Here is a 225,915-nt window from a genome sequence, read left to right as displayed (position 1 = left end):
TTTGATCAAAAGGCCATGCACGCTGGCACGCTCGGCTAAGCGAATCACATCCTCGCGCCCATAGGCAGTCACCATCACCACCCTGGGCCGACGCTCGAGCGGCAGCTCGCTGGCGATACGCTGGGCGGCCTCGTCACCGTTCATGCCCGGCATGCGCCAGTCCATCAGCACCAGGTCGTAAGGCGGGTTAGCCCCGGCCAGAGTAGTCAGCGCCTCCTGGCCGCTGGCCAGACCCTGGGCGGCCACCGGAATGCGCGCGAGAACTTCGAGCAGAATCTCGCGCGCGGCGGCATTGTCATCCACCACCAGCACTCGGATGCCACTCAGATATGGCACCGCACGCTCCAGCAGCCCCTGGCGACGCTTGAGCGATTCGGTCGCCGGGCGCAAGCGGGCGGTAAAGCAAAGAGTGGTGCCCCGTCCGGGCTGGGAATCCTCCAACCACAGGCGCCCGCCCATGAGCCCCACCAGCCGTTTGCTGATGGCCAGCCCCAGCCCGGAGCCGCCAAAGCGCCGGGTGGTGGAGGGGTCACCCTGCTCGAATTGCTCACACAGATGGGCCTGCACCTCGGGGGTCATACCGATACCGGAGTCGCGCACGCACACTTGGATTGTGATCCGCGACTCGCTCACGCGCAGCGCCTGAAAGGCCAGTTCCACCTCGCCCTCTTCGGTGAACTTGACGGCGTTGCCGCACAAATTAAGCAGCACCTGACTCAGGCGCAAGGGATCGCCAATCAGCACTGGCGGGATGGCGGCATCGTGGCGAATCAAGAACTCGATGCCTTTTTGTTCGGCCTGGTAGCCCACGGCATCGGTCAGCCGCTCAAGCACAGTATCGAGGCCGAATTCGACTTCTTCGAGCGCGATCTTGCCCGCTTCGATCTTGGAGAAATCGAGGATATCGTTCAGCAGCCCGAGCAGCGCATGGGCCGCGCCCTGAGCTTTTTCCAGGTGATAGCGCACCCCGGCCGACAGGTTCTGCTTGAGTGCCAGATACTGCATGCCAAGAATTGCATTCATGGGCGTGCGGATCTCGTGGCTCATATTGGCAAGAAATTCCGACTTGGCACGCGCGGCGTCCTCGGCCAGAGTTCGCGCGCGTACCATTTCGGCAATTAGGGCACGCTCCAGATCGATGTCCTGGACAATGGATACCGTGCCCTTCGCTTGGTCCTTTGGGTTGACCGCCCGGGCCGACAGCCGCCCCCAGAACTGGCTGCCGTCCTTGCGCACCAAAATCTGCTCGCGGACATCGGTCTCGCCGCGCCAGACCGGAAGATAGCCCTCGCGACCGATGTGCTCCCAGGTCGCATCATCGGCATAGAGTACGCGGGTGCTCTGAGCCAACAGCTCGTCGGGCGCATAACCGAGCATCTCCTCAAAGCGGCGGTTACAGCGCACAATCACGCGGTCTTTCATCAGCAGAATACCCACGCTGGCGGAGGCGAGAATGGCTTCCTGCTCCTCATGGGCCAGGCGCAGCGCCTCAGCCGCTTCGTGCTCGTCGGTAATATCTTCAACAATGCCGACCATGCCGGCCAGGGGCTCGGCCGGGTTCAGCGCGCGCCCATAGAGCCGCGCCCAAAAAGGCGCGCCGTTCTTGCGCACCATCTGGAGATCGATGGGGGACGCTTGGCACCGCGCCAGGGCGGCGTAAATCTCCGCGCCCTTTTGCTGGAACTGGGCATCGTCCAAATACCAGATACGCGTCTGCTTCCCAACCTGTTCGCCAGGCGCGTAGCCAAAGAGCTCATCGAGACGCCGATTGTTGCGTTGGATAACACGCCCTGAAATCAGCACAATGCCGACGTTGGCAGCGTCAAACAGCGCTTGCAGCTCGCCCCCGCGCACGCTAGCAAGACGCTCGAAATCAGCGCGCTGGCGTTCGAGCTCGCGCGAGGTGGCGAGCAAATCCCGAGTGCGGCGGCTGACCTGCCAGCGCAGCAACAGAGCCAGACCCAGCGCCAGCAGCAAGGCGGCACCCAGCACTGCCAGCGCACGCCAGATCCAAAGAGGTGCGCGAATCTCCGGCGCCGGCCCCATGGCGCGGCGTAGGGCGCGAAAGTAGACCGAATCCGGGTCCTGCCGCCAGCGCAGCAGATACTGGTCGATGGTCTCCAGTAGCGCGGCCGTATGGGCCTTTGTCTCGAGCGTGGCTCGGCCGCTCGCGAAATACAGATTGGTTGGCATGAAGAGAATAGGCGTTTCGCGCAGGCGGTCCCGCCGGGCATTGCGGGCAGCATAAAAGCTGTTGGTAATCACGGCGTCGGCCGTTCCCGCAGCCACGGCGGCGTAGCCATCGGCCAGGGAGTCCACCAGAACTTGCTCATAGCCCAGACCGCTCGAGCGCATCAGACGGTCGAAGAATTCCTGTTGCACACCGCCTCTTAGCACTGCGATGCGGCGCCCGTCCAGATCAGACAGCTCATTCACCCGCAGATCGGACGCACTGTAGACTTGCGACCAACCGCTAGCGACCGAAAGTTCGTTGAACTCAAAACGCGCCGCCCGCTCGGCAGAAAAGGCCACATCCGGCATCACATCGAGCGTGCCGGCATCGAGTTGCTGCAGGCAGTCCCGCCACTCGCAGGCTTGATAGTCGAGCTGCCAGCCCTCGGCGCGCGCGATGGCGTCGAGTAGCTCCACAAACAGCCCGGCCGGGCGGCCATGGCTATCGGTGAAGATCTTTGGCGGGTTTTGGTAGAGACCGACGCGGATCGGATCTTGCGTGACTACCGACGTCTCCGCGGCGCAACCGGCGGGCAGAGCAAAGACCCCGCTCAGCAAGATGAGCATCAGGTTCAGTGCAATCCTGTTGCGGAGCATTCCGATGACGAGTACGGTCTTCAAGATTGCACATCACTTTCAGCAGGGATTGTCCGATTCTAGACCGCCAAGGCATTCGGGGAAATGCTGACAGCTATCGACCATCCTTGAGTGGCAGGTTCGTCATGTGCAAGAATCCCGAGCACGACCAATCGGCCACCTATAACAAATTGTGTTTCTTATTTTTTCTCAATTTTGAGGTCAATCGATATGCCGATATCACGCCGCCTGTTTCATGCCAGCCTCATCGCGCTGCTCGTCTTTGGGTTGTGGCCACTCATCGGGGCCGGCGATGATCTGGTCGAGGGGCGCGACTGGCGCCCGCTCAAGACTCCGATCACCAGCGATGATCCCGAAAAAATTGAGGTGCTGGAGTTTTTCTCCTACGGCTGCCCGCACTGTAGTCACCTCAACCCCTTGCTCAAAGACTGGGCAGCGAAGCTACCTGAGGATGTGGCACTCCGCCGCGTGCCGGTCACCTTCGGTCGCGCCGCTTGGGCCAATCTCGCGCGACTCTATTACGCCTTGGAACTCAACCACCTGATCGACGCGCTCGATCAGGCCACCTTCGATGCTATCAGCAAGGAACGCAAGCGGCTGTTCACCGACAAGGCGATTTTTGCCTGGATCAAGGAGCAAGGTCAGGACGCCGAGGCGTTCGAGAAAACCTTCAACAGCTTTGCGGTCGAACTCGCGCTCGGCAAAGGACGCGATCTGGAAGAGCGCGTGGGCGTCGACGCAGTGCCGCGCCTGATCGTCGATGGACGCTATGTGGTGTTAAACGAGGACGCGCAGGGATATGAAGAGTTGCTTCGCCGCGCCGACACGCTCATCGAGCGGGCGCGGAAAGAGCGGCAATAAACCAATCACCATCAAGCCCCTGCGCGCCGGTGCCGACATGACCCGCCTGTTGCTGGCACGGCACATCGCCAGCGGGCGCATTCCCCAGACCCATGCTTGACTGTCGATCCCGTGCTGGTCAAAGTCCCTCAACCATGGCAAACCCGCTGTCCTTTTCTGCCCAACAGGTACCAAAACTCCAATGATCCGGCTCGACCCTCGCCCGTTATGGATACTCCTGGCCCTAATTGCGGCCATCACCGCCCTGGCCAGCCTGGTACTGGCCCCCTGGCTGAACCTAGAACCCTGCCATCTGTGCATTTTTCAGCGCACCCTGTTCATGCTCATGGCCCTGCTGGCCGCGCTAACGGCTGCACTCTCGCACCCGGACTGGCGGCGCTTCGTGGCGCGAGCCAGCGCGCTGCTGTTTCTCGCACTCGCGGCCCTCGGCAGCGGCGTGGCGGCTTACCAAAGCTGGCTGCAATGGCAGCCGTCGGAAGATGTCTCCTGCATCGGCGGCCAACCCGGCCCAATTGAGCAACTGGTGGAATGGCTCGGCCAGCAGGTGCCCACGCTCTTTCTCGCCAGCGGCTTCTGCGAGGATACCGAACTCGTCATTCTCGGCCTGTCGCTCGCCAACATGGCCTTTGTGCTCTTCGTCGCCGCGCTGGCAACCGGTGCCTGGGCGCTATGGCGCGGCTGGCGACCCTCTCATTCGTGATACTGGCCAAGGCGCTGCCGATCAGTTGGAGAACTTGGAGGAGCTTTGCTTCAACGCCCTGTCAAACGACATCTCAGACCCTGTCCACAGCTGCCACAATGCAAGCGCCCTTCGGCAATAGCTAGCAAACACCCCGCGCATAGTCTAAACTTTCATGTCATCGCTCCCTATTGGCATAGTGATTCCCCGCTTGAAAACCAGCCAAGACTTGGCAGCCCACACGCGGTGCCTTTCGTTGCAGAGCGCCCAGGACCTTGGCGCACACGCTCACTGGGTTACCGATGCCGAAGGGGATGCGGATACGCTCTTGAACCAGCAAGAGTATGCCGCCTATTTGGATGCCTTGCTTGCCGGCGACTACGCGGCCTGCGCACAAAGAGTGCAAGGCTTGATTGATCGCAACGTTGATCTTAAAGCGCTCTACGTCCAAGTTTTTGAGCGCAGTCTCTATGACGTTGGCAAGCGCTGGGAACGCAATGAGATTTCTGTCGCGACCGAACATCTCGCGACATCCATCACCGAGAGTCTGTTGACACTGGGCTATCCACGCCTGTTTGGTGGCACGCACAAGCCTTTCTCTGCGGTGGTCAGTTGCGTGGCCAACGAGTTCCATCAGCTAGGCGGGCAGATGGTTGCCGACACCCTAGAGCTCAATGGTTGGCATGGCTACTTCTTGGGTCCGAATGTCCCCTTGAAAGACCTGCTCGGCTTCGTCGAAGACAAGCAGCCGGATATTCTGGCCTTGTCGATCAGCGTGTTCTTCAACATGCCAGCGCTCACCGAAGCCCTTGAGGCCATTTGCGCCCGCTTTCCCGCGCTGCCAACCTTCATCGGAGGCCAGGCGTTTGCCTGGGGCGGGAGTGACAGGGTGAACAGCTTCCCCAACGCGCAAGTGATCCTCTCCTTGGCGGATTTCGAATCGCGTCTGCGGGAGATCGAACGCAAGGGCTGCGCGGGATGACAGTGGCGTTCGACGTACTGCGTGAGCGCTTCATCCAGGGCGATTTGCCGCTAATTTATGCGGAGATCGACGCTGGGTTGCAAGCGTGGCGGTTCAATGCATTCACCCGCCGACTCGTCGGGATCACGCAGGAACCCATGCCGTTCCGCGAGCTGGTTGTCGACTTTTCCGAGCGGCTCGACCCCTTCTCCTTGGCCCAAACGCCCGAGCGCGTGCATCTCTTGTCGATTTCGGCAACGGGGCACGCGCCTATGGGTTTTCTGTGCTCATTTTGGCCGGCTGGTGATCAGGTGGTGTTGATCGGAGCCGCCGACATCTCGGAGCAACTGAGTGTTCAGAACCAAATCCTGATGCTCAACCGGCAATTGAACGCGCTGACGCGCGATCTCCACCAGAAAAATGCCGAACTTGCGCATAGCAACACACTGAAGAATCAGTTCCTGGGGATGGCCGCGCATGATCTGCGCAACCCGCTTGGCGGCATCATGAGCTATGGGGAATTTCTCCGCGAAGAGGCCGCGCCCATTCTGTCCTCTGAGCATCGGGAGTTTCTTGACGACATCCTGAAGGCCAGTCGCACCATGCTGCGGATTGTCGAGGACTTTCTCGATGTGTCAAAAATCGAGTCAGGGCATTTGGAGATCAATCCGGAGCATGTCGATTTCTCACGAACGCTCCATCGCACGCTCGCCATGGTGCGTCCGAAGGCAGCTCGTAAAGGGGTTCCTCTGCAAGTCGATGCACACGAAAACCTGCCAATGCTGCATATCGATGCGGGGAAAATCGAGCAGGTGTTGGCCAACCTGGTCTCCAACGCCATCGAGCACTCTTATCCCAATGCGCCCGTGACCATCCGCACCGGCTTGCAGGACAGTCTGTTTCATTGCGCGGTGATCGACCAAGGCGTGGGCATTGATGCTGAACACATTCCAAGACTATTCAACCCCTTTGAGAAGAAGATTTCCCAGAAGACTGGCGGCGAGCCAAGCACCGGCTTGGGGTTGATCATCTCAAAAAAGGTGGTTGAAGCCCACGGAGGGCGCATCTCGGTCACCAGCGAGAAGGGACAGGGGACGACCTTCGCCTTCGTTTTGCCGGTGAACCCCGGCAACACTGCGGATGACCAGGGATGATGAAGCAACAGCTGCTCGAATCCGCTGGCGCCTTGAGCCCACCCAGCCCGGAGGCCGCTAGCCGTTTTGCCGCCGTCGCTGCCGCGATCGCCGCCGAGCTGACCCGCCGCATGGCCCAAAGGCCTGATCTGGAGCAGCTGATCGGCCCCGGCAACCAGGCCATGATGGAAGACAACAGCCGGAACTTTCTGCGCTTCATGTCGACCCTGTTTTCCCACTACGACGCAGAGGTACTGGTTGACAGTGCCCTCTGGGCCATCCGCACCTATCGGGCGCATGGATTTCAGCTCAGCTACTGGCCAGCGAACATCGCCACCACCCTGAAGATTGTCCGCGAGCAGCTGCCGAGCACAGTGGTGGCGGAAGTCCAGCCCTTCTTTGTCTGGCTGAGCGACAACCTCCCCGCGTTAGTTGCTTTGCATCGCCCCGAGCCTTGATGGCCCGCTTGTCACCGGACGGAGAAAGTTGGAACCCAACTCAGTCGGAGGCTTGTCCTCTGGACCGGATTCTAATTCAGCGTTCCAATACGCAATGGCCTCGGCAGCTAGGCAAGCCGACGCGGCCTGTTCAAGGCAGGCATTCAAAAGGCTCTAGCCGGTTCTCATCGGTGTGCAGGCCGTACCAGGATGGCGCACAACCCTGCAACTTGGGCATACTACCGCCACAGTTTCAGGGTGAGGGTCATAGGTGTTTGCGACAGAATCCTCTGCGGCATTGCACCGCTTCGGTTTCAAATTGGGCAATGGCGGCGTGCACTCAGCGCGAACGATGATGTTGGTGGAGCTGCAACGCTTGCTCGACGCGGCCCCCGCTGGTGCCCAGCGTGCTGATTACCGGGAGGCCGTGGTCGATGACAACCTGCTCGACAAGCCGACGGTCAATGCTCGCAAGCTCACATTCCGGCACCTCAGTGATTTGTACGCCTTGGACCCCGGTACCTGTCTCTTTCGGATCTTTCGTGGACTCTGGTCCCTGGAGCCGGCTGCACAGCCGATGCTCGCATTGCAGATGGCGCTCACACGCGATGGCCTGCTGCGCAGCAGCGTACCGCTGGTGCTTGCGACCCCGCAGGGGCAGCGTTTCGAGCGAGAGGCGATCGAACAGCTTCTGACACAATCGGACGAGGGCCGTTTCAGCCTCGCCTCGATAGCGGCAATTGCGCAGCGTATCAACGGCACCTGGACCCAGGCCGGCTATCTCACCGGGCGCGTCAAGAAGCGTCGATCGCAGCCGGTGGCCACGCCCGTGAATGTCGCCTTCGGCCTGTTCTTGGGATACCTGGAAGGGCGCCTCGCCCAGCGCCTCTTCACCAGCGATTGGGTGCGTGCACTCGATCTTCCCGAGGAGCGACTGATTGAGCTGACCCAGGCTGCGGCCCAGCGCGGGCTGCTGGTGTTCCGCCGCACCGGCGCCGTGATGGAGGTCCGCTTCCCGGACTATCTGACCGAGCAGGAACAGGAGTGGCTCAATGAGCAGGCTTGATCGACTCATCGAAGGCTACGCGGAGCACATCGCCACGCCTTGGCCCGAGGGACTGTCCGGGATCGAGCGCGTCATCTTCGTCGTCTATCCGCCAGCGGACGAACTGAAATTTCGCGTTTACATCGACGAGTTCGAGCTCCGCACCCGCGATGCCGGCCACGGCTGGAACCTACTCGATCTGACCGACGCCTTCCCGCAGTGGATGGCCGCCCAGCGTTACCGCGACAAATACTTCCGCCGCCCGGAACTGCTTGCCGGGTACCCCGAGGGGCGGCTGACCGAGTTCACCAAGCATCTGGTAGAGCGGACCAGCGCACAGATCGAGCAGGCGTCGGCGAATGACGTCGTCGCAATGTCTGGGGTTGGCGCCCTGTTTGGCGTCTCCAGCGTCTCGACCGTGGTCGACCAGGCCGCCTCCGCCATCAACGGTCGGTTGGTGGTCTTTTTTCCGGGCGAGGTGGAGGACAAGACCTACCGGCTGTTGGATGCGCGCGATGGCTGGGGCTACCTGGCGCATGCCATCACAACGGACTGAATGGGGGACATGACCATGAACAACCGCGACATCTTCAGCAAGGACCCGCTGGCCAACCGGCTGATCAACAACGGCGTCGCCGAGGTCTCAGAAGACCGCTCCCAGGCGGCGCTGGAGATCCTCCGCTACGAACTGGATACCTTCGTCTGCGACGGCGAGTACGCCAAGGGGCTGCAGAAAATTCTGGAGACCTTCCTCGGCAATCTTGGCAGCGCGCCGGAGCAGCCGAGCGTCTGGATCAGCGGCTTCTACGGCAGCGGTAAGTCGCACCTGGCCAAGATGCTCCGCGCCTTTTGGGTCGATGTGGCCTTCGACGACGGCGCCACGGCAAGAAGCGTCGCCAGACTGCCGACCGAGATCAAGGACCATCTGCGGGAGCTGAACACCCAGAGCAAGCGTTACGGCGGACTGCACGCCGCCTCCGGCAAGCTCGGTTCTGGCGCCGGCAACAATGTCCGCCTTGCCCTGCTCGGCATCGTCTTCAAGTCCGCTGGCCTGCCGGAGAAGTACAACCAGGCGCGCCTGATGATATGGCTCAAGCGCGAGGGCATCCTCGAAGCAGTCGAAGCAGCCCTGGCGCAGAGCGGCACAAGCCTGGAGCGGGAGCTACCGGAGCTTTTTGTTTCCGACGACCTGCACGCGGCCCTGTTGGCCGCCAAGCCGGAGCTGGCGCCGGACGCCATGCACGTCGGCGACCGCCTCATCGCCCAGTACCCGGAGGCTCAGGACGTTACCAACGACGAGATGATCAACGCCGTCAAGGACGCCCTCACCAACGACGACGGCTTCCCGCTCACCCTCATCATCCTCGACGAGGTCCAGCAGTTCATCGGCGACAGCGGTGATCGCGCCTACAGCATCCAGGAGGTGGTCGAGTCCTGCAGCAAGCACTTCGGCGGTCGCCTGCTCTTCGTCGGCACCGGCCAGACCGCCATGTCCGGCACCCCCTCGTTGCAGAAGATCAAGGGTCGCTTCACCGTCCCGGTCCAGCTCTCGGACACCGACGTCGAGGCCGTCATCCGCAAGATCATCCTGCAGAAACAGCAGGGCGCGGTGCCTGCCATCCAGAAAACGCTCACAGACAACCTCGGCGAGATCTCCCGGCACCTGCGCGGCACTAAGCTGGAGCACACCACCGAAGACGAGCACATCATGGTCGCGGACTACCCCCTGCTGCCGGTGCGCCGGCGGTTCTGGGAGAAGGTGCTGCATAAGCTCGACGAGTCCGGCACCATCTCCCAGCTCCGCAACCAGCTGCGAATCGTCCACGAGGCCGCCTGCGCCACCGCGGAGCAACCGCTCGGTCAGGTCGTCTCTGGCGACTTCATCTACGACCAGCTCAGCACCGACCTGCTGCAGACCGGGTTGCTCTCGCGAGAGGTGTACGACCGCATCGGCAAGCTCGCCGCCGGTGACGACGACGCCCGGCTCAAGTCCAGCCTGCTCAAGCTCATCTACCTGGTCAGCAAGCTGCCCACTGACCCGATGGCGGACATCGGGCTGCGCGCCACCGAGGACAGCCTGGCCGATCTGCTTGTCACGGATCTCTCGGGCGGCTCCAGTACGCTGCGCAAGCGCATCCCTGCCCTGCTCGACGAATTGCACAACAAGGACGGCTTGGTCATGGCCATCGCCACCCCGGCGGGCACCGAGTACCGCTTGCAGACCGCCGAGAGCAGCGCCTGGCACGACGAGTACCGCAAGCAGGTCGCGGAGCTATCGGCCAACACCCAGCGCCTGGAGATGGAGCGCATCGACCTGTTCAAGACCGCCTATCGCGAGGCCCTGAAGGGCGTGCACCTCACGCAGGGGCAGACCAAAGAGGCGCGCACCCTCACCCCCTGCTACGACGACAGCCTCCCCGCGGACGCCGACAAGCAGATCGTTGCCTGGTTTCGCGACGACTGGAGCAGCTCTGAGGCCGAGATCAAGGGCGACGCCCGCAATGCCGGCCCCACCAGTCCGTCGATCTTCGTCTTCCTGCCGGCCCAGAGACGCAACGAGCTGCGCTCGGCCATCATCGAGCACAAGGCCGCCCAGCTCACTCTGGAAACCCGCGGCATTCCGGCGACCCCCGAGGGACAAGACGCCCGTTCCGCGATGGAGACGCGGCGCAACGACGCGGCCAGACGCATCGCCCAGATCGTCAAGACCATTATCGGCGGAGCCCAGGTCTTCCAGGGCGGCGGCCAGAGCATCGACGGCAACGACCTCACCGACAAGCTCCAGATCGCCGGCGGCGCCTCGGTCGTGCGCCTCTACCGCGACTTCGACACCGCCGATCAGCTCGGCTGGGACAAGGTGATCGAGCGCGCACGCAAGGGCGAGACCCAGCCCCTGCAGCCCATCAAACACAGCGCCGACACCGACCAGCATCCGGTCTGCGCCGCCATCCTCAAGGAACTCGGCGCCAGCAAGAAGGGCAGCGATCTGCGCGATTACTTCAAGGCGCCTCCCTACGGCTGGCCCCAGGACGCCGTCGACGGTGCCCTCTATGCCCTGGTCGCCAGCGGCCATGTGCTCGCACTGAACGCGCTCGGCAAGCCGGTCGACGCCAAGGAGCTGGAGCGTCGCCAGATCACCCAGAGCACATTCAAGCCCGAGACCGTCACCATCAGCCCGGTGCAGAAGATCCAGATCCGCAAGGTCTTCCAGGAGGCCGGCGTCTCTTGTCAGCCCGGCACCGAGATCGAACGGGCGCCAGAGCTGCTGCGCGTGCTGCGGGAGCTGGCGGCAAAGGCCGGCGGCGAGCCACCTAAGCCCGAGATCCCCGACCAGACGCTCATCGACAACCTGGAAGCCTTGACCGGCAACGCGCTGCTGGCCGAGTTGTTCAGCCAGCGCAATGCCCTGATCAAGAACAGCCAGGACTGGGCGACCACCGGCGAGCAGATCGCCAAACGCTGGCCCGTGTGGACCCTGCTACAAGACCTGCTGGACCACGCCAAGGATCTCGGCCCCTATCAGGAGCTGGAAGCAGAGGCCGCAGAGATCCGCAAGCAACGGGCGTTGCTCGCCGACCATGATCCGGTCCAGGCCCTGCTCGACAAGACCGTGGACCTATTGCGCACCAGCCTCAACCACCACGTCGAGGCGCACCGGGCCACCTACCAGGCCGAGCTGGCCGCCATGGAGCAGGACAGCAACTGGCAGACGCTCATGGCCGAGCAGTGCCAGCCAATCCTGGCCAAGCACGGCTTGCATGAGACCGTCTCGGTCGAGGTCGCCACGCCTGAGCGCATCCTCGACGAACTGGACCGCTGCGCGCTGTCACAATGGTCAGACCGCACCCAGGCCCTCAAGGGCCGCTTCGAGCAGGCCCGGCTGGAAGCCGCCAAGCTGCTGGAGCCTAAGGTGCAGCGGGTAGACCTCCCGCGTCGCACCCTGAGGGATGAGGCCGAGCTGGCCGAATGGCTCGCCGAGGCCGAGGGGCGTATCCGCAACAAGCTCAATGATGGCCCGGTGATGCTGTGAACAGACTACAATCATGCATACTTTTACGTTTGTTTCATCTGCATGAGCCGAGCCGTGCGAACCACATTGAACATCGATGATGACCTGCTGCAAAGTGCGCAAGCACTCTGCGGCATTCAGGAAAAGACAGCCTTGGTGCGCGAAGGGCTCAAGGCGCTGATCGAGCGCGAAAGCGCGCGCCGCCTGGCCCGGCTCGGCGGCTCCGAGCCGCAGCTGGAGCCGATACCCAGGCGGCAGGCCGATTCTGACGCATGATCCTGGTCGATACCGCCGTCTGGATCGACCACCTACGCGCCAGCGATGCGCACCTGAGCGCACTCCTGATGCGAGCGAACGTCGCCATGCATCCCATGGTTCTTGGCGAGCTAGCCTGCGGCAACCTGAAGGAGCGCCACAAACTCCTCGCCCTGTGGCACAACCTGCCGCAGCTTGCAGCAGCGACCGATGCCGAAGCCCTAGACGCGCAACGCGTAGCAATCTAAGGAGCACGTCCGCCCATGGATCCCCTCGCCAAACCCCTGCGCAAGCAACTGGAAGACGCCGTCGTCGCCGCCCGCGACACCGCAGAAGCAGCCGCCCGAGCCGCGCTGATGCACCTAGGGGTCGGCGACGCAGACCTACCCAAGCACCTGACCGACGAGCAACGCGTCCTGCGCCGCCGGTTGCGCGCCCACGGCCGGCAGCTCGGGGATCAGCGGCAAGCGGCCGGCCATCAGGCCATCGACAAACTGGCGCAGGAGACCGCCTACGAGCACTGGCACCGGATGCTCTTCGCCCGCTTCCTGGCCGAGAACAGCCTGCTGATGCACCCCGACGGCGTGCCCCTGACCCTAGACGAATGCAACGAGCTGGCTCATGACGAGGGCGCCACCGACGGCTGGGAGCTGGCCGGGCGCTATGCGGCGCGCATGCTGCCGCAGATCTTCCGCCCGGACAGCCCGGTGCTGGCACTCAAGCTCGCCCCGGAGCACCAACGCGCCCTGGAGAACCACCTGGCCGGCCTGCACCCGGACTGCTTCCAGGCATCCGACAGCCTCGGCTGGGTCTACCAGTTCTGGCAAACCAAGAAGAAGGACGCGGTCAATGCCTCCGAGGTCAAGATCGGCGCCGACGAGCTGCCCGCCGTCACCCAGCTCTTCACCGAGCCCTACATGGTCGCTTTCCTGCTCGACAACAGCCTCGGCGCTTGGTGGGCCGCCCGGCGCTTGAGCGAGGACGACCTGCGCAGCGCCGAGAGCGAGGAAGCGCTGCGCCGCAAGGCCGCCATCCCCGGCGTACCGCTGGACTACCTGCGTTTCATCAAGGGAGAGGACGACGTCTGGACACCCGCTGCCGGCATCTTCGACGCCTGGCCCAAGCACCTCGGCGAGCTGAGGGTGATGGACCCCTGCTGCGGCTCCGGCCACTTCCTGGTGGCAGTGCTGCAGATGCTGGTGCCGATGCGCATGGCGCTGGAGGACCTGAGCGCGCAGGAGGCCGTCGATGCGGTGCTGCGCGACAATCTGCATGGTCTGGAGCTGGACCAGCGCTGCGTCGAGATCGCCGCCTTCGCGCTGGCCCTGACCGCCTGGCGCTGGCCTGATGCCGGCGGCTACCGGCCACTGCCGCCACTGAATCTCGCCTGCTCCGGCCTCGGCATCAACGCCCCGAAGGCGGACTGGCTGCATCTCGCCGAGGGCGACGTCGACCTGGGACATGCACTAGAACGGCTCTATGAGCTGTTCGCGGACGGCCCGACACTCGGCAGCCTAATCGACCCGCGCCGAAACTTCAGCGGCGACCTGCTAGACCAGGGCTGGGAGCGCGTCGCGCCGCTGCTGGAACGCGCGCTAGCCTCGGAAGACGACCAACAACGCGAGCTGGGCGTGGTCGCCGCCGGCCTGGTCCGCGCCGCGCAACTGCTCGCGGAGCGCTATCACTGGGTCATCACCAACGTGCCCTACCTGTCCCGTGGCAAGCAGGCACCGCGGCTCAAGACTTTCTGCGAGCGTCATTACCACGATGCCAAGAACGACCTGGCCAATGTGTTTTTGGAGCGCTGTTTGGAGCTGGCGCGGGAGCAGGGTGCCGGCGTCGTGCAGATCGTCATGCCGCAGAACTGGCTGTTTTTGACCAGCTATCGGAAGCAGCGGGAGCGGTTGCTGCGGGAGGTTAGTTGGAATCTGTTAGGGCGTTTGGGAATGGCCGCGTTTCAGATTATGGATTGGTGGGCGTTCAACGTCATCCTGCTGACCCAGACGCGTGCGCCAGTGTCAGAGGGGTTCAAGCTGCGAGGGGTGGATGCCAGTGCACCAAGATCGGCGGCGGAGAAGGCGGATCTGGTAAGGAGCGGGGACATGGCTTCTGTGAGTCAAGCGTCACAGTTGGGGAACCCCGATGCCAGAGTCGCGCTAGAAAAAGCCCTGGATCTGCCAATTCTGGGGAAATATGCTTCCGGACTCGTGGGTATACAGACCGGCGACGACCCGAGATACGTATCTGCGTTCTGGGAAGCCCCGCTTCCGGAAAAAATCTGGGAGCCGATGCAGGCTACTCCAGAAAACTTCGACAGCTTTGCCGGCCAAAGCTGGCGAATACGCTGGGAAGGGGGGAAGGGAGACTTGCAAACGTCAAAAGGCGCTCGGATACAGGGTATTGATGCCTTAAGCAAGCCCGGAATTGCAGTGCATCGAATGGGAACAATTTTCCCCTACCACTACAGCGAAACATATTTCCATCAGAACATAGCGACAATTATCCCCAGCGAAAATCAAAATCTCCCAGCGATTTGGAGCTTCTGCTCATCCCCACAATTCAGCGAAGCAGTTCGCCGAATCGACCAAAAAGTCAATGTGACTAATGCCACGCTCGTAAAGGTGCCCTTCGACCTTGACCACTGGCAACAGGTCGCCGCCGAACGCTACCCCAACGGCCTCCCTGAGCCGTACTCCGACGACCCCACCCAATGGATCTGCCACGGCCATCCCTGCGGCTCGGTGATCTGGGACGAGGCGGCCAAGTGGACCGCCATCGGCCCCAAGCGCACCGACGCCACCGTGCTCCAGACCGCCGTCGCCCGCCTGCTCGGCTACCGCTGGCCCGCCGAGTACGACGAGGAGATGGAACTGTCGGACGAATCCCGCGCCCTGGTCGCCGAGGCCCGCAAGCTCGACACCTTCAGCGACGACGACGGCATCTGCTGCCTGCCCGCGATCCGTGGCGAGCCCGCCGCCCATGGGCGCCTGTTGCGCCTGCTGGAAGCGGCCTACGGCGATGACTGGACCGCCGGCACCCTGACCAAACTGCTCGCCGAGTCCGACGCCAACGGAAAGGGCCTGGACATCTGGCTGCGGGACGCCTTCTTCGAGCAACACTGCAAGCTGTTCCATCACCGCCCCTTCATCTGGCACATCTGGGACGGCCTCAAGGACGGCTTCGCGGCCCTGGTCAACTATCACAAGCTCGACCGCGCCAACCTGGAGCGGCTTATCTACACCTACCTCGGCGACTGGATTCGGATGCAGGAACGCGCCGCCGCCGACGGGCAGCAGGGCGCCGACGAGCGCCTGGCCGCCGCCAAGGCCCTCAAGACCAAGCTGGAGGCCATCCTGGAGGGCGAGGCCCCGCTCGACATCTTCGTGCGCTGGAAACCCATCGAGGCGCAGCCCATCGGCTGGGAGCCGGACCTTAACGACGGCGTGCGCCTGAACATCCGCCCCTTCCTGCTCGCCGGCGACGTCGGCAAGAAAGGCGCCGGCATCCTGCGCGCCAAGCCTAACATCCACTGGAAGAAAGACCGCGGCAAGGACGTCGAGAGCGCCCCCTGGTTCCACCGGTTCCAGGGCGACCGCATCAACGATCACCATCTGACCTTGGCCGAGAAGCGAGTCGCACGAGCCGCGTCGGCAATTGTTGAGTCATCATGATCTACGACGATAAGGCCGAACTGCTCGACGAGATCGCCGCCGGCGAGGATGCCCTGTTGGAGCTGAAGTTGGTGGTGTTCAAGGGCGATCAGGTGCGGTTTGCCAGCGAGCCGGGCCGGGCGCCGAAGGTGATCGCTGAGGTGTTCGTGTCCATGGCGAACACCGAGGGCGGCTTGGTGGTGTTCGGCGTCGATGATCACGGCGCGATTATTGGTATTGATGCCGAGAAGCGCGACAAGCTTGAGCAGTTCGTCGTGCAGTGCGCGTTGGATCATTGCGTGCCGCCCATCGAGCCTGCGTTAGATTGGGTCATGCTGCCGGGCGCCGACGGCGGTAACCGGCTCTGTCTCAAGGTCGCTGTGCCGCGAGCGCGCTTCTACGTGCATCAAACCAGCGACGGCCGTTTTCTGAAGCGCGTCGGTAGCCACCGCACCCCAATTCCGGCCGAGCAACTGGGCCGACTCTTGGCGAGCCGGCAGCTCATGTTGCCGTTCGAGGAGCGTCCGGTGCACCGGGCGGACCTCAACGCCATCGATCGCACGCGCTTCGAGACCTATTATCGGCGCCGTTTCGGGCACCCGATCGCCGTTTCAGAGCTGTCCTACGAGCACCTGCTCCGAAATCTGAAACTGGCCGTGCAGGACGACGACGGACTCTGGCGCCCGACCATGGTGGGCGTCTTGCTATTCTCGGAGCGGCCTGACCGCTATCTGTCCGGCGCCTACGTCGATCTGGCCGTCTACGACCATGCGGTCGCGGATGGCAATACGCGGGATGCCAAGCGCGTGACTGGCCCCGTTGTGGAGCAGATCGAGTGGGTGCTGACCTACCTGCGCACCAGTCCACTGGTCAGCACGCTGTCGGTCAAGGATGGCATGGGACGGACCGACAAGCCGGCCTACAGCGATTTCGCACTGCAAGAGGCCGTGGTCAACGCGCTAGCCCATCGGGACTATGAGATTGCCGGCGCCCAGGTCATCGTGACCCTGTTTCCGGACCGCATCGAGATCCGCAACCCCGGTGGCCTGCACAATACGCTGACGGAGGAGAACCTCTACGCCGGTTGCCAGCCAGTGCGCCGCAATCAGATCCTGGCAGGCTTTCTGCGTGATTATGAGAGTCCGGCGACCGGGCGCCGCTACATGGAGACGCGCGGCGAGGGGTTTTTGACCTTGGTGCGCGCCAGCACCGAGCTATCCGGCCGCCGGCCTGAGCTGGTCAACATGGGCGGCGCGGTTAAGCTGACGCTGTTTGCGGCGCACCTGGAGGAGCACCGCTCCGTAGTTGTGATTGACTGAGGCCAGATAGCGCAGCATACTTGTACGATATATCGAACAAGTTTGAAGGCTGCCATGCAAACCATCACCTTCTCCGATGCCCGCAATCAACTGAAGCAAGTGCTTGATCGTGTTGTGTGCGATGCGGATTACACGGTCATCACCCGCCGAGATGCTGAAGACGCGGTTGTCATGTCTCTTGATAGTTTCAACGGCCTAATGGAGACGGTCCACCTGCTCCGCTCACCAGCCAACGGCGAGCATCTCGCCCGCTCCATTGCGCAATACCGTCAGGGACAGACTGCCGAGCATCCGTTGCAGCATGACTAGAAGCTTGGTCTGGACCCAAGAGGCTTGGGCAGACTACCTTTGCTGGCAAAGCCAAGACCGCAAGACCCTGAAGCGCATCAACGCGCTCATCGCCGACCTGCTGCGGACACCGTTCGAAGGTATCGGCAAACCCGAGGCCCTGCGGGAAAACCTGAGCGGCTTCTGGTCGCGGCGCATCGACCAGGCGAATCGTCTGGTCTACGCTGTCGATACTGAGCAGATCACCATCATTTCCTGCCGTTATCATTATTGATTTGAGTGAGGAATGACCGAGACCGTCCTAGACCGCCTGCTCGACTCCCTGCGCAGCGCTGCGAATGTCAGCCGCGCGGATCAGGTACGCCCTGCCGCCGTGCTCTGGACAGATCAAGAGAGCCAGTGGCGACCGGTCGCCGAGCGGCTGCGGGAGATGATCCCGGAGCTGCTGATGCTCGGTGAGCATGCGCCGGAGCAGCGCTGCGGGCCGGCCATCTGGATCAAGTGCATGCTGGCGCGCACCCTGGAGGAGGCGGACTGGCCTGCGAGCGCGGTACCAATCCTCTATCTGCCGGGTGTATCGCGAGCCGATCTGCGCGCCATCGAGACCTGCCCGCGTGCGTTGCAACCACTCGCCGAGCTGCAGTACCGGGGCCTGTTCTGGAGCCAGCTCAATGGCCGCGACTGGACGGTAAAAGCCTTTCTGTCCAGCAGCCGTGGCGCGTTCAACCTGGATGTCTCGGGCGATCAAGCCACCCAGCAGGCCATGCACCGGGCGCTCGACGTACTGATCGACACACCGGTGGACAATCTCAAGGGCCGGCGACTGGAGGCAGCGGATTTCGACGCCCTGTTGAGCAGCAACCCCATCCGCGATCTGCTGACCTGGATGAACAACCCAGAGGCCAGCGCCGAGGAATGGCAGGGCGCCCGCTGGGATGCCTTTCGCAGTCGCTGCAAGGCGGACTGGAAGCTCGACCCAAAGTCCGACGGTGTGCTGGTCGCCGCAGAGCGCATCAGCGAGGGACGTCGGGAGTGGGATGCGGTCTGGGAGCGCTATCAGAGTGGCTGGCGGTCCTTCCCGAAGGTGATCGAGCAGCTCCGATTGGCGTCGCTACCGGTGCGCCGGGACCTGTTCACCGATCTCGGCCGTTACCCGAAGACAAATGATAAGGCAGAGGATAGCCTTCGCTTGGCCCTGGCCGGCGTGGCTGGCACCAGCCAAACCGAGGCCGTCTCAAGGCTGCAAGGGCTGGAGCAGGAGCACGGGCCGCGCCGCCACTGGCTTTGGGCGCAGATGGGGCAGGCGCCCCTGGCGCAGGCGCTGGAGCCCCTGTCCCGATTGGCCGCGCTGACCGGAAAGCCGTTCCGTGGACAACACTTGGAGGACATGGCCGATGCCTACCGGGCTGAGTTCTGGCAGGTCGATACAGCGGCCCGGCAGGCTCTCGCGGGACTGCGCACCAAGGCCGATACCGAGGCGGTGAGCACGGCGCTGCAGGCCATCTATGTGCCCTGGCTGGAAGAGGCAAATCAGCGGTTCCAGAACCTGGTGCGCAAGGATGGCTACCCCGGCTCCACGGTGGTCAAGGAGCCAAGCGCCGCCTACCAGACCGGCGGGCAATGCTGGCTGTTCGTCGACGGGCTGCGCTACGACGTCGCCCAGGATCTCGCCGCGCTTCTGAAGGACGAGGGCCTTGAGATTAGCATCGACGCTGACTATGCGCCGGTGCCGTCGGTGACCGCGTCGGGCAAGATCGCCTGCTCGCCGGTCGCCCAGTTCGCGCAAGGCCGGAGCACCGACCAGGACTTCGTGCCCAGCCACGGCACGCTGGACAAGCCGCTCAACACCGCCCTGCTGCGGAAGATCCTCAAAGACGAGGGCTGGCAGGTGCTCGGCGGCAGCGAGACCGGCGAGCCAACCGGGCGCGGCTGGACGGAATTCGGCGACCTGGACCACTACGGCCACGAGCACGGCCTGCGGCTGGCCAGGGAGGTGCCCATCATCCTCGATGCCATCGTCGAACAGATCCGTTGCTTGATCGATGCGGGCTGGCAGCAAATCCGCATCGTCACCGACCACGGCTGGCTGCTGGTGCCGGGCGGAATGCCGAAGACAGAGCTGGCGAAGTTTCTCACCGCCACCCGCTGGGGCCGATGCGCGGCCCTGACGGACACGGCCAAGCCGACCGATCTGACCCTCACCTGGAGTTGGTGCCCGGATGTGCGCATCGCCATGGCGCCGAGCATCTCCAGCTTCATCGCCGGCCAGGTGTATGGGCACGGTGGCCTAAGTTTGCAGGAGAGCATTATCCCCAGGATCACCGTCACGCCGCCGGCAGGCGTTGCGGACGCGGTTTCCGTGACGGTGACAGAGATCAAGTGGACCGGGCTGCGTTGCCGGGTTGTCGTCGACGGCGCGCAGCCGGTCTATGCGGCTGACCTCAGGCAGAAAGCAAACGATCCAAAGACCAGCAAAGCCGGCGGTGGCAAGCCGCTCAAGGGCGGGAAGGCATCGCTGGTGGTGGAAGACGACGCGCTGGAAGGGGAGGCCATCTCGCTGGTGGTCATCGACGGCAATGGCCAGGCGGTCGCTCGCATGGCGACGGTCATCGGCGGGGAGTAGAAGGATGCAGCTAGACGAACTGGACCGCAAGGCCGCCGAGCACTTCGAGGGCTATGTGGTGCGCAAGGACCTGGTGCGCCAATTTAGCCGCCAGTTCCCGGTGCCCACCTACGTGGTGGAATTCCTGCTCGGGCGCTATTGCGCGACCACCGACGAAGACGAGATCAGCGAGGGGCTGGAGATCGTCCAGCGCCAGCTTGCCTCGCGCACGGTGAAGGCCGGCGAGGAGGAACTGTTCAAGGCCCGCGCCCGCGAAGATGGCACCGTCAAGCTGATCGATCTGATCAGCGCCCGACTGGACGCCAAGACCGACGCCTATCTGGCCAATCTGCCGAGCCTGCAGCTCAAGGATGTGCGCATCGCGCCGGAGATGTTGCGCGAGCACGAGCGGCTGCTGACCGGAGGCTTCTACGCAGAGGTCACCCTGAGCTATGACTCTTCCATCGCCCAAGAGGCCCATGGCCGGCCCTTCGGCATCGATGCCCTGCGGGCCATCCAGCTCTCCAGACGCGATGTGCTGGAGGTGCTGGCCAAGGCACGGGAGAGGCTAACCACCGCCGAATGGAAAGACTTTCTGCTGCGCAGCGTCGGGCTAGAACCTGACCAGTTCAACGAGCGGGCCAAGGATGCCCTGCTGCTGCGCATGGTCCCCTTCGTCGAGCGCAACTACAACCTGGTGGAGCTGGGGCCGCGGGGCACCGGCAAGAGCCATCTGTTCCAACAGGTCTCGCCCTACGCGCACCTGATCTCGGGCGGCAAGGCGACGGTGGCGAAGATGTTCGTCAACAATGCCAGCGGCCAGCGCGGGCTAGTCTGCCAGTACGACGTGGTCTGCTTCGACGAGGTCTCGGGCGTCTCCTTCGATCAGAAGGACGGCGTCAACATCATGAAGGGCTACATGGAATCCGGCGAGTTCAGCCGCGGCAAGGAGAGCATCCGCGCCGACGGTTCCATCGTACTGGTCGGCAACTTCGAGGTTGACGTGGAGCATCAGCAGCGCATCGGTCACCTGTTCGGCCCACTGCCGCCGGAGATGCGCGACGACACCGCCTTCATGGACCGCATCCACGCCTACCTGCCTGGCTGGGACCTGCCCAAGATGCAACCGACACTATTCACCGACCACTTCGGGCTGGTCAGCGATTTTCTGTCCGAGTGCTTCAGCCGGCTGCGCATGGAGAGCCGACTGCCCCAGCTGCAGGGCCGCGTCCACCTGGGTGGCGCGCTGAGTGGACGCGACCTCAACGCCACCAACAAGACCGCGAGCGGCCTGCTGAAGCTGCTCTATCCCGCTGGCGAGATGCGGATCTCCGATGAGGATCTGGAGTGGGCCGTGCGCCTCGCGCTGGAGGTCCGTAGGCGGGTGAAAGAGCAGCAGAAGCGCATCGGCTCGGCGGAGTTCCGCAACACGCACTTCAGCTACATCATCGGTGAGGATGGCGTCGAGCGGTTCGTCGCCACACCCGAGCTGTCGAGCGAGAACAGCATAGGCGCGGACCCGCTGGAGCCAGGGCAGGTCTGGAGCTTAAGCCCCGGCGGCATGGACGAGCACGCCGGTCTTTACCGGATCGAGGTCAGCGAGGGGCCAGGCAGCGGGCTGCGCATCCTGAACAAACCGACGCCGCCGGCATTTCAGGAGTCAGTGCGTTATGCGCAGCAGAACCTCTATGCCCGTGCCGTGCAACTGGTCGGCGACCGCGACCCGAGGGCGCACGAATTCTCGGTCCAGCTCAGGGGCTTCGATGCCGCCAAGACCGGAAGCCAGGTCGGTGTCGCGGCCCTGATCGCACTCTGCAGCAGCCTGCTCAAGAAGCCAGTGCGTGGCGGCCTGGTGATTATTGGCGAGATCAATCTGGGCGGGTCCATCGAGCCCATCCACAACGCCGTGTCGCTGGTCGAGATCGCGATTGAGAAAGGCGCCCAGGCGGTCCTGATGCCGGTGACCAGCCGGCGCCAGCTCTTCGACCTGTCCGACGACATGGCGACCAAGGTCGATACCCAGTTCTACCAGGACGCCCGCGATGCACTGCTAAAGGCGCTGGTTGATTAAAGCGCCCCTCCTTACCTCCCCGACTGCCGGCAAATCCCCACATCACGCGTGGAGCATCGAAGCCGTGGGCCTCGTCGGGCACCTTATGCCGAGCATGGCTTGATCTACCAAAAACCCAAATAAAAAAATCTAAAACAGATACTTACAGATTCACCTTGTGCGTGCGTTTACGCTGCTTTACTATCGAAATCGATATTTTTTGCCGACAATATGGAGACAGCTATTAGTGCCGTCGAACCGGGTCAAACTGACCAAGGCCGCCATCCATACCGCCCGTGATGCCGCGAAAGCGATAGCCGACTACAGCCGCGACATTGCCGAAGTGAAATCCAATCTCGCGCTGCTCAAATGGATGATCGGATTCAATCTCGCTTTCACCCTGGCCATACTCTGGAAGGTATTCACCTGAAGCACATTCGCGCCCGTGTCGATCACCTGGCCGATGACATGACCGAGGTTAAGCGCAGCCTAAACCAACCATCTCGAATTCGCCGCCAGCCACGGGGCGGCCCGTCAGCGTCTGGGAGACACGATCCGCTTCGTTCTGCACATCGGCTTGCAGCGCGTCGAGCAGGCCTGTTCAGCGGCGAAATCGCGCGCCACCAGATACGGCTTGGGGATCAGATCACAGGCCCAGCCTTTGTCCTTCATCTGGCCTTTCTTCTTGCCCGCCTTCATCTCCTCCAGCACCCGATGGGGCTTGGCGACCCAGCCCTCGGCGGCGATCTCATAGGCATCGTCCTGCATGATCTCAGCCCAATAATCCATCAGGCGTGGTGTTGGTAGATGGCGTAGGGGTCGAGCAGGGGCGCGGTCTTGATCGGGGCCAACAGACGCTCTCAAATCTCCCGGATCGGTTGCTTGGGCTGACTATCCTGACTAAAGCTTAAGAGACAAAAAAGGCCTAGCCCTCATCAGACTAAGCCGCTGTTTTATATGGTGCGCCCTGTGCGACTCGAACGCACGACCACCTGATTAAAAGTGAGTCGGCCCGTTCTTTGCTAGAAGTTGCCCTACGCCGATAAGGTAATAAAAATAGCATCTTACAGTGACCCCAACCCTGCGCTTGTATGCTCAATCCCGCTCTGTTTTGCTCCCTGACATAGCACCATCCTAGCACCAGATGCTATCCTAGCACCAAGTCCAACTGACGGTGCTAGGGGGGGCGTCATGTCTACTGAACTCAACTTCACCAAGGCCGCTTTGACTAGCCTTGAAGTCCCGCCCAAGGGGAAACGCTGTTACTACCGCGACACCCGTCAGAAAGGACTGATCGTACAACAGACCAGTACCGGGCGCCTGACCTTCTATGTCTATCGGTGGGTGCAGGGAAAACCCGAGCGGATTCGTGTCGGTGATTTTCCCGACATGAGCATCGACCAGGCGCGTCGGAAGGCCCAAGAAATCATGGGGGAGATCGCACAGGGGAAAAATCCCAACGACACCAAACGATCTTTGCGTCAAGAGATGACCCTTGGTGAACTTTTCACGACCTACCTGGATCGCCACGCAAGGCAGCACAAGAAAACATGGGAAGAAGATCAGGGTCAGTTTGATCGGTATCTATCGGACTGGAAGCAACGCCGTCTTCAAACAATCAAGCGTGTTGACATCCAAAAGCGCCACTCACAGATCGGAGAGGAACACGGCATCTATGCTGCCAACCGAACCCTTGCTCTCTTGAGCGTCCTATTCAATAAAGCCGTCGATTGGGGCTGGGAAGGAGGCAATCCGGCACTTGGGATTAAGCGGTTTCGTGAAAAAAGTCGCGAACGTTTCCTACAACCAGACGAACTTCCTCGGTTTTTCCAAGCGTTGGCGAAAGAACCCAACATCACCATCCGCGATTACGTTTTGCTGTCGCTCCTGACCGGTGCACGCAAGAGTAACATCTTGGAGATGCGTTGGTCCGAGGTGAACCTGGAACGGAGCACTTGGTTTATCCCGGATACCAAGAATGGCACCTCACAAACGGTTCCCCTGGTCCCTGAAGCTGCCGAGTTGCTTCAGGTGCGCAAGGAATCGGCCGAAAGTGAGTGGGTATTTCCAGGTGCGGGAAAGACCGGTCATCTTGTCGAGCCGAAAAAAGCTTGGGCGAAAATCCTCGAGCGTGCTGGTTTGACCGATCTGCGCCTGCATGACCTCCGCCGTTCCCTGGGCAGCTGGCAAGCGGCTACGGGGGCATCCTTGTCGATCATCGGCAAATCGCTCAATCACAAGAACGTAAACACCACTAGCATCTATGCCCGGTTGAACATTGACCCGGTGCGGCAATCCATGGAGAAGGCCGTAGAGGCAATGTTCGCTACAATGGCACCGCCATCCGTGGAGTCCGATGGCTCTGAACCGGGTCCATCTGACATCGCCGGCTCTTGACAGATCAGGGCATCGGCAATAGGCTTAGAAGACCGGTAGAGCAGGAGCCCATCATCCCAAATGGAACCGCCTCTGGTCAGCCGCCAATAACGCCGATCTGAATGATTTATGGCATGTAATTTTACCACTACATTTGGCTTGTAAATTCACCATACTAAGAACCCACTAAAATCGGAAGTCGGCATTGGTCTCATTTTTTTTTTCGAGCCTAATGCATGAATAATTCTGAAGAAAATTTCTTGCTTGATACAAAACAAGCAGCTGCGTATTTAAATATTTCCCCTTCGACCTTAGAAACTTGGAGAGTTAGGAAAACTTGTATTATCCCTTATCTAAAGTTAGGTAAGTCTGTTCGTTACAGAAAACAAGACCTTGATTCCTACATTGAGTCGATGGTCGTAAATTAGTTGGTTGAAAGCCCCGTCTTGTACGGGGCTTTTTCGTTATGAATTTGAATTAACAAAAGCGAAGATAACCAATTTGGAAATTTGGCATGGCGGTTATCAACGCATCTACGATTGATAATGTCAGACATTCATTACACCACCGCAGATTTCGCTGATTTGATTCGACTCAATGATCGCTTGTCGATGATTGAGCGCTATTTAGTGGAATTTCGGGTAACAGAGTGTCCAAAGATGGATTCTCGGGTAGCAGACCCCGATGATCCTCTCGCAGATTACGAACTAGACGCTGAGTTGGGGTTTTATCTCAGAGAGGATGATCCAGAATATCGAGAGGATGAAGATAATATTCTAACCATGCGCCGTTGGATTAGTCTCAAGCATAGTGAGCAGAGCCAGCTAAATGACGGTAGGGATCATCGACTGTGGAACATCGGCTATCCTTTATCAGAGATCGAGCAATGTTCTTTGATGCACGACCTCTGGGACCACGATTACAGCTCAGAGCAACGGGCGCTAACCCCACAAGAAATGCTGAGAATCGGGGAGATCAGCGTCGAAATCCAGGTACGCCATCAGATGACTCAGGATGTTGAGAGCGGGAGATGGTCAGAGTGAGGGCGTTAATATTTGGAGAATTTTGACCTCACTGAGTCTACCAATCCAATAGCGTACAACATCTATAACTTTGAATTCATCAGTTAACCTCCCTCCACCCCATTTGTGCCAGACCAACGAGTCTTCAATACCTTGAGACGCGATCCCGAACTTGTTGTAGAAAGATAAGCGCTAGGACGCCGGTTTCGCAGTAACACAGTATTTCAAGATCGATTCAGCTCAAGTTGATTGCCTTGAAAGGCATTTGCTCTCGGACCCAGTTAAGGAAACGCACCTTTAATAATTCCCAATCCGCATTTGAAAGTCAAGCAATACTTACAGTAAAGATTAGAACGTCTGTCTTTAATAATTTAAATCAGGCGGCAATAGTGAAAAACAAAAGGCATCGTAGCCATTATCTACATCGCGAAAGCATTCTCTATAAAAAATTTGGTCCTTTTCAATTTTTACCTCGTCATAGTCTTTTCCATTGCTAACTTTAAACCAAATATCTTGTTGCTCCTCAAAGCTCTTTTGTAATTTTCCATCAGAATTGAAAACATTCAAAGTGCTCCCACATTCACCGATGTCAATGCCGCAATCGGTATGGCGAACAATCCGGCATTTACTGATATTGACAATGCTGTCACCATCGATCTCCATGCAGTAACCGTTAGTCAGCTCAATGGCCGAACTCGACTCCATTCCATCAAATAAAGATAAGGTCTGTTTTGTTGTAAGCTGTTCTGCTTGAGCGCACCCAAACGCAACTGTCAGCGCAACAGCAATGTATGAGGAGAGATTTTTCATGACTAGAACTCCAGCACCGGTAAATTACTTGGGGGATCAGTGCATCGTACACTATTCCGTTGGCCGCAATTTGCCATTAACAAGCGTTAGAATCTGCCTTTTCTCAATAGAGGGACAACAGCGTGCATCATCAGGCGCGTAGTCCATTCCCGTCAGAATTATTGCCCCACGCCTGATCGCAACATCGTCTGGGCTGAAACCGAAGATGCCTTCCCCCCAAGAATCTACCACGTTGTTATCCATATCGAGCACAGAAACACTTACCCACCACGCATTTCCGCAACCGCAGCCTTCAACGCCATATAAAGCAACTTTTCTTTGTTGTCCTGCGATTTCTCCGTTTACGACCTTGATGAGGTTAACGTCACAGCATTGTTCATCATTGATCTTTTTTAAGGCAGTTTCAAGGGAAACAGCTGAGGTGCTTTGCCTTGTTCCCGTTGTTCTATGCTGTTGCAGGCAGGCATCAGCATACGCGAATACTTTGTTATCGAAATTGCTCACGCACCAACTATCCCCCTGTGGAAAGCGGCATTCAAAAGGAAGATTATCATTAGAACTGAAGCAAGCTCCAAAAGAAATGCTGGATGTTGACAGCAGTGAAATAGCGAACATTAGTGATATTGTCAACTTGTTCATTTCTTTACTCCTGCGGGCATCAAAGTGGTAAAAGTTACTCTAACAAAATGATTTATCATGGTAATCGATCAAGTTCGTTTGTTGAACGCCATACGGTATCAAGAATCTACTTTCAGACAACACTGGAGTCCACTTCGAAAACCCGAAATCGCGCATATTTAAAGAAACGTTATGGTTATAGACTGTTCTCTATATTGTATAATAGTTGATAATAAATCACTAATATAGGGTCGAAAACGACTTTTGGGAAGGGACTCAATCATATCGACCAAAACTCGATATCGCGCAGTCGCCATTTCAGCGTACAACCTCTGCAAAACCTCAATGCAGCGCACTCCGCTGACGATTATCGGTATTCCCGAAAACTTCAGCTAGCGCAGCGGCGAGGTTTTGCAGTCCGGCTGTTACCATCGCCATTTGTTGGCAATCGAGGGTTTCGGCTTGCAGCATTTCTGCAAGAGCACCTTCAGGCAATTCGCCAAAACAAGATGGTTATCCCTAGTTGAAATAATAGGTCTGAAAGGTTTCTAATGAGCAAGCTATGGCCTTAATAATAAGGCAGGCAACCATTACGTAGCAACAATATACTTGTGTAGGCTAAGATACGATTTTCTAAATTAGTTGAGTAAGGTTTTCTGACTGAATCACTAGGTCCTGACGCACCTTATGATCCAGCCCGTCGTCAGCAACGGCTCCGCTCCGCTCATATCATGCTCGCCAAGGCCGGTGAGAACTTACGCCGAGTGACTGATCGCAAGCGTTGAACCTGTTCGTATTCCCGTATCGATAGAGTTATACCACAAAAAATATTTTACGTTTTAGTCGGATCAGTAAGTCTGAAAAATCCCCAGTTAATCTCATTGACAGATTGATTCAATGTTGTCCTTAGTGATTAGCGTTTTCGTATAGATGCCTTCCGGCAGATTCTCTGGAACAATCTTAACGCTTGTTATCGATTCGGATAAATCAAGATTTACCTCTGTGGAATAGCCACCCGAAATATCATCATGTATCCAGTATGTTTGCAGGCATTCGCCGTTAAGGCAAAATTGCATACGTTTCGCTAAATCACCGGTTAAGAGGTATGAGTCGTCATGTAGTCGCTTCATCTCGCCAGCTAAGTCCACTCCATCCTCGAACCAAAGGGTTATAAAGCCAGACATGCTATTGCCTGATAGCTCCCTGCATGTGAGGTTTAGACGCAAACTTTTTTGATTATCGGCTTTGATTGATATATCCATTCCACCTTCGCCTTCCACAATCTCAGCAGGAGCTCCATGTGCAAGAAAATGCGGAAAAATCAGTGCTGATAGGATAAAAAGTGGGAAACGAAGTCGGTATGTGGGAAACAGATTTCGTATCATGCGAGTATTTATTTGTTGGTGATGAAGTAGAAGATATTATTGAGGGAACATCTAAATGTAACATCGGTAATTGCAGAAGTTTGAAGGCACATTTTGAAGCGATGGACCACCATTTTCAATTGTCATCTAAAATTTTCTTCTCAACCAATCTATTGATTACCGGAGTTATATTTTCAAGATATTCATTAGCAGAATTCATATCCATATCTGCACCGGCAAATACAGGCCCAATACGAGAACCAAATTGATCATCTGAGAAAAATTGATTTGGCGGAAACTGCATCGCCTCAACAAAAATTTGATCGATTCGGCGTGATGCTAAGTCAAGGGAAACGCAATAAAATGGGGCATCGGTGTTTAGTTTATAACACTCCTGCGTTACAGTGATTAGCCCAGCCATTCCGTCTGTTTTGTACGTTGAAACAGCAGTAGCAGTAGCGTTAGTTAAATCTTCCGCAACTTCCGCCGGTGATCTTGCGTAGGCAGAGTTTAGACATCCAACTCCAACAATTAGTAATAGACAAGTGATCAGTTTAAGTTTTATCATTATGGCAGCTCCCTTTCACATAACATGAAGCGGTGATAACAAACAAAGACTTATTCAATGATGGCTAAAAAAAGGGTACTTCCCTTTATTCTGCAACAAAATAATCAAACCTTAGTTAGGGCAGGGATAAGTAGCAGCCAAACCAAGAAACAAAATCATCTCTATGGAAACATCAGTGCCCCAATTCTTTCTGTGTTTAGCAAGTTGTTTATCAATAATAGCCAGATAGTCTTCCGTGGTTAAAATTAGTGTTTGTGGCTGACAATAAAGAGTATTCTTCTTGTCAGCGGCCAAAATAACGTTGCTCCAAAAGTAGCCCTGACCGAGACCACTAATGAAAACGTCTAATTTGTCGCTCGATATCCCCCGCTCTTTGTCATAATCTTCAATCGACAATGAAAAGGATCGACTGCTTAAGGTAATAAGGAGGATAAACAGCAAGTTTAAGGTTATAAGTGGCGACTTAATCATGAATTACTCTCCGATAAACAGCCAGAAAAACATTTTACGACATTGCCAAGCCCCAACATTTTTTTGTTACCAAACCTTATTGGCTCAAGAAGCCAAATGTGTAGCCAGACAATCCTGGGCCGTCCCGGGCAGTTGATGGTGCATCAAAAGCGCATTATTGACTCTACCGCGTGATTGCAGTCTAATCTCTCACTCTGGTTAGGTCGGTTAGGAAGTTAACAGAATACGCAGAAATGTTAAAGTACGTTATGTCAGCAATAGATTTACCATGATCGTTTATTCTAGTCCGTCGGCATACTGCTCAAGTGATCGCTTAAACTTCAGATAACTGCTCTTGTAACGATTGTAAGCTGCTTGGCTACTGTACTTGATGCCAACAACCCAGCGAACCGAGCCACCGTTTGAGACCGTATCCTGATAAGAACGCGCGTAGGAGCCGTCGTTCGCGTCAAGAGTGATCCAGGTCACTTGTCCATCCCCGGAAGGTTTCGTCTCCTTAGCGCGCACTGTCTCTCGTGCCGGATCAATTGCAATATCACTTGGTTCCCCGTTCCATTGTGGCGAGAAGATGTAGAACTCGACCTGCCCATCTGGGGAGCGGAAGAAGGCGCTGTCAACACCATCTCCAGAAGTCCTGGACGGTATAGAGGGTACCGCCCGAAAACTATCTGGGTACCAGACCTTGAACCAAGCACCTGTATAGCTCGCAGCCTGCGTTGTTGATGAAATAGCGACAAGGAGGAAAACAACCAAGAAGCGAGCACGGAGTTGTATAGGCATTTCATGCTCCACAGATAATGAGCTAAAGTAATTCTGCCGTTTAGAATTGGCAATCGGTCTATTGAAGCTCAGTTAAAGATCAATCCCAATTCATCGACGCAACATGTTAGGGAAATCGCGAAGAATATCTTCGCATAACTCGTTATGACCACGCTCATTCTCGTTACGGTCAAATATTTTCATTCCTGATTTCAGCGATTGCTCCAGTAGCTCGTCGGATAATACATGAGAGCAAGCTTTAGCTGCTTGTAACATCTCATTGCTATAGTCATTGAAGCCACACTGAAATTGCGCACGAGAAAGAAATCCATGTTTTTTTATTGTGCGAACGCAATCTTGATCTTTAGAATCTGCTAGCGTCTGATTATTAAAGATAAACGAAGTAATTAAGATGAAGGCTATATAAAGTGATTTTTTCATGATGTATTTTCTCATGGTTCAAGTTAAGGTTACTTAAGTCCAAGGGAATACTCGAGCGCTTAAGTTATAGAAGTACGATTATATCTATTTTGCAACTCTATGTCATTTTCACTAAGCCAGTAGTTATCTAATGAACTTTTTACTGCTGGACATAAAGTTAAATGGCCATGCTCTCTTAATCTGTCCTTGAAATCACTTATCCCGATTGTCGTCGCTTTAGTAACAAAATCTACTCCATAAGCCATATTGCAGTCAACTACAGCACCACTATAATCAGGTAAATCTGATTGGGCAATTACGTCACCACATTCAGCAAGGGAAGCTATATTGAAACCTAAGAAAGACATTGCATGTTGACATTGGTTCCTAGTCGGCGTTTCAGCTTGAACAGGCCAACTGAAGAACAAGACAACTGAAGAACAAGACAACCATCGAAAACGCGAAAACGTTTTGAAAATATGCCATAGGGTTTCATCTAGTAATCACGTTTGGAATTGTTTATCGAGTCTCACAGAATCGATAGGCTAGAATGTCTATACACTGACCAGTATATTTATCGAAATCGAAGTTGCCGTATTTTTGGTTGTCCTCTTCCCACGGAGGAGGCGTATAATAATCACCGTCATAATCACCCCATGCTACGATATCATAGGTCACGCCGTTGCTGCATTTGATGCCATAGCCGTAATTTGGCCCGTTGTTTACCTTTCCGTGAAATTCGATGCTGACGGGTTTCGCTGCAATCGCCGGTAAAGCGATAAATATAGAAAGAATCACCAAACCAAGTTGTAGTTGGATTCTCATAACCTTATCAACCTAAAATCATGTTTCGCAAGAAGGCTAATCTCGAAGCTGTTAACAAAGAGATCGAGCGCACTCGAAAAAAGCTTGAACCACTGGTTCGAATAGCGGCTGAATTAGAAGCCAAACAACTAGGCCAAGACCATGAGCGTATCGACCTTACCGAAACAGGAAATTCATCGTTTGGTTGTGCTAAATTGGCATTGAGCCAACCTCGATAGTTACCTACAACCTTTGCCCACAGACAGAAGTGAGATGCTAAAACGACGTTTGAGTATTGAGCCAAAATCACCAGGAAAAATGGGGTTTAACTGTCTCATCATTACGGATGCGGTTAAGATAAGAAGCTTTCCTTATGAAATTAACTGGACCCAAGATCGTAATCAATTGACTCTCGGACGACATCAGGGGTCCAGAAATTATGGTCGCTATTGAAGATGCCGCCCTCACTCCCGAAACTGAATCTCGTACACTCGGTATTGTCCATTGAATGGAAAAAAGACAATTTCATCGAGAATTTTTCCATTTGGAAATTTATAAACGAATCCTACGCCAACGTTTTCAGCTATACGCATACTCATTTCGGGTTCATCTGTTTCTATCTGTTTAAATACGCTGAAATTAGACCCTATAAGTGCAGAAATGAATTTTTTGTCTGGGTCAGCGACAAATTTTTTAAACGGCTTGGAGATGGCAAGGACCTCTCCCCACTTATATATTTCAACATCCGGCTTCATCATATCAAGAAGTTCCGGAATGTTTTTTTCAACAAGCGCATCTTTAAACAAATTCCAGTGGTTACTAGGATCGTCTACCTCTGTCATCAACTCAGCTGTTGTGAAGATTTGAATGCTATGCAGACGATCCTGGCCATCAAATTCAAGAGTATAGTTGCGGTCTTCAAAAACGAAATTCGTCACCCCCCGAGCAGTGTCTTGTTGGACTCGATCTGGTTCACCAAGCAAATTAACTGCTTTGCTCATGCCATCGCCCAGCTTGAGACCTTTGAAAGGAAATGCCTTATCTGTTTTTCCAGTTAATTGGAGCATCGAAATATTGTTCGGAAACATCGGCGAATGACCAACAACCATGAATGCGTCGTCATCAATTGGATAGACATTTGCAATTATTTGCTCGCCTTCTATCGTTTCCAAAGATGGACCAAGGACAGGTTCAACTACGGATAAAAACTGTTGGAGACGAAAACCGTTAAGATCAATTTCAAAGTTAGTTGCCCAGGAGGAAGAGTACGCACATAACAAAATAACGGTTGTTGAAACGAGAAATATTGAGAGCTGAGACTTTTTTAAAATGTAACGAAGCATTATTTTTTCCTAGATTGGTTTGTTGGATGGACCCGCTTCGCGGTTAACGTGGCAACTAGTCGCCAGTGGCGTCTCGGCAATATTTATGGTCAGATGATTCGAAACTGGAGAGAGGTTATTGAATTACCCCATCCGGATTAATGCAATGAATAGAAATGACGTAGCCGCTGTAAGGCGGATCAGTAAAAGTTATTTGGATTCTCTTACCTTTACCATTATTTAATTGGACCTCCTCCTTCAGTTCTCTACAACTGGATTCGGTCGTAGCCTGAGTGTGGAATGTCGTATTTTCAAGACCATCAACCATTTTAGCTACTAAGAGATACGGCCCCTCTTTAGTTTCATTCGAGCCAGAATATTTCCATTCGCAGTAACTAGGAAAAGACCGCAACTTTTCCACCGCTATAGGATCACCTTCAAGTGCATGTCTTGCAAGCGTTCCGCATTTCGAGGTAGGTGTTCTAGTGTAGTGTTGTGCGACATTGTCTGCACAAGCGCTACACAGCCCCATATCGCTGAATTTCTGCCTTGAAAAACCGTAGCTTTTCCCGGAATCTGAGCGGTCGTCTAACCCAAGCACCTCTTTAATGGCCTCAACTTCAGATCTCCTGACGTAACCGTTATCAATTGAACTTGCAACTCCTGTCAGATTGCCGGTGCATAATCCGCTTACCACGTCTTCATGATACCTGTTGTAACCATCCGACAATCTGGCTAACTCAGCTAATTTTTCCATATCTTCATGATAGTTTTCACTTCCATATCTAACATCGCTGCATTTTATGCCGGCGTTTGCAGAAAACGGAAGTAGCATAACTAGAAAAGAGAATAATGATAATCTCATCGTATTAACGCCATATAGGAAACGTCGGTTTTATCTATATGAATTTCTAATTCAGTAATTAATATATTGCCGTCAAGTGCAGTGTTTTCTTGAGGGAAAAGTCGGGTAATTAGTGACAAAAAAGAGAGGTCATATCGAGCTAAATCTTTTTCAACATGTTCAAAAAATACATTGTTAAGATTGAATTTGGTCTCAAAGTAGCGATGCGTTACTAGGCTTTCTTGCTGAAATTTAATTTCTTCTAACGACCAGTAGGAATGGTCTTTATGTCGAAGTGAGTATGTTACATCGACATCAAAGCCCGAGCGACCAATCCGTGAGTGCAGAAAGTCTGATTTGTTAGGGAAAAGTGATTCATAGGAGTCAATAGATAGATCGATTGGACTTTTGCTATCGACAGCGTAAATAGGATGGGAAAAGCTATCGGAGTGCAGATGAGTTGTGATGTATGCTTGATGGTCATCTTCACGCTTGTGAATATAGGCCAAAAGTTCAGGAGCTTCCCAACCCGAAAAGTAACCAAGAGTTAACAGTTTTTCTAACAACGCAATCGCGGAGTAAACAGTACTTTTCCCGGATGAATTCGGTCCAAAAAATAATGTAATAGGGGCAAAATCGATTCTTGTGGGTTCAACAAAGCTTTTGAAGTTAGCTAAAGTCAATCCGGTGATGTATGCGTCAACATCTTCAAAAGATTTTCGGTACATGATCAGGAGAATCCGCGAGGAGAAACGGTTTTAGCTTCTGCTGGTTGTTTTTGAACCAGCAGTCTAAGACGTGAGCGAGAACTGATAATTAATTTTTTCTATCAATTCTGCGCGAGGGAAAACAAATCAAACAAGTCTCGGATAACAATATTCTCTTGTAGCCGTGACGGTGGAATGTGATACGTTCCACTGCGGCCTTGATTGCAGACGTGGTTATACAGATTCGCAATGCCCTCAGTGGCGCCCCAGGCAATACCGTCATCAGCAAACGGAATGGTCACTGAGTATCCCCCTTCTTTTTTGCTTTGCACGTAGGCCGGCAACTGCGGGGAACAGAACAAATACACTGTTTCAGGCGATGACCAAGTACCGCGAGGGGATGGGTAGTCTGGATAACCGTTGCTCTCGACAAAACTCGGGGAGTAGTCCTCTGAGGTACTCGTTGTCGTCACACGATAGAGTCGGCTCGAACCACGACTTTGCAGGAGTTCAGCGTTCTCGACTGTCCACCACCAGCAACTGTCCATGTGGCAACGACCGGGGACAATAGAGTCCGAAGCGACGCCGATTTGTTGCTGTACTGGGGAGGAGATCGCTTGTAACTCTCCGATTCGGGTTTGATAAGCGTCGGTGAGGCAGACCACTGTTGTGCAGCGGTTCCGCTTGTTTTTCAGCCAGGCGCGTTGCTCCTGTTTCAGAGCGTCAGAATTTGAAGCGCGATTGCGAGCATCTCGGTAGGCATCAGCCAAGTCTTCATCTAACCGCGATAGTTGCGCATTTGAACAAATCGCAGATTCGACAAGAGTCGGGGCTTTGCCACAGTCAAAGCTGGCACCCTGAGCAGACAAAGTTGCGAGCATTGAGACCAACAAGAGAATAAGTTTCATGTGCATAACCTCAAAATGTTACACGCTGCTACTAATCTAAATATTGGCGGTAGCAAACGTATGGGATGCTCGCTTGTACCACTTGATTCATCTTGTTTGTTGTGACAGAGCCTGAGCAACTATAATTTAATCCATCGATAGACCAGGTAAAATCAACCGAAAATTGATTTGGAGCATCTTGAACAATCTGCTTTATGCTCCGGATTACAGCACCTTCGACGCTCAACTCATTTTGCAAGGCGCTTTTTACGGCAGCGTTGGAACCATTGCCGCGAAGGCATTCGTCGGAAAAGGCGTAGGGATTCTGTCTATCGTTGTTTGCGCACCAGGAATCTCCGGCGGGATAGCGGCAGTTTGAAGGGCCTGAGTCTGGCATTGGAAGACATTTGGCTTGTGCAATGGGCAGTTGAGTGCCAACTATGAGAGTAAGCAACAGCGCCTTGAAGTTATTCATGTTCGGTTCGTGTCTAGTAATTGTTGAAATTCTTTGTGGCAACGACCATATCGCGGTTCGTCATCGATCTTTTCTATGCTGTCGAGTTATTGAGGAATTTCCGCATAATCTGGACATCGATGAAGGGTACTTTCTCCACGCCAGTCAGGGATCTGTATATTGATCAGATTCGGATTAACGATCTCTATGACTGTTATCCCATCAAACTCTATTTCTTCTTGTTGGCAGTGCGATTCGAGATTTATTCTGTTTCCTTGCTGGCGCGCTGTTCCAAACTCGCAATAACCTTCGTAAAAAGAAAGTTGAGGCGGTTTTTCTTTGTCAATATACATTCCTCCTTGATCTGTCCACTTATGGCGACCGATAAAAACTCGGTATTTCCAGTCGGTATCGAGGCAACCTTCGGAGGAATCGAGTCCCCACATCGCCTCTAATGGTTGAAGCGCTTCTTGGAGACTGATCTCAGTGCCGGAACTCATTGTTTGTTCATTTTGGTAGCTGGCAAGGCAATTGTTGTAAGCGTTGTTGAATGATGCCGCACTTCCTTGGAGACTCACATTTAATACACCTAGGCTACTTTCTAGCCGCAGTTGATAGCCGCGCTTTAGAGCAGCCAGTCCGTTTTTTGAGAGAGCGAATATGGAGCTAAAACCCTCATCAATTTCCAAAAATTCAGGTTCAACATAGCCAAATTCCTGACCATCGATTTGGAACCCAAGGGATGGAAGTTTTTGTTTGGCTTCAACAAAAAATAGTGCTTCGTCGCAAGAACGTCCCGGCAAAAAGGTAACACCAAGTTTAATCCCCAGTGTCGAAAAACTTGTGATTGCAGCCGGTCCATTCCAGCCCCAGGCTCCTTGGGTTCCCTGTGTGCGGTTGAAGTTGAACTCAGAATCGGTTGTTCTCGATCCTGGACAACTAGCCTGATAGACGGCGTTGGTGACAGTGCTTCGAGCGTTCATGGACTTCCACTCGGCACTCTTGGGACGTTCGGTTTCGCGGCCGGTGCGGAGATCGATGTTCTTGACCCAGAGGAAACGTCGGTTTTCGCAGTCGAGAAGATAGATGTTGCGATATCCATTGCTGTCCATTTGGAACCCGACTGCCGGTGTGTCGGTGTCTCGAAGTCGCTCGTAGGTCACCACTTTCCCGTCGGCAACCAGAGTTTCGGCGGCTTGCGTCGGGGTGGAGATTGAAAGTGTCGCTGTCACCAAGGGCACAACGAACAGGGCGAGAACGGACTTCGGGAGACTCGGAGGCATGGGTGGCTCCTTCCTTTGAGACTGGAGGTTCCCTAGTGCTTTAAGCGCAACTAGAACGACAAAACTCTCGGTTATCGTTCCAAAAAAAGGCACCGTAACCTTTCGCTAAGGTATCTTGGATTCAGCGCCAGCAATTCGTCGTGACCAGAGAGTTGCCGAAAGTATAGTTCAGAGTTTGGCGTGTGGGCAACCTTAAGTGTCCAAAAAAATCATCCGTTGCGGATTGTCTAATTTCGCGGTGGTGCTTGGTTGTAGGCAAAACGGTAGGGAACGTTTGCTAGACAGGTCGCTTGGCCGTTTGATCTGCCAAGGGGGGTGGGCTCGACTCGCACAGGGGGAGGGGGCTGTCGAGCAAATATTGCTTTCAAAAGTAGTTCGTCAGGAGTTTCTAAGATTCACTCTCCTGGCCACCGGTTATCCCTCCCGCACTTAGGCAGCGCCCGAGGATTCGCTGTGGCGACCGCTTCCGACCCAAACCAGACATCTGACTGCCAATCAGGACCTGGGAGCGCAGCCGGCTGTGGCCACATGTTATGACCGACTAACCGGCGGAGATCACCGCTTAGCCCTGCGAGTGAGAACGTCCAGCCGAATAGCCATTTAGCCAATTGTATGACCAATGCAAAAGGGCCATGCTGACTGGGCCATCGCGCCGCCGCTTCCTATTCCGTGCTCGCCCTCGACTGCCGCCAGCGCTCCGGCTCGCGCGCTTCTTTGGTTCTGATGGTCTGAAAGCGCGCTCCCCACCCGCCGCTCTGCGCGGCGCCGGCACTCGCGCTCCGGGCGGGGCTCGTCGCGCGCAGGGGGCCGCACCGCCACCTCAGCACCCAAAGGGAAGACGCATCGGCATACCCCGCCAATCCTGGGGGCTGCGCTTCGTCAGCCTCAGCGGCTAAGGATTGAGTTTGCAGAAGCAGAGAAAAATCACTACCAGTGTTTGAGCATCTATACTATGCTGTTGTCGAAATGAACACCGAAGCATCAGAAACCCCGCTGACCTTCTGCCAGCCCGGCATCCTGGTTGCTCGCCCGAATACTTGCGCGACACCAAACAGCCAAGCCCAAACGGCCCAGCTCACGGATCGTTGTCGGTCTAGTTCTGAAGGACTGTTGGGGGGGAAGGGAGCGCGCGAAAGGCCCGTTTAATCACTCCGGTGCACAAAACCATTCGAAAGGTGCGGAGGATTCGGAGTGATAGGCAGATTCTATGCTAGCGGGGCTAGGCAGAATCTGTCTAGCACACCTGACCGACATTCTGTCTAGTTTGGCGTCTCTGGCGGTTATTTCATCAAATGTACTCAATTAGGAGGCAAAAAATGGCAACATTCAAAGCAGATACTCGCTTTAATTACGCAAAAGGCGGTCCCGGTGGTACGGCAAGTGCTCAAGGTTGTCACCTAGTATTGACTGTCAATAGCAAGACCGAGTCAGCAGTCATAGAAGCTACTAAGAAAAAGTATGGACCAAAAACAGAGGTGCAGATACACGAAATAACCTGGAAGTAAAAAGAGAAGACTATAAGAGCGCATGTTTAGCATTGCCTAATCGGGCGCTTCAGCCAAAGCCGGTTTTTTTGACCGGTTAGGCTGAGTATGGCGACGATATAGAAGTGCCTTTCGAAAAGCTTCTAATTTTAGAATCAAAATGGAGTGACGAAAAAACAGATACTCGTTCATCAACAGAGATTTATACGTCTATTGAGTCGCTGTTTTCGCTCCAAGATCAACCGGTACGAATAATCAATCGCCGCTATTGTCTAAGCTGTATCTTGAAGACATTAATCAATTTGTTTCCCTTGATTCAAACAAGGCTGGGCCAAACATAGTGATCATGGCGGCACATGGTAATCATACAACAATTAAGAAAGGGGGGAGAAAGATTAATAGACGAGTACTGGATGGATATGATGGTTCAATTCGTTTAAGCGAAGATATGAAAACCTACATAAAAAAATATGGCGATAATTTAAAGAGAACAATATTTGTTCTGGACTCTTGCCAAATTGGAGCCACTCGTATGAGCAATGACACCCGGTAATGCGGGCCGAGCAAAGGAGTGGACTGGCGGTTCGGGATATTGTATCGGTATAACACGCCCCTCCACCGAGAGGACTCTGCGCGTGAAAACGAGGGCCGATGCGATTCACACCAATGGAGCCAAGAGCGAGAAACATGGGCGGGCCGACGGACGGAGGGCTTTCTGTGTTGATGGGCTGAGACAGCCCATTCCTTGGTGAATGACCTGAACTGGGAGCCGGATGGTGTAACACTCCAAGTCCGGTTCTGCGAGGAGCCGGGAGTCGAGCTTTGCATGGTCAAGATATTGTGGCACCGCCGGGAAACTAGGCGGCAAACAGAGAAGACGAATGTTGAGCTAAACACGGTGAGACCCAGGTTCACTCTCCGAAGGTTCGCAATTTGTGGAGAAAATCATGAAAAACATTGTGTTCGGTACGATGATTATCGCGAGTTTTTTTTCTGCTATAGCTACACATAGGCCGGTCTTAGCTGAGTGGGTTCATTTCGGCACAGATCCGAATGGCAGTGAAACCTTTATCGATGACCAATCATTCAAGTTTGAGGAAGGGGTTCTTCATCTCTGGGTAAAAGAGATATTCGATAAGCCAAAAAAAATAGATGCTATTGGAGACTTTTATTTCAACTTAACAGATAGTCATTGGTTAATAAATTGCCCAGAACGAACTTTGGCTGTGAAAACTGTAATATTTTACGACGAAAACGGAGAAGTTATTCATCAGTTTTCCCTTAACATGACTCAATTGGCTTGGAGGGACCCGCCACCTGGAAATAGTCCAGAGGCTATTATGCGCGTTCATTGCGATCTGCTAGAGCAGAATTAACGGGGCCCTCAAGGGTCGGCTTAAACCCTCTGAAATTGAATCAAACCGTCGAAATCGCCTAACGAGTTGCTCTAGCCGAAGCCAGTTCCCTCTCGCTCAACCGGCTCGACTGAGCGTGGCGTTGGGCCGTGTAGGGTAGAACAATGGACGCCAAAAAAATTCTCTCTTTTCGCCACTGGGACGATTGCAAGATACACCTTGCAAGTTGGAATGGTGATAAAAACCCATTAGACGTATTCCTTTCCGACAGAGTGGAATGGCAAGGCTGGAATGAATATCGAGGAAAGAAGAACGTATTTAATAGAACCTATATCTTTTCCCTAATTGAGTTTTACCACGAACCAAACGCATGGCTCTTCGGAGGTTTCTTCCGTGTGGTAAATCGACACGAAGATTGGTATGAAATAGAACTGTGTTCTGATTGTGAAGAACTAATAGGTAGGCTGAAGTTAAGTTTTGAAAGGCCCGGTCGCGCAAGGGTTCTAAAGGATAGCTATCTTTCCGGTATGTCTTTATTGGAGATCTTGCGGGAGCCATACAACGGTGAGCCGTTTTGTGGGTATGAAAAAATAGATCATGAATTTTCCAGCGTTGAGCTAATTATGAGAGAAAATCGGCCAGATTGGAAAGCCGCACTCGAAAACGTTAAGGGAGTTTATCTAATTACCGATAAGCACACAGGAAAGCGATACGTCGGATCAGCTTACGGAGCAAGCGGAATTTGGTCGCGCTGGAGTTGCTATATCGGCACAGGGCATGGATGGAACGATGAGATGACAAAGCTTATTCAGGCCAAAGGTATTGACTACGCAAGGTCGAATTTTAAGTTTACCTTACTGGAGTATCGACCCATGAAAACGGATGATCACGTTCTGATAGAACGAGAGGGATTCTGGAAAGACGTACTTCTCACACGAGGCCAATTCGGATTAAATAGGAATTAGCCCGACAAGGAGGAGGAAGCCCCGACTAAGCCCGCATGGTTGCTTTAAAATGAAACGGCCCAACGAGAGGCTCGGCCCGACCGCTCGCTACGCTCGCAGCGGCTGAGGCTGGCGTCAGACCGGAAATCCGAGCAAAGCGCCCAAACCTGCTCGCATCATCGCCACAGAAGCCACCCTGCGCTAAACTCAGGTCAAACCCACCTGCCGGCGGTCGCGGCAACGACGAACTGAACCGTTGACCCGCAACCCGCAGAACCGGCTTGCCAAGCCACGGATTTTTGACCTGGTCAATAGCTTTTCACGCGGCGGAAAGACCGAATAGCACGAACCCGAAAACTAGAGCAGTCGGCGGTAAATGGCTGCTCCTGGCCGCTATGTGAAGCTTCACATAGCGGCCACTATGTGGAGCTACAAACTGCTACAAACTATGTGAAGTTCGGTGAAAATTTCTTACCCAGCCATTGCGCGGTTGCTGGCTTTGAGGCGCGGCGTGCGACACGAGAACTTCACATAGTCTGCCGGTTTTCTGAAGTGTTGTGAGTAACTTCAACTTCAATCAGGCGCGCACTTCAACGACATTGCACTCTACCTCGGGCATGAAACACTGACCACGACGCATAAGTATGTTGAGGCGAATATGGCCATGAAGGAACAAGCGCTCGCGCGCCTGCAAGATCCAACCGCCGTCGTTCCTTCCCGTTTCCAGCCAACTGACGCGCTACGCCAGTTCCTGGAGAACCTGTAACTATGTGAAGAATGGGCTAGCTCCAACGCAGGTCAGCCAAGCAATCTGCATCCGAACTTCACATAGTCTGTAGCTCCACATAGTGGCCGATACCGGCCTTCACGGATCACAAGCTATAGCTACGGGCAATCCGGTAGGGTCAGCTCGGACTGATCTGAGAAATTCCTGGGAAAAAATGTCAGCGACAACAGCAACCCGATAATGGACCGATGTGGCGGTGCTGAGGAGGGTAGAGACCGAGGGGACTGGGCGAGTACCGGTCGAGGGATATTTGCTGGAGGGTGCTGAAAGCGGTGCTAGGGTGATACAGAACATAGCACCAGCCTAGCACCAAAGAAAAACGGCCTAGCCTAAAACGAGACTAAGCCGCTGTTTTATATGGTGCGCCCTGTGCGACTCGAACGCACGACCACCTGATTAAAAGTGCGACGCGCCTTTGACGGTCTAATACTTTCAATAACTTACGCATTGCCGATCCCCTCCCTAACGACCCAAATGGACTTCGCCGGCCTAAGATAGACTAGCATGCGTCACGTTTTTGTCACGCTGAAAATCAGCCAAGAACCACGCCACAACAGTAAAGCGCCGATCCCATAGCCCTGAAGGGCGACAAAACCTTACCCCGCAACCCTGGCACCGCTTTTGCTTGCATATTACCAAGGCGTCTTCCATGTCTGAAGGGAGTCCTTGAGCCCTCGCCGACTCTTTTCATCCTTCCTCCAATGGTAAATAGTGTGGGATAGGAATCGTTTTTTTGAAAATTCTTTGCAAAAATCTACCGAATTCTGTTGCGAAGAAGCCTCAGAAAGTCCTCTCTCTTTCCTCAGCAAACGACCGGCTTTAGTGCGGTTTGCTTGCATAAAATACATACGTTCACGATACCAGTCCCAGAACTTAAAATTTACCAAATCTGAAAGACAGTTGATTCCATCCCTGCTTATTTGTTCTGAACCGTTCAAGCGGAATTCTGTATGACAGGCTGGAGATCCATGCTTAGGGTTACCCTTTTTTAAAATATACATCTTAAATAGGCGTTTAGCGGAATATTGACTCTCCTTAGAATTCTTTATCTTACCCTGCTTAAAACGAATTGAATAAATTCTTTTCTTACCAAATATTTTTGGTCTGAAGATCTTCGCTGGCCCACGCTTAAATTGAGGTAAAACAATATATGGAGCCAAGTATTGTAGCAACCGAAGAGCCCTCAGCCTATTTTCACAAAGAAAGTCAATTGCAATTTCTATAACTGAAATAGTGTAATCACTCTCCTGCATAATGACAATCAAATCCTTGATGACTTTGTCCGTAGGTCTACGAAGAAAAATGTTGAAACCAACTACCCTGCGCCCGGTCCTTTGTTTATTCTTTCCACTCTTATCCTTATAGAAAAAAGACTCAAAATTCTTATTCAGGTGATAATCAAAATATCGACCCTTAGTCACACTCAGCAATTTTTCACAGTCATCAAAAAGAGCAAGATTATGAACTCGAATAACTACCAGATCAAAGTACCATTCAAAGCCAGAGCTCAGGTTCGATACTGACGATCTAAATTTTTCTTCACTGACATATTCTCTCATTATTAGATCTTCTTTATGCTTGTTCCGCAAAATAATTCATACCATGTTATATCTATAGCCCCACCACAACACACACCATTATCCAAACAACTGACAACAGAATATAAAAACTAGAGACTTGATAATCATTATCGTCAGATTGAAAGAAAATGATATGTTGGAAATCATCAAGTTTACGAAGACCACAAAAATATCAATACCAACCCACTTTTATCATTAATAAACACTAACTATAAATACCAAAACCCACGATTTTATTAATCAACCAATAACCTCTACCTCACAATTCTCTAAGAGAAAACTTTCTTTAGGGAGAAATGAAGTAAGTACATTTTTAATTCTCTTCTTTTTTGTATTTATTGTGGAATCAACGGCCTGATATTCCTCAAAGAAAAATAAATATAATCTTTGTTTCGGTCTTGTAATTGCCACATGGAAAAGGTTTAATTCCGAATTCCTATCCCAATTTTTAGTGAGTGGATTTCTATTCTCATCGAAAACATCTATTAAGAAAACATGATCCCAAGCTTTTCCTTTAGCTTTATGTTGGGTTCCAACATAAATACCATCCCTCTCAGGGTTATCCAAGAACATTTTTAGTTTTACCAAAACATCCTTAACACTATTTCCAAAATTTATAAGCAAACCATAACGATTCAGGATACTTGTAATTCCAAGATGATGGTAAGCATCGACCTTGCCCTGGCATCTCTCTTTAAAGGTTCTTTTTAACTTATCAAAAGAAAGACTTCTTCTTAAATCAGATACCCCGTTTAAAACTCTCCGGCATTTTGTTGCTGTTTTATCATCAATGTTTAATAACTGCCTGTTTATAACCACTCCACAACTTAAAGCAACTTCTTGGGCTTGTTTTTCATTCAGGCCATAATAATATTCAAGATAGTCTTTCAGTTTTTTATTATTTAAATCTAACACTGCTTCAGAAAAGGCTAGAAAATGTTGAAGGATATTTTCTTCGTCTTTAGGGAGATCTGACACCCCAATCTTGATATCATGTTTAGAAAGAAAATAAGTAAACTGCCTAAAGTCCTTTTTGAATCTTGTGATAACCGCAATTTCATTAGGTCGACCCCCCTGATCAATAAGATTTTTAATTTTCTTAGCAACAGCATCTAAAGCTAACTCTCTGCTCGGCGACTTATGATAAAACGGGATTCCGCCTTCTTTTGAACTTTTAATAATTGGATATTTCTTTCGATCTGGGCATGCGTTAACCAGTGCAGCAGTTGGCTTTGTAAGCCGATAAGTGTGGTCTAAAGAAGTGTAGCTACTTTCAGGAAGTTTCTTAGCGAGTTTCCTTACAGCTCCGCATGATGCCCCTTTAAAAGAATAGATAGCTTGCCGATCATCCCCTACGACTAAGGATGTCTCAGAGATATTAATCAACCTTAAGACAAAACGCTTTTCTATCGCGTTAAAGTCTTGGTACTCATCGACCAACAATAGTCTTGGAGCATCAAAAGAAATTTCCTTTTTCTTCAAAAATGCTTGGCATACTGTAGACCCCAGACGGATCATATCTGCGTAGGAGCAAACATTTTCTTCTCGCTTTCTCTGATTAACGCGATTGATCAGTGTTTTTCCAAGGTTGTTCGGAATAGATAACTCGCGGCAAACTGTTCCGGTAAATTGACCTTTGTATTCTCGCTTTCGATAAAACTTTTTTAAAACTGCTTCTGGGGTAACAGAAGAATTAACTAAAAGAAATAAATCACGGTCTTTGTTGTTCTTTGCTCGCTTTGGTATTTTTTTAAACGAGAAATACTCTAGGTTCTGTCTTATCAAGCTAAGACCTAAAGCATGAAGCGTCGTAACTCTTGCTAGATCGCCAAGTTCTTCCCGAAGTTCTTTCGCTAAAGCCCTAGAGTAGGTAACGAAAAGAATTTGCTCCTTAGTTAGCCCGGCAGTTGTTCTTGCCTCTTTAAGAACATTCTTCAAAAGAGTAGTTTTTCCACTACCTGCTACTGCCTGAATAATTGTTACTTGGTTTTGGATTTTAGAAAAGCTTTTCATGTTATTGAATCTCACTTAAACGTAGTAAGTAAGGCAATTTTTTTGGTTCGATTAAATGCAAGGAGAATAATTCGATCCAGACCCCTTTAATATTCTTGGTTCAACCCATTATGCAGGGTACCCTTTTTCATTCACATCAGAAAGATCTTCTTCCAGAACTGGCATAAACTCTTTCCTTGTTGACGACGTTGATTCAAGTGTTTATCTTAATTTTATCAATACGTCACCACCCCCATTTTAAGCGATCATAAAGTGATGCAAGTTTTCTAAAGCTACTGGCATAACTTGATATGTTATAGTCAAGCTTGCGTTCATTTTCAATCAGAAATCTTTTAAGAAGGTCAATATCAATTTTATCTCTTGAAAGGAAAGGAATGTATGCTGCTGAGTTTTCAGGAGTACATGACTCAAGTATTTCTTCCATAGACATAAGAGAATAGTTTCTGTAAAAAGGTTTTCTGTATGTATTTACGCGAAATGATTCTATATCTCTCAACACAACTTTGTCTAAGTCGTAGTCGCTCATTGAATATTGATCGTGGCTATCTATTCCAACTTTTCTTAGATAATAAAATACTGGCACGTTTGGGGAGTTTTTACAGACTCTAGGTGCAACATGCTTGAGCACCTGTTCGCTGTCATAATTCTGGTCTTCGTGAATCAGATCACCAAGTAATTCCGAAGTTCCAATTGATGCATAGCCAACGAGCGACGGGCCTTGAGGCTCTTGGTGTGCTACACCGACACCAACAAGAAACTCAATATCTTCTTTTGATTCAATTTCATCAATGTCAACCACGCATATCTTCTCTTCTGGCTTCGTCGACTGTACAAGTTCATATAGTTGTTCCTTGCAGTAACGTAACACCCTTGCGGGGATTTTTCGTTTTGTAGAATCAATTGCTTTATAGACTGGCAAGTAATCGTTCGTTTTCACTAAAACCAACGGTATTTGTATACCATCAATAGTTAAGTAAGTATCGGATATATTGGGATCTTCGTTTTCCGATAATCTCTGGACAAAAATTAGATTTTTCCTGAGCTTTTCTACGTTCTCATTCCCTATACACGCGGTTATTGCTTTCAATAAGTTACTGATATTAGGATCTGAAATAGAGTAGCCGATAAAAACAACGGGGTGCTCTACGAATACAGTTATTAGTTTAGCAGCTAGATATGTATTCTTCTCGTTAAAGCTGTCGTAATCCAGGTCTGTAAGAACCAACGAACCAGGCTTTGATGAACATCCATGTATTTTATATATTTCTCCAATTTCTTGGGGGTTTTGAAATAATAACTCCTCTTGCCCAATATATGTCTTGTATTCAGGAAAGAGTTGCTCTATAAACAGATCCCAATTAGTTGTAATAACTCCATCGACGTTTAGATTTGCAAGAAGCGTAACTTCTTCAAAATGTCCAGAATCCTTAGCTTTCGATTGATCTAACGTAGCTAAGTAACTGGATATCTCAATTCGAAGCGCCGAGGTTTCATCTTCGATTTTAGATTTATGGATTTCCACACTAGGTTTGTATTCTTGGGCAAACCACCAGTACTCGTTGAAATCCTTCGCGAGAAGCGCTGCTACTTTAGGATAGTTTCCATTTGCCGAGGACACGTAGTATTCAAATGGCTTTCCTGCTACGCAGAATTTGGATAAAAGCCCTTTCCAGTCCTCAAGTCCTAAGTATCTTCGTGAAAATCCTGAACCTAAAAATAGAAAAGGGCCAGCAGCGGTATTCTTAAAAATTTTAATTAGTTTTTGTTCCATACCTATACGTTTTCTCAGTTGGCTGCTATGAGCTCTCTCCATTGACGAAACACGCAAATGAGGCGGCAGAACCTCGCTCGCACCTGACTTAGTAGGGCTTTATTATTTCCCTGATTTTCTTCTGTTGTCTTCTTTACATAGCATCTGGCAGTTCTCAGCACTCGTCTTTCCACCTTCGTGCCATGGTGTAATATGATCGGCCTCCATATCGTCTATATCAAAGTGTTCTTTACAAACTGTGCAGATCCCTTTTTGGCGCTCATAAGCCTCGCGCTTCTCGTTCTTGCTGAAAGCTCGGATATTTAGATTCTTTTCTTTTCCGTCTAATACGTAGGCATAGATCCCTTTCTTTTTAGTGACATCCTCATCTTCCATGAGTGTTGAGACTTCGTCTTCTAGTTTTCTCGGGTCTAATTCTTGATCCTTAAACATGTTGTAGAGATCACCCCATGCGATCCCCTTCATCTCTTTCCGGTAAACCGGGAAGGTGGACTTAACCCAAGCTATTACAGACTGGAAATACAGCCAAAGATTATTCGCATTCGGCTTATGCTGGTTCTCCGCCATGTAGTTTTCTATGTCATTATTTTTGCTGATCCACTTGATTGCCGTCTCCAAATAATCTTGACGGATGGCAGTGCCGCTTAAATATTTGCTACCTAATCCGTAAGCAGGACAACCATTTTTACTGAAATGTCGCTTTGCATCGGTCACCCAAGAACCCGCATAAACCGCATTCCTTAATTCCTGTTCCGTCAGCTCTTCGCCGGCTATGTTAATGGTCTTAAACCATTCCAGCCTCTCGCTGTCAGTTCCGCTGCACAAGTAAACCATCAGCTTATAGTTTAAGATGCGCTCTTGCTCATCCTCTTGCCTGTTATGGAAATATAGATTATCGAAAGCAAAGTCGCCTTCTACATACTGGCAAATCGATATTGTACGCTGCTGCCCATCAATAACCTCAAATTCTCCATCGTTACGCACAGCCCAGTACATTACGTTAAGCGGAAAATTTTTTATAATGGTATCAACTACTGCATCTCGTTGTTTGTCTTTATAGATAAACTCACGCTGATAGGGCGGCCGAATATCCAACTTGCCACCGTACCCACTAACCCCGTCTTCTTCGTTGTCTTGATAGCTGTCAGTCAATTCACGAACAGTAATTTCACGAAATTCAATTTTCATATTCTTCTCTTGATCAAAAGACGAGCATAGGTAGATTTATACTTATCGCCAATCTTAATGACTGCTCGCCTATTTAAATCCCCAGGATTAGGAACGCAATCTTCTGTGTATTCTTTTGTTTTTAATCCTGAATTGTTATCTCTATCTGTTATACCAAGAATCTCGAATTGGTCAGGGTTGTACTTATCTAGAAACGAAATCGGCACACCCATTGCTCCGATGTAATCTACTGGAATATCTTTTGTCTTACTCACTTCGATAGCATTATAATTATCGTAGGCAGGATATTCATCAGGATTAAATGTTTTATATAGAATCAAATTCTCGTGTCGCTTTGAGATATCGATGTTGGTGAACCATGTTACGTTTCTGAACTTAACTAGCCCTGTTTTTTCGTTATAAACGCCTTTAGCGAATTCTCTTGGATGGGGTGTTGCAAAATATGCGTTACCTGCCTTGAAGCCGTATCCAAGCCAAATTCTATCTTCCCTTATTAGTTTAAAAATCTCTTTGTAGGTGATGGCGTTGAGACTCCCAATAATTACGAATTTCTTTTCATACTCTATCAGTTGTGCTACATACTCGCGAAAGAGAGAAAACGGCGGGTTAGTGACCACAGTGTCTGCTTTCTTTAATAGCTCAATGCTCTCCTCATTTCGGAAGTCGCCGTCGCTATCTAGGTACTTGATTCCTATTTCGTTTGGATCAGGCACATTTTCGTGGTTTTTTTCACCTTTATATTCTAGGTAGATGGCACACTCAGTATCATTCTGGCTGAACAGATCCATTTTCTGGTTCTTGTAGCAAGTTGTTATAAGCTTTTTAATACCAAGCTTATCAAAGTTATAAGAAAAGTAATGAAAGAAGTTGCTTACACGGGGATCGTCGCAGTTGCAGTAAACCACCTTTCCTTTAAAGTGCGCCTTGTAGTGCTTTAGCTCCCTTTCGATGTCCGCAAGCTGGGTATAAAACTCGTCTTTTTTTGAATTCTTCGCTCTGCGCAAATATTGATTATTCGCTTTTTGTTCCATACAATTTACCAGCACTTATGTGTTGCACATGAATAGGAAAAAGTTTGTAGTTTAATAAAAAATAGGCTCAGCCAGATCGAAGTAATTTCACTTTTTTCTTATCCATTTTCTTTTGTTACATAAGCGAGAATGACGGATTTTGGACGCAGTTCTCATATTTTATTTACGCTCCTTGCATTTTCAGAGAAACAGTGTTTTAGCAAGAAGTCTATAGCGTCATTACAACTTTTTCTTGGGCTAAGAATGCTTCCAGAAAACACTTTTCCGCTGAGCCTGATTTCCGCACAGTTCCCAGATACTATTTTTCTACGCAGCCGCCAGCACAAAAGCCCCGTTTTTGTATCTTCCAAACGGTGAATGTTCCCCGATCAGACCGGTCAAGGCGGGCGCTGACAACTCAACGCCCTCGTCATGGTCCTCAGTGTAGCGTCCCTTGCCGCTATCCTCGAAGACACAGAAGGCGGAAATCCACAGTCTAAAATTTCCGATGTTGAACTGCAAACAGTTTAGCGCCTTTCCGTCCCACCAGCTTAAGCTTTCCCGTGCTCGCTTCATGGGCGCTACCGTCACCAGCAAGCCGAGCCGGTAACGTAAGTCTTTCCAGAGCTGTTTCCAGTTGCCGGTTAGGCAGGCCCTGTCTTCCTCTGACAGGTAGTACCCCTCACAACTTCTTGCTTCCTGAAGCGTAGCGTAGGGATGTGAGTGAAAGTCGCCAAGATAGTCCAGATGTGGCCAATAGGCCGCGAGAGCCGCTCGTTTCAAGGAAATCGCCTCCTCACTGAAAGTTACCGATTCGGTTGTCTGGCGGGCTGTAGTGTCCGTCTGAGCCATTTCCACGCGAAACAGCGTCCGTCCGTCCGCCAGCAAGATTTGTTGCCCGTAGATGCTCCCGTAGGTTTCCAAACCCTTTCTGTTCTTCCCTCGTGCCCCTCGTTTCTCTATTGCATAGGCTTCCAGGGATGACAGAACAAGAGAGATCAAGGCATTCTCGGAGAGCACCACTAAGTAGCCTTTACGGTTTTTCTGATACATCGCGACCTCTAAGTGCTTGAAAAAAATAAGCCGGCTCTTTTTTAAAGTATGAGATCGCTAAATCGGAGTTTGTCAAGGAAGGGGATTAGATTCCTCATTTAGTGTTTTTTCAGGCTCGGAATCTTTAAGCTCCAAGACCCAGGGTTTTGAACTAAAAACTTTGATCGTTGAAAGTTCCAAATCCTCAAGTTCCAAATCCTCAAGTTCCAAATCCTCAAGTTCCAAATCCTCAAGTTCTAAATCCTCAAGGTCTAAATCCTCAAGGTCTAAATCCCCAAGTTCTAAATCCTCAAGTTCTAAATCCTCAAGTTCTAAATCCTCAAGTTCTAAATCCTCAAGTTCTAAATCCTCAAGGTCTAAATCCTCAAGGTCTAAATCCCCAAGTTCTAAATCCTCAAGTTCTAAATCCTCAAGTTCTAAATCCTCAAGTTCTAAATCCTCAAGTTCCAAATGCTCAAGTTCTAAATCCTCAAGTTTTAAATGCTCAAGTTCTAAATGCTCAAGTTCCAAATCCCCAAGGTCTAAATCCTCAAGGTCTAAATCCTCAAGTTCTAAATCCTCAAGTTCTAAATCCTCAAGTTTTAAATGCTCAAGTTCTAAATGCTCAAGTTCCAAATCCCCAAGGTCTAAATCCTCAAGGTCTAAATCCCCAAGTTCTAAATCCTCAAGTTTTAAATGCTCAAGTTCTGAATGCTCAAGCTTCAAATCCCCAAGGTCTAAATCCTCAAGTTCTAAATCCTCAAGTTCTAAATCCTCAAGTTCTAAATCCTCAAGTTCTAAATCCTCAAGTTCTAAATCCTCAAGTTCTAAATCCTCAAGTTCTAAATCCTCAAGTTCTGAATGCTCAAGTTCTGAATGCTCAAGTTCTGAATGCTCAAGTTCTAAATCCTCAAGTTCTAAATCCTCAAGTTCTAAATCCTCAAGTTCTAAATCCTCAAGTTCTAAATGCTCAAGTTCTAAATGCTCAAGTTCTGAATGCTCAAGTTCTAAATCCTCAAGTTCTAAATGCTCAAGTTGATAACGACTATTGATTAAGTAAATATTTATCTTTGGAAAAATGGCCTCTTTGGATAGCCTCGATGCTTTTATTTTTACAAATATAATCAATTAGTTATATCAAATCGTAGTCTTATCGTGAAAAACACTTATAGCGGTATTCTTCCATAGAATGGATCATTTATCCCCTCAAATAATATTGTTTAAAAGAGAAATATATTATTTGAATTAATATTTCACGCTTAAAACCTTTGCATTACCGGGTATCCGCAGAAAGCGTAAAGGCAAGTCGAGGCAGAAGTACTGCCGGGACTTGTCCTAAAATCACGCTTAGCCAATCCCATGAACGAAAAACTCCTCCTGACTTACCAGCAAGCGGCAGAAATCTTAAGCATCAGCCCGAGGTCAGTGAAGCGACTGGTCCAACGGAAGAAGATCAAATGCGTCTATCCTGTCAAACGCGCCCCTCGTATTGTCAGAGAGTCAATACAGGCGTATGTTGATCAGTTGGGAGGATCAAGCTATACTATAGAAGAGGGATCGGCTATGCGTAATCCGAATACAGGGGATACGCAATGGCCAAACGAAACGATAAAGATGGGCTCTACCAACGAAAAGACTCGCCTTACTGGTGGGCCAGCTTCAAAGACGCTAGCGGGAAAAGAGTTAGATGCTCTACTGGGACCAGTGATCGGCAAGAGTCCGAAGCGCTCCTCTCCAAATGGAAGTTAGAGGCTTTTCAGCAACGGCAATGGAATGCTCCTGAAGAAGTAACGTTCCAACAAGTCATCCTTTACTTTCTTAAGGAGACTAAGGGCGTTAAGCGGAGTCATGATGATGATTGCTCGAACGCAAGAACACTTCGGGAAAGTTTTGAAGACGAAGATATGCGTGTCCTGACTCCCGTTAAAGTGGGGCAGTATGTTGCTAAGAGAAAATCTGAGGGCGTTTCTAATGCGACGGTCAACCGAGGGCTGGCTTTGTTATCAGCGGCAATTAACCGCTACAACCGGGACTTCATGGAGAACTTGCCGAATCCGACAAGAGGTCGAAAGCTGAAGGAACCAGAGGCAAGGATTCGCTACTTGACCCGTGAGGAAGCGGAGATGTTGATTGCTCAGGCGGAAGTGGCGTTTCGAGCACCACATTTGCCAGATTTTATTCGGCTGGCTGCGCATACCGGATGCCGTGCCCAGGAGATGTTAGGGCTTGAATGGAGCCGGGTTGACCTTGAAAAACGGCAGATTTTGCTCGAGGGAAGTCATACAAAGACAGCAAAACGCCGCTCGGTGCCGCTAAATAAGGTGGCTTTTCAAGCGATTCTGAATCGTCAAGCCTTTTGCCTGGAACATTGTCCGGAAAGTCCTTGGGTCTTCTGCAATAGCCAAGGCGAGCGGATCTGCTCGGTCAAGAAAAGCTTTGCGAGCGCTTGCCGGAGGGCGGGGATCACGAATTTTCGCATCCATGATCTTCGCCATACATGCGCCACATGGCTGACAACAGCCAGAGTGGCAACAGCGGAGATCAGGGACCTACTGGGGCATAGCTCGATCAACATGACCGAAAAATACGCACATCTTGCCCCGGAAAATGTTCGTCAGGCTGTCGAGGTGCTGGACAAGTAAGTCACGTTTAAGTCACGGTCGATTCTGGAAAACACCCAGAATCGCCCTAACTTATTGAAAAATGGTGCGCCCTGTGCGACTCGAACGCACGACCACCTGATTAAAAGTCACTGTTTCGCCCCTTCCCTTGTCTACTATCGGTTGCGCTAGACTGCGAAAAAACAGTAGCTTGCCCGCTTTCAGTCTGCTACCATTTACGCTCAGTCACCACCGCAAACGCTCCCGCCTGGTGACTGTGTGGTGACTGTAACCGGCGGCGCTGGTGACTGCCGGACCCACTGACTACCGGGAAGGTGCTACCGATGGCGAAAGACTCAAACAAGACCGAACGGCGCAAGCTGATCAAGCGCGACATTGACGCGGCCCGGCACGAAGCCGGCGACCCGAACGCCCGCGTTGTCCTGTGGGATTCCGAGCTGCTCGGTTTCGGCTGTCGCGTCTTTCCGAGCGGCGCGAAAACCTTTGTGTTGTCCTACCGCACCAACGGACGCAAGCGGCTGTTGACCATCGGTCGCTATGGCACCTTGACGGTTGAACAAGCCCGCAAGATGGCGCGCGCGGAGCTGGTGAAAGCGGAGGCCGGAACAGATCCCCTTGAAGAACGCCAGCGCGACACCCGAGGCGAGACCATCAAGGACTTGTGCGCGGCCTATCTCGAACGGCACGCCAGCCAAAAAAAGAGCGGCCATGATGACCAACGGCGCATCAATAGCCACATCCTGCCCACATGGCGCAATCTGAAAGCGGCCAGCATCAAGCGCGCGGACGTGGCGGCGCTGCATTCCAAGATCGGCAAGCGCGCGCCCTATGAAGCGAACCGCACCCTTGCCCTGGTGGCCAAGATGTTCGAGCTTGCCCGGCGCTGGGGATTCGTGCCCGAGGCCCACATCAACCCGGCGCGCGACATTGACCGCTTCAAGGAAACCAAGCGCGACCGCTACATCAAGCCCGACGAATTGCCCCACCTGGCGGCGGCCATTAATAGCGAGCCGAACGAATCAGCCCGCAATGGTCTGTGGCTCTACCTGCTGACTGGCGCCCGCAAAAGCGAACTACTCAAGGCGCGCTGGGATGATCTCGACCTAGACCGTGGCGAACTGCGGCTTGCCGACACCAAGGCCGGACGGACTCACTATCTGCCCTTGAGCGCGCCCGCCCTGGCGCTGTTGCGCGAGATTCCGCGCCAGCCCGGAAACCCTTACATCCTGCCCGGCAAAGGCCCGCGCGCGGCCAAGGCTGGCGAAAAGACGGCGGCCCCGCTGGTGAATATCTCCAAGCCTTGGACCCGCGTTAAGAAAGCCGCGACGCTCGCACGCTGGCGCGAACTCCCCCAGGTTGCCGAACTGATTGACCGCTTGACCGAGGCCCGCGCGGCGAACAAGAGCAAGCACACGGCCTGCGATTGGGATGCTACCCCGTCACTGACAGAGATTCGCGCGGCTTGCGACACGGCTGGCTTGACCCTTCCGCCAGCGATTGACGATGTTCGCCTTCACGACCTGCGGCGGACGGTCGGAAGCTGGTTAGCCCAGGCTGGCAATTCCTTGCACCTGATTGGTCGCGTGCTGAATCACTCCAACGCCAGCACCACACAAGTCTATGCCCGGTTCGGACAAGACAACGTGCGCGCGGCCCTCGAACAGCATGGCGAACGCTTGCTAGGCGCGGCTGGATTGAAGCCCAAGGCGCCCGTGGTTGACCTGCCGACCAAGCACCGCAAGGCTGGCTGATTAACCCTGTCACTGACGCAATTCCCCAAACCCAAGAGGCCCCACCATGACAACCATGATTGCCGAAGTCTATGACGCCCTGGTGAGCGCTGGCGCTGATGACACCAAGGCCCGCGACGCGGCGAAGGCGATAGCGGATTACAGCCGAGACATTGCCGAGGTGAAAGCGAATCTCGCCTTGCTCAAATGGATGGTCGGATTCAATCTCGCCTTCACCCTGGTGATGCTCTGGAAGGTGTTTAGCTGACTGGCGGCTAACCCGCTACACTGTTCGCGCTGGCCTAGGATGGCCCCCGAAAAGGCGGTTTCACCTTCCCGCCCTGGCCAGCGCCCCCCCTCGAAGGTGCCCGCGTGAAGGTGCGCGAACATGGCGACAACCGCGATTCTTTGGCATCGCGCCTGCTCGATTCTCAAAATCGGTCAATCCAAGCGCGCGGCTGGTTGGCCGGACGCCCTGAATATCGAGCAACTCTCGACCCTCCACTATCCAAGCGACGCCAGCATGGCCGAAGCCCTGTTGTCGCTGATGGCCGCAGACATTGAAGCCGGAAGCCTGCCCGCGTGCGGCTTTGAACATGTGCCCGGCGACGAAGATTACCGTCAACTGATAGCCCGGTTCGGCGCGACAAGCCAAGGCCCCGCTATCCGCTCGCGCGACATCCCGATGGTATCGCGCGACGCCTATCGCGACTGGCCAGCGCGCCCCGACCTGCCAGAAGATTCCCCCTTGCACGGGTGGATTGCGGCGACGCCAGCCCCCGAGGCACAGCGCGAAGCCACCAATGGCAAGCAACCACCGGCGCGCCAAATCCTCCCCCGCAAGCCTACCAAGCGCAATCACGCTTGGACCGAGGTTATTCTGGCGACCATTGACGCTTTTGAAGCCGAGCATGGATTTTCCCCAACGGCGCGCGAAGCATGGGCCCGCCTGGCCAACACCCGCCCTGACGGTTGGAATTATGTCTACCGGCAAGACCGCAACGACTGCCTAATGGCTGGCGAAAAACTGCCGCTTGACCAAGCCACCTTTGAGCAACGGTTCCGGCGGCTGTTTCAAGCGAAGCGAAGCCGTTAAAGCGCGCAAAGGTTCGCTAAGCATCGACAAGGCGCGCTAAGCAACGATAGCGCCAGCCCGCCAGCACTCCCCGTTAGCTTGACTCCCGCACTACTACCGAGTGCGAACAACGGAGCCAAGCGACCATGAACGACAATCTTTCCCCCTCTCGCGCGCTGCTGAATGAAACCGAGGCGGCGCTTTCTCTCGACCTATCCCCCCGCACCCTGCAAGCGTGGCGGATTCGCGGCGAAGGCCCTGCATTCGTGAAACTTGGTCGGTCTGTGCGGTATGACCGCGCGGAAATTGACCGCTTCATTGCCGAGCGCACCCAAGCCAACACGGTCGGAGGTGCGGCATGAACCGCCTTCAAGCCCAACACCAAGCCCAACGCCTTCGCGAACTGGCGGCCAGCGTTCATTCCTGTATTACCGCGTCGCGCGAAACCGGCGAACCGGAACAGCGGTTCGGCCTGCTGGCGGCGGCGGAACAACTGGCCGGCGAATTGCGCGAGCTGGCCTGGTCGCATTCCGAAACCGCGCGCGCTCAAGGTAATGAACTCGCCAGCATTGAAGGCAATGCAACGGCGGCACTGCGATTCATTGAGCAAGGCAAGATTCACGGCCCCGGCGATAACGCCAGCGTGCGGCTAAGGATGATTCGGGAAAAGGCGGCGCGCGTGATTCGCCCACCTTGCGCGCGCATCGCCCCGGCATTGATCGCGGCATTCAATGCCGACCCATCGGACGCGACCGCCAGCGCGGTTTATTCGGCCCTGGCGGCTGCTGGTTATCCAATCGACCATGACGCCAGTCTAGTCGCGGCGGACGATACCAGCGGCGACTTGATGATTCTCGATGATGACCGCGAAGCGACCTTGACCATTCGCGCTAATGGCACGGTCTGGGAGGCGAAGCAATGAAAGCCCCCCACATTAACCCCTCCCTGGTGGCTACATTCCAACGCGACCCGAGCAGCAAAGCAGCGGACGCGATCTTTGAGGCTGTTGAAGCCCTGGCTTGTCACCTTCCCGGCGGCGGAACCCTGTTCGATGAAATCAGCGGCCTGATTATCCGCTCGCGTGATAGCCGAATCGCCCTGGAAATCGGCACCGATGGAAGCCTTAATGCGACTCTGGTGGATGAACCAATGAGCGCGTGGGAGGTGGACGAATGACCGACACCACCGAAGGCCCGCCACTGGTGGACATCAAAGCCACCGCCCGCGCGGCACTGACCAGCGCGGACGCTGTTTTGTCGCGCTGGTTGCCCGGCGGCAAGCGCCAAGGCCCGGAATATCTGGCGCGCAATCCAAGGCGGACGGACAACCGGCCCGGTTCTTTTTCCGTCAACACCCAAACCGGCGCATGGGCTGACTTTGCCACCGGCGACGCTGGCGGCGACCTTGTTTCCCTGGTGGCCTATCTCGAAGGCACCGACAGCCAAGGCGAAGCGGCCCACCGGTTGGCCAATGCTCTCGGAATAACCGCAACGGTTGCGCTAAATCGCTCGGACAATTCCGCAACTGTGACGGAAAAGGCGCCCGCGAATTGCCACCACAAGCCCGAGGTGACGCCCGCGCCCGAGCCCAAGGCAACGCCAGCACCCGAGCCGATACCGGCTGACGCGCTAGCCAAGCGGCCCCAGGAACACCCCAGGCACGGCAAGCCGACTGCCGAATGGTGTTACCGCTCGCCTGATGGTCAACCGCTCGCGTTCGTGTTGCGATTCGACCCGCCAGAGTCTCGAAAGCAATTCGCCCCCTTGACTTGGGATGGTTCGGCCTGGCGCTGGAAGGCACCGCCCGAGCCGCGCCCGCTCTATGGACTCGACCGACTAGCGGCCCGGCCCGAGGCCCCGGCGCTGCTGTGCGAAGGCGAGAAAGCGGCGGACGCGGCGGCGGCGCTGGTTCCCGAGGCTGTTGCTATCGCCACCATGAACGGCGCGCAATCACCCAAGAAATCGGACTGGACACCGCTTCGCGGCCGGCGCGTGTTGGTCTGGCCTGACCATGACAAGGCCGGCGCCCAATATGCCCGCACGGCTGGCGTGCTGGCCTATGCCGATGGCGCGGCGGAGGTGGCCATTCTCGACCTTGCCGAGCTGACGCCCGAGCTGCCGGACAAATGGGACGCGGCGGACGCGCTGGCCGATGGCTGGACGCCTGAGCGGTTCACCGAGGCGGCCCGCTGGCGCGATTCTCCCTCCCCCTTTGAAAAAAACGAGGGAACCAAGGGAACCGAGGGAAACGCCAGCAACGGTGCGGCTTCAAGCGGTTCCCCATCGGAAAAACCCGAGGGAAACGAGGGAACCGAAAAGCCGAAACCCGAGGTGGAGCGCCCCGGTTATGCGGTGCATGACAAGCGCACCGGCTTTGGCCCCGCTGGCCTGTGGTGGCATGGCATCAAGGACGAAGCCGAGGTTGACCAATGGATATGCACGCCCCTGCATGCCGACGCCATGAGCGCCAGCGACACCGACACCGAGCACGGCCTTTTGCTGCGGTTCCGCAATGCGGCCGGACGCTGGCGCGATTGGGCTATGCCGATGGCGCTACTCAAAGGAAGCGGTGAAGAATTGCGCGGCGAGCTGCTGGCGCTTGGCGTGCGAATCGACCCAATGAGCCACCGCTTGTTGAACGGCTACCTGATGAGCCGCTATCCCAAGCGGCGCGTGCTGGCGGCGACCGAAACCGGCTGGCACATGGCCGGCAAGGTGTTCGTGTTGCCCCGGCGCATCATCGGCGCTGGTGACGTGCGGTTTCAATCCGAACATGCCCAGCATGAGGAATTCACCACCGGCGGCACCCTGGACGCCTGGCGCTCTGAGATTGCGGCGCGCTGCATTGGGAATCCGATTCTGACCCTGGCGGTTTCGGCGGCGCTTGCCGGCCCACTGCTGGCCAAGGTGCACCGGACAAGCGGCGGATTTCACCTTGTCGGAGATAGCAGCACCGGCAAGAGCACGGCCCTTTCCTGCGGCGCGTCAGTCTGGGGAGGCCCTGGCTTTGTTCGCACCTGGCGCGCGACATCGAACGGACTCGAAGGCATCGCGGCGGCACTGAATGACACCGCGCTAATTCTCGACGAAATCAGCGAAGCGGACCCGCGCGAGCTTGGCGCGGTTATCTATGCCATCGGCAACGGCACCGGCAAGAGCCGCGCGCAACGCACCGGCGGCGCCAAACCGGTTCGACGCTGGCGCGTCATGCTGCTGTCAAGCGGCGAACGCACCATTGGCGCGACCATGCTCGAAGGCGGCAAGCGCGCCAAGGCCGGACAAGAAGCCCGCTTGTTGGATATTCCATGCTCGCGGCGCTTCGGTCTGTTTGATGACTTGCACGGCATGGCCAATGGTCGCGCGCTCTCGGACGCCTTGAGAACAGCGGCGGCGGTTCACTTTGGCCATGCTGGACCCGCCTTTGTTCAAGCACTGGTGGCTGATGATTCCGGCGACCCTGGCGAACTGCTGGCGGCGATTCAGAGCCAAAAAGAATTCGCCGCTGAATCAAGCCTTGAAGGACGCGCGGCCGGCGCGTTCGCCCTGGCGGCTTTGGCTGGCGAGCTGGCGACGCTCTATGGAATCACCGGCTGGCCGGAAGAAGAAGCCACAAAGGCGGCGGCCACCGCCTTTGCAGCATGGAAGGAACAGCGCGGCAAGGGACACACCGAGACCCGGCAAATCCTCGAAGCGGTTGAAGACTTCATTGCCAAGCACGGCGATTCCCGATTCTCGCATTTTCTGGCCGGCGCGAGCAGCCTAATGATTCGCGACCGCGCTGGCTGGTTTCGGGATGATGATGACGGCACTGACGACGAAGGCGCCAAACGCAAAAAGCGCGTTTACCTGTTCACATCGGCCGGACTGAAAGAGGCGACAACCGGCTTTGACTTCAAGCGCGTGCTGCTGGCGCTAGAGATGGCCGGCTGGATTGCCGAGCATGACGAAGGCAAGCGGCGCAAGCGCATGAAGGTGCACGGCAAGCTCTGGTCGCTCTATGCCATCGCCCCCCAGGAGGTGGAGGAATGAGCATGGCGGCGCTGGCGCAACGCCTGAAACGCGCCCCGGTTCCCCGTTCCCCGACCCCAGGGAACCCCCAGGGAACCGGACAAACCCGCGCCACTGCTGACTTTTCCCCCGGTTCCCCAGGTTCCCCGGAAAACAACAAAGAAGCGCGGACATCGCCCGCCGAATCTCGCCGCTGGCTGGTGACAACCGCCAGCGGCGACGCCCTCACTGTGCGCTATCGCCCGCCCGTCACGCTGGCCAAGGTGCAAGCCGACTATCCCGGCGCCCGCATCGCGCCCGAGCCCGAGCCCGGCGGTTATCCTACTTTTTCTTATGCCGCATTTCCTTATGCCGCAAAAGGCAGCGACTCGCGCGCGCCCGAGGTGGCCTGTTGCTACTGCTGGCACTTCCAACGCGACGCCATCAACCCGCGCGGCGGCCTTGGTCGCTGTGCCGTCAATTCCCCCGCAAGCCACCGGAACCCGGCGCTATGGCCGTGGCCTGCGGCTGTCCATCCTTGCCGAGATTTTCGGCCTACTCCCGAAGGTGACTCCCAATGCTGAAAGAAACCGAGAACCAAATTCCACTGCAACCACTGCCCGAAATCGACAACACCAACGACCCCGAGGCCCGCGCGGTTGCGACATTCTCGAAGTCGCTCGCGACCCTGCTGAACCTATACGAAAGCGACGATCACCCTTGGATTATCGCGGCCATCGTTACCCAAGCGGCCATTCGCCTGCATGGTTGCCCGACCTGTCTGACGCGCGGCGCGATGGCCCAAGCCGAAGCGATGTTTACCGACGCGCCCGCCATGACCTGCCACTGAGGAACGCCAGCATGACCCAATCCCTAACCACTCTCGACAACACCCTACCCGCGCCCGTCACGATTGACCCGGACCGCCTGGCGCGACTGGAAGAAAAGGCCCGTCTGTCTGCTGTCATTGAGCCTTGGAAGCCGGAACCTGGCGACACCTTAACCGGCGCGATAGTCGGAAGCCGGAAGGAAAGCGGCCCGTTCGGCCCCCAGCATCAAGCCCTGATTCAGCGCCCTGACGGCGGCGTGGTCGCGGTCTGGTTGACGGCATGGCTATTGGAGCGGCTGCGCGCGGAAGACGCGGAAATCGGTTCGCTGCTGGCCCTGACCTTTCACGGACAAGAGACTAGTCGCACCGGCAAGCGCTTCAACCGAATGACGCTGGTTGTCGGTTGAAACCCTGTCAGTAACGGACTATCATTAAAACACCGTCACTGACAGAGATTCCCCACCATGCCCGAGACATCCAAGCGACGCGGACCCAAGCCCACCGGACAAGCCCTGAGCGGCGCGGAACGCCAGCGGCGATACATGCAAAGGCTGAAAGGGAAAGCCGTCACTGACAGAGTTTCCGCCCCGGCTGTCAGTGACGAATTGCCAGCGGCGCGCGCGCGCATTGCCGAGCTTGAAACCCTGGTGGCCAATCTGAGAACGAGCGAACGCGCCAGCAAGATTGAAGCGAACCGCTTGACCCGCGAACGCGACGAAGCGCGCGCGGAGCTGGCGGCCATCAAGGCGCTACCGGCGCGGCCATCGCCAGCACAAAACACCGTCACTGACGATAAACCGCGCGGCTATCCGACCGAGGTTAAAGCCCTGGCGGTTCGCATGGCGGACGAAGGCAAGGAAACGAAAGAGATTCGCGCGGCCATTCTCGAAGCCTGCGGCAAGGCCCCGGACATCTCGAACCTGGCGCGACTGATGCGGCAATGGCGCGCGGCGCTGGTCTAATGGCCTGATTGGAACAGAAAGGAGCAAGACCGATGGCACGATTCGAGAAAGGCAAATCTGGAAACCCCGGCGGACGCCCGCGCGGCATCGTCAACTTCGCCAAGCTGCGCAAAGCGATTGCCGATGATGTTCCCGAGATCCTCGAAGCAATGGTTGCGGCGGCAAAAGGCGGCGACGTGGCGGCGGCGAAACTGCTGCTCGACCGCGCCCTGCCACCACTCAAGCCGACCGCACCGGCAGTGTCGATACCGTTATCCGGCGACCCCGCCGACAGCTACCAGCGGATTCTCGCGGCGGCCGGCAAAGGTCAAATTCCGGTAGACACGGCGCTTGCTCTCGCGCAACTGGTTGCGGCAACCCCCGAGCAAGCCCAAGACCTATCGTTCCCCAACATTGAGAAGCTGGACGCAATGTATGCTGCCGCCCAAGAGCACGCGGAGCGCGAGAAGGCGCGCGTGGACCGCGAAATCGCGGAAGGCAAGCGCGGCGGAATGCCCAAGCGAACCGAGCTGACCGAGCCCGAACCGGAAGCCTGGTGACTCCCGGCGCTGGTGACTGAAACCCCGCGAAATTCATCCGCGTGGTGACTATATGGTGACTGTAACGAAAGCGGCTTAGCCCTGATTGAGGCTAAGCCGTTGTTTTATATGGTGCGCCCTGTGCGACTCGAACGCACGACCACCTGATTAAAAGTCAGATGCTCTACCAACTGAGCTAAGGGCGCTTGTATGGAAGACGGATAAGTATAAGGGTTTCGCGGCTTGGGCGCAAAACCCGCGTTTTTTGTTGTCCGCCTTGGTGGGGTGTAACGGCTTGGAACGGACTGCTCCGCAGGCCCGGTAGGCTGGTTGAACTAGGGGGAGGTGGTCAGGGAGGCTCAACAAGTTGGCGGGTTGCGGGGATTTTTGCGTTGGGCTCTGATTAGTGCGATTGTGAGTACAATCACGCGAACGATGGTTTTGAAATGTCTGTGCTGATTGGGAGAAGCATTATGGATACCGCCGAGGTGCTGGAAGCCTTTGAGTTACTGGGGAACTGGGAGGCGCGTTATGAGTTTATCGGGGAGCTGAGCCGGGAGTTGCTGCAATTGGCAGACAGTGAGCGCACCGAGGCGAATCTGGTCCAGGGCTGTAACACCCAGACCTGGCTGACCGGGAGCCTGGTGGGCAATGATCCGGCGGTGATTGAGTTTCGCGCGGTTGCGGAGACACCTTTGGTGCGTGGGCTGGTGGCCTTGCTGCTGGTGCCCTTTCAGCGCCAGCCTCCTGCAACTGTGCTTGCAACCGATCCGACAGACTACATCGACGGGTTGGGCCTGAAAGAGCATTTGAGCGCGAATCGCCAGGCTGGTATGGAGCATTTCATGGAGCGCGTGTATTCCATCGCCCGCGGTCTTGGTGGAGCGTCCGGGCGGACCCCGGGCTGAACCTAAACCCAGTGTCTGGTCTATTGATTACCAAATACCCTGCGCTAAGGGAATCCCGTCATGCGTATTGTTGAGGTGGTTGCTCCCGCCCGCCATGCCAAAGAGTTGATGGCGATGGCGCGTTTTTATGGCGCGGCGGACTGCTGGTGGGGCGCGGAGGGACCCGATGGCCGGCAGGCACTGCGCATGTTGGTGCCGGATCAGGCGCGGCAGAAGTTGCTTGATGGGTTGCAGAGCCTGCTGGAGAAGGAGAGCACCGGGCGCATTGTGATTCAAACCGTGAACGCGACCTTGCCGCGGGTGGCTGCCGGCGATGAGGAATCGGCGGAGAACAAGCGCAGTTCGGTCGCCAACACACGAGAGGAACTTTACACCGAGATCGCCAAAGGCGCACAGCTCGACGGGAATTTTTTGCTGCTGGTGGCTCTGTCAACCGTGGTGGCGGCTATCGGCATGACGGAGGATAACGTCGCCGTGGTGGTGGGCGCCATGGTGATCGCACCGCTGCTGGGACCGATTATTGCGTTTGCGTTCGCGACTTCATTGGGCGACCGCCAACTCTCGGCGCAGGCACTCACGGCGAGCAGCGTCGGGCTTGGGCTGGCGTTGCTGCTGGCCTTGCTGATCGGTCTGGTCTCGCCAATCGATATCAACAGCCAGGAGATCATGGCGCGTACCGAGGTGGGGCTTGATAGTGTGGCGCTGGCGCTGGCATCGGGCGCGGCGGCGGTGCTGTCGTTAACGACCGGATTATCCTCGGCACTGGTTGGGGTGATGGTGGCGGTAGCCTTGTTGCCGCCCACGGCAGTGATCGGGTTGCTGCTGGGCCATCAACGCTGGGAGCTGGCCTTGGGAGCGGCGCTGCTGCTGGCGGTGAACGTGGTCTGTGTTCTGCTGTCAGCAAAGGTGGTGTTTTTAATCAAGGGCGTGAAGCCGCGCGGCTGGCTCCAGACGCGCAAGGCTCAGACATCCATGACCTTGTATATCGCGCTCTGGGCCATTTTGCTGGCGGTCTTAATCGCTGCCATGCTGATTCGCGGGTCGCTTGGCGATCTGCTCCAGCATGTGCCGCTCTAATCACCTGATGCTGCACGCAGGGGCGGCATTGATCGTTGAGGTGAAGGAGCCGTTTTATCTTGCTGGGTGACCGGGAACTGAAACCGGGGCACTGCGCCAGACCAGGCCCATCAGGCGCGGTCGCTTGGAAAAGCAAGCACTTGGTCGATATGATCGGCACCACAGGCCAGCATCAGCAGTCGGTCGAGTCCCAGGGCGACACCGGCACTCTCGGGCAGACCAGCGGCAAGTGCCGCGAGCAGATGCGCGTCTCGGGCCACGGGCGCCAAACCCAAGGCCTGGCGCGCCTGCTGATCGGCCTCAAAGCGTTGCCCTTGCTCGTCGGCGTCAGTCAGTTCCTGAAAGCCATTGGCCAGTTCCATGCCTTTTAGGTAAAGCTCAAAGCGCTCGGCATGCGGCGGATCATTTTCGCTCAGGCGCGCCAAAGCGGCCTGGCTCGGCGGGTAGTCGTGCACAAAAGTGAGGCCAGCCTGCCCGAGCTTGGGTTCCAGGCAATGGGTGAGCAGCAGATCCAGCCAGCCGTCGGTGTCCAGTTCCAGCCTGTCGCCCAGGCCTTTGGAGCGCGCGACCGCTCTTAAGGTCTCCGGGGTGCAGTGCCAGGGGTCCACTGCGAGTTCGCGCAGAAACAACTCCCGATAACCTACGAACTCGACCCCTTGTTCGGGATCAGACAGCAGTTGGCGGACCAGATCGGCCACCTCCCCCATCAGCTGCATCAACGTCCAGCCTGGGCGGTACCATTCGAGCAGCGTGAACTCCGGATGATGCCGCCGCCCGCGCTCACCAGCGCGAAACACCCGGCACAACTGATAGATGGGACCAAGCCCGGCGGCCAGCAGGCGCTTCATCGGGAACTCGGGCGAGGTATGCAGCCAGTGGCCGCTGTCCTCCACCCGCATGGAGGCGAGCGCCGGATCGGTGGCTGCCGCGGGCGAGAGCATAGGCGTTTCAACCTCCAGCACTTCGCGGGCGGCAAAAAAAGCGCGGATGTCGGCGAGCATCCGCGCCCGCGCTCGCAGCACCTCGGGGGTGGCAACCGGACGCCAGCTGTCACCCCCCGCCTGCAAACTGGCGACAGCCGGCTGCGAAGCCAATGTCGAGCTATTCGTCCCGAGCGCGGGACACATAGGCGCCGGTGCGGGTGTCGACCTTGATCATCTCACCGATCTGCACGAACAATGGCACATTGACGACAGCGCCTGTCTCAAGCGTGGCCGGCTTGCCGCCACCGCCGGAGGTGTCGCCCTTCAGGCCCGGATCGGTTTCGGTAATCTCAAGCACCACGAAATTGGGCGCTTCGACGCTCAGCGGCGCACCGTTGTAGAGGGTCACCGAGCACATGTCCTGCTCCTTGATCCACTTTGCAGCCTCGCCCACGGCCGTCTCATCTGCGGTGAGCTGCTCGAAGGTCTCAGGGTGCATGAAATGCCAGACCTCGCCATCGTTGTAGAGATACTGCAACTCGGTATCATGCACGTCGGCCGCTTCGACCGACTCACCAGACTTGAAGGTCCGCTCCACCACGCGCCCGGTCTTGAGATTTTTGATCCGAACGCGATTAAATGCCTGCCCCTTGCCGGGTTTGACGAACTCATTCTCGACGATATTGTAAGGGTCGCCGTCGAGCATGATCTTCAACCCGCCCTTGAACTCATTGGTTTTATAACTTGCCATGCAAACTCCTCGGCTCTGGCTTCTGCTTACAGGCCCAAGACATCGCGTCCCTGGAGACTGCCGCCAGCCACGCCACGGCGTGCACAAAGCCGCCACTGTCGGGAGGCTTTCGGCGGACGCGCGAACGCACGGACATCGCGATGCTTGAGATCAGCCGCCAATGGTAGCGCGAAGCCGGCGTCAATGGCAGCTGCAAGCGTCAACAAAGATGTCTTGGCCGACAAAGATGCCTAAGGAAGCTGAGCGCGGCGACTGGCGAGCAGATTTGCGTGCCAGCATTCGCGACCTGCCCACTCTGTGCCGCCGGCTCGATCTGGACCCGACACAGATCGCCGCTGGCAAGCGCGCGGCCGCCTCTTTTGCCCTGTGCGCGCCGCACGCCTGGATGGAGCTGATCGAGCCTGGCAACCCGGACGACCCTCTGCTGCGCCAGATTCTGCCAACAACCGAGGAGACCCGCATTCAGGCAACTTTCGGCCCCGATCCGGTTGGCGACCGGCACGCCGAGCAGACGCCCGGCCTGCTCTGCAAGTACCCGGGCCGCGCGCTGCTGCTGGTCACCGGCGCCTGTGCGCTGCATTGTCGCTACTGCTTTCGCCGCTGCTTTCCCTTCGCCACCAGCCTGAATCATCGCGACCGCGCGCTCAGTGCCATCCGCGCCATCGCCGCGCGCCCAGACATCAACGAGGTCATTTTGAGCGGTGGCGACCCCCTGCTGCTAAACGATCACAGCCTGGATTGGCTGCTGCGGGCGCTCGATGGTATCGGGCACCTCAAGCGCATTCGCCTGCACAGCCGCATCCCAATCGCGCTGCCAAGCCGCGTCGATGACAACCTCCGCGCCTTGCTGACGGGCGGCCGCTTGCCGCGCGTGCTGGTCGTCCAAACCAATCACCCACACGAGCTTGGTGAGGCTGCAAGCGCTGCACTGACGCGCCTGCGCGCGGACGGCATCACCCTGCTGAACCAGAGCGTCCTGCTGCATGGGGTCAACGCCTCGCCCGAGATACTCCAGACTCTGAGCGAGCGACTCTTTGCACTGGGCGTTCTGCCCTACTATCTCCATCTGCTCGACCGCGTGACTGGCAGCGCGCATTTCGCTGTTCCCTTAGCGACCTGTGTCAAAGTGGTGGAACAACTGCGCGCCCGATTGCCCGGCTACCTGATGCCCAGGGTCGTTGCTGAGCAGCCGGGCGCCAGCAGCAAAACCCCGCTTGAACATGTCCAGCGGCAACAACAGGAGCGACCCGACCAAGGCAGTCGCTCGCGTGCGCGAAACAGACTCGCGAACCGTCGGGCGCGGGTATAACATGACCACTGGGCTTGACCCAACCAAGGTCGCGCGGCGCACCCAGTCTGAGACGCAACGCAGATACCAGGACACTCCCGGTAACTGATCGCGCAACTTCCGCTCAGACCAGACGAATGCGCCGCCCGGCAACCTCTTTATCCATGGCACAGGTTGGAAGATGGCCAATCCGGCAAATCACTTTCAGCTGCTGATTCTGGCCGCCAAGGCGGCTGACGCGGAAGCAGTGCTGGCGACCCTGAAACGCGGTCAGTTGCCGGTGCGCGGGGCTTTCTCGATGAACCCCAAGAGCCTGGTTCGCGCAAGCCACGCCGATCTGATTCTCGCCTGCATTGGCGAGACGGTCTCTGCTCAAGAGATCGCCACAGCCTACGCCGAAATCGACCAGCGCATTCCGCTCATCGTCATCGCCCCTCCCGGAGAACAGGACGGCAACGCCCTGCATCTGCTGCGCGCGGGTGCCAATGGACTGCTGACACCCGGAGACGAGACTGCACTGACCCGCAGCGTGCGGCGCGAATGGAAACTCTGGACCGCCTCCCAGCAAGCCAAAGCTCTTTATGCGCGGCTCAAACGCAGCGAACGTCACCTGCAGGCACTACTGAAAGCCGGTAGCGAGGGTCTCCAGTCCAGCCAGCGCCTCGATCCCCAAGCGGTCATGCGCTCCCTGACCGGAGACGCGGATGGCGACGGAACGCCCCAGGGCAGCCTGATGGATTTGCTCTCTCCCGAGTATCGCGAGGCCCTTGGCCCGCTGCTTGCGGGTCAGTCAGACGAGCAGCCCGCAGACCAAGAGAAGCCCTCAGCCGAGCCCACTGCTGAAAAGTCAACTGAACCCGCCCTTGACCTCACCCTGAAACCCAGCGGAGAGCAACCGCCACCAGAACCCCCGCCCACCAACAAACAGGCACAAGAGGAACCCCTGGCGCTGCAAGCGTCATCGGAACCAGATGCCATTCGCCCCGCCGCCGATCTTCCGCCACTCACACTCGCCACCAGCGAGGAGCCCCTGCCGGACCTAAGCGATCAGCCCCAGGCGCTGTCCGGACGCCCGCTCAGCGATGACGAACTGATTGAGCAGATTGATCGCGCGCTTGAGAAGGACGCCTTCAAGCTCGCCTATCAACCCATTATCAGCCTGCGCGGCGACAGCCAGGAACGATACAGCGTGCTGCTGCGCCTGCTCGATGACAATCGCAGCTTCCGCGCCGCCGATGATCTGCTCGAACCCGCCGCGCGTTCCGGGCGCATGCCCGATGTCGACCGCTGGGTCATCGCGCATGCCCTGCGCGAACTCAGCGCCCGGCGCCAGGCCGGGCATCGCGCGCATTTCCTGCTCAGCCTGTCCGCCGCGCTGCTACAGGACCCTGATCTACTGCTGTGGATTTGCGATCAGCTGCGCCAGAACAGCATTCGTGGTAACTGGGTCAGCTTTCAGATCCACGAGCAGGACGTGCGAACTCTTGGTGACAGCGCCCATGCCCTGGCCTCAGGGCTCGGGCAGGTCAAAAGCAAGGTGGTTGTCTCAAGTTTCGGCCGCAATCCTGACTCCGAATTGCTGCTCAACGACTTCCCCTTAGATTTTGTGCGCCTGGCCCCGGCCCTGACCGATAATCTCAGCGCAGATCAGCTCAAGAGTGGCCACGTCACGCACCTGCTATCCGCCGCCCAGTCGCGCGGCATCAGGAGCATTGCCGGTTGCATCGAAGACGAGCGCACCCTGGCAGCCATCTGGCGAGCCGGTGCCGACTATGTGCAAGGCAAAGTCCTCGGGCGCCCCTCGTCTGTCTTTGACCTGAACAACTAACTACCGCTCATACCCTGAAACACTTTGCCATTTCGGCTCGTTCTGGGCCGGGTGACGGATTAGCCACACCCAAAGGCACATGCCCAGTCGCTACCAGAGTGCTGGCATCCTGACAATGGGTTTCCTGATCGTCGAAGAAAATATCGGCGTCAAACGCCTTCAGGAAGCGTCCCTTGCCGAGCCCACTGAGAAACAGCGCCTCGTCGATGCGGATATCCCAGGCGCGCAGGGTGCGAATCACCCGTTCGTGCGAGGGCGCCCCACGAGCCGTGATCAAGGCCGTGCGCAGCGGCGATTCCTCTGCTGGAAAGATGCTTTGAATGCGTTGCAGCGCGAGCAGAAAGCCTTTAAACGGGCCATCGGAGAGGGGCTCGCGCGCGGCAGCCACTTCATTGGCGTTAAAGGCCGCGAGCCCATCGCGGCGAAAAATCCGCTCTGACTCATCTGAGAAAAGCACGGCGTCGCCGTCGAAGGCAATGCGCAACTGCTCGTCATTGCGCGTGTTGGCAAAAGGCGGGCTGGCCCAGATGGTGGCTGCCGCGCAGCCGGCCATCAGCGCCTGGCGCACGTCGCTAGGATCGACCGAGAGGAAGAGGTGCGCGCCAAAGGCGGACACATAGCGATATGGGCTTTCACCGCTGGTAAAAGCGGCACGGGCAATGTCGAGTCCGTAGTGATGAATGGAATTGAACACTCGCAGCCCGGTGTCTGAGCTATTGCGCGAGAGCAGAATCACATCGACTTGACCACGTTCGCCGAGCCGTTCATTCAGGGCCAACAGCTTTTTGACCAGCACAAAGGCAACGCCGGGTTCAAGGACGTCGCCTTCATGCGCCACCTGATAGGCGTGATAAGCCTCGATGCCCTGATTCTCGAACACTCGATGGGATTCGGCCAGATCGAACAGCGCCCGCGAGGAGATGGCCACCACCAGGCGGATATCGGACAAAGGCTCAGACATGGTCACAAATTATCGGACGAACTTGCACGGCACATCTCGCCCTCTTGGCCATTACCATACCAATCGGCCGAATTTTCTGGTTTAGGCCGAAACCTCAAAAGGTTCCGTTATACACCGAAGCGACACCCGCTACTCCCCCTTCAAGTCACCTTCGGGCCGAGGCAGTCAGTTCCGATTTGGGTCACCAAGGCATCATGCCGTTCATAAAGTTCATCGGCCGGCCGATGCTGCGATTCATTCCCCCAAGGTCATCGCGCATGACTGCGGTGGTCACTGTCATGGATCGGATGGACTCGTTCATACTCTGCATGTTCGACAGCATGGGCTCGAGGCTGCGGGCGTGAATTTCCATCGCATTGACAGAACCGGTGATGCCGCGCATGTCGTTGCTCATCTGCACCATGTTATCTGAGATGGACTGCATATTGCTTGCCAGCACCGTCATGTTGGAGTCGACGCTAATGGCAAGATAATGCACGTCCTTAGCCAGACTAAACACCAAATAGAAGCCATAGGCCGCCAAAATAATGAAGGCAAACAGGGACGGGTAGACAATTAACTCCCAGCGTCGAGCACTGGTCTCGAAAGCCTGTGATAGACGGTCGACCGCAAAGGCGTTCGCCCGGACATCCTGGCTTTGTTCATCGGCTGCCCGCCTGCGGTCCCCGCGCGGGCCATTCCCTGCCTCCGCATCGGTAGATTCATGGGGCGTCGATTCCGACTGCTCCCCAGTGTCTTTGTGCTGATCTGTCATCATTACCATACTCCTGGGCCGCCTAACGGACCGGCGCGCTCGTGGCTAGTTCTAACGCAGCAAATGCGGATATAGCGCCGCCGCCAGCGCGTTGAATTCCCTCGAGGCCTTGCCGCGCGGATCGAGCTCAAATGCCGCCAACCCCTCGCTGAAGGAACGCCGAAACACAGTCCGCAGCGACAAGCGGCTACGCACGAAACGCACTCCGTTCAGCGATACCAGCGCAGCTGCCGCCTCGTCTGTTTCCCGCACCGCGTGATGGGTGTCGCCGCGATTAATAAAGCCGAGAATCTCGGGTCCTGGACGGTCACGCTCCACGGATTCGACCAAACCCACAAAGCGCTGGGTGGACCAGATATCAGCCTGCGACGGTGGCACCGGCACCAGCACCCGGTCGCACAGGGATAGCGCGAGGCGCAGCGAATCCATGTCCGAGGTACCGATATCGATCAGGGTCTCGGCGGCCTCGGCCAGGTTCTCAGCCGTCAGCGCACTTTGATCGCGCACCTTGAGCGCGGGCGCGAAGCCTTCCTCGATCCGCACCTGGTTCACGTCGGTCAGGGTGGCCTGGGGGTCGGCGTCGATCAACTGCACGTCGACCTCGGCCATCGCCAGCCAGACTCCCAGGTTGAAGGTGAGCGTGCTTTTGCCCGAACCGCCTTTCAGAGACCCGACAACAGTGATCACGACCTTACTCCTTCAAGCCCGCGCTTGCATGGCCAACATCGCATCAAAAAAAAACGGAGCTTAACGCTCGTGGGGCAGCCCCACTCCTGCGGATGAATCTGCCGCTCAGCGCAGTGTCTTTTCACAAAACCAGGGCACCTACCGGGACCAGGGTTGGGAGAAAGAGTCATCGCCCTGCCAGCGTCGGCTGGAATTCGCTGATGAATCCGAGGTGCTACCTTCAGGCTCCAGCGGACGAAAACGATAGCGCGGATCGACTGCCCCAGCGGGCATGCCCGTCTCAAAACGCGTGTCGTCGCGGAATCTGTAGCCACCATAGTCCGCACCCCAGGAGCCGGCGGGCGCTTGCGAATCAGAGTCAAACTGGGTGTCTTCGCGAAAACGATATCCACCCAAGGCCGCGTCCGCCGAAGCCCCGTAGCCTGGATACCCAGGGGATCCGCGCCAGTAAGCCGGATTTTCACCGCCGGTAGCAAACCCGGCCTGATCGTTCGGGGTGAGTTGATCACCCGCACTACCAGACCTGTTAGCGCCATCCCAGACATCTGGCGGTTGGTCTTGCCCGACTCCCGTGCCAGGTTGCGCCCATTGATACCCACCAGAGTATCCAACGCCATTGCCGGCTCCGTACCCGGTGCCAGCGCTGCCGCGATTCCAGTCGGAACTTTGGTAGCCCTGATAAGGACTGGCCCCCGAATAGCCAGGCGCAGGTCTGGAATCGGGTGCGGAATACGGCACAGTCTCGCCCGCGCGATACCAGCCGGGGTTAGAAGTCTTGCTGGCATCCGTTGGCTCCCAGGCCATTGCGGGCAGGCTAATGGCCAGCGCCCCGGCCAGGACGAGTCCAAACCGAACTGATTGCACGCAACAGACTTGGATACACATCATTCGGTGGTTCCGCCTTGATCCTCGTCGGTTTTCAGCCGAATACCCCGTCGGGCCGGTTTCTTGCGCGCGCTCGTGCTGGCCGGTTTCTTGGCTGGCGCCTTGCTTGATGCCGCAGTGCTGCTGCCAGTGCCTGTTCCGGCGCCAGATGCCTTGGCCGTGGTCTTTCTGGTGGTGGCACTGGTGCTGCTGGACTTTTTCACCGGCGCCTTTTTGGTTGGCGGCTTGGCTGGCGCATTTTTAACTGGTGCTTTTTTCGCTGGAGCGGTTTTGGCTGGCGCCGGGCTCGCCGGCATAGCCTCGTCAACCGGCGCAGCCAACTCGCCAGCAGGCTCGGGTTTGCTCGCGGCAGGCACATCTGGCTCGGGCGGCTTACTCGCGCTAGCTGCTTCCTGGGATGCCCGCTCGGCGCGCACCCTGAGCGCATTGCGCCGGGAGACGGATTCTGCAGCCTGCACCGGTTTTTCGCGACCCTTGGCGCGGTGTTTGCGCCAGGCATCCTTAACGGCGCTATAAATCAGCAGCCCCAGCCCGCGCAGGGCATAGCCAATCATCAGCAGACCTTCGCCCAGGTATTTCAGCTTCGAGGGGGCGCTCTTAGTCGCGGGCGACGGGCGCGCGCTGGTTGTCGGCTCGCCTTTGCCAAGCATCCGGGCGCAGGGCACATCAACCCCGGGCGGTGCCGAGGCCACAGCCACCTCGCACAACTCTTTGCTGGCCGCCACGCAGCCCAGCGGGATGACAATCAGGGTGAGGACTGTTGAGACCAAAACGCCCGAAGCAAGCGAGATCGCCATGCCCTGAAAGATGGGATCGCTGAAGATGACGCTTGAGCCAGCCACCAGCGCCAGCGCGGTAATCACAATTGGCCGGGTTCTGGTGGTACAGGCGCGCACCACGGCATCGGTGACAGGCACGCCTTTTTGCACCTCGCTGATGGAGAAGTCCACCAACAAAATGGAATTGCGCACAATAATGCCGGCCAGGGCAATCCAACCGATCATGGAGGTGGCGGTAAACTCGCCACCGAGGCCGAATTGGAAGGCGAGAAAATGCGCCGGAATAATGCCGAGCAGAGTCAGCGGAATAGGCGCCATGATGATCAGCGGAATGCGGAAGTTGCCGAACTCCCACACCACCAGAATGTAGATCAGCACCAGCGCGACACCAAAGGCTGCGCCCATGTCACGGAAGGTCTCGTACGTGACTGTCCACTCACCGCCCCATTCCCAGCCGGAGACTTGGTCGCTCGGTGGGGGCCCCAGCCAGAAGCCCTCGGGCTTGGTGCCATCGGGTGCGTGATAATCGGCCGCCGCCATCTCATCGCCAATCTGGAGCATGGCATAGACGGGCGCGGCCAAATCGCCGCCGACATCCGCGACCACAAATTCGACCCCGCGCAGGTCCTTGCGGTAGATGATAGCTTCCTCGGGCACCCGCTCGAAACGGCCAAGTTCGCGCAGCGGCACGGTAAAGCCAGCGTCGGACTGAATTGGCAGATCACCCAGGGTCTGGATTTGGGAACGCTCGGCCAGAGGCACCTGTATGAGAATTCGAATGGGCTCATGGCCGGAAATCTGCTTCACATCGCCAAGTTCCGCGCCGCCTAAGGCCATGCCGAGATTCTGGTTGATGCGGTCGACTGAAATACCACGGCGCACGGCTTTTTCGGTATCGACGTGGAAGCGCCAGTAGTCGAAGCTGTCGCGCATGTAGTTGTCGACGTCGCGCGTGCTCTCAGCCTGCTCGAAAAACTCGGTCATCTCGTGCGCGAACTGCCGCCGCACCTCGTCCGAGGGGCCATGAATCTCGGCCACCACAGCTTGCAGCACCGGTGGGCCGGGCGGCATCTCGACCACTGAAATGCGCGCGCCGCGCTGTTCGGCCATGGGTTTGAGCATCTCGCGCGCGGCCACGGCAAGCTCGTGACTGGAACGGTCGCGATCATGCTTATTGGTCAGCTGCACTTGCAGTTCACCCTGCCAGGGCTCGGAGCGAAGATAATAGTGGCGCACCATGCCGTTGAAATCGAACGGGCGCGCGGTGCCGGCATACAGCTGGATCGCCGTGACCTCCGGTAACTCGCGCAGGCGGTCGGCCATCTGGTTGGCCAGATTGGCGGTCACCGGCAATGCCGTGCCCTCAGGCATATCGATCACCACCGAGAACTCTGGCTTGTTGTCCAACGGCAGCATCTTCACCGGCACCCAGCTGAAGTAGAAAAAGCTACAGGTGAACAGGAAGGTGCCCCAGAGCGCCAACTTGAAAGTGGCGCGCTTGCGCTTGTTCTCGATAAGCGGGATCAGAATGCGCCGGTAGAGTTTTTGCAGATGCTCGGCTTCGCGGTGCTCGCGCTTCTCGGCCACCCGCAAGAACTGCATCGACGGGCGCAGCCAGTTGGAAATGGCCAGATAGGGTGTGAAGACAAAGGCCGCAAAGAGCGAGATCAGCATGGCGACCGACCCGAGCGCCGGGATGGGTTCCATGTAGGGGCCCATCATGCCGCTGACGAAGCCCATCGGCAGCAGCGCGGCAATGACGGTGAAGGTAGCCAGAATGGTGGGGTTGCCAACCTCGCGCACCGCATCAATGGCAGTGAATTCGTCGGTCTTGCCTTCTTCGAGCCAGCGTCGGTAGATATTCTCGACCACCACAATGGCATCGTCGACCAGAATACCGATGGAGAAAATGAGCGCGAACAGGCTCACCCGGTCGATGGTGTAGTCGGTGATCCAGGCGACGAAGATGGTCATCAAGAGAACCACCGGGATGACCAGCATGACCACAATGGCGGGCTTGACGGCGCGGAAGGCGAGCAACACTAGGACAAAGACAAAGAAGGTCGCCACAAAGAGCTTAAAGATCAGCTCGGAGACTTTCTCATCGGCCGTCTCGCCATAATTGCGGGTGACGCTAACCTCAACATTGTGCGGAATGCGCGTACCGCGCAGTTCCTCGACCTTCTCGATAATGGCATCGGCCACTGTCACGCCATTGGTCAGCGGCTTTTTGGCAATAGCAATGGTCACTGCCGGCTCGCCATTGGCCACCAGTCCCTCGGGCGCCGCCGGACCGGTGTAATACTGCACCATCTGCTCGGCGTCTTCCGGTCCCTGGCGCACGCGACCGAGATCATGCACATAGACGGGCACCTGGTTGAAGGTGCCCACCACCAGGCGATTGATCTCATCGGCATTCTTTAAGAAAGCCCCGGTGGTGACCGAGAAATGCGAGCCACTCGACTCCACCCCGCCAGCGGTGGTCTCGGCATTGGCGGTGGTGATGGTGTTGGCGACCTGGCCAAGGCTGATCTGATAGCTCGCCAGCCGCTCCGGCCAGACATCGACTGTGACCTGCTCGCGTCGCCCGCCAACAATGAAACTGTTGCCGGTGTTCTTGACCTCTTTGAGCACCTGCAGCACATCCTGCGCCAATAGCCGCAACTGGCCGTCATCGACATCCGGCTGGCCATTGCCGTCAACATCCTTCGACCAGATCGTGAGGGTGACAATGGGCACGTCGTCGATGCCCTTGGTCTTGACCATGGGCGGCATGACCCCGGGCGGAATCTTGTCCATGTTGGAGGCGATCTTGTCGTTCACCTTCACCAGCGACGGACCCATCTCCTCGCCGACTTTGAATTCCACCGTCACCATGCCCTGGCCGCGCTGAGCGGCGGAGTAGACATGCTTAACGCCTGGAATCTCGCTCATGATGCGCTCGAGCGGCTGCATGGCGAGGTTTGACACCTGCTGCGCCGAAGCGCCCGGATACTGCACCATGATGTCAATCATGGGCACCGAGATCTGCGGGTCTTCCTGGCGCGGGGTGGCAATCAGCCCCAGCAGGCCCATGGCCAGCATGGCAACATAGAGCAGCGGGGACAGGGGGGAATGAATGAAGGCTCGGGCAGTTTTGCCGGCGAGGCCAAGGTTCTCGCTAGCCCGAGCGTCGTTTTTCTGGGGGCCTTTCTCTGCAAGGCCATTGGAATTCAGGTCGTTTGACGGGACGTCCCCTTCCGGGTGCATGTCATCCTGGCTCATGGGCATGATCTAACTGTTAGCGTTGCGATGGCGCCGGGGCACCCCGACCTGATTGACCGTCTGAACTGGCCGCCTGATGAGTCGCCTGATGAGCCGCCTGATAAGCCGATAGCTGAATCCGCCCGGCACCCTTGACGCAAGTCCAGTCGGCAACAGGGAGAGCGCGTTGGGTACCCATCCCGCGCGGAATCATCAGTGCTTCTCGTCCCCAGTCGGGCGACTGGACCAGCCGCTGGCGATACCAGGGCCGGGATTGGCCAGAATGCGCTCGCCAGCGCGCAGGCCACTGAGAATACTCACACCGCCCTCGGGCGTGGTGTCACCCACACGCACCAGTCGCAACTGCGGCAGGCCGTTCTCGTCGAGCACATAGACGCCAGGCAGGCTGCCGTTATAGCGGATAGCCGAGCGCGGCACGACCGGACTGGTGCGCGCCGGGACGTTAAAATCCGGCACCAGCACGGTGGCATACATGCCAGGCTCCGAGGTGCCCTGCGGCAGGTCGAATTTCACCTTGATAGTGTGGCGCTGCGGGTCGGCCATCGGGAAGATTTGCGCGATGCGCACCGGCACATTGGGCGAGGCACCGGCACGCGCACCAGGACCGCTCGCCGGGATGTCGAGTTCGGCGCGCAGCATCATGCCCTCACGCAAACCCGAGCGCAGTCGCGCCGGCACATCGACCTCCACCTGCAGAAATTCCATGTCGGCAAATTTCAGCAGCGGTTGACCCGGCTGCACCGTATCGCCCACCTCGACAAGCTTGCTGACAATCACCCCGTCGAAGGGTGCGATCGAGCGCGCGTCACGCAGTTTGGAGTCGAGCGCGCGCAACTCGGCCTGCAAACGCATCATCTGATGATGGGCCTCGCGCACCTGGGTGCGAGAGGCGTAAAGATCGGCGGCCTCTTCAGCGCCCTGATCACGCTCGCCGATAAAGTCTTCCATCGGGCGGGTCAACATCTGGTCAAACAGATTCGGCACACCCATGCCGCCGGGTGCCGACTTTGACCGCGGCGAGTAAAGCTCGCGGTTGTATTGCACATCGGCATTGCGAATCTGGGAATCCGCCGAGGCCATTTGCGCGAACAGCGCCTCGCGTTTCGCCTCAAGTTCGCTTGCGTCAATCGACACCAGCACAGCGTCCTGATCGAAAGAATCCCCTTCGATACCGGCGATGAATTTAACCCGCCCTGGCATTTGCGCGGCGAAGGTCACCTCCTTGTAGGGCATCACGGTTCCACCGACCGACATGGTCGGGAACCCCTCGGCTTGACGCACCACAATCGCCTCGTCGGAGGCGATTGCCTCGCGCACCAGCCCCGGCAGGGCAAGAACGGTCACCGCCAGCAGGCTGCTAGCGGCTGTTAGCACAGGTTTCGCTTTGAATCCCATCAGTCGGGCACCTGAAGATGAGCAGAATTTGAATGCGCGGCCTATCAAACAGCAGGCAGCCAGGGGCGCGGTGGTTCCAATCGCCAATGCGGTCATTTGGCGGCACGGCAAGCGCCAAACAGGCATCGCATCATGCCAATCGCATCACGCCGGCAACTGCCACCCCCGCACCCTGAGCGCCGCTCAAACCGTCGCGCGGCTCGGCAGTATCCTGAAATCCCGGCGACAATTCAAGCCAGGTCAACAATTTGACGACTTAACCGGTGGATACCCCGCGGCCAGAGCGCGAAAAACCCAGAGACTACCTTCGCTGCGGCAAAGCGTATAGTATCCGCCCAGCCATATTGATGATTCAGCGGCCCGGGTTGAGCTGCCTGCCGGCTCCCAGCCACGCCTGGCCCTAAGATTGCTGGTCCCGGCCACCCCGGACAATACGGCTGCTGTTTCAGGGTAAACCCGCGCCAGAATCCAAGATTCAAAAACCTGTAAGGAGAAGCCAGATGCCCCCGGCGGTCGGATCAGAAAGCGTACAACAGCGCATCAGCGATCTTGAGTCTCATCTTGAGCAAGAAAACCCCATTCTGCTCAACGCGGTGCAAGGCTTCCGGCGACTCGACAGCGTCGCCTACGAGATGAACCTGCTGGAAACCAACAAATCCTTCGCCAGCCAGATTCCCTGGTGGCCGCTGATTTCCATTCTTGGCACCTTCTCAGCGGGCAAATCCACCTTCATCAACAGCTATCTTGGCCAAGAGATCCAGCGCACCGGCAACCAGGCGGTCGATGATCGTTTCACTGTGGTGGTTTACAGCCCGGAAGAAAAGAGCCATGCCCTGCCAGGGGTGTCGCTCGACTCCGACCCACGTTTTCCCTTCTACCAGATGTCGCGCGAGATCGAGCGCGTCGCCGGCGGTGAGGGCAAGCGTATCGACGCCTATCTACAGCTCAAGACTTGCCGCAGCGAGCGCCTGCGCGGCAAGATTTTAATCGACTCCCCCGGCTTTGACGCCGATGCCCAGCGCACGGCTATCTTGAGCCTCACCAACCACATGATCGACCTGTCTGATCTGGTGCTGGTGTTCTTCGACGCCCGCCACCCCGAGCCGGGCGCCATGCGCGACACCCTCAAGCACCTAGTGGGGGACACCATGGTGCGCAGTGATTCGAGCAAGTTTCTTTACATTCTCAACCAGATGGACAGCGCCGCGCGCGAGGACAACCCGGAGGACGTAGTCGCCGCCTGGCTGCGCTCCCTGGGCGAAGTGGGCCTGACCACCGGCCGCTTTTACACCATCTACAACCGCGATGTGAGCACGCCCATCACCGACCCGGCACGGCGCAAGCGCTTCGAGGAGAAGCGCGATCGCGATCTGGCCGACATTGACCAGCGCATGGATCAGGTCGAAATCGAACGCGCGTATCGCATCATCGCCACCCTGCGCAAGACCGCCACGGCGCTCAACGACGAGACCATCCCACTGCTCAGCCAATCGGTATCGCGCTGGCGCACCCGCACTCTGCTGGCCGATGGCGCCATTTTCGCGGGCCTAGCCTTTCTGTTTTTGTTCTGGAGCATTACCGCCGGGCACTGGCAGGGGCTGCACTACCAGCCCGGCTGGCTCAAGTATTTTGAAGAGGTTGGCATTAACTGGGGGCTTGAGGGGCTCGAGGCGGGCATGATCCTGCTGCTGATCGCCGCCCATTTTGGCGTGCGCAAGCTCATGGTGGTCGCCATGCTGCCTGGCATCAAAAAGAAAGCGCAAGCAGCGAAAATGCCCGGCGATCCGGCGGCGGCCTTCGTGCGCAACACCCGCAGTTGGCGCCCGCTGCTCACCGGCAAGCCCCTGGGCTGCAACCAATGGAGCGAGGGCCGCATCGCCAAGGTGCTGCACGACTGCGAGGCCTATGTGCAAAGCCTGAACGAGCGCTTCACCAACCCCAAGGGCATCAAGGACCCAGCCACCGTGCTCAAGGCGCAGGCGGGCGAGCAGGCCGAGGGCGCAAGCAAAGCCTGACATCCTGCCCAAGCCAAGCCGGCATTTGCTCAAACGGCATCCGCGTCTATGCGCATTGGGGTCGACCTCGGCGGCACCAAGATTGAAGCCGTGGTGCTTGAGGCCAGCGGCGAGATGCTATGGCGTGGTCGCCAGCGCACCCCCCAGGGCGACTATGCCGGCACCCTCGCCACAGTCGCGCGCTTGGTCGCCGAGGCAAGCGCCGCCATGGGTCCAGCCGCGCGCGGGTTGCCTGTTGGCGTCGGCGTCCCCGGCGCCTTGTCGCCCTTCAGCGGCCGACTGCGCAACGCCAACTCAACCTGTCTAAATGACCGCTTGTTGGATGTCGATCTTCAGCAGGCACTAGAGCGCCCGGTGCGCCTGGCCAACGATGCCGACTGCTTCGCCCTGTCCGAGGCCAGCGACGGCGCCGGGGTCGGCGCGCACTCGGTCTTTGGCGTCATTCTTGGTACTGGCACTGGCGGCGGAATCGTCATCAACGGCCAACTACTCAAGGGTCCCAATGCCATCGTCGGCGAATGGGGTCACAATCCCCTGCCCTGGCCACGCCCAGACGAACTCCCCGGCCCGCCCTGCTACTGCGGCAAGCGCGGCTGCATCGAGACCTTCGTCTCCGGCCCCGGGCTGGCGGCTGATTATCACCGCGCCTGCCCCCGAAGTCCGGCTGACGCAATGTCCGCGCAGGCCATCGCCACCGCTGCGGCAGACGGCGATCCAGCCGCCAGCGCAGCGCTCGAGCGCCACCGCGACCGGCTCGCCCGTGCCCTTGCCAGCGTGATCAACCTGCTCGATCCTGAGGTCATCGTGCTCGGCGGTGGTCTGTCCAACCTGAGCGCGCTCTATACCGAACTCCCGCCTCTGATCAACCGCCATGCCTTCACCGAGGCACTGGCCACGCGCATCCTTCCGCCACGCTTTGGTGACTCCAGTGGCGTGCGCGGCGCCGCCTGGCTCTGGCCGGATGGCTAAGCTTTGGTTTGGTCCTGCTCATTCGCTTGGGGCGCCAGAGTCGCCAACCGGAGCACCACTCGTTCACATGCTGTCCGATTTGAAGACCTTGGCCATGGCTTCAGAGAAGGCGATCGACGCGGTAAAGAGGACGTCGCCGGCGCGGTGTGCGAGCTGGGCTACACTCAGTCATGAATAGCCACCTGTTGCGCAAAGCTGTACCTCAAGCGTGGTTTTAGATCGTCACGATCATAGCGCCACCTGCATCTGGCCGCTATAGCCCGCAGTCGCGTGCCATGTGGGCTGGCGAACAGCTTCTTTGCAGTGCTCGTAGACCGCTTCGCCGATGCCAAGCGTTTTTGAGAAGTGACTGAGTCATCACCTAAACCATTGATGTGCTGAATCCGAATACTGGCCTCCTGAGGGCCGATTTTTCAGCAGCAGTTCAGTTTGCGCAATCAGACTAGCAACCGTCGTTCGAGCCGTCGAGAGGAACCATCCGCGATCGACCTGGCTTGATCGGTGCCGACTAACTCTCTGAAACGGAGCAAACTGATGAAACGACATTATTTGATCGCGACCACAGGTCTGGGGCTGCTGTTGGCCATGGGCAGCTCCCTGGCCAGTGAACGACTCGACCACAACGCGATCAAGCAACTGCGCGAGACCGGCGCAATCCTGCCGATGGAGCAGGTGATGGCCAGCGCGCAAAGCGTGCAGCCGGGTGAACTCGTGGAGGCCGAGCTTGAACGCGACGTCGGCACCTACCTTTATGAAATCAAGATCCTGGCTGCCGACGGAACTGTCCATAAGCTCTATCTCGATGCTGCCACAGCCGAAGTGGTCAAGCGCAAGGAGAAATAGATGCGACTCTTGCTGGTCGAAGACGATGCCGGGCTGGCGGCTGAGCTGCAGAAGACGCTCAAGTCGTCCGGCTTCGTCCTCGACCATGCCAGCGACGGGATCACGGGAGAGGCGCTCGGTGCCGACGAGTCCTATGACGCCATCGTCCTCGACCTGGGGTTGCCCGGGCGACCTGGACTCGAGGTGCTGTGCCATTGGCGCAGCCGTGGAGTGACGACACCCGTGCTGGTGCTGACCGCGCGCGATACTTGGCACGAGCGTGTTGATGGGCTCAAGGCCGGGGCTGACGACTATCTCGGCAAGCCCTTCCACCTGGAGGAGCTGATCGCCCGCATCCATGCCTTGACCCGACGGGCGACGGGCAATCTGCGTCGCACTCTGGAGGTCGGCGGGCTCTGTCTTGACGAGGATCAGCAGCAGGCGATCCTGGCCGACGGCATCGCCCATGAGCTGACCGGCACCGAGTTTCGCCTTCTCCGTTACCTGATGCTCCACCCCAACCAGATCCTGTCCAAGCCTCAGATCATGGATCACGTGTACGAGCTGGAGGCCGACCGGGGCAGCAACCTGATTGAGGTCTATGTGCGGCGCCTGCGCGAGAAAATTGGCAGGGGCCGGATCCGAACCCTGCGTGGCCAGGGCTATCTCTTTCCACGCCAATGAAATCCTTAGAAAGTCGTCTACATATCGGACTCGGCATCAGCCTGTTTGTCCTGATCGGCGCGGTCTGGTGGAGTGGCCACGAGGCCATGCACCGCACGGCGGATGCCTTTGTGCTCTCGCGGCTCGAGCACGATGCCGAAGGACTGGTCGGGGCCTTGACCCGGCGTGCGGATGGGCACCTCGAGGTAGGGAATCAACGCTTGACCCCGGTCTATCACCAGCCCTTTTCCGGGCACTATTTCGTCATCGAAACCGTTGATGGGCAACGCATCCGCTCGCGTTCGCTCTGGGATCAGGACCTGGCCGACCGCCCCCTTTCGCCGGGCACCTCCGCACATTGGCGCGCGATCGGCCCGGATCAGCAACGATTGCTGGTCTGGGAAGGCGGCTATCACCTGGATGGCATCGAATTCGCGCTCGCCATCGCCGAGGACGTCACCGCACTTGACCGGGCGTTGGCCTTTATCGAGCAGCTGTTTGCCGGGCTGGCGATCGGTGGGTTGGTCATCATGCTGCTGGTGCAGCGGTTCGTCGTGCGCCGGGCTTTTGCCGCCTTGGCGCCCGTCTACCAGGACATTGAGCGCCTGGAGTCCGGCCAGACGCTCGCCCTGACCGAGCGGGTGCCGAGCGAGATTCTACCCTTGGTGCGCAAGCTCAACCGCCTGCTGTTGCACTTCGCGCAGCGCCTGGAACGCTCGCGCACCGTCGCCGGCAACCTGGCCCATAGCATCAAGGGCCCCCTGAGCCTACTGCGTCAGCAATTAAAGGATCCTGACCTGAACATCGCTCAGGCACCACGCCAGACCCTGATCGACCAGGTCGAGCGTCTGCGCCAGCTCGCCGAGCGCCAGCTCAAGCGCGCACGTCTTGCCGGTGCCGGCGGCGCCGGAGTGCGTTTTAATCCGAATGCCGAGCTGCCGACGCTGGCGCGGCTGCTCGGGCGTATCCATGCCCCGAAAATCCTCGATATTCAACTCGATCTGCGCACTTCGGGTCTGCTCAGCGTCGATCGCGAGGACATGCTGGAACTGCTCGGCAACCTGCTCGACAACGCCTGCAAATGGGCCATAGCCCATGTGAGATGCAGCGTGACAGTGCTGGGAGATGAGATCGTCATCCGTGTCGAGGACGATGGTCCGGGTTGTTCAGAACACGATATAGCGGCTATCACCGAGCGCGGCGTGCGGCTTGACGAGCAGATCAGCGGTCACGGACTCGGGCTGGCGATCGCCCGAGAGATCGTCGAGAGTTATCAGGGCCGGATCCGCTTTCATCCCGCCTCGACGCTCGCTGGCCTGTGCGCCGAGATCAGACTGCCGGTCGGTGATGGGCAATGGCCGTCGCCGTGTTGATTTAACACGTCAATCATTCCACTCATCAATGGGATTCAGACGATCATGAACATCTATCTAACCGGCTTCATAGCACTTCTTGTCCTTGCCTGGGCGGGCGCGCTCGCTGTGAGCGGTCCGGGGACCAACTCCCTGCCCTGGGCCATTCAAAGCCAGGCGTTCTACCTCAGTGGTCTGCTCGCGATCGGCCTGATGTCGCTGGTGATGGTGCTGGCGACACGTCCGACCTGGTTGGAACGCCCGCTCGGTGGCATGGATCGCGTCTACCGTCTGCACAAATGGACCGCCATTCTCGCTGTGACCTTCGCCGCGATGCACTGGCTGCTTGAGGAAGGCGACGACCTGATCAAATCCATGTTCGGTTGTCTGGGACAGCCGCAGGAAGAGGAGTTCAGCGGCCTACTTCACGACTTGCGTGATGTCGGCGAGGAACTTGGCGAGATCGGCATTTACCTGCTGCTAGCCATGGTCATATTGAGTCTACTGAAGCGTTTCCCCTACAACATCTGGCGCCATATCCATCGTGCGATGCCACTTCTGTATCTGGCGCTCGCTTTTCATGCCGCCATGCTGGCACCAAGCCATTACTGGAGCCAGCCGCTCGGCCTGCTTCTCGGGGTGCTGCTGGTTGTGGGATCTTTTGCGGCCGTTATGACACTCTTGGGTCTCGTCGGTCACACACGACGCGCACGAGGGACGATCCTGTCGATCTCGACACCTTCGCGCGATGTCACCGAGGTGGTCTGTCAGTTGGACAGCCGTTGGCGGGGACATTGCGCTGGGCAGTTCGCCTTCGTGAACTTTGATCGCTGGGAGGGCCATCACCCCTTCACCATCGCCAGCGCCGATCATGGGGGGCGCCGCGTGACCTTTCTGATCAAGGCGCTGGGCGATTTTACCCGCGCGCTGCCACAGCGAATTGCCGTTGGGCAGGCGGTGACGGTCGAGGGGCCTTATGGCTTTTTTGAGCTGCCACGCCGCAATCCCGAGGCACGACAGATCTGGGTGGCTGGTGGAATCGGTATCACGCCCTTCATCGCCTGGCTGGAGGCCTTACGCGCCAACCCGGACGCTTCTCTCGTCACGGATTTGCATTACAGCACGCGGAACCAGGAAAGCGACCCCTTCGTTGAGCGCCTCAAGAGCTTGTGCGCGGACCTGCCGGGCGTCTCGCTTCACATCCATGACAGTCAGTCCGGAAGCACCCTGAGCGCCGAGCATCTTGCATCCATGTACGAGGGTTTGCGCAAGACCGAAGTCTGGTTCTGCGGCCCGCGCCGATTCGCCAAACAGCTGCGTACCGGACTGAATCGCGCCTGGCGCGGCCACTTGCAGTTCCATCAGGAAGCCTTCGAGATGCGCTGAATTCATTGAATCAGATTGATTGATAGGGTGCGGGGTGAATTGATGGTGACCAGTTTCAGCGATGTTCCAGTTCGTGTTGGCTGCTCCGTTTGGCAAGCAGGCGATCCATCCATGATCGACAGCATGCTGAGCGAGATTAAGGCATCACTCAAACGACTCATTGAAGCGGGAAAACCGGGCCGGATGGTCAACCCCTGGTTGAGGTGGATGTCCATCATGCCGCCAGAGTGTCAATGGTGTCAGACGCCAGGGACGCAACCCGCAATGACGGGCATTCACCAAGCCTTTGTGATGCGTCAGATGGAGGCTAGTGCCCTAATGGGCCGCAAACCGCCTCACCGGATCGAACCGCCGGTTTCCGTTTCATTCCATCGGCGTAGCATCTCCTTCACGCGGGCCATCGCCATTGGCACCGCCGCCTCGACCGCTGGGGTCAAACTGTCGCCCCAGTCGACTACCGCAGGCTCAATCCCCACCAAGGCGCGTCGCTCAGGCAACCGATCCGTCAGCCGTACCATGTCCAGCAGGTCCGCAAGACTTACCTCATGCACGCTTTTGGCGTGCTGGCGCAACCGCCGATCCATGGTCTCTCCCTCAAAAACGCGAACGCTTCCTGGGGGATCGCCCATCGCAGCGGCATCCACGACAATCAAACAATGGCAATCCTCAATCGGCCCCGCGAGGCTGAAACTGAGGGTTCCACCGTCAAGGAATTGCAGCGGCGCGGCGGGGTCTGCCTCTTCCTTCAGGTGTTGAACGACCAGCGGACCGACGCCCTCATCCGATAAGAGGGTGTTGCCAAGACCAAGGATGAGCGTGCTTTGCGTCATGTGGTTACTCCCGCCACCATGTCTGTGGTTCTTGTTCACTCGCAACCGAGACTCACCGGATCCTGATGGATGAGAATGTCTGAGTCCGGATAGCGCTCGCGGATCCGAGCTTCGACCGCGAGCGCGATCTGATGCGCCTGGCGCAACTCAAGCGCGTCGTCGAGTTCGAGATGCAATTGGATGATAAGCGACTGGCCGGATTGGCGCGTGCGCAATCCATGCGCACCGCGCACCTCCGGTATGGCGCGCACCAATTCCAGGATCTGCCGGCGCGCGTCATCGGGAAGCTCGCGATCCATCAGCATCTCGATGGCGTCACGCCCGATCCGCACCGCGCTCCACAGGATATAGAGACCGATAGCCAAACCAAGGATCGGATCGACTCCCGACCAACCGAGACTGGCCAGCCCGAGCGCGACCAGCGTAGCAGAGTTCGTGGCCAGATCCGTGGCGTAGTGCAAGGCATCGGCGCGGATTGCGGGTGATCCGGTACGCCGGATGACATGGCGCTGGAGCGCGAGCAATGCCAGGGTGACGAGAATAGCAAACGCGATCACACCCACGCCGATACCGATCTCAGTCAGCGGGCGTGGATGCAGGAAGCGATCGATGGCGTGCAGACCGAGAAACAGCGCGGAGCCAGCAATGAACGCCGATTGCCCGAGCGCGGCCAGAGCCTGCGCCTTGCCATGCCCGAAACGATGCTCAGCATCGGCTGGTTTCAACGACCAGCGCACGGCGAAGAGCGTCAGCAGCGATGCCATGGCATCCATCGTCGAGTCCATCAGGGACGCCAGAACCGTGATGGAGCCCGTCATTCCCCAGGCAACGATCTTGACCAGGATCAGCAGGCAGGCCGTGATCACCGACGCCCCGGTCGCCAGTCGCAGCAATCGGGCGGTTTCTTGGGATGTCGTCGGTTCGCGTGGTTCGATAGACATGTTCAATCCTTCCAAGGCCCAAAACCAGGAATATCAATCTGACTCTCGTCGAAAACGCCCTTCTCGGCGCCGATGTGACAGCGATTGCACTGACTGAAGCTACCGACCTCCGGATTGTCCGTCACCAGACGCGCCGGGATCTGATCGTGCTTGCGGATGAAATAGGGCGTCTCGGTGATGCGCGGCAGACTGGCGTCAGATCGCGCCGCACCCGGCACGGCGAAGGCTCGCTCGCGGATTCGCGCTGATGTGTCGGCCCCATTAGCCATCAAATAAGCCCGCAACTCGGCGACCAGGTCATCCGCCAGCGAGGCGTCATCGCCATAGTGATTGGCGAGTGACTCCGGCGTCATAATGTGCTTCCAGGAGTCCGCCGGCAGGACTCCAGGCGGATAAGCCAAATGACAGGAACCGCATTCCTCAAGATAGGCCGGCTGGGTGGCGGGCGCGATGTTCGGGAACATTCGCAACCAACTGCGCCAATCGCGAGTCTCGCCGTCTGCGGCCATCACGGCAGTTCCGGCCGCGCCGAGCAACAGACCCGCCAGCGCAAGCAAGGGGATGGAAGGGCGTTTCGGCATGGTATTGACTCTCCAGCTCCAGCTTATTGCAAGAGGCATTTATTCACTCTCTGCGCGCTTGTAACCGCTGATCATGCCGCCAATCAGATTCTCGCGATGCAGCAGACTGGAGGCGAGCACCCCAACCACATGGATCAGGATCAGAGCGAGCGTGACATTCGCAAAGACTTCATGGGTCTCTTCCAGAACATCGCCCAAGAAGGGTGGCAAACCACGCATCACATTGGCCAGTGGACCGGCGAATTCCTCAGCGCCATAGAGCGCCAGACCGCTGATTCCGGTGGCGGCGACACAGGTCAGGAGCAGCACAATCATGGCTCCACCCGCCGGGTTGTGGCCCAAATAACGCGGGGCCCGGAGACGCATGACATCACGCAGATACGCAAGCACGGCGCCAGGGCTGCGCACAAAGTCGCTGAAACGCGCATGGCGCGTGCCGATCAGCCCCCAAACCAGACGCACACTAATCAGGACGAGCACCAGATAGCCGGCCCAGACATGGACGCGGAGAAGATCGTCCTCGACGATAAAGGCGGTGGCAAACCCGGCCACTAATGACCAATGAAAGATCCTGACCAGCGGATCCCAGACGCGAACCCGCTTAGGGGTCTCGAGGCCGGGGCTACTGGCAGGGGTGGCGGTGTTATTCGGCTCTTCGTTCGACATGTTATCGGTTCTTCCAAACAGGTTTGATGATGAGTTCGTCGGCTCAGGCGTGTCGGCGCCTTGGCCGGGGGGATTCACGAAGAGCGAGAGTAACCAAGCGCGCCTGACCGAAGGCTAACCGCGGCTGTCAGCCTTTTGTCAGGGTGCCCTCGGTAGGCTATCGGCACAGTCTGCAAGGACCACCGGAAAGCCCCGAACGGGGCCAGGCAGACGGTCAAGCCAACGGAGAACCGACCAATGAAACGACACCTCACCACAGCCCTGCTCAGTGCCAGCACCCTGATCCTGCCAGCCACACCCTGGGCGGCCGACCCAGCCGCTGGAGCAGCGGGTTGGATCAAGGAATACCCGCAGGCCGATGGTTCCAAGCCGCGCAGTTGCACAAGCTGTCATGGTCGCGATCTGACCCAACCGGGACAACATGCCAAGACTGGAAAGGTCATCGAACCCCTGGCCCCCTCGGTAAATCCGCAGCGCCTCACCGATGCCGCCAAGATCGAGAAATGGTTGCGGCGCAACTGTCGCTGGACCATCGGGCGCGAGTGCACCGCCGACGAAAAAGCCGATTTCATTGCCTACATCAAGACCCAATAAGCGGGAGGATCGACCCATGAGCCCCTATACATTCAAATCTGTTCTGACACTCCTGGTCACCGCCACACTGGCCATGAGCAGCGCCCACTTGGCTTTCGCCGATGATGATGACGATGACCATGAACGCGGCAAAGACGACTGGTTCGAGTCGCGACAGGCGCCGGTCGTCAACGCCATCTACAGTGAGGAATGCGGTTCCTGCCACATGGCCTATCAGCCCGGTCTGCTCCCGCCGCAGGCCTGGGCCAGGATCATGACACCGGATGCGCTGATCGATCACTACGGTGATGATGCCAGCCTGTCCGAGGAACTGCGCGCCGAGATCAGCGCCTTCCTGGCGGCCAATGCCACGAATGTGTCGCAGCAGATGATCCCAGGCAATGCCAGCAATCCGAGCATGGCATCGGGTGGTCTGCCGCGCATCACCGCAAGCTTCGAGTTCAAGGATGAGCACGACGAGATACCGGCCCGCCTGGTGACAGGCAACCCGGAGGTCAACAGCTTCAGCCAGTGCAACGCCTGCCATCAAAAAGCTGCTGAAGGCAACTATGACGAACGCTGGATCGACATTCCGGGCCATGGTCCCTGGAGGGATTGAGCCCATGCGCAACGCAGGACACCATGACGCAAATCTCAATCATGCATCCCTTCATTCTCATTGGTCTGCTGAGCCTGCTGCCGCTTCAGGCTGGCGCCGACGATCACGACGATCCGGCGGATGACGCTGGGACCACCAGGTATGAGCAGCTGCAGGATCACCAACGCGCGCGCGCAGCCCGTCTGCGCGGCGAGATCCTGCCGATCGCCGAGATCCTGCATCACATCAGCGAACAAGTCCCGGGCGACGTGATCGACATTGAACTCGAAGACGAGACGCTTGACGGCCAGCGGGTCTGGCTCTACGAACTCAAGATCCTGACCCCAGACGGGCGCCGCTTGGAGGTCGAGATCGACGCCCGCGATGGTCAAATCCTGGAATTGGAGGACGACGACTGATGCGCTTGCTCCTGGTGGAAGACGACGATCAGGTCGCCGAGACGGTGACGGCCGGTCTGACGGCCGCCGGCTTCCTGGTCGAGCGCGCGTGCGACGGGCGCGATGCCTGGTTCATGGGGGACACCGAACCCTATGCCGCCGCCATCCTCGATCTCGGACTGCCCGGGCTCGATGGCTTGTCGGTGCTGCGTCAGTGGCGCGCTGCCGGTCAGCGGCTGCCGGTGTTGATTCTGAGCGCGCGTGGTGACTGGACCGAGCGCGTTGAGGGCATCGAGGCCGGCGCCGATGACTATTTGCCCAAACCCTTTCGGCTCGAAGAACTGCTCGCGCGCGTGCAGGCCCTGATCCGCCGCGCCGCCGGACAGCCGGCGCCCGTCCTTGTCCATGGTCCCTTTCGGCTGGATACCCGACGCCAGACCTTGACCCGCGATGGGCTAGCCATCCATCTCTCGCCGCAGGAATACCGTCTGGTCAGCTATCTGATGCAGCAGGCCGGGCGCGTCGTCTCGCAACAGGAGTTGACCGAGCAGCTCTATGCGCAGGATTTTGAGCGCGACTCCAACTCGGTGGAGGTCCTGGTCGGGCGGGTCAGGCGCAAGCTGGGTGCCGAGCTGATCCAGACCCGACGCGGTTTCGGCTATCTGATCGAGACAGATGACGCCTCGCCCGCTCCATGATGCTGAACTCCGGGTCCACCCGCGCATGAAACACCGCTCGCTGCGCGCCAGACTCTGGATCAGCGCGCTGATCTCGATCACTGTGGCGCTGTTGATCGCCTGGCTCGGGTTGGCGAATCTGTTCGAGCGCCATGTTGAGCGTCATCTCGCCGCTGAATTGGAGACGCAGCTCAATCAGCTCGCCGCCGCCGTCGAGATCGCACCCGATGGTTCGCTCCGGCTGATCCAGCAACTGCGCGGCCTAGCCTTTGCGCAGCCCTTGAGTGGGCGCTATTGGCAGATCGACCGCGCTGGTCAGGCCGGTGTGCTGCGTTCGCGCTCGCTGTGGGATGAGGTGCTCACCCTGCCGGAGGACGAACTCACCCCGGGCGAGGTGCATGCCCATCGTCTGCCGGGACCGGACGGACAGTCGCTCCTGGTGCGCGAGCGGCGCATCCGGGTCGAGGGTGACCCCGCGCCAGTCGAGCTGCGGCTCATCCTGGCCCAGGATCGTGCCGAATTGATCCGTGCCCGCGCCAACTTCGCCGCCGACATGCGTCCCTATCTGGGGCTGATCGCGCTCTTGCTCACCCTGGCCACGCTGATCCAGATCCAGACCGGGCTTGCGCCCCTGGAAGCCCTGCGCCGCGAGATCGGCGCCATTCGTGACGGGCGCGCCGCACGGCTTGCCGCAAAGGCTCCCGATGAGGTCCGACCGCTGATCGCCGAGCTCAACGCCCTGCTCGAAGCGCGCGAAGGCTCGGTCGAGCGGGCGCGGGCTTGGACCGCCGATCTTGCCCACGGACTCAAGACGCCACTGAGTGTCCTGGCGGCCGATGCCGAGCGCTTGCGTCAGGCCGGCCATCCGGCCCTGGCCGAGGACCTGGACCAACTCGCCCTGACCATCCGTCGGCGCGTCGAGCGCGAGTTGATCCGCGCGCGCGTGCGGTCCGGTCATCCCTCGCATGCCGCGCGTACCGACGTGGTCGAGAATCTTGAGCGCCTGCTCCGCACCCTGGGACGCACGCCTGCCGGCGAGCGGATCGACTGGTGGGTCCAGGCCCCGGATCGGGTCGAGGTGGCGCTGATGGCAGGGGATCTGCTCGAACTGCTCGGCAATCTCCTTGAGAACGCCGCGAAATGGGCCGATGAACGGGTCGATATCCAGGTGTCGACCTCAGCGGATGGACAGGTCGAGATTCAGATCGCAGACGACGGTCCCGGTGTTGCACCCGCGCACTGGTCGCGACTCGGCGAGCGCGGCCTGCGACTCGACGAACGCCAGGCGGGCACGGGGCTCGGGCTGGCCATCGTGCGTGACGTAGTGGAGGCCTATGGTGGCACGCTCGGCTTTGGTCGCGCCGAGTTGGGTGGTCTGCTGGTCTGGGTCAGGTTGCCTGGCGGATGAAGCCTGTTGTGACAGTAAACCACATGTGAGTTCGGCCAAGTTCTGAGCCGGGCACCCGGCCCAAAACCAGAAACTTTTTTGCGGCGTGTATAACGCCCATTTGCCTTGCGTTTCTGAGAGCAACGCAGAAGCCACGACAAACGTTTTGTTCAAATGTTCGTTATGCGTTTACCGGATCGTTATCAATTTTTGGCAATGTCTCAAAATCTTGATCCCATTCCGCTTTGCCTGAAATATTTATATGGGCATTTGGTTTAAAGAATAATTCACTATCAAGACTTCCAGCAGGCACAACCAATAGATCACCTTCCATTTGAATATTCGGGAGCGCTGAACCACAAACAGAACAAAATGACTTTGTGTGCAAGGTTGATGGAAGAGTGAAGACTTTTACTTTATCTTGCCCTGTTAGCCATCTCAGTGTTGCTGATGAGGAAAATAAATTGGCCGCATGTGATGAACCAGTATCTTTGCGACACCGGCCACAATGACAAAGGAAAAAGCTTTCAAAGTCACCTTCCACTTCAAAATGTACTTCTCCGCAAAGACATGATCCTTTTTTAATACTCATAAAAACCACTGAATTGATTTACACTGAATTCATTTTTCATGCATAACACCAGGCTCAGCTAAGCCGGTTGAACGATAGCGGAAACGGCTTCCGCTGGAGCACCGTGTTATGCATCTTCATCCTTCGGACCAACCCAAAAGAGCGGGTTATGCGCTACCTCCCACAGATAGCCGTCTGGATCGGCAAAGTAGCCGGAGTAACCGCCCCAGAATACTTTCTGTGCAGGTTTCACTAGCTTGGCCCCTGCTGCGACAGCCTGTTCCATGAGTTCGTCAACTGCCGCCTCCGAATCCACGTTATGGGCAATCGTGAAGCCGGTGAACCCACTTCCATCGGCAGGTAACCCCGCATCTTCCGCCAATGATCTCCGCCCGTATAGTCCCAGCCAACTGCCCTTGAGTGTAAAGAACGCGACCTCTGGGGGTGAATCCATCTTCGGCAGGCCAAGACCCTGCTCATAGAAGCGGACCGACTCTTGTAGATCACTGACGCCCAGCGTAATCATGCTGATCCTTGGCTTCATTCGGAGTCCTCCTTTGATGCATAACGTTTGCGCTAACCGGTTTCCGAAGGTGCGCCAGCGACTGAGGCAGTCCGAGTTGAGCGCCTTGTTCGGTCTCTTCTATCTATGAGCTTACATCCAGGCATTTGTTGCCTGTCTTTCAGTTCTGCCACCATTTCCGCCAGATTATGGTGATGTTTTGAAGTATAGGAATCTCGATTTTTCCAAACTTCATCTATGATTTCGTCTCTATACATCTTCATTTCTCTCCGGGAGCAGCTCCATTGGCGTGCAAATTTCTGGATACGGATAGCCAGCACCAATGCAGATTGCTCGAATAATTGGTTTCTTTGTAGCGTTATCGATATGACGGCAATTCCACGTAAGAAGGTAATCAATTCTGTGTACTGCTGCCACCGCCACATGCAAAGCATCGGCTTCTGCGGAATTTGGTATCCCTCCCTTTGAGATTAGCAGTTCCGCGAGTTCTTGCACTTCTTCATCAATTTCCAGCTCTGAGATTCCTTGAAGAACCTTGAGCCTTCTTTCTGCGGCCTCATGATTGCCTGCGGAAGCTTCGACGATGGTCAATTCAGAAGTGAAGATATCGAAGTCATCCCTTGCGCTATCCCACCATTCAGTTGTAATTTGCTGCCATGCAGCTGCTCTTACGTCTCGACTTGGCCTCGCCGTGAGGTAGCTTGGGATAGAAGTCTCGATATAGACGGATTTTTTCATATTTGTATTGCCTTATCTCGAAACATGTATACGACCGCCTCTATTCGAGTCCTTTTAGACCGAACGCCATGCTCAGCCGAGCCGGTTGAGCGAGAGCGAAACCGGCTTCGGCTGGAGCACCGTGTTAGGCCAGTTAGTCGTTGATTAAACAATCATATTCATCGTGAGTGCCTATCCAGATCCACACATACCCGTCATCATCTTCCATCGCAAGCGCACGGTGATTACCGCCAACTCGCGCCGACCACAACTTGCCGACTTTCTTGAAACGCAAAGATGGATGGCGTGGGTTCTCTTTCAGTAATTTATAATTCTTTCGCGCGAGTTTCTGCACTTGTTCTGGCAAGGCATATAAGCAAGCCCAAAATCGCGTGGTGGTTTTGTGCATTAAATTTGACTAAGCATTCCTTTCGCTTTTTCTTCCAATGCTTCATTTATTAGAAAATCTAATTTTCCGGCAGCAGAATCTTTTTCAATTTCCTCATCCCACATTTCCCAATCATGCTCAGATAACCAGTGCATCAGTTTCATATATTCACGATGCGGAAGGGCTTCGATTTCTATCTTAATTTCTTCAAATGTTCTCATAATAGTACCTTTGTGGCCTAACGCCAGCATCAGCTGGCGCGAGCGTAGTGAGTGGTCGGACTGGAGGCCATCGTTAGGCGATTGATTCTGCGTTAATGACTTGCCTGGAAAATAACTCCACCCTGGTTCCTTTGATTATCTACACCCATGCACTTTTCTCCTTATTTTATTGCCCAACGCTAAGCTCAGCCGAGCCGGTTGAGCGAGAGCGAAACCGGCTTCGGCTGGAGCACCGTGTTAGGCGATTTAATCGGTTTACTTCGATTTGAGAAGACCAAATCAACTTAGGCTCTTTTGATCGTCTCAGTTTTTTAATTTTGCATTATTCACCGATTGGCTAGATAGCCAAGACTCCAGTAGCTCGTTAATTTCCCGTGGATTTTGGAGCTGCACCCAGTGACCACCCTCAACGCATTCGTACCGCCAGGTGGATGAAACATATTTAGAGGAACGCGCTAACTGACCTTCTGTCATCCATTCGTCGTCTTTACTGTAAATAGCGAATGTCGGAACCGTTATTCTTTTATCTTTTTGCCCCTTCAGGTAGTGCCGATATATGACGTTGTATGATGGATTCGCACGTTCCCAGAGCGTCCAAAACAGCGTTTCTTTGTTAGCTAATAGCTTTGACAATATATAGTTGGCATCTGGATGAGAGGCAAATTTTTCCTTGAATCTTTTTGCGCCATTAGATAAATACCAGTGCTTACTCGCTTTATCCATGCCATGAAGAATTAGCCATAAATAATCAAACAAATAGCCTTTAGCAATGTCGCGTAATATCTCAACGGCGTGCCCTACAGAAATTGCACAAAAGCTTTGAAATCTTTTTGGATAGTTGGCTACTGTCTCCCAAGAAACCGTTGCCCCATAGTCGTGCGCGATTAAATGAACTTTATCAATTTTTAGAGCGTCGAGTAAAAATACTGTGTCTAAGCCAAGCTCAGTTATGTGATAACGGCTTATATCTTTCGGTTTTGAGCTATCACCATGACCAGCCCAATCTACTGATATAACTCTATATCCCAGTTCGCTGAGGTATTTTTGCTGATGCCTCCATATCGTTCTATCATCAGGCCAGCCGTGGACAAGCATTACTGGAACGCCTTGACCTGCCGAATCTGTAATTGCGTATTCAATGCCGCGAACGTGAACTGTCTTGGTTTCGATCATAGGATCCTGTTGAATATGTGAAAAAGGTTGCTTGTAGCCTAACGCCAGCATCAGCCGGCGCGCTATTTGCGCGCTCGGCTGAATGCCATCGTTAGGCGATTGATCGTGTGTTGATTCTTTGCCTGGAAAAATAATTTCAACCAGCCCCCTTTAATTCTCCTTTAATTCTTTAATTCTTTAATTGCAGGGTGCGAAACGCCGCTTCGATGAATAACGCCTGGTTGAGAAACGGATTTTTACTGAATAGGTCGCCGGATGTCACTCGATCAATCAGTGACTGGCGCGGATTGCTAGTATCTGTATTGGGTAAGTTAGCTGATGATTGGGGAATAAACTTGCCTGCATTCTCACTTGGCTCATGCACTAAATAGATTGTACCTGAAGCAATAGCGGCTTGGCGTCGTCGGTCACTGGCAAGTAACCCGGCTGCCAGTTCAACATCATCAGCATCGAGGTTGTTCTCTACAGCATAATCATACGCGGCTTCCAACGCTTCTCTGTCGCTTCCCGATAAAAAATCAAAGACATTTCCACTATCAGATGAAGGGTTAGGTCTTGGTATCGTTTCACGAATGTTGTGTTCTTGCTGCAAGGTATTTCTCAACGCTTGCCCATCTATATCAATTTCGGTATTGGCTGTTACCATGCTAACGGCTTGGTCAAGCAACGCTTGGCCTCTTGCTAAGGGAAGGTAACTGGGCCCAAGTTCTTGGCGTAAAAACTCGTTCGCGCCTTGCATCAATAGGCTTATAGAATGACCACGGGCGCTAATCTGCAGGGCTGAATTAGTAGTATTGCTGATCCGAGAGCCGGAGCTGCTTGTCTTCTCTGAATTCGTTCTATCCTTGGAATTAGCAACGGAGGTATCCGATTGCAATGCGCTTTGGATGGAGTTGTTAATAAGTCCAGTGATGATATCCATGCTGCATTTCCTCCTTATCGATTAAATGGCGATTCGATTAAATGGGGCCAGGGTTGAATTAATTTCCTAACTATTAAGCATTTATCCATCGGGCGCTAAGCCGTGAGTCCGATCTTGCGCTGAACTCGAGAGCGCCCGATGGATAAATGCCTGTTGGACTAATCCGATCCTGGCACGGGCTCTCCGGCGCAGAGGCTCAAGAGCTGGCTTCTTAGGGGATTGTATTGGTCAGACCCCGGAAGTGCGGGGGTGGTGTTGGCGCTGAAGCAGCGGCACGGGCGGCAGCGGGAGGGGAAATACGGCATTTGGTGGCATCCCTGGGGGAAGATGGGCTGTGTATTAGCGCTCAGTTTAGTCGATTTCCGAGCGCGAGGCGAGCGCGTGCACTGACCCGAGATCGGGCCGAAACATTTCTCATGGCAGGTGAAGGAAGGGGGCGAGTGATCGGCGCGCACTATCCTCCATCACGGCGTTTGGGAGCCAAGGCGGTGCGCACCCGCAATTGTCCGCCGCGACAGCTCGGGCAGGGATAACCATCAAACGGCTTGGACGGTTGCGGGTGCCCGGTGGTGCCCGGCTCAGTTGTCATGACGGCAAGGGGACGCGCTTGCACCGCGCCGATCGCCGCGCGGATGGCCGGCAAGCGCTGAGCACGACAACGATTGGCCAGGAAGCCGAAATGGCGAACGCGCATGAAGCCTTTTGGCAACACATGGAGCAGGAAGCGGCGCAACAGTTCCTCACCGGAGAGCATCATAACTTTGCGCTGGTCGCCATCGCGGTAGTCCTTGTAGCTGAGTTCAACGGACTCGCCATCAAAGCTGAGTAGGCGGCTGTCGCTCAGCGCGGTGCGGTGGCTGTAGCGTCCGAGGTAGTCGACGACGGTTTCGCTGCGCGCCAGGCAGGGCTTGGAAAAGACCACCCACTCGGTGCCCATCAGGGTATCGAGCAGGCGGTCGATCTCGCGCGGCTCGGTTAACCGGCACAATTCTCCAGCCGCGACGGCCTGGCGCAGACGGCTGACAAAGCCGCCACGCAGGTGACGCGAGAGCGCCCGCACCGGGAATAGGTAGGTGCTTTTCGCGGGATGCCACTGACCGGTGGCGGAGAATGCCCCGCCCGGCACCAGACAATGCAAATGCACATGCCGGGTGAGCGTCTGTCCCCAGGTATGGAGCACCGCCGTCATTCCCAGTTGACCATTCAATCGCTTGGGGTTGGCACCGAAGGCGGACAATGTGGTCCAGACCGTCTCGAACAGCAGATCATAGAGCTGTTTGGGATGGACCTCGATCCAGCCATTGAGGGCGGACGGCAGCGTGAAGACCAGATGGTGATAGGTCACCGGCAGCAAGGCCGCGCGCTGGCGCGCGCACCATGCCTCGGAGGCTTGGCGCTGGCAGCGCGGGCAGTGACGGTCGCGGCAGGCGTGGTAACACAGCGCCTCGGCGTCGCACTGATCACAGTGCAAGGCGAATCCGCCGAGGACCGCGGTGCGGCAGTCGCGGACGTGGTGACACACCTGCCACTGACGCGGGCTCAAGGTCTGGGTCGCGACCAGGCCGTCAAGACACGCGTTGACCAGGACCTGCAGGGAGGCGGACTTAGCCATGCGCCGCCTCCAACTGGGCAATGACATCAAGCATGCCTTCACCCTCGCGCGCGCTCGGCAGCCAATGCACGTAGCGCAGGGTGGTGTGAATGCTCTGATGCCCCAGCAAGCGTTGCAGACGCTGCACTGGCAGCCCGGCGGCCAGCTGATGGGTGGCATAGGCGTGGCGCAGCCCATGGATGCCGCCGACCTTGTGCACACCGGCGCGCTGCTTGGCCTGAGTGAAGGCTTTCTGCAGCGTGGTGGGCGCGAGCCGCGTCCCGGCGCGTCCGGCAAACAGCCACGCGCCCGGGCGATAGGCGCGCCAATAGGCACGCAGTTGCGCCAACAAGGTCGGCGAGAGCGGGACCATGCGGTCCTTGGCGCCCTTGCCCTGTTCAATGCGCAACAGTCGGCGCTCCCCATCGATATCGCCAACGCGAACCGCCAGCACTTCGTTCAGGCGCAGCCCGCAGCCATAGCACAGGCTGAGCATCATGTGATGGCGCACATCCGCACAAGCGCGCAGGATGGCCGCCACCTCTTCGCGCGTGAGCAGCTCGGGTATGCGTTGCGGGCGCTTGGGCAGGGTGACGGCCAGATCCACCGCCGGCCAGTTGAGCACCTGGAGGTAGAAAAAGCGGATGCCATGGTAGAACAGGCGCACGCTTGCCGGGGCGAGCCCACGCTCGCGCACCAAGTGCTCGAAGTAGCACTGCACATCATCCGGCATCAAGGTGTCAGGCGCGCGGCGAGTAAATTTGGCGAGATCGCGCACCGCAGCGAGGTAGCTCTGGTGGGTGCGCGGGGAAAAACCATGCATCTGCATGGCGGAAATCATACGTTGGCGTAATGCGGTCATCGTCAGACCCTCTGTCAACGACCCTGATTGGGTCGTCTTCAGTGTGGGCGACAATGTGCAATTGCGCTGTCAGCGGCAGGTCTGGGTCGGGGCCGGTAGGTCCGGAAGCTCCGCGGAGCGGATTAGTTCAACAGTTAACTAGACAGAATGTGGGTCAGGTGTGCTAGACAGATTCTGCCTAGCCCCGATAGCATAGAATCTGCCTAGCACGCCGATCCGCCGCCACGTCGATCAAATGGTTTTCGCGCACCGAAGTGCCCAAAACAGCATCCAGTAGACAAATCTTTAACCAGTCACGGGAACTAGACCGACAACTTACCGCCCTGGCGTCGTTCTCGCTCCGGTGCACGGCGCCGAGTGGCCTGCGGCAACCTTTGAGCTGGAGGTGCGGCTCGCAAACGTCTAGCGCGGCGTCTAATGCTTTGGTGTTCACATTCACGTCACCATAGTATAGACGACTTAGCACTTTCAGCTGTTTTTCCGTCATGCAGCCCCAAGGCCGCGTGACCTGGAACCGACATCCCTGTCACATCGCCCTACCCTGGCTCAAGCGACGCCTTTCTCCAGCGCATACCAGTCAAGCCGACAACCGAGGTGGTGCCGTCGAACTGCATCTGGTCAGTGGCTGGCATGATCAGGGCGCGGCCGTCGAGGCGAACCTGGCGGGTGCGGCACACGCGCTTGAGCTCGCCGTCGATGGTTTCCTTCTCCCAGTAGTCCTCTGCGTACTCCTCCTGGTAGGGCAAAACCAGAATGGGGCCGATCAGCCGCTGCGCCCCGGCGGAACTGGCGGCGATTTCATTGACCACGGCATCTTGGCGCGCGGCGCGTTCATGAATGAGTTGGCTGACCATGCCGAGCGGGACCATCAGCCCCAGCGTGAGCGCGAGAATGATCCCCAGCCCTGATTTTCCGTGCGTTGTCTCTAGCTCCCCGGATCGCTGTAAGATATACCTTTCCCAGGACGACAATGCCCCAAGGAGCGCAACCATGGCGACACGCCAGCATTCATGCCCCCACCCATCTTTCGGCGGACTGTCGCTGGCGACCTTGATCGTCGCAACCTGCCTGCTCGCTGCCGGTTGCGGCGACAAGACAGCCGCAGTGGCCTCCGCTGGCGCAATCGACGCCTGCACCCTGCTGACCGCAGCGGACGTGGAGACAGTTCTCGGGACCGCGGTAGGCGAGCCACAGACACGCAGCAGTGGGAAAGACGATTTCTGGGTCGCCACGTGCAACTACAGCGGAGAGGCTGGGAGCCAAACCCGTTCGGCGGGTCTTTTGCTCAGGCCCCACCATGGTTCAGAGGGGGCTCCGCAGGCCTATGCCGACTATGAGGCAGGGCTGATTGCCGAGCTGGGGAGCAAAGGCGCCTTGGCGCCAGTCGAAGGTATTGGGGAGCGCGCCGGATGGCAGGATTTCGGCACCTCTATCGGCCAGTTGGCGGTCTTCCAGGGACCATACCATTTCATCCTCTCTGCCAGCGCCACCGCCGAGGCCGACCAGCTGACCAATGCCAAGACACTGGCAGAGCGGGTGCTTGAGCATCTGCAAGCTCGCTAGGATGCGCGCCATTCACGATGCCCTGGGTGTTAATGATAAGGCGAGTGTCGCGCAAATGCTTGACGCTGCGATCCAACGGACGTGGTTTTCGCGAGGTAAGCGCCATCACCGCCTGCGATTTAGCAGGCGCCGCTATCGATGGTCGCGAGCAACTCGCCGAGTCGTGCGTGGCTGTCGGCGAGATCCTCGGCCGTGGCAAGCACGGCGGTTGGCACCAGGCAAATTTCCAGGCTGTCGAGCAGCAGGCGGCCGGAGTCGTCGAAATGCTTGAGGCGCCAGATGCAGCGCACCGAGGTGGCTTCGATCTGGCAGGAACCATAGCCGCTGTTGGTCATCCGGGCTGGCCCGCGACCTAGACGCTGATCGATCAGCTCCAGCGCGGCGGGGCTTTGCGGCATCATGCTCAGGTTAAGCCGGTATGGTGCAGCCGGGCTGGTGGCGCTGGTGTTCCGCACTGTCGTTTCGCGCTGGCCCTCTGGCTCGGCGTCAAAATGCTGCTCGAGATGAGCCTCAAGCTCGGCGAGCACCGCAACCCCATCCATCAGATTATCGGCAGAATCCTGCGGCCGGCCAATGCGGGCTCTGGCCGCATGAAAGGGGCGGTGGCGCATGAGTTGCGGGCAGTCGCCGGCTTCCAGCGAATCCTCCAGCACTTGCGCTGCCTGATCCAGCAACTGCCAGCGCCAAACGCCGGTAAGCTGAGTTTCGTAAAGGATGGCCTGAGGGTGTCCCTTGTGGGCATCCAACTCGGCGCGAATCTCCCCCTCGCCGAGCGCTTCCAACACCAGTGCCCGGGCGTCATCGCTCAGCGATTGCAGCGATAAGGGCTCGGTGCTCTGCCCGGCGATGCCTTGCTCAAGCCCGGTGCGCACCCGTTCGAGCATCTCAATGGCTTGCGGGCAGTCGGCAATATCCAGGTTTAGGGGTGTTTGCGGATTGCGGGTCATCGCGGTCGCCGTGGCAAGGATTCACACAGAAGGAGTCAAGAAACGCGCATCGCCATGACGCCAGGCGGCTGCCTGCGACGGGCGTCCATGTTCGTAGTCGCCGAGACGCAGCGCCGCGTGCGGATGTGCGTCCATGATCTCGGCACTGGCCAAATGGTTCTCAAGCGGATGAATGCCAGAGTCTGCCAGATAGCCAAGTGCCTCGCTCAGCGCGGGTTCGATCATGGACTTGACGGCGGGGCTGAGGCTGCCGCCATAGTCATCGAGTTGTTCGGGCTGCACGCCGATCAGCAGCAGATTGGCCGGGAGCTGGCCGAGCAGATCAGCCATGGCCAGCACCTCCTGAAAGCCGACCTGATGCAGGCTCATTTTCTTGGCACCGAGAAACTGGGGCACTTCCCGATCACGGACGATTTTGAGCGACCCCGGCGGCAGGCCGTAGTCGATGGCGTCGAAGATGATCAGATGATCGACATCCTCAAGCTGGTTGACCAGATAGATGCCCTGGGTGCCGCCGTCGAGCAGCCGCACCCGATCATCGAAGCTGTGGCGGGCGCCCAGGGTCTCGACACAGCGCACGCCGAAGCCTTCATCGGCCCATAAAATATTGCCGATGCCGAGGATTAGCACGCGGTCGTTGTGGGGTGCGTCAGGCGTCATGGCCGATCATCCTTGAACATCCGCCAGCCGCTGATCATGGTGCTGATCAGGCTTTGGCGCGACATCACATCCTCGCGCACGGCGGTGTAGACATGCAGCATGACGAAGACGACCAATACCCACATGCCCCAGTGGTGCCACATGCGCACGTCCTGGCTTTGACCGACCAGCGGAATGACCCAGCCGAAGAGCTTGTCCTGCCAGCTGCCGAGGCCAGTTTGTTCCGAGTAGAGCGCGAAGCCGGTGAAAATCATTACTAGGCCGCCGACGGTGATGATGACGACCATGAACAGATGTGCGAGCGGATTGTGGCCGACATATTTGCGCGGTTCCGACTCCTGGAAGGCGTACCAGCGCACCTCGTGCACCAGCTCGGCCCAAAATGCGCGGCGCCAGAAGGGCAAGGTAAAGAGCTGGCGGGCGTAGCTGTTGCCGACAAAGGCCCAGTAGAGGCGGAATAGAAAGCCAACTGCAAAGACATAGGCCGCCGCGAAATGAAAGAAGCGGATATAGCCCATCTGGAAGTGAGCGCTGGCCTCGCCGCTTAAGCTTGGCGGCGGATTGGCGATGAACCAGCCGGTGATGGCCAGCACGGTGATGGAGGCCGCGTTGATCCAGTGCCAGGCGCGCAGTGGCGCTTGGTAGACATACACGGCCGTCTGGCGCGTGGTGGGCAGGGATGGATGCATGACAGGTTCCTCCCTCATGGTCAGCGCACGCGGATTTCGGTAAGCGGGGAGCCGTCGGGACTCATCACATGGGTCGAGCAGGCCAGGCAGGGATCGAAACTGTGCAGGGTGCGCAGAATCTCCAGTGGCTCCTCGGCCTTGGCCAGCGGCGTGTTGAGAAGCGCCGCTTCATAGGCGCCGATGTTGCCTTGGGGGTCGCGCGGCGAGCCGTTCCAGGTGGTCGGCACCACGGCCTGATAGTTGTCGATCTTGCCTTTCTCGATGGTCACCCAGTGGCCAAGCGCGCCGCGTGGGGCCTCGGTGGTGCCCACGCCCCTGGCCTGCTTGGGCCAGGAGCGCGGCTCCCATTTGTCGGTATTGGCGGTGGCGGTGTCGCCGGCCTTGATGTTGGCGACCAGCTTGTCCTGGAAGTAGCGCATCTTGTGCGCGGCCCAGGAGGCTTCGAGTCCGCGCGCGGCGGTGCGCCCGAGTGTGGAGAATAGCGCCGTCAGCGGCAGGCCCAGATCGGTCAGCAGTTTGTCGACTGGCTCCTTGAAGTCCGGGCGGCCCTGGACATAGCCGATCACCCAGCGCGACAGCGGGCCGACTTCCATGGCGTGTCCGCGCCAGCGCGGCGCCTTGATCCAGGAATACTTGGCGTTTTCGTCGACCGCCTGGATGTTGGTCTTGGTGCCCTTGGCGTTGGGACCGAGCTGGAAGTTGGGCTCGGTCACGCCATCCCAGGGATGCAGTCCCTTGGACTCGTCGGCGTAGCGGAACCAGGAGTGATCGACAAATTCCTGAATCTGCTCCGGGTCGCGCAGATCGACCGGGTGGACGGTGTTCAGATCACCGCCGATGATGGCCCCGCGCGGCAGCAACAGATTGGCGTCGGAGTCGTCGTTGGCGTGATCCGGGATGTCGCCATAGGACATCACCGACTGGCTGCTCAGTCCCCCGCCATAGGTCCAATCTTTATAGAAGGAGGCGATGGCCTGGAGATCGGGCAGATAGACCTGATCGATGAAGGTGATGGTTTGGTCGATGATGGATGAGACCAGATTCAGCCGCTCCATGTTCACCGCGCCGACGGCACCGGTGCCATCGACATTGATGGCGCAGGGCATGCCGCCAACCAGCCAGTTCGGGTGCGGGTTCTTGCCGCCATAGACGGTGTGGATCTTGACGATCTCTTTCTGGAAGTCGAGCGCCTCCAGATAATGTGCCACCGCCATCAGATTGGCCTCGGGCGGCAGCTTGTAAGCCGGACTGCCCCAGTAGCCGTTCATAAAGGGGCCGAGCTGGCCGGATTCGACAAAGCGGGTCAGCCGGGCCTTGATGTCGCGGAAATAGCCGGGCGAGGACAGCGGCCAGGGGCTGATCGACTGCGCCAGCGTGGAGGTCGCCTTGGGGTCGGCCTTGAGCGCCGAGACCACATCCACCCAGTCCAGTGCATGCAGATGGTAGAAATGCACCAGATGATCCTGCGCTTGCAGGGTCAGTTGCATCAGGTTGCGGATGGAATTGGCGTTTTCGGGGATCGGGATGCCAAGGGCGTCCTCGACCGCGCGCACCGAAGTCAGCGCATGGGTGCCGGTGCAGACACCGCAGATGCGCTCGGTAAAGGCCCAGGCGTCGCGCGGATCGCGCCCGCGCAGAATGACCTCCAGCCCGCGCCACATGGTGCCGGTGGAGACCGCATTGCGGATGACATTGCTCTCATCGAGATTGACTTCGACGCGCAGGTGGCCCTCGATGCGGGTGACTGGGTCGACAACGATGCGTTGGCCGCTGTTGTCGAGCGAAAAACCATTGGGTGTGGTGACAGTCATTTTGGTTTACCTCCCTGTTGCTCAGTCCTGTGACTCGGTTTCAGTGGCCGTGGCGGTGCTCTGCGCACCCGCCGATTGATCGACGCTCTGCTTGCCGCGCCGATAGGCGCTGTAAGCCGCATGGGCGCCAATGGCTGCGCCCACGCCGCCGACCGCCGCCAGCCCGACCTTGTCGGCATTGGCCTCGACGCCGAACACATGGGTGTCGGTCACATGCTGATAGAAGCCTTCCTTGTCCCAAAAGTCCTTCTCCGAACAGCCGATGCAGCCGTGCCCGGACTGGATCGGGAAAGAAACGCCGTTGTTCCAGCGCACCGTGGAGCAGGCGTTGTAGGTGGTCGGCCCCTTGCAGCCCATTTTGTACAGGCAGTAGCCCTTGCGTGCGCCCTCGTCGTCGAAGGACTCGACAAACTGGCCGGCATCGAAATGCGGACGGCGATAGCATTTATCGTGAATGCGCTGGCCGTAGAACATCTTCGGGCGGCCCTGGCGGTCAAGTTCCGGTATCCGCTCAAAGGTGAGCATGTAAGTCAGAATGCCGGTCATCACCTCGGCAATCGGCGGGCAACCCGGTACCTTGATCACCGGCTTGTCGCGGATAATTTCATCGACCGGCGTCGCCTGAGTCGGATTGGGCCGCGCCGCCTGCACGCAGCCCCAGGAAGCACAAGACCCCCAGGCCACCACCGCAGAGCAGTCCGCCGCCATCTCCTTGAGTTGCTCATGGAAAGGCCGCCCACCGATGAAGCAGCTCATGCCATCCTGCCCAAAGGGCGCATTGCCCTCCACCGCCAGAATGTACTGACCGCGATAGCGGGTGCGGATGTCATCCAGAATGGCTTCGGCCTGATGCCCCGCCGAGGCCATGATCAGGTCGTCGTAGTCCAACGAGATCATCGACAAGATCACATCCGTCGCCAGCGGATGCGCCGAGCGGATGAAAGACTCCGAGCAGCAAGTGCACTCCAGCCCATGCAGCCAGATCACCGGCGTGCGCGGCTTGGTCTCCATCGCATGGGCGATGCGCCCGGCCATGCTCGGGGCCAGGCCAAGGGTGGCTGCTGACACACCGCAGAAGTTAAGAAAGGTCCGCCGGCTGATGCCATGGCGGCGGAAGTGGTCGTAAAAGGTATCTGGAGTTGGCATAGGCGGTATCGCTAGGGTCAAGCGCTCCTGCGGATAGAAGAGTGTGCCGAGTAGCCCTATTATATGTAGGGGGATTGATAATTGTCGTTTCGCTGGCGGGAAAATGACTGCGCCAGATCAATTGAAAGTAAAAAAAACTGTGAAAACAATTATTTAGTATATTCCAATATAAAGTATCGCTAATATGTTTACTCGTTCATCACGACTGTCGGGTTAGCAACGGAGGAACAGCAAGGTGTCGAAAAACGACCATTTAAATCCTGTTTCATCGAGCCGAACGCGCCGCAAGGTGCATTGGGAAGGCGTTTATCGTGACAAGTCGCCGCTTGAGGTCAGTTGGTATCAGATCGAACCCCAGACATCGCTGGAGCTGATCGATCTTGCTCTCCAGGACAACCCAGAGGGCGGGATTCTGGATGTCGGCGGCGGTGCCTCGGTATTGGTCGACCGGCTCCTGAGTCGCGGCTGGCAGGATATCAGCGTGCTCGATCTAGCAGGTAACGCGCTGGCCTACACCAAAGAACGTCTCGGCGCAGAGGTCATCCGTGCCACGCAGGATCACCACTGAAACGGGATGTTGCTGATTGCGGGCGCTGGTTTCGGTGTCTGATGGAAACCATAATCTCCTTTGCCCGCGCGCTTGACGACGTACATGGCATCATCTGCAGAGCGGATCAGCGCATCCAGATCTTCTGCATCATCGGGGTAAAAGGCGATACCGATACTGGCGCCAACCTCATGCATCTGGTCTGCCAATGCGATGGGCCGAGAGACTAGCTCAATCACCTTGGCTGCCAGGGTTGCCGCATTGGCCGGGTGATCGATGTCCTCAAGAAGCAGGGTGAACTCGTCGCCCCCGAGACGTGCAACCAGGTCTTGCGCGCGCACCCCGGATTTGAGCCGAGAGGCGACCTCGCGCAGCACCTGATCGCCGGCCTCGTGACCCAGGGTATCGTTGATGCCCTTGAATCCGTCGAGGTCAACAAAAAAGAGCGCCAAGCGGGTTTTTGCCCGTTGCGCGCGTGCCATGGCGTGTTGCAGATGCTCGTTAAAGAGCGCGCGGTTCGGGAGTTTGGTGAGGTCATCATGTGTTGCCATGAAGGCCAATTTGCGCTCGGCACTCCTGCGCTCGTTGATTTCGCTCAACAATTTCTCGTTGAGCCGGCGAAGCTCTGCGGTACGCTCGGCCACCCGTTCTTCCAACCGCTCCCGGGCGTCGCGCAGTTCGGCATTGGAGCTGCTGAGCGCCGACATCATGCCCTTGGTCCGTTGCAGCACAAATGCGGCAACCAATGCACTCAGCAACAAGGTCACGCCGCCAATGATCAACAGCAGGCGGTCGGCTTGGCGAAACTCCTCAGATGTTGCCGCCAAGGCTTGCTGATTATGGGACTGCTGTAGATTCGCAAATTCCTGCACCAGAGACAGGGCGCGATCCTGTGCGGGAATAGCCTCCTGCAGCAACACGCGCTTGGCTTCCTCAATGCGTTCTTCGGTAAGCAGGTCGATCACCCGGTACTGCAGAGAGCCGGCAGCGCGGGAAAGCTCACCTTGCCGATCTAGCAATTCTCGTTCATCGTCACCCAGCGCCATGGACGCAATCTGCTCGCGCGCTGTCAGGAACCGGGACCCAAGGGCACGCAATTCAACATAGAGATCGTCGCGCTCGAATGAATCATCGGTGGAGATCATGGCGTGGAGCAAAATCGCGCGCTCACGGGAGGTTTTGTGCATTTCTTGCGCAAGTTCCCCGCGGACGTTGTATTCCTCCACAACCTGCGCCAATCGTCCCTGCAATTTCCGCATTTGCGAAAGGCTCAGCGCGACTTCGACAAAGAGAAGCAAGGAAATAATCACGAAGCCCGTCGCCAACATGGGGCAAGGCGAGCGCGGGTCGGGGCAGACATCAGGTTGAGGGTCGCGAGTTTGCGAGCGTCCGCTGCGCCCAGCGGGGAGACGCCGAGAGACAGAAGCCTTCATCATCACCTCCTCCAAGTTGGGTGGCTGGTGGTAGCAACCCTTTTCTTATTGTGTGTTCTTGCAGGTTACAGCGGTTGTGTCGATTTTTCCACCACATTCATTCTGGGTAGCTCTCGCGATCTGCGCCGGCTTTCATCTCCGACCCCAAGATCGGACAAATTCATTGCGAAACCCGCTCTGTACCGCCACACTCTGACTTATTCGCCGCTGGCACACTTAAATTGCCCTGCCTCGCCGTGAGTTGAATCCCGGCCCCATGGCATTGATCCATTAGCGAGCCTGTTTTTCGATGACTCAGAGCAACGCCCCATCTGAAAGCTTGGCGCACTTAAGCCCGCAAGCGCCGCGCAACCCCGCCGTCACAGTGCCCGAGCATCCCCAATGGCCGGTGCTGGCTGCGGGCGAAAAAGCCGAGCTGATCGCGCACATCCGCACCCTGATGGCGCAGCAAAACGCCGTACTGGTTGCCCATTACTACACCGATGGCGACTTGCAGGCGCTGGCTGAGGACAGCGGTGGCAGGGTCGCCGATTCACTGGAGATGGCCCGCTTCGGCACCGAGACCACCGCCGAGACGCTCATCGTCTGCGGCGTGCGCTTCATGGGCGAGACGGCGAAGATCCTCAACCCGGAAAAGCGTGTGCTCATGCCAGACCTGGCCGCCACCTGTTCGCTCGACGAGGGTTGCCCGGCGGACGCCTTCAGCGCCTTTTGCGATGCGCATCCAGACCGCAAGGTGGTGGTCTATGCCAACACCAGCGCGGCAGTCAAGGCACGCTCCGACTGGGTGGTGACATCAAGCATCGCCCTGCCGGTGGTCGAACACCTGCATACCCAGGGTGAGAAAATCCTCTGGGCGCCGGATAAACACCTTGGCCGTTATGTGCAGCGCGTGACCGGTGCCGATGTGCTCTTGTGGGACGGCGCCTGCGTGGTACACGAGGAATTCAAAGGCTTCGCGCTCGAGCGGGTGCGCCGTCTGCACCCGAAGGCCGCCGTGCTAGTGCATCCGGAATCCCCGGATGAGGTGGTCGACCAGGCCGATGTCATCGGCTCCACCACCCAGCTCATCCGCGCCGTGGTGGACCGGCCTGAACAAGAATTCATCGTCGCCACCGACGCCGGCATTTTCTGGAAAATGCAGCAGCTTGCGCCGGGCAAAAAGCTCATTCCCGCCCCCACCGCCGGCGAGGGCGCCACTTGCGAGAGCTGCGCCCACTGCCCCTGGATGGCGATGAACGCGCTGCAAAACCTGGCACAAGTGCTAGAACGAGGCGATCAGGAAATCCATATCCCGGAAGACATCCGCCTGCGCGCCGTCACGCCAATTCAGCGCATGCTTGACTTCGCGCGGCAAGCTTGACTTCTATCCCACCCAAACCCGCGCATTGCGGAACAGCCGCAGCCAGGGGCCGTCTTCGCCCCAGCCGGGCGGATGCCAGGAGTGCTGAACGCCACGAAACAGGCGCTCGGGATGCGGCATCATGATAGTGACCCGGCCATCGGCGCTGGTTAGTGCGGTGATCCCTTCTGGTGAGCCGTTGGGATTGGCGGGGTAGCGACTGGCCCCTTGGGTTGCCGATGAATTGCCATCGGGCTCGACGTAGCGCAACGCGACCAGTTTGCGCGCCTGCCCCTGCTCCTCAGCGCTGGCAAAGACCGCGCGGCCCTCGCCGTGAGCGACCGCAATGGGCAGGCGCGAGCCGACCATGCCACGCAGCAGCACGGAAGGCGACTCGATCACCTCCACCAGAGTCAAACGCGCTTCAAATTGCTCCGAGCGATTGCGCGCAAAACGCGGCCAGTGTGCGGCGCCAGGGATGAGGTCGTGCAGACTGGCGAGCATCTGACAGCCATTGCACACTCCAAGGGCAAAGGTTTCGGGGCGCGCGAAGTAGGCGGCGAATTCATCGCGCGCGCGGGCGTTGTGCAAAATGGTCTGTGCCCAACCCTGACCGGCGCCGAGCACATCGCCATAGGAGAAACCGCCGCAGGCGGCCAGGCCATGAACATCGGCCAGGCTGACATGGCCGTTTAAAATATCCGACATGTGCACATCAACGCAGGCAAAGCCGACGCGATCAAAAGCCGCGGCCATTTCGAGCTGACCATTCACGCCCTGCTCGCGCAGGATGGCCAGGCGCGGGCGGGCGCCGGTATTGATCAGGGGCGCGGCAATGTCCTCGACCGGGTCGAAACTCAGCTGGATCGCGCCCAGGCCAGCATCCTCGGTGCCGATGCGCGCGAATTCTTCATCAGCGCAGGCGGGATGGTCGCGCAGCCGCTGCATCTGGTGGCTGGTCTCAGTCCACAGGCGCTGCAACTCGGCACGCTCGGCTTGCAGGAGCAGGCGCTCGCCACAGCGCAGGGTAATGACTTGCTCGACAGCACACTGGTCAGCAGGGATTTGGTCGGAAGCCTTTTGGTCGGTATGGGTTTGCTCGGTCCGCGGGCGGCCCAGGCGCTGCACGCAAGCTGCCAGGCCCGCGGCTACAAGGTGCGCGGTCACCTGTCCAACATCCGCAGCGCGCACCTGCACCACGGCGCCCAGTTCCTCGGCAAAGAGCGCGGCCAGGAGTTCGGAGTCGTGCGCTCCCGGCCCCAGCCAATCACTCAGATCAATGTCCAGCCCGCAGCGCCCGGCAAAGGCCATTTCGCACAGGGTCACCAGCAGGCCACCGTCGGAGCGGTCATGATAGGCCAGCAGCAGCCCCTCCTGATTGAGCTGCTGAATAGCGGCGAAAAAGCCGCGCAGCAGCGCCGGATCATCGACATCCGGCCCCCTCTCGCCCAGTTGCTCATAGACCTGCGCCAGTGCCGAGGCGCCGAGGCGATGCTGACCACGACCGAGGTCGATTAGCAGCAGTTCGCTTGGCCCCTGATCGCCGCGCGGCATGGGAGTCAGGCTACGCCGAGCATCCATTACCGGTGCCACGGCGGAAATAATGGGCGACAGGGGCGCGGCCATGGCGCGCTGCTCGGGGCCGTCCGAGCCGTCCAGCTGCCACAGGGTCTTCATGCTCATGGAGTCTTTGCCGACCGGAATGGCGATGCCAAGCTGCGGGCAAAGCTCCAGCCCGATGGCGCGCACTGCATCAAAGAGGCGCGCATCCTCGCCCGGGTGCCCCACTGCGGCCATCCAGTTGGCGGAAAGCTTGACATCGCCCAGGTCCGCCACCGCCGCTGAGGCCAGATTGGTGAGCGCCTCGCCCACCGCCATGCGCGCGGCCGCTGCGGCGTCGAGCAATGCCAGTGGCGGGCGCTCACCCATGGCCATGGCCTCGCCGGTGTAGCCCCGGTAATCGGTGAGGGTCACCGCGCAGTCGGCCACCGGGACCTGCCAGGGGCCGACCATCTGATCACGCGCCACCAAGCCGGTGACGCTGCGATCACCGATGGTGATCAAAAAGCTCTTGGATGCCACCGTCGGCAGGCGCAGCACCCGCTCCAGCGCATCGCGCAGTCCAATGCCGGCGAGCGCCAACGGCTGACCGGGCGTTGGCAGGCGGCTGACATTGCGCGTCATCTTGGGTGGCTTGCCGAACAAGAGCCCGAGCGGCATATCGATGGGGCTGTCGTCGAAGTGGACATCGCTCAGACGCAGCTCGGGCTCGGCACTGGCATGGCCGACCACGGCATAGGGGCAGCGCTCGCGCGCGCAGATGGCGGCGAATTCATCGAGCAGCGAAGCAGCCACAGCCAGCACATAGCGCTCCTGGGCCTCGTTGCACCAGAGTTCCATCGGCGACAGGCCAGGGTCGGCGCTGGGGATGGTGCGCAGCGCGAAATGGCCGCCGCGTCCGCCATCTTTGACCAGTTCCGGCAGGGCATTGGACAGGCCGCCAGCGCCGACATCGTGAATAAACAGGACGGGATTGAAATCGCCGCGCTCCCAGCAGCGGTCGATCACTTCCTGACAGCGCCGCTGCATCTCCGGATTGGCGCGCTGTACCGAGGCGAAATCCAGTTCCTCGGCCGAGGCGCCGCTGGCCATGCTGGAGGCCGCACCGCCGCCCAGACCAATTAACATGGCCGGACCGCCAAGCACCACCAGCGGCGTGCCGGGCGCAAATTCCTGCTTGGCCACCTGTCCGGGGCGTATTGCGCCAACACCACCGGCGAGCATGATGGGCTTGTGGTAACCGCGCAGTTCCCACCCGCCGTCGGCCAAAGGAATTTGCTGCTCATAGGTGCGGAAGAAGCCGGCCAGATTGGGGCGGCCGAATTCGTTGTTGAAGGCGGCCGCGCCGATGGGCCCCTCCAGCATGATGTCGAGCGCCGAGACGATGCGCACCGGTCGCCCCCAGTCCCGCTCCCAGGGTTGTTCAAAACCGGGCAGGCGCAGATTGGACACCGCGAAACCACTTAAGCCCGCCTTGGGCTTGGCGCCGCGCCCGGTGGCGCCCTCATCGCGGATCTCCCCGCCCGAGCCGGTGGCCGCGCCCGGATGGGGGGCGATGGCGGTGGGGTGATTGTGGGTCTCGACCTTGAGCAGAATCTCCAGGCGCCCGGCATGCTCGCGATAACGGCCATCAGTGGCCGAAACCACCAGAGCGCGCGCCGGCCAGCCGGCGATGACGGCGGCATTGTCCTTGTAAGCGGAGAGCACATCGCGCGGCGCCGACTGGGTGGTGTTGCGAATCATGGCAAAGAGCGTCTGCTCCTGCGCCTCGCCGTCAATGATCCAGTCGGCATTAAAGACCTTATGGCGACAATGCTCGGAGTTTGCCTGGGCAAACATCATCAGTTCGACATCGCTCGGATCGCGCCCGAGCGCGCCAAAGCTCTCAACCAGATAGTCGATTTCGTCGCTCGACAGCGCCAATCCCAGCTCGGCATCGGCTGTCCGCAGCGCCTCGTGACCGCCGCTGAGGAGTTCGATGCGCCGCAGCGGGCGCGGCTGCGGCTGCTCAAACAAGGCTGCGGCCGCGCTCTGGGTGAAGACCGCGATTTCCGTCATCCGATCATGCAGCAACCGCGCCGCAATCCCCAGCGCGTCCTGATCAATGGCATAATCGGCGCTCAGATAAAAAGCCGTGCCCCGCTCAATGCGCCCGATATGTGCAAGACCGCAGTTGCGCGCAATCTCTGTGGCCTTGGTCGACCAGGGGGTTTGCGTGCCAGGGCGCGGCAGCACCAGCAGCAACAGTCCCTCGGGCGCGACCGGATCAGCCTGGCCATGGGGGTCGAGTAGTCGCTGCAGACGGCGGTCGTCGCCCTCCCGGGCCTCTTGGTATGACTCGGTTTGGTGTGACTCGGTGAGTTGCACAAAATGCAGATACTCGGCCTGGAGTCGCACCGACTCGAGACCAGCCTGGACGAGACGCTCGCGCAATTTCGTCAGGCGGAATTCGGACAGCGCCGGAGCGCCTCGCAGGCAAAGCATGGCAAGATTCCTTGCAGAACACAAAACAGAGAACACAGAAAAAAGAACAAATTCGGACCCTGAACGGCAGTGCGCTGACAACCGCTCCGAGCATCATGCCGGCCCATCTTAAGCCGATTGCCGGGACAGGGCGAAATCGGAAATCAGCGCCAGACCAATCCAACCCAATCCAGCCCAGCCAACCCCACGCACTCAACGCTTGCTTTCGCTCCACTCACCGATGGCCTCGACCGAACCCAAGGATCCAGACTGGCCCAAAGAGGTCCATTTTCGCCCCATCGGGCGAATTTGCTCGCCTTTCGATGAAAAATTTGGCATTCCGCGCCAGGCGCGTCTGGCGCCGGCTGCGCGCGCCAGACTGGAGCTGTTGCCGCCTTATGATCGCGAAGAGGCGTTTAGCGGTCTTGAGGGCTTCTCGCACCTGTGGCTCGTCTTTGTCTTTCATCAGGACTGCCTCACGGCCGGCTGGCAGCCCATGGTGCGACCGCCACGCCTGGGTGGACGCGCCAAGGTGGGTGTTTTTGCCAGCCGCTCGCCTTACCGCCCCAATCCTATCGGCCTGTCGGCGGTGAGATACCATGGCCTTGAGCGCAATCAGCAGGGGCTGGCGCTACATCTGGGCGGCGTCGATCTGCTCAACGGCACCCCGGTGCTCGACATCAAGCCCTATGTGCCCTATGCCGATGCCCTGCCCGATGCCAGCGCCGGCTTTACCGCCGCCCTGGACGACAGGCGCTGGCCGGTTGTCTTTAGCGACCAAGCCAGCCAGGAGCTTGCCAGCGCTGATCCGGGTGGACAATTGGATTTGCGCGCACTGATCGAACAAGTCATCGGCCTTGATCCGCGTCCGGGCTACATGGACCGCTACCCGCAGCGCGATACCTTCGCCGTGCGTTTGCATGGATGCAACATCCACTGGCAGATTGACGATCAGCATGCCATGGTGACCCGAATCATCCCAATGCACTCAGCCCATTGAAAGCAACACTCGGCTATACTCGTGTTGTGATTGGAAACTCAGTAAAATCCAAAAAAACAGCCCAAAGCGGAGACACCATTGCAGATATCGGAATTCAACTGGGGCCAGCTGGGTCATTACCTGCCGGCGCTGGGCGTCAGCGGCGTCCTGCTCCTGCAAAGCTTGCTGCTCCCCAACCTCGCGCCCGCCTGGGTGAGCTTGCTTGCGGTGGTCGCTGTCTGGGCCTACCAGGCCTGGCGGCATCAACCTAGCGATCAGAACGCGTCCGTCTCCTCAAATGCTGAGGTCGCCAACGCCAGAAACCTGGCGGAATCCCGCCGCTGGGACCACGAACTCTGGAGTTTGGTGGTCGATGTCGATGATCTCATCAAGGGCGAAATCACCGAGCTGCGCGAGATGGTCAATCAGACGCTCGGGTTGATTTCCAACGCGGTCAGCGACCTGCAAAACAGCTTCTCGGGCATGCTGACGGAGTCGGAATCCCAACAACGCCTCGTTAATGAGTTGATGCAGGGAGACGACTCAGGCTCGCCGCAGGACCAGCACATCGACGTGAACGATTTTCTTTCCGAAAACAGCATCCTGCTATCGGAGAACGTCGAGCGACTGATCAACATGGGCAAAAACAGCGTCGAGGTGGCCCATCAGGTCGATGATCTCTCCACCCAAATGGACGGCATTTTCACTCTGCTTGACAGCGCCAACAGCATTGCCCGCCAGACCAACCTGCTCGCCCTCAATGCCGCGATTGAAGCCGCGCGCGCCGGCGAATCCGGCCGAGGGTTCGCGGTGGTGGCGCAGGAAATTCGCAAGCTCTCCCAGGACTCCAGCCAGTTCAACGAAGAAATTCGCGCGCAAGTGCAGGAATCACAGCGGATTTTCACCCACACCCGCGACATCGTCGGGCGCATGGCCTCGCAGGACATGAGCACTTCCATCAACGCCAAGGGCAAGATGGACGAAATGACCGAGAAGGTGCAGGCATTCAACGCGGTGGTCGCCTCGGGTATCGACGAGATGGGCACCGTCGTCGAGCGCCTGCGCGAATACGTCAATTCCGCTCTGCGGCTGCTGCAATTTGAGGACATCACCCGCCAGGTGCTTGAACGCGCCGAGAAGCGGATCAACTTTCTTGATCGATTCGCCGACGAACTCCATCAACTGCCGCTGGCCCAAAGCGACGAGACCGGCGACCAGGTCGACACCGCCAAGTCGCGCCTCGAAGCTCTGCGCGCCGAGGTGGCAGAAGCAGCGCACCGCGCCGTCAGCCAGCAGGACATGGGCGCCGGGGAGCTTGAACTATTCTGACGCTCATTGAGCCGGCCACCCCGAAGGATGCAACAGCTGTGTCACTGCCAGACCGCCACAAAAGGCACGTATCAGCGTAGACTCATTACCTTGCCGAAGGGCACCCAAACAGAAATAAACCTGCGCCGGCCTGCATCGCGAGCATCAGATGCCCCATCTGGGACTGGTGCCGCGGCTTGCATTCCTAGCGCGCGCGAACAAAACGCCCAGGCTCCAGCCGACACCCGGAGAACCCCATGAGTATCACCCGCCATATCGATGAATCCAAACAGCAAGTTGTCATCAAAATTGATGGCCGCTTTGACTTTGCGCAGCACAAGGCTTTCCGCGATGCTTACCGCGACATTCCCGCTGGTAGCAAGACCTATGTGGTCGACCTGTCTGCCACCTCCTACCTCGACAGCTCCGCCCTCGGCATGCTGTTGCTGCTGCGTGAGCATGCCGGCGGCGATTCTTCGCCGGTAAAAATTCAAGGCTGCGGCGAGGACGTTCAGCGGGTGCTGAAAATTGCCAATTTCGAAAAGCTCTTCCACATCGGATGACGGCTGTCCCTGCCCTACCTCCAACCCCATCCCGTTAAACAGCTCCGGGATTAACCCGCCCCGGTCGGCAAGGCCGTGCAAGCGCATCGAGATAACCCCAGCGGCATGAATACACCCGACACCCAGGCGCAACCGGACAAGGTGGCGGCCGCTACCTCGCGCGGCAAGGCACTGGTGGTTGACGACGAGCCAACCAACTGCCGCCTGCTAACCCAGATGCTGCTGCGCGAGGGCTTCGACACGGTCGAGGCGCACAACGGCGAGGAGGCCATCGCCAAGTTCGACACCGAGCACGTCGATATCGTATTTATGGACGTGATGATGCCTGGCATGGACGGGTTTGAGGCTACACGCATCATCAAAGCGCGCACAGGCAGCCAATTCGTGCCGGTGATTTTTCTCACCGCGCTGCGCGACGAGAAATCCCTGATTCAATGCACCGAGGCCGGCGGCGACGACTTCCTGTCCAAGCCCTTCAGTTTTGGCATCCTCAAGGCACGCATCCGCGCCATGGAGCGAGTGCGTAATCTCCAGCGCGCCGTTGCGAGAAAAAACGAGGCGCTGTCCGCTCTGATCGAAAAAGACCAGGAAGAACAAAAGCTCGCCGAGCGCCTGCTGAGCCGCGCCGTCAATACCCGCAACGCCGCCACCGGGCGCTACCATCATGTCCAGCGGCCCGCCACCACCTTCAGCGGCGACTTGGTGCTGTCCCAGTACCTGCCTGATGGCGGCCTGCGCATTCTGATCGCTGACTTTACCGGCCACGGCCTTGCCGCCGCCATTGGTGCCATGCCGGTCTCGGACATTTTCCACACCATGACCCTCAAGGGCGCCGACGACGAGCGCGTGCTGTCCGAGATCAACCGCAAGCTCTATCAGTTATTACCAGCGGATCGGTTCATGGCCGCCTGGCTGATTTCCATTTCGCACACCGGAACCACCCTGCGCTGGTGGAACGGCGGCATGCCAAGCGGCTGGATGCAGACCCGTCATGGACTCGTCGAGCTTGGCTCCCACAGCCTGCCACTCGGCATCATGCATCCCCTGCCCGAACAGGAGCATGCCAATTACCTCCAGGCAGAACCAACAGATCGCCTGCTGCTAATGAGCGATGGCCTGCTCGAGACCGGCACCAACCCCGACGGGAAAATGTTCGAGGACACCGGCTTTCAGAAGGTGCTGGATTGCTGGAGCTACGGCGAGCCAGTCATGGAGTCCCTGATCCAATCGCTCGACGATCTGCGCAGCGGCGACCCGCTCGATGACATCACCATTGTGGAAATCCCGCTCGGCAGCTCGGAATACACCGGCCCCCAGTTACCCAAGGCGGCGCTGCAACAATCTGGATGGGAATGGTCCATTGAGCTGGCCGACGCCCGCCTTGATGCCTTGCCGTTGCTTGAAGAAATGCTCGGACCCCTAGGGCTGCTCGAGGGCATGCACAACCATGCCGGCGCGCTTCAGACCATTATCACCGAGCTTTACACCAACGCACTCGAGCACGGGGTTCTGAAGCTTGAATCCAAGATGAAATCCACGCCCGATGGCTTTGAGCTTTACTACCGCGAGCGCGAGCGCCGCCTGGCCATGCCCACGCCGGGCTGGATCAAGCTCAGCCTGAGCTACCAGCCAAGCTCCGGCCACGGAGGGCGCATTCGGATAATGGTGCGCGACAGCGGCTCGGGTTTTAATGACCAGCAACCCGAGCAAACCGATGCGTCCCAGCCCTGGGGTCGTGGCATAAAGCTTGTGCGTGATCTGTGCGAATCGGTCCACTACGGGCACGATGGCGCCGAAGTTGTGGTCACCTACGCCTGGTGAGGCCTCGCAACTGCAACGCACGTGCTGCCTGAATCACTGACGCACACATAAATAATGAACGACACCACCGACCCAGAGTCTCCCACCGCGCTGAGCCAGCGCATGCTGCAAGTGGTCAACGCCACGCCCGTGGGAGTGTGCATTACCAATTCACAGGGGATTTTTGAATTCGTCAACCCGGCTTATTGTCGGTTTTACGGCTATCGCCCCGACGAACTCCTCGGCCAACACTTCACCATGGTGGTGCCACCCGAGAACAAGTCCCTGATGAGGGAGTTGCACGATCGCTTCATCGCCGGGCATAACGAAGTGCGCGGAGAGTGGGAGGTACTCGACCGCGACGGCAACACCAAGCAGATCATGGCCGACGCGACGCACATCAGAGGCAACGACGGGCAGCCGCGCAAGGTGACCTTCATCATGGATATCACCGAGCGCATCCGCCACGAGCGCATGCGCGAGGATGTCGAGCGGCTGATGCGCCATGACCTTCGCACACCTTTAAACGCCATCATCAACATTCCAGCACTCATCTGCGAGGATGCCAATGTCAGCGACGAACAGCGCGAGTTGCTCGACATCGTTGAGCGCTCGGCGCGCACCATGGTGGAGATGATCGACGCGTCGCTGAATCTCTACAAGCTTGAGGCCGGCAGCTACCCGCTGCAAGGCGAGCCTCTGGACCTGCTCGAATTGTTGTCGCGGGTATTAGTGGACTGTGAACGGGCCACCGCCCGCAGAGGACAGCAGGGTCAGCTGCTGCTCGGTGATCGGCCCGTGACTTCGACCGACCGTTGCAGTCTGCGTGGTGAGCCGCTGTTGTATTACAACCTGTTCGCCAATCTGACAAAAAACGCCTTCGAGGCGACTCCCACCGATGGCCAGATCAGCCTGCGCGTGATGTGCCGGAGCAATGGTGCGCGCGTTGAAATCCACAACCAGGGCTGCATCCCGGCGGAGATTCAGCCAAAATTCTTCGACAAATACGTCACTCAGGGAAAAAGTACCGGCAACGGCCTGGGCACCTACTCCGCCCGGCTTATTGTCGATGCTGTTGGCGGCAGCATCGGCTTTCACAGCTCAGAAGATACCGGCACCCTGCTCTGGGTGGAACTGCCAGACGACAGTTGCAGGGCGGACTCCGCCGGCTGAGTACCGCTGCCGCCGGTTTCGATCAGGTTTCATCAGCCTCAACCTGTTTACTACTGGGTTTACTACTGGGCTTACTACTGGACTCATCCCCAAACTCACCCAGACCCAGAAAACGAATCAAGTTGCGCGCGCAACAGGGGTTCGAGCTGGGCGTATTCCTGCTCGAGATCTTCCATCAACGCGGCTGCGGTCAGGATTGTGGCTGACTTCTCGATCTTCCCAGCGAGTGCCTGCAAGCGCAGCGCCGACACCGCACCAGACAGACCTTTAAGGCTGTGCGCCTTGAAATGCAGCTGATCAAGTTGCTCCGCGTCCCGTGCCGCGCGTATCTCGGCGACGCGCACCGGCGCATCGGCCAGAAACTGTTGGATGGTCAGTTCGGCAATTTCCTGGTCTTGCCCAAGGCGACGCATCATCTCCGCGACATCAAAGCACTCCGCATTTGCGCTATCTGCTTGCGCCTGCGTGGGCAGAAGATCGCCAAAAGTTCCCGCCTGCCCCGGAAACTGCCCCTGGGAGATGGCTTCGAGTGTTTGAGGAACGGCCGTTTCTGGCACGAACGCAGCCGGAATCTCCGGCTCCTCCTGCATGCCCACGCCTTCAACATCGAGTCGACTGAGTAGATCGCTCGCCGCATAATGAAGGCTGTCGAGTTCCGCATGCAGCTCGGCGCTCAACGGCAACAGATAAAGGGCGTTCAGCGCATGCAGCACCGCTTCGGCTTGCGGCAGGAATTTGCGGTCGCCCGAGGTCGCACCATAGCGACGACGCTCCGAGACATAATCGCTGGCACCGACATCCGTTGACACCAGGTCCTGGGCCTCGCCGACGCTTTCTGCCCTTGCCTCTGCCCTGGCCAGGGCATCGTCCGAGCGCCGGGGCGCGGCGATGTCCCCGGCGTTGAGTTCGGCATCCATGGCCTCATCCATCAGCACCGCCCGATCACGACCGCTCGCCTTGGCGCGATTCAGAGCACGGTCGGCCAGTTCCAGCAGATAGGTCGCCGCATGCTCACCATCGGCGTTGACGGCCGCCACCCCCAAACTGACGGTGACATGCCCCGCCGCCGAGGAGTATTTGTGCTCCAGGCCAAGCGCCTTGACCGCCGCGCGCATGGCCTCGGCCGTCAACCTGGCACCTTCCAGATCGGTCTCCGGGAGCAGAGCGACAAATTCCTCGCCGCCATAGCGCGCGAGCAGGTCGCTCTGGCGCTTGAGCGCGCCGCCGAGTGCCGCAGCCCCCTGTTGAAGACAGATATCCCCGGCACCATGGCCGTAGTGGTCGTTCAGCGCTTTGAAATGATCGAAGTCGATCATGATCAGGCCCAGCGGCTTGCCACTGTGACGCGCGCGCTGCCACTCCTTATGCAATAGAGTGTCGAACTTGCGCCTGTTGTAGACGTGTGTCAGGCCGTCGATGTAGGACATGGCCTCAAGCATGTCCGCCTTCAGACGCATGTTAATCTGGTTGCGCACCCGCGCGCGCACGATCGGCAGACTGATAGGTTTGGTGATGTAATCTGCTGCGCCCAGATTCAGCCCGACTTCTTCCGCCGCGCTGTCGCCAATGGCGGTAACGAAAATGACGATAATATCTTTGGTCTCATCATCGGCCTTAAGCCGCCGACACACCTCGAAGCCGTCGACCTCTGGCATCATCACGTCGAGCAGAATCAAGGCCGGCTTGTCGGGGCCCCGGGCGATGGCCAACGCCTCCTCGCCACCGCGTGCCTCGACAATGCGGTAGCTGTCGCCCAGCATGCGCGAGAGCAGATAAATATTCGCCGGTTCATCATCGACGATCAGTATGCGGTAATCCTGCCTGCTCACAATGCTGTTACTGCCAGCTCCACTGCAAATTACAAAGTCACCATCGACCATCCGCCGCTGTCAATCCTAGCTTGTCTGGCGTCTTGTTGCCAGCACCTAGCGTACCAATCCGGCCAGTAAACGCCCTACCCAATAGCGGGCAACTTGAGCTCAAAATGCCCGCCACCCAGCGGCCCGGCGTTACTGAGCTCTATGAGCCCGCGAGCGCCGTCGGGCGTGCAGTGGCGCTCGGCGACCAGGGCACAGAAGTGCAGGCCCAGTCCGGTGTTGCCGAGTCTGGCGTCGGGCGCGGCACTATCTTGCAGGTTGCGCCGCCCAAGCATGGCGGCAGGAAAACCGGGCCCATCGTCATCCACACTCAGATAGAGCCAGTCACCATCCCGACGCGCGCTCAGGCAAACCACTGCTTGAGTATAGCGCATAGTGTTAGTCAGCACATTTTCAATCAAGGAGCTCACGAGATAGGCGTCGAGAGTCCAGTTCAGGTCCGGATCACAGTCGATATCACAGTGCAGCTTGCGCTGATCAATCAGTGATTTATTGTTGAGCCAAGCGTCCTCGAGCAGCTCAAACAAATTGATCTCAGAAAAGTTGGGTTGGTACAGGTCATGATCATGGCGATAGATGGTCAGCAATTTGGTTAGATTGTCTTTCATCCGCCGCGCTTCGTACTGGAGTTGCATCAGCGATTCTGTTGCACCCGTGCACCCACTACTTTGGCAGCCTGACAGCTCGTCCACCGCGCTCAGCACCCGGTTCAGGGAGTTTTTCATGTCGTGAATGCCAATGGCCAGCACGGCACTGAAGTCGAGCCCGCTCATGGGTCAATCTCCTGATCGCGCAGGGTCGCTAGCGCAGGATAACGCGCCAGCTCTCCGGTGCTGGCCACGGCCTCGGCCAAGGCAGCGCCAGCGCGCTTGGGCACAGGCCCTTTCTCGAGCAAGGCGTCAAGCTCTGCCAGCAGGGCATTCAGGCCAGCGCCGTCGCTAAGTGGCAGACAGAGCATTCTGGCGGCCAGATCCCAGTATCCGAGTTGCAGGTCCCCGGCGCAGCGCCGCGCCATGGTCTTAATGCGCAACCGCGCCTCACGCATGTCGCCGCGCGCGACCAGCACCCGGATCAGGCCCAGATAATCGGCGGCATCCGGCAGGCCCATCTGCCGCGCGAAGTGAATCGCGCGCTCCCATGCCGGCCCGGCCAGCTCATCGCGCTTCAGGCGGGTCGCCAGCCGCGCCAGGCTGCGCTGGCGTCGCAGGGACTTTGGTGAGCGCTCCAAGGCGGCGACCAACACCTCAAGCGCCTCTTGCGCGCGCCCCTGCCGCTCGCATAACGCGGCCAGCTGATCATGCGCAGGCATGTAGTGCGCCGTCAGCGCAATAGACTCCCGATACAAGGCCGCAGCAGCTGCGGCATCGCCTCGCGCCTCGGCAATCTGCCCGCGCCGGGTCAGCGCCCAGGCCAGAGGCTTATCGGCCATGGCCTCGCCACAAGTGGCCTCGGCTCCCTCGAGATCGCCCATGGAAAACGCCAGCTCGGCGCGTATGCGCAGCAATTCCAGGCGGTTGGGCTGGGTTTGGTTCAGGAGCAGATCAAGCGCCTCGACGGCGACGGCCGGGCCCTGTTTGCTCAGCGCGCTCGCCACCGGAATCAGGGGTTCGCGCCGGCGCAGCGCGCGCCCAAGACGCGCGCCCAGCAAATCTTTCGTGAAGGGCTTGGAGACATATGCGTCTGGGGTGAATTCGAGCGCACCCATGACCATCTCGTTGGAGTTTTCGGCCGTGACCATCACAAAAACGGTGGCAAGATTGATCGCTCCCTCGGCGCGCGCCTGATCGAGCAACTGCTGTCCGTCAATCCCCTCGCCCAGGTTGTAGTCGCACAACACAATGTCGAAGCGCCTGGCGCGCAGCGCCGCTAGCGCATCCTCCCCGGTGGCCACCGGCGTGATATGTTCAAAGCCGATCGACATCAGCATCTGCCGCAGCGTGCTGCGCATGTTCTGAAAATCATCGACTACCAATACCATTTTTTTGGCCAGATTCATGGCCGCACTATACCGAATGGCTGCGAAATCCGCAGGCAGGGGAAGAGCCGGACAGGATGCAACGCAAGGACAGGGAATCAGGCATAGACATCCACACCAAAGACAGCGCGCACGTACTCGCGTTCCTGATTGGTGCTGACATCATGATAAATATCGAGTGCCTGCAGAGCCATGGCGTTCTGTTCCTCCACCTCCACCGGCCTATCCGTTGCCGAGGGGCGGGTCTGACGCCGACTGAAGCGCTCGGCTTGCTCGGGCTCCAGCACCGGGCGCGGGGTGAAAGGCGCCTGGCTGGTTCTATCTTCTGCGGGGGTGGCCGCCGCCGGCTGCTCGGCCTGACGCGCCGCAAGCGAGGGCTGATCCCACTGGCGGTAAAGACTAAGCTGGTTAAGATGGCCGGAGATCAGCATGAATCAGAGCGAGCCGGTTGGATCCGTGCAACTTGCCCCATGCTCAGAGCACCAGCGCCCCGAGCATGGGCACCCCGCGCATGGGTCGGGGAAGTGATGCCAAAATACCTGATACTGGCAACCTTTAAGTATAGCTGAGACAGTCGAAACCGTCTGAAAATGCCTGCGACTGAAACAGTCGCTCAGTTTGCAATTGGGAGCATAACCGACCGATGCAAGAGCCGCTGCCGAGCTCCAAGGATCTGCCCGCGCGTCTGGGCCAGATCATGTTCTTTGCCGCCTGGATTGTCGGGCTGGCACTGCTGGGATTGTTTTTTCAGCAATATCTTGACGGCGAGGACAACCCCAATCGGAATCTGCAAGTCACGACCAGCAGCGATGGGCGCGCCCAAGTGGTCTTGAAACCCAACCGTTTGGGCCATTATGTCGCGCCCGGCACCATCAACGGAACGCCTGTCACCTTTCTGGTCGATACCGGCGCGAGCGCTGTCGCCCTGCCGCTTGAGCTTGCACGCCAACTCGCGCTGCCACTGAAAGCGGGCGGGCGTAGCAAGACCGCCAACGGCATTGTCGACACATGGACCACACGCATCGACCGCCTCACCATCGGCGGCCTGAGCGCGCAGAACATCCATGCGGTGGTCATGCCCAACATGCCTGGACACGAAGTACTGCTCGGCATGACGTTTCTGCGCCGGGTAGATTTGCTACAGCGCGACGATGTGCTGACCCTGCACGCCCCGCGTTAACCGGCGCACCAGTCAGCATCATTACTCGGGTTACTTCTGAACCACGCCAAGAATGCCGGTGTCGTCCACGACCACCAGCGAGGTGATGCGCCGCTCTGCCATCAGCTCCATCGCCGCGCTCATGCGGCTGTCGGGGCCGATCAGCACAGGATTAGTGGTCATCATGTCACGCGCCCGCGAGCGGAAAAAACCTTCCTGATTGGTCTCGAGTGCGCGGCGCAGATCGCCATCGGTGATCACGCCCTCGGCCGTGGTGCCATCCTGACTCACTATCGCCAAGCCGAGCCGGCCGCTACTCATGGTGGCCACCAGTTCGGCGGCCAGGGCATCCGGCTTGATAAAGGGCAGATTGTCAGCGCACATTTCATCGCGCACCAGGCCAAGCATGCGCCGCCCCAGACTGCCGCCCGGATGAAAGCGCGCGAAGTGATGCGCCTGAAAGCGACGCGCCCGCATCAGGGCGACGGCCAGCGCATCCCCCATCGCCAGGGTTGCGGTGGTGGAAGCCGTAGGGGCAAGCTGCAAGGGGCAGGCCTCGCGCGCCACATGCACCCAAAGATGATGATCGACCTGACGCGCAAGAGTCGAGCGGGTATTACCGGTCAGCGCAATGGTGCAATTGCCATTGTCTCGCAGAAAGGGGAGCAGGCGCAAAAGCTCCTCGGTCTCTCCGGAGTGAGAGATGGCAATTAAGGTATCGTTGCCATCGACCATGCCGAGGTCGCCATGACATGCCTCGGCCGGGTGCATGAAAAATGACGGCGTGCCCGTACTAGCCAGGGTGGCGGAGATTTTCTTGCCAATAATTCCGGACTTACCAATGCCGCAGACGATGGTGCGCCCGGAGCTGGCAAGAATGGCCGCTACGGCGGAGCTGAATGCACCATCGACATGGGCCGCAAGCCCAGCCACGGCTTCGGCCTCGATGCGAAAGACTTCCCGCGCGATTGCGGCGTAATCTGGCAACCCCTCTGGCGCCTTCACGCTCGCGCAGTCCACATCATGAATACCCGCAATTTGCTCGGAGCTTTCTATGCTGACGCTCATAGTCCCAGCGACCCCGAACAAGAAAACTGCTGTTTCACGTTAATCCTTTCATCACTTGCGTTGCACTCATGGACTCTTGCAGCGAGGCTAGCTAGCCAAACAACCGCGCCGCCAGGTGGAAGCCGGCGATATAGGTTCCCAACGCCGAGCCGATGGTGCTAAAAACAAACACTAGCAGGATACGGGCCACGCGGTTGCGCCACCAGCCCGACCAGCATGCAACCTCATCGCGCAGACGGCGGAAGTCCGCAACCCGCGGACGGCGCAGAAAGAGTTCGATAGCGGCAGCCACCATTCCCGCACCGATGGTTGGATTTAGCGACGTCAGGGGGGCGGCGCAAAAGGCGCCAATCACCGTGAGCGGATGCGCGCCTGCCAGCGCGGCACCCAGTGCGGACAGGCCACCGTTAATCAGCACCCAGTCGACAATCACGTCCCAGCCTACATCGGCCCCCTGGGTGAAACCACGGACGAAAAGCCCAAGAATCACCGCAACCACCAACCACGGCAGCGCACGCCAGAGCGCGCCGACCGGCGGCACCAACGACAGCTCGGCAATTAACTCAGCCGGCGAGCGCACCTGCCCGGTCAACTCCCGCGCCACACCTTTTGTATGTCCGGCACCGATAACCGCCAGTACCTGGCCATAGTCATGTTGGCCAATTTCCTCGCGCAGTCGCGCCGCCATAAAGCGGTCCCGCTCGTTAATCAGAGGCTCGAACAAGTCCTGACGGTTCTCGGCGAATTCGCTAAACGCCGTTTCGAGCACATCCCCCTGCTTCAGCGCCTCAATGTCATCTTCGGTGACCTGATCACGCGACAGCAGACCGGCCAACAACCCCACAAACAAATTCAGCCGCTTGAACCAGCCCATATTGCGCGCCGCGCGCCTGAGCGTCACCCCAATCTCGCGATCAATCAGCAGGATCGGCAATCCCAGACGCCGTGCCTGATCGATTGCCTCGCGCTGCTCGGCCCCAGGCTCGACGCCGATTTGTTCCGCCAGCCGCTGCTGATAGGCCGACAGCGCCAGGTTGGCGGCAACCATGTGCGCACGTTTCTCACGAATGACGGCAAAAAGGTCAAGCTTCGCAAGCGCATCTGGCTCCATTAGCGCCTGGTACCGGCTCTGACAGAGCTCAACCGCCACGGCTGAGTAAACTCCAGGCTCGCGCAGGAGCTCCCTAACCTTTTCGACGCTGGCGCGCGAGACATGCGCGGTGCCAAGCAGGGTCACCCGCGTATCCCCCACCGACAGCTTCAACAGGGGCTCGCTGGGAGCATCACGGGCTGACGCCTTATCCTGTGTCCGAGCAATTTCAGGCGACGACTCCAAAGCAACTCCCTAAACCGAAAAAAAAGTAGAATAATGCGGACAACTTGACCGATGCTCGGGCTTCGGTTCCATAATGCATACGTCTTATACCAAAACCCTTTGAGATTTCAGCTCGTTTCCGATTGGTATACCCGGCCGCCACAGACCAACCCGGAATCATCAGCCACGGCGCTCCATCATGCGACTTTTGCGGAAAAAGGACCCCCTATTATGCGCTTGACTCAATCCCCATTGCTACTGCTCGGGCTAGCATTGCTGTTGCCACTGCATGGCTGCCAACAGGTCAAGGAAGAACGCGAACATCGGCTGCTCGAGAGCGCGACCAACGGTTATCGACAGGCCATCCGCTGGGGCTACAATGATGCGGCGCTGCAATTCATCGAACCGGATAAGCGTCCGGAAGAACCATCGGAACTCTTTGATAATATTCGTGTGACTGGCTACGAGGTGGTGCGCCCACCCGTCATTATCGCGGACGGCAGGGCGGAGCAGATTGTCCGCATCGAATATGTGCTGAGTGATCGCCAGGCATTGAAGTCCATCGCTGACCGTCAGCAGTGGATTTATGACGAGGAGACCTCCAACTGGTGGCTCAGCTCGGGCTTGCCTGAGTTCAAAACCGACTAGCCGCCCCGGCAAGACAAGCCGCAGGGCCACGGCTGAGCGCAACCACCCAGTTTGAGTTCAGTGAGAAGGGTGTCGGCCGCCAGGGACGGCGACCAATCGGCTATTTCACAACGCGCAACGCTGGGCGCTTGGCTTTGCGTTCATCTTTGGCCTTGTCGCTCCCCTCAGCTTGATCCTGCCCTCCGGAACCCTGACTATCGAGTCCCTCCTCCTGCGGAAAGATCATGCCATGACCATTCTCGCGGGCGTAAATGCCAAGCACGGCAACCGGCGGCAATCCAACCACTGAAGGCACACCGCCAAAACGGGCGGAAAAGGTGATCATATCGTTGGAAATCACCAGATCTTTGACCGCTGTCGGGGCAATATTGAGCACAATTCGCCCTTCTTCGACAAACTTGCGCGGAACATCGGCCTCCGGGTGCAAGGCATCCACCAGAAGATGCGGCGTCATATGATTATCGAGTATCCACTCGAACAGCGCCCGAATCAGGTAGGGTCGATTGGATATCATGTTATTTCTCCGATGCCTCCCTGGCCCTAACACTCAAGCAAGGCAACCAAAATTGGCCTTTTGGAATCACCAGAACAATATTTTTATTCGGCACGGCGGACGTTAAACAATCGTGGCCATCTATGGACTTCTGGCGCACAAGTTCTGGCGCAAACCTTCTGCCGAAAAGTGAAGGCTGGCGCATTTTGGAACGATTCGTCACCCTCTAAGCGCATCTATACACAGCGCATATCGACTTTCGGCTTGTTTCGGATCGGGAAGCAGCCCGAAACAGACAACGCATTTGCGCCAGCGATACCCCAAACAGACAAAATTGTCAACACATATCTGAAACCATGTCGCGCTCGGCTTCGGTCAGACTCTCTTGAAACGAAGGACAGTCAAAGAGACGGCGCGCGTATTCCTTGGCGGCAGAGGCAGCCGCAGGCAATTCAACGCCCACAACCGGCAGCCGCCATAACAGCGGCCCAATACAGCAGTCCACCAGGGAAAGCTCGTCGCTCATAAAGAATCGATGGGCGCCGAATACCGGCGAAGTAGTCACCAGGCTTTCGCGCAATTGCTTGCGGGCTACCTTGGCTTCAGCCTCGGAGCCTTTGATAATGCGATCCATCAGCGCCGACCAGTCCCGATCCACCCGGTACATATAGACGCGGGTATTGGCCCGCGCCACCGGATCGATGGGCATGAGCGGCGGATGCGGAAAACGCTCGTCGAGGTATTCCATGATGATCCGCGACTCGTAAAGCCGCAGTTCACGATCAACCAGCGTCGGCACCGCCGCATAAGGGTTTGCGTCGATGACTTCTTCGGGGAGGGCGGAAAGGTCGACATCAACAATGTCGACAGTCATTTTTTTTTCAGCCAGCACCATCCGCACGCGATGGCAATACGGGCAGGTATTCGCTGAAAACAGCGTCATTACCGAACGTCGAGGTGAGACCACCGCGGAATTTCCTCATCGAGGCCGCGCGCCGTCTAGCGGGACCACTGCGGCGGACAACTGACGGATAGGCCGGGCGAAAATACCCGACCTGGATTACTGCGCTTTGGTTCTGTCCCGGCCATCGGCCGAGACAGAAACCACAATTGCGACCAAGACTGGATTAACGCTCATGGCCCCGGCCACCCGGAAAATTGAGCGGCTGTTTCACGCTAATCGATCAGACCAGACATTTGGCGTGATCCCACCTGTTTAGAGAACCAGTCTGCACGAATAAACCCTGCAACCCGCACTCAGGCAGATCCTCCCCAGCCTTGATCTGACATGGCACTCACTCAATGCACGTCTTTCCAGTACTCTTTTTTCAGCAGGTAGCTGAGGTAGCCCAGTACGGCCAGGAACAGGAGCACATAAACCCCAAGGCGTCTGCGCTCAAGCTTGATCGGCTCGCCAACATAGGTCAGGAAATTGGTGATATCCCGCGCCATGTTGTCGTACTCTTCAGGCGTGAGTGTGCCCGGCTCAACCAGCTTCAGCCCTGTGATGTGGCCACCGCCATCGTGCCCACCATCGGCATGAACAGCCTCCTGCACACCCTGCAAGTCAGCAAGCGCGTGGGGCATGCCGACATCGGGAAACACCAGATTATTCACGCCGTAGGGGCGGGAATCGTCAACATAGTAGGACTTGAGGTAGGTGAAGAGCCAATCCGGGCTGCGCCAGCGTGTCACCAGCGTAAGGTCTGGAATTGCTGTACCGAACCACTTTTCTCCGTCTTCAGGACGTAGCGAGTTAGTCATTAATTCGCCAGACCTCGCGTCCCCGAATATCAGGAACTCTTCAAGTTGCGCCTCGGTGATGCCGATATCCGCCGCCACCCGGTTATAACGGGCATACTTGAGCGTATGACAGCCCATGCAGTAGTTGACGAAGTATTTCGCGCCACGCTGCAGAGACGCCTGATCTGTTAGATCAATGTCGGCGTGCTCGAGCTCTGGCCCTTCCCCGCCGGAAGCCCAGGCGGCAAAGGGAGCGACCAAAAGGAAGAGTGCAAATAGACTGTTTCTCATGAGGTTACCCTTTCCGGAACAGGCTTGACCTTATCGAGTTTGCTGTAAATTGGCATCAGAATAAAGAACGCGAAATAGACTGCGGTAAATATCTGCGCCATCAGCGTATGAATATCACTGGCAGGTTGCAGCCCTAGATACGCCAGCACCACGAAAGACACCGCTAAGGCACCGAGCATGAAGCGGGAGATCGGCCCCTTATAGCGGATCGACTTAACCGGACTGCGATCGAGCCAGGGCAGCAGGAACAGAATGGCGATTGCCCCGAACATCACCAACACGCCGGGGAACTGCGAGCCCCCAATCGGCGGAATCGCGCGCAGCATGGCGTAGAAGGGGGTGAAGTACCAAACCGGGGCGATGTGCGCAGGCGTCTTAAAGGGGTCCGCAGGCTGGAAGTTGGGCGCCTCAAGGAACAGGCCGCCAAAGTCTGGCGCAAAGAAGACCACCGTGGAGAAGATCGCCAGGAACACCACCACGCCGACCAGATCCTTCACAGTGTAATACGGGTGGAAGGGAATCCCGTCGAGGGGAATGCCGTTTTCGTCTTTCTTTTCCTTGATTTCGATTCCATCCGGGTTGTTTGACCCGACATGGTGCAGCGCGACAACGTGAATGAACACCAGCGCCACCAGCAGGAAGGGAATCAGGAAATGGAAGGCAAAGAAACGGTTAAGCGTGGCATCCGAGATAACAAAGTCACCACGCACCCAAGTGGAGAGATCGGGGCCGATCTCTGGCACCGCCGCGAACAGATTCACGATGACTTGCGCGCCCCAGTAAGACATCTGCCCCCAAGGCAGCAGATAGCCAAAGAAGGCGGTTGCCATCATCGCCAGATAGATCACCACGCCGATGATCCACAGCAGTTCGCGCGGTTTGCGGTAGGAACCCCACATCAGCCCGCGGAACATGTGCAGGTAGATGACGATAAAGAAGGCCGATGCACCGGTGGAGTGCATGTAGCGGATCAGCCAGCCCCAGTCGACATCACGCATGATGTACTCGACCGACGCAAAGGCGTTTTCGGCCGATGGCTTGTAGTTCATCGCCAGCCAAATGCCGGTGACGATCTGCAGCACCAGCACTGTGATGGCCAGCACACCGAAAAAAGACCAGAAGTTTAGGTTCTTTGGCGCGTAATAGCGCGCCATGTGGTCGTTCCAGACGTTAAGAATCGGGAAGCGCTTGTCGAACCACCCAAGAAGACCTGTGGGTTGCGCGTGTTCAGCACTCATTAAGCCTGTCCTCCATCCTCACCCACCAGGATGGTGGTATCAGTCAGATAGGTATGTTTTGGGATGACCAAGTTGGTCGGTGCCGGCACACCCTTGAAAACGCGCCCGGCGAGGTCGAACTTCGACCCATGGCAGGGACAGAACCATCCGCCCTTCCATTCCGCACCCAGGTCATCGGGTGCCATCTCCGGCCGGTAGGTCGGTGAGCAGCCGAGATGGGTACAAATGCCGATAGCGACAAAATACTGCGGCTTGATTGACCGGGTTGGATTCTGGCAGTACTCCGGCTGCTGGGGCACGGTCGACTGCGGATCGACCAACTTAGAGTCGTTCTTAGGCAGATTCTCAAGCATCTCTGGCGTGCGAGACACCACCCAGATGGGTTGGCCGCGGAACTTGACCCGTAGCAGCGCGCCGGGCTCGAGCTTGGTAATGTCTGCCTTGACTGGAGCGCCGGCCGCGCGCGCTTTGGCGCTCGGATTCATCGACGCAATGAAGGGTACAGCGACGAAGCCAGCGCCAACGGCACCGACGACGCTCGTGGCGGCGACGAGGACCCGCCGCCGCGTCTTATTAACGCCTTGTGCGCTCATTTGCTCAAAAGACCCCCGTAGGCTCGTCCGGACGACGCCTCGGACCGGAGGCGGTCGCACAGTTTCAAAAGAAAATGGAAAATAAGTATATCGCGAAGCACTTCACAAAAGATCGCGCATTCTGGCCGATCCTGCCCGCTGCGGTCAAGACACAAACAAGACTTTAGACGCATGCATTGGGTTAAAACCCCGATGCCACGGCCTGTTACAGCAGCCCGAACAGCGCCTAGAAGCAACTGCCGGGGGCTTTGGTCGGCTCCGCGAGGTCCGATTGCCCAAGCATTAAATGCATCAAGGCAAGAACCCGGCCACGACATTCCGCAAATACCCGCGGAATCCAATCGGATTTATCCCTTGCGCATTCGGCACGATAAGGCTCATGGTCCCGGCCACCTCGAGCATGCAAGCAGCTGTCTCACAGAAAGAGGACAGCCACCCGTATTCCGCCACGCCTGATGAAGGCGACTCGGCCGAGAGAGCCCGCCTCTCAGGCCGGGTTGTTGATATCAATAAACCGATGCTCAAGGCCAAAACGCTTGCCCAAATGCTCGCCGAGGGCACAAATACCCCCGCGCTCGGAGGCATGATGGCCGATGGCAAAATAGTCCACCCCGAACTCGCGCGCCTGATGCGTGGTCGACTCAGAAATCTCGCCGCTTAAAAAGGCATCGACTCCCAAGGTCGCGGCCTGTTCGATGTAGCGCTGACCGCCCCCGGTGCACCAGGCCAACCTGTGAATCGGGCGTTCGGATGCCGCAATATGCAGTGGACTCCTCCCAAGCGCCTCGGCGATGCGCTCGCACAAACGCTGCGCGGGCTGCGCGCTTGGCAGGTACCCGCACCATAGGAGCGGCTCGCTCGCCGAGGCCGGCGCCGGCTGCTCGATACCAAGCAGTCCGGCGAGGCAGCGATTGTTGCCAAGCTCAGCGTGCGCATCCAACGGCAGGTGGTAGGCCAGCAGGGACATCTCAGCCGCATGCAACGCCTTGATGCGGCGGCCTTTGATGCCAACCAGACAAGGATCCTCGCCTTTCCAAAAAAACCCGTGATGCACCAGCAGGGCGTCTGCCCCATCCGCCGCTGCCGCGTCAATCAGCGCCTGACTGGCGGTCACCCCGGTGACGATGCGCGCGACGCGACTCGCCCCTTCCACCTGGAGTCCGTTGGGGCAGTAGTCTTGAAAATCCGCGATTGACAGACAATCCGCACAGTAATCAACCAGTGTTTTCAGCTCAATCATCACACAACCTCTTTTTGCCGCAGAGCCACAGGTGCAAAAACCCCGTCCGATCAGCCGGGGACCGCGCCGCCGCTAGCGACCGCACTCGCTCTGGCGGGCAAATCCGACGGATTGAGCGCACCGGCGCGCACCAGGGCTCCGGCCAACATGCCGCCCCAGCGCGCCAGCACGTCGAGATCCCCCAGCGTCGGCTGAACGCCTTGCGCAAGACGCAAATCCCAGTCGGCCAACATCTGCTCAAATCCTTCAACCTGCTTGATGGCGCAGTGACTGCAATCGCCGTCACATTCAATACTGGCAAGGTCGGCGCGACCGAGCAGTTCGCGCGCCTGCGCGAGTAGTCGGCGCATGGCGGTGCGCGGATCGGGTTTTCGAACACTAACAACCGAGGCGTCTATCATGCGCACCCATCAGTCATTCACGCGCAAACCCACGCAGCCCCGGCACATCTCCCACCTAGAGCCCTGCACCACAGCTGGTAAATGCCTATACTGAAGCAAGAGCCAATCACCCGTGATCAAGTCCGTGCCATTTCGCCCAAACAGCCCCTTCTCTCCCAGCCCGCACGAGCCCTCCCGCAGGCACGACCTGCTCACCGACAGGCTGGGACTGCACAGGCTTGCCCTCTGCTGCGCGCTCCTCACCGGCTGCGCTAGCCCAGTTCCGGTTGCAATTCGTGACTCGGCGCAGCCCGAGATTGCGCTCACGGCTGTTCAACAAACACCGGCGGCCTATCTCGGACGCTCGGTACGCTGGGGCGGGCGCATTCTTGAGGTCACCAACAACGCCGAGACCACGCACATCATGGTCCTCGCGAGCCGTCTTGCACAAGACGGCAGCCCCGCCACCGACACTCCCTCAACCGGGCGCTTTATCGCCGAATTCCAGGGCTTTATCGATCCCACGCGTTACCCAAGTGACCGGCTGCTGACCGTGGTCGGGCCCATCCTTGCGGTCGAGCCGCATGACATCGGCAACTACCGCTATCCCTACCCGATCGTGGCTGCTCTAACAGCTTATCTCTGGCCCGAGCCCGAACCGGTGGTATTCGGCTCCCCCTACGGCTGGTGGGGACCCGGCTTCGGGCCCTTTGGTTACGGTCCCTGGTGTTGCAGCCCCTTCTGGTACGGTCCAGGTTTCGGTTATGGCATCTGGTAGACAATTGAATCTTGCAAGCCTGGCCGCGATGGCCTTCTGCGCCTTGCTCATGCTCGGCGGCTGTGCCAGCGATGGCGGGTATTGCCCGTCAACTCTTACCAACCCCTATCCATCGCCAGCAGCCATGCAGGGGTTACCTCCCGAAGACGTGCGGCTGGGGGAACATCTCACCTGGGGCGGCATCCTGATCGATGCCCGGCATCTCGCCAGCACGACCGAACTCGACATCAGCGCCCGTCCGCTCGACGCTGCCTGCCAAGTACGCAACGATGTGATGGCACTCGGACGTTTCAGAGTGCGCTACCCAGGCTATTTTGAAACCGCAGATCTGATCCCGGGCCAGCCGCTGCGCGTCTCCGGGCGCCTCGCCGCCATGGAAACCCGCAGCAGCACAGGCGAAAGGATTCCAGTAGTGACAGAAGCCACCCTGCATGGCCTTGCCCGCGCCAGCGCGGCTCGCGTCGATCAGAATGCTGTCTACCGTCCCCGCATCGGCATCAGTATCGGCGCCGGCTCCGGCTGGAGCGGCGGCGGCATCGGCATCAGCTTCTAACCCCGGCTCACAGCTCCCGACAGGTTTCCAACACCACGGGCGCACTGGTGCGACCGCTGCGCGAACCGGTGGCTTCCATTTTATCGACCACATCCATGCCGTCGGTCACCTCACCGAAGACCACATGCTTGCCGTCCAGCCAGGGTGTGGGCGCGACAGTGATGAAAAACTGCGAGCCGTTGCTGTCGGGCCCAGAATTGGCCATGGACAGCAAGCCGGGCTTGGTGTGCTTGAGTTTGAAGTTCTCATCGTCAAACTTGCGGCCATAGATCGACTTACCGCCGCTGCCATTGCCGCGGGTGAAGTCCCCGCCCTGGATCATGAAGCCTGGAATAATGCGGTGGAAGGGGCTACCGGCGTAGCTGAGATCATCGCCCTTCTCGCCGGTGCAGAGCGCGCGGAAGTTCTCTGCCGTCTTGGGCACCGTATCGGCAAACAGCTCGAACTCGATGGTACCGGCTGGCTCGCCGCCGATACTGACATCCATGGCGACCTTGGGATTTTCTGCCGCCTCGGCTTCGGCCCAGGCCAGACCAGTGGCGAGGCTAACACCACAAAAGAGCGCCAATGCGCGTTTTGCCATTGTTTTCATTTAGTCTTTTCCTCGCTGATATCATCCAAAGAAGTCATTTGAGTCAAAATAGCGCCTCAGCATCAGAATTGCCAAGCCGCCCGCGCAACGCAACCATTGTCAGGGAGCCGCCGCAGCTTGGCAATTTCTTGACGACCAGACCATAGCGCTGGACGCGCGCGACTGAACCACCGATCATTTCCTGACATCAGCACACCCACGGAGTTCTTTGCGATGACCGAACCCCTGTTGATCGGCAAAGGCGAGCACATCATCTGGCTGCGCCCAGACAAAGCCAACCGCCATGGCTTGATTGCCGGGGCCACCGGCACCGGCAAGACCGTTACCCTGCAACTGCTCGCCGAACAATTCAGCCGCATCGGCGTGCCTGTGTTCATGGCCGACGTGAAGGGCGACCTGGCCGGCATCAGCCAGCCCGGCGGCGAGAATGCCAAGGTCGCCGAGCGGGTTCAAGAATTAGACCTCGAGTCACTGGGCTTTCGCTACGACAAGAACCCGGTCAGTTTCTGGGACATCGGCGGCGCGCTCGGCCATCCGGCCCGCACCACCGTCAGCGAAATGGGGCCCATGTTGCTCGCGCGCCTGCTGGGGCTGAACGACACCCAGGAAGGGGTGCTGAACATTTGCTTTCATATTGCCGACGAGAATGGCCTGCTGCTGCTCGACCTCAAAGACCTGCGCGCCATCCTGAACTTCGCCTCCGAGCAGGCCGACGCGCTGCGCACCACGGTCGGGCATGTGTCCCAGGCATCGGTCGGCGCCATTCTGCGGCGACTGCTGCGGTTCGAGCAGGCCGGCGGCGAGACGCTCTTCGGCGAGCCAGCGCTGGACCTGTCCGACCTGATGCAGACCGACATCGACGGACGCGGGGTGGTGAACATCCTGGCCGCCGAATCCCTCATCCAGAACCGCACACTCTATGCCAGCTTCCTGCTGTGGCTGCTCTCGGAGTTGTTCGAGCAACTGCCGGAAGTGGGCGATCCGGACAAGCCGAAGTTTGTGCTCTTTTTCGACGAAGCGCATCTGCTTTTCGACGACGCGCCCGAGGTGCTGATCGAGCGCATCGAGCAAGTGGTGCGGCTGATCCGCTCCAAGGGCGTCGGGGTGTATTTTGTCACCCAAAACCCGCTGGACATCCCTGACACAGTGCTCGGCCAGCTCGGCAACCGGGTGCAGCACGCGCTGCGCGCCTTCACCCCCAGAGATCAAAAAGCCGTGCGCGCGGCGGCCCAGACCTTCCGCCAAAATCCGGCCATCGACACCGAAAGCGCCATCACCGCGCTCGGCGTTGGCGAGGCGCTGGTCTCGGTGCTTGATGAGGACGGCATCCCCACCCCAGTCGAGCGCGTGTTGATCGCTCCACCCGGCAGCCAGCTTGGCCCCATCAGCGCTGATGAGCGCGCCGCACTGATGCGCCAGTCGCTGGTCAGTGGCGTCTACGACCAGGCCATCGACCGCGTCTCCGCCTATGAAACCCTCAAGACCATGGCCGAGCAGGCCGCAAGAGCAGCTGAGCAGCGCCAGGACCTGCCATCACCGCCGCCTGCGGCCACCAGGCGCGCAAGCAAAAGCCGCTCCAGCAATCGCCAGACACCGATGGAAGCCATGCTGAAAAGCACCCTGCGCTCAGTCGGCAGCCAGCTCGGCCGCCAACTGGTGCGCGGCGCTCTGGGCTCGCTTTTTGGCGGCAGCCGCCGGCGGTAAGGACCGAATTGCTTGATTTGTGAACGCCGTGCAGCAAATTAAAGTCGATTACCGCCGCAGCGAACCTAGGGTAATGAATCCGTGTGATTCACAGTAAGCAGCATTGTGGAGGATTTATCCATGTCAGATGACAAGACGATTCAGGCCCAGAAGGCCAGCAAGACACTTCGCCGTTTCGGTCTAGGACTCGGTGCCTTAGGAGCGTTGTCGAGTGTTTTCGGAATCTATTTCCTCTTTATCGCGAATGAGACCTTGTCATGGTCTTCTGTCGATGGTTCTGTCGTGAAGACCAGTATCAATACTGCATCTTCCTTGCAAAAAGGCTCGGGAGCCACGTCTGACTTTGCCATCGAGTATTATGTGTCTATTGACTACACCTATGACGTTAATGGTCAGCCCTACGTCTCATCTCTGTATTCACTCGGAGAAGGCGAAAACGTGGGGCGGCGCTTCAGGGATCGCGGTGACGCAGAAGCAGAAGCGGCATCACGTTTTCCAACAGGCACCGTCGTCACTGTCCATTACAACCCGCAAAACCCAGCCGAGGCTGTCCTTAAAACCGGCTGGAATTGGGGAACCTTGACTCCACTCTTGCTGGGGCTCTTTCTGGGCGGCACCGGGTGGCTGTTCTATGCGGTTGGGAAATCAGCAAAGGTACCGTCACAATCGAAAGCGTGACGTCGCTCCACTATGACCCCGGTGATCGCGTCACCCTATATTTCAACCCTGAGAAGCCGTCGATTTCCGTTCTCGAGAAGAAGAACCCCGGCATTTTCGTTGTCGCCGTTCTGGTCTTGCTGGCGCCGCCGAGCTGTCGCGCCAGATCGTTGAAGCGCACCGGGCCGTCTTGCAGGTGCCAGAGGATGGAGCCCTTCCACTTGCCGCCTATGATGCGCATCCCCCGCTCGATCGGGCAGGGCTCGAAGCAGGTGTTGAAGACGCTCTTGCGCCCATCGGGTTGTAGCTCAACGACAGCTTTTGCGGTCTGCATGGTTACCAAAAGTATACTGGTTGATATTGGTTAATGAGCGTAGAAGGATGCCGCCATCCTTTCACTTTGAATGGCGAATCCACCTGACAGCATCCAAGAGGGCACCTCACCCATGCGGCGCATCCTGGTCCTGTTCGCTCACCCCTCCCTCGACCGTTCGGAGGTCAACCGCCCCTTGATGCAGGCCACCGCCTGCGTCGAAGGGGTGAATCTGGTCGATCTCTACGCCGAGTACCCGGACTTCCAGATCGACATCGACCGCGAGCAGGGGCGACTGCTGGCCCATGACGTGATCGTCTTCATGCACCCGCTCTACTGGTACTCGACGCCGGCGATCCTCAAGGAATGGCAGGATCTGGTGCTGGAGTATGGCTTCGCTTACGGCTCCAAGGGCACGGCCCTGCGGGGTAAACTCTTCCTCTCTGCCCTGACCGCCGGTGGCGGCGAGGTGGCCTACCAGACCGAGGGCTTCAACCACTTCACGATCCGCGAGCTGCTCCAACCGCTGGAGCAGACCGCGTCGATGTGCGGGATGCGCTACCTGCCGCCCTTCGCTCTGTTCGGCGCGCGCACCGCGGTGGAGGAAGGGCGGATTGACGCCCATGTCGCCGACTGGGTGCGTGTCCTGTCGGCGTTGCGCGACGACCGCCTCGACATCGAGACCGCCAGCGGCCTAACCCGGCTCAACGCCGACCTCGGCGCCATCATCACGGAAGTCTGAACCATGGGCGGGCTCCTGTTCCACGCCTTCGTCTATCTCTGCGCCGCGGTGATCGCCGTGCCGATCGCCAAGCGCCTCGGGCTGGGTTCGGTGCTCGGCTACTTGATCGCCGGCATCGTCATTGGTCCCGTTATCGGGCTGGTGGGTTCGGAGACCCAGGAGATCCAGCACTTCGCCGAGTTCGGCGTGGTCATGATGCTGTTTCTCGTCGGCCTTGAGGTGGAACCGCGCCTGCTGTGGGAGATGCGCGCCCGCCTACTTGGGCTCGGGGGGTTGCAGGTCGCGGTGACCGCTGGCTTGATCGCCGCCATCGCCCTGGCCCTGGGCAGCGAGTGGCGCATCGCCTTCGCCATCGGGCTGATTTTCTCGCTGTCCTCCACCGCCATCGTCCTGCAGACCTTGAACGAGAAGGGGCTGACCAAGACCGAGGGCGGGCGGGCCAGCTTCTCGGTGCTGTTGTTCCAAGACATCGCCGTAATCCCCATGCTGGCGCTGATCCCACTGCTGGCCCTGCCCGAGCTGGCCGGTCATGGAGCGGCGGAGGCAGTTGCCCAGGGCCACGGGGATGCCATGAGCCTGGTCGCCGGTCTCCCCGGCTGGGCCCATGCCGGGGTGGTGCTGGGCGCGGTGGCGGTGGTGTTGCTTGGCGGGCATTTTCTCTCCCGGCCTCTGTTCCGTTTCATCGCCGACGCACGCTTGCGCGAGATCTTCACCGCCAGCGCCTTGCTGCTGGTGGTGGGTATCGCCCTGTTGATGACCCTGGTGGAGCTCTCGCCGGCGTTGGGAACCTTCCTCGCCGGCGTCGTGCTGGCCAACAGTGAGTTCCGCCATGAACTCGAATCCGACATCGAGCCGTTCAAGGGGCTGCTGCTCGGACTCTTCTTCATCACTGTCGGCGCCGGTATCGATTTCGACGTCCTGTTCGGCGACTTCGGGATGGTGCTCGGCCTGACCCTGGGCCTGATGGTCCTCAAAGGCTCAGTGCTGCTCGGGCTCACCCGGCTGTTCCAGCTGGACTCCCGTGATGGCTGGCTGCTCACCCTCGGGCTCGCCCAAGCCGGCGAGTTCGGTTTCGTACTGCTGAGCTTCACGGTCCAGAACAGCGTGATTCCCCAAGATCTGGCCAAGACACTCTCCCTGGTGGTCGCTCTGTCCATGCTGCTGACCCCGGCGCTGTTCATCCTCTACGACAAGCTGGTCCTCCCGCAACTACGCAGCACGGGTGCCGCCCAGCCCGACACCATCGACGAACAGGGCGCTGTGGTGATTGCCGGCAATGGCCGTTTCGGTCAGATCGTTAACCGGCTCCTGGTCGCCGGCGGTGTGCGAACCGTCGTGTTGGATCACGAGGCGACAGTCATCGACATGGCCCGCAAGCTTGGTATCAAGAGCTACTACGGCGATGCATCGCGTCCTGATCTGCTGGAGGCAGCGGGGATCAAGCACGCGGCCGCCTTTGTCATTGCCATTGATGACCCCGAGCGTGCCATGGAGATGGTCGAGCGCGTGCACCGGCACTATCCGGGGGTCCGAATCCTGGCCCGCGCCTTTGACGTCAATCATCTGTACCTGCTCCGCAAGGCCGGCGTGGACCTGGCCGAGCGCGAACTCTTCGAGGCATCGCTGAAGCTGGGCGCCGAGACGCTCAAGGTGCTCGGTCTCCACCCCTTCAAGGTCGAGAAGATGGTTCGAGCCTTCCGCCGGCATGACGAGTCTGGCCTCGACCAGCTCTACGAACTCTGGGATGAGAACCCGGACATCGCCCGCAACCGAGCACTGCATGCGCGGGCGAGACAGCATGGCGAGGCGCTGGCGGAGCTGATGGAGGCCGACCGGCTCCAACTGCATGATCGCTCAGAGCGCGGTTGGACACCGCCGCCGAAGGGTTACACCAAGGACATGGAAACGGCCAGCGTAGGGGAAGCAGCCCTCCAAGGGGATAGATTGCCATGAACCGGAAAGAACCACTCAGCGCCGACCCGCGCATCTGTCACGGAAAAGTGTGCGTCAAAGGGACGCGTATCATGGTGTCCGTGATCCTCGACAATCTGGCAGGCCAGATGTTGCAGCTCCTCGATAAGCAACCGTTACGGCGGGAATACAGCCGATAGCAGCCGCTTTTGTGCACCGGACCCATTCGGTTTATTGGTCGCCTATCGCGAAGCTGGCAATCTGACTCGGCAAGCGTGCCGCTGCTGGACTGCACGCACGACTCAGGGCAAGATGCCCATGAGCGGCGCATACATCAACCTAGGGTCTTGTATAGGAAACACCATGAACGACCAATCCAAGCAGTATCAGCAACTCATCAATAAGTGCTGGGCCGACGAGGCCTTTAAGCAGCGGCTCTTGGCAAACCCCGCTGAGACGCTCAAGTCAGAGGGTATCGAGGTGCCTGAGGGTGTTCGGGTGCAGGCAGTGGAGAACACCGCGCAGGTCTTTAATCTGGTGATTCCCGCCCGGCCTAAAGAGCTCTCGGATGAGGAGTTGGAGGTAGCTGGGGGGATGGAAGATATTTTTAGGGAAGGTCGTTATGGAAGCAAGTTGTTTTGATGCAACGTAAAGAGTAAAAACACGCTCCGCCCATCGGCCAACGTCTCCGTAGCGGACGAAGTCGACATAGATGTCCTGATCGGTCGGCCAATGCAATTGGAAGTCCGCGAGGAAAGCCGGCCAGTCGAGCGGCAGGTGGTGAGCCTCGAAATAGGCCAAGGGAAACGAGAAGGCGTGATCGATGCCGACCAGTGTGGGTCGCTCTTCCGCCAGCCGCTCTGCCAGGTACTGCGCGAGGCCGCGTCGCGTCCAATACTTGCGCGGGCTCGGCGGCGGTAGGATATTGGCGGGCGGCTCCGTGCGCGTTGCGGAGTAGAGGCGCAGACCCTTCAGGCTCTTGGCGGGTGTTTCCGCGCCCGAGTAGTCGATGCCGAAGTAGCGTTCGAATTGCGGCATGGGCGGTCAGGCGGCGGTGAGCTCCGCGACGAGGGCGTCGAGTAGGTTCGCGGCGGTGGCGCGGGAGGCGGCGAGCTGCGTTTCCAACACATCCATCAAGGTCATCAGTTGATCCACTTTGGCGAAGAGGTAGGGGTCTTTCAGCAGTCCCTGAGCGATGCTGGCGTGAACCTCCGGCAGTGTGCTGGCGAAGTTGGTGACTGCTCCGCCCTGACGCTCGTGCGCCCGCTGCTTGATCTGCACCCTGAGGGTGTCGCGGCTCCAGCCCTGGTCCAGGGTCTGCCGTGCGTACCAGAGGCGGGTCGGAAGGTCTTTGATCTTTTCAAACAGCACGACATGATGAAACCAGGGCAGGCCAAGGATGATGTCGAGCGGGAAGAGCGATTGTGCAGCAGGCTGCTGCACAATTGTCATAGTCGGATTTTTTGGGGATCGAGAAAGTGCAGCGCGTTGCTGCACCAATGGTGCCGCAGCCTGCGGCACAAGTGGCGGAACACCGTATTCCCGGGCAAACCGGATCATGTATTTCAGGTTTCTTTCAGAGAATCCCTTCTGTTCCGGCAACTCGTTCTTCAGATCAGTCGCTAGTCGCGGGATGACCCCAGCGCCCCAGCCCTCCCGCTCCTGCCGCGCGGCGATCAGGCAGCCGATATCCCAATAGAGGCGGATCATTTCGGCATTGGCAGACAGGGCCGCGCGGTGCTGGGCCTGGCGAACACGGGCCTTGATGTCCCCGAGCAGGTCGCGGTAGAGCGTGAGTTCCTGGGCCTTCATCGCGTCAGGGCTTCCATGAGCTGTGCCTTTAACTGTGCGCGCGTCTCGGCGATCTGGTCGAGGAGCTGTTCGTATTCGGGCAGGAGTTGGTCCAGGTTGCCGGGGCCGGTGTCGGCCTTGTGCGGGTTCTTGAGGTCGAGGTTGAAGTTGCCGGCCTTGATCTGGTCGACGGAGACACGCCAGGCTTGCTCGTTTTCCACGCGGGATTTAAAGCCGTCCTTCTCCTCGCCCCACCAGGCGCGCTCGGGCTGGAACTCCTCGATGCGGATGGGTTTGCCCTTGTTGTAGCTCTTGGCGCCGGGCGGATAGGGGTGCTCGTAGTACCAGACGTGGGTGGTGGGAACACCCTTGGTAAAGAACAGCAGGTTGGTGCGGATGCCGGTGTAGGGATTGAAGACGCCGTTGGGCAGGCGAACGATGGTGTGGAGGTTGCAGTCGGTGAGCAGCGCTTCTTTGATGCGGGTCTTCACACCCTCGCCGAAGAGGGTGCCGTCGGGCAGCACCAGGCCCGCACGGCCGCCGGGCTTGAGGATCTTCATCAGCAGCACGAGGAACAGATCGGCGGTCTCGCGGGTGCGGAATTCGGCGGGGAAGTTGGCCTCGATGCCGTCCTCCTCCATGCCGCCGAAGGGCGGATTGGTGACGATGACGTCCACCCGCTCCTTCGGCCCCCAGTCCCGCAATGGACGGGCGAGCGTGTTGTCGTGGCGGACATTGGAGGGTACGTCGATGCCGTGCAGGAGGAGGTTGGTCATGCACAGCACATGCGGCAGGTGCTTCTTCTCAATGCCGGCGAAGCAGTCCTGGATGCCGCGCTCGTCGGCTTCGGTCTTGGCCTGCTTGCGCAGGTGCTCGACGGCGCAGGTGAGGAAGCCCCCGGTGCCGCAGGCGGGGTCGAGGATGGTCTCGCCGAGACGCGGATCGACCTGCTCGACGATGAACTGGGTGACGGCGCGCGGGGTGTAGAACTCGCCGGCATTGCCGGCGGATTGCAGGTCCTTCAGCAGCTTTTCGTAGATGTCGCCAAACATGTGGCGGTCGTCGGAGGCGTTGAAGTCGATGCCGTTGATCTTGTTGATCACCTGCCGCATCAGGGTGCCGTTTTTCATGTAGTTGTTGGCATCCTCAAAGCTCATGCGGATGAGCCCGGCGAGGCGGTCGCCAACGCTAGTCAGGGCCTTGAGCCTGGGCAGCAGGTCGTTGTTGACGAAATCGAGCAGGGCGTCGCCGGTGATGCCCTCGTCGTCCGTCGCCCAATTGGACCAGCGCAGCCGTTCGGGGAGCGGCGAGCGGTAGTCGTCGCGCAGTAGCTCCAACTCCTTCTCGCGGTCATCGAAGATCTTGAGGAAAAACATCCAGCCGAGTTGTTCGAGCCGCTGAGCGTCGCCGTAGGTGCCGGCGTCTTTGCGCATGATGTCCTGGATGGTCTTGACCAGGTTGGAGACGTTGGGCATGGGTTAGGCGGCTTCCTGATACAAGGCGGTTTCGAGTTGGCGCACGGCGGCGAGATAGGCGGCTTTGTCGCCAAAGAGTTTGACGATTTCAACCGGGGTGCCCAAGGCGGGCAGCGGGTCCACCTTGAGGATGTCCAGGGACTCGACGCTGCGGATGCCGGCGTCGGCGTATTTCTGGAGCAGCGCATCGAGGACTGCGCGCGCCTGCTCGCCGTAGGTGCTGAAGACATCGCGCTTACGCACCTGGTCGGCGCGCTCGCGGCGGGTCAGCGGCGGCTGGTCGAAAGCGACGTGACAGACCAGATCGAAGGCGTCGTAGTCGCGGCCGACCTGTTCGGCCAGCTCGTCGAGGAAGACGCCTTTGGCGGCCAACTCATCCAAAATCGCCTGCTTGCGGTCGGCGTCGTTCCAGGCGTTGAGGAAGGCGTCCAGCGAGCTGTATGCATTACGCAGGGTCTTGCGTGAATAGTCCCGGAGAGACTCGGTGATCAGCTTGCCGTCAGCATCGAGATATTGGACGCGCTCGGTGACGACGCAGACCTCGACGTCGTCTACGTAATAGCGGGTGACGCCGGGGCCAGGCGGGTCTTGGTCGCCACCGAAGGGATCGCTGTCGTCTTCGACACCGGCTTCGCCGTCCTCTTGCGGGAGTTCGTCATCGGGCGGGATCGGCGGCTGATCGGGGCCTGGCTCGTAGATCTGCACGGGATCGCCGTCGAAGTCCGGATCAGCAAAGAGCGCCGTGGCCCGGCGGAAATCCATGATGGTGAAGTAGAGCTTGCCGTAATCCTCGTTGATGCGGGTGCCGCAGCCGATGATCTGCTTGAACTCGGTCATGGAAGCGATGCGCTTGTCGAGCACGATCAGGCCGCAGGTTTGCGCATCCACGCCGGTGGACATGAGCTGGGAGGTCACGGCGATGACCGGGAAGGTGGATTCGGGGTCGATGAAGTTGTCGAGCTGGGCCTTGCCCTCGTCGTTGTCGCCGGTGATGCGCATGACGTACTTGCTGTTGGCGGCGGCCAGGTCCGCATTGGCGTTGACCAGGGCTTGGCGCATGCGCTCGGCGTGATCGATGTTCTGGCAGAAAACGATGGTCTTGGTGAAGCGATCAGTCGCCTTGAGGAACTCAGTGATCTTGGCGGCGACCAAGGCCGTGCGTCGCCCGAGGATCAGATTCTTGTCGTAGTCGCTGTCGTTGTATTCGCGATCCTCGATGGCATGACCGAACTTATCCGTCTGCCCGGACTCGGGTCGCCAGCCGTCCAAATCCCGGTCAAGCCCGATGCGCACGACCTTGTAGGGCGCGAGAAAGCCGTCGGCGATGCCCTGGCGCAAGGAGTAGGTGTAAATCGGCTCGCCGAAATAGTCGATGTTGGAGACGTCCTTGGTCTCCTTTGGGGTGGCGGTCATCCCGATCTGGGTCGCCGTCGAGAAGTAGTCGAGCACCTTGCGCCAGGCGGCGTCGTCCGCCGCGCTGCCACGGTGACACTCGTCCACGAAGACCAGATCGAAGAAGTCCGAGGAGAACTGCGTGTAGATGTTCTGCTCCTCTTCGGTGCCGGTCACCGCTTGGTAGAGGCAGAGATAGATCTCGAATGCCTTGTCCACCGTGCGGTTGGTAATCTTGGTCATGGCCTGACCGAACGGCTTAAAGTCGTTGGTCTTGGTTTGGTCGGCAAGGATGTTGCGGTCGACCAGGAACAGGATGCGTTTCTTGGCGCCGGATCGCCATAGCCGCCAGATGATCTGAAAGGCGCTGTAGGTCTTGCCCGTCCCCGTGGCCATGACCAGCAGGATGCGGTTCTCCCCGCGCGCAATGGCCTCGATGGTGCGATTGATGGCGATGAGCTGGTAGTAGCGGGGCGTCCTGCCGGAGCCGTCGTCGAAATAATCCTGGGTCGCGATGGCTGCCTCTGCCCCGGCCAACCCCTTGGCATGGCAATAGCGCGCCCAGAGTTCGCCTGGGCTGGGAAAGGCGTCCAAGGGGATTTCGCGGGTGACGGCTCCAGTGGTCGTTGCGCGATCATGCTCCAGAAAGGCGTCGCCGTTGGTGCTGTAGACAAAGGGAATGTCGAGCATTTCCGCGCAATCCAGCGCCTGCTGCATCCCGTCACCGACGGCGTGGTTGTTGTCCTTCGCCTCGATCAGTGCCAGCGGGATGTTGGGTTTGTAGACGAGGATGTAGTCGGCCCGTCTGGCGACGCCACGCTTCACCGTCTTGCCGCGAACGATGACACGCCCCTTGGTGAAATAGACCTCCTCGCGCACCTGGGTCATGAGATCCCACTTGCCTCCATTCGCGCCGATCAGCGCCGGCGTGATGAACTTGGTGCGAATGTCTGCTTCGGTCAGGGCCTTTTTGTTCATGCCCGCAAGAGGTTCCCTGGTGGATTCACGCTGCGCGAGGGTCCAGAGCCGGGTTAAAGGGCCGGGGAATCTGAGCCCAACTGCTTACCGGCAGTTCGGTCGATAGTGTACCCAACTTGTTGGAGAAAGAGGAGTCCGTGGCCGCGCGGCTCGCGATGACGAATCTCCGGCGGAACTTGGGATATTGGATTTTTGACAAAAGCGACAGGAGCCTGAGCCAAGTCCTTATTGTGTACCACTGACCGGCAGCTTCGGATCCCTTTTCGGTCACAGATCGGTCTGAACTGATTGGCGGGGCGTGGCCGGAAAGCGACCCGAGAAACGGACTACAGCGGTAAAAGGTGGGATAGGGACTAAGGCCACCTGCCTCATGGCTTAGGCCGTGGCGCTTCCTACCCAGAAGGTCAAGTTCTTATCGAGGAACTCGTCGTATCGCATGTAGTGCGTGCCATCACAGGAGAAGGTCAGGCTAATCATGCCGTTGAACAGGTTGAGCGACGCGGAGCGCAGGTAGAAGGTATCGTCCATCAATCGCAGTTCCTTTAACGCATTGAGGATGGGCGAGATGCTTGCCTGCGGAATCACAGCCTCAGCCGAATAGGCTCGACTGGGATAGACCAGGCAAATGTCCGGGTCCGAGAGCGCCTCATGATCAAGGATGCGGTAGCGAAACGGATCATCCACAGTCCACACCGTCGCCCGACTGCTCGAAAAGTGCACCACGCCCTGAAACATCCCGCGATCGACCAGCAGCTCCTCAATGACGCTGAGGACTTGATCGAGGTTCTGATCTATCGGGCTTTCGACACGCGTCTGCAAGAGCACCGTGTTGCGAATCGATGGGTCGCCTTTGATCTGGAGCCAGTGGGGCAGGTCCTCATAGAGCTTCGCCGTCACCGGCAAATCTTTGAGATTGAAGGTCGCACCAACATAACCCAGCAGTTCCCAGTCGCGGCGGACGACGTGCAAGGCCGTCAGCGATGGGCGATGCGAGACGAGCCCGACATAGGCATCCGAGAGCAGGAAGCCCCACGCCGGAACGGCCTCACGCATGTAGGGACGCGTCGAGCGATCACGCCCAAAGTCCGCCGGTTCGGCTCCAGCTGCGCTGATGGTGTCGCTAATCTGCCGGCCTGCACGATCCACGACAAACAGCGCACCGCAGGAGGGGATGTGTCGGCAGCAATCCATTAAGACGTCGTTGAGCTGCCCACGATCACTCCAGGCCGCAACACAAGCAGCTGCGGTCTGCGCGATGGGCTCGTGCAGCGTCCTCGCGATTGCCTCGCGTTGACGGTGAATCGTGCCTTTTAGCGTGCTATCCATCATCAACCCCTCATTGGCGGTCTAGAACAACGCAAGATGAGCTCAGGTTGCCCGTTGGTCCCCGAATCATTCGCAGCCCGTTGTGATCTTCCTGCCTGTCTTTTTGACGTTGGCGCGCCGGCGGTGGTCAGGGGATCTTCAGTGAGTCGGCGAGCGACATTAGGTTCTGGGGCTGGACCTGGATCATTCCCCGGCGCGGGCTGTCGATGTCCGCGATGAGAAAGAAGGCGATGGAGATGACGAGCGGCAGGATAAAGTGGGCGTGCGACGGCGAGCGGGTGCCCCCGGAACCAAGGCCGACCAGGAGTGCGGAGCACATCGCGATCGACGCCATCAGTGCCCAGGCCGCAAGTGGGATGCGGTTCACCCATGCTGCCTGAGTATAACCCTGGGTGTTGAGCAGGTCGTTCATGCCGTTGACCGCCAACGCCATGATCGGGGTAGGCTGCGCCTCGGCGGGTTTCACCACAACAGCCCAAAGTGCACTCTGCAATCGGCTCGTCTCGAAATTGATTTGCGCCAGGGACTGCTCGTCGCGCGTGCGGTAGTGCAGGATGCGTTGATCGAGGTACTTCACCATCAGCTCACGCGCACGCGCCCCATCCGCGTCCGGAAGTAGATCGGCTCGCAGGTATTCCGTCCCGAAGGCATTGGCCTCATCCGACTCCAGGTTCTTGCGCTGGTCATAGCGGTCCAACGCCATGGAGAAGGTGAACCCGATGATCAGTGCCAGGAGCGTTAGCGTCGCCCCCTCAACGACGCGGTAGTCCTCGCGTATCTCGGCGATCTGCGCGCGCAGCCCTTGCAGGTGCGACGCGCCGATCCAAGTTGCCAGCGACAGCACAACGAACGAGGCGGGGAGAAAAAAGATCGGATAACGAACGATTGCAATTGGGTCTTCTAGCAGGCTGCTCATTGCCTTCATGGCCTGTGCGGTGTGGAGCCTGGGCGGCAGGGCGTTCAAGGAGTCGCCTTGCGCCTCGGGGCATGAGTCTAAGCTCCACATCAGGGATTGACAATGACAAGAGCCTGCAAACCCTGCTCGACCGTGGTAACGGTGAAGGTTGGTGGAGTTCGGACTTCATCCTGGTGCTGAGCATCATTGCGGTGGTGGGGCTGGCGCTTTTTATCTGGCGCGGGCTGGTCGCAGAACGGCCCATCGTGGATCTGCGCCTGTTCCGCGATCGCAACCTTGCGGTGGCCTCGCTGCTGATGCTGGCGTTCGGGCTGGCGCTCTTTGGCACCATCGCCATCCAGCCGCTGTTTATGGAGCGGTTGCTCGGCTACCCGGTGGAGACCACCGGCCTGGTCATGGCGCCACGCGGCTTCGGTGCGGCCTTCGGCATGATGCTGATTGCCCAACTCACGGGCCGGGTTGACCCGCGCTGGATTATCGCCACCGGAATGTGCATTGCCGGTACCGCCACCTGGATGATGTCCTGGTACAACCTGGATGTCAGTCCGATTTGGCTGATCTTGCCCAGGGTCATGCAGGGCGTCGGCATGGGGCTGATCTTCGTCACCCTCTCGACGCAGGCCTATGCCACGCTGCCGGCCTCGGCAACCGACGCCGGCGCCGGTCTCTACAACCTGGCGCGCAGTGTCGGCAGCTCCATCGGCGTCTCAGTTGCCGCGACCTGGTATGCGCGCTTCGGCCAGGCGGAATGGAACCGGCTGGGCGGTTACATCAACCCGTTTGATCCCGCGCTGGAGCATTGGCTCAAGGTGCAGGGGCTCACCCTGAACGACCCCGCGACGGCGGCGCTCTTGACCAATGAACTCAGCCGCCAGTCCTCGATGCTCGCCTTTACCCAGGTGTTCGATCTGATCGCGCTCAGCTTCCTGCTCATGGCGCCACTGCTGTTGCTGTTGAAGCCGAGCGCCAGGCGTTCTGGCATAAAGCCTGGCTAACCAAGGACATGACCTTGGCGCCTGCGTGGTCAATGACGTGATCGGGCTGGTGCTGTTGGCACTGGCGATCGAGCTGGTGGTCAAGGGCCATCTGGATCTGGCGGTCTTCCTGGAATGGTGGCGAATTTCTGAGCATAGAGGTCAATAGCGAAGTTCATCGCCAACGAGGTTGGTGACAAAGACTCCGTGAGCTTTCGCGAGCGCGGTTTCGACTTCGCCTACGCAGCCAGAGCCTTCCTTGACCCGGATCGCCTGATTCAGGCCGATACCCGCCACAGCTATGGTGAAGCGCGCTACCAGTTGATGGGCCAAATCGAGCACCGCCTGTTCGTGGTGGTCTACACTCCCAGACAGGACGTCATCCGCATCATCTCGGCACGCAAAGCTAACCGACGCGAGAACCAGCACTATGACCACTGCACGCATGACACTTGATCCCGCAGCCCCAGGGGCAATGTTGCCGGGACGCATCGATCCGGCGCGGGTGGATGCCACCACTGAGGACGACATTGCCCAGCACATCGAGGCCGATGAGGCAGACGCCATGCTGGATGCGGCCAAGTTCGCGCGCCGGGTGCGCAAGCGCCTGGGGTTGAGCCAGGCGGCCTTTGCCGAACGCATTGACGTTCCGCTGGAGACCATCCGCAACTGGGAGCAGGGCAAGCGTTGCCCCACGGGCGCGGCCAAATCCCTGCTTACCGTCCTGGACAAAGCTCCCGAGGCAGCGCTCGCGGCATTGCACTGACACTGCCAGGTGGCGGTGCGCGACATCAATAGGCGCGGCCGTCGGCTCATACATCAAGGCCGCTATCTGCACGCTAGTGCACAAAGACAGCTGGGCGGTTCAGTTTCGCCCTGAAAATGGCATCCGGGTAAACCTGACCTCTCGAGCGAGGCGGAGCGCTTGCTGCTGGAGGGTAACCTGGAGCCGCTGGTGGTGCTGTCGGACATGAACCTGCCGGACGGCAACGCGCTGGACTTGCTTAAGAAGGTCCGTGGCCGTGGAATCGCGGCCGAGTGGATCTTTCTGACGGCCTACGGTGGCATCCCCGAGCGCTGGCTGCACCTGGGCGCTTCGGCAACGGCGCCAACCACCGACCAACAACAGGCCAAGAGATTTCACCCCTGGCTCTATTGGACGACCATCATGTTTTCCCAGACCTTGGGCACGGCCCTGGGTGATTGGACCGCAGACACCGCCGGCCTCGGCTATGAAGGCGGCGCACTCATCTTCGGCGCCATGCTGGCGTTCTTAGCACTGGCGTATTACAAGACCAAAATCTCACGGACCTTGCTGTTCTGGTTGGCCTTCATCCTGACCCGGCCGCTGGGAGCCGTGCTCGGCGACCTGCTCGACAAGCCAGTGGCCGCCGGCGGACTCGACTTGAGCCGCTACCCTGCATCCTTGGCGCTGGTCATCTTCATCGTGGCCTGTCTGCTGCTGTTTAAGCATCGCGCGGCTACGAAGGCGCACTGAGCAAGTGCTCCTGATCACTTGTGCCCCCGGGCAATTGCGGAAAGTCAGCCCAGGCAAAGGCACCTGATCGAGCAGGCTCAATCGGCCGCCCAGACCGGGACTGGCGGCGGCTCTTCCCTGGCGATGGGCCGACTGCTGGCAGTCTTCTCGTTACAGGTAAGGAGTTGCTGCCGCCCGAAGCGCACCTGCGCCTGACGAACAACGGCCAAGTTGCCTCCGAGATCCCAGGCCAGCCGCCTAGGTCATCTCACCGGCTGTTGCCCCGGCGCCCAGCGTTCGCTCCCTCAACCGGTATCCATTGAGAAAATGCGTCACCCGCTTGGATTCATCAGGATTCCATTTCCGGTTTGTCGAATTGAGCAGACGCTCCTAACCGAGAGTCCAGTGACTGAAGGTGGCCGATCAGTGCTGCAAGAAGGTGGTGTCAAAAATGCGGAAAATTCGCAAGCGGTTCGACCTCAGTCCTAGGGCGGCTTCCGACCCTTATGTAAAGCTTTACATAACGTGCGAAATCGGACTTAATACGAGCACCGTATAACGCAGAGCTCAGCGGCGAATCGTTAGCGGAGTCCGCTGGAGCGTTGAGTTAGGTTGTCTGTAGCTGCTCATAATCCCTAAATACGTTCTCATGAAATCTCCAAAATGTATTGATAACTTAAAAAGAAATAGGTAAAAACCTACTTTCGTTCCAGAAATAATCTGGATGACATTAATGAACCCTTCAACGGGAATTTCCATCCGAACTTGGTATGACTCATTAGTTAAGTTATGGCTGCCAATTCTCAGCGATAAATTAGCCAAGCCGACTTGATCGGCAGGATCATTAGAATGAATAAGATCAACATATTTGGTGGAATAACGTAGAACCTTATCAACTAATCCGCTTTTCTTTAACACCCCAATCAATTTAATGATTGTTGCCTTGAAATCATCCCATCCTTTGTATGGCAAATGGCAGGCAACGGCCACACTGCGATCACCGACCAAAAAGCTATAATTCTGAAAGCGAATGCGGACGAGGGGAACATATTGTAGATTTGGATCGCTTTTCCGTATTACTTCAGGTATTTCGGACTGCGGAAGTCGTTCTAATTGTTTTTCCCCTTCAAATTCCGAAAACAAAATTCCAGGAAGTATATTCGACACGGGAAAATGCGCATTAAAACGACACTCAAAAAGTGCGTCTAATAATGGTTCTTTGCGAAGTCGCTTTGGAAGTGTATTGGCCATCTTTTTTTACTAAGTAAATATGTTGAGGGGATTTATGCTTTTGTAAAATAACATATTTTGACTTGTTCTTCCACCACGTTTAAAACCATAATATATACATCATATCGAGGGGCATGCAAGCAACCTAACCAGTGATTGCATGGTTTCCGGATAACACCACGCAAGGCCTGTTATCCCGCGAAACGCGAGGTATCTGCCGAGCGACAAGGATCAGTTGGATCCTTGCATGGGTTCGGCAACAAACGGCGGCCGCAAAGGTTGCTCTGCCTCGGCCGTCTGGTCGAATCCTGGCACCGGTGCCCTCCCTGGTCAATGTTCGGTTCTGGCCGGGAAGCGACCCGAGAAGGTGGCGCCAAAGATGCGGAAACATCGCGAGCGGTCCAACCTAAGTCTCGGGGAAGGTTGCCGACCCAAAGCCGACATCGCAGCCGCTAGGAACGGAGGCGAGATCTTAACCAAGAGCGAGCGCTCTAGAAAGCGCGTTCTTCGGCACCGCTAACAGCCTGCGGCGGCGTTCAGCCTCCGCGTCACGGGCGATCAGAGAAGAAACTCTTAGCGACATGTTCACGTCGGCTAGAGGCTTAGATTTTCAGGTCGGCGATGACATGTGGAACACTATCGGTGCTCATAAGCTGTCCTGTATTCCGCCGCCAGAGCAAATAGATCGCCGGCAGCACGAACAGACTCAACAGCGGCGCGGTGACCATGCCGCCGACCATGGGGGCGGCAATGGGGCGCATGACCTCGGAGCCAACCCCGCCTTGCAGCATGATGGGGAGCAGGCCCGCAAAGATGGTCGCGACCGTCATGGCTTTGGGGCGAATGCGCAGCACCGCGCCTTCCTCGATGGCGGCTTTCAGGTCTTGCTCGCTCGCCAGAGTTCCGGCGCGGCGGGCGTCGGCCAGGGCGTTGTCGAGGTAGACCAGCATGATGACGCCGAACTCGACCGCCACGCCGGCGAGCGCGATGAAGCCGACGGCGACGGCAATCGACAGGTTGTAGTCGAGCAGATGGATCAACCACAGGCCACCGACCAGCGCGAAGGGAAGCGACAGCATCACTAACAGCGCCTCTGATACGCGGCCAAAGGTCAGATACAGCAGCACGAAGATGATCAGCAGCGTCAGCGGCACCACCATGGTCAGGCGCTCCTGGGCGCGTTGCATGTACTCGTACTGGCCTGACCAGGTGAGCGAATAACCGGGCGGCAGCGCAACCTGCTCGGCCACCACCTGCTTGGCCTCCGCGATCCAGCGCCCGAGGTCGCGGCCGCGGATGTCGACGAAGGTCCAGCCGTTCAGGCGCGCGTTCTCGCTTTTCAGCATGGGCGCGCCGTCGGACTCGGCGCGAGAAGGTTCTCACCAGCCTGCTCACCCTTTGGTCGGGGCTGACGGTGTTTCTCGCCCACCCGCCAATACCCTCGCATGACGACTATACTGTATTTTTATACAGTTCATTGCTGTGGCTCCACCAGCACTCCATCATGGCCGTCGCCGCATCACACCGCCCGATGGTGGCCTATCGTCGCCGCTGTCCGGAGCACACCGCGCTCTACCAGATCGTGCAACAGCATCTGGAGTCTTTTCTCGCTCTCGCGAGAGAGGAGGATTGGGGCGCGCCGCGCGTGCCGACTTATGTCGAGCGGGAGTTTCGCCGCTACCTGGAGTGCGGCATTCTCGCCTTCGGTTTTGCTCGTGCACGCTGCCCTGACTGTGGTCATGACTTTCTCGTGGCGTTCTCCTGCAAGGGGCGCGGGGTATGTCCTTCGTGCAACGCGCGACGCATGGCTGAAACAGCTGCCCATCTGGTCGATCATGTCATACCGCCACTGCCGGTGCGCCAGTGGGTTCTTTCAGTACCCAAGCGCTTACGCTGGTACCTGGAGCGCGAGCCGCGAGCGCTCAGCGCCGTGCTCAAAATTCTCATGCGCGTCATTGAGGCGCATTTGCGCAGAAGCAGTTCCGCGAATGCCCAGGCGCGCTTTGGCGCGGTGAGCTTTATCCACCGGTTTGGCTCGTCTCTCAATCGTCATGTCCACTGCCACTGTTGTGTCATCGACGGTGTCTTCGAGCCGGTTGAGCAGGAGGGTGATGTCTCACAATCCCTGCATTTTCACCCCGCCGCGGAGCTGACCGCCGACGATCTCGCTATCATCTCGGAACGGGTACGCGTGCGGGTGCTACGCTGGTTTGCCCGCCACGGGTTGATTGAGCCAAACGATGTGCGCGAGATGCTCGCTTGGGACAACAGCGGATTTTCCCTTGATGCCGAGGTACGCATCGCTGCCCAAGATCGTGCCGGACTGGAGCGCTTGTTGCGTTATTGTGCACGCCCGCCCTTTGCCCTTGAACGTCTGGAGCTGATCGATGGCGAACGGGTGATCTATCGGTTGCCCAAACCGCTGCGCGATGGCACGACAGTGTTGACGCTCACGCCGCTTGAGTTTATCGACCATCTCGCGGCGCTGATTCCACCTCCACGGCGTCATCGCCATCGCTACCATGGGGTGCTGGCCCCCAATTCGCCGTGGCGTGCCGAGGCGACCGCGTATGGGCGGGATCTCAGTGATGAGCCGCACGAGACTCCCGAGGTTGCCACCACCAAGCCAGCCGCGCCTCCTCGCTCACCGGCACGCTATCTCTGGGTCATGCTACTGGCCCGTCTGTTCGAGTCGCTGCCGCTGACTTGCCCCAATTGTGGCGCGGACATGCGCCTGATCGCATTCATCACCGAGGCCGCGCCCATTGGGCAGATTCTCACCCATATCGGCGAACCCCCTCGTCCTCCGCCCATCGCTCCCGCGCGCGGACCACCCGCCTGGGATGATGCGCCCGAGCCAGCACCGGACTGGGATGACTTTGCTCAACCCGAGCCGGAGTTCGAGTTCGATCAACGCGTCGCTTGGTAGCCACGCCTTTTCCCACCAGACAAGGCGCCAAGGGCGTTTGTCTTCAGTTCGCCCGCCCGCGCCCAACTTCGCTCAAAACACGCAACCAAGTCCGTCCTGCGCCCCTCAAAACGGGCGAGCAGGCGTGTTTCCGCCGTTGACCTCGTTCTCATCGACCGATAATATCCGCACTGACACGCGTACTGGATCCCCAGGGTGGTTTGGATTTCCTATCCTCTCATCGACCGATAATATCCGCACTGACACGCGTACTGGATCCCCAGGGTGGTTTGGATTTCCTATCCTCATCCTCATCCTCATCCTCATCCTCATCCTCCATCCTCCCTCTATCCTCCCTGACCATCGAAGCCAATTTCCGCGAGAAGTTCCAACCACTCACCGCGACCACAACCCAAGTCAGTGGCTTTCGCGGCAGGAATTGAATGCTGAAATGGCTGGAGAAAGGGTAAGTAAATTCGCAGACGATGCGTGACAGTCTCACGCGGGCCACGGAATCGCTCTTCCAAGGCATGATAAAAATTGTCCGTCATGCCTCAACCACCGAAATTTTGGGATCTAACCAGGATACGCCTGCGAAGTGAGGTTTGTTGATATTTACTACGTTAAAAACAAGGGCGAAATCACGCCATTCGTAGTTTTTTTCAATGTGGGTCTCAGTGCTGGTTAGGGCGGTAACAACGGAATAGCTGCCCGGCCCCAAGTTGGCGGGAAATCTGATATCAAAACGGTAGCGCTCCCCCGCGGATACATTAAGCAAGGGCTTTCCTTTGAGGTAGGTGTTAGTGCCGTAAACCATTTGCCCCAGTCGGTCTTTGATAGCGTAACCGAGCACCAGTCTTTCGAGCGAAGCGTGAATGGCGACTTCGATCAGCAAATGCACCGCTTGCCCCACATCGACGACATCTAGGGCGTTATTCTCGGCATCCACCAGGAGGATGTCGGAAACCGTAGCCTCGCCAGTCCCTGAAACGGTCTGTATCTTTCCGTCCTCACGCGCCGTTTGAGTGACCTTCTGATTCTGATGATCGGCCAACATGGCGTTGTAGTAGTCCATCACGGCCTCTGGCTCACCCTGCATGGCGAGCTTGCCGGCATTCAGCAGGATGGCGCGGTCACAGATGCTTTGAATGGCCTGTTTGTCGTGACTGACGAGAAGCAGCGTTGTGCCTTGCTTACGGAATTCGCGGATGCGGTCGAAGCTCTTGTGCTGAAAATAGGCATCGCCGACCGAGAGCGCCTCGTCTACGATCAGCACATCGGGCCTGTTGGCGGTCGCCACGCTGAAGGCAAGGCGCATCTGCATGCCACTGGAGTAGACCCGTACCGGCTGGTCGATATAGTCGCCGATCTCCGCAAATGCCTCGATCTCGGGCATCAAAGCGGCAATCTCTTCGACCCGATAACCCAGCAATTGTCCAGCCATATAGGCGTTCTGCCGGCCGGTGAAGTCGGGATGGAAGCCCATACCGAGTTCCAGTAGCGCGGCGACCCGGCCGCCGATGTGTACGCTTCCTGTGGTGGGTTGGGTCGTACCGGTAATCATCTTGAGCAGGGTGCTCTTGCCGGCGCCGTTGATGCCGATAATGCCAACGGCCTCGCCGGGCTGGACGGCGAAGTTGATGTCCTGCAGCACCCAGTGCAGGTGATGACGGGGTTTGTTTCGCGGGTCCAGCCATTCTTTCAGGCGCGCCCAACGGGTCGGGTATTGCTTGTAGGCCTTGCCAAGATTGGAAACGGTGATCGCGCCCATTAGAGTTCGTCCACCATCTCACCGGCGTGCTTGCGGAAGAGGCGGTAACCCAAGGCGATTAGCAGCAAGGTCAGCAGGCTCACCGGCCAGAGGCTATACCAGTCTGGCCACTGGCCGCTTACGAGAGCGCCTTGATAGGCGCCCATCAGTGGGGTCATGGGATTGAGTGCCATGAACGGGCGCACGCTTTCCGGCAGGATGGTGACGGGATAGACGATGGGTGTGAGCCAGAACCAGAACTGCAGCACGACATTGAACAGTTGGCCGACATCCCGAAAAAACACGTTGAGCACACCCAGGGTAATGCCCAGACCTATCGCGAAGGCGATCTGCAGTAGCAGGAGCGGCAACAGGGCCAGGATGGCCCAGCCGGGGAAATTGCCGGTGACGAACAGAAATCCGAGGAAAAGGCCGAAAATGATGGCGAAGTTAAGTCCGGCGCCAAGGACGACGACGGTTGGTAGGCACAGCCGCGGAAAGCTGAGTTTCTTTAGCAAGTTGGCGTTTTCGATAAAGATGTTCAGCGCCCGACCGGTGATTTCCGCGAACAGGCCCCAGGTGATGATGCCAGCGCACAGATAGATGCTGTAGCCGAAGGTGCTGTCGGCGCCTGGCAGCTTGGCCCGCATGATCTGGGAGAAGATCACGGTGTAGACAAAAATCATTGATAGCGGCTGAATCACACTCCAAGCCGCCCCGAGCATGGAGCTGCGATACTTGGACTGGAACTCCCGCTTGACGCTACCGAGGATGAAGCCCCGATAACGCCACAAGGGATGCCATTGAAGCGCTCTTGGAGTGGCTATTCTCGTGTTTGCGATCACGACGATTTGGACAGCTTGCAGCTAAATTTTTTATTGTCAGACATACCGGAGGTACCGGGGCCTGGCAGGCCTCTCGCCAGTTCGTAGCGTTAACGCGGTAGTTTATCACTCGCGCCCCCCCGTGTCCCACCCGCGCGACATTTTTATGATAGGCTCTCCCACCAAGACGCGTCTGCGGTTGGTCGATTGCTTCGGCGCCACAGACTCCTTTTTCACACACAATTTGCTAGATACGATGAAAAAAGCACTGATAACCGGCGTCACCGGCCAGGATGGCGCCTACCTGGCCGAGCTTTTGCTCGCGAAAGGCTACGAAGTCCATGGCATTAAGCGCCGCAGCTCGTTGTTCAACACGGATCGTATTGACCATCTTTACCAAGGGCCGCACGAGCCGGAGCGGCGCTTTATTCTGCATCATGGGGACTTGACGGATTCCTCCAGCCTAATCCGCATTATGCAGCAGGTGCAGCCCGACGAACTCTATAACTTGGCAGCCCAAAGTCACGTGGCCGTGAGCTTCGAGGAGCCGGAATACACGGCGAACTCAGACGCCATCGGGACGTTGCGGCTGCTTGAGGCGATCCGGATTCTTGGGATGGAACAAAAAACCCGATTCTATCAGGCATCCACGTCGGAGCTCTACGGGAAAGTGCGGGAGGTGCCGCAGACGGAAGCCACGCCTTTCCATCCCCGCTCGCCCTATGCGGTGGCCAAGCTCTACGCGTACTGGATTACCGTCAACTACCGAGAAGCCTACGGGCTCTATGCCTGTAACGGTATTTTGTTTAATCACGAAAGTCCACTGCGTGGCGAGACCTTCGTGACCCGCAAGATTACCCGCGCGCTGGCACGCATTAAGCTGGGCCAGCAGCAATGCCTTTACCTGGGCAACCTGGACGCAAAGCGGGACTGGGGCCACGCCAGGGATTATGTGGAAATGCAGTGGCTGATGCTGCAGCAGGAAAGCCCGCAAGACTATGTGATTGCCACCGGCAGGCAGTACTCCGTGCGCGAGTTTGTCGAAACCGCCGCGGGCTCGGTCGGCATCGGCATCCGGTGGCAAGGGCACGGGGTGGAAGAGAAGGGCTATGACACGAACAGCGGTGCCTGCATTGTCGCGGTTGATCCGCGTTACTTCCGCCCCGCCGAGGTTGAAACCCTGCTTGGGGATGCCACCAAGGCGCGCACGGAGCTTGGCTGGACGCCGCGTATCGGTTTTGAAGAACTGGTGGAGGAAATGATGCGCGAGGACTTGAAGGAAGCCGAACGCGATGCACTGTGCTCGCGTGAGGGATACACGGTGCTGGATCGCCATGAATGAGTCTGTCGAGGTGGGGCGCAATGCCCCGGTCGATTCCAACCCGCCGGTTGCCTTGATTACTGGCATCACTGGGCAGGATGGCTCCTACCTGACGGAACTGCTGCTCGAGCAGGGTTATGCGGTGCATGGCGCGGTGCGCCGCACCAGCAGCTTGGAGCGCAGTCGGCTTGCGCATCTCTACGCGAACAAAGACCTCTACAACCAGCGGCTATTTTTGCATTACGCCGATCTTGACGACCCCACAACCTTGCGCCGCGTGCTGACTCGGGTGGCCCCACGGGAAATCTATCATCTCGCCGGGCAAAGTCATGTCGGGCTGAGCTTTGAGATACCCGAGACCACATGTGAGTTCACGGCCATGGGAACCTTGCGCCTGCTTGAGATTTTGCGCGATTTGCCGCGACAACCCCGGTTCTTTCACGCGGCCTCGAGCGAGATTTTTGGCCGTCCGGAGGAAAGCCCACAGAGCGAGAAGACTCCGATGGCGCCAGTTAGTCCGTACGCCTGTGCCAAGGCTTTCGCCACGCAGATGGTGCGCATCTACCGGGACGCCCACGGGCTGTTTGCCGTGAACGGCATTTTGTACAACCACGAGTCGCCGCGGCGCGGCGAGAATTTTGTGACCAAGAAGATTTGCCGCACCGCCGCGGCTATTAAGGCTGGCCAGGAATCAGTCCTCAAGCTCGGCGACACCAACGCCCGACGGGACTGGGGCCATGCACGCGATTACGTGCGCGGCATGTGGCTTGCCTTGCAGCACGACCAGCCGGACGATTACGTTTTTGCAACCGGCGTGCTGCATAGCGTGCAGGACATTCTGGAGCACGCCTTTTCCGCGCTGGGTTTGAAGTGGCAAGAGCATGTGGTCATAGACCCGCAGTTTCTCCGCCCAAGCGAGCCGATGTTTCTGGTTGGAGACAACCGCAAGGCCAGGGAGGCGCTTGGCTGGCAACCGACTGTTGCCTTTGGGGAATTGATTGAGGAAATGACCCTTGCCGAGCTTGCCCGCTTGGAAGCAAGGCCCGAGCAATCGCTGGCGTGACGGTTTTAAGCCCCTTATGTTACTTGATCAACTCGAATACGAGCGTTTTATCGCGGTTTTCCCCCGCGTTTGTGTCGATATTTCTTCGGCACCGCTAACAGCCTGCGGCGGCGTTCAGCCTCCGCGTCACGGGCGATCAGAGAAGAAACTCTTAGCGACATGTTCACGTCGGCTAGAGGCTTAGATTTTCAGGTCGGCGATGACATGTGGAACACTATCGGTGCTCATAAGCTGTCCTGTATTCCGCCGCCAGAGCAAATAGATCGCCGGCAGCACGAACAGACTCAACAGCGGCGCGGTGACCATGCCGCCGACCATGGGGGCGGCAATGGGGCGCATGACCTCGGAGCCAACCCCGCCTTGCAGCATGATGGGGAGCAGGCCCGCAAAGATGGTCGCGACCGTCATGGCTTTGGGGCGAATGCGCAGCACCGCGCCTTCCTCGATGGCGGCTTTCAGGTCTTGCTCGCTCGCCAGAGTTCCGGCGCGGCGGGCGTCGGCCAGGGCGTTGTCGAGGTAGACCAGCATGATGACGCCGAACTCGACCGCCACGCCGGCGAGCGCGATGAAGCCGACGGCGACGGCAATCGACAGGTTGTAGTCGAGCAGATGGATCAACCACAGGCCACCGACCAGCGCGAAGGGAAGCGACAGCATCACTAACAGCGCCTCTGATACGCGGCCAAAGGTCAGATACAGCAGCACGAAAATGATCAGCAGCGTCAGCGGCACCACCATGGTCAGGCGCTCCTGGGCGCGTTGCATGTACTCGTACTGGCCTGACCAGGTGAGCGAATAACCGGGCGGCAGCGCAACCTGCTCGGCCACCACCTGCTTGGCCTCCGCGATCCAGCGCCCGAGGTCGCGGCCGCGGATGTCGACGAAGGTCCAGCCGTTCAGGCGCGCGTTCTCGCTTTTCAGCATGGGCGCGCCGTCGGACTCGGCGCGAGAAGGTTCTCACCAGCCTGCTCACCCTTTGGTCGGGGCTGACGGTGTTTCTCGCCCACCCGCCAATACCCTCGCATGACGACTATACTGTATTTTTATACAGTTCATTGCTGTGGCTCCACCAGCACTCCATCATGGCCGTCGCCGCATCACACCGCCCGATGGTGGCCTATCGTCGCCGCTGTCCGGAGCACACCGCGCTCTACCAGATCGTGCAACAGCATCTGGAGTCTTTTCTCGCTCTCGCGAGAGAGGAGGATTGGGGCGCGCCGCGCGTGCCGACTTATGTCGAGCGGGAGTTTCGCCGCTACCTGGAGTGCGGCATTCTCGCCTTCGGTTTTGCTCGTGCACGCTGCCCTGACTGTGGTCATGACTTTCTCGTGGCGTTCTCCTGCAAGGGGCGCGGGGTATGTCCTTCGTGCAACGCGCGACGCATGGCTGAAACAGCTGCCCATCTGGTCGATCATGTCATACCGCCACTGCCGGTGCGCCAGTGGGTTCTTTCAGTACCCAAGCGCTTACGCTGGTACCTGGAGCGCGAGCCGCGAGCGCTCAGCGCCGTGCTCAAAATTCTCATGCGCGTCATTGAGGCGCATTTGCGCAGAAGCAGTTCCGCGAATGCCCAGGCGCGCTTTGGCGCGGTGAGCTTTATCCACCGGTTTGGCTCGTCTCTCAATCGTCATGTCCACTGCCACTGTTGTGTCATCGACGGTGTCTTCGAGCCGGTTGAGCAGGAGGGTGATGTCTCACAATCCCTGCATTTTCACCCCGCCGCGGAGCTGACCGCCGACGATCTCGCTATCATCTCGGAACGGGTACGCGTGCGGGTGCTACGCTGGTTTGCCCGCCACGGGTTGATTGAGCCAAACGATGTGCGCGAGATGCTCGCTTGGGACAACAGCGGATTTTCCCTTGATGCCGAGGTACGCATCGCTGCCCAAGATCGTGCCGGACTGGAGCGCTTGTTGCGTTATTGTGCACGCCCGCCCTTTGCCCTTGAACGTCTGGAGCTGATCGATGGCGAACGGGTGATCTATCGGTTGCCCAAACCGCTGCGCGATGGCACGACAGTGTTGACGCTCACGCCGCTTGAGTTTATCGACCATCTCGCGGCGCTGATTCCACCTCCACGGCGTCATCGCCATCGCTACCATGGGGTGCTGGCCCCCCAATTCGCCGTGGCGTGCCGAGGCGACCGCGTATGGGCGGGATCTCAGTGATGAGCCGCACGAGACTCCCGAGGTTGCCACCACCAAGCCAGCCGCGCCTCCTCGCTCACCGGCACGCTATCTCTGGGTCATGCTACTGGCCCGTCTGTTCGAGTCGCTGCCGCTGACTTGCCCCAATTGTGGCGCGGACATGCGCCTGATCGCATTCATCACCGAGGCCGCGCCCATTGGGCAGATTCTCACCCATATCGGCGAACCCCCTCGTCCTCCGCCCATCGCTCCCGCGCGCGGACCACCCGCCTGGGATGATGCGCCCGAGCCAGCACCGGACTGGGATGACTTTGCTCAACCCGAGCCGGAGTTCGAGTTCGATCAACGCGTCGCTTGGTAGCCACGCCTTTTCCCACCAGACAAGGCGCCAAGGGCGTTTGTCTTCAGTTCGCCCGCCCGCGCCCAACTTCGCTCAAAACACGCAACCAAGTCCGTCCTGCGCCCCTCAAAACGGGCGAGCAGGCGTGTTTCCGCCGTTGACCTCGTTCTCATCGACCGATAATATCCGCACTGACACGCGTACTGGATCCCCAGGGTGGTTTGGATTTCCTATCCTCATAATATCCGCACTGACACGCGTACTGGATCCCCAGGGTGGTTTGGATTTCCTATCCTCTCTCATCGACCGATAATATCCGCACTGACACGCGTACTGGATCCCCAGGGTGGTTTGGATTTCCTATCCTCTGGATTTCCTATCCTCTATCCTCCATTCGCATTAATCGCGTCAACCCACCTGTCAGCGCAGAAAGGCGGTAGACACAATGTGCTTTTCGCTACTGGGTCCGCCAGAGGTTTGTAAAAAAATCGAGTTTTCGGTCAGGCACTATCTACGTAAGCGATCAGCGAACTACATCTAGCCCCGCCAGCGCCGCCCCGCCAAGATGCCGACCTGATCAACCACGACAGGAGCATCCGCATGGTACAAAAGCGACGCACTTGCCAGCAATGGCGGACCTTAACCGACGCATGGTGGGACAGTGGTCTGACCCAAGGCGAGTACTGCCGACGCCACGGCATTTCCGTGTCGAGTTTCGCGCGCTGGCGTGAGGTGTTTCGCCGCGAAGGCCAGCGCGCAACGCCCACCCCCGGGCGCGAGCAAGAACCGGCTTGCACCCTGGTTCCGGTGCACTGGATCAGCGAACCGACACCCCACAGCGGTTCACCGCTCAGTCTTCACTTTCCTGACGGACTGCGCCTAGACATCAGCGCCGGCTTTGATGCCACCACCCTGCATCGGCTCATCGCCCTCCTCAAAGGGCGTGACGCATGATCGGCATCGGCACCCATACCCACGTCTACCTGGTCGCCGGTGCTACCGACATGCGCAAGCAAATCGATGGCCTGGCGGGGATCGTCAGCGACACCCTCGGCGCTGATCCTTTCTCCGCTCACCTGTTTGTCTTCTGCAATCGCGCCCGTGACAAACTCAAAATTCTCTATTGGTACAACAACGGCTTCTGGTTATGGTACCGACGCTTGGAACAACAGCGCTTCTGGTGGCCATCACCCACCAGCAAAGATCCCGTCAACCTCTCATTGCGCGAATTGCATTGGCTGCTTGAAGGGCTCGATCCAAAGCAACTCGAAGGACATCAACATGCGCGCTTTAATCTGATTTAAAATGCAAAAAAGCTTGTATTCAGATAGGGTTTATCGGTATGATTCGCGCCATGGAAGTCGCCATTCAAATGCTGCCCAATGAACCCGTTCAATTGCACGGGATCATTCACCAATTGCGCGCGCAATTGGACGCGTTGACGCAGACGCTCACCGAACAACAGGAGCGCATTGAGGGCGACGCCAAACGCATTGACCAATTGCTCGAGTACATTGAGTTATTGCGCCGCAAACGCTTTGGTCCCAGCACGGACAAGGTGCCCGATGGACAGCTCAACCTCTTTGATGAGACAGAGCTTGAAGCACTGATCGGCCAGCTTGAGGCCGAGGCGGACGCCAAGACCAAGCCGCCCAAGGGCGAGAACACCAAGACCAACCCGCCCAAAGGCCAGCCCAAGCGCAAACCGCTGCCAGCGCATTTGACCCGGGTGGAGCGCATCCTTGATCTATCCGAGCAGGAGAAAGCCGCGCTCGGGGAGAACTGGCATTTCATCGGCTATGACGTCTCCGAGCAGCTCGCTGATCTGCCGCGTCAGCTCTATGTCATCGAATACAAGCGTGCCAAGTATGCCCCGGTCGATGACAGCGTTGAGGACGAGGAGGCCGGGATCAAGATCGCCCCACGCGCGCCTCAGATTATCCCCAAGGCCATCGCCCATGCCTCGCTGCTGGCCTCGATCGTGACGGGGAAGTTTGTCGATGCCCTGCCGCTGTATCGCCAGGAGAAGATCTTTGCCCGTGAGGGGATCGACATCCCGCGCCAGAGCATGGCCGGGTGGCTGATGCAGTTGCAGGCGCCACTGGCTCCCATCGCGGAGGCGATCAAAGCGCAGTTGCTGCTTGGCGCCACGCTGAACATCGATGAAACCCGCTTGCAGGTGTTGAACGAACCCGGACGGGACAATACCCAGGAGTCTTTTATCTGGGTGTTTTGCGGGGGACCGCCCGGGCGAGCGGTGCGCTGGTTTGAATACGCGACCTCGCGCGCGGCCTCTGTCCCCCATGCGGTGCTGTTTGGTGAGCATGCCCCCGGCAGCGATCCATCCATTGAGCTGATTCTGCAATCCGATGGCTACAGTGCTTACCACGTACTGGCCAAGGTGGAGGAGATCATCGACCATGCCGGTTGCTGGGCGCATGTGCGACGCAAGTTCGTCGAGGCGGGCGCCGGGCGCGAGGCCTCGCTCGCTCAGGCGATGGTGGCAATGATTGGCGAGTTGTATGCCATTGAGAAGCGCTTGCGTCTTGAGCGGGCGGATGCGGATACCCGGGTGCGTGAGCGCCAGGCGTTCAGCCTCCCGATCATCGAACAGATCAAGGCCTGGCTGGATCGCCATGTGCTGCGCGTGGCGCCAAAGAGTCTGCTGGGCAAGGCGATTGGCTATGCCTTGAATCAGTGGCCGACGCTGCTGGTCTTCCTCGATCATGGCGAGGTGGAGATCGACAATAACCAGGCGGAGAATGCCATTCGTCCCTTTGTGGTCGGAAGGAAGAACTGGCTGTTTGCCGGTTGTCCCGAAGGGGCACAGACCAGCGCGCTGCTTTATAGCCTCATTGAGACGGCCAAGGCGAATAAACTCGAGCCCCGGGCGTACCTCAACCACCTCTTCGAGCAACTGCCCCTGGCGAAAACGCCGCAGGCGATTGAGGCGCTGCTGCCGTTTAACCTCCGCCCCGAGGATCTGCCCGCGCCAGCGCGTTTGGCCTCGATCACTGATCCAGCGGTGTCTGGCAAGCGATGATGCCGCGACGACCACCGGCGGGTAACCGCCGGGGGTTGACTGTTGCGGGCATTGCGCTGGTGCGTGGTTGCGTTCCATTGCACCATTGTCCGCCGCCCCGGTCGGGCAGGGTAGATGTAGTTCGCTGATCGCTTACCTATCTACAGGCGATCCTGGACGACCACTCACCGGATGCGGTGCTGATTAATATTCTGTGGAATGATCTGTGGTATTCCACGGTACTGAACTGGTATCCGGCGCTGTTGGTGTATCAGCAACCGCCGCTGTGGCTGAGTCGCTTAATGCAACACTCGGCGTTAGTCCGCGCCATTATTTTACAAGCCCCGCCCGATCAGGAGCACTTGGTGGATCGTTTAAACGCCTTAGCACTGGCGCATTATCAGGAGAATCTGCAAGCGATGGTGGAGCTGGCGGCAGCTCGTGGGGTGGCGGTGCATTTTGTCGAGCCACCATTTAGCCCGGAGTTAATGCCACCGGAGGGGTTGAATGAGTTCCATGTGCGTTATACCAAGCCATTTTTCTTAGCAACGGCTAATCGTTACCGCGCCGCACTTCAGGAAGTCGCGGCGACCCATAACGTGCCGGTGCTTGATCATCGTTTATCGCTGAATCAGGGTGGTGGGCCGGCGGCGCTGTTTTTAGTTCCGTTGCATCCGACCGCTGAGGGTAATCGGCTCATGGCGGAGGATGTGTTTATGGGCGTACAACCGCTAACCGATCGCCGTTGATACGCATTGATAAAATACAAAGGGCGCTGTTTGGTTTCATCAAACATGCGCCCCAAGTATTCACCTAAAACGCCAATAAACAGCAACTGTACCCCACCGAGAAATAAAATCACAACCATCAAGGAAGGATAACCGGGCACAGGTTCGCCAAAGAATAAGGTTTTGACAATAATCCAAGCACCAAATAAAAAAGCACAAAGCGCTAGAATAAATCCCAAATAGGACGCCAGTTTAAGTGGTAGCGTGCTAAAGGAGGTCAAACCATCGAGGGCAAAATTCCACAGCTTCCAGTAGTTCCACTTAGTCGCTCCGGCGTGGCGTGGATGGCGTTGATACACGACCTCTTTTTGCGGAAATCCAATCCAAGCAAACAAGCCTTTCATAAAACGGTGGTGTTCACGCAATCTACCGAGTGCGTCAACGGCGCGGCGGCTGAGTAAACGATAGTCCCCAGTGTTTTGGGGAATGTGGGTGTGGGTGAGTTTGCCCATCAGGTAATAAAAACCCCGAGCTGTGGCACGTTTCAACCACGTTTCTCCTTGGCGCTCGCTGCGTTTGGCATAAACAACATCATAGCCTTGTTGCCATACGGCCAGCAGTTCTGGGATTAACTCCGGCGGGTCTTGTAGATCGGCATCGATCACGATGACCACATCGCCATGCGTATGATCCAAACCAGCCGTTAAGGCAATCTCCTTGCCAAAGTTACGGCTGAGATCAATCCAGGCTATATGGGGGTCTTGGCTATGCAAACCTTGGATAATGGCTAACGAGGGGTCGCTGCTGCCATCGTTGACGTAGAGGATTTCGTAGTCGGCACTGCATGCCCTCAGCACCGTTTGCAATCGGCGGTGGAATTCTGGCAATACCTCGTACTCGTTGTATACCGGTACGACCACAGACAAGGTCAATGCACTGGTGTCTATTGCGGGTTGCTGAGTTGTTTCAACCATTGCCAAATGTCCAATAGCGGTTAGCCCAAAAATTCCAAAACAGAACCAATACTGTCGCCCCAACCTGCGCCAAGGCATAATGTAGACCAGCAGCAATACCCAAGGCGACGATCAATGTGTTGATGCTCAATCCACTGCCTGCCACCAGCAGATAGCGCTGCAATGCTTGGCGATGCGCGCAGCGACTGCGAAAGGTGAACCGGCGATTGAGTAGGTAACCGGTTAGCGCTCCAGCAATAAAGCCGGCGACGGTAGCAGATACTGGATGCACAGCCGATAAAATAATCAAGCCGCCCATGAATAGATAATGCACAGTGGTCGCTACAGCACCGACCAGGGCAAACAAGATGAATTGGCGGTACACACTGCGCCTCAGTAGCACTGAATGCTCAGGATAATCGTTTATGATGGACATTGAAATTCACATTTATTTTCGATTGCTGTGTCATTCATTGCAACTTTTCTATTCTATTTTAAGCCTTGATCATAACCTGAGCCACCCCCGTCAAGCCGCCCGCGCCGCCAGCGGCGCGACCTTCGTTGACCGCCTCGCACGTCGCCGTCGCGCCGGCGGTGGCAGCGGGGTCCGCTTGAGCACCTCTTCAAACAGCGAGGGATGAGCGCAGCCAAACAGCCGTTCAGCCGCCGTGGTCTCGTCCGAACGGCGGATATGGAAATTGTGAATCGCTGTCAAAGCACTGAGCTTGCGCTCGCTGAGGCGATGGCGCCCATGGTGAAACAGCGAGAGCTGGCCGTTGCGTCCCTCCACTGCAGAGCTTGAGCGTTGAAACACATCGGCACAGTCACCGGCAACCTGCTCTAGGGTAGCCTGGGTTGCCGCATCGAGCTGCTGGAATGGATGATCAGGCGCGCGCAGGGGTGCGAGCAAGCGCTCACTGAGGGCCTCGAGCCGATCGCGTTCCTCGGCACGGGATTGCCGGGTGGCCACCCGCTCAAGGTAACGCGCCGGGATGAGCTGCTCGTGCATCAGCTGTTCGAGCGCAGGGGGAAGATTCAAGGCCTCCACCCGCTGCTGGAGTGTGGTGAAGAAAAACACCAGGGTCGCGACCATGTGGGTGGTGACCCGCTTGGCTTTGTCCAGATGGGCACAAGCACGCGCGGAGAGCTTGGCCTCCTCGGCGATCACGGCAAGGCGTTGAAAGACCCCCTCGAGCCGCTCGCCCAATCGCTCTGGCGTTTGCGCCTGGCCCTGCTCGAGATCATAGGGATGGTAGAGCGTAGAGAGTTCACGCAGACAGCCACCGGCTTGCTGCTGACGCGCTTCGGCCCCATCGCGATCCGCCATGGCCTGTCCCAAGCCTTGGCTTGCTGTTCTGATGCGTTGGGTAAAGTCCGGTGGCCGCCCGGGACCATGGGGATGGTGATGATAGGTGCGCTCGGCTTGGCGCGCCGCGCTCAGGGCTTGTTCGCAGGTCTTAACCTGGGCATCGGCATCGCGCACCGCGCGCGCCAGTGCCAAGCCGGTCGCTTTGCTCGCTTCATGCTGGACATGAAACAGGTCCGGAGAATGTTGGGCGTTGAGATCGACCTCGGCATGCCGGCGCAAGGCGGCAGCCTCGTCACTGGTGGATTGGATGACCTCCAAGTTCAGCTCGGCGGTGGCGGCGGTGAGTGCCTGGGTCCAGGTCGCCGCCGTGCGATCACTGGCGTAATGCTCCAGCACAATGAAGCCCGATACCGGCTCAAGTGCCACCAGGCAGATGGCCGGATGAAAGGTTTCGTCCTCGCACAGACTGACCAATCGGGGCGCGGATGTCCGCGCTGCCAGCGCCCGGCGTTGCTCGGCGGCGGTCTCGACAAGGTGTTGCTCGATCGCGGCATTCAACCCTTGCTGACTCCCATAGGAGCTTCCGACAACCTCAGAAAGCCCGCACAACTCAAGAAACTCGCAGACCACGCGCACACCTCCGGCCGCGCGCAGGGTGATGCACCAGTGGGCGGAGACGACCAGCCGGTGAAGGAACACCATACCCGCTGGGCTCGCGAAAAAGGCCGCCTCGGCGGCGGCATCCGCGGGCGCCTGGCCCTCCCAGCGCCGCAGGGTCGCGCGTGCCACCCCAAGGGTATCCGCTCGCTGGCGCTGCGGCTGTCCTTCCTCGCGCAGCCGCGTCGCCTGCGCGAGCACTTCGGCGCGATACAGCCGGCGCTCCCGACCCGCACCTGGCGCAGAAGCGGGATTTGCACTACAGTCAGATTTGGCAGAGCCCTCAACCATGTTTCTCGATCCAAGGTTAGTTTCCCGCTCCAAGGGTATGAGAAACTGAGGGTTCTGCCAAATCTTCTGCTGCTTAAGCCCGACTAATTCAGTCGGTTTTGGCTCACTTTATGATCAAGGCCCTATTTTACATTAATTTGGAGCAAATTTTTGCTATGAACCGATCGGCTGCAAACGACAACTTTGTCTGGACACTCAGCATCTGGCTGCTAAGCACTGTGCTGATGGCCATAGCGTTACTCAGTACCTATATGGCGACTGAAGCTAACAGCGCTTTATTTGGCCATAGTGATCTCATACAACCGTATATGCTTGCCCGAGATATTCTCGCTAATCCTGCAGCCATTCTTGATTGGTACCACTCACCGGCTTTGTATGTGTTCCCCGATTGGCTGCTGGCTATGATACTGGTTGCTTGGGTGCCTGGTAGTGATCGGGTGTTGCCGTTGTTGTACTCGGTTATTTTGCTGTTAGCTTACAGTATTGCGGGAAGCTGGCTGCTCCGTCAAAGCCTCAATACGTCCCTGCTGCGCGGTACTTGGCTGCTGGTGACCATCAGTGTTGTGTCCGCCTGTGTTACGCATCATGATCTGACCACTCCGATGACAACATGGTTGTTTCTGACCGGCAGCACAGCGTATATCCATACGGGCGCACTTGTGTTGACGTTGGTTGCCGGTGGATTGTTAATGCGATGTTTACAGCGACCGAGTGCGACGGGAACGGCGATCATGGCCCTTATTGGGGCGATTACCACATTCTCCGATGCGTTGTTCATGGTGTGGTTTGTCGCTCCAGCGTGTGTGGTATTGCTATTACACGCTTGGGCGCAGCGCAGCGGACCACCTTTAATCACCATAGCTTGGATCAGCGGTGCGGGTCTCATCGCTATGTTGGTCGAGCATCTGCTGCGGAGTACCAAACCGGAACTGCATCGAATCGAGCCCAGTAAATCGCTGCAAGTCTTTATCAGTGACTTACAGGCGGTAGTCAGTGCGGGTGATGTCGGGTTTATGCTAATGCTGGTAGCGATCATGGTAATTGCGCTACGAGCGGCTATTATGATATTGCGATTGCTACGCCGCCAAACCCTGACGCCAGCGGCTTATCTGGAGTTGTTTCTAGCGGGGAGTATCAGCGCAGCACTGCTGGCTCCGCTAGCGCTGGGCGTTTATTGGGATTTGACCTTATGGCGCTATTTATTGGTTATTCCGGTACTGGTGATTATTTGGGTGGTGCACTGCGTCCTCAAGCTCAGCCCGCAGTGGCAGTATGGGTTAACCACTGGAGCGATCATTACTACACTCGGGCTGGGCACAGTATCAATCAGCTCGGCCTGGGAGCATATCCAGTCTCTGCAACAGCCTATAGCGCTAGAACAGTGTTTGCGTGAACAGGGACGAGATACCGGTTTTGGCGATTACTGGAACGCCAAACGTTTGCTGTTTCTGAGTGATCGGCGGCTACACATCATCCAAATTAACGCTGTCGGTCAACCGTTTCACATGAATTACAATCGGCGTTGGTTTGCAGAACGTGCCGATACCGGTGCGCCGGTGCAGCCTGATTTCGTGATACTGGATCGGCTGGATGCTGGGGTTATAGCCCGACGTTTCGGCTCGCCCAAGCAGGTTATCCATTGTGATGGCAGTGCGATCTGGCTTTATCCGCGCAGGTAAAGTGGCGTTAAAGTACGTTAAATAAAAAAGCCCGCTAGAATGCGGGCTTCATGATGGTGCTGGCTATTGTTAGGAATCGAATTGGTGGAGGCGGCGGGAATTGAACCCGCGTCCGCAAGCCCTCTGCCTTTGGTCCTACATGCTTAGTCCACTCTATTGTTTTTAACCTTCTGCCGCCCGAAGGACAGGGCGATCAGTCGGCGATCCCGAATTGGGTTTTAGCGGATCAGGTCCAGGCTCCCTGCGCCGCGATCCTGTGTGAAGTTACCCCACGAATCCACCGCCCACAGGCAAGAGATGGTGTGAGGCCCGCTGGGATTAAGCAGCGAGAGCGTAGTTGTCGTCGTTGGCAACTATAGATTTGCGGATAGTTTTACGAGGTCTCCCGCACCTCGGCATGCACCTCCGGTTTTGCGACCCACGTCGAAGCCATGTCGCCCCCGTTGGTTCTTGGGTAGACAGGGTAAGGTTGGTTTGGTTCCCAGTGCAAGGATTTTGTTTGTCGATTGTCCAGCGTTGGCCGTTCGGCGTGTCGTCGCCATCAGCAGAACAGGAGGTGAATGCCGACTTGTTTCAGGCGCTCGGATTCTTCCTCAAGCTCCAGGCGGGTTAGCGGATGGTCGCCTAGCCAGCCGTCAGGGAAACAGAGCGACAGTTCGGCCTTGTCGGCGCTTAGCACTGGGTTGGGTTTGGTTGTGGCTGAGCGGCCGCGGTGGATGAGCACTGCCAGGCGCAGCAGCACGCAGAGTCGGCGCGCGCAGTCCTGTTTGCTTTCGGGCAGGCTGGCAAAGTCTTCCTGCGGGACTTTGCGCCGATGGGCCAGCACTAGCATGGCCAGCACGGTCTGCTCCTGACGGGTAAAGCCGGACAGGTCGGCATTGCGCAGCAGGTAGGCGCCGTGTTTTTGGTACTGACTGTGGGAGACGACCAGGCCTATCTCGTGCAGATGCGCGGCCCAGCCGAGCATTTCGCAATATTCCGGTCGGTTGAGCTTCCATTTGTCGCCAACCTGCTGGTAGAGCTTCAAGGCGGTTTGCTCGACCCGCAGAGCCTGCTCCATGTCGACATCGAAGCGCCGGCATAGGGTGGCGACGGTGCGCTCCCGCACATCCTCGTGCTAGTCCGCCGCCACAGCAAATAAATCGCCGGCAGCACGAACAGACTCAACAGCGGCGCGGTGACCATGCCGCCGACCATGGGGGCGGCGATGGGGCGCATGACCTCGGAGCCAACCCCGCCTTGCAGCATGATGGGGAGCAGGCCCGCAAAGATGGTCGCGACCGTCATGGCTTTGGGGCGAATGCGCAGCACCGCGCCTTCCTCGATGGCGGCTTTCAGGTCTTGCTCGCTCGCCAGAGTTCCGGCGCGGCGGGCGTCGGCCAGGGCGTTGTCGAGGTAGACCAGCATGATGACGCCGAACTCGACCGCCACGCCGGCGAGCGCGATGAAGCCGACGGCGACGGCAATCGACAGGTTGTAGTCGAGCAGATGGATCAACCACAGGCCACCGACCAGCGCGAAGGGAAGCGACAGCATCACTAACAGCGCCTCTGATACGCGGCCAAAGGTCAGATACAGCAGCACGAAGATGATCAGCAGCGTCAGCGGCACCACCATGGTCAGGCGCTCCTGGGCGCGTTGCATTTACTCGTACTGGCCGGACCAGGTGAGCGAATAGCCGGGCGGCAGCGCGACCTGCTCGGCCACCACCTGCTTGGCCTCCGCGATCCAGCGCCCGAGGTCGCGGCCGCGGATGTCGACGAAGGTCCAGCCGTTCAGGCGCGCGTTCTCGCTTTTCAGCATGGGCGCGCCGTCGGACTCGGCGCGAGAAGGTTCTCACCAGCCTGCTCACCCTTTGGTCGGGGCTGACGGTGTTTCTCGCCCACCCGCCAATACCCTCGCATGACGACTATACTGTATTTTTATACAGTTCATTGCTGTGGCTCCACCAGCACTCCATCATGGCCGTCGCCGCATCACACCGCCCGATGGTGGCCTATCGTCGCCGCTGTCCGGAGCACACCGCGCTCTACCAGATCGTGCAACAGCATCTGGAGTCTTTTCTCGCTCTCGCGAGAGAGGAGGATTGGGGCGCGCCGCGCGTGCCGACTTATGTCGAGCGGGAGTTTCGCCGCTACCTGGAGTGCGGCATTCTCGCCTTCGGTTTTGCTCGTGCACGCTGCCCTGACTGTGGTCATGACTTTCTCGTGGCGTTCTCCTGCAAGGGGCGCGGGGTATGTCCTTCGTGCAACGCGCGACGCATGGCTGAAACAGCTGCCCATCTGGTCGATCATGTCATACCGCCACTGCCGGTGCGCCAGTGGGTTCTTTCAGTACCCAAGCGCTTACGCTGGTACCTGGAGCGCGAGCCGCGAGCGCTCAGCGCCGTGCTCAAAATTCTCATGCGCGTCATTGAGGCGCATTTGCGCAGAAGCAGTTCCGCGAATGCCCAGGCGCGCTTTGGCGCGGTGAGCTTTATCCACCGGTTTGGCTCGTCTCTCAATCGTCATGTCCACTGCCACTGTTGTGTCATCGACGGTGTCTTCGAGCCGGTTGAGCAGGAGGGTGATGTCTCACAATCCCTGCATTTTCACCCCGCCGCGGAGCTGACCGCCGACGATCTCGCTATCATCTCGGAACGGGTACGCGTGCGGGTGCTACGCTGGTTTGCCCGCCACGGGTTGATTGAGCCAAACGATGTGCGCGAGATGCTCGCTTGGGACAACAGCGGATTTTCCCTTGATGCCGAGGTACGCATCGCTGCCCAAGATCGTGCCGGACTGGAGCGCTTGTTGCGTTATTGTGCACGCCCGCCCTTTGCCCTTGAACGTCTGGAGCTGATCGATGGCGAACGGGTGATCTATCGGTTGCCCAAACCGCTGCGCGATGGCACGACAGTGTTGACGCTCACGCCGCTTGAGTTTATCGACCATCTCGCGGCGCTGATTCCACCTCCACGGCGTCATCGCCATCGCTACCATGGGGTGCTGGCCCCCAATTCGCCGTGGCGTGCCGAGGCGACCGCGTATGGGCGGGATCTCAGTGATGAGCCGCACGAGACTCCCGAGGTTGCCACCACCAAGCCAGCCGCGCCTCCTCGCTCACCGGCACGCTATCTCTGGGTCATGCTACTGGCCCGTCTGTTCGAGTCGCTGCCGCTGACTTGCCCCAATTGTGGCGCGGACATGCGCCTGATCGCATTCATCACCGAGGCCGCGCCCATTGGGCAGATTCTCACCCATATCGGCGAACCCCCTCGTCCTCCGCCCATCGCTCCCGCGCGCGGACCACCCGCCTGGGATGATGCGCCCGAGCCAGCACCGGACTGGGATGACTTTGCTCAACCCGAGCCGGAGTTCGAGTTCGATCAACGCGTCGCTTGGTAGCCACGCCTTTTCCCACCAGACAAGGCGCCAAGGGCGTTTGTCTTCAGTTCGCCCGCCCGCGCCCAACTTCGCTCAAAACACGCAACCAAGTCCGTCCTGCGCCCCTCAAAACGGGCGAGCAGGCGTGTTTCCGCCGTTGACCTCGTTCTCATCGACCGATAATATCCGCACTGACACGCGTACTGGATCCCCAGGGTGGTTTGGATTTCCTATCCTCATCCGCGCTCGAAATCCAGACACAGATCATGGCGGTAAATGAGGTATTGGTCGAACAGGCTCGCCAATTGCGCGGCCAGCTCGAAGCGGCGCAGGTCGGATGAGTCCGCGTCCAGGTAGCGCTTCAGATCGGCAAAGGCCGGTGCGGCGATCATCTCGGGCAAGAGCCGAAAAATCCGCCAAGTCAGGGCACCCTGCCCGTAGGCGTCTTGTTCAGGGGCCTCTGGCAGCCAGCTCGTGAGCATCCGCCAGAAGAAGCTCGCCGGCAGCGGGTAGTCGATGTTGGCCGCGATGCCCCGGCGCATCGCCAGCTGCTGCGACACCCAGCGCGCCATGCCCTGGTTGGGCACGACAATGACCTCGCGCGCGAAAGGGTCCTTGCCAGCAGCGTCCTCCTGCGTGGCCAGGACATCAATCAGCTGCTCAAGCCGGTTGGAATGATGGACCCGAAGCATGGGCTTGGCCTCCGCTGACTCAACGGACCTGTCGGCTGACGTGTTGGCGTCGGGGGCTTGGCCGCCGCGCGCCCTGGAATGACCGGGCATTAAAGCACATCCGCGTAAAGCGCCGATGCCTTGTTGATCTGCGCGGCCACATTGCGCCGCATCCCGTCCGGCGCCACCACCTCCAGATTGTCCCCGCCCGCCAGCAGCCAGCGCAACAGCGCGCCGCTCGAGGGAACAGTCGCGTGCAGCCGCAGATCGAAGTCGCTGTCATCCGGCTCGGGCAGGGTAAGCTGTTCTTCGGCCAATGGGCAGGCTTCCAACACGTCGGTCAGGTAGCCGCGCACGCGCAGTTCCAAGGCGATGGCCTCCCCACGGCCGAAGTCCACCAGGCCCTCCACAATCGCCCGGTCCAGGTCGAACCCGTCGGCCGCGCGGGCCGCGTCCTCGGTCAGCTCGACGCTCACCATGCGATGCAGGGCATAGAACTGCACACGCGAGGGCTCGTCATTCTTGAGCGCCACCAGGTAGATCACGGGTCCGCGCTGCACCAGGGCTTGCGGATGCAAGCGCGGGGTGCTGAGCTCGCTTGAGGCTTTGCGATATTTCACTTTCAGGACGCGCTGCTCGGCCACGCCGCTGATGACGGTGCTCAGAATCGCCGGGCGCACCTTCGCCGGAATCAGCCGCTGCTCGGCGGACAGAATCCGCAGGCGCTGATCATCCAGTGCCGGCACCAGGTCGGACACCACCAGCTTGCGCCACAGCGCCTCGAGCCGCCCCTTGGGCACCAGGTCGGTCACCGTTTGGTCAATCAACTGGCGGGTATAGGCGATCACGTTCGGATCATCATCCCCCACCTCGGCCCGCCGGCGATAACGCAACGGCTTGCCACCGGGGTTGACCGCAACGATGCGCTCGTCGCGAATCAGCTCGGTCAGATCCCGCTGCAGCCGGCGCCGCCGCGCAGCCGCGGAGGCATCAGTGCCGTATTCATCCCCCAACAGCCGCTCGAGCCGCCCAACATCGACGCAGCGCTCCGGCGCCGTCTGGGGTGGCGAGATTCGAGCGAACAGGGCTTGCAAGCGCTCAATGCGCTCCTGGTGGGTCGCACTCATGCCGGAAATTCTCATGACCAAATGATGGCATGAGTATAGGACAGAGTTTGACGTGAGTGCTTTGAGCTACGAGGTGGCGTTTATCCGTTGACAAAAATCCAACGCCAATCGCCATGCCGAAGCGATTGTCGAAGCCGCTCTTCACTACTTCGGGGTGCTCACGGGCTCGCTCGATAGCCGGCACGCGGGGCCGAAAGGTTCTACACGTCATGGCGTGTCGCACAGATCGACTATTGTTCGATTACAAGGCAGGGAAAAAACTCTGCTCCCAGCCATGACAGGCTCGATCCGCCTAACCAAAACAGGCCCACAACCAGAGAATTCCAAATGAACATTGCAGACGAGGTTTCCGCACGGATCTTGAAGACCCTGCTTTCAGTATTCTTCCTGAGACAAACCCTAACCGGAAAACAATTCAACGCCGACCGTTTAGTCCGCAGCGCGGCCCGCTTCGCGCTTGATCTTGACGAACAAAAGACAGACGACGAACGCGTCAACCAGACCGCCGTCCATGTCGCCGAGGGACTCCTGCTCGCCTTCTATCAAAACCGGCCAAGCCACAAAAACTGGACAGCATTAGCCCACGAAAAGAGGCGGCTTCGTATGATCCAGGACGCCTACCGGATTGCAGCCATGATGATCCGGGAGCTGCAGAAAGAAAGCGAGCCGAGCGCAGCTAGCGAAAACCCGCCTTAGCTCGATTGCCCACGCAAAGCAGATTCCACGGCAGTGGACTGGGCAAACAATAAGCCGGGACTTGACATTCGCCGGTGCCCGCTTCCCGCAGACCGATGCACGGATCTCCCTGGTTACCACGCACTCTCAATGTCAGGCTCGACACGGCCTCGGACCCCGGGGAGCCTCCATGCCGCTGACCATGACGCGACATGCAGTGTTGCCTGCCGGGGGGCCAAACCCGTCGGCGCTCTCCAACGAAATTTTCGGGGCTCTACGCCTTCAGGGTCGGCATCACCCGTTACCTTTGCACCTCGCCTGCTTTCATGCCTACGCATCGACGCGTCAGTTACCCTTCACGCCGCAAGGCTTGATACCGGGCTCGCGGCTCACGATTACCCGGGCGGGACTCTCACCCGCTAGAACACGCGGCCTTGCCAGGCCGCACTGGCCCTGTTCTTCTCCGGCCTGCCTCACCGGTGTCCACCACAAAGAAGATGACGGCCCTCTCAAGTTCCCAGGCTACCCTTGTGTCTACATGCCCCGCTCGGAGATCTCGGTGGTGTCTTCGCCGCTTACCTTAACGCGCCAAAGACCACAGCCTTACGGTGCCTTGAATTCGTCGGCTTTACCGTGCTTGCGCGCGGTTATCCTCATGGACCACAACAACTACCGTTGCGGGACTCATTCACGCGGCCTGCACACTCACTACACCTGGCTTCATACATAGCCTTGCGAAAATATGCACGCAGGTTCGCTACAGAGCGTGTTTGTTAGCCGCCTCTCTTAGAAATTAGGTCGCCCTCAGCAACTGGGTAACACAATCCGATTCCACGGCTTCCTTTCCGATTCCAATGAACTGGATTTAATTTGACACAACAAGGCTTGATACCGAACTCGCGGCTCACGATTACCCGGTCAGGACTCTCACCCGCTAGAACACGCGGCCTTGCCAGGCCGGCAGCCCCATAAATTTCATTCGACTCTACTCTGACAAGGCTTTGACGTCTCCTTCAGATATCGCCCATATTCCCCCTTCATCCAGAATTTTCTCACACAGAAAAAGGGTGCGCATGTCGATCAAGGTTTGCAAATACTGAATATCTGCCTTATCCCATCGCTTCTCCGTGTTCTGTTTCCGAATCAGAGTATTCCATGCGTCAATATCTTCTATCAGGAAATCATCTTTCGCCCCATCTTCTATCTCGTCGTAATGTCGACTTCGATTCTCGGAGGCATCCAGCCAGCGAAAATTCCCGAGCGAGTGCCCAATTGTATCCCGATGATTCCAGTAGTTGCTATCTTTAACTTCTTCGTTAATGTATGACTGCCAAGAAGTCCAATGGAAACGAAACCGCTTCTGCGGAATTAAATGATCTAGGTCCACAGGCAGATCCTCGTCCCGTCCAGAGGTCGGATCGAACATTGGATACTTTCTGCTCAGATAATCCCGTTGTAACCACATCAGGGCATGACTAATCAGCTTGCGATTGGTCGAAATGTTTCGCAGGGCCTCGCCGGGTTTCCGCTCGTGATCCTTATCCATAACCGCCGCACCACCAAAACGCTCGGCCCATGGGCGAAGCAACATGCCGTCGGGCGGCTCGTTCGCTTTCTCCCTGATACGCTCAAACTCTGGCAGGGTAGCGACAACGGAACAGATTCCGGCATCCTCGAAATCATGGATCAAACCACTAAAAAACCGGCGGTCCAGAGTCTGATCTTCCTTCTCGAGGAATTTTCTATAGACAAGATCCGCCGCCTTGTCTGGATAACCAACGTATAGCAGCCAATAGAGGCAAAAGGCAATCAGATGATCCCGTGCGTCCCCATTACCCGGCCAATCACCCTCCGCATTAAGCGCAGCGAACAGGATCAGTAAATCCAGTAGTTGATGGGGCAATCGGGCGATGAGCATTGCCGGAAAGCCCTTTGAGTTCTCTTTAGAATATATTAGCCCTGTTCGCAATTTCTTCAATATCATTAGCAAGCCGAAATCATCGGACGCCAACCCCAGCAATCGCTTGAATTCCTCCTCCGTATTCTTATCGAGCTTCGAAACAAGGTTTGGATTTGGCCGCCCGGTCTTTTCCCAATCACTGGCGTCCTTCCAAGGCTTTAACAATTTTGCTACGCGCAGGATCGCAAGCACCAGTTCCACCTCGCTTGCCAATCGTCCTGCAACCCGATTGACCATGATTCCGTTCATCTTCTCGCGAATTTCGGGGTAACGGGCCTTGATCATGGAGTAGCTCAGCTCGTCATCAGATAAGCGCGTGCCGCCCTGTCCTAGTCGGCTGAAAAAACGGACGTATGAAGACTCGTTACCCACGACATCCGGACCTACCAATTGTAGGATAACTGAGCTCTTAACAGCTGTTTCAAAGGCTTTCGCAAACTCCTCAGCCCGTCCTTTGTCCGCACCTGGCAGTATCGCCAGCTTCTCAGCCAAAGCGGTATTGCTGTCAGCCTTATGCAACTCCCATATTTTCTTAAGCAAAACCGGACACACCCCTTCGATCAAGGGAGCTTTACGATCATCGTTTAAAAACAAATTGTCCGCAGCGAGTTTGTCAGCGTAGTTGTCTCCAGCGACGTTCTTCCAGGCCTCTCGGCGCTCATCCAGCCGGAACTTATTATTGGGATAATCCCTTGCATAGCCGAAAGGTTGGCCAATCGTAGAGATACGCAATTGGAAGCGGGTATCCGCATGCTGCTTCGGCTCTTGACCCAGATCCACCCAGAGTTTGTGCGTACCCTGCAGCTGCCCCAATCCCAGCCCGAGCAAAATCGTCGCCATTCGTTGTTGACCGTCGAAGAGTTGCAAATCATTCGCGGAAACTTCTCCGGCCTGGATTTTCCCCTCCGCATCCGCCCCATGCTTAGCTGCCTCACCAGCACTGCCGTCCACCCGATGCACCATCATCAATCCCGGCGGATAACCGCGCAGCAGGCTGTCCCAGTAGTTGATGATCTGGGCATTGGTCCAGACCATGGAACGCTGAATGGGGGGTAGCCAAAGGCGTGGCTTAACTTTACCCAAGCGATGCTCAATCAGCTCCTTAATCGTTAGGGTTTCCACCTCATGGCCATTGTCAAATATACTCATGATTCCTCCTCATCCAAATTCCCGAAATGAGTCCCTTCTGTTCATCCTGGCGCACGCGCTGACGTTCTTGACAGAAAAATCTCACCTTTCGCACCGGAAATCCGCTCTCCGATAAACCCGCACGGCATTGCCGCGCTCTAACTGGGTATGCTGCCGCCAGCGCTTGTCCTCGGCCGCTCGCCGCCTTTCGGCTTCCCTTTCAGCCAACAACGCGTCAAGCCGCGCCAGCGCCAGCCGTCGGTTCATGTGCTGGGAGCGCTCTTCCTGGGCCAGCACGCTGAGTCCGGTCGGTTGATGGGTGATGCGCACGGCACTCTCGGTGCGATTGACATGCTGGCCGCCAGGGCCGGAGGCGCGCTGGGTTTCGATGCGCAGGTCGTGCTCGTTCCAAGTATAGACCGTCGGTTCCGTGAATGCCGCGATGCTGACGAACCAGTTCTTGCGCTTGTGGTGCGGGCGATAGGGGCTGGCGCCGGTCCATTGGATGGTGCCGAGCCAATCGGTCACGCGCGTCTCGACCTCGGGGCCGCTGACGCGCAGCAGCACTGAGCGCGCGTCGCCGGCGTGCTGGCCGGGGGTGCGGTCGATCTCCTCGACGGCGAGGCCGCGGTTGGTCAGCTCGGCGGTCAGGCGCGGGGCGAGCTGGCCGACGACCCATTCGCATTCGGCGGGACAGCGCCCGGCGGAGAGTTGTAGCCAGAGCGTTGGGGTGCTCATCGCTGGGCCTGTTTGGATTTGGCCTTGAGCTTGGAATTTGGCCTGGACTTACCGGAGCCGCGCGCTGTGCTTGGTCCCTTAGTCGCTCCGGTGCGATCAGCGCGGCGCAGCTTGTAGGTCAGCACCGGGCGCAGGGTGGCGATGATCTGACAGAGTCCGGCGTCGACCAGGTCGGCGACCACTTGGTCGATGCCTTTGTAGGCTTCCGGGGCTTCGTCATAGAGCAGTTCTTTGTCGTCGCAGATGACCTGGCTGCCGAGCGCGGTGGTGCGCAGGTCCTCGGGACGCTGGCGGGCGCTGAGGCGCGGGCGGGCGTCGCCGCGCTTCCATTTGCGCCCGGCGCCATGGGCCAGGGAACGCAGGCTGGTGTCGATGGCGGTGCTGGTTTCGTTCCCAGACTGGATCAGGGGATTGACCAGATAGGACAGGGTGCCGCGCGAGCCGGGGATGACCACGGGGCCGCGATCGGCTGGGGCGGCGCCTTTGCGATGGAGCCAGAGAGGCTCGCCGGCCCAGTCGGTGGCCACGACCAGGTTGTGTCAGACATCGAGTCGCCGCTCGGCGTCCGCGTTGAGGGCGCCGGGCGATCAGGCGGCGATTGGCTTCGGCCCAGTGGATGGCTTGATCGTGCGCCTTGAGGTCGGGCAGCCCAACGGCGGCGCGCATGCCGGGCAATGCGGCGGTGTGGTCCAGTTGGCGCAGGGCCTCGCCTTCGATCCAGGTGTTCGGGGAGGCGATGAGGCGGCAATGAGTCGCGGTTTGCATGAACATCCGTCTCCGAGTTCAAGATGAGCCGGCGATGACGACTCCGCGGGGTAAGCCGTCTCACTGGTTGGCAGCTGATTTTTCAAGTGACCGCGTTGGCCAGCGGACTGAAATCTCGCAGCACACGACGCGCCATCCGAGGATCAATCGGAATACCAACGTACCGCGACTCCGCCATCAGGCGTCGCAGGGCTCCTTCCAGCTCCCTGACGTTGGTCGGGCAGGATGTCGCCAGATCCATGGCCACGCCCTCGGGTAGCTCGATCTTCCACCAAGCCGCTCGGTGGCGGAGGATGGCCAGCCGGGTTTCCAGATCGGGTGCCGCCACCGAAATCTCGACTGATTGGGAAAACAGATCGCGCAAGCGGTGATTGATCCCCGGAACCATGGCCATGAATCGCTCGTCGGAAAAGACGAGGGTCTTCCCGCGCTCAAGCAGCGTTTGAAAGACATGAGCAAAGACAGATTGCGCGCTCGGCTTATTGCTCAGGAATCCTGGATCGTCAAACAACAGCAAATCGAGGTTCCGATACTGATCCAGACCGGTTTCGATTTGCCCGGGCTGACCAGCTTCGCGCAGTTGTCTGAGCTCAAAGGCGAAGCGCTCGGAGTGGACAAAACGGACCTTTGCGCGGGGATTTTGCGCAAGGACTTGATAACCAATGGCATTCATCAGATGCGATTTGCCGAGTCCCTGCCCGCCTTGCAGGTAGAGCGCGCCATGGGCAGATGCGGGATCACCCGCGATGCGCTGGCACGCCTCCCAGGCGGCGGCATTGGACTGGCCTCGGACAAAGGTCTCGAAGCGGAACTCGGGAATCAACTTGGCCAGGTGGAAAGCGTCCTCCGGCGCTAACGAATGAGCCCGCTCTGAGTGGCGCTCCGCGGCAGCCTTGCCGTCGACCCAGGTCGCGAGCCGCTCTGGCGCTGGCATGCCCGCAATTACCGGCCAAGCGCTGCCGAGACCAGCAGTACCCAAGCGTTGCAAGCAATGGCGCCTGTTCATCATTTTCTGTCATCTCCCCAACCGACGATCAACGCATGAGAGCCAGTCTAGCGCGCCAACACGACAGAATCAGTCGCATGTCGCGCGCCAGTCGATGGTCCTTTGGCGGTCCATCATCGCCTGACCGGCAACCCCTCGCAGGATCAGCCCGTCACCCCCAGCACCCGCCGGTCGCGCGGCCAGTCCTCATGCAAGAAGCCGCTCGCGACCAGAACGGCTTCCTCACGCACTGGCAAGCGCATCTCCAGCTCACCCATCAGGTCGAAGAATTCCTGGATGCTCAGCCCCTTGCCGGCATGCACGAAGGCGAGCAAGTCTCCAGGGGGATGCGCCAGTCCGCGCTGTCGCAACCGCTGCAACGCGCGCTCGCGTTGATCGGGGCGATGCCACACTGTGGCAGCGGTGCGAAATTGTTTCGTGCGCTTCAGACACTCGCGAATGTCGCCTGGGTCGTAACCGATGGGGGTGCGGGATAACAGCAGCGTGCCGTCGATAAGCAGTTGGATAGCCAGCCGCTGGGCGGCAGCCATGCCGGGCGCCGGTTCGATAACGGCATCAAAGGCGCGGTCCAACGCGGCTTGTTCCGTTGCGTTCCAGGGAACTGAGGCGAGGTGCGCTGGCTGATTGATCACCACCGCGACGCAGTAGACGCATTCCGGCGGTCGCCAATCTGGGGCATGCCGGGCCAAGTCAGCGACGGCGCGCGGATCACTGGCGTCAATGACCACCACGACATAGTCGCCCGGAGCGACCTGGGCGTGCAGCCAATCGGTAACAGCCCGAGGCTCCAGTGCCGACTGCGCCATCAGCTCGACTTGGTCGATATCGGTGCGACGCTTCAGGGTTTGGATAAAGTGTCTCGCACCCGTGCCAAGGCCGATACAGCAGGATCGCGAAGGCTCCAGCAGGGCCGCCAGGTTTACGCGGTTGTTGGCTTCGAAAGGAGTCGCCGTTGGGCGCGGCTCCAACGGCCGCAACGGGGTTGGGAACTTGTTGCTCGCTGCCCGTGCGGGACCACCACCAATCGGCCAGAGCAGGCCAGCCCCGAGTGCTTTTAGCCATTGACGGCGATTCATCCCGCGTCCCTCCGCTGCTTTGGTCCCGAAGACGGTGCCAGGTGACTATCCACCAGTCTAGCCATGTCTGGCGACGCACTCTGTCGTATCCCAGTTTTCAGCCAGAAAAAAGCCCGATCAACCGCCAATACGACAGGCTTCGTCGCATGTCTCCGCTATATTGATCGCCAAATAAGGGTCCAGGCTCGAATTGATATTCCCGGTTAAGGGAACGTAGAAAAGAATTATACCGCTTCTACAGCGGTTTTCGGTTTTTCATGTAAAAACTTTTTTATATTATCAGTTGCTTAGATTTATCCAAGAGCCAAAAACCTGTACTTATTGGGTATAAGTCCGCGAAACTCGCGATGCCACCAGCACTTTCCTCGGCAATGGACCCTGTTACAGTCGAGAGGTCCGAGGCAATGGCCGTGGAAATTTTAATCCAACCTTTCATTCAAACGAGCAATAATGTCCATGCGTTCGTGAAGGACAGCAAGAATAAGGGCTGGGCCGTCCGTTTGTGGCAGGCAAAAAATAAAATGGTGCCCTGCTTTTCGGACCCGAACGTTTGGATAGAGGTCATCGCGTTGTCGAAAAGAACCAACCCCCGATGCGAGTTCGCTTGCCACATTCTCGAGTTGTTGGATATAAGAACGTCGCCGCGCTGCTCCCCATTCTCGTTCAGTATAGCGGACAATTTTTTCAAGATCGGACGCCGCACCAGTGGTGAGAATGTAGGGTTGGGTCATGAAAAGGTTACTTACAATGATGCCACTTGTTCAATACGTAATGCTTGCTCCTCGATCTCGCTAATACTGCCATGAACAACGTCTCCGCGCTTTGCTTGGGCGACTCGCTCTGCAAGCAGTGCTCTTATCTCGGCTGATGCTTCTGGTTTTGCGTTTTTTTTGGCAAGCAGTTTTTCAAGCGCGAATTCTTTCACTGTCTTTCCCTCCCGAGCCGCCATGGCGCTCAGCGCTTGGTGTTGCTGGTCGGTCATGTCGATAATCAGTTCTCGCATGTTTTTACCTCAGGCTTTTATGATCTATGTCAAAGCGACATGCTCCGGAATGCAGAGCATCGGCGCGCCGGTATCCGCGAGCGCCTTGACGCTGAGGGAAGCAAGGTCTGGCTTGCGGGGATTGCTGAGGTCAAGTTGGGTGAATACATGTCCCATGGTTTTCGTCCAATTTTGCCGTCAAGCGTTTGCGTTCATGCTAGACGAGTTGCTAACGCGCCGAGCAGACAATTCTCATCTTTCGCGTCGAAAGTCCGCTCCACGATAAACCCGCACCGCATTCCCACGCTCCAGCCGGGTATGCTGCCGCCAGCGCTGATCTTCAGCCGCTCGGCGCGTTTCGTCTTCCCTTTCCGCCAGCAGCGCGGCGAGACGAGCCAGCGCCAGTCGTTTGTTCATGTGCTGGGAGCGTTCTTCCTGGGCCAGGGTGCTGAGTCCGGTCGGTCGATGGGTGACGCGCACCGCGCTTTCGGTTTGGTTGACGTGCTGTCCGCCGGGGCCGGAGGCGCGCAGCGTTTCAATCCGCAGCTCGTGCTCGTTCCAAGTATAGGCCATGGGTTCGGAAAAGGCGGCAATGCTGACGAACCAGTTTTTGCGCTTGTGGTTTGGGCGATAGGGGCTGGCGCCGATCCACTGGATGGTGCCGAGCCAGTCAGCGACCTGGGGGTGCACATCGCCACCGCTGACGCGCAGCAGAACGGAACGGGCATCGCCTGCATGGCGGCCAGGCGCGCGGTCGATTTCCTCCGCCGCGAGACCGCGGGCTTGCAGTTCGGCGCTCAGGCGCGGGGCGAGTTGGCCGACCACCCATTCGCATTCCTCTGGGCAGCGGCCGGCGGAGATTTGCAGCCACAGAGTGGGCGTGCTCATCGGCGGTCCCGCTTGGGCTTGCGCGCGCCATGGGGCTTGTGTGCCCGCTGGCGGTCGCGCAGGCCGGCGGCGCGGCGCAGCTTGTAGGTCAGCACCGGGCGCAGGGTGGCGATGACGCGGCACAGGCCGGCGTCGACCAGATCGGCGACGACGCGATCGACGGCTTTGTAGGCTTCGGGCGCTTCGTCGTAGAGCAGTTCCTTGTCATCGCAGATCACCTGGCCGCCGAGGGCGGTCTTGCGCAAGTCTTCTGGGCGCTGGAGGGTGCTGAGACGCGGGCGGGCTTCGCCGCGCTTCCATTTGCGCCCGGCGCCGTGGGCGAGCGAGCGCAGGCTGGGGTCGGTCGCGGGGGCGAATGGCAATCGGGATTGGAGCAGCGGCTCGACCAGATAGGACAGGGTGCCGCGCGAGCCGGGGATGACCACCGGGCCGCGATCGGCGGGGGCGGCGCCCTTGCGATGCAGCCACAGGGTTTCGCCGGCCCAGTCGATGGGCTGCACCAGATTGTGCCAAACATCGAGCAGGCGCTCGGCATCCATGCCCAAGGCATTGAGCAGGCGGGTGGCGATCAGGCGACGATTGGCCTCGGCCCAGTGGACGGCGTGATCATGCGCCTGGAGGTAGTCGCGGGCGGCGGTGGCAGCGGGCGCCAAGCCCTGGTGACCGTGTTGATCGATGACGGCGCGCAGCACGGATTCGCCGAGCCCGCGCGAGCCGCTGTGGACCAGGAGCAAGAGCCGCTCGGGATCGAGGTTCAGCGCGGCGAAGGCGGTTGCGTCCAGCACCTCGGCCACAGCCTGAATCTCGGCGAAATGATTGCCGCCGCCGATGGTGCCGAGCGCCTGGTCGAAGGCGCTGGGCGCGAGTCCCTGTTCGGCACGCCAGCCGTCGAGATCGCCGTCCCAGGGGCCTTCGAGTCCGCTCAGGCGCTCGGCGGCGCGCTCGGATTTGAATTTGCGCATGGCTTGATCGGTCTGCCACAGCCCCATGCCGCAGCCGATGTCATTGCCGACCAAGGCCGGGTACACCAGCTCGGACAGAAAGGCCGCGCCGATGGGATAGCCCGTGCCGGGATGCAGATCGGGCAGACCGACGGCGGCGCGCATGCCGGGCAGCCGCGCTGTTTGCTCCAGTTGACGCACCGCCCCGCCTTCGATCCAAGTGTCCTTGGAGGCGATGAGGTGAACGCTCGCGGCTGCCGGGCCTGAAGTTTCGCTTGGTTCCCTCATTTCAGCCTCGATGACTCAGGCCCGCAAGACCGGCAGGCGGACAGTACCCGTCGGGCCGCGCCGGTTCTTGGCGACCTGAATCTCGATGACCCCAGGATCTTGCGCCGGGTCTGGGTGGTAGCGTTCATCGCGGTCGATCAGCAGAACCTGGTCCGCGTGCGGCTCAATCGCGCCGGAGCGGTTCAAGTCAGCCAACAGTGGACGTTTGTTTGCACGATACAGAAGGTCGCGATGCAGCATGGCGAGCAGGATCATCGGTGCATCAAGTTCGGTCGCCAGCCTTTTGAGGTCGGCAGCAATGGCCGACAACGCATCGGCTCGATACTGCACGGGGACGGCACTCTGCATCAGCTGCAGATAGTCGACAATGACCAATCCCAGGTCGCCCTTGTCGGTTTTGAACCGCCGCGCGCGTTCAAGGATCTCCTTCGGCGAAAGGGCGGCTGTGTCATCGATGTGGAGCGGAGCTTGCGCGAGCTGTCGTCCGGCCGAACGAAGCCGCTCTCGCTCCACCACACTCAGCGGATCCGCGCCTGTCCGATGCAAGCCGACATTGGCATTTGACGCCCGCATCCGCTCAAGCAGCGCGTCACGCGGAAGCTCGTGGCTGAAGTAGATCACCGGGCGTGATCCGTTGATGGCAACCAGCTGCGCGATTCGCTGCGCCAAGTCGGTCTTGCCCGTCGCGGGGCGCCCTGCTATCAGGGTCAATTCCGAGGGGCGAAATCCTCCGGTCAGGTCGTCCAGCGCGGCAATGCCCGAGGCGACAGCCCTGCTTGAGGGTTGTGCCGCGGCTGATGCGGCCTCGTCGATGGCAAACAGCCGCCCCGCTTGCGTGGTCAGCGCGGCGCCAATGCCGGCAGCCTGCAAAAAGATTCTTCGTTGCATGTGATCCGTTTCTCCAAGGCAATGATTGACCGATAGAAGGCAGTCTAGCGGATCAACACGACAGCCTCTGTCGCATCCTGCCCGCCCGCCGATGATCTCTCGGCGATCCATCGCCGTCTGACCAGCAGATCCTTGCAAAATCAACCTGTCACGCCCAAGACCCGCCGGTCGCGCGGCCAGTCGTCATGCAAGATCGCCGTCTCCACCAGCCTGGCGTCCTCGACCAAGGGCAGGCGCCTGCGCAGCTCGTGCATCAGGTCGGCGAATTCGATAATGCCCATGCCCTTCGGCGCATGCACGAAGGCGAGCATGTCGCCGGTTGGATGCGCCAGGCCCCGTTGTCGCAACCGCTCCAGAGCGCGCTCGCGCTGATCAGGGCGGTTCCACAGCGTCGCGGTCGTGCGCAGTCGCTTCGCGGCGCTCAGGCATTCGCGAATATGGCCAGGGTCGTAACCGATGATGGTGCGGGATAGCAGCAGGGTGCCGTCGATCAGCATGTGTAACGCCAACCGTTGGGAGGCACTGGTGCTGGGCGCCGGCTCGATGAGGGCGTCAAAGGCGTTGTCCAATGCCGCGCGATCCTCGGCATTCCAGAGCATGGCGGCGAGACGGGTGGGGCGATTGATCAGTACCGCGAAGCAATAGCAGCAGTCCGGCGGTCGCCACCGGGTTGCGTGCAGGGGCAGGTCGGTCACCGCCCGCGGGTCGCTGGCGTCGATGACCACCACCATGTAGTCGCTCGGCGCCGACTGGCGCCGCAGCCAGTCCGTGACGGCCTGTGGCTCGCTGGCGTGGTGCGCCATCAGCGCGACTTGGTCGATATCGGTGCGGGTCTTCAGCGTCCGTATGAAGGGTTCCGCACCCTCGCCAAGGCCAATACAGCAGGAGCGCGCGGGCTCGAACAGCGCGCCCCAGTCGGCGCCGGTCATGCCGGCGCTGTCCACTGCCGGACGCGGCTCCAGCAGACGCGGCGGCGGCGACAGGCTGGATGCACCCCGTGCATTAGAACCCAGCGGCCAGAGCAGACCCGCACCCAGTGCTTGCAGCCATTGACGTCGATTCATTGTGCGGCCCTCCGATGTCTCGGTCCCTGGCGAGGGTGCCAGGCGATTCAACATCAGTCTAGCCATCCATCACGACTCTTTCTGTCGCATCGACCTCGCGGCAAAACGTCACGATGACGCCCCGATACGACAAGGAAAGTCGCATCAGTGCGCTATAACGATCTCCGAGTTCTCATAGCAGCGGAGGTTGGCTCAGCAGGTCCGAGACGCTTGAGCGCACGCGCCAAAGCGGGAGTTTTCGACGAACGGTCGGTTTTCGACCCTGAGCGGTCGATTTTTCCGCGAATTCGACCGCCGCTTAACGGATGTCACGGGTTTCCTGTCCGTCAGGACAAACCCGCTCGGTTCTTTAACAATTCGGTCAATGCGGCCTCTTTTCTCAAACCACAGACCCCTGGAGGAGATGTATCCATGCCCAGAGACAACGACCGGCTCAGCGCCCGCGACTGGCTGACGCGCATCGGCTTCGACGAGGAGGGCTCGAACGATCTGTTGCTCACCGACGAGCCGCTGGACGACCTGACCGGCGATCCCGCCATGGCGCTGCGCGAGCGCTTCGCACACTGGCAGCGCCGGCACAGATTCGCGCCCGGCGATCTGGTGGTGTGGAAGCCGGGATTCATGAACAAGCGCTACCCGCGCGCCAAACAGCCCGCGGTGGTGCTGGAGGTGCTGGAGCAACCGGTGTTCGACAACGAGCGCGATGCCGGCAGCCCTTATTTCCGCGAGCCGCTGGATCTGGTGCTCGGGCTCTTTGTCGATGACGGTCCGCATCGCGGTGACTTTTTGAACTGGTATTACGACAGCCGCCGCTTTCAGCCCTGGCAACCGGACTGAGCTTGTTCGCTGTTTGCCGGGCCTTTGGATGCCCGGCAGTCACCTAACTTTAGGTCAACTTTCTTCGCACGCTGACAACAGGAGTATCGCATGACTGACAACCTTTATGGCTGGCGCTCGGATCTCAACGCTGTTCCAACCCGGGAACTGCGCCTGGCCCGCTTCGCGCTCGGACTGCTGTGCAGCGACAAGCGGATGCGCGAGCGCCTGGACGACCGCGATTTTCTGCGCGCTCTGTGGGAGCTGACCGGGCCGCTGCTGCCGTCCTGGGTGCGCGACCACCTAGTCTCTCTGGCACGGGAAAGCGACGATGATGACACTGATATCCTGAGCTTGGATGTCGCCATCAAGCGCTTGGAGGCCGATGATCAGGGCAATCCGCCCCCGTCCGGCAGGAAACCACCCCTGTTTTCCAGCGAAGGGCCACTGCGCACCTTCTATCGCCATCTGCCCCACGGCATGCTCAAACAGTTGGACCAGGCCGACGGCAATGGCAGCGTCTCTCCACTCGCCCGTCTCCTCGCGCAATCCCTGGGACTGGACGCCACCGCCGAACGCGTTCTGGAGTACCTCGATCTGCGCAACTCCTGTGGCGCCTTCGTGGAGCTGGTGAACGAAGCCGGCAACACGCGCACCCGCCTGGTGCGCGCCGATGCGCGCCATGGCGTCGCGGCCATGCTGCGCCTCGACGAGCCAGCCCTGCGCCGCGCCCTGCGCAAGAGCGCGCCGCTGCGCCAGCTCGGGTTGCTGGAGTCTCGGCAAAATCATCCGGACATCGAGGATCTGGTGCGCCCGAGCGATCTGCTCAGCGAGCTGTTCGAGGCCGAACCCAAGGACGAAGCCGCTCTGCTCGCCCGCCTGGTCGAGCCGGCCCCGGCGGGGGACTGGACGCCGGCGGCCTTCCCGCACCTGCGCGAGCGCGTGCTGGAGGTGCAGGAGACCCTGGCCGCCGCCGCACGCTCCGGCGTCGCGGGCGTCAATGCGCTCTTTTATGGCCCGCCCGGCACAGGCAAGACCGAGCTGGCCCGCGCCCTGGTCGCTGCCTGCGGACTCACGGCCTACCAGGTCGCTAGCACCGAGAAGGATCGCGACGGCGACGAGGACGGACTGGATCGTGACGGGCGCCTTTCAGCCTATCTGGTCGCGCAACGCCTGCTGGCCAAGCGCGGCGACGCGGTGATTATTTTCGATGAGGTCGAGGATGTCATCACCCAGCAGGACAGCTTTTTCGCCTTCTTCGGTGGCGCCGGCCCGACCGGCGAGCAGAAGGGCTGGATGAACCGCATTCTGGAGGAAAACCCGGTGCCGGCGATCTGGATCAGCAACCAGACCCGCGGCATGGATGCGGCCTTTCAGCGGCGGTTTTTGCTGCCGGTGGCCTTCGTCACCCCGCCACGCTCGGTGCGCTTGCAGATGGCCGAACGCCATCTCGGCGATCTCGGTCTGCCGCCAACCCTGCTGGAGGAGCTGGCGGCGGACGACCAGCTGACCCCGGCGACTCTGGGCGCGGCGCGGCGCCTGCTGGACTTGCGCCCGGACGCCCCCAAGGAGGCGACGGTGCGACGCAACATTGCAGCCATGCGCCGGTTGCTGCATGGCGCGCCGGCGCCCCGGCGCCGGGAACAGGCGACGGATTTCGATGTGGGCTATTTGAATTTGGCCGGCGGCATTCAGCCCAATGCGCTGGTGCGGGCGCTGGAGCGCGAGGGCACGGGTCGGTTGTGTTTCTATGGCCCGCCCGGTACCGGCAAGACCGCTTTTGCCGAGGTACTGGCCGAGGCGTTGGATCGGGAACTGATCGCACGGCAGGCCTCGGATCTGATCTCGCCTTATGTGGGCGAGACCGAGCAGAACCTGGCCGAGCTGTTTGTCAGCCTCGATGCCGAGCGCTCAGTGCTGCTGTTGGATGAGGTCGACAGCTTTCTCGCCGAGCGCCGTCAGGCGCAACACAGCTGGGAGCGCACGCAAGTGAATGAACTCTTGCAGCAAATGGAACGCTTTCCCGGCATCTTCATTGCCGCGACCAATTTGATGAGGGGACTGGATGCGGCGGCGCTGCGACGGTTTGACTTCAAGCTGCATTTCCGGGCGCTGAAGCCGGAGCAGCGGATTGGATTGTTTGCCCGCGAAGCGCTGGGGGATGCAGTCGCGGTGGTGCCGATGAATCTGGCGCGGCATTTGGAGCGGCTGGATCATTTGACGCCAGGGGATTTTGCCAATGTGTGTCGCCAGCAACGACTGCTCGGCGAGCGATTGGCACCAGAGGACTTTCTGCGACGGTTGATCGCGGAGTGTCGGTTGAAAGACTCGGGGGTGCCGGAAAGGGTCTAAACTTGCGGAGGGTGGGCGGATCTCAGCATTCGCCCACCAGTTAAACCCCACGATGACCGGAGATCTTCTATGGAAGCACTCAAACTTGACACGCTCAACGATCTGCTGCTGTCCCCGGACGAGCGGGTGGAGCTGATCAACGGCGAGGTCGTTCCTCGGGCGATGGCACGATTCGCCCACGGGCGTGCGAAAAATCGCATGGCGCTCAGCCTCGGCCCGTTTGACTCCGGAGATGAATCCGGCGGCGGCTGGTGGTTTGCCACCGAGATCAGCGTCGCCTATGAAGCGCACGAGTGTCCAACGCACGATCTGGCCGGGTGGCGTCGCGAACGGCTGCCGCAGCCTCCCGATGGCGTCATCGAATTGCCACCGGATTGGGTGTGCGAGATCGTCTCCCCTGGGAATGACAAGAAAGACACCGTGATATTGCCGCTGCTGCTCAAGCGCCATCAGGTGCCCGATTACTGGCTGATCTGGCCAGAACAACGGCTGCTGATGGCCTATCGCCTCCTCGGTGGCGACTGGCGGGTGATGGCGACGCTCGAAGGCAGCGAGCGTGCCCGAATCCCGCCCTTTGAAGCCATTGAACTGGATTTGGATGCTGTGTTTGGCGGCAGGTGAAAATTATACGACATAAGATGACGTATCGATACGCTATGCTCATCTCCAAACTCGATACATTTTTTATTGGACGACATACGTCGACTGCGATTGAGATGCCGAGTAATACACATTAAGGCGACTATCACCATGACTGCTGATGCACGGATAATCAATGCCATCGCCAACGAGATCAACGCCCTCCGCACTGGAACTTACGATGAAGTGATCTTCGACGAAGCCATCTTCGTCGAACTGCCAGAGCCCGACTATTTCTTGAGTCCTGATCCCGATGTCTACGACGGCCCAGACAACGAGCGCCTCCCCGACGAGTTCGCCGGGCATCCTCACCTATTGGGGGTGTATGTGCCGATGCACAGTCCCGGCCGCGTGATCCTCCTCCAGCGCAACCTGCACCGGTTTTACTGGTCGCTGATTGCGCAAACCCGGCGCGGACTGCCCTATCTGACGAAGCTCGATCTTTTGGGCGCCCTCGATCTGGTGGTCATGCAGACCTATCAGCATGAGTTGTTTCACTTCCATTGTGATGTCCTGCGGCAACTGTTGGGCGGCCACTCTGATCCCATGCGCGAGGAAGCACTGGCTGTCGCCTGGTCACGACAGCGAATCCTGAATCAAGCATGGAACTCCAGAATTGGACGCATGAATCGAGTGTTTTATCACCGTTTGTTGGATGCTGCCTTTGCCTATCGCTCCCCAGGTTATCGTGACTGGCCGCTGTTCGCCGATGACGCGCGTTTCCGCCCGGCATTGCTGGACTATTTGGCCACTTCTGCGTCCGTTGGCCGCTTGCAGACGTCAGGTGTCGCGAATCTAGCGGATTTAGTGACAGGAATGCTTGGCAACATCTCCGGTGGGTATAAAGAATATGTCCGCTAATGCAGCAAAAGGAACCCAAAGCTCAATAATTATGCGACAACTGCCTGAATCGGCAGGAGCAATTGACAGTGAAAGTATTTGTTTACGGAACCCTGTTAAAAGGGATGGAAAAAGAATCGGTCTTGGCCGCCGCCGAGTTCCTGGGAGCGGCCACGATCACCGCTCAACTCTTCGACCTGGGCTGGTATCCCGGCGTCTCCGAGGGAGACTCCCAGGTGATTGGCGAGTTGTATGACATTGACCAGACGATTCTTGCGGACGTGGACGCGATTGAAGGTTTTGATGAACACTACCCGGCACAGTCGCTGTTTGTTCGTAAAACATTGGAGGCGCGTTCTTTGTCCGATGGGCAATCGGTCAACGACTTTTGCTATTTTTTTAATTAACCGATTAAGGGGGAATTGATTACACATGGAGACTATCGCAGGTATTTGTGCGAACAATGCACGCATCAAAGTCGCGTTATCTAAAATTCTATGGCCCACATTTTCATCCACACTTTAGCGTGTAGCCGCTATTTTTGCCATGCTTTTTGGCAGGAGCATTCGTGAGCATCGAAAACTTATTACAGGATGTCAGCACGGCTGTCAATGCCCGTCGCGGAGCCATTCAACACCACTCAGAAATTCTGCTGAAAGATGTTTTTCAGCGGGTCTCGACTTTACGTCAAGCCAAGCGCCGTTTTGCCGACGAACTCGCGCCCGATTTTCATTTCTTTGATTATCTGCGCAGCGACGAACTTGGCCTGTCTCGCTGTCTCGCCGACTTGCTTGATCCAATCGCCTGTGACAAGCATGGCAAACATGGTCAAGGCGGACTCTTTCTAAACACATTTGTCAGCCACCTAAGTTACAGCCTAAAAAACGCAAACCTTGAGAAATGGGCGACGACTGCGGAATGTCAAGCTGTCACTCTGGAGCACCAAACAAACCAGGGACGCCGCATCGATATTCTGATCCGATTCAGCAATGGAGGCTTGATTGGCATCGAAAACAAGCCTTGGGCTGGAGATCAGGTCAACCAATTAAAGGACTACGCCAACTATCTAGAGAGAAACTCAACAAAAAGCAAGTGGCTTCTTGTCTACTTGAGCAACCGGAAACCAGGGAGTGAAAGTATTGATAGCCATACAATAAATAAACTGCAAGAAAACGAGAATTTTTTGTGCCTTACCTATCAAGACGCAGAAGATTTGCTTCAAACCGCCGCCCAGAAAACCCGCTCTGTAAGAGTTCGTGTATTTATTGAAGAAATGATTAAGTTTATTCGTACTAAAGTAAGTGGAGAAACAGACATGAGTGAACAGCAAGAGATCCAAAATAGCGTACTATCTTCTGCTGAAAATCTTGAAGCAGCTTTTCTAGTTGCGAAAACCTTTGATTCGATTAAGACGAATTTAATGTGTAAACTTAGGAGCGACCTTAATAAAAAACTAGCTAACAAACCATATTGCCTGGAGAATAACGAACGTTTTTTTGAGGGACGCGGAGGAAATGACGTTGGTTTTAAATTCTTCGACTGCAAAATGAGAACGCGTCTCGTTATTGGTTTTGAATCGAGTTGGTTCCGAGACTTTTTTGTTGGAATTGCGAGCTATAATGAAAGCGACTTAACCGATGAAGAATCAGAGTTGATCAGAAAAATTATGGATAAAATTATCGATGTTTCTGAACCGTATGGCGGAATCTATCCATGGTGGATATATGGTGACAGAGTGACTGTCTTTGGTGAAGGATTTCGCCACTGGCAAGATGACGCGAAACCATGGGTAGCTATTAACGACGGAACTCTTATCGAAAAATTGCTTGAAATTGTCGATAGGATTTATGAAGTGCTGAAAGACCAGAACGCGCTTCTGTGTCATGATGGTCTTGTTAAAAATATTACCTGACTTGTTAAAACTAGAGAAAAGCTCCCAATTATTTACCGCAACGAGGTGTAGTTGTGCAAACAGAAACTTTTCCTTTAGCTGAGCGTATCGCCAAGTTAGCTGCGGACGGCGGACTGTCAGTCGATCAACTGTTCGAAATCGCCGTATCTCAATCCGGCCCGATCAACTGTTATCCCGGCGAGCCCGGCGATCAATGCCACCCGCTTGCACTCTTTGTTGCCCTGCACGGACAACTGCGCCAAGGCAAGGGCCATTACAACTGCGCCCAGATTCTTGAAGAGATGGTTCGCCATCTGCAAGGCCGCTGCCCTGGAACAACCCGCCATGCGGTGCTGATCGTCGATGCTTGGTGGCATGATCACTATGAGAAATGGCGCGCCAACATTGAGACGATGAAGCAAAGCGGCGTTCATATCGAAGCCTTTCTGATCGGTGCCGGCGGTTGGGTGGCACCATTGCCAATCTGACCTCAGTCTTGCGGTCACGGAGGCGGCGGACTAATGCCGCCGCCAGCCCGGGCATTCGGAAAAGGACGGTGCGCTATCAAGCGATTCGGTTTTACAGCACAGGATCTCAGGAGGAAAAATGCGCTCGGCAATCACGCAATTGGAAAGTGAAATCTGGAATAGCTGTGTCAGGCAGCTTGCGGCGCGCGATGAGAAAACTGCAAATCGTTGGCAAACTGACGAATTCGCTCATCTCAACGAAAGGTTCCTGGTGCAACCCCTACCGGCTGAACTTGAGCCTTTGGTTAGCCAAGCGGTCATGCAATGGCAACAGATTGAACAACAGGTCTGTGGCAAACTGGGTATGACTTCTGAGCAGTTTTTGCATAGTTTTGAAAAGGTAAGACACGATTTCATCAGCGACGGCAAAAAATGGGAGCCGATCATCGGCGCCATGCAAGATGGCGTGGCCGGTGCGGTGCGCAACATGGACTGGGTCAACCTGTTTTCATGGGTGCTGCCCAAGGCCGTGAGGGAGCCTGGCGGGCAATACCTTAGCGTTGGCAAGGTGGTCACGGCCATTTTTTATTGTGAGCTTTTATCCAAATATGGCAAACGCGATGAAAACGGTTATTTGCGAAAAATTGAAGCGCGCTGGCGTTTGGTCAACGAATTGACTTAACGCTTAAGCATAGCTTCATCGCGAAGATTCACGCGAGCCACTTCATGATCGAAAAAATGTCTACAAATCACAGAGGCACTCAATGAAATTCTTCGATCAACACCTAATTCCAGGCGAAACAATCTACTTTCGCCCTCATTATCAACCTTTTACTTTTTCGCGGTTGATCTTCCTGTTTCCGGCCCTCTGGATGATGCTGTGCAATCTGCTGTTCAACGATATCGTCGTCACCAATAAACGCTTGGCGATACGTCGACAGGTTGGCCTTCAGCTAAAAAACGACGAAGTGCAGGGTCGGCTGATTCGCTCGGCGGATATACAGCAGTCAATCATCGGTCATGTCTTCAGCTATGGCGATGTGCTCATTGACGGATCAAGACAACAGCACAATTTCGAGCTGAAAGGCGTCAGCGATCCGAACGGCTTGCAGAAGGCGGTGCTCGCCATGATGCGCGGAACCTTCGAGAGCGGCTGAATCCGAAGCCGCCGAATCCGAGGTTGTTTCATCCAAAAACCAAACGAAAAGAGTGAAATATGATGAACAGATTTGAGACTGTTCCAGTCGATGACGAGACCAAAATCCTTTTGCAACAAGAGGCTCAGCTTGGCGATTACGCCGTTCTGTATCAAAAATGGTGGTGGGATGGGATCATGGCCGAGAGCATCATCTTTGCCAATGAAGATCTGGGAGACCTGAGCGAGAAGCAAATCAAGGACATGGTGCGAGCCTCGCCTTTGGTTGAGGAGGGCTCGCAACTCACTTACAAGCGCGGGGACTCTGGTTTCACCTTCGTCAGTTTCAACTTCGACACTGAATAAGAACCGTTGCCGCTGACGAGGCCACTCCAATCATGCACGGGAACCCTATGCTCAAAATCCTCTATCTTGATATGGACGGCGTACTGGTTGATTTTCTGTCGGCCTTGCCGCGCGTTGACCCCAGCTTGGTGCAGAAGCACGACGGCCATCTTGACGACATTCCCGGATTGTTTGCCCTGATGCAACCCATGCCCGGCGCTGTCGCGGCCTATCACGAGTTGCGCACGCTGTTCGATACCTACCTGCTGTCCACCGCGCCTTGGGAGAACCCGTCGGCGTGGAGCGACAAGCGTGTGTGGGTGGAACGCTATTTGGGCGAGAGCGCGCGCAAGCGGCTGATTCTCACCCATCACAAGCACCTCAATCAGGGTGATTTTCTGGTCGATGACCGCACCCGTCATGGCGCTGACCGCTTTGTCGGCGAGCATCTGCACTTCGGCTCGCCGGCCTTTCCGGATTGGCCGGCGGTTCTTGCCTATCTGCGCACACAATCCAACTGATTGCTGTTTCATCCGCATGACTCACACACCCGATTTTGACCCCCTTCTGGCTGATCAACCCTCGGGACCCGCCGGCGGAAATTCAGAGCGCGTGTTTTCACTCTGCGTCGGCTTGGGACGCGCGACCGAGCCGCTGCTCGCGGCCTTGCGTCAGCATGATCGACGCAATTTCGCGGTCGATGGTCTTTTCGTCCAATCTGGTACAAAGCCGTCGGTGCTGGATGCCTGGTCAATTTGCATCGCGTGTTAACGGCCGGGTTTTATGTCCGCGCCGCCGCGACTCTGTGGAATCATCCCGACCGTGAACGCCAGGCAGTCGAGCGTTTGTGGAAAAAACTCCAACCCAAGCACCCGAAAGGCGCGATGGCCTTTCTGTCTATTAGCTACGCCGAGGCCAATCTCGGTGACTTCAGCCGCCTGAGGGATGATCTGATGTCCCGTCTGCCGGAGGATGCCTTGGGCTTTGCGGTCACCCACTGGCAGCATGGCCTGCGCACTGGACGACGCGTCCTGGCCGCGGCGCTGGCCGAGGATTGAGTGTTTTCGTGGTGAGCCAATTCGGGATTAAGCGGATGGCGATCTTACCCAAAAACAGGGTATCCCGAGGCACTCCATTCATTCACCAGGCATACGGCGCTTGGGTCCAGAACAATTATCGGCGCTTCCGCTATCCGCCCTGGATGGCCGACTCATCCGAGCAGCGTCTCATCCTGCGCTTTTCCGGCTTGGCCCCGGACTTGTCCTTTCAGCTTCAAGCCAATGGACTGGCGACAATGGATATCCGCGACAGGACTGTCGTCGACGCCCATGACGCCCAGGGCAGGCTCCTCGACATGATTGCTGACTTTGATCTTTTCGAGGAAATCAGCGCCGATGGCCACTATTTCTGCATGCATTGCGAACCGCCCACCTTGTATTCAACCCGTTACGAACTTTGGCAGGATCATGTGTTCGAGAAAATGCTCGGGTGGATCAATCAACTGAGACCGGGGGATTGGATTTGCGTCCATGGCGGTGGGACGCAACCAGGTTGCTCAGGTGCTGCTTTGATACGGTCGCGAACCGAAGATATTGATCTCGAAAGGCTCCGTGACCGTCGCGACCGATTGAACAGTCTGCTGGGCATCGAGAAGTCGGACGCGAGCCAACCGATCTGCAAGCGCAGCTTTCCCCTTGTGGAGCAAGAGCAGAAGCCGATTTCCACTCAGTCGCCATGACTAACACCTAAAAGGATCACCATGTCCGATCAAGCCAGTTCCCGTCCGCTGCATCTCGCCAGTCTACAGCACTGCGGACTGGTCCCTCGCGAGCAACAAGATGCGCTGCTGGCCGCCGGTCAGGTATGGCAGGCAAACGACCTGGCTCCGCGCCATGAGGCGTTCGAGGCGGAGACAGGCCTGTGCGCGGTGGCCGATGGTGTTGCCGCCAGTTACAAGCCCCAACTGGCCAGCCGCGCCTTGCTGGAGCTCTTGCGCGATGCGGAGCAAGACGGGTCCGAGCATTGGCAGGACGGTTGGATCGGCCCGCGGGCACTGCGCCGCGTCATCCACCCGCGCTTGTGTCGCAAGCTGTCCCGCCAGCCCGCGCTGCACGCTAGCGCCACGACGCTGGCGATGCTGCAATGGCGCGACGGCCACTTCAGCACGCTTAATGTCGGCGATTCGCGCATTTATTGCATTTCCGCCGACGGGAATTGGCGACAGCTCTCAGTCGATCACACCTACTACCAATCGATGCTCGAGCGCGGCGAGTTGCAACCCGGCGAGGAGGTCGGCCATCTCTATCACGACCTTGAGCACATGATCAGCGCCGACGAGACCGAGGACGATTTTGCCATCCACTGGCAAACCGGCCGTTGGCCAGAAGGCTCGACCTGGCTGCTATGCACCGATGGCTTGCACGACAGCCTGAGCCAGAGCAAGGTGGAGGCGTTGTTCGACCCAGAGGCATCGCTCCCCGAACTGGCCGGTCGCTACCTCCATGCGGTGCTGGACGCTGGCGCGCCGGATAATCTTTCCTTCCTACTGGTGCGCTGAATTGGCGTCAACTGAGATGTTGTGACCGGCCTCGCGACCCGATGCTTTCCTGGCCACAATGAGCCACGAAATCCGGACGCCGCTCAATGGCGTTCAGGGTTTTCTCCAGCTCTTGGGTATGTGCGACTTGGATCCGGAAGCGGCCGAGTACGTCGACTCTGCCATGGATTCCTCGCAAAGCCTACTCACTCTGATCAACGATATCCTTGACTTCTCCAAGATTGAGGCTGGCAAGTTCTCCATTGAGTGTGAGCCCTTCGCAGTTGACGCTCTGGTGCGATCAGTGGTCAACACCTTCAGTCCCAAGGTCGCATCCAAAGGCATCACCCTGAATGCCGCTATCGACCCAGGCGTCGACGCTCTGGTAGTTGGCGATGAGGCCCGACTGCGTCAAGTGTTGTTTAACCTGATCGGCAATGCCGTCAAGTTCACCGACCACGGGGAGGTGCGCCTGGACGTCCGGGCGCTGGAGTCCATTGATGGCGAGCGCATCCGCCTGCAATTCACGGTTATGGACACCGGCGTCGGCATTTCCGCGGACAATATTCCCGATCTCTTCGAGCCCTTTACTCAGGCCGACAGTTCCCTCCGTCGCCGCTTCCAAGGCAGTGGCCTGGGTCTGGCCATTGTCAAACGACTGGTGAGCTTGATGGGCGGGCAGGTAGTGGTCGACAGTGACTTAGGCCGTGGAACGACGGTCCGATTCGACATCGTTGTCGGCACCTGTGCCGAGGACGCATCAACTGACAACAACCCTGTTCTGGCGGACCACCAAGCCGGGGAGTCGCAAGGTAAGCTTCTGCGCGCCCTGGTGGTCGATGATGAACCGATCAACGCCAATCTCCTGTGTAGAATCCTGGAAAAGCTGGGGCACAGTCCGGAGACGGCCTGCAACGGCCGCCAGGCGTTGGAGATGCTGTCCGCTCAGCGGTTTGACGTGGTGTTCATGGACGTATCGATGCCCGAGATGGACGGCATCAAGGCGACCCGCCTCATCCGGGGAAATCAGAACGGTGACCTGGACGCATCCATTCCCATCATCGCCATGACCGCCCATGCCATGGAGGGGGACCGGGAAAAGTGCCTCGCCGCAGGGATGGATTGGTACCTGTCAAAGCCTATTGATACCAAGGCCCTGCACAGGGTTCTCGATTGTTTCATGGAGGGGGAAGCCAGATGCAACCCTACAGAATAACGTCCCGCCGACGCTGAAACCCGTGCTGCTCACTGCTCTTGCTTCGGGGCATTCATTACCCTGGCGGTTGTTTTGTTTCAACTGCTAAATCCCGAGTTATAGACAGGAAAGCAGATCAAGGCTGAGTGACCAGTGTTGCCATCCACCGACAATGCGGCTGCCCACCGTTGCCCAAAGGCTCCGACCACCAGTGGTCGCGCTGGCCGCAGCCATGCCCGGGCTGCGGGTTTCATTGTCCGTGTGTAACACTACCGGTGCTCATAAGCTGTCCTGTATTCCGCCGCCACAGCAAATAAATCGCCGGCAGCACGAACAGGCTGAGCAGCGGCGCGGTGACCATGCCGCCGACCATGGGGGCGGCGATGGGGCGCATGACTTCGGAGCCAACTCCGCCCTGGAGCATGATGGGGAGCAGGCCCGCAAAGATGGTCGCGACCGTCATGGCTTTGGGGCGAATGCGCAGCACCGCGCCTTCCTCGATGGCGGCTTTCAGGTCTTGCTCGCTTGCCAGAGTTCCGGCGCGGCGGGCGTCGGCCAGGGCGTTGTCGAGGTAGACCAGCATGATGACGCCGAACTCGACCGCCACGCCGGCGAGCGCGATGAAGCCGACGGCGACGGCAATCGACAGGTTGTAGTCGAGCAGATGGATCAACCACAGGCCACCGACCAGCGCGAAGGGAAGCGACAGCATCACTAACAGCGCCTCTGATACGCGGCCAAAGGTCAGATACAGCAGCACGAAAATGATCAGCAGCGTCAGCGGCACCACCATGGTCAGGCGCTCCTGGGCGCGTTGCATGTACTCGTACTGGCCTGACCAGGTGAGCGAATAACCGGGCGGCAGCGCAACCTGCTCGGCCACCACCTGCTTGGCCTCCGCGATCCAGCGCCCGAGGTCGCGGCCGCGGATGTCGACGAAGGTCCAGCCGTTCAGGCGCGCGTTCTCGCTTTTCAGCATGGGCGCGCCGTCGGACTCGGCGCGAGAAGGTTCTCACCAGCCTGCTCACCCTTTGGTCGGGGCTGACGGTGTTTCTCGCCCACCCGCCAATACCCTCGCATGACGACTATACTGTATTTTTATACAGTTCATTGCTGTGGCTCCACCAGCACTCCATCATGGCCGTCGCCGCATCACACCGCCCGATGGTGGCCTATCGTCGCCGCTGTCCGGAGCACACCGCGCTCTACCAGATCGTGCAACAGCATCTGGAGTCTTTTCTCGCTCTCGCGAGAGAGGAGGATTGGGGCGCGCCGCGCGTGCCGACTTATGTCGAGCGGGAGTTTCGCCGCTACCTGGAGTGCGGCATTCTCGCCTTCGGTTTTGCTCGTGCACGCTGCCCTGACTGTGGTCATGACTTTCTCGTGGCGTTCTCCTGCAAGGGGCGCGGGGTATGTCCTTCGTGCAACGCGCGACGCATGGCTGAAACAGCTGCCCATCTGGTCGATCATGTCATACCGCCACTGCCGGTGCGCCAGTGGGTTCTTTCAGTACCCAAGCGCTTACGCTGGTACCTGGAGCGCGAGCCGCGAGCGCTCAGCGCCGTGCTCAAAATTCTCATGCGCGTCATTGAGGCGCATTTGCGCAGAAGCAGTTCCGCGAATGCCCAGCCGCGCCTCCTCGCTCACCGGCACGCTATCTCTGGGTCATGCTACTGGCCCGCCTGTTCGAGTCGCTGCCGCTGACTTGCCCCAATTGTGGCGCGGACATGCGCCTGATCGTATTCATCACCGAGGCCGCGCCCATTGGGCAGATTCTCACCCATATCGGCGAACCCCCTCGTCCTCCGCCCATCGCTCCCGCGCGCGGACCACCCGCCTGGGATGATGCGCCCGAGCCAGCACCGGACTGGGATGACTTTGCTCAACCCGAGCCGGAGTTCGAGTTCGATCAACGCGTCGCTTGGTAGCCACGCCTTTTCCCACCAGACAAGGCGCCAAGGGCGTTTGTCTTCAGTTCGCCCGCCCGCGCCCAACTTCGCTCAAAACACGCAACCAAGTCCGTCCTGCGCCCCTCAAAACGGGCGAGCAGGCGTGTTTCCGCCGTTGACCTCGTTCTCATCGACCGATAATATCCGCACTGACACGCGTACTGGATCCCCAGGGTGGTTTGGATTTCCTATCCTCGGGCCTGAATGCCCTGCGCCGCAGGGTCGTTGGTTGCGTTTTCGTGATCGGACAGTGGCTGGACTTTGCTGTCTGCCTGACATTTGTTGGCAGGGCCTGAACGGAGTGACTTGCGGTCGCGCCTTGTGCGAGCCATTGAACAGATTCTCCTTACGCAGGGTAGTGATCGGGCCAGACGCAAGAGTGGCGATCTTGGCTCGGACAGGATGCGGAAACCATTGACTTGGCGAGCTGAATCTGGCGCGTTCAGGCCAAGTATCAGCCGATACCCAGCTTACAGAAGACCGAGATGAACGTCTTCGCCCAGCCGACTCCTAATCTTCACTAAGCCTTCTGACTGATGCTGTCCAATTTTCTGCTTGTCGCCGGTTTGCCGATTCAGTCGTTTGGTGGGTCGATGGTTACAAAACTGCGCTCATCACTGTCCTGATCATCCACGTCCCCCACCAACAATAGCGACAGGCCGTTTTTTTCTGCTGCCACCGCCAGACGACCGTCCTGCTTGATGGATTGCACAAATTCTTGCATGCGCGCGTGCCAGGCATCGTCACCCGGCTTGAGTGCATAGGCATAGGGCGTGATGTGAAACCCGCCTTCGGGTGCGATCAGCCGCGCCCAGTCGACGGTGTCAAGCATTCGCTTCCCGTAGGGATAGTCGGTCATGAACACATCGGCGCGCCCGGAGCGGACTTCCTGCTCGCGTGCGAAGGGGGTGTCGAAGACCTTGAGCCTTGCCTGCTGCAACCGCCGGCGCATGATGGGTTCGTGCAGGGTGCCCTTAGCCACGGCAACCAACACCCCGTCGCGGTCGATATCCTCCCAGCTATTAATGCGGCGATTGGCCTTGGTGGTCACCGCGTAAATGTCGCTGGCAAGATGCGGCTCGGTAAAGCGAAGATGCTTTTCGCGCTCCGGGGTGATACCAATGGCGAACATGGCAACATCGCAGCGATCCTGCTCAATATCCGGAATCAGCTCGGCAAAGCTGCTCTCAATCAGTTCAAGCTCGACGCCCAGATCTGCGGCCAGCGCTTGGGCCATGTCGTAGTCAATGCCAGACAGGCTCTGCGTGCGCGGATCGCGATAGGTAATGCCATAGTATTCCGGCCAGATGCACACCCTCACCTGCCCTGCGCTCAGAATGCGCTCCAGGCGGTTGGGCTCGCCATTGATACTTTGGCCCGTACTTTGATCCGTGTTTTGGGCCATGCCTTGACTTAACCCCAGCATCAACCCGGCGACCAGCCAGGCTCGTGGTCCCATCATCGGGCTTTCTCCTCTGACTGCTCTGGCTCCTCTGGCATGGCGTCAAGCCCGGCCTTAAGTTCAGCGAAAGCGCGGCTGTATTCTTCTCTTGCTGCAACCGCGTCAGGCGTTGCGATCTGGTCTTGCTTCAGCAGTTTCTCAAGCCGCGCTGCGGCCTGTTGCAGCCGCCGCGCCGAGACGTTGGCCGCAGTGCCTTTGACGGTGTGCGCGATCTCCTTGGCCCTGGCAATGTCCTGCTGCACGATGGCTTGCTCGAGCTGGCCATGGTGTGCCAGCACGGCCTGGCGCGACTGGAGCAGGACCGACAAGAAAAGCTCAGCATCATCGCCAAACCGATAGGCGCCGTCGGCAAGGTCGATGCCGGCAATGGCGTCGGGCGGAACAGCCACTGGCAGTGCATCGGCTGGAGCAGACTGCGCCGGTTTGGCAAGTGCGGCGGGTTCCAGCTGACCATGGGAGACCAGGTCTGGAACCAGCCAGCGCGCAAGTACCCGTTTGAGCGCCGCGATGTCGATCGGTTTGGCAACATGGTCGTTCATACCGGCGGCCAGGCAGCGCTCCTGCTCGGAGCGCATGGCATAAGCGGTCATCGCAATGATTGGCACAAGCGCAAAGGGCTTGCGGGAGCGCAACTCTCGGGTCAGCTCAATGCCGTCCATACCCGGCATCTGCACGTCGGTAAAAATCAGATCGATCCCGCCGCGTTCGCCCAGTATGCGCTCAGCCGCGCCAATCGCCCCGGGGCCATCCGCGGCCACCTCGGGCACGATGCCAAGGGTTCCGAGCAGACCGCTGGCCACCTGAAGGTTGACCGGGCTGTCATCCACCAACAACACCCGGGCGCGGGCGAGCAACTCAGTCTGCTCGGCGGTGAACCCTGGCTCGCTTGGCAAGGTCGCGGCGACATCGACGGTGGCGGGCTCAAAGGCAAGCATCAAGCAAAAACAACTGCCCTGCCCCGGCTGACTTTCCACCTCGATATGCCCGCCCATCAGGTGCGCGAGATGCTGGCTGATGCTCAAACCCAAACCGGTGCCACCAAAGCGCCGGGTGATGGACGCATCGGCCTGGGTGAAAGGCTGAAACAAACGCGCGAGTTGCTCGCTGCTCATGCCGATGCCGGTATCCCTCACCGCAAAGCAGACCGCCTGGCGTTCGCCCTCTTGCGCCGCGTCTGACAGCGAGCGCACCTCAAGCGTCACCCGGCCCTGCTCGGAGGTAAACTTAATGGCATTGCCGAGCAGATTGGTCAGCACCTGGCGCAACCGCAACGGGTCACCGAGCACCGGCGCGCCAAGCTCTGGCGCGACCTGCACGCGCAGGTCGATCTGCTTCTCCCGCGCCGGAAACCCCATCTGGGTCTCAAGTTCGGACATCACATCGGGGAGGCGGAAGAGTCGGTGCTCGATCTCGAGCTTGCCAGCCTCGACCTTGGACAAATCGAGCACGTCGTTGATGATACCGAGCAGTGCCTTGCCCGCCAGCTCAATCTGGCACAGATAGTCGCGCTGCCGTGGCGCCAGAGGCGTCTGCAACGCCAGCCAGCTCATGCCGAGAATGGCGTTCATGGGCGTGCGGATCTCGTGGCTCATGTTGGCGAGAAAGGCGCTCTTGGCCTCGTTGGCCTGCTCGGCGCGCTCCATGCTCAGGCGCAGGTTGAATTCTTTTTCGCGCTGGAAAAAATACCCCAGCGACAATCCCCAGAAGACCACCAGCATCGGCACAATCACCGCCAGCACAATGGTCTGGGTGCGATGAAAATTCGCCAGCACTATCGCCTGATCCAGATGCACCAGCGAAACCACCGGATACAGCGACGAGGAGCGATAGACCGACAACCAGGCGCGGCCCTCGCGCGTGGGGTCGAAACGCCCGAAATGGCTGCTGCCAGCCCCCGTGGTCGGGATGGCATAGGGACTGATGGCGCCGACTGCTTGCGCCGGATCGGTGCTGAGCAGGCGCCGGCCATCAATGCGCAACAGCTCGACCCGACCGAGCGAAAGCGGCAGCGACTGGCTGAAATATTGCAAGAAGAAATCCGGGTTTAGGGCGCCTAGCAAGCGCAGCCCACTGGCGTCTTCAAGCCCGTAGCACAGGGGCAAAAAGCTGAGATCAGCCCCAGCCACAGGCGCAAGCGGCGTGGATGGTCGACCGTCGCCGAAATCGCGCCCTGCCCAGGGCTGCCCCAGACGCAGCAGACGCGGGCGGTCGCTGAGCGGCAGAAATTCAAAACAATTGATGCCCAGTCCCAGATTGTCGGGATTGGAACTGGCAAGAATGATCCGCTTTCGTGCCAGGGACAGGGAGCGCATGCTCGGCACATGCAAAATGGCCGCCGCCAATGCCTTTTCTTGCTCGCTCGCATCGGCGCGCGCCATCACCCCCGTCCAATCCTGCCCGGAGGCCAGCAGCTCGGTGATATTCAGCGTCTGGGTGGCGAAGTCCTCGAAAGCTCTGGCATAGGTGGCGGCGGTGGCGTAGCCGTTTTCAAGCGCATCCTCGCGCAGCTGATAAAGCGCAAAGACGGTGATGAAACACAGCACCCCAGAAAATGCCAACACCGCAGCAAAGTAGGTCCACTTCGCCGACCAGCGCTTGCGATAATCCCGAGGCGGGGTCTGTATTGGCTCGCGCACTGGTTGGGGCGCTGGTTCGGGCTTGGGCACCAGCTCAGACTCGCGCACTGGCGCGGCCTCTGGCAAAGGCTGGGGCTCGGGCTTGGTGCTCATCTCCCCTGATTGACCTCGGCAAAATGGCGCAACTGCCCTGGCAGCAACAGCGGCATGGGCACGCCAAGCAAAGCGCAGATGACGCGCAACAGCTGACCTTCCGCCAGACGAATGCTGGCATTTTCAACCACAGCCGCCTCACAGGCGGCAAGCAGCGCGCGTTTGCGCTCCGGGCGCAAGCGTGCCAAACGGCGGCCCGCGCCGATGAGTGCTCCCGGGCGCAGCCCGGTGCCGGCGAGCAAGCGCCAAGCATAGGGCTCCGGCGCCTGAGCGCAGGCAGCCGCAAATGCCCGCTCGACATCGGCGCCAGTACCGGCCGCCCGCGCCAGGCAGGAGAACACAAGATTCATGGCAGCGCCTTTGCCGATGCTGTTATCGACGATGCTATCGACAGGGTCGGAGGCGATGCTGACCAGGTCTGCATGCGCGGATGCCCCGGCCTGCACTCCGACCAGCAGCAACAGATCGAACAGCCCAGCGTCAAGATCCGGGGCTGCAAGCTCGGCAAGCTGCCGGAGCAGGTCAGCACGCAGCCTTTGGGGCAGCGCCTGCAAACTTGGCAGCGCCAAATCGAACACCAGCAATTGCGCCTGCGCCGGAAGCGCAGACAACAAGCGCACCCAGTCAGCCAGGGCCAGGCCCTTAGGCGGCGCAAGCACTTGCATGCGATGGTTGCTCTGATCGGGGCGGCTCAGGCAAAAGAGCGCCTGCACCAGGAGCGCTGCGGATTGGGGTTGATGCGCCGCCTGCTGGATCTCCGGGGCGATCTGCGTCATCAGATGTTGCACGTAGGCCAAATGCCCGGCTTCGAGCTGACCGGCGCTCTGCACCAGCAGAGAGCCACCTGCGGCGGGCTTGTCCGCGTCGAGCGATGGGGCCAGGGCTGAGACAGACGCCGGCACCGCTTGCGCCGAAGAGACACCAGGGGCGAGTGCAGCACCGCCATGGACCTGCATACCGCTGGCCGAAACCTTGGCTGGAACACTGGTTGGAAGGCTGGTCATACCACTGGCCAGCGCACCGTTCGGAGTGCCGAGCCCAGCGGCGGCCCCATTGACATCAACCGCTCGCGCCAAGCTCTCGGCACCGCCGTGCGGATCAAGGCGCTGAATTCGACTGACCAGCGGCGGGTGAGTCGCCAGCCAGCCGCCCATGAACCCCTGAGCAGAACGCAGAGAACGGGCGTCGTCGCCGCGCTTGCGTGCGCGCCCGCCACCATCGGCAAAAAAGAAATGACGCGCCTGCTCAGCCGCCGGCGTTTGCAGCCCGGAACCAGCTTGGAGAATTTTCAGCAGCGCAGCTTGGAGCGCTTGTGGATTGCGCGTGAATTGCACTGAGGAGGCATCGGCCAGATATTCTCGCTGACGCGAGGCGGCGGCCTGAATCAAGCGCCCGAAAAACAACCCAATGGCCCCAAGCACCAAGACTCCAAGCCCAAAAATAGCCAACCGACTATCCTGGTTCTTGCTCCCGCGCCCGCGATTTGGCGCCAGCGCAAGCATCCAGCGCCCCAGCGTCCATAACATCAGCAGCCCGAAGATCACTCCCATCAGCCGCACATTCAACGCCATATCGCCATGCACGATATGGCTCATCTCATGGCCGATCACCGCCTGTAGCTCATCGCGGCTAAACTGATCCAGACAGCCACGGGTCACGGCCACCACGGCCTCATCGGGAGAAAAGCCGGCGGCAAAGGCGTTGATGCCCTGCTCATGATCCAGAATGTAGACCTGCGGCAAAGGCATGCCGGCGGCGAGGGACATTTCCTCGACCAGATTCAACAGGCGACGCTCGGCAAACTCTGTCGTGTCACGCTCAACGCGCCGCCCACCGAGTGACTCGGCCACACCGGCGCCACCGGAATGGCGCAACATCGCGATCTTGACCAGGCTGCCACCGCCGATTACTAGCCCGACACCCAGCAGCACAGCCACCAGAACACCCGGCTGCCACCAAAGCAGAGGCTGGAAACCGCCACTCGCGGCGGTGCTACCATCCATGACGCCAGTAAACAAAAGCAGCGCCAGCCCATACACGCCAGCGGCAATCACCAGCAATGCCAGGCCGAAGTACAGAATCAGCACTCGCGTATTCGTGCGCGCCCGCGCCTGTGCCGCGAAAAAGTCCATATCGCACTTCCGCCCGCGTCAGAAACTGATCTTGGGCACTTCTCGCGCAGTGGTGTCTTCCATCTCCCACATTTGCGCCTGCTTGAAGTTGAAATTGGCAGCGAACAGATTGATCGGGAAGGATTGCAGGCGATTGTTGTAATTCAGCACAGCATCATTGAACGCCTGACGCACGAAAGAGACTTTGTTCTCGGTGCTCGAGAGTTCTTCCTGCAACATCATCATGTTCTGATTGGCCTTGAGGTCCGGGTAATTCTCAGCCAGCGCGAACAAGCGCCCGAGCGCCCCGCCGAGGGCCGTCTCGGCACCGGCCAAAGCCGCCATGGCAGCGCCGTCGGTCGGATCGCCCTTCATCGTGATCTGCGCCTGCTGCGCCGCCGCACGCGCGGAAATGACCTGGTTCAATGTATCTTGCTCGTGCTTCATGTAGCCCTTGACCGACTCGACCAGATTTGGAATCAAATCATGGCGCCGTTGGAGCTGGACATCGATCTGGGAAAAAGCATTGGCGATATTGTTGCGCGCGGCGATCAGACCGTTGTACGACGTGACACCCCAAATCGCCAGCAGCGCTAAAATTACCAAAATGACAATGAGCACCACCATGATGAGCCTCCTCGGATAAACTAAACCAGCTGGCATTCTATACCCGAGAACCGCAAGGCTTCTGCTGAAATCGGACGGATAGCACTGTCAGAGTCTTGTGGTTGAGATTCCAGGGGTACCTGGTGTCATTGGTGTCTTTGGTTGCTTTTATAAAGGCTCCAAGGACCACAACGACTGCAAGGACTCCCAAAGCCCCCAAAGACATCATCAGAATTCACCCGCTTGAAATCCCCCGCGCCTTGGGCTAGCGTGCTATTACATCCTGCTGGGGGTGCCCGAACAAGCCACGGGCTGAGAAACACCCTTAAGCACCTGATCCGGTTCGCACCGGCGGAGGGAAGTGGGGATCATGCGACCGGCCAATCAGGTGCCCCAACAAGGTATCTTTAGAACGCGGCCCAGCTGATACTCTTCTCCCGCCCCACCCGTGCGGCCAAGACCCGACTAACCGCCGCCGGCCCGGATGCGCGCCGTGCGGTTTAATGAGGACAGCCGCGATGAACGCCCCGCCCCGCACTCTTCCCGCCGATTTTGTCGCCACCAGCACGCGCCTGTCCGCCGAGGTGACGCGGCCCTTTCCGGCCTCCCGCCGCATCTGGGTGCAAGGCTCGCGGCCCGATCTGCGCGTGCCGCTGCGCGAGGTCGTGCAGACACCAACCGAGACCAATCAGGGACCAGAAGACAACCCACCCATCCCGGTCTATGACACCTCCGGCCCCTACACCGACCCGGACGCGACCATCGACCTGCTGCGCGGCCTGCCCGATGTGCGCGACGCATGGATTGCCGAGCGCGGCGACACCGAACAGCTTGGGGGACCGAGTTCCGCCTTCGGCCAAGGTCGTCTGCAGGACCCGACGCTCGATCACCTGCGCTTCGAGCATCGCCGCGCACCGCGCCGCGCCAAACCTGGGCAGAATGTCACCCAGATGCACTACGCCCGCCAGGGGATCATCACGCCGGAGATGGAATATGTCGCCCTACGCGAGAATCTAAAGCTCGACGAACTGCGCGCTGACCCGCGTTACGAGAAGCTCCTGCGCCAGCATCGCGGCGAGGCCTTCGGCGCCAATTTGCCGGATCACATCACGCCGGAGTTCGTGCGCGACGAGGTCGCCCGCGGTCGCGCCATTATCCCGGCGAACATCAACCACCCCGAACTCGAGCCCATGATCATCGGGCGCAACTTCCGGGTGAAGATCAACACCAATATTGGCAACTCCGCACTCAGCTCCAGCATCGCCGAGGAAGTGGAAAAGATGGTCTGGTCCGCCCGCTGGGGCGGCGACACCCTGATGGACCTGTCGACGGGAAAGAACATCCATGAGACCCGCGAATGGATTCTGCGCAACGCGCCTGTCCCGATTGGCACCGTGCCCATCTACCAGGCACTCGAGAAGGTCGATGGCCGCCCCGAAGCACTCACCTGGGAGCTCTTCCGCGACACCCTGATCGAGCAGGCCGAGCAAGGGGTGGACTACTTCACCATCCACGCCGGGGTGCTGCTACGTTACATCCCGCTCACCGCTGATCGGGTCACTGGCATCGTCTCCCGCGGTGGCTCCATCCTGGCGAAATGGTGCCTGGCGCATCATCAGGAGAATTTTCTTTACACCCATTTTCGCGACATCTGCGACATCATGGCCGCCTACGATGTCGCTTTCAGCCTGGGCGATGGCCTGCGCCCCGGCAGCCTGGCCGACGCCAACGACCGCGCCCAGTTCGCCGAGCTGGAAACCCTGGGCGAGCTGACCAAAGCCGCCTGGGAGCAGGACGTACAGGTGATGATTGAAGGCCCCGGCCATGTGCCCCTGCAGATGGTCCAAGAGAATGTCACCAAAGAGCTCGCCGACTGCTACGAGGCGCCGTTTTACACGCTAGGCCCCATCATTACCGATATCGCGCCGGCCTATGACCACATTACCTCCGCCATCGGTGCAGCCAACATCGGCTGGTATGGCACCGCCATGCTCTGTTACGTCACCCCCAAGGAGCACCTCGGCCTGCCCGACAAGCAGGACGTGCGCGACGGCATCATCGCCTACCGCATCGCCGCGCATGGCGCGGACCTGGCCAAGGGCCTGCCCGGCGCTCAGATCCAGGACAACGCCATGAGCAAGGCGCGCTTTGAGTTCCGCTGGGAGGACCAGTTCAACCTGGCCCTCGACCCCGAGCGCGCGCATGAGTTTCACGACCAAACCCTGCCGCACGACTCGCACAAGGTCGCGCATTTCTGCTCCATGTGCGGCCCCCAGTTCTGCTCGATGAAAATCACCCAGGACGTGCGCGAGTACGCCAAGGCCCACGCCCTGAGCGACGAAACCCGCGCCCTGGATGCGGGGCTGGAAGAAAAGGCTGCGGAATTTCGCAATACCGGCGGGGAAATCTACAAGCCGGTTTAAACCCAGCTTCCAGGGTCGAATCCATACGCCACTTGATAGCTTTCGCTGGCGAATATCATTTCACTGGCGAACTTTCGGCTTTGGGTCGGGTGCCGGGCGCGGGGGTCTCGGCGGCCCTTGATTGCAATCAGGGATGCCGCCGTGAAGCCTCCATGGATGGATTCACGGCGTCCCCCGCGACCGGTACCCGACCCAAAGCCATGGGCAAGCCCTTACCGCTCAGACATTGCCCCCCTCCCAAAACCGCACTGCTCCGCAAACACAAAGGATGACGTCCTTGGACCCAACCGCCCCACCAGAACTCGCCGACGCCCGCGTCCCACCGCACAACATTAACGCCGAGCAATCCCTGCTCGGCGCCCTGATGCTCGAAAACGCCACCTGGGAGCAGATCGCCGACAAAGTCTGCGAAGACGACTTCTACCGCCAGGAACACCGCCTGGTCTTTCGCGGCATCGCCATCCTGGCCGAGGAAAACCAGCCCTTCGATGTCGTCACCTTGGCCGAAGCGCTCGAAAAGCGCTCGCTGCTCGAGGACATCGGCGGCCTGCCCTATCTCGCCGAGATCGACCGCAACACCGCCTCCGCCGCCAATGCTGTGCACTATGCGCGCATCGTGCGCTTCAACTCGGTGCTGCGCCAGCTCGCCCGTGCCGGGGTCGAGATCGCCGACCTGGCCTTCGCCACCGAGGGCCGCAGCGAGTCCGAAATCCTCGACCTGGCCGAGGCCAAGGTGTTCCAGATCGCCGAGCAACTCACTCGCGGCGGCGGAGGCTTCCAGCCGATCCGCAACCTGCTGGTCACCGCGATGGACAAAATCGACGAACTCTACCATCGCGAAGAACCCATCACCGGCGTCCCGACCGGCTTTACCGACTTCGACATGAAAACCTCCGGTCTGCAAGCCGGGGATCTCGTTATCGTGGCCGGACGGCCGTCAATGGGCAAATGCCTCGAGGCCAACTCGGAGATCCTGCTGGCAGACGGTCGCGTCGAAACCATTGAAACCCTGTTCCACCGACGCCAGGCCGAACTGCTGACACTCAGCGAACGGCTGCGACTCCAGACTGCGCGGGCGAGCGCATTCGTCGATGACGGCTTCAAGCCCGCCTTCCGTGTGACCACAAGGCTCGGCCGCGTCGTTGAAACAACCACCACGCATCCCTTTCTAACGCTGGATGGCTGGAAGCCGCTTGGCGAGCTCAAGGTCGGCGACACCATTGGCGTCCCACGCCGCCTGCCGGTCTTTGGCACCCAGGCAATGCGCGAGTGCGAGGTCAAACTGCTCGGCTACCTCATTGGCGACGGCTGCTTTAGAAACCGAACGCCCAAACTGATCAACGAAAACGCCTCGATTCAAGCGGACTTTATCTCCGCCGCGCAGGATTTCGGCGGGGTACGCGCATTACTCAAGCAACGCCCCGACCGAACTCCCGAGGTCTGTGTGATCGGCGATCACGCGCGCATCAAGGATCAGCGTCGAGTCTTTGGCCAAGCGCTCGCGGACGCATTGGTCGCGGCTGGATCGTCCCAGCGCGCCTTCGCCCTTGCCACAGGCGCATGCCCGGCCAGCGTATGCAACTGGATTCAAGGTCGCAGCATGCCCGGTGTGGCGCTTTTCGACCGCATTACAGACTTTTTCGCCGACATTCGCGTTACCTGGGATCCCAATCCACGGTTGGATGGCGCGAAAAATGGTCCCAATGCCTTGACTCGCTGGCTCATCGAGCTTGGACTTTGGGAACGCGACGCGCACGGCAAATTCGTTCCCACGCCCGTCTTTCAACTGCCGAAGGATCAACTGGCTTTGTTTCTAAACCGGCTCTTCGCCACCGATGGCTGGGCGACGCGCTTGAGCAGCGGACAATGTCAGCTTGGCTACGCCTCGGTCAGTGAGCGCCTGGCCCGACAGATTCAGCATCTGCTGCTGCGCTTCGGCATCATCGCCAAGCTGCGTCACCGCCGCATTCGCCGCGAACAGGGCCACTCCCATGCCTGGCAATTGGATATCACCGATGGCGACTCGATTCGGACCTTTGCCACCGAGATCGGCATCTTTTCGAAAGAGCCCGCCCTCGAGCGCGTGCTCGAGGCGCTCGCGCAAAAGCGCCAGCAGACCAACACCGACCTGATTCCAGTTGGCGTCTGGGAGCGGCTGCGAGCACTGAAGGGTAAGGAGTCTTGGGCGCATCTCGCAGAGCGGGCGGGATTGATCGGCACCAGCAACATTCATGTGGGCAAGCGCGCCCTGCCCCGCAAGCGGCTCGCAAAGCTGGCCTGCGCCTTGGGGGATCAGTCGCTAGTTGATCTTGCTTGCAGCGATCTGTTCTGGGACCCTATCGTCGCCATCGAGCCCCTTGGGTTGCGTCAAGTCTACGATCTCACCATCCCCGATACCCACAATTTCATCGCCAACGACATCTGCGTGCACAACACCAGCTTCGCCATGAACATGGCCGAAAATGTCGCGATAAAAACCGGCAAAGGCGTCGCCATCTTCAGCATGGAAATGCCCGGCGACTCCCTTGCCATGCGCATGATGTCCTCGCTCGGGCAGATCGATCAGCACCGAGTACGCACCGGCAAGCTCGGCGATGAGGACTGGCCGCGCCTGACCTCGGCGGTCAGTATGCTGTCGCAAGTGTCCATGCACATCGACGACACCGGCGGTCTGTCGCCGACCGAGGTGCGCGCGCGGGTGCGGCGCCTGCAACGGGAGCTGAAGCGCGAAGAGAAAGAACTGGGCATGATCGTCCTCGACTACCTGCAACTGATGCAGGCACCGATGGCCGGTGAGAACCGCGCGACCGAAATCTCGCTGATCTCCCGCTCACTCAAGTCGCTGGCAAAGGAGCTGAGCGTACCCGTGGTCGCCCTGTCCCAGCTCAACCGCAGCCTGGAAAGCCGACCGAACAAGCGACCGGTCATGTCGGACCTGAGAGAATCCGGCGCCATCGAGCAGGACGCCGACCTGATCGCCTTTATCTATCGCGACGAGGTCTACAACGAAGACAGCTCCGACAAGGGCATTGCCGAGATCATCATCGCCAAGCAGCGTAACGGCCCCATCGGCACCGTGAAGCTCGCCTTTCAGGGGCAGTACACGCGCTTTGATAACCTGGCCCACGACTACTACAGCGAGGGCGGTGGGTTTTGAACGTTACAACCTAGCCAAACGGCTTGGATGTCCGGCTTATTTCCGGCCAGACTAAGGTCGCGAGAGACGGCGCCAAGCCCTCGTAGTCGTTATGCACAAGCGGGACCGAAGCTTGAGCAAACGGTTGAACGCCGTTGTTTAACGTGCACTCTGCCTGACAACCAGGCTGAAAGTTGATTCATGTCAGCGCTGCAAGAGAGGTTTAGGACACGATGCCCCAGATCATGGTTGATTTTGATTCAGGCGCTCTATCCGCACTCCGACAGGGCCCGAATGAATTCGCGCAAGAGGTCAAGAGCGCAGCGGTGGTTCAGTGGTATGCGGAAGGGCGTATCTCGCAAAGCAAGGCAGCTGAAATTCTCGGGCTTAGCCGCACTGATCTCCTTGGCGAACTGTATCGACGCCGCGTGCCTGCCGTGCAAGCAGACATTGAAGAATTGCGCGAGGAACTGGCGTGCCTGACAAGCTGATCGTCAACGCCTCTCCACTGATCTTTTTACATCGGGTTAATGGGTGGTCTTGGCTTTTCGAATTCAGCACAACGGATGTCGCGGTTCCAGATGCGGTCGTGCGAGAGATTCGCGCCGGCTGGGATGGACCAGAGATCACGGGTGCCTTTAAGAGCCAGCGCAGGCTGGTTCTTGCCGAAGACATCGCGATTCCCCCAATTGTCGCGGCATGGGACCTCGGAGCAGGCGAAACCCAGGTTCTGAGTCATTGTCTTCGGCGGCCCACGGCGGTTGCCGTGCTGGATGACGCCGCAGCGCGCCGCTGTGCGCAGAGCCTGGATATTCCAGTCGTCGGAACATTAGGAATCCTTCTCGCGGCTCAACGCATGGGACAGATTCCGGCAGCCAAGCCTGTTATCAAACGGCTGATTGACGAGGGGTTGTATCTCAGTCCCACATTGGTGGCGCAGGCGCTGCAAGAGGTTGGCGAAGCGCCATCGAACTGAGCCGACCGCTGTATTCTGCCGACTGCCAGAATCGCGAATCGACCGGTAATGTCGGCCCGCACCATTGAGCAGGACGCAGACCTGATCGCCTTTATCTATCGCGACGAGGTCTACAACGAAGACAGCTCCGACAAAGGCATTGCCGAGATTATCATCGCCAAGCAGCGTAACGGCCCCATCGGCACCGTGAAGCTCGCCTTTCAGGGGCAGTACACGCGCTTTGATAACCTGGCCCACGACTACTACAGCGAGGGCGGTGGGTTTTGATCTGAAGCGCCTGTCGACCGGATTAACGACGGGCCTCAACATCAAGTATGTGCGCCCTGCCCATGATGTCGGTTGGCAGGATCCGCAATTGGCTTCCGGGGCCATGCCAATATGCTGTCTGAAGACAAAAGGGCTTTCGACTTGTCCTGTACGCACGTTCGGCGCACAATTCCGAAAGTCTTCCTATTTCCCCCGGAACCTGCAATGAGCCTGATCGCAACCAAAAATAGCCGTCTCCATATCCGTTGCGACGAGCGTACCCGGCAGTTGCTGGACAAAGCAGCTGCCTACAGCCGCTCCAATCTGTCAGCATTCGTTCTGAACGAAGCCGTCGCCGCTGCGGAACGCATTCTGAGCGAACAGGAGTCGATCACGCTTCAAAACGACGATTTTCAGGCATTTCTTGCCGCGCTCGACACGCCGGCTGTACCCAATGCCGCGCTGGTTCGTGCCTTCGAACGTCATTCGGAACAGGTTATCGCTTCTTGAGCTTCGTTATCCAGGCGCTTGATGGCACCATCGATACCGACCTCTTTCACTGTGGCGAGCCACAACTCGATCTCTACCTGCGGCGCTATGCATCCCAGGATGTGAGACGGGGAATTGCTCGGGTATTCGTCGCCGCCACTCCAAATGAGACGCAGCGTCCCGCCGGCTTCTTCTCGTTGAGCGCGGGAAGCGTTCGTGCTGAAAGTTTGCCGCCAGAGATGGCGCGCAAGCTGCCCCGCTATCCGGTGCCTATTGCGTTACTCGGACGCTTGGCCGTCGACCAGAGCTTTCAGGGCCGTGGATTGGGTTCGATCTTGCTTTCCGATGCCTGCCGCAAAGTTATACAGGCCAGCCAGGTACTGGCCGTTGCCGCCATTGTGGTGGATGCCAAGGATGCATCGGCAGCGGCCTTCTACCGACGCTTTGGCTTTATCCCATTGCCGGGCTGCCCGGATCGCCTGCTGTTGCCCGCAAAGGTCTTGCAGCAGTTGGCGCCCTCCTTCGAACTGCCTTGAACCCCAATTTGCTGTCAAACGGCCCTTCCCGATTAACACTTCAAACTCCGCCATGTCCACCCTTGCCAATCCCAAAAAGCCCAAGACCCTGTTTGTCTGCGCCGCCTGCGGGGCGGAGCTGCCGAAATGGGCGGGGCAGTGCCCGGATTGCGGTGCCTGGAATCAGGTCGAGGAGCATCGCCCGGCGCCCGTTCCTAGCGGGCGCGGTTATGCCGGCGCGGCCACGGCTGGTTTGGTGCATGATCTGGCGGACTTGGCTCCAGAGGTGGAGACTCGCGCGCCTTGCGGCATTAGTGAGCTCGACCGGGTGCTTGGCGGCGGACTGGTCGCGGGTTCCGTGGTGCTGCTCGGCGGTGATCCGGGCATTGGAAAGTCCACGCTGCTGTTGCAGGCCTGCGCTGCCATTGGTGCGGGCTGGGCGGAAACAAAGGCGCCCGGCCGCCGCCATCCGGTGCTCTATGTGACCGGTGAAGAGTCCCCAGAGCAGGTCAGCCTGCGCGCACTGCGGCTCTCGCTGCCGCGTGATGCCATCCGGCTGCTGGCCGAGACCTCGGTCGAGCGCATCCTGGCCACCGTTGAGCAGGAGCGCCCGGCGGTGCTGGTGATCGATTCCATCCAGACCCTGTTCAGCGAGACCACCAACTCGGCGCCCGGCTCGGTCTCCCAGGTGCGCGAGAGCGCTGCGCAACTGGTGCGCTTTGCCAAACAGACCGGCACTACGGTGTTTTTGGTCGGCCATGTCACCAAGGAAGGCGCGCTGGCCGGACCGCGGGTGCTAGAGCACATGGTCGACACGGTGCTGTATTTCGAGGGTGGACCGAGTGGCACCCATCGGCTGGTGCGGGCGGTAAAGAATCGCTTCGGTGCCGTCAATGAGCTGGGCGTTTTTGCAATGACCGACCGTGGGCTGCGGCAGGTCAAGAATCCTTCAGCCATTTTTCTCTCTCGCCAGGCGGAGCCAGTGCCAGGTTCGGTGGTGCTGGTCACGCGCGAGGGCACCCGCCCGCTGCTGGTGGAGGTGCAAGCCCTGGTTGACGAAAGCCCGCTGGCCAATCCGCGCCGGGTCACCCTGGGGTTGGACCATAACCGCTTGGCGATGCTGCTGGCGGTGCTGCATCGCCACGGCGGCGTGCCCATGTTTAATCAGGATGTCTTTGCCAATGTGGTCGGCGGCGTGCGCGTCACCGAGACAGCCGCCGATCTAGCGCTGGTGCTGGCGGTGCTCTCAAGCTATCGCGACCGCGCGTTGCCACTGGAGCTAGCCGTTTTCGGCGAAATTGGCCTGGCCGGGGAGATCCGCCCAGTACCCAATGGCCTCGAGCGACTGCGCGAGGCGGCCAAGCATGGCATGCGTCAGGCCATTATCCCCAAGGCCAATGCGCCCAAGGGTGGACTCGAAGGACTGGAAATTCGCGCCGTGACCACCCTGCGCGAGGCGCTGGATCTTGCCTGATGACCCTGCCAGATGGGCAAAGGGCGGCTAAAGGCTCACCCGACAACCGCAAGCAAGGTCGATTTCAACCGGCGCGAGTTGTCGGCTGACATTGCCGTGGCGCAGATGCAGCACCAACAGGGTTGCCGGATCGAATACCAATACATCTTTCACGCCCTGCGACAGATAGAAGGGTGGGCCGACTTCCAAGTCCTTGGCCTCATAGCCTTTGCTGACGACCTCAATAACAGCCTCTGGAATTGTTGTCAGCACGGAGTCCTGTTCCTCCTCCGGCGGCTCCTGGCAGAAGATGGAAATGTCCGGGCGCTTCAGACCGTTCGGAAACTGAATATAGACATCCTTAGCTGAGATACAGCCGCAGGCGAGCCTGTCCGCCGCCCCCTGCCCCGACTTCTGTTCAGGCAACTGGCGCAGAGATTGCGCAATGCGATCAACATGCTTCTGGTGCCGATAGACCGGCTGCGCTTCCCAGATCGGGAGGCCATTGACGATCTCGAGGCGGATGCCCAAAGCATCCGCCTGCACAAAGGTGTCCGGTATGCTCATGGCTGCTTGCTCATGCGGTCCCGTGCTTGGAATACTCAGGAGCTGCGATTGGAGGCGCCGCCGCATCGGACTCCAGTTGCTCCTGCGCAATGGTTTTCACCGTCTTCACCGCCGTGTCGTCGGCCTGCAGGATCTCCAGTGGATAGCCGCTCAGTTTCAGACTGGTGCCGGGCTCGGGGATGGTTTCCATGTAGTCCAGAATCAGCCCGTTCAGCGTCTTGGGGCCATCGGTCGGCAGCTCCCAACGCAGTGCGCGATTGAGTTCGCGCACATTGATGCTGCCATCGAGCAACAGGCTGCCGTCCTCATTGCGGTGGATGTCGGGAAAGGAGTCCGATGGATCTGTGGTGATCTCGCCGACGATTTCCTCGACCAGATCAGCCAGGGTGATCATGCCCTGAAAATCGCCATACTCATCGACAATCAAGGCCATACGCTCCTTGGCGCGCTGGAAGTTGATGAGTTGCTGATAGAGCCGAGTGCCCTCGGGAACAAAATAGGGCTCGCGCGCCAGCCCGCAGAGCGCATCCTTCAGCTCATCACCTTCAGGCAGGCCGCCGAGCGCACTGCGGGCGTGAAAAATGCCAACCACATTATCGATGCTGCCGTCGAATAGCGGCAGCCGCGCATAGCTCGAACGCTTGATGGTGTTCAGGATGTCTTCTTCATCATCCTGCAAGTCAATGCCTTCCACCTCATGGCGCGGCACCATGATGTCTTCCACCGTCGCCTGCTCCAGGTTCAGAATCGCCAGCAGCATGTCGCGGCTGCGCTCGGGGATCATGGCACCGGCCTCGGTGACGACGGTGCGCAGTTCTTCCCGGCTCAGTGCCTGGCCGTTTTGGTCATCCATGCGCACGCCGAGCAGCTTCAGCTGGCTGTTGGCGATTAAATTGACCAGCCAGACGATGGGATAGAGCAGCCGGAGCAGGGGCACATAGACAAAGGCAGCCGGATAAGCGACTCGCTCCGGGTGCAGGGCGGCCAGCGTCTTGGGGCTCACCTCGGAGAACACCAGAACCACCAGCGTCAGAAGGCCTGCGGCGATCGCAATCGCTCCCTCCCCGCCCAGGCGCAGGGCAATCACCGTCGCGAGCGAGGATGCCAGAATGTTGACAAAATTATTGCCCAGCAGGATCAGGCCAATCAGCCGGTCAGGCCGCTCAAGCAGGCGCTGGGCAAGCTGGGCTCCGCGATGCCCCTGGTCAGCCTGATGCCGCAACCGATAGCGGTTCAGGGTCATCAGCGCCGTCTCTGAACCGGAAAAAAAGCCTGACAAAATGAGCAGGCCGATCAGCGCCAGAAAGAGTCCGGCTAATGGAGGATCATTCACTGTGGTTGGGGCTGGGTTGCCTGTTTATACCGAAACCCTATGAGATTTCGGCTCGTTCTGGGGCGGGTGACAGCCACGGGGGACGCCATGAATACATCCCTGTAGGCTTCCCGGCGGCATCCTTGCCGCCGAGACCCCCGTGGCCGTCACCCGCCCCAAAACCAAAAACCATTTGCGATTGGTGTAAGTCACTCGCCAAAGTATTCCGTGCGATAGCGCCAGGCTTGCAGATTTTCCGGCCATTGATTCTCAGCCAAGCCGGCCTTGCGTTTGAGATGCCGCAGAAAATCCGCCGGGCGCGGCAGCTGCTCCCACACCGAGGGCAGAAAGGTACCACGGCACGCCCCGGCTTCGAGAATCAGGCCATCAACGCCAGGGCTCAGGGCCGCCAGCAAGTCGCTCTCGCTCGCGCAGGCAATGGGCTCGCGCGGACCGATGACCGAGATACTAATGTGCAACGCCGCCAGCTCATGCTGCCCGAGCGGCGCAAAACGCGGATCGCGAAAGGCGGCGGCATAGGCGTTTTCGCTCACATCGGCCGCCAGGCTGCGTTGCCCATGCGGCTCCAGACTGCCGATACAGCCGCGCAACTGACCGTGCAGCTCCAAAGTCACAAAGGCCGCGCCCGGTGCCTGTAGCGCTGGGCTCTCGCCGGTCGGATCGACGCTCGCAGCGCGCCCATGCGCAAGCCCATCGGCGATGGAGTCACGCGCGATGACGAGCAGGCGCCGGCGGTCTGCGGTAGCGAACAAAGGGTCTGACCTGGTTGGACCGGCCGCGTCAACTTGGCTGTCAGTGGAAGGCATAGGCCCCATAGCCTACCACCCGATCAGGTGATCCGGCGGTTTGACTGGAATTACGCAAATCAAGCTGCTCGGGTTTTAACCCACGCATCCGGGCAATGCGCAACAAGCCGCCCATCGGATAGCGCCCGCAGGCCTGCTCGGGACCGATCAACTCGGGCTCCAGGCGCAAAATGGCCGCGGCTGTTTGGGCATCGAGCGCCCGCGCGCTGGTATCGTCAAGAAAATGACTCAGATCAGAGCTGATGAGGATCAGAGTCTCATCGCCGCCCCAGAGCGACTCCAACACCTCGGCCACCTCGGCGGCGCTAGCGGCTCCCACCAACAGCGGGATGAGCTCAAAATCGCCCAGCAGGCGTTGCAGAAAGGGCAGCTGCACTTCCAGGCTATGCTCGCCGTCGAAGGCCGCGTCCAGCCTCTCGACCTGAGGGAAGACCAGCAGTTGCTCGCAAGCTGAACGCGCCACGGGCACCGACCCAAGGGGAGTCTGCCAGGCATCGGCAGCACTGAGCGCGAGTCCCTGGAAAGGCATCCGGTGCGCGGGGCCAAGCAGCACCACGCGCCGGATCTCATCCGCCTGTGGCTGAAGGCTGGCATAGGCGCTGGCCGCTACCGGGCCGGAATACACATAACCCGCATGGGGCACAATGAGCGCTTTGATGCGCTCGCCCGCCAGCCCAGGAGCGTTCGCAGGCGCACGCTGCGCGAAACAAGCGTCGATCTCGGCGCGCAGATGGGCCGGGTCGGCTGGATAAAAAGTGCCGGCAACGCAGGCGTGGCGAATGGTCGTCATGCAAAGTGCTCCCGATGCTGGTCAAATAACAGAGGGATGCTCAAATCCGCGACCGCATTTTACAGTCTAGACGATGGTTTTGACTTGGGCGAGAACCGACGACCATGACACTCAAGGTAACGACCGACACTGCCGCCCGCCATCAAGGCTTCAGCCACCTGCTCGCGGATGGCCGCATCCAGTGCGACCTCTGCCCGCGAGCCTGCCGGCTGCGCGAGGGCCAGCGCGGGCTGTGCTTTGTGCGCGGTGCCAGCCAGGGCCGAATGGAACTGCTGACCTATGGGCGCTCGAGCGGCTTCTGCATCGACCCGATCGAAAAAAAGCCGCTGAATCACTTCCTGCCCGGCACCCCGGTGCTGTCCTTCGGTACTGCCGGTTGCAACCTGACCTGCGATTATTGCCAGAACTGGGACATCAGCAAATCGCGCGCTGCCGACACCCTGGCCGCTACGGCAAGCCCGGAGCAAATCGCCCAAGCGGCCCACAGCCATGGCTGCCGCTCGGTGGCCTACACCTACAACGACCCGGTGATTTTTCTTGAATATGCCTGCGATACCGCACAGGAATGCCATGCGTTGGGGGTTAACAATGTCGCCGTCACCGCCGGGTACATCAGCCCCGGCGCGCGCGAAGTCTTCTTTGCCGACATGGACGCTGCGAACATTGATCTTAAAGCCTTCAGCGAGGATTTTTACCGCCAGCACTGTAGCGGCCAACTCGGCCCAGTGCTCGAGACGCTGGAATATCTCAAGCAGGAGACCACCACTTGGGTGGAAATCACCACCCTGCTAATCCCCGGCGTCAATGACAGCGACGCCGAGCTTGCCGCCCTGTGCGCCTGGATCAGCGATGACCTGGGCACCGAGGTGCCACTGCATTTTTCCGCCTTTCACCCGGACTTCAAACTGCGCCACCTGCCGCCAACACCCCCCGCCACCCTGACCCGCGCGCGCCACATCGCCCGCGCACATGGCCTGCACCATGTTTACACCGGCAATGTGCATGATCGCGATGGCGCCAGCACCTGGTGCCATGCCTGTGGCACGCTGCTCATTGAGCGCGACTGGTACCAACTCGGTGCCTGGAAGCTGAGCGCAAGCGGCACTTGCACCCAATGCGGCATCCCTTGCGCTGGTGTCTTCGAGCCCAAGCCGGGCGACTGGGGCGCGCGCCGCCAGCCGATCCGGTGGTGAGTTTGCAGATAAGACGGCGCCGGTTAGTCAGCGGCGAGACAGCAAGGGTCAGACTCGGCCCCGATCAGTCGGCTTTTTTGTCGCCATCACCGGCCTCGGCTGGGTCTTCGGCGCCTTTCTTCATCTTGACGACATCCTCATTGAGCTCAACCTTGGCCTTTTCTCGCAGCTCATTGATCTTATCGAGCACGATCTGGCTTTTCAGGCGTGCCTCGAGTTCAGGCTTTACTTCCTCGAAAGACGGGGGCTCGGCGTCCCGGACCTCTTCAAGCATGATCACATGCCAGCCGAACTGGGTCTGGACAGGCTCAGTGGTAAAGGTGCCAACTTCCATTTCAGCCACCGCGTCGGCGAAGGGCTTGACCATCTGGCGCGAGTCGAACCAGCCGAGATCGCCGCCTTTCTCGGCGGTTGGGCCGAGGGAGTTCTCCTCGGCGAGCTTCTCGAAGTTTTTGCCCTTTTTCTTCTTCAGTTGCTTGATGATGTCCTGGGCCTTTTCTTGATCGTCGAGCAGGATATGGCGAGCTCTGTATTCGGTGCGCTTGGCCTGCTCGGCGAATTGCTCATAGGCTTTCTTGAGATCCTCTTCGCTGGGCTGGGCCTGCGCAGTCCATTCTTGCAATGTCGCCGATGACAAAATCATCATGCGACGCAGCTCAAGCGCGGCTTGTACTTCGCGGTTGGTCTCCAGATTGTCCGTCTCGGCCTGCTGCGAGGCCACAATCAAACTCAGGAAGTCATTAAAGGCCCGCTCTTGCATTTCGGGCGTATTCTCATTGCCCTGCAAGCGCTCGTTGTAAAACATGCGAAACACATCAAGGGGATACTCGACGCCGTTGACGGTCACAATCGCAGTGGAGGGATCATTCGCTGGATTCTCGTCGCCTTGCGCCATTGCGGCGCCCATTCCCATGGTCATGGCGCCAAAGCCGATGGCCGCGCACAAAGGTAAGGTTTTAAACAGTTTTTCCGTGGTATGAGTCATTGCGTTAGTCCTAAAACGTAAGTTGAGAGACAAGACAACTCGGCGCAGCCCGATCTTTATGCCATCAATCACAGGGATTCATCCTGTGGGGTCGCCGAGACCATGAGCGTTAGGCCGGCAGCACCTTTACAAAAGGCTTGACTTCGACCTGCTGATAAACACCGGCTGCCATATAGGGATCCTGGTCGGCCCAGGTCCGCGCGGCCGCCAGATCGGCGAACTCAGCCACCACCAGCGATCCAGTAAAGCCGGCCTCGCCCGGGTCGGTCGCATCCACCGCCGGATGGGGCCCCGCCAATACCAGACGGCCCTCGGTCTGCAATGCCAGCAGCCGCTCAAGATGCGCTGGTCGCGCCCCGCGACGGGCCTGCAAGCTGTCGGGGCGATCATGCGAGATAATGACGTATAGCAAAGGGGATTAGCTCCGGCGATGACGGTTTTGTAATGATTGGCCGCTCAGAACGGCTTGGGACCGGACGGCGAAGGGGGCGCCTGCTCAGCGGAGGCGGCTTCCCGGTCGGGTTGCGAGCCTGTCGCGGAACCGATGGCCGAATTGGCCTCAAGCCCACAGGTGCCGCCCTCGGTCGGCTGCATGTGGCGTGCGAGGTAGAACCCTTGCGCCACCACGAACACCAGGGTCAGCCCCATCATACCGAAGAGCTTGAAGTTGACCCAAATCGCCTCGCTGGCATGGGCTAACTCACAAAGCGCCAGCACTTCGCCACTAAAAGAGGCCGCACATTGGGCAAGATCGATCTGACGCTCACCGCTGGCCGCTAGCAGCGCCTGCTGGGCGTCAAAAAAGCCGCTGCCGAAGTAGATCACATAGATGTTGATCAGACCAGACACAAAAAAGAAGCCCACCCAAGCCCAGTTGAGCCGGCGCCAGATGGGCCGAGGCACCTGCACGGCCACCCCCATCATGCGCTCCGTTAAGGGCCTATCGCCGATCCAGAAGCTGCCAAAAAAAACGGCGGCGAACAGCCAGTTAATGATGGTCGGCTTCCACATCACAAAAATTGGATCGCGCAGCGCCAGCGTCAGGCCACCGAACAGCAGCAACAGAACCAGGGTCGCCAGATGCATTGTTTCAACCCGCCCATGACGCCAGCGCGTCCAGCCGACCTGTATGGCCGCGGCGGCGATGGCCACCACTGTGGCTGCATAAATCCCGTAGAGCTTGTAGGCGATGAAAAACAGAATAACCGGCAGAAAATCGGTAAGAAATTTCATATGGTGTGGGGCTGTTCGGGCGGGGCGCGCCCGCTGGCTTAAGGTGGTCGCTTGAGCTGGCCAGAGGGCTGGCCAAAGAACTGATCAGCCAACTGATCAAATACCTGGCCAATCAGCTGGCAAGCTGGTGCAGATGGGCATTCTAGCAGCCTCGCGCCCGGATGCACGCAAGGCGCACAGGATAAAACCCGAGCAATTCGGTTAGAATTAGCCGATGTTCAAATCCCCCGACCTTCACACCCACTCCACCGCATCAGACGGCACCCTGAGTCCCGAGCAGTTGGTGGCGCGTGCGGCAGCGGCTGATGTCACCATGCTGGCGCTGACCGATCATGACACCCTGGCCGGCATCCCGGAAGCCCGTCAGGCGGCGAATCGCTGCGGTCTGCAACTGGTACCCGGCGTTGAGATTTCGGTCACCTGGCAAAACCAGACAGTCCACATCATTGGGCTGGGCGTCGATACTAACAACCCGGAGTTGAACCAGGGGCTTGAAAGCCTGCGCACTTTTCGCCTCTGGCGCGCCAAGGAAATCGGCCTGCGCCTAGATAAAGCCGGCTATGCCGGTGCCTACGAGGGTGCCAAAGCCCTGTCCAACGGTCGGCTGCTCGGGCGCACGCATTTTGCGCGCTTTCTGGTTGCTCGCGGCGCGGCGGACGACATGCGTGGGGTGTTCAAGCATTTTCTGGTCAAGGGCAAGCCTGGACATGTGCGCGGCGAATGGGCGGCACTTTCGGATGCAGTCGGCTGGATTTGCGCCGCCGGCGGTCAGGCCGTCATCGCCCACCCGGCCCGCTATGGCCTGACGCGCTCCAAGCTCTTGCGCCTGATCAGCGAGTTCAAGACCGCTGGCGGCACCGGCATTGAGGTTGTCTCCGGCAGCCACAGCCGCGATGAGTATTTCGTCTTCGCCCGCCATGCGCGCGAGCAGGGGCTGCTGGCCTCGGCCGGTTCGGACTTTCACAGTCCCGAGCAACCCTGGATCGAACTCGGCCGACTGCCAGCCCTACCAGAGGGCTGCACACCCATCTGGCACGACTGGCCAGACGCCCCAGGGATCACCCATACCGACAGCCCGCTGGCAAGCGCCGCAGCCTGAGCAGAGCACCCCGCATGGCACAATTCTTCGATCTTCACCCAGACAATCCCCAGCCGCGCTTGGTCGAGCGCGCTGCTGAGATTTTTCGCACTGGCGGCGTGGTCATCTACCCGACTGATACCTGCTATGCCCTTGGCTGTCATATCGGCGATAAGGCGGCGATGGAGCGCATTCGCCGCATCCGCCGGCTGGA

Annotated in this window: 223 protein-coding genes, 1 tRNA gene, 1 other RNA gene, 4 pseudogenes and 1 riboswitch (2 of these 230 cut by a window edge); of the genes and pseudogenes, 115 read left to right on the top strand and 114 right to left on the bottom strand. The window is 58.5% G+C overall.

Annotated features, from left to right (window positions below; all coding sequences use genetic code 11):
- Window positions 1-2,799: the 5' portion of a response regulator gene (locus Thiofri_RS03185; protein WP_190275845.1), read on the bottom strand. Its footprint begins 1,236 nt before the window's first position; the window shows 2,799 of its 4,035 coding nt (coding positions 1-2,799); the start codon lies at window positions 2,797-2,799; the stop codon falls past the left edge of the window.
- A gap of 240 nt (window positions 2,800-3,039) precedes the next feature.
- On the opposite strand from Thiofri_RS03185, the gene Thiofri_RS03180 reads away from it, so the two are divergent.
- The 17 genes from Thiofri_RS03180 (at window position 3,040) to Thiofri_RS03100 (ending at window position 22,548) form a co-directional block, all read left to right on the top strand.
- Entirely contained in the window at window positions 3,040-3,690 is a 651-nt protein-coding gene (locus tag Thiofri_RS03180) for a thiol:disulfide interchange protein DsbA/DsbL (RefSeq protein WP_009150261.1), read from the top strand.
- A 181-nt stretch (window positions 3,691-3,871) separates the two neighbouring features.
- Window positions 3,872-4,390, top strand: coding sequence for a disulfide bond formation protein B (locus Thiofri_RS03175; RefSeq protein ID WP_009150259.1), 519 nt, complete (start codon window positions 3,872-3,874; stop codon window positions 4,388-4,390).
- 190 nt (window positions 4,391-4,580) lie between these two features.
- The gene (locus Thiofri_RS03170; protein WP_190275844.1) at window positions 4,581-5,351 is read left to right on the top strand and encodes a cobalamin B12-binding domain-containing protein; all 771 of its coding nucleotides are present in this window, start codon (window positions 4,581-4,583) and stop codon (window positions 5,349-5,351) included.
- Window positions 5,348-6,484 (top strand): sensor histidine kinase, encoded by a 1,137-nt coding sequence (locus Thiofri_RS03165; RefSeq protein ID WP_009150257.1) that lies wholly within the window; start codon window positions 5,348-5,350, stop codon window positions 6,482-6,484. Before Thiofri_RS03170 ends, Thiofri_RS03165 begins: the two co-directional genes overlap by 4 nt.
- Window positions 6,481-6,921: a hypothetical protein gene (locus Thiofri_RS03160; RefSeq protein WP_009150256.1), complete on the top strand. Its 441-nt coding sequence runs from the start codon at window positions 6,481-6,483 to the stop codon at window positions 6,919-6,921. The genes Thiofri_RS03165 and Thiofri_RS03160 overlap by 4 nt, the downstream gene beginning before the upstream one ends.
- A gap of 250 nt (window positions 6,922-7,171) precedes the next feature.
- The gene (locus Thiofri_RS03155) at window positions 7,172-7,966 is read left to right on the top strand and encodes a hypothetical protein (RefSeq protein ID WP_009150255.1); all 795 of its coding nucleotides are present in this window, start codon (window positions 7,172-7,174) and stop codon (window positions 7,964-7,966) included.
- A complete protein-coding gene (locus Thiofri_RS03150; RefSeq protein WP_009150254.1) occupies window positions 7,953-8,501 on the top strand; it encodes a BREX protein BrxB domain-containing protein in 549 nt (182 codons plus the stop codon). Before Thiofri_RS03155 ends, Thiofri_RS03150 begins: the two co-directional genes overlap by 14 nt.
- A 9-nt stretch (window positions 8,502-8,510) precedes the next feature.
- Window positions 8,511-11,975, top strand: coding sequence for a BREX system P-loop protein BrxC (gene brxC, locus Thiofri_RS03145; protein WP_223296802.1), 3,465 nt, complete (start codon window positions 8,511-8,513; stop codon window positions 11,973-11,975).
- A 54-nt stretch (window positions 11,976-12,029) separates the two neighbouring features.
- Window positions 12,030-12,230 carry a type II toxin-antitoxin system VapB family antitoxin gene (locus Thiofri_RS03140; RefSeq protein ID WP_040857893.1) on the top strand — a complete coding sequence of 67 codons (201 nt, stop codon included), beginning with the start codon at window positions 12,030-12,032 and terminating at the stop codon, window positions 12,228-12,230.
- The gene (locus Thiofri_RS03135) at window positions 12,227-12,457 is read left to right on the top strand and encodes a PIN domain-containing protein (RefSeq protein ID WP_009150251.1); all 231 of its coding nucleotides are present in this window, start codon (window positions 12,227-12,229) and stop codon (window positions 12,455-12,457) included. The genes Thiofri_RS03140 and Thiofri_RS03135 overlap by 4 nt, the downstream gene beginning before the upstream one ends.
- 15 nt (window positions 12,458-12,472) lie before the next feature.
- Window positions 12,473-15,880: an Eco57I restriction-modification methylase domain-containing protein gene (locus Thiofri_RS03130; RefSeq protein WP_009150250.1), complete on the top strand. Its 3,408-nt coding sequence runs from the start codon at window positions 12,473-12,475 to the stop codon at window positions 15,878-15,880.
- Complete coding sequence (locus tag Thiofri_RS03125; protein ID WP_009150249.1) at window positions 15,877-17,178, top strand: ATP-binding protein; 1,302 nt, start codon at window positions 15,877-15,879, stop codon at window positions 17,176-17,178. The genes Thiofri_RS03130 and Thiofri_RS03125 overlap by 4 nt, the downstream gene beginning before the upstream one ends.
- A 54-nt stretch (window positions 17,179-17,232) precedes the next feature.
- Window positions 17,233-17,487, top strand: coding sequence for a type II toxin-antitoxin system Phd/YefM family antitoxin (locus Thiofri_RS03120; RefSeq protein WP_009150248.1), 255 nt, complete (start codon window positions 17,233-17,235; stop codon window positions 17,485-17,487).
- Entirely contained in the window at window positions 17,480-17,740 is a 261-nt protein-coding gene (locus tag Thiofri_RS03115; protein WP_009150247.1) for a Txe/YoeB family addiction module toxin, read from the top strand. The genes Thiofri_RS03120 and Thiofri_RS03115 overlap by 8 nt, the downstream gene beginning before the upstream one ends.
- 12 nt (window positions 17,741-17,752) lie before the next feature.
- On the top strand, window positions 17,753-20,089 hold the full coding sequence (pglZ, locus tag Thiofri_RS03110) for a BREX-1 system phosphatase PglZ type B (RefSeq protein ID WP_009150246.1): 2,337 nt from the start codon (window positions 17,753-17,755) through the stop codon (window positions 20,087-20,089).
- A gap of 4 nt (window positions 20,090-20,093) precedes the next feature.
- Entirely contained in the window at window positions 20,094-22,139 is a 2,046-nt protein-coding gene (gene brxL, locus Thiofri_RS03105) for a protease Lon-related BREX system protein BrxL (protein ID WP_009150245.1), read from the top strand.
- 226 nt (window positions 22,140-22,365) lie between these two features.
- Window positions 22,366-22,548 carry a hypothetical protein gene (locus Thiofri_RS03100; RefSeq protein ID WP_009150244.1) on the top strand — a complete coding sequence of 61 codons (183 nt, stop codon included), beginning with the start codon at window positions 22,366-22,368 and terminating at the stop codon, window positions 22,546-22,548.
- Between the two features lie 104 nt (window positions 22,549-22,652).
- On the opposite strand, the gene Thiofri_RS03095 is transcribed toward Thiofri_RS03100, so the two are convergent.
- Window positions 22,653-22,886 carry a hypothetical protein gene (locus Thiofri_RS03095; RefSeq protein ID WP_190275842.1) on the bottom strand — a complete coding sequence of 78 codons (234 nt, stop codon included), beginning with the start codon at window positions 22,884-22,886 and terminating at the stop codon, window positions 22,653-22,655.
- A gap of 423 nt (window positions 22,887-23,309) precedes the next feature.
- On the opposite strand from Thiofri_RS03095, the gene Thiofri_RS03090 reads away from it, so the two are divergent.
- The 3 genes from Thiofri_RS03090 to Thiofri_RS03080 all read left to right on the top strand — a co-directional run bounded on the left by Thiofri_RS03090 (window position 23,310) and on the right by Thiofri_RS03080 (window position 25,537).
- Window positions 23,310-24,515 (top strand): tyrosine-type recombinase/integrase, encoded by a 1,206-nt coding sequence (locus Thiofri_RS03090; RefSeq protein WP_009150243.1) that lies wholly within the window; start codon window positions 23,310-23,312, stop codon window positions 24,513-24,515.
- A 215-nt stretch (window positions 24,516-24,730) separates the two neighbouring features.
- Window positions 24,731-24,922, top strand: coding sequence for a helix-turn-helix domain-containing protein (locus tag Thiofri_RS03085; protein WP_009150242.1), 192 nt, complete (start codon window positions 24,731-24,733; stop codon window positions 24,920-24,922).
- Window positions 24,923-25,039: 117 nt separating this feature from the next.
- Window positions 25,040-25,537, top strand: coding sequence for a hypothetical protein (locus Thiofri_RS03080; RefSeq protein ID WP_009150241.1), 498 nt, complete (start codon window positions 25,040-25,042; stop codon window positions 25,535-25,537).
- 342 nt (window positions 25,538-25,879) lie between these two features.
- On the opposite strand, the gene Thiofri_RS03075 is transcribed toward Thiofri_RS03080, so the two are convergent.
- From Thiofri_RS03075 to Thiofri_RS03030, 10 genes are all read right to left on the bottom strand, one after another.
- On the bottom strand, window positions 25,880-26,326 hold the full coding sequence (locus Thiofri_RS03075) for a hypothetical protein (protein WP_009150240.1): 447 nt from the start codon (window positions 26,324-26,326) through the stop codon (window positions 25,880-25,882).
- 51 nt (window positions 26,327-26,377) lie between these two features.
- Window positions 26,378-26,965: a hypothetical protein gene (locus tag Thiofri_RS03070; protein WP_009150239.1), complete on the bottom strand. Its 588-nt coding sequence runs from the start codon at window positions 26,963-26,965 to the stop codon at window positions 26,378-26,380.
- A gap of 321 nt (window positions 26,966-27,286) precedes the next feature.
- Window positions 27,287-27,415 carry a hypothetical protein gene (locus Thiofri_RS03065; protein ID WP_323705846.1) on the bottom strand — a complete coding sequence of 43 codons (129 nt, stop codon included), beginning with the start codon at window positions 27,413-27,415 and terminating at the stop codon, window positions 27,287-27,289.
- Window positions 27,416-27,822: 407 nt separating this feature from the next.
- Window positions 27,823-28,206 (bottom strand): hypothetical protein, encoded by a 384-nt coding sequence (locus Thiofri_RS03060; protein ID WP_009150238.1) that lies wholly within the window; start codon window positions 28,204-28,206, stop codon window positions 27,823-27,825.
- Window positions 28,207-28,444: 238 nt separating this feature from the next.
- Complete coding sequence (locus Thiofri_RS03055) at window positions 28,445-28,876, bottom strand: hypothetical protein (RefSeq protein ID WP_143741982.1); 432 nt, start codon at window positions 28,874-28,876, stop codon at window positions 28,445-28,447.
- 111 nt (window positions 28,877-28,987) lie between these two features.
- On the bottom strand, window positions 28,988-29,347 hold the full coding sequence (locus Thiofri_RS03050; RefSeq protein ID WP_009150237.1) for a hypothetical protein: 360 nt from the start codon (window positions 29,345-29,347) through the stop codon (window positions 28,988-28,990).
- A gap of 276 nt (window positions 29,348-29,623) precedes the next feature.
- On the bottom strand, window positions 29,624-30,127 hold the full coding sequence (locus Thiofri_RS03045; protein WP_009150236.1) for a hypothetical protein: 504 nt from the start codon (window positions 30,125-30,127) through the stop codon (window positions 29,624-29,626).
- A 90-nt stretch (window positions 30,128-30,217) separates the two neighbouring features.
- Complete coding sequence (locus Thiofri_RS03040) at window positions 30,218-30,547, bottom strand: hypothetical protein (protein WP_009150235.1); 330 nt, start codon at window positions 30,545-30,547, stop codon at window positions 30,218-30,220.
- 59 nt (window positions 30,548-30,606) lie between these two features.
- Window positions 30,607-30,894, bottom strand: a complete 288-nt coding sequence (locus Thiofri_RS03035) for a hypothetical protein (protein ID WP_143741981.1) — start codon at window positions 30,892-30,894, stop codon at window positions 30,607-30,609.
- 151 nt (window positions 30,895-31,045) lie between these two features.
- Window positions 31,046-31,351, bottom strand: a complete 306-nt coding sequence (locus Thiofri_RS03030) for a hypothetical protein (protein ID WP_009150234.1) — start codon at window positions 31,349-31,351, stop codon at window positions 31,046-31,048.
- Between the two features lie 20 nt (window positions 31,352-31,371).
- Between Thiofri_RS03030 and Thiofri_RS03025 the strand changes: the two genes are divergently transcribed.
- Window positions 31,372-31,569: a hypothetical protein gene (locus tag Thiofri_RS03025; RefSeq protein ID WP_143741980.1), complete on the top strand. Its 198-nt coding sequence runs from the start codon at window positions 31,372-31,374 to the stop codon at window positions 31,567-31,569.
- 225 nt (window positions 31,570-31,794) lie between these two features.
- On the opposite strand, the gene Thiofri_RS03020 is transcribed toward Thiofri_RS03025, so the two are convergent.
- The 6 genes from Thiofri_RS03020 to Thiofri_RS02995 form a co-directional block, all read right to left on the bottom strand.
- Entirely contained in the window at window positions 31,795-32,673 is an 879-nt protein-coding gene (locus tag Thiofri_RS03020; RefSeq protein ID WP_143741979.1) for a hypothetical protein, read from the bottom strand.
- A 115-nt stretch (window positions 32,674-32,788) separates the two neighbouring features.
- Window positions 32,789-33,517: a hypothetical protein gene (locus Thiofri_RS03015; protein ID WP_009150231.1), complete on the bottom strand. Its 729-nt coding sequence runs from the start codon at window positions 33,515-33,517 to the stop codon at window positions 32,789-32,791.
- Complete coding sequence (locus Thiofri_RS03010) at window positions 33,514-34,224, bottom strand: AAA family ATPase (RefSeq protein ID WP_009150230.1); 711 nt, start codon at window positions 34,222-34,224, stop codon at window positions 33,514-33,516. The genes Thiofri_RS03015 and Thiofri_RS03010 overlap by 4 nt, the downstream gene beginning before the upstream one ends.
- Window positions 34,225-34,325: 101 nt before the next feature.
- A complete protein-coding gene (locus Thiofri_RS03005; protein WP_009150229.1) occupies window positions 34,326-35,111 on the bottom strand; it encodes a lysozyme inhibitor LprI family protein in 786 nt (261 codons plus the stop codon).
- A 31-nt stretch (window positions 35,112-35,142) separates the two neighbouring features.
- A complete protein-coding gene (locus Thiofri_RS03000) occupies window positions 35,143-35,565 on the bottom strand; it encodes a hypothetical protein (protein ID WP_086014230.1) in 423 nt (140 codons plus the stop codon).
- 86 nt (window positions 35,566-35,651) lie between these two features.
- The gene (locus tag Thiofri_RS02995; protein ID WP_009150228.1) at window positions 35,652-36,827 is read right to left on the bottom strand and encodes a hypothetical protein; all 1,176 of its coding nucleotides are present in this window, start codon (window positions 36,825-36,827) and stop codon (window positions 35,652-35,654) included.
- 1,316 nt (window positions 36,828-38,143) lie between these two features.
- Here Thiofri_RS02995 and Thiofri_RS02990 point away from each other — a divergent pair.
- The 4 genes from Thiofri_RS02990 (at window position 38,144) to Thiofri_RS02975 (ending at window position 40,631) form a co-directional block, all read left to right on the top strand.
- Entirely contained in the window at window positions 38,144-38,332 is a 189-nt protein-coding gene (locus Thiofri_RS02990) for a hypothetical protein (RefSeq protein ID WP_009150227.1), read from the top strand.
- 247 nt (window positions 38,333-38,579) lie between these two features.
- Entirely contained in the window at window positions 38,580-38,864 is a 285-nt protein-coding gene (locus tag Thiofri_RS02985; RefSeq protein WP_143741978.1) for a hypothetical protein, read from the top strand.
- Between the two features lie 394 nt (window positions 38,865-39,258).
- Window positions 39,259-39,687, top strand: a complete 429-nt coding sequence (locus Thiofri_RS02980; RefSeq protein ID WP_009149832.1) for a surface-adhesin E family protein — start codon at window positions 39,259-39,261, stop codon at window positions 39,685-39,687.
- 143 nt (window positions 39,688-39,830) lie between these two features.
- Window positions 39,831-40,631 carry a GIY-YIG nuclease family protein gene (locus Thiofri_RS02975; protein WP_009149835.1) on the top strand — a complete coding sequence of 267 codons (801 nt, stop codon included), beginning with the start codon at window positions 39,831-39,833 and terminating at the stop codon, window positions 40,629-40,631.
- A 1,398-nt stretch (window positions 40,632-42,029) separates the two neighbouring features.
- Here Thiofri_RS02975 and Thiofri_RS02970 read toward each other — a convergent pair.
- From Thiofri_RS02970 to Thiofri_RS02940, 7 genes are all read right to left on the bottom strand, one after another.
- Complete coding sequence (locus tag Thiofri_RS02970; protein ID WP_009149836.1) at window positions 42,030-42,956, bottom strand: hypothetical protein; 927 nt, start codon at window positions 42,954-42,956, stop codon at window positions 42,030-42,032.
- 261 nt (window positions 42,957-43,217) lie between these two features.
- Window positions 43,218-44,990 (bottom strand): UvrD-helicase domain-containing protein, encoded by a 1,773-nt coding sequence (locus tag Thiofri_RS02965; RefSeq protein ID WP_009149838.1) that lies wholly within the window; start codon window positions 44,988-44,990, stop codon window positions 43,218-43,220.
- 223 nt (window positions 44,991-45,213) lie between these two features.
- Window positions 45,214-46,761 (bottom strand): SIR2 family protein, encoded by a 1,548-nt coding sequence (locus tag Thiofri_RS02960; RefSeq protein ID WP_223296784.1) that lies wholly within the window; start codon window positions 46,759-46,761, stop codon window positions 45,214-45,216.
- Window positions 46,762-46,863: 102 nt separating this feature from the next.
- Window positions 46,864-47,949 carry an HNH endonuclease family protein gene (locus Thiofri_RS02955; protein WP_009149842.1) on the bottom strand — a complete coding sequence of 362 codons (1,086 nt, stop codon included), beginning with the start codon at window positions 47,947-47,949 and terminating at the stop codon, window positions 46,864-46,866.
- Entirely contained in the window at window positions 47,946-48,980 is a 1,035-nt protein-coding gene (locus Thiofri_RS02950; protein ID WP_009149844.1) for an adenine-specific methyltransferase EcoRI family protein, read from the bottom strand. Before Thiofri_RS02950 ends, Thiofri_RS02955 begins: the two co-directional genes overlap by 4 nt.
- A gap of 306 nt (window positions 48,981-49,286) precedes the next feature.
- Window positions 49,287-50,012, bottom strand: a complete 726-nt coding sequence (locus tag Thiofri_RS02945) for a hypothetical protein (RefSeq protein ID WP_009149846.1) — start codon at window positions 50,010-50,012, stop codon at window positions 49,287-49,289.
- Window positions 50,013-50,084: 72 nt separating this feature from the next.
- Window positions 50,085-51,119 (bottom strand): pentapeptide repeat-containing protein, encoded by a 1,035-nt coding sequence (locus Thiofri_RS02940; protein ID WP_323705842.1) that lies wholly within the window; start codon window positions 51,117-51,119, stop codon window positions 50,085-50,087.
- A gap of 231 nt (window positions 51,120-51,350) precedes the next feature.
- Between Thiofri_RS02940 and Thiofri_RS24690 the strand changes: the two are divergent.
- From Thiofri_RS24690 to Thiofri_RS02875, 14 genes and pseudogenes are all read left to right on the top strand, one after another.
- Window positions 51,351-51,455 (top strand): annotated as a pseudogene (locus Thiofri_RS24690) (helix-turn-helix domain-containing protein); the annotation flags it as partial.
- Window positions 51,456-51,583: 128 nt separating this feature from the next.
- On the top strand, window positions 51,584-52,633 hold the full coding sequence (locus tag Thiofri_RS02935; RefSeq protein WP_009149850.1) for a tyrosine-type recombinase/integrase: 1,050 nt from the start codon (window positions 51,584-51,586) through the stop codon (window positions 52,631-52,633).
- Between the two features lie 302 nt (window positions 52,634-52,935).
- A complete protein-coding gene (locus Thiofri_RS02930; RefSeq protein ID WP_323705841.1) occupies window positions 52,936-54,363 on the top strand; it encodes a tyrosine-type recombinase/integrase in 1,428 nt (475 codons plus the stop codon).
- 46 nt (window positions 54,364-54,409) lie between these two features.
- Window positions 54,410-54,610 (top strand): hypothetical protein, encoded by a 201-nt coding sequence (locus Thiofri_RS02925; protein ID WP_009149855.1) that lies wholly within the window; start codon window positions 54,410-54,412, stop codon window positions 54,608-54,610.
- A gap of 120 nt (window positions 54,611-54,730) precedes the next feature.
- A complete protein-coding gene (locus tag Thiofri_RS02920; RefSeq protein WP_009149856.1) occupies window positions 54,731-55,438 on the top strand; it encodes a hypothetical protein in 708 nt (235 codons plus the stop codon).
- A gap of 125 nt (window positions 55,439-55,563) precedes the next feature.
- The gene (locus Thiofri_RS02915) at window positions 55,564-55,779 is read left to right on the top strand and encodes a helix-turn-helix transcriptional regulator (protein ID WP_009149858.1); all 216 of its coding nucleotides are present in this window, start codon (window positions 55,564-55,566) and stop codon (window positions 55,777-55,779) included.
- Window positions 55,776-56,339 carry a hypothetical protein gene (locus Thiofri_RS02910; RefSeq protein ID WP_009149859.1) on the top strand — a complete coding sequence of 188 codons (564 nt, stop codon included), beginning with the start codon at window positions 55,776-55,778 and terminating at the stop codon, window positions 56,337-56,339. The genes Thiofri_RS02915 and Thiofri_RS02910 overlap by 4 nt, the downstream gene beginning before the upstream one ends.
- Window positions 56,336-56,593: a hypothetical protein gene (locus tag Thiofri_RS02905; protein WP_009149860.1), complete on the top strand. Its 258-nt coding sequence runs from the start codon at window positions 56,336-56,338 to the stop codon at window positions 56,591-56,593. Before Thiofri_RS02910 ends, Thiofri_RS02905 begins: the two co-directional genes overlap by 4 nt.
- On the top strand, window positions 56,590-59,445 hold the full coding sequence (locus Thiofri_RS02900; RefSeq protein WP_009149862.1) for a DUF927 domain-containing protein: 2,856 nt from the start codon (window positions 56,590-56,592) through the stop codon (window positions 59,443-59,445). The genes Thiofri_RS02905 and Thiofri_RS02900 overlap by 4 nt, the downstream gene beginning before the upstream one ends.
- Window positions 59,442-59,987, top strand: coding sequence for a hypothetical protein (locus Thiofri_RS02895; RefSeq protein ID WP_009149864.1), 546 nt, complete (start codon window positions 59,442-59,444; stop codon window positions 59,985-59,987). The genes Thiofri_RS02900 and Thiofri_RS02895 overlap by 4 nt, the downstream gene beginning before the upstream one ends.
- Window positions 59,981-60,253, top strand: a complete 273-nt coding sequence (locus Thiofri_RS02890) for a hypothetical protein (protein ID WP_009149865.1) — start codon at window positions 59,981-59,983, stop codon at window positions 60,251-60,253. The genes Thiofri_RS02895 and Thiofri_RS02890 overlap by 7 nt, the downstream gene beginning before the upstream one ends.
- An 11-nt stretch (window positions 60,254-60,264) precedes the next feature.
- Complete coding sequence (locus Thiofri_RS02885) at window positions 60,265-60,639, top strand: hypothetical protein (RefSeq protein ID WP_009149867.1); 375 nt, start codon at window positions 60,265-60,267, stop codon at window positions 60,637-60,639.
- Window positions 60,640-60,696: 57 nt separating this feature from the next.
- Window positions 60,697-61,194, top strand: a complete 498-nt coding sequence (locus Thiofri_RS02880) for a hypothetical protein (protein ID WP_009149869.1) — start codon at window positions 60,697-60,699, stop codon at window positions 61,192-61,194.
- Window positions 61,195-61,226: 32 nt separating this feature from the next.
- Window positions 61,227-61,733, top strand: a complete 507-nt coding sequence (locus Thiofri_RS02875; protein ID WP_009149871.1) for a DUF5681 domain-containing protein — start codon at window positions 61,227-61,229, stop codon at window positions 61,731-61,733.
- Window positions 61,734-61,842: 109 nt separating this feature from the next.
- Here the strand turns inward: Thiofri_RS02875 and Thiofri_RS02870 are convergent.
- A tRNA-Lys gene (locus Thiofri_RS02870) sits at window positions 61,843-61,918 on the bottom strand.
- Window positions 61,919-62,185: 267 nt separating this feature from the next.
- Here Thiofri_RS02870 and Thiofri_RS02865 point away from each other — a divergent pair.
- On the top strand, window positions 62,186-62,620 hold the full coding sequence (locus Thiofri_RS02865; protein WP_009149873.1) for a SufE family protein: 435 nt from the start codon (window positions 62,186-62,188) through the stop codon (window positions 62,618-62,620).
- Between the two features lie 60 nt (window positions 62,621-62,680).
- A complete protein-coding gene (locus tag Thiofri_RS02860; RefSeq protein ID WP_009149874.1) occupies window positions 62,681-63,697 on the top strand; it encodes a TIGR00341 family protein in 1,017 nt (338 codons plus the stop codon).
- Window positions 63,698-63,807: 110 nt separating this feature from the next.
- Here Thiofri_RS02860 and epmA read toward each other — a convergent pair whose 3' ends face one another.
- From epmA to Thiofri_RS02845, 3 genes are read right to left on the bottom strand one after another with little or no spacing between them, the layout of a single operon-like run.
- Complete coding sequence (epmA, locus tag Thiofri_RS02855; protein ID WP_009149876.1) at window positions 63,808-64,824, bottom strand: EF-P lysine aminoacylase EpmA; 1,017 nt, start codon at window positions 64,822-64,824, stop codon at window positions 63,808-63,810.
- Complete coding sequence (gene efp / locus Thiofri_RS02850) at window positions 64,799-65,371, bottom strand: elongation factor P (RefSeq protein WP_009149878.1); 573 nt, start codon at window positions 65,369-65,371, stop codon at window positions 64,799-64,801. Before efp ends, epmA begins: the two co-directional genes overlap by 26 nt.
- Window positions 65,372-65,397: 26 nt before the next feature.
- Window positions 65,398-65,574, bottom strand: a complete 177-nt coding sequence (locus Thiofri_RS02845) for a hypothetical protein (protein WP_323705840.1) — start codon at window positions 65,572-65,574, stop codon at window positions 65,398-65,400.
- A 23-nt stretch (window positions 65,575-65,597) separates the two neighbouring features.
- Between Thiofri_RS02845 and epmB the strand changes: the two genes are divergently transcribed.
- Both epmB and Thiofri_RS02835 read left to right on the top strand, forming a co-directional pair.
- A complete protein-coding gene (gene epmB / locus Thiofri_RS02840; RefSeq protein WP_009149880.1) occupies window positions 65,598-66,680 on the top strand; it encodes an EF-P beta-lysylation protein EpmB in 1,083 nt (360 codons plus the stop codon).
- A gap of 160 nt (window positions 66,681-66,840) precedes the next feature.
- Entirely contained in the window at window positions 66,841-68,487 is a 1,647-nt protein-coding gene (locus tag Thiofri_RS02835; protein ID WP_009149882.1) for an EAL domain-containing protein, read from the top strand.
- A 7-nt stretch (window positions 68,488-68,494) separates the two neighbouring features.
- On the opposite strand, the gene Thiofri_RS02830 is transcribed toward Thiofri_RS02835, so the two are convergent.
- From Thiofri_RS02830 to Thiofri_RS02805, 6 genes are all read right to left on the bottom strand, one after another.
- Window positions 68,495-69,448, bottom strand: a complete 954-nt coding sequence (locus Thiofri_RS02830) for a 5'-nucleotidase (RefSeq protein WP_009149884.1) — start codon at window positions 69,446-69,448, stop codon at window positions 68,495-68,497.
- A 181-nt stretch (window positions 69,449-69,629) separates the two neighbouring features.
- Complete coding sequence (locus tag Thiofri_RS02825) at window positions 69,630-70,205, bottom strand: hypothetical protein (protein ID WP_009149886.1); 576 nt, start codon at window positions 70,203-70,205, stop codon at window positions 69,630-69,632.
- A 48-nt stretch (window positions 70,206-70,253) separates the two neighbouring features.
- Entirely contained in the window at window positions 70,254-70,889 is a 636-nt protein-coding gene (locus tag Thiofri_RS02820; RefSeq protein ID WP_009149887.1) for a ParA family protein, read from the bottom strand.
- A 138-nt stretch (window positions 70,890-71,027) separates the two neighbouring features.
- A complete protein-coding gene (locus Thiofri_RS02815; RefSeq protein ID WP_143741966.1) occupies window positions 71,028-71,777 on the bottom strand; it encodes a hypothetical protein in 750 nt (249 codons plus the stop codon).
- Window positions 71,774-75,823, bottom strand: coding sequence for an efflux RND transporter permease subunit (locus Thiofri_RS02810; protein ID WP_323705837.1), 4,050 nt, complete (start codon window positions 75,821-75,823; stop codon window positions 71,774-71,776). Before Thiofri_RS02810 ends, Thiofri_RS02815 begins: the two co-directional genes overlap by 4 nt.
- Before the next feature lie 186 nt (window positions 75,824-76,009).
- Window positions 76,010-77,212, bottom strand: coding sequence for an efflux RND transporter periplasmic adaptor subunit (locus Thiofri_RS02805; protein WP_009149892.1), 1,203 nt, complete (start codon window positions 77,210-77,212; stop codon window positions 76,010-76,012).
- 500 nt (window positions 77,213-77,712) lie between these two features.
- Between Thiofri_RS02805 and Thiofri_RS02800 the strand changes: the two genes are divergently transcribed.
- From Thiofri_RS02800 to Thiofri_RS02775, 6 genes are all read left to right on the top strand, one after another.
- Window positions 77,713-79,227 carry a dynamin family protein gene (locus tag Thiofri_RS02800; RefSeq protein ID WP_009149894.1) on the top strand — a complete coding sequence of 505 codons (1,515 nt, stop codon included), beginning with the start codon at window positions 77,713-77,715 and terminating at the stop codon, window positions 79,225-79,227.
- 48 nt (window positions 79,228-79,275) lie between these two features.
- Window positions 79,276-80,196, top strand: coding sequence for an ROK family protein (locus tag Thiofri_RS02795; RefSeq protein WP_009149895.1), 921 nt, complete (start codon window positions 79,276-79,278; stop codon window positions 80,194-80,196).
- 534 nt (window positions 80,197-80,730) lie between these two features.
- Window positions 80,731-81,039 carry a PepSY domain-containing protein gene (locus tag Thiofri_RS02790; protein ID WP_009149897.1) on the top strand — a complete coding sequence of 103 codons (309 nt, stop codon included), beginning with the start codon at window positions 80,731-80,733 and terminating at the stop codon, window positions 81,037-81,039.
- A complete protein-coding gene (locus Thiofri_RS02785; protein ID WP_009149898.1) occupies window positions 81,040-81,702 on the top strand; it encodes a response regulator transcription factor in 663 nt (220 codons plus the stop codon). It abuts the gene before it with no gap.
- Window positions 81,699-83,054, top strand: a complete 1,356-nt coding sequence (locus tag Thiofri_RS02780) for a sensor histidine kinase (protein ID WP_009149900.1) — start codon at window positions 81,699-81,701, stop codon at window positions 83,052-83,054. The genes Thiofri_RS02785 and Thiofri_RS02780 overlap by 4 nt, the downstream gene beginning before the upstream one ends.
- A 45-nt stretch (window positions 83,055-83,099) precedes the next feature.
- Window positions 83,100-84,419 (top strand): ferredoxin reductase family protein, encoded by a 1,320-nt coding sequence (locus tag Thiofri_RS02775; protein WP_009149901.1) that lies wholly within the window; start codon window positions 83,100-83,102, stop codon window positions 84,417-84,419.
- 2 nt (window positions 84,420-84,421) lie between these two features.
- On the opposite strand, the gene Thiofri_RS02770 is transcribed toward Thiofri_RS02775, so the two are convergent.
- From Thiofri_RS02770 to Thiofri_RS02750, 5 genes are all read right to left on the bottom strand, one after another.
- Entirely contained in the window at window positions 84,422-84,637 is a 216-nt protein-coding gene (locus Thiofri_RS02770; RefSeq protein WP_143741967.1) for a hypothetical protein, read from the bottom strand.
- A 117-nt stretch (window positions 84,638-84,754) separates the two neighbouring features.
- Complete coding sequence (locus Thiofri_RS02765) at window positions 84,755-85,249, bottom strand: HyaD/HybD family hydrogenase maturation endopeptidase (RefSeq protein ID WP_009149903.1); 495 nt, start codon at window positions 85,247-85,249, stop codon at window positions 84,755-84,757.
- 35 nt (window positions 85,250-85,284) lie between these two features.
- Complete coding sequence (locus Thiofri_RS02760) at window positions 85,285-86,190, bottom strand: cation diffusion facilitator family transporter (protein ID WP_009149904.1); 906 nt, start codon at window positions 86,188-86,190, stop codon at window positions 85,285-85,287.
- 2 nt (window positions 86,191-86,192) lie between these two features.
- The gene (locus Thiofri_RS02755; RefSeq protein WP_009149906.1) at window positions 86,193-86,771 is read right to left on the bottom strand and encodes a diheme cytochrome c; all 579 of its coding nucleotides are present in this window, start codon (window positions 86,769-86,771) and stop codon (window positions 86,193-86,195) included.
- A 39-nt stretch (window positions 86,772-86,810) separates the two neighbouring features.
- On the bottom strand, window positions 86,811-87,437 hold the full coding sequence (locus Thiofri_RS02750) for a cytochrome b/b6 domain-containing protein (protein ID WP_009149907.1): 627 nt from the start codon (window positions 87,435-87,437) through the stop codon (window positions 86,811-86,813).
- Between the two features lie 237 nt (window positions 87,438-87,674).
- Here Thiofri_RS02750 and Thiofri_RS02745 point away from each other — a divergent pair, with 237 nt between their 5' ends.
- The 5 genes from Thiofri_RS02745 to Thiofri_RS02725 are packed head-to-tail and all read left to right on the top strand — an operon-like array spanning window position 87,675 to window position 91,091.
- Window positions 87,675-88,031, top strand: a complete 357-nt coding sequence (locus tag Thiofri_RS02745) for a DUF1924 domain-containing protein (RefSeq protein ID WP_009149909.1) — start codon at window positions 87,675-87,677, stop codon at window positions 88,029-88,031.
- A 16-nt stretch (window positions 88,032-88,047) separates the two neighbouring features.
- A complete protein-coding gene (locus Thiofri_RS02740) occupies window positions 88,048-88,629 on the top strand; it encodes a cytochrome c (protein WP_009149911.1) in 582 nt (193 codons plus the stop codon).
- A gap of 23 nt (window positions 88,630-88,652) precedes the next feature.
- A complete protein-coding gene (locus tag Thiofri_RS02735) occupies window positions 88,653-89,027 on the top strand; it encodes a PepSY domain-containing protein (RefSeq protein WP_009149913.1) in 375 nt (124 codons plus the stop codon).
- Window positions 89,027-89,704, top strand: coding sequence for a response regulator transcription factor (locus Thiofri_RS02730; RefSeq protein ID WP_009149915.1), 678 nt, complete (start codon window positions 89,027-89,029; stop codon window positions 89,702-89,704). The genes Thiofri_RS02735 and Thiofri_RS02730 overlap by 1 nt, the downstream gene beginning before the upstream one ends.
- 25 nt (window positions 89,705-89,729) lie before the next feature.
- Complete coding sequence (locus tag Thiofri_RS02725) at window positions 89,730-91,091, top strand: sensor histidine kinase (protein ID WP_009149917.1); 1,362 nt, start codon at window positions 89,730-89,732, stop codon at window positions 91,089-91,091.
- A gap of 160 nt (window positions 91,092-91,251) precedes the next feature.
- Here Thiofri_RS02725 and Thiofri_RS02720 read toward each other — a convergent pair whose 3' ends face one another.
- The 10 genes from Thiofri_RS02720 to Thiofri_RS02675 form a co-directional block, all read right to left on the bottom strand.
- On the bottom strand, window positions 91,252-91,662 hold the full coding sequence (locus Thiofri_RS02720; RefSeq protein ID WP_009149919.1) for a GFA family protein: 411 nt from the start codon (window positions 91,660-91,662) through the stop codon (window positions 91,252-91,254).
- Between the two features lie 106 nt (window positions 91,663-91,768).
- Window positions 91,769-92,185, bottom strand: coding sequence for a VOC family protein (locus Thiofri_RS02715; protein ID WP_009149921.1), 417 nt, complete (start codon window positions 92,183-92,185; stop codon window positions 91,769-91,771).
- Between the two features lie 228 nt (window positions 92,186-92,413).
- Window positions 92,414-92,902, bottom strand: coding sequence for a type II toxin-antitoxin system VapC family toxin (locus Thiofri_RS02710; RefSeq protein ID WP_009149925.1), 489 nt, complete (start codon window positions 92,900-92,902; stop codon window positions 92,414-92,416).
- Window positions 92,903-93,035: 133 nt separating this feature from the next.
- Entirely contained in the window at window positions 93,036-93,290 is a 255-nt protein-coding gene (locus tag Thiofri_RS02705) for a ParE family toxin-like protein (protein ID WP_009149927.1), read from the bottom strand.
- Entirely contained in the window at window positions 93,290-93,490 is a 201-nt protein-coding gene (locus Thiofri_RS02700; RefSeq protein WP_040857738.1) for a hypothetical protein, read from the bottom strand. Before Thiofri_RS02700 ends, Thiofri_RS02705 begins: the two co-directional genes overlap by 1 nt.
- A 303-nt stretch (window positions 93,491-93,793) precedes the next feature.
- A complete protein-coding gene (locus Thiofri_RS02695) occupies window positions 93,794-94,663 on the bottom strand; it encodes an alpha/beta fold hydrolase (protein ID WP_009149932.1) in 870 nt (289 codons plus the stop codon).
- A gap of 169 nt (window positions 94,664-94,832) precedes the next feature.
- The gene (locus tag Thiofri_RS02690; RefSeq protein ID WP_009149934.1) at window positions 94,833-95,585 is read right to left on the bottom strand and encodes a hypothetical protein; all 753 of its coding nucleotides are present in this window, start codon (window positions 95,583-95,585) and stop codon (window positions 94,833-94,835) included.
- Between the two features lie 454 nt (window positions 95,586-96,039).
- The gene (locus Thiofri_RS02685; protein WP_009149936.1) at window positions 96,040-97,197 is read right to left on the bottom strand and encodes an IS91 family transposase; all 1,158 of its coding nucleotides are present in this window, start codon (window positions 97,195-97,197) and stop codon (window positions 96,040-96,042) included.
- Window positions 97,190-98,038: a tyrosine-type recombinase/integrase gene (locus Thiofri_RS02680; RefSeq protein ID WP_009149938.1), complete on the bottom strand. Its 849-nt coding sequence runs from the start codon at window positions 98,036-98,038 to the stop codon at window positions 97,190-97,192. Before Thiofri_RS02680 ends, Thiofri_RS02685 begins: the two co-directional genes overlap by 8 nt.
- 536 nt (window positions 98,039-98,574) lie before the next feature.
- Window positions 98,575-99,030: an inner membrane CreD family protein gene (locus tag Thiofri_RS02675; protein WP_223296787.1), complete on the bottom strand. Its 456-nt coding sequence runs from the start codon at window positions 99,028-99,030 to the stop codon at window positions 98,575-98,577.
- On the opposite strand from Thiofri_RS02675, the gene Thiofri_RS02670 reads away from it, so the two are divergent.
- Complete coding sequence (locus Thiofri_RS02670) at window positions 99,029-99,601, top strand: hypothetical protein (protein ID WP_009149941.1); 573 nt, start codon at window positions 99,029-99,031, stop codon at window positions 99,599-99,601. The two genes, Thiofri_RS02675 and Thiofri_RS02670, sit on opposite strands and share 2 nt — an antisense overlap.
- Window positions 99,602-99,720: 119 nt before the next feature.
- Here Thiofri_RS02670 and Thiofri_RS02665 read toward each other — a convergent pair whose 3' ends face one another.
- Genes Thiofri_RS02665 through Thiofri_RS02645 form a run of 5 tightly spaced genes read right to left on the bottom strand, consistent with a single transcriptional unit; the run spans window position 99,721 to window position 104,854 of the window.
- Window positions 99,721-100,548 (bottom strand): HupH hydrogenase expression protein, encoded by an 828-nt coding sequence (locus Thiofri_RS02665; protein WP_009149943.1) that lies wholly within the window; start codon window positions 100,546-100,548, stop codon window positions 99,721-99,723.
- A gap of 21 nt (window positions 100,549-100,569) precedes the next feature.
- On the bottom strand, window positions 100,570-101,208 hold the full coding sequence (locus Thiofri_RS02660; RefSeq protein WP_009149945.1) for a HyaD/HybD family hydrogenase maturation endopeptidase: 639 nt from the start codon (window positions 101,206-101,208) through the stop codon (window positions 100,570-100,572).
- Window positions 101,205-101,897 (bottom strand): Ni/Fe-hydrogenase, b-type cytochrome subunit, encoded by a 693-nt coding sequence (gene cybH, locus Thiofri_RS02655; RefSeq protein WP_009149947.1) that lies wholly within the window; start codon window positions 101,895-101,897, stop codon window positions 101,205-101,207. Before cybH ends, Thiofri_RS02660 begins: the two co-directional genes overlap by 4 nt.
- A 20-nt stretch (window positions 101,898-101,917) precedes the next feature.
- A complete protein-coding gene (locus tag Thiofri_RS02650; RefSeq protein WP_009149949.1) occupies window positions 101,918-103,708 on the bottom strand; it encodes a nickel-dependent hydrogenase large subunit in 1,791 nt (596 codons plus the stop codon).
- 21 nt (window positions 103,709-103,729) lie between these two features.
- Window positions 103,730-104,854, bottom strand: a complete 1,125-nt coding sequence (locus tag Thiofri_RS02645) for a hydrogenase small subunit (protein WP_009149951.1) — start codon at window positions 104,852-104,854, stop codon at window positions 103,730-103,732.
- A gap of 235 nt (window positions 104,855-105,089) precedes the next feature.
- On the opposite strand from Thiofri_RS02645, the gene Thiofri_RS02640 reads away from it, so the two are divergent.
- Window positions 105,090-105,422 (top strand): SAM-dependent methyltransferase, encoded by a 333-nt coding sequence (locus Thiofri_RS02640; protein WP_009149952.1) that lies wholly within the window; start codon window positions 105,090-105,092, stop codon window positions 105,420-105,422.
- Here Thiofri_RS02640 and Thiofri_RS02635 read toward each other — a convergent pair.
- Window positions 105,413-106,711 (bottom strand): diguanylate cyclase domain-containing protein, encoded by a 1,299-nt coding sequence (locus tag Thiofri_RS02635; protein ID WP_190275832.1) that lies wholly within the window; start codon window positions 106,709-106,711, stop codon window positions 105,413-105,415. The two genes, Thiofri_RS02640 and Thiofri_RS02635, sit on opposite strands and share 10 nt — an antisense overlap.
- A gap of 412 nt (window positions 106,712-107,123) precedes the next feature.
- On the opposite strand from Thiofri_RS02635, the gene nadA reads away from it, so the two are divergent.
- Window positions 107,124-108,197 (top strand): quinolinate synthase NadA, encoded by a 1,074-nt coding sequence (gene nadA, locus Thiofri_RS02630; RefSeq protein WP_009149956.1) that lies wholly within the window; start codon window positions 107,124-107,126, stop codon window positions 108,195-108,197.
- A gap of 3 nt (window positions 108,198-108,200) precedes the next feature.
- Here the strand turns inward: nadA and purL are convergent, their stop codons facing one another.
- The gene (gene purL, locus Thiofri_RS02625; RefSeq protein WP_009149958.1) at window positions 108,201-112,220 is read right to left on the bottom strand and encodes a phosphoribosylformylglycinamidine synthase; all 4,020 of its coding nucleotides are present in this window, start codon (window positions 112,218-112,220) and stop codon (window positions 108,201-108,203) included.
- Window positions 112,221-112,440: 220 nt separating this feature from the next.
- Here purL and tsaA point away from each other — a divergent pair, with 220 nt between their 5' ends.
- From tsaA to Thiofri_RS02600, 5 genes are all read left to right on the top strand, one after another.
- On the top strand, window positions 112,441-113,199 hold the full coding sequence (gene tsaA / locus Thiofri_RS02620) for a tRNA (N6-threonylcarbamoyladenosine(37)-N6)-methyltransferase TrmO (RefSeq protein ID WP_009149961.1): 759 nt from the start codon (window positions 112,441-112,443) through the stop codon (window positions 113,197-113,199).
- A 78-nt stretch (window positions 113,200-113,277) separates the two neighbouring features.
- Window positions 113,278-114,507, top strand: a complete 1,230-nt coding sequence (locus Thiofri_RS02615) for a methyl-accepting chemotaxis protein (RefSeq protein WP_009149963.1) — start codon at window positions 113,278-113,280, stop codon at window positions 114,505-114,507.
- 236 nt (window positions 114,508-114,743) lie between these two features.
- Entirely contained in the window at window positions 114,744-115,049 is a 306-nt protein-coding gene (locus Thiofri_RS02610) for an STAS domain-containing protein (RefSeq protein WP_009149964.1), read from the top strand.
- A gap of 105 nt (window positions 115,050-115,154) precedes the next feature.
- Complete coding sequence (locus tag Thiofri_RS02605; RefSeq protein ID WP_009149965.1) at window positions 115,155-116,870, top strand: fused response regulator/phosphatase; 1,716 nt, start codon at window positions 115,155-115,157, stop codon at window positions 116,868-116,870.
- Between the two features lie 54 nt (window positions 116,871-116,924).
- The gene (locus tag Thiofri_RS02600; protein WP_009149966.1) at window positions 116,925-118,022 is read left to right on the top strand and encodes a PAS domain-containing sensor histidine kinase; all 1,098 of its coding nucleotides are present in this window, start codon (window positions 116,925-116,927) and stop codon (window positions 118,020-118,022) included.
- Between the two features lie 95 nt (window positions 118,023-118,117).
- Here Thiofri_RS02600 and Thiofri_RS02595 read toward each other — a convergent pair whose 3' ends face one another.
- The 4 genes from Thiofri_RS02595 to Thiofri_RS02580 form a co-directional block, all read right to left on the bottom strand.
- Window positions 118,118-119,851: a diguanylate cyclase gene (locus Thiofri_RS02595; protein WP_313778339.1), complete on the bottom strand. Its 1,734-nt coding sequence runs from the start codon at window positions 119,849-119,851 to the stop codon at window positions 118,118-118,120.
- A 125-nt stretch (window positions 119,852-119,976) separates the two neighbouring features.
- Entirely contained in the window at window positions 119,977-120,672 is a 696-nt protein-coding gene (locus tag Thiofri_RS02590; RefSeq protein WP_009149968.1) for a sensor histidine kinase, read from the bottom strand.
- On the bottom strand, window positions 120,669-121,895 hold the full coding sequence (locus Thiofri_RS02585; protein WP_009149969.1) for a response regulator: 1,227 nt from the start codon (window positions 121,893-121,895) through the stop codon (window positions 120,669-120,671). Before Thiofri_RS02585 ends, Thiofri_RS02590 begins: the two co-directional genes overlap by 4 nt.
- A 77-nt stretch (window positions 121,896-121,972) precedes the next feature.
- Window positions 121,973-122,305, bottom strand: coding sequence for a hypothetical protein (locus Thiofri_RS02580; RefSeq protein WP_009149970.1), 333 nt, complete (start codon window positions 122,303-122,305; stop codon window positions 121,973-121,975).
- A gap of 212 nt (window positions 122,306-122,517) precedes the next feature.
- Between Thiofri_RS02580 and Thiofri_RS02575 the strand changes: the two genes are divergently transcribed.
- On the top strand, window positions 122,518-123,054 hold the full coding sequence (locus tag Thiofri_RS02575; RefSeq protein WP_009149971.1) for a retropepsin-like aspartic protease family protein: 537 nt from the start codon (window positions 122,518-122,520) through the stop codon (window positions 123,052-123,054).
- A 30-nt stretch (window positions 123,055-123,084) separates the two neighbouring features.
- On the opposite strand, the gene Thiofri_RS02570 is transcribed toward Thiofri_RS02575, so the two are convergent.
- On the bottom strand, window positions 123,085-124,101 hold the full coding sequence (locus tag Thiofri_RS02570) for a KpsF/GutQ family sugar-phosphate isomerase (RefSeq protein WP_009149972.1): 1,017 nt from the start codon (window positions 124,099-124,101) through the stop codon (window positions 123,085-123,087).
- A gap of 91 nt (window positions 124,102-124,192) precedes the next feature.
- Window positions 124,193-125,365, bottom strand: coding sequence for a TraB/GumN family protein (locus Thiofri_RS02565; protein ID WP_223296788.1), 1,173 nt, complete (start codon window positions 125,363-125,365; stop codon window positions 124,193-124,195).
- A 282-nt stretch (window positions 125,366-125,647) separates the two neighbouring features.
- On the opposite strand from Thiofri_RS02565, the gene Thiofri_RS02560 reads away from it, so the two are divergent.
- Window positions 125,648-126,064, top strand: a complete 417-nt coding sequence (locus tag Thiofri_RS02560; RefSeq protein WP_009149974.1) for a hypothetical protein — start codon at window positions 125,648-125,650, stop codon at window positions 126,062-126,064.
- Between the two features lie 100 nt (window positions 126,065-126,164).
- On the opposite strand, the gene Thiofri_RS02555 is transcribed toward Thiofri_RS02560, so the two are convergent.
- The 7 genes from Thiofri_RS02555 to Thiofri_RS02525 all read right to left on the bottom strand — a co-directional run bounded on the left by Thiofri_RS02555 (window position 126,165) and on the right by Thiofri_RS02525 (window position 132,063).
- Window positions 126,165-126,578, bottom strand: coding sequence for a ClpXP protease specificity-enhancing factor (locus Thiofri_RS02555; protein ID WP_009149975.1), 414 nt, complete (start codon window positions 126,576-126,578; stop codon window positions 126,165-126,167).
- Between the two features lie 316 nt (window positions 126,579-126,894).
- Window positions 126,895-127,500, bottom strand: coding sequence for a glutathione S-transferase N-terminal domain-containing protein (locus Thiofri_RS02550; RefSeq protein ID WP_040857235.1), 606 nt, complete (start codon window positions 127,498-127,500; stop codon window positions 126,895-126,897).
- A gap of 356 nt (window positions 127,501-127,856) precedes the next feature.
- On the bottom strand, window positions 127,857-128,591 hold the full coding sequence (locus tag Thiofri_RS02545) for a cytochrome c1 (RefSeq protein ID WP_009149977.1): 735 nt from the start codon (window positions 128,589-128,591) through the stop codon (window positions 127,857-127,859).
- Entirely contained in the window at window positions 128,588-129,829 is a 1,242-nt protein-coding gene (locus Thiofri_RS02540; RefSeq protein ID WP_009149978.1) for a cytochrome b, read from the bottom strand. Before Thiofri_RS02540 ends, Thiofri_RS02545 begins: the two co-directional genes overlap by 4 nt.
- Entirely contained in the window at window positions 129,829-130,422 is a 594-nt protein-coding gene (petA, locus tag Thiofri_RS02535; RefSeq protein ID WP_009149979.1) for a ubiquinol-cytochrome c reductase iron-sulfur subunit, read from the bottom strand. The genes Thiofri_RS02540 and petA overlap by 1 nt, the downstream gene beginning before the upstream one ends.
- Window positions 130,423-130,909: 487 nt before the next feature.
- Window positions 130,910-131,662, bottom strand: coding sequence for a Nif3-like dinuclear metal center hexameric protein (locus Thiofri_RS02530; RefSeq protein ID WP_009149981.1), 753 nt, complete (start codon window positions 131,660-131,662; stop codon window positions 130,910-130,912).
- Window positions 131,663-131,712: 50 nt separating this feature from the next.
- Window positions 131,713-132,063: a hypothetical protein gene (locus tag Thiofri_RS02525; protein ID WP_009149982.1), complete on the bottom strand. Its 351-nt coding sequence runs from the start codon at window positions 132,061-132,063 to the stop codon at window positions 131,713-131,715.
- A 112-nt stretch (window positions 132,064-132,175) separates the two neighbouring features.
- Here Thiofri_RS02525 and Thiofri_RS02520 point away from each other — a divergent pair, with 112 nt between their 5' ends.
- Window positions 132,176-132,820 carry a Slp family lipoprotein gene (locus tag Thiofri_RS02520; protein WP_009149983.1) on the top strand — a complete coding sequence of 215 codons (645 nt, stop codon included), beginning with the start codon at window positions 132,176-132,178 and terminating at the stop codon, window positions 132,818-132,820.
- 4 nt (window positions 132,821-132,824) lie between these two features.
- Window positions 132,825-133,373, top strand: a complete 549-nt coding sequence (locus tag Thiofri_RS02515; protein WP_190275833.1) for a Slp family lipoprotein — start codon at window positions 132,825-132,827, stop codon at window positions 133,371-133,373.
- A 7-nt stretch (window positions 133,374-133,380) separates the two neighbouring features.
- Here Thiofri_RS02515 and Thiofri_RS02510 read toward each other — a convergent pair whose 3' ends face one another.
- Window positions 133,381-133,965 (bottom strand): peptidylprolyl isomerase, encoded by a 585-nt coding sequence (locus tag Thiofri_RS02510; RefSeq protein ID WP_009149985.1) that lies wholly within the window; start codon window positions 133,963-133,965, stop codon window positions 133,381-133,383.
- 213 nt (window positions 133,966-134,178) lie between these two features.
- On the opposite strand from Thiofri_RS02510, the gene Thiofri_RS02505 reads away from it, so the two are divergent.
- Complete coding sequence (locus Thiofri_RS02505) at window positions 134,179-135,669, top strand: helicase HerA-like domain-containing protein (protein WP_009149986.1); 1,491 nt, start codon at window positions 134,179-134,181, stop codon at window positions 135,667-135,669.
- Between the two features lie 120 nt (window positions 135,670-135,789).
- Window positions 135,790-136,347, top strand: a complete 558-nt coding sequence (locus tag Thiofri_RS02500; protein WP_009149987.1) for a DUF3592 domain-containing protein — start codon at window positions 135,790-135,792, stop codon at window positions 136,345-136,347.
- Window positions 136,348-136,357: 10 nt separating this feature from the next.
- Here Thiofri_RS02500 and Thiofri_RS02495 read toward each other — a convergent pair whose 3' ends face one another.
- The gene (locus Thiofri_RS02495) at window positions 136,358-136,660 is read right to left on the bottom strand and encodes a winged helix-turn-helix transcriptional regulator (RefSeq protein WP_009149988.1); all 303 of its coding nucleotides are present in this window, start codon (window positions 136,658-136,660) and stop codon (window positions 136,358-136,360) included.
- Window positions 136,661-136,772: 112 nt separating this feature from the next.
- On the opposite strand from Thiofri_RS02495, the gene Thiofri_RS02490 reads away from it, so the two are divergent.
- The 4 genes from Thiofri_RS02490 (at window position 136,773) to Thiofri_RS02475 (ending at window position 139,934) form a co-directional block, all read left to right on the top strand.
- A complete protein-coding gene (locus Thiofri_RS02490; protein WP_009149989.1) occupies window positions 136,773-137,381 on the top strand; it encodes an NAD(P)H-dependent oxidoreductase in 609 nt (202 codons plus the stop codon).
- A 3-nt stretch (window positions 137,382-137,384) separates the two neighbouring features.
- Window positions 137,385-139,334: a monovalent cation:proton antiporter-2 (CPA2) family protein gene (locus Thiofri_RS02485; RefSeq protein WP_009149990.1), complete on the top strand. Its 1,950-nt coding sequence runs from the start codon at window positions 137,385-137,387 to the stop codon at window positions 139,332-139,334.
- Complete coding sequence (locus tag Thiofri_RS02480; protein WP_009149991.1) at window positions 139,331-139,492, top strand: DUF433 domain-containing protein; 162 nt, start codon at window positions 139,331-139,333, stop codon at window positions 139,490-139,492. The genes Thiofri_RS02485 and Thiofri_RS02480 overlap by 4 nt, the downstream gene beginning before the upstream one ends.
- Window positions 139,493-139,604: 112 nt before the next feature.
- Window positions 139,605-139,934 (top strand): NHLP leader peptide family RiPP precursor, encoded by a 330-nt coding sequence (locus Thiofri_RS02475; RefSeq protein WP_323705830.1) that lies wholly within the window; start codon window positions 139,605-139,607, stop codon window positions 139,932-139,934.
- A 402-nt stretch (window positions 139,935-140,336) separates the two neighbouring features.
- Here Thiofri_RS02475 and Thiofri_RS02470 read toward each other — a convergent pair whose 3' ends face one another.
- The 5 genes from Thiofri_RS02470 to Thiofri_RS02450 form a co-directional block, all read right to left on the bottom strand.
- The gene (locus Thiofri_RS02470; RefSeq protein WP_009149993.1) at window positions 140,337-141,104 is read right to left on the bottom strand and encodes a DUF1016 N-terminal domain-containing protein; all 768 of its coding nucleotides are present in this window, start codon (window positions 141,102-141,104) and stop codon (window positions 140,337-140,339) included.
- On the bottom strand, window positions 141,101-142,558 hold the full coding sequence (locus Thiofri_RS02465; RefSeq protein WP_009149994.1) for a type I restriction-modification system subunit M: 1,458 nt from the start codon (window positions 142,556-142,558) through the stop codon (window positions 141,101-141,103). Before Thiofri_RS02465 ends, Thiofri_RS02470 begins: the two co-directional genes overlap by 4 nt.
- A gap of 3 nt (window positions 142,559-142,561) precedes the next feature.
- The gene (gene hsdR, locus Thiofri_RS02460; RefSeq protein WP_009149995.1) at window positions 142,562-144,928 is read right to left on the bottom strand and encodes an EcoAI/FtnUII family type I restriction enzme subunit R; all 2,367 of its coding nucleotides are present in this window, start codon (window positions 144,926-144,928) and stop codon (window positions 142,562-142,564) included.
- Window positions 144,929-145,303: 375 nt separating this feature from the next.
- The gene (locus tag Thiofri_RS02455; RefSeq protein WP_009149996.1) at window positions 145,304-146,257 is read right to left on the bottom strand and encodes a PDC sensor domain-containing protein; all 954 of its coding nucleotides are present in this window, start codon (window positions 146,255-146,257) and stop codon (window positions 145,304-145,306) included.
- 124 nt (window positions 146,258-146,381) lie between these two features.
- Complete coding sequence (locus tag Thiofri_RS02450) at window positions 146,382-147,218, bottom strand: bestrophin-like domain (protein WP_223296789.1); 837 nt, start codon at window positions 147,216-147,218, stop codon at window positions 146,382-146,384.
- 23 nt (window positions 147,219-147,241) lie between these two features.
- Here Thiofri_RS02450 and Thiofri_RS02445 point away from each other — a divergent pair, with 23 nt between their 5' ends.
- The 5 genes from Thiofri_RS02445 to Thiofri_RS02425 all read left to right on the top strand — a co-directional run bounded on the left by Thiofri_RS02445 (window position 147,242) and on the right by Thiofri_RS02425 (window position 149,642).
- Window positions 147,242-148,165, top strand: a complete 924-nt coding sequence (locus tag Thiofri_RS02445; protein WP_083848518.1) for an MFS transporter — start codon at window positions 147,242-147,244, stop codon at window positions 148,163-148,165.
- A gap of 25 nt (window positions 148,166-148,190) precedes the next feature.
- A complete protein-coding gene (locus tag Thiofri_RS02440; RefSeq protein ID WP_255324729.1) occupies window positions 148,191-148,313 on the top strand; it encodes a hypothetical protein in 123 nt (40 codons plus the stop codon).
- 38 nt (window positions 148,314-148,351) lie between these two features.
- Window positions 148,352-148,600 (top strand): BrnT family toxin, encoded by a 249-nt coding sequence (locus Thiofri_RS02435; protein ID WP_009149998.1) that lies wholly within the window; start codon window positions 148,352-148,354, stop codon window positions 148,598-148,600.
- Window positions 148,575-148,910, top strand: a complete 336-nt coding sequence (locus Thiofri_RS02430; RefSeq protein WP_009149999.1) for a helix-turn-helix domain-containing protein — start codon at window positions 148,575-148,577, stop codon at window positions 148,908-148,910. The genes Thiofri_RS02435 and Thiofri_RS02430 overlap by 26 nt, the downstream gene beginning before the upstream one ends.
- A 159-nt stretch (window positions 148,911-149,069) precedes the next feature.
- The gene (locus tag Thiofri_RS02425) at window positions 149,070-149,642 is read left to right on the top strand and encodes a COG4705 family protein (RefSeq protein WP_009150000.1); all 573 of its coding nucleotides are present in this window, start codon (window positions 149,070-149,072) and stop codon (window positions 149,640-149,642) included.
- 546 nt (window positions 149,643-150,188) lie between these two features.
- On the opposite strand, the gene Thiofri_RS02420 is transcribed toward Thiofri_RS02425, so the two are convergent.
- A complete protein-coding gene (locus tag Thiofri_RS02420) occupies window positions 150,189-150,872 on the bottom strand; it encodes a TIGR04255 family protein (protein WP_009150001.1) in 684 nt (227 codons plus the stop codon).
- 581 nt (window positions 150,873-151,453) lie between these two features.
- Window positions 151,454-152,197, bottom strand: a complete 744-nt coding sequence (locus Thiofri_RS02415) for a CusA/CzcA family heavy metal efflux RND transporter (RefSeq protein ID WP_456129290.1) — start codon at window positions 152,195-152,197, stop codon at window positions 151,454-151,456.
- Window positions 152,198-152,355: 158 nt separating this feature from the next.
- On the opposite strand from Thiofri_RS02415, the gene Thiofri_RS02410 reads away from it, so the two are divergent.
- Window positions 152,356-153,780, top strand: coding sequence for a transposase (locus Thiofri_RS02410; RefSeq protein WP_323705829.1), 1,425 nt, complete (start codon window positions 152,356-152,358; stop codon window positions 153,778-153,780).
- Window positions 153,781-154,306: 526 nt separating this feature from the next.
- Here Thiofri_RS02410 and Thiofri_RS02405 read toward each other — a convergent pair.
- Complete coding sequence (locus Thiofri_RS02405; RefSeq protein WP_009150003.1) at window positions 154,307-155,530, bottom strand: ABC transporter ATP-binding protein; 1,224 nt, start codon at window positions 155,528-155,530, stop codon at window positions 154,307-154,309.
- Entirely contained in the window at window positions 155,530-156,354 is an 825-nt protein-coding gene (locus Thiofri_RS02400; protein ID WP_009150004.1) for an ABC transporter permease, read from the bottom strand. Before Thiofri_RS02400 ends, Thiofri_RS02405 begins: the two co-directional genes overlap by 1 nt.
- Before the next feature lie 235 nt (window positions 156,355-156,589).
- Between Thiofri_RS02400 and gmd (Thiofri_RS02395) the strand changes: the two genes are divergently transcribed.
- Both gmd (Thiofri_RS02395) and gmd (Thiofri_RS02390) read left to right on the top strand, forming a co-directional pair.
- Window positions 156,590-157,675: a GDP-mannose 4,6-dehydratase gene (gmd, locus tag Thiofri_RS02395; RefSeq protein WP_040857777.1), complete on the top strand. Its 1,086-nt coding sequence runs from the start codon at window positions 156,590-156,592 to the stop codon at window positions 157,673-157,675.
- Window positions 157,668-158,717, top strand: a complete 1,050-nt coding sequence (gmd, locus tag Thiofri_RS02390) for a GDP-mannose 4,6-dehydratase (protein ID WP_009150006.1) — start codon at window positions 157,668-157,670, stop codon at window positions 158,715-158,717. Before gmd (Thiofri_RS02395) ends, gmd (Thiofri_RS02390) begins: the two co-directional genes overlap by 8 nt.
- A 180-nt stretch (window positions 158,718-158,897) precedes the next feature.
- Here the strand turns inward: gmd (Thiofri_RS02390) and Thiofri_RS02385 are convergent, their stop codons facing one another.
- A complete protein-coding gene (locus Thiofri_RS02385; protein ID WP_456129290.1) occupies window positions 158,898-159,641 on the bottom strand; it encodes a CusA/CzcA family heavy metal efflux RND transporter in 744 nt (247 codons plus the stop codon).
- Between the two features lie 158 nt (window positions 159,642-159,799).
- On the opposite strand from Thiofri_RS02385, the pseudogene Thiofri_RS02380 reads away from it, so the two are divergent.
- The 5 genes and pseudogenes from Thiofri_RS02380 to Thiofri_RS02360 all read left to right on the top strand — a co-directional run bounded on the left by Thiofri_RS02380 (window position 159,800) and on the right by Thiofri_RS02360 (window position 164,975).
- Window positions 159,800-161,225: pseudogene (locus Thiofri_RS02380) on the top strand (transposase).
- Between the two features lie 579 nt (window positions 161,226-161,804).
- Window positions 161,805-162,158, top strand: coding sequence for an IS66 family insertion sequence element accessory protein TnpA (tnpA, locus tag Thiofri_RS02375; protein WP_009150009.1), 354 nt, complete (start codon window positions 161,805-161,807; stop codon window positions 162,156-162,158).
- The gene (tnpB, locus tag Thiofri_RS02370; protein WP_009150010.1) at window positions 162,155-162,508 is read left to right on the top strand and encodes an IS66 family insertion sequence element accessory protein TnpB; all 354 of its coding nucleotides are present in this window, start codon (window positions 162,155-162,157) and stop codon (window positions 162,506-162,508) included. Before tnpA ends, tnpB begins: the two co-directional genes overlap by 4 nt.
- A gap of 38 nt (window positions 162,509-162,546) precedes the next feature.
- The gene (gene tnpC, locus Thiofri_RS02365) at window positions 162,547-164,247 is read left to right on the top strand and encodes an IS66 family transposase (protein WP_009150011.1); all 1,701 of its coding nucleotides are present in this window, start codon (window positions 162,547-162,549) and stop codon (window positions 164,245-164,247) included.
- Window positions 164,248-164,423: 176 nt separating this feature from the next.
- Window positions 164,424-164,975, top strand: coding sequence for an SGNH/GDSL hydrolase family protein (locus tag Thiofri_RS02360; RefSeq protein ID WP_009150012.1), 552 nt, complete (start codon window positions 164,424-164,426; stop codon window positions 164,973-164,975).
- Here Thiofri_RS02360 and Thiofri_RS02355 read toward each other — a convergent pair.
- The 3 genes from Thiofri_RS02355 to Thiofri_RS02345 form a co-directional block, all read right to left on the bottom strand.
- Window positions 164,858-165,928, bottom strand: a complete 1,071-nt coding sequence (locus tag Thiofri_RS02355; protein ID WP_009150013.1) for a glycosyltransferase family 2 protein — start codon at window positions 165,926-165,928, stop codon at window positions 164,858-164,860. The genes Thiofri_RS02360 and Thiofri_RS02355 overlap by 118 nt on opposite strands.
- Window positions 165,921-166,343, bottom strand: a complete 423-nt coding sequence (locus tag Thiofri_RS02350) for a GtrA family protein (protein WP_009150014.1) — start codon at window positions 166,341-166,343, stop codon at window positions 165,921-165,923. Before Thiofri_RS02350 ends, Thiofri_RS02355 begins: the two co-directional genes overlap by 8 nt.
- Before the next feature lie 90 nt (window positions 166,344-166,433).
- Entirely contained in the window at window positions 166,434-168,164 is a 1,731-nt protein-coding gene (locus Thiofri_RS02345) for a DUF6399 domain-containing protein (RefSeq protein WP_009150015.1), read from the bottom strand.
- A 110-nt stretch (window positions 168,165-168,274) separates the two neighbouring features.
- Between Thiofri_RS02345 and Thiofri_RS02340 the strand changes: the two genes are divergently transcribed.
- A complete protein-coding gene (locus tag Thiofri_RS02340) occupies window positions 168,275-169,843 on the top strand; it encodes a hypothetical protein (protein WP_009150016.1) in 1,569 nt (522 codons plus the stop codon).
- A gap of 82 nt (window positions 169,844-169,925) precedes the next feature.
- Here the strand turns inward: Thiofri_RS02340 and ssrA are convergent.
- The 4 genes from ssrA to Thiofri_RS24945 all read right to left on the bottom strand — a co-directional run bounded on the left by ssrA (window position 169,926) and on the right by Thiofri_RS24945 (window position 171,646).
- Window positions 169,926-170,285: a transfer-messenger RNA gene (gene ssrA / locus Thiofri_RS02335) on the bottom strand.
- A 99-nt stretch (window positions 170,286-170,384) separates the two neighbouring features.
- Window positions 170,385-170,903, bottom strand: coding sequence for a hypothetical protein (locus Thiofri_RS02330; protein ID WP_051023931.1), 519 nt, complete (start codon window positions 170,901-170,903; stop codon window positions 170,385-170,387).
- Window positions 170,867-171,460, bottom strand: coding sequence for an efflux RND transporter permease subunit (locus tag Thiofri_RS02325; protein WP_456129289.1), 594 nt, complete (start codon window positions 171,458-171,460; stop codon window positions 170,867-170,869). Before Thiofri_RS02325 ends, Thiofri_RS02330 begins: the two co-directional genes overlap by 37 nt.
- A 27-nt stretch (window positions 171,461-171,487) precedes the next feature.
- Entirely contained in the window at window positions 171,488-171,646 is a 159-nt protein-coding gene (locus Thiofri_RS24945) for a hypothetical protein (RefSeq protein ID WP_453888873.1), read from the bottom strand.
- 158 nt (window positions 171,647-171,804) lie between these two features.
- Between Thiofri_RS24945 and Thiofri_RS02320 the strand changes: the two genes are divergently transcribed.
- The gene (locus tag Thiofri_RS02320) at window positions 171,805-173,229 is read left to right on the top strand and encodes a transposase (protein ID WP_323705829.1); all 1,425 of its coding nucleotides are present in this window, start codon (window positions 171,805-171,807) and stop codon (window positions 173,227-173,229) included.
- Between the two features lie 215 nt (window positions 173,230-173,444).
- On the opposite strand, the gene Thiofri_RS02315 is transcribed toward Thiofri_RS02320, so the two are convergent.
- Both Thiofri_RS02315 and Thiofri_RS02310 read right to left on the bottom strand, forming a co-directional pair.
- Window positions 173,445-173,900, bottom strand: a complete 456-nt coding sequence (locus Thiofri_RS02315; RefSeq protein WP_009150019.1) for an exodeoxyribonuclease V subunit gamma — start codon at window positions 173,898-173,900, stop codon at window positions 173,445-173,447.
- 89 nt (window positions 173,901-173,989) lie between these two features.
- Window positions 173,990-175,006 carry a helix-turn-helix transcriptional regulator gene (locus tag Thiofri_RS02310; protein WP_009150020.1) on the bottom strand — a complete coding sequence of 339 codons (1,017 nt, stop codon included), beginning with the start codon at window positions 175,004-175,006 and terminating at the stop codon, window positions 173,990-173,992.
- Window positions 175,007-175,333: 327 nt separating this feature from the next.
- Between Thiofri_RS02310 and Thiofri_RS02305 the strand changes: the two genes are divergently transcribed.
- The gene (locus tag Thiofri_RS02305; RefSeq protein ID WP_009150021.1) at window positions 175,334-175,702 is read left to right on the top strand and encodes a hypothetical protein; all 369 of its coding nucleotides are present in this window, start codon (window positions 175,334-175,336) and stop codon (window positions 175,700-175,702) included.
- A 964-nt stretch (window positions 175,703-176,666) separates the two neighbouring features.
- Here Thiofri_RS02305 and Thiofri_RS02300 read toward each other — a convergent pair.
- From Thiofri_RS02300 to Thiofri_RS02250, 11 genes are all read right to left on the bottom strand, one after another.
- The gene (locus Thiofri_RS02300; protein WP_009150023.1) at window positions 176,667-178,790 is read right to left on the bottom strand and encodes a DUF262 domain-containing protein; all 2,124 of its coding nucleotides are present in this window, start codon (window positions 178,788-178,790) and stop codon (window positions 176,667-176,669) included.
- Between the two features lie 81 nt (window positions 178,791-178,871).
- Window positions 178,872-179,507 carry a peptide chain release factor H gene (gene prfH, locus Thiofri_RS02295; protein WP_009150024.1) on the bottom strand — a complete coding sequence of 212 codons (636 nt, stop codon included), beginning with the start codon at window positions 179,505-179,507 and terminating at the stop codon, window positions 178,872-178,874.
- Window positions 179,504-180,034, bottom strand: a complete 531-nt coding sequence (locus Thiofri_RS02290; protein WP_051023932.1) for an RtcB family protein — start codon at window positions 180,032-180,034, stop codon at window positions 179,504-179,506. The genes prfH (Thiofri_RS02295) and Thiofri_RS02290 overlap by 4 nt, the downstream gene beginning before the upstream one ends.
- Before the next feature lie 320 nt (window positions 180,035-180,354).
- On the bottom strand, window positions 180,355-181,281 hold the full coding sequence (locus tag Thiofri_RS02285; RefSeq protein ID WP_009150025.1) for a DnaA ATPase domain-containing protein: 927 nt from the start codon (window positions 181,279-181,281) through the stop codon (window positions 180,355-180,357).
- 140 nt (window positions 181,282-181,421) lie between these two features.
- The gene (locus Thiofri_RS02280; protein WP_009150026.1) at window positions 181,422-182,354 is read right to left on the bottom strand and encodes a hypothetical protein; all 933 of its coding nucleotides are present in this window, start codon (window positions 182,352-182,354) and stop codon (window positions 181,422-181,424) included.
- 419 nt (window positions 182,355-182,773) lie between these two features.
- Window positions 182,774-183,085, bottom strand: coding sequence for a type II toxin-antitoxin system RelE/ParE family toxin (locus Thiofri_RS02275; RefSeq protein WP_083848519.1), 312 nt, complete (start codon window positions 183,083-183,085; stop codon window positions 182,774-182,776).
- Window positions 183,086-183,096: 11 nt separating this feature from the next.
- On the bottom strand, window positions 183,097-183,357 hold the full coding sequence (locus Thiofri_RS02270) for an antitoxin ParD (protein WP_009150028.1): 261 nt from the start codon (window positions 183,355-183,357) through the stop codon (window positions 183,097-183,099).
- A 231-nt stretch (window positions 183,358-183,588) separates the two neighbouring features.
- Window positions 183,589-184,224 carry a peptide chain release factor H gene (prfH, locus tag Thiofri_RS02265; RefSeq protein WP_009150030.1) on the bottom strand — a complete coding sequence of 212 codons (636 nt, stop codon included), beginning with the start codon at window positions 184,222-184,224 and terminating at the stop codon, window positions 183,589-183,591.
- Window positions 184,221-185,453 (bottom strand): RNA ligase RtcB family protein, encoded by a 1,233-nt coding sequence (locus Thiofri_RS02260; protein ID WP_009150031.1) that lies wholly within the window; start codon window positions 185,451-185,453, stop codon window positions 184,221-184,223. The genes prfH (Thiofri_RS02265) and Thiofri_RS02260 overlap by 4 nt, the downstream gene beginning before the upstream one ends.
- A 15-nt stretch (window positions 185,454-185,468) precedes the next feature.
- Window positions 185,469-186,341, bottom strand: coding sequence for a DnaB-like helicase C-terminal domain-containing protein (locus Thiofri_RS02255; protein WP_009150032.1), 873 nt, complete (start codon window positions 186,339-186,341; stop codon window positions 185,469-185,471).
- A gap of 140 nt (window positions 186,342-186,481) precedes the next feature.
- The gene (locus Thiofri_RS02250) at window positions 186,482-187,405 is read right to left on the bottom strand and encodes a hypothetical protein (RefSeq protein WP_009150033.1); all 924 of its coding nucleotides are present in this window, start codon (window positions 187,403-187,405) and stop codon (window positions 186,482-186,484) included.
- 411 nt (window positions 187,406-187,816) lie between these two features.
- Between Thiofri_RS02250 and Thiofri_RS02245 the strand changes: the two genes are divergently transcribed.
- From Thiofri_RS02245 to Thiofri_RS02175, 15 genes are all read left to right on the top strand, one after another.
- A complete protein-coding gene (locus tag Thiofri_RS02245) occupies window positions 187,817-188,242 on the top strand; it encodes a hypothetical protein (RefSeq protein WP_009150034.1) in 426 nt (141 codons plus the stop codon).
- 90 nt (window positions 188,243-188,332) lie between these two features.
- Window positions 188,333-190,573, top strand: a complete 2,241-nt coding sequence (locus tag Thiofri_RS02240; RefSeq protein ID WP_009150035.1) for an AAA family ATPase — start codon at window positions 188,333-188,335, stop codon at window positions 190,571-190,573.
- 69 nt (window positions 190,574-190,642) lie between these two features.
- Entirely contained in the window at window positions 190,643-191,194 is a 552-nt protein-coding gene (locus Thiofri_RS02235) for a Uma2 family endonuclease (protein ID WP_009150036.1), read from the top strand.
- A gap of 129 nt (window positions 191,195-191,323) precedes the next feature.
- The gene (locus Thiofri_RS02230) at window positions 191,324-192,073 is read left to right on the top strand and encodes a hypothetical protein (protein WP_009150037.1); all 750 of its coding nucleotides are present in this window, start codon (window positions 191,324-191,326) and stop codon (window positions 192,071-192,073) included.
- Window positions 192,074-192,141: 68 nt separating this feature from the next.
- Window positions 192,142-192,459, top strand: a complete 318-nt coding sequence (locus Thiofri_RS02225) for a gamma-glutamylcyclotransferase family protein (RefSeq protein ID WP_009150038.1) — start codon at window positions 192,142-192,144, stop codon at window positions 192,457-192,459.
- A gap of 161 nt (window positions 192,460-192,620) precedes the next feature.
- The gene (locus tag Thiofri_RS02220) at window positions 192,621-193,964 is read left to right on the top strand and encodes a PDDEXK-like family protein (protein WP_009150039.1); all 1,344 of its coding nucleotides are present in this window, start codon (window positions 192,621-192,623) and stop codon (window positions 193,962-193,964) included.
- Window positions 193,965-194,017: 53 nt separating this feature from the next.
- Complete coding sequence (locus Thiofri_RS02215) at window positions 194,018-194,431, top strand: hypothetical protein (protein ID WP_009150040.1); 414 nt, start codon at window positions 194,018-194,020, stop codon at window positions 194,429-194,431.
- A gap of 118 nt (window positions 194,432-194,549) precedes the next feature.
- Window positions 194,550-195,092, top strand: coding sequence for a hypothetical protein (locus Thiofri_RS02210; protein WP_009150041.1), 543 nt, complete (start codon window positions 194,550-194,552; stop codon window positions 195,090-195,092).
- Between the two features lie 82 nt (window positions 195,093-195,174).
- Window positions 195,175-195,567 (top strand): PH domain-containing protein, encoded by a 393-nt coding sequence (locus Thiofri_RS02205; RefSeq protein WP_009150042.1) that lies wholly within the window; start codon window positions 195,175-195,177, stop codon window positions 195,565-195,567.
- 59 nt (window positions 195,568-195,626) lie between these two features.
- On the top strand, window positions 195,627-195,911 hold the full coding sequence (locus tag Thiofri_RS02200) for a hypothetical protein (RefSeq protein WP_009150043.1): 285 nt from the start codon (window positions 195,627-195,629) through the stop codon (window positions 195,909-195,911).
- 32 nt (window positions 195,912-195,943) lie between these two features.
- Window positions 195,944-196,411, top strand: a complete 468-nt coding sequence (locus tag Thiofri_RS02195; protein WP_009150044.1) for a 5' nucleotidase, NT5C type — start codon at window positions 195,944-195,946, stop codon at window positions 196,409-196,411.
- Window positions 196,412-196,645: 234 nt separating this feature from the next.
- Window positions 196,646-196,948: a hypothetical protein gene (locus Thiofri_RS02190; protein ID WP_009150045.1), complete on the top strand. Its 303-nt coding sequence runs from the start codon at window positions 196,646-196,648 to the stop codon at window positions 196,946-196,948.
- A gap of 236 nt (window positions 196,949-197,184) precedes the next feature.
- A complete protein-coding gene (locus Thiofri_RS02185; RefSeq protein ID WP_143741971.1) occupies window positions 197,185-197,628 on the top strand; it encodes a hypothetical protein in 444 nt (147 codons plus the stop codon).
- Window positions 197,629-197,649: 21 nt separating this feature from the next.
- The gene (locus Thiofri_RS02180; protein ID WP_009150047.1) at window positions 197,650-198,447 is read left to right on the top strand and encodes a PP2C family protein-serine/threonine phosphatase; all 798 of its coding nucleotides are present in this window, start codon (window positions 197,650-197,652) and stop codon (window positions 198,445-198,447) included.
- Window positions 198,448-198,505: 58 nt separating this feature from the next.
- A complete protein-coding gene (locus tag Thiofri_RS02175; protein WP_009150048.1) occupies window positions 198,506-199,642 on the top strand; it encodes a response regulator in 1,137 nt (378 codons plus the stop codon).
- A gap of 229 nt (window positions 199,643-199,871) precedes the next feature.
- Here the strand turns inward: Thiofri_RS02175 and Thiofri_RS02170 are convergent, their stop codons facing one another.
- Window positions 199,872-200,600 (bottom strand): CusA/CzcA family heavy metal efflux RND transporter, encoded by a 729-nt coding sequence (locus tag Thiofri_RS02170; protein ID WP_456129288.1) that lies wholly within the window; start codon window positions 200,598-200,600, stop codon window positions 199,872-199,874.
- Between the two features lie 158 nt (window positions 200,601-200,758).
- Between Thiofri_RS02170 and Thiofri_RS02165 the strand changes: the two are divergent.
- A pseudogene (locus Thiofri_RS02165) lies at window positions 200,759-201,549 on the top strand (transposase zinc-binding domain-containing protein).
- A gap of 595 nt (window positions 201,550-202,144) precedes the next feature.
- Here the strand turns inward: Thiofri_RS02165 and Thiofri_RS02160 are convergent.
- From Thiofri_RS02160 to Thiofri_RS02145, 4 genes are read right to left on the bottom strand one after another with little or no spacing between them, the layout of a single operon-like run.
- Window positions 202,145-203,032, bottom strand: coding sequence for a substrate-binding periplasmic protein (locus Thiofri_RS02160; protein ID WP_009150050.1), 888 nt, complete (start codon window positions 203,030-203,032; stop codon window positions 202,145-202,147).
- Window positions 203,029-205,761 carry an ATP-binding protein gene (locus Thiofri_RS02155; protein WP_009150051.1) on the bottom strand — a complete coding sequence of 911 codons (2,733 nt, stop codon included), beginning with the start codon at window positions 205,759-205,761 and terminating at the stop codon, window positions 203,029-203,031. The genes Thiofri_RS02160 and Thiofri_RS02155 overlap by 4 nt, the downstream gene beginning before the upstream one ends.
- Complete coding sequence (locus Thiofri_RS02150; RefSeq protein WP_009150052.1) at window positions 205,758-207,893, bottom strand: M48 family metallopeptidase; 2,136 nt, start codon at window positions 207,891-207,893, stop codon at window positions 205,758-205,760. Before Thiofri_RS02150 ends, Thiofri_RS02155 begins: the two co-directional genes overlap by 4 nt.
- 18 nt (window positions 207,894-207,911) lie before the next feature.
- Window positions 207,912-208,499 carry a LemA family protein gene (locus Thiofri_RS02145; protein WP_009150053.1) on the bottom strand — a complete coding sequence of 196 codons (588 nt, stop codon included), beginning with the start codon at window positions 208,497-208,499 and terminating at the stop codon, window positions 207,912-207,914.
- Between the two features lie 257 nt (window positions 208,500-208,756).
- Window positions 208,757-208,855, top strand: a riboswitch (TPP riboswitch).
- 141 nt (window positions 208,856-208,996) lie between these two features.
- Between Thiofri_RS02145 and thiC the strand changes: the two genes are divergently transcribed.
- The 8 genes and pseudogenes from thiC (at window position 208,997) to radA (ending at window position 217,737) form a co-directional block, all read left to right on the top strand.
- The gene (gene thiC, locus Thiofri_RS02140) at window positions 208,997-210,901 is read left to right on the top strand and encodes a phosphomethylpyrimidine synthase ThiC (protein ID WP_009150054.1); all 1,905 of its coding nucleotides are present in this window, start codon (window positions 208,997-208,999) and stop codon (window positions 210,899-210,901) included.
- A 268-nt stretch (window positions 210,902-211,169) separates the two neighbouring features.
- Window positions 211,170-214,058, top strand: coding sequence for a replicative DNA helicase (gene dnaB, locus Thiofri_RS02135; protein ID WP_009150055.1), 2,889 nt, complete (start codon window positions 211,170-211,172; stop codon window positions 214,056-214,058).
- 212 nt (window positions 214,059-214,270) lie between these two features.
- Window positions 214,271-214,528, top strand: coding sequence for a UPF0175 family protein (locus Thiofri_RS02130; protein WP_009150056.1), 258 nt, complete (start codon window positions 214,271-214,273; stop codon window positions 214,526-214,528).
- Entirely contained in the window at window positions 214,513-215,013 is a 501-nt protein-coding gene (locus Thiofri_RS02125) for a DUF3368 domain-containing protein (protein WP_009150057.1), read from the top strand. The genes Thiofri_RS02130 and Thiofri_RS02125 overlap by 16 nt, the downstream gene beginning before the upstream one ends.
- 39 nt (window positions 215,014-215,052) lie before the next feature.
- Window positions 215,053-215,280: pseudogene (locus tag Thiofri_RS02120) on the top strand (DnaB-like helicase C-terminal domain-containing protein); the annotation flags it as partial.
- A gap of 204 nt (window positions 215,281-215,484) precedes the next feature.
- Complete coding sequence (locus Thiofri_RS02115) at window positions 215,485-215,769, top strand: type II toxin-antitoxin system TacA family antitoxin (RefSeq protein ID WP_009150058.1); 285 nt, start codon at window positions 215,485-215,487, stop codon at window positions 215,767-215,769.
- On the top strand, window positions 215,766-216,284 hold the full coding sequence (locus tag Thiofri_RS02110; protein WP_009150059.1) for a GNAT family N-acetyltransferase: 519 nt from the start codon (window positions 215,766-215,768) through the stop codon (window positions 216,282-216,284). The genes Thiofri_RS02115 and Thiofri_RS02110 overlap by 4 nt, the downstream gene beginning before the upstream one ends.
- Before the next feature lie 52 nt (window positions 216,285-216,336).
- A complete protein-coding gene (radA, locus tag Thiofri_RS02105; protein ID WP_009150060.1) occupies window positions 216,337-217,737 on the top strand; it encodes a DNA repair protein RadA in 1,401 nt (466 codons plus the stop codon).
- 27 nt (window positions 217,738-217,764) lie between these two features.
- Here the strand turns inward: radA and Thiofri_RS02100 are convergent, their stop codons facing one another.
- The 4 genes from Thiofri_RS02100 to amrB all read right to left on the bottom strand — a co-directional run bounded on the left by Thiofri_RS02100 (window position 217,765) and on the right by amrB (window position 221,212).
- A complete protein-coding gene (locus Thiofri_RS02100; RefSeq protein ID WP_009150061.1) occupies window positions 217,765-218,283 on the bottom strand; it encodes a Uma2 family endonuclease in 519 nt (172 codons plus the stop codon).
- 10 nt (window positions 218,284-218,293) lie between these two features.
- Window positions 218,294-219,616, bottom strand: a complete 1,323-nt coding sequence (locus tag Thiofri_RS02095; protein WP_009150062.1) for an HlyC/CorC family transporter — start codon at window positions 219,614-219,616, stop codon at window positions 218,294-218,296.
- A 188-nt stretch (window positions 219,617-219,804) separates the two neighbouring features.
- Entirely contained in the window at window positions 219,805-220,422 is a 618-nt protein-coding gene (gene amrA, locus Thiofri_RS02090) for an AmmeMemoRadiSam system protein A (RefSeq protein WP_009150063.1), read from the bottom strand.
- On the bottom strand, window positions 220,409-221,212 hold the full coding sequence (gene amrB / locus Thiofri_RS02085; RefSeq protein WP_009150064.1) for an AmmeMemoRadiSam system protein B: 804 nt from the start codon (window positions 221,210-221,212) through the stop codon (window positions 220,409-220,411). Before amrB ends, amrA begins: the two co-directional genes overlap by 14 nt.
- A gap of 104 nt (window positions 221,213-221,316) precedes the next feature.
- Between amrB and amrS the strand changes: the two genes are divergently transcribed.
- The gene (gene amrS / locus Thiofri_RS02080; RefSeq protein WP_009150065.1) at window positions 221,317-222,405 is read left to right on the top strand and encodes an AmmeMemoRadiSam system radical SAM enzyme; all 1,089 of its coding nucleotides are present in this window, start codon (window positions 221,317-221,319) and stop codon (window positions 222,403-222,405) included.
- A gap of 64 nt (window positions 222,406-222,469) precedes the next feature.
- Here amrS and Thiofri_RS02075 read toward each other — a convergent pair whose 3' ends face one another.
- The 3 genes from Thiofri_RS02075 to Thiofri_RS02065 form a co-directional block, all read right to left on the bottom strand.
- Window positions 222,470-223,390 carry a peptidylprolyl isomerase gene (locus tag Thiofri_RS02075; RefSeq protein ID WP_009150066.1) on the bottom strand — a complete coding sequence of 307 codons (921 nt, stop codon included), beginning with the start codon at window positions 223,388-223,390 and terminating at the stop codon, window positions 222,470-222,472.
- Between the two features lie 109 nt (window positions 223,391-223,499).
- Window positions 223,500-223,802: a YciI family protein gene (locus Thiofri_RS02070; RefSeq protein WP_009150067.1), complete on the bottom strand. Its 303-nt coding sequence runs from the start codon at window positions 223,800-223,802 to the stop codon at window positions 223,500-223,502.
- 44 nt (window positions 223,803-223,846) lie between these two features.
- On the bottom strand, window positions 223,847-224,623 hold the full coding sequence (locus Thiofri_RS02065; RefSeq protein ID WP_009150068.1) for an inner membrane-spanning protein YciB: 777 nt from the start codon (window positions 224,621-224,623) through the stop codon (window positions 223,847-223,849).
- A gap of 214 nt (window positions 224,624-224,837) precedes the next feature.
- Between Thiofri_RS02065 and Thiofri_RS02060 the strand changes: the two genes are divergently transcribed.
- Window positions 224,838-225,722: a PHP domain-containing protein gene (locus tag Thiofri_RS02060; protein WP_009150069.1), complete on the top strand. Its 885-nt coding sequence runs from the start codon at window positions 224,838-224,840 to the stop codon at window positions 225,720-225,722.
- Between the two features lie 14 nt (window positions 225,723-225,736).
- Window positions 225,737-225,915 carry the 5' portion of an L-threonylcarbamoyladenylate synthase gene (locus tag Thiofri_RS02055; protein ID WP_009150070.1) on the top strand. 445 nt of this gene lie beyond the right edge of the window, so 179 of the gene's 624 nt are visible here — the first part of the coding sequence; the start codon lies at window positions 225,737-225,739; its stop codon lies beyond the right edge, outside the window.

It is taken from the genome of Thiorhodovibrio frisius, assembly GCF_033954835.1.
In the GTDB taxonomy this organism is placed as follows: Bacteria; Pseudomonadota; Gammaproteobacteria; order Chromatiales; family Chromatiaceae; genus Thiorhodovibrio; species Thiorhodovibrio frisius.
Note: the sequence above shows the minus strand (reverse complement) of the source record. Positions and strands in the feature narration are given on the sequence as shown.

Excerpts from the sequence above, each read along its gene's own strand:
- Thiofri_RS03180 (WP_009150261.1), top strand. The coding sequence starts at position 3,040 with ATGCCGATATCACGCCGCCTGTTTCATGCCAGCCTCATCGCGCTGCTC.
- Thiofri_RS03175 (WP_009150259.1), top strand. The coding sequence starts at position 3,872 with ATGATCCGGCTCGACCCTCGCCCGTTATGGATACTCCTGGCCCTAATT.
- Thiofri_RS03165 (WP_009150257.1), top strand. The coding sequence starts at position 5,348 with ATGACAGTGGCGTTCGACGTACTGCGTGAGCGCTTCATCCAGGGCGAT.
- Thiofri_RS03160 (WP_009150256.1), top strand. The coding sequence starts at position 6,481 with ATGATGAAGCAACAGCTGCTCGAATCCGCTGGCGCCTTGAGCCCACCC.
- Thiofri_RS03150 (WP_009150254.1), top strand. The coding sequence starts at position 7,953 with ATGAGCAGGCTTGATCGACTCATCGAAGGCTACGCGGAGCACATCGCC.
- brxC (WP_223296802.1), top strand. The coding sequence starts at position 8,511 with ATGACCATGAACAACCGCGACATCTTCAGCAAGGACCCGCTGGCCAAC.
- Thiofri_RS03135 (WP_009150251.1), top strand. The coding sequence starts at position 12,227 with ATGATCCTGGTCGATACCGCCGTCTGGATCGACCACCTACGCGCCAGC.
- Thiofri_RS03130 (WP_009150250.1), top strand. The coding sequence starts at position 12,473 with ATGGATCCCCTCGCCAAACCCCTGCGCAAGCAACTGGAAGACGCCGTC.
- Thiofri_RS03125 (WP_009150249.1), top strand. The coding sequence starts at position 15,877 with ATGATCTACGACGATAAGGCCGAACTGCTCGACGAGATCGCCGCCGGC.
- Thiofri_RS03120 (WP_009150248.1), top strand. The coding sequence starts at position 17,233 with ATGCAAACCATCACCTTCTCCGATGCCCGCAATCAACTGAAGCAAGTG.
- Thiofri_RS03115 (WP_009150247.1), top strand. The coding sequence starts at position 17,480 with ATGACTAGAAGCTTGGTCTGGACCCAAGAGGCTTGGGCAGACTACCTT.
- pglZ (WP_009150246.1), top strand. The coding sequence starts at position 17,753 with ATGACCGAGACCGTCCTAGACCGCCTGCTCGACTCCCTGCGCAGCGCT.
- brxL (WP_009150245.1), top strand. The coding sequence starts at position 20,094 with ATGCAGCTAGACGAACTGGACCGCAAGGCCGCCGAGCACTTCGAGGGC.
- Thiofri_RS03095 (WP_190275842.1), bottom strand. The coding sequence starts at position 22,886 with ATGCAGGACGATGCCTATGAGATCGCCGCCGAGGGCTGGGTCGCCAAG.
- Thiofri_RS03090 (WP_009150243.1), top strand. The coding sequence starts at position 23,310 with ATGTCTACTGAACTCAACTTCACCAAGGCCGCTTTGACTAGCCTTGAA.
- Thiofri_RS03085 (WP_009150242.1), top strand. The coding sequence starts at position 24,731 with ATGAATAATTCTGAAGAAAATTTCTTGCTTGATACAAAACAAGCAGCT.
- Thiofri_RS03080 (WP_009150241.1), top strand. The coding sequence starts at position 25,040 with ATGTCAGACATTCATTACACCACCGCAGATTTCGCTGATTTGATTCGA.
- Thiofri_RS03075 (WP_009150240.1), bottom strand. The coding sequence starts at position 26,326 with ATGAAAAATCTCTCCTCATACATTGCTGTTGCGCTGACAGTTGCGTTT.
- Thiofri_RS03070 (WP_009150239.1), bottom strand. The coding sequence starts at position 26,965 with ATGAACAAGTTGACAATATCACTAATGTTCGCTATTTCACTGCTGTCA.
- Thiofri_RS03065 (WP_323705846.1), bottom strand. The coding sequence starts at position 27,415 with ATGCTGCAAGCCGAAACCCTCGATTGCCAACAAATGGCGATGGTAACA.
- Thiofri_RS03060 (WP_009150238.1), bottom strand. The coding sequence starts at position 28,206 with ATGGATATATCAATCAAAGCCGATAATCAAAAAAGTTTGCGTCTAAAC.
- Thiofri_RS03055 (WP_143741982.1), bottom strand. The coding sequence starts at position 28,876 with ATGATAAAACTTAAACTGATCACTTGTCTATTACTAATTGTTGGAGTT.
- Thiofri_RS03050 (WP_009150237.1), bottom strand. The coding sequence starts at position 29,347 with ATGATTAAGTCGCCACTTATAACCTTAAACTTGCTGTTTATCCTCCTT.
- Thiofri_RS03045 (WP_009150236.1), bottom strand. The coding sequence starts at position 30,127 with ATGCCTATACAACTCCGTGCTCGCTTCTTGGTTGTTTTCCTCCTTGTC.
- Thiofri_RS03040 (WP_009150235.1), bottom strand. The coding sequence starts at position 30,547 with ATGAAAAAATCACTTTATATAGCCTTCATCTTAATTACTTCGTTTATC.
- Thiofri_RS03035 (WP_143741981.1), bottom strand. The coding sequence starts at position 30,894 with ATGTCTTTCTTAGGTTTCAATATAGCTTCCCTTGCTGAATGTGGTGAC.
- Thiofri_RS03030 (WP_009150234.1), bottom strand. The coding sequence starts at position 31,351 with ATGAGAATCCAACTACAACTTGGTTTGGTGATTCTTTCTATATTTATC.
- Thiofri_RS03025 (WP_143741980.1), top strand. The coding sequence starts at position 31,372 with ATGTTTCGCAAGAAGGCTAATCTCGAAGCTGTTAACAAAGAGATCGAG.
- Thiofri_RS03020 (WP_143741979.1), bottom strand. The coding sequence starts at position 32,673 with ATGCTTCGTTACATTTTAAAAAAGTCTCAGCTCTCAATATTTCTCGTT.
- Thiofri_RS03015 (WP_009150231.1), bottom strand. The coding sequence starts at position 33,517 with ATGAGATTATCATTATTCTCTTTTCTAGTTATGCTACTTCCGTTTTCT.
- Thiofri_RS03010 (WP_009150230.1), bottom strand. The coding sequence starts at position 34,224 with ATGTACCGAAAATCTTTTGAAGATGTTGACGCATACATCACCGGATTG.
- Thiofri_RS03005 (WP_009150229.1), bottom strand. The coding sequence starts at position 35,111 with ATGAAACTTATTCTCTTGTTGGTCTCAATGCTCGCAACTTTGTCTGCT.
- Thiofri_RS03000 (WP_086014230.1), bottom strand. The coding sequence starts at position 35,565 with ATGAATAACTTCAAGGCGCTGTTGCTTACTCTCATAGTTGGCACTCAA.
- Thiofri_RS02995 (WP_009150228.1), bottom strand. The coding sequence starts at position 36,827 with ATGCCTCCGAGTCTCCCGAAGTCCGTTCTCGCCCTGTTCGTTGTGCCC.
- Thiofri_RS02990 (WP_009150227.1), top strand. The coding sequence starts at position 38,144 with ATGGCAACATTCAAAGCAGATACTCGCTTTAATTACGCAAAAGGCGGT.
- Thiofri_RS02980 (WP_009149832.1), top strand. The coding sequence starts at position 39,259 with ATGAAAAACATTGTGTTCGGTACGATGATTATCGCGAGTTTTTTTTCT.
- Thiofri_RS02975 (WP_009149835.1), top strand. The coding sequence starts at position 39,831 with ATGGACGCCAAAAAAATTCTCTCTTTTCGCCACTGGGACGATTGCAAG.
- Thiofri_RS02970 (WP_009149836.1), bottom strand. The coding sequence starts at position 42,956 with ATGAGAGAATATGTCAGTGAAGAAAAATTTAGATCGTCAGTATCGAAC.
- Thiofri_RS02965 (WP_009149838.1), bottom strand. The coding sequence starts at position 44,990 with ATGAAAAGCTTTTCTAAAATCCAAAACCAAGTAACAATTATTCAGGCA.
- Thiofri_RS02960 (WP_223296784.1), bottom strand. The coding sequence starts at position 46,761 with ATGGAACAAAAACTAATTAAAATTTTTAAGAATACCGCTGCTGGCCCT.
- Thiofri_RS02955 (WP_009149842.1), bottom strand. The coding sequence starts at position 47,949 with ATGAAAATTGAATTTCGTGAAATTACTGTTCGTGAATTGACTGACAGC.
- Thiofri_RS02950 (WP_009149844.1), bottom strand. The coding sequence starts at position 48,980 with ATGGAACAAAAAGCGAATAATCAATATTTGCGCAGAGCGAAGAATTCA.
- Thiofri_RS02945 (WP_009149846.1), bottom strand. The coding sequence starts at position 50,012 with ATGTATCAGAAAAACCGTAAAGGCTACTTAGTGGTGCTCTCCGAGAAT.
- Thiofri_RS02935 (WP_009149850.1), top strand. The coding sequence starts at position 51,584 with ATGGCCAAACGAAACGATAAAGATGGGCTCTACCAACGAAAAGACTCG.
- Thiofri_RS02930 (WP_323705841.1), top strand. The coding sequence starts at position 52,936 with ATGGCGAAAGACTCAAACAAGACCGAACGGCGCAAGCTGATCAAGCGC.
- Thiofri_RS02925 (WP_009149855.1), top strand. The coding sequence starts at position 54,410 with ATGACAACCATGATTGCCGAAGTCTATGACGCCCTGGTGAGCGCTGGC.
- Thiofri_RS02920 (WP_009149856.1), top strand. The coding sequence starts at position 54,731 with ATGGCGACAACCGCGATTCTTTGGCATCGCGCCTGCTCGATTCTCAAA.
- Thiofri_RS02915 (WP_009149858.1), top strand. The coding sequence starts at position 55,564 with ATGAACGACAATCTTTCCCCCTCTCGCGCGCTGCTGAATGAAACCGAG.
- Thiofri_RS02910 (WP_009149859.1), top strand. The coding sequence starts at position 55,776 with ATGAACCGCCTTCAAGCCCAACACCAAGCCCAACGCCTTCGCGAACTG.
- Thiofri_RS02905 (WP_009149860.1), top strand. The coding sequence starts at position 56,336 with ATGAAAGCCCCCCACATTAACCCCTCCCTGGTGGCTACATTCCAACGC.
- Thiofri_RS02900 (WP_009149862.1), top strand. The coding sequence starts at position 56,590 with ATGACCGACACCACCGAAGGCCCGCCACTGGTGGACATCAAAGCCACC.
- Thiofri_RS02895 (WP_009149864.1), top strand. The coding sequence starts at position 59,442 with ATGAGCATGGCGGCGCTGGCGCAACGCCTGAAACGCGCCCCGGTTCCC.
- Thiofri_RS02890 (WP_009149865.1), top strand. The coding sequence starts at position 59,981 with ATGCTGAAAGAAACCGAGAACCAAATTCCACTGCAACCACTGCCCGAA.
- Thiofri_RS02885 (WP_009149867.1), top strand. The coding sequence starts at position 60,265 with ATGACCCAATCCCTAACCACTCTCGACAACACCCTACCCGCGCCCGTC.
- Thiofri_RS02880 (WP_009149869.1), top strand. The coding sequence starts at position 60,697 with ATGCCCGAGACATCCAAGCGACGCGGACCCAAGCCCACCGGACAAGCC.
- Thiofri_RS02875 (WP_009149871.1), top strand. The coding sequence starts at position 61,227 with ATGGCACGATTCGAGAAAGGCAAATCTGGAAACCCCGGCGGACGCCCG.
- Thiofri_RS02865 (WP_009149873.1), top strand. The coding sequence starts at position 62,186 with ATGGATACCGCCGAGGTGCTGGAAGCCTTTGAGTTACTGGGGAACTGG.
- Thiofri_RS02860 (WP_009149874.1), top strand. The coding sequence starts at position 62,681 with ATGCGTATTGTTGAGGTGGTTGCTCCCGCCCGCCATGCCAAAGAGTTG.
- epmA (WP_009149876.1), bottom strand. The coding sequence starts at position 64,824 with ATGTGTCCCGCGCTCGGGACGAATAGCTCGACATTGGCTTCGCAGCCG.
- efp (WP_009149878.1), bottom strand. The coding sequence starts at position 65,371 with ATGGCAAGTTATAAAACCAATGAGTTCAAGGGCGGGTTGAAGATCATG.
- epmB (WP_009149880.1), top strand. The coding sequence starts at position 65,598 with ATGCCTAAGGAAGCTGAGCGCGGCGACTGGCGAGCAGATTTGCGTGCC.
- Thiofri_RS02835 (WP_009149882.1), top strand. The coding sequence starts at position 66,841 with ATGGCCAATCCGGCAAATCACTTTCAGCTGCTGATTCTGGCCGCCAAG.
- Thiofri_RS02830 (WP_009149884.1), bottom strand. The coding sequence starts at position 69,448 with ATGTCTGAGCCTTTGTCCGATATCCGCCTGGTGGTGGCCATCTCCTCG.
- Thiofri_RS02825 (WP_009149886.1), bottom strand. The coding sequence starts at position 70,205 with ATGATGACAGATCAGCACAAAGACACTGGGGAGCAGTCGGAATCGACG.
- Thiofri_RS02815 (WP_143741966.1), bottom strand. The coding sequence starts at position 71,777 with ATGATGTGTATCCAAGTCTGTTGCGTGCAATCAGTTCGGTTTGGACTC.
- Thiofri_RS02810 (WP_323705837.1), bottom strand. The coding sequence starts at position 75,823 with ATGCCCATGAGCCAGGATGACATGCACCCGGAAGGGGACGTCCCGTCA.
- Thiofri_RS02805 (WP_009149892.1), bottom strand. The coding sequence starts at position 77,212 with ATGGGATTCAAAGCGAAACCTGTGCTAACAGCCGCTAGCAGCCTGCTG.
- Thiofri_RS02800 (WP_009149894.1), top strand. The coding sequence starts at position 77,713 with ATGCCCCCGGCGGTCGGATCAGAAAGCGTACAACAGCGCATCAGCGAT.
- Thiofri_RS02795 (WP_009149895.1), top strand. The coding sequence starts at position 79,276 with ATGCGCATTGGGGTCGACCTCGGCGGCACCAAGATTGAAGCCGTGGTG.
- Thiofri_RS02790 (WP_009149897.1), top strand. The coding sequence starts at position 80,731 with ATGAAACGACATTATTTGATCGCGACCACAGGTCTGGGGCTGCTGTTG.
- Thiofri_RS02785 (WP_009149898.1), top strand. The coding sequence starts at position 81,040 with ATGCGACTCTTGCTGGTCGAAGACGATGCCGGGCTGGCGGCTGAGCTG.
- Thiofri_RS02780 (WP_009149900.1), top strand. The coding sequence starts at position 81,699 with ATGAAATCCTTAGAAAGTCGTCTACATATCGGACTCGGCATCAGCCTG.
- Thiofri_RS02775 (WP_009149901.1), top strand. The coding sequence starts at position 83,100 with ATGAACATCTATCTAACCGGCTTCATAGCACTTCTTGTCCTTGCCTGG.
- Thiofri_RS02770 (WP_143741967.1), bottom strand. The coding sequence starts at position 84,637 with ATGATGGACATCCACCTCAACCAGGGGTTGACCATCCGGCCCGGTTTT.
- Thiofri_RS02765 (WP_009149903.1), bottom strand. The coding sequence starts at position 85,249 with ATGACGCAAAGCACGCTCATCCTTGGTCTTGGCAACACCCTCTTATCG.
- Thiofri_RS02760 (WP_009149904.1), bottom strand. The coding sequence starts at position 86,190 with ATGTCTATCGAACCACGCGAACCGACGACATCCCAAGAAACCGCCCGA.
- Thiofri_RS02755 (WP_009149906.1), bottom strand. The coding sequence starts at position 86,771 with ATGCCGAAACGCCCTTCCATCCCCTTGCTTGCGCTGGCGGGTCTGTTG.
- Thiofri_RS02750 (WP_009149907.1), bottom strand. The coding sequence starts at position 87,437 with ATGTCGAACGAAGAGCCGAATAACACCGCCACCCCTGCCAGTAGCCCC.
- Thiofri_RS02745 (WP_009149909.1), top strand. The coding sequence starts at position 87,675 with ATGAAACGACACCTCACCACAGCCCTGCTCAGTGCCAGCACCCTGATC.
- Thiofri_RS02740 (WP_009149911.1), top strand. The coding sequence starts at position 88,048 with ATGAGCCCCTATACATTCAAATCTGTTCTGACACTCCTGGTCACCGCC.
- Thiofri_RS02735 (WP_009149913.1), top strand. The coding sequence starts at position 88,653 with ATGACGCAAATCTCAATCATGCATCCCTTCATTCTCATTGGTCTGCTG.
- Thiofri_RS02730 (WP_009149915.1), top strand. The coding sequence starts at position 89,027 with ATGCGCTTGCTCCTGGTGGAAGACGACGATCAGGTCGCCGAGACGGTG.
- Thiofri_RS02725 (WP_009149917.1), top strand. The coding sequence starts at position 89,730 with ATGAAACACCGCTCGCTGCGCGCCAGACTCTGGATCAGCGCGCTGATC.
- Thiofri_RS02720 (WP_009149919.1), bottom strand. The coding sequence starts at position 91,662 with ATGAGTATTAAAAAAGGATCATGTCTTTGCGGAGAAGTACATTTTGAA.
- Thiofri_RS02715 (WP_009149921.1), bottom strand. The coding sequence starts at position 92,185 with ATGAAGCCAAGGATCAGCATGATTACGCTGGGCGTCAGTGATCTACAA.
- Thiofri_RS02710 (WP_009149925.1), bottom strand. The coding sequence starts at position 92,902 with ATGAAAAAATCCGTCTATATCGAGACTTCTATCCCAAGCTACCTCACG.
- Thiofri_RS02705 (WP_009149927.1), bottom strand. The coding sequence starts at position 93,290 with ATGCACAAAACCACCACGCGATTTTGGGCTTGCTTATATGCCTTGCCA.
- Thiofri_RS02700 (WP_040857738.1), bottom strand. The coding sequence starts at position 93,490 with ATGAGAACATTTGAAGAAATTAAGATAGAAATCGAAGCCCTTCCGCAT.
- Thiofri_RS02695 (WP_009149932.1), bottom strand. The coding sequence starts at position 94,663 with ATGATCGAAACCAAGACAGTTCACGTTCGCGGCATTGAATACGCAATT.
- Thiofri_RS02690 (WP_009149934.1), bottom strand. The coding sequence starts at position 95,585 with ATGGATATCATCACTGGACTTATTAACAACTCCATCCAAAGCGCATTG.
- Thiofri_RS02685 (WP_009149936.1), bottom strand. The coding sequence starts at position 97,197 with ATGGCTAAGTCCGCCTCCCTGCAGGTCCTGGTCAACGCGTGTCTTGAC.
- Thiofri_RS02680 (WP_009149938.1), bottom strand. The coding sequence starts at position 98,038 with ATGACCGCATTACGCCAACGTATGATTTCCGCCATGCAGATGCATGGT.
- Thiofri_RS02670 (WP_009149941.1), top strand. The coding sequence starts at position 99,029 with ATGGCGACACGCCAGCATTCATGCCCCCACCCATCTTTCGGCGGACTG.
- Thiofri_RS02675 (WP_223296787.1), bottom strand. The coding sequence starts at position 99,030 with ATGGTTGCGCTCCTTGGGGCATTGTCGTCCTGGGAAAGGTATATCTTA.
- Thiofri_RS02665 (WP_009149943.1), bottom strand. The coding sequence starts at position 100,548 with ATGACCCGCAATCCGCAAACACCCCTAAACCTGGATATTGCCGACTGC.
- Thiofri_RS02660 (WP_009149945.1), bottom strand. The coding sequence starts at position 101,208 with ATGACGCCTGACGCACCCCACAACGACCGCGTGCTAATCCTCGGCATC.
- cybH (WP_009149947.1), bottom strand. The coding sequence starts at position 101,897 with ATGCATCCATCCCTGCCCACCACGCGCCAGACGGCCGTGTATGTCTAC.
- Thiofri_RS02650 (WP_009149949.1), bottom strand. The coding sequence starts at position 103,708 with ATGACTGTCACCACACCCAATGGTTTTTCGCTCGACAACAGCGGCCAA.
- Thiofri_RS02645 (WP_009149951.1), bottom strand. The coding sequence starts at position 104,854 with ATGCCAACTCCAGATACCTTTTACGACCACTTCCGCCGCCATGGCATC.
- nadA (WP_009149956.1), top strand. The coding sequence starts at position 107,124 with ATGACTCAGAGCAACGCCCCATCTGAAAGCTTGGCGCACTTAAGCCCG.
- purL (WP_009149958.1), bottom strand. The coding sequence starts at position 112,220 with ATGCTTTGCCTGCGAGGCGCTCCGGCGCTGTCCGAATTCCGCCTGACG.
- tsaA (WP_009149961.1), top strand. The coding sequence starts at position 112,441 with ATGGCCTCGACCGAACCCAAGGATCCAGACTGGCCCAAAGAGGTCCAT.
- Thiofri_RS02610 (WP_009149964.1), top strand. The coding sequence starts at position 114,744 with ATGAGTATCACCCGCCATATCGATGAATCCAAACAGCAAGTTGTCATC.
- Thiofri_RS02605 (WP_009149965.1), top strand. The coding sequence starts at position 115,155 with ATGAATACACCCGACACCCAGGCGCAACCGGACAAGGTGGCGGCCGCT.
- Thiofri_RS02600 (WP_009149966.1), top strand. The coding sequence starts at position 116,925 with ATGAACGACACCACCGACCCAGAGTCTCCCACCGCGCTGAGCCAGCGC.
- Thiofri_RS02590 (WP_009149968.1), bottom strand. The coding sequence starts at position 120,672 with ATGAGCGGGCTCGACTTCAGTGCCGTGCTGGCCATTGGCATTCACGAC.
- Thiofri_RS02585 (WP_009149969.1), bottom strand. The coding sequence starts at position 121,895 with ATGAATCTGGCCAAAAAAATGGTATTGGTAGTCGATGATTTTCAGAAC.
- Thiofri_RS02580 (WP_009149970.1), bottom strand. The coding sequence starts at position 122,305 with ATGCTGATCTCCGGCCATCTTAACCAGCTTAGTCTTTACCGCCAGTGG.
- Thiofri_RS02575 (WP_009149971.1), top strand. The coding sequence starts at position 122,518 with ATGCAAGAGCCGCTGCCGAGCTCCAAGGATCTGCCCGCGCGTCTGGGC.
- Thiofri_RS02570 (WP_009149972.1), bottom strand. The coding sequence starts at position 124,101 with ATGAGCGTCAGCATAGAAAGCTCCGAGCAAATTGCGGGTATTCATGAT.
- Thiofri_RS02560 (WP_009149974.1), top strand. The coding sequence starts at position 125,648 with ATGCGCTTGACTCAATCCCCATTGCTACTGCTCGGGCTAGCATTGCTG.
- Thiofri_RS02555 (WP_009149975.1), bottom strand. The coding sequence starts at position 126,578 with ATGATATCCAATCGACCCTACCTGATTCGGGCGCTGTTCGAGTGGATA.
- Thiofri_RS02550 (WP_040857235.1), bottom strand. The coding sequence starts at position 127,500 with ATGACGCTGTTTTCAGCGAATACCTGCCCGTATTGCCATCGCGTGCGG.
- Thiofri_RS02545 (WP_009149977.1), bottom strand. The coding sequence starts at position 128,591 with ATGAGAAACAGTCTATTTGCACTCTTCCTTTTGGTCGCTCCCTTTGCC.
- Thiofri_RS02540 (WP_009149978.1), bottom strand. The coding sequence starts at position 129,829 with ATGAGTGCTGAACACGCGCAACCCACAGGTCTTCTTGGGTGGTTCGAC.
- petA (WP_009149979.1), bottom strand. The coding sequence starts at position 130,422 with ATGAGCGCACAAGGCGTTAATAAGACGCGGCGGCGGGTCCTCGTCGCC.
- Thiofri_RS02530 (WP_009149981.1), bottom strand. The coding sequence starts at position 131,662 with ATGATTGAGCTGAAAACACTGGTTGATTACTGTGCGGATTGTCTGTCA.
- Thiofri_RS02525 (WP_009149982.1), bottom strand. The coding sequence starts at position 132,063 with ATGATAGACGCCTCGGTTGTTAGTGTTCGAAAACCCGATCCGCGCACC.
- Thiofri_RS02510 (WP_009149985.1), bottom strand. The coding sequence starts at position 133,965 with ATGAAAACAATGGCAAAACGCGCATTGGCGCTCTTTTGTGGTGTTAGC.
- Thiofri_RS02505 (WP_009149986.1), top strand. The coding sequence starts at position 134,179 with ATGACCGAACCCCTGTTGATCGGCAAAGGCGAGCACATCATCTGGCTG.
- Thiofri_RS02500 (WP_009149987.1), top strand. The coding sequence starts at position 135,790 with ATGTCAGATGACAAGACGATTCAGGCCCAGAAGGCCAGCAAGACACTT.
- Thiofri_RS02495 (WP_009149988.1), bottom strand. The coding sequence starts at position 136,660 with ATGCAGACCGCAAAAGCTGTCGTTGAGCTACAACCCGATGGGCGCAAG.
- Thiofri_RS02490 (WP_009149989.1), top strand. The coding sequence starts at position 136,773 with ATGCGGCGCATCCTGGTCCTGTTCGCTCACCCCTCCCTCGACCGTTCG.
- Thiofri_RS02485 (WP_009149990.1), top strand. The coding sequence starts at position 137,385 with ATGGGCGGGCTCCTGTTCCACGCCTTCGTCTATCTCTGCGCCGCGGTG.
- Thiofri_RS02480 (WP_009149991.1), top strand. The coding sequence starts at position 139,331 with ATGAACCGGAAAGAACCACTCAGCGCCGACCCGCGCATCTGTCACGGA.
- Thiofri_RS02475 (WP_323705830.1), top strand. The coding sequence starts at position 139,605 with ATGCCCATGAGCGGCGCATACATCAACCTAGGGTCTTGTATAGGAAAC.
- Thiofri_RS02470 (WP_009149993.1), bottom strand. The coding sequence starts at position 141,104 with ATGAAGGCCCAGGAACTCACGCTCTACCGCGACCTGCTCGGGGACATC.
- Thiofri_RS02465 (WP_009149994.1), bottom strand. The coding sequence starts at position 142,558 with ATGCCCAACGTCTCCAACCTGGTCAAGACCATCCAGGACATCATGCGC.
- hsdR (WP_009149995.1), bottom strand. The coding sequence starts at position 144,928 with ATGAACAAAAAGGCCCTGACCGAAGCAGACATTCGCACCAAGTTCATC.
- Thiofri_RS02455 (WP_009149996.1), bottom strand. The coding sequence starts at position 146,257 with ATGATGGATAGCACGCTAAAAGGCACGATTCACCGTCAACGCGAGGCA.
- Thiofri_RS02445 (WP_083848518.1), top strand. The coding sequence starts at position 147,242 with ATGAGTCTAAGCTCCACATCAGGGATTGACAATGACAAGAGCCTGCAA.
- Thiofri_RS02430 (WP_009149999.1), top strand. The coding sequence starts at position 148,575 with ATGACCACTGCACGCATGACACTTGATCCCGCAGCCCCAGGGGCAATG.
- Thiofri_RS02420 (WP_009150001.1), bottom strand. The coding sequence starts at position 150,872 with ATGGCCAATACACTTCCAAAGCGACTTCGCAAAGAACCATTATTAGAC.
- Thiofri_RS02415 (WP_456129290.1), bottom strand. The coding sequence starts at position 152,197 with ATGCTGAAAAGCGAGAACGCGCGCCTGAACGGCTGGACCTTCGTCGAC.
- Thiofri_RS02410 (WP_323705829.1), top strand. The coding sequence starts at position 152,356 with ATGGCCGTCGCCGCATCACACCGCCCGATGGTGGCCTATCGTCGCCGC.
- Thiofri_RS02405 (WP_009150003.1), bottom strand. The coding sequence starts at position 155,530 with ATGGGCGCGATCACCGTTTCCAATCTTGGCAAGGCCTACAAGCAATAC.
- gmd (WP_040857777.1), top strand. The coding sequence starts at position 156,590 with ATGAAAAAAGCACTGATAACCGGCGTCACCGGCCAGGATGGCGCCTAC.
- gmd (WP_009150006.1), top strand. The coding sequence starts at position 157,668 with ATGAATGAGTCTGTCGAGGTGGGGCGCAATGCCCCGGTCGATTCCAAC.
- Thiofri_RS02385 (WP_456129290.1), bottom strand. The coding sequence starts at position 159,641 with ATGCTGAAAAGCGAGAACGCGCGCCTGAACGGCTGGACCTTCGTCGAC.
- tnpA (WP_009150009.1), top strand. The coding sequence starts at position 161,805 with ATGGTACAAAAGCGACGCACTTGCCAGCAATGGCGGACCTTAACCGAC.
- tnpB (WP_009150010.1), top strand. The coding sequence starts at position 162,155 with ATGATCGGCATCGGCACCCATACCCACGTCTACCTGGTCGCCGGTGCT.
- tnpC (WP_009150011.1), top strand. The coding sequence starts at position 162,547 with ATGATTCGCGCCATGGAAGTCGCCATTCAAATGCTGCCCAATGAACCC.
- Thiofri_RS02355 (WP_009150013.1), bottom strand. The coding sequence starts at position 165,928 with ATGGTTGAAACAACTCAGCAACCCGCAATAGACACCAGTGCATTGACC.
- Thiofri_RS02350 (WP_009150014.1), bottom strand. The coding sequence starts at position 166,343 with ATGTCCATCATAAACGATTATCCTGAGCATTCAGTGCTACTGAGGCGC.
- Thiofri_RS02345 (WP_009150015.1), bottom strand. The coding sequence starts at position 168,164 with ATGGTTGAGGGCTCTGCCAAATCTGACTGTAGTGCAAATCCCGCTTCT.
- Thiofri_RS02340 (WP_009150016.1), top strand. The coding sequence starts at position 168,275 with ATGATCAAGGCCCTATTTTACATTAATTTGGAGCAAATTTTTGCTATG.
- Thiofri_RS02330 (WP_051023931.1), bottom strand. The coding sequence starts at position 170,903 with ATGGAGCAGGCTCTGCGGGTCGAGCAAACCGCCTTGAAGCTCTACCAG.
- Thiofri_RS02325 (WP_456129289.1), bottom strand. The coding sequence starts at position 171,460 with ATGGTGGTGCCGCTGACGCTGCTGATCATCTTCGTGCTGCTGTATCTG.
- Thiofri_RS24945 (WP_453888873.1), bottom strand. The coding sequence starts at position 171,646 with ATGCTGAAAAGCGAGAACGCGCGCCTGAACGGCTGGACCTTCGTCGAC.
- Thiofri_RS02320 (WP_323705829.1), top strand. The coding sequence starts at position 171,805 with ATGGCCGTCGCCGCATCACACCGCCCGATGGTGGCCTATCGTCGCCGC.
- Thiofri_RS02315 (WP_009150019.1), bottom strand. The coding sequence starts at position 173,900 with ATGCTTCGGGTCCATCATTCCAACCGGCTTGAGCAGCTGATTGATGTC.
- Thiofri_RS02310 (WP_009150020.1), bottom strand. The coding sequence starts at position 175,006 with ATGAGTGCGACCCACCAGGAGCGCATTGAGCGCTTGCAAGCCCTGTTC.
- Thiofri_RS02305 (WP_009150021.1), top strand. The coding sequence starts at position 175,334 with ATGAACATTGCAGACGAGGTTTCCGCACGGATCTTGAAGACCCTGCTT.
- Thiofri_RS02300 (WP_009150023.1), bottom strand. The coding sequence starts at position 178,790 with ATGAGTATATTTGACAATGGCCATGAGGTGGAAACCCTAACGATTAAG.
- prfH (WP_009150024.1), bottom strand. The coding sequence starts at position 179,507 with ATGAGCACCCCAACGCTCTGGCTACAACTCTCCGCCGGGCGCTGTCCC.
- Thiofri_RS02285 (WP_009150025.1), bottom strand. The coding sequence starts at position 181,281 with ATGATGAACAGGCGCCATTGCTTGCAACGCTTGGGTACTGCTGGTCTC.
- Thiofri_RS02280 (WP_009150026.1), bottom strand. The coding sequence starts at position 182,354 with ATGAATCGCCGTCAATGGCTAAAAGCACTCGGGGCTGGCCTGCTCTGG.
- Thiofri_RS02275 (WP_083848519.1), bottom strand. The coding sequence starts at position 183,085 with ATGACCCAACCCTACATTCTCACCACTGGTGCGGCGTCCGATCTTGAA.
- Thiofri_RS02270 (WP_009150028.1), bottom strand. The coding sequence starts at position 183,357 with ATGCGAGAACTGATTATCGACATGACCGACCAGCAACACCAAGCGCTG.
- prfH (WP_009150030.1), bottom strand. The coding sequence starts at position 184,224 with ATGAGCACGCCCACTCTGTGGCTGCAAATCTCCGCCGGCCGCTGCCCA.
- Thiofri_RS02260 (WP_009150031.1), bottom strand. The coding sequence starts at position 185,453 with ATGAGGGAACCAAGCGAAACTTCAGGCCCGGCAGCCGCGAGCGTTCAC.
- Thiofri_RS02255 (WP_009150032.1), bottom strand. The coding sequence starts at position 186,341 with ATGCAACGAAGAATCTTTTTGCAGGCTGCCGGCATTGGCGCCGCGCTG.
- Thiofri_RS02250 (WP_009150033.1), bottom strand. The coding sequence starts at position 187,405 with ATGAATCGACGTCAATGGCTGCAAGCACTGGGTGCGGGTCTGCTCTGG.
- Thiofri_RS02245 (WP_009150034.1), top strand. The coding sequence starts at position 187,817 with ATGCCCAGAGACAACGACCGGCTCAGCGCCCGCGACTGGCTGACGCGC.
- Thiofri_RS02240 (WP_009150035.1), top strand. The coding sequence starts at position 188,333 with ATGACTGACAACCTTTATGGCTGGCGCTCGGATCTCAACGCTGTTCCA.
- Thiofri_RS02235 (WP_009150036.1), top strand. The coding sequence starts at position 190,643 with ATGGAAGCACTCAAACTTGACACGCTCAACGATCTGCTGCTGTCCCCG.
- Thiofri_RS02230 (WP_009150037.1), top strand. The coding sequence starts at position 191,324 with ATGACTGCTGATGCACGGATAATCAATGCCATCGCCAACGAGATCAAC.
- Thiofri_RS02210 (WP_009150041.1), top strand. The coding sequence starts at position 194,550 with ATGCGCTCGGCAATCACGCAATTGGAAAGTGAAATCTGGAATAGCTGT.
- Thiofri_RS02205 (WP_009150042.1), top strand. The coding sequence starts at position 195,175 with ATGAAATTCTTCGATCAACACCTAATTCCAGGCGAAACAATCTACTTT.
- Thiofri_RS02200 (WP_009150043.1), top strand. The coding sequence starts at position 195,627 with ATGATGAACAGATTTGAGACTGTTCCAGTCGATGACGAGACCAAAATC.
- Thiofri_RS02195 (WP_009150044.1), top strand. The coding sequence starts at position 195,944 with ATGCACGGGAACCCTATGCTCAAAATCCTCTATCTTGATATGGACGGC.
- Thiofri_RS02185 (WP_143741971.1), top strand. The coding sequence starts at position 197,185 with ATGGATATCCGCGACAGGACTGTCGTCGACGCCCATGACGCCCAGGGC.
- Thiofri_RS02180 (WP_009150047.1), top strand. The coding sequence starts at position 197,650 with ATGTCCGATCAAGCCAGTTCCCGTCCGCTGCATCTCGCCAGTCTACAG.
- Thiofri_RS02175 (WP_009150048.1), top strand. The coding sequence starts at position 198,506 with ATGAGCCACGAAATCCGGACGCCGCTCAATGGCGTTCAGGGTTTTCTC.
- Thiofri_RS02170 (WP_456129288.1), bottom strand. The coding sequence starts at position 200,600 with ATGCTGAAAAGCGAGAACGCGCGCCTGAACGGCTGGACCTTCGTCGAC.
- Thiofri_RS02160 (WP_009150050.1), bottom strand. The coding sequence starts at position 203,032 with ATGATGGGACCACGAGCCTGGCTGGTCGCCGGGTTGATGCTGGGGTTA.
- Thiofri_RS02155 (WP_009150051.1), bottom strand. The coding sequence starts at position 205,761 with ATGAGCACCAAGCCCGAGCCCCAGCCTTTGCCAGAGGCCGCGCCAGTG.
- Thiofri_RS02150 (WP_009150052.1), bottom strand. The coding sequence starts at position 207,893 with ATGGACTTTTTCGCGGCACAGGCGCGGGCGCGCACGAATACGCGAGTG.
- Thiofri_RS02145 (WP_009150053.1), bottom strand. The coding sequence starts at position 208,499 with ATGGTGGTGCTCATTGTCATTTTGGTAATTTTAGCGCTGCTGGCGATT.
- thiC (WP_009150054.1), top strand. The coding sequence starts at position 208,997 with ATGAACGCCCCGCCCCGCACTCTTCCCGCCGATTTTGTCGCCACCAGC.
- dnaB (WP_009150055.1), top strand. The coding sequence starts at position 211,170 with ATGACGTCCTTGGACCCAACCGCCCCACCAGAACTCGCCGACGCCCGC.
- Thiofri_RS02130 (WP_009150056.1), top strand. The coding sequence starts at position 214,271 with ATGCCCCAGATCATGGTTGATTTTGATTCAGGCGCTCTATCCGCACTC.
- Thiofri_RS02115 (WP_009150058.1), top strand. The coding sequence starts at position 215,485 with ATGAGCCTGATCGCAACCAAAAATAGCCGTCTCCATATCCGTTGCGAC.
- radA (WP_009150060.1), top strand. The coding sequence starts at position 216,337 with ATGTCCACCCTTGCCAATCCCAAAAAGCCCAAGACCCTGTTTGTCTGC.
- Thiofri_RS02100 (WP_009150061.1), bottom strand. The coding sequence starts at position 218,283 with ATGAGCATACCGGACACCTTTGTGCAGGCGGATGCTTTGGGCATCCGC.
- amrA (WP_009150063.1), bottom strand. The coding sequence starts at position 220,422 with ATGCCTTCCACTGACAGCCAAGTTGACGCGGCCGGTCCAACCAGGTCA.
- amrB (WP_009150064.1), bottom strand. The coding sequence starts at position 221,212 with ATGACGACCATTCGCCACGCCTGCGTTGCCGGCACTTTTTATCCAGCC.
- amrS (WP_009150065.1), top strand. The coding sequence starts at position 221,317 with ATGACACTCAAGGTAACGACCGACACTGCCGCCCGCCATCAAGGCTTC.
- Thiofri_RS02075 (WP_009150066.1), bottom strand. The coding sequence starts at position 223,390 with ATGACTCATACCACGGAAAAACTGTTTAAAACCTTACCTTTGTGCGCG.
- Thiofri_RS02065 (WP_009150068.1), bottom strand. The coding sequence starts at position 224,623 with ATGAAATTTCTTACCGATTTTCTGCCGGTTATTCTGTTTTTCATCGCC.
- Thiofri_RS02060 (WP_009150069.1), top strand. The coding sequence starts at position 224,838 with ATGTTCAAATCCCCCGACCTTCACACCCACTCCACCGCATCAGACGGC.